The 221,312-nt window shown below is 58.2% G+C and carries 179 protein-coding genes, 3 tRNA genes, 1 rRNA gene and 3 pseudogenes; 98 read left to right on the plus strand and 88 right to left on the minus strand.

All coding sequences use genetic code 11. From position 1 onward, the window contains the following. Positions 1 to 599: 599 nt before the first annotated feature. Positions 600 to 3,050 (minus strand): outer membrane protein assembly factor BamB family protein, encoded by a 2,451-nt coding sequence (locus tag BM155_RS07900; RefSeq protein WP_074902257.1) that lies wholly within the window; start codon positions 3,048 to 3,050, stop codon positions 600 to 602. Between the two features lie 461 nt (positions 3,051 to 3,511). On the opposite strand from BM155_RS07900, the gene ppc reads away from it, so the two are divergent. Then, entirely contained in the window at positions 3,512 to 6,175 is a 2,664-nt protein-coding gene (gene ppc / locus BM155_RS07905; protein ID WP_074902260.1) for a phosphoenolpyruvate carboxylase, read from the plus strand. Between the two features lie 58 nt (positions 6,176 to 6,233). On the opposite strand, the gene BM155_RS07910 is transcribed toward ppc, so the two are convergent. Further along, positions 6,234 to 6,320, minus strand: a tRNA-Leu gene (locus BM155_RS07910). A 128-nt stretch (positions 6,321 to 6,448) separates the two neighbouring features. After that, positions 6,449 to 6,535 (minus strand) — tRNA-Leu (locus BM155_RS07915). 288 nt (positions 6,536 to 6,823) lie between these two features. On the opposite strand from BM155_RS07915, the gene rnr reads away from it, so the two are divergent. From rnr to dnaB, 11 genes are all read left to right on the plus strand, one after another. Then, positions 6,824 to 9,523, plus strand: a complete 2,700-nt coding sequence (gene rnr / locus BM155_RS07925; protein WP_067150489.1) for a ribonuclease R — start codon at positions 6,824 to 6,826, stop codon at positions 9,521 to 9,523. Positions 9,524 to 9,663: 140 nt separating this feature from the next. After that, a complete protein-coding gene (gene rlmB, locus BM155_RS07930) occupies positions 9,664 to 10,419 on the plus strand; it encodes a 23S rRNA (guanosine(2251)-2'-O)-methyltransferase RlmB (RefSeq protein WP_067150492.1) in 756 nt (251 codons plus the stop codon). 340 nt (positions 10,420 to 10,759) lie between these two features. Beyond that, positions 10,760 to 11,335 carry an RNA polymerase sigma factor gene (locus tag BM155_RS07935; RefSeq protein ID WP_139223180.1) on the plus strand — a complete coding sequence of 192 codons (576 nt, stop codon included), beginning with the start codon at positions 10,760 to 10,762 and terminating at the stop codon, positions 11,333 to 11,335. Next, a complete protein-coding gene (locus BM155_RS07940; protein WP_067150497.1) occupies positions 11,332 to 11,907 on the plus strand; it encodes a hypothetical protein in 576 nt (191 codons plus the stop codon). Before BM155_RS07935 ends, BM155_RS07940 begins: the two co-directional genes overlap by 4 nt. A gap of 34 nt (positions 11,908 to 11,941) precedes the next feature. Further along, a complete protein-coding gene (locus BM155_RS07945) occupies positions 11,942 to 12,499 on the plus strand; it encodes a hypothetical protein (protein WP_074902266.1) in 558 nt (185 codons plus the stop codon). 264 nt (positions 12,500 to 12,763) lie between these two features. Further along, positions 12,764 to 14,077: a TonB-dependent receptor gene (locus tag BM155_RS07950; RefSeq protein WP_074902268.1), complete on the plus strand. Its 1,314-nt coding sequence runs from the start codon at positions 12,764 to 12,766 to the stop codon at positions 14,075 to 14,077. A 167-nt stretch (positions 14,078 to 14,244) separates the two neighbouring features. Continuing rightward, positions 14,245 to 14,703: a 30S ribosomal protein S6 gene (gene rpsF / locus BM155_RS07955; protein ID WP_067150506.1), complete on the plus strand. Its 459-nt coding sequence runs from the start codon at positions 14,245 to 14,247 to the stop codon at positions 14,701 to 14,703. Between the two features lie 12 nt (positions 14,704 to 14,715). Beyond that, positions 14,716 to 14,946 (plus strand): 30S ribosomal protein S18, encoded by a 231-nt coding sequence (rpsR, locus tag BM155_RS07960; protein WP_020411626.1) that lies wholly within the window; start codon positions 14,716 to 14,718, stop codon positions 14,944 to 14,946. A gap of 53 nt (positions 14,947 to 14,999) precedes the next feature. Further along, positions 15,000 to 15,836 (plus strand): hypothetical protein, encoded by an 837-nt coding sequence (locus BM155_RS07965; RefSeq protein ID WP_067150509.1) that lies wholly within the window; start codon positions 15,000 to 15,002, stop codon positions 15,834 to 15,836. A 37-nt stretch (positions 15,837 to 15,873) separates the two neighbouring features. Beyond that, positions 15,874 to 16,320, plus strand: a complete 447-nt coding sequence (gene rplI, locus BM155_RS07970) for a 50S ribosomal protein L9 (protein ID WP_067150511.1) — start codon at positions 15,874 to 15,876, stop codon at positions 16,318 to 16,320. Between the two features lie 163 nt (positions 16,321 to 16,483). Further along, positions 16,484 to 17,926, plus strand: a complete 1,443-nt coding sequence (dnaB, locus tag BM155_RS07975; RefSeq protein WP_067150514.1) for a replicative DNA helicase — start codon at positions 16,484 to 16,486, stop codon at positions 17,924 to 17,926. Positions 17,927 to 17,953: 27 nt separating this feature from the next. On the opposite strand, the gene BM155_RS07980 is transcribed toward dnaB, so the two are convergent. From BM155_RS07980 to BM155_RS08005, 6 genes are all read right to left on the minus strand, one after another. Next, positions 17,954 to 18,583: a DUF6515 family protein gene (locus tag BM155_RS07980; protein ID WP_067150517.1), complete on the minus strand. Its 630-nt coding sequence runs from the start codon at positions 18,581 to 18,583 to the stop codon at positions 17,954 to 17,956. A 207-nt stretch (positions 18,584 to 18,790) separates the two neighbouring features. Then, a complete protein-coding gene (gene speB / locus BM155_RS07985; protein WP_067157266.1) occupies positions 18,791 to 19,675 on the minus strand; it encodes an agmatinase in 885 nt (294 codons plus the stop codon). Between the two features lie 23 nt (positions 19,676 to 19,698). Beyond that, positions 19,699 to 20,949 (minus strand): carboxynorspermidine decarboxylase, encoded by a 1,251-nt coding sequence (nspC, locus tag BM155_RS07990; RefSeq protein ID WP_074902560.1) that lies wholly within the window; start codon positions 20,947 to 20,949, stop codon positions 19,699 to 19,701. A gap of 142 nt (positions 20,950 to 21,091) precedes the next feature. Further along, positions 21,092 to 22,285, minus strand: coding sequence for a saccharopine dehydrogenase family protein (locus BM155_RS07995; RefSeq protein ID WP_067150520.1), 1,194 nt, complete (start codon positions 22,283 to 22,285; stop codon positions 21,092 to 21,094). A 194-nt stretch (positions 22,286 to 22,479) separates the two neighbouring features. Next, positions 22,480 to 24,402 (minus strand): biosynthetic arginine decarboxylase, encoded by a 1,923-nt coding sequence (gene speA / locus BM155_RS08000; protein WP_067150523.1) that lies wholly within the window; start codon positions 24,400 to 24,402, stop codon positions 22,480 to 22,482. A 252-nt stretch (positions 24,403 to 24,654) separates the two neighbouring features. Continuing rightward, positions 24,655 to 25,320, minus strand: coding sequence for a DUF6515 family protein (locus BM155_RS08005; RefSeq protein ID WP_074902270.1), 666 nt, complete (start codon positions 25,318 to 25,320; stop codon positions 24,655 to 24,657). A 402-nt stretch (positions 25,321 to 25,722) separates the two neighbouring features. On the opposite strand from BM155_RS08005, the gene panC reads away from it, so the two are divergent. From panC to BM155_RS08055, 10 genes are all read left to right on the plus strand, one after another. Continuing rightward, entirely contained in the window at positions 25,723 to 26,571 is an 849-nt protein-coding gene (gene panC, locus BM155_RS08010; protein WP_067150528.1) for a pantoate--beta-alanine ligase, read from the plus strand. 22 nt (positions 26,572 to 26,593) lie between these two features. Beyond that, on the plus strand, positions 26,594 to 26,980 hold the full coding sequence (gene panD, locus BM155_RS08015; protein WP_067150530.1) for an aspartate 1-decarboxylase: 387 nt from the start codon (positions 26,594 to 26,596) through the stop codon (positions 26,978 to 26,980). Positions 26,981 to 27,305: 325 nt separating this feature from the next. Continuing rightward, on the plus strand, positions 27,306 to 29,243 hold the full coding sequence (gene acs, locus BM155_RS08020; RefSeq protein ID WP_067150533.1) for an acetate--CoA ligase: 1,938 nt from the start codon (positions 27,306 to 27,308) through the stop codon (positions 29,241 to 29,243). 441 nt (positions 29,244 to 29,684) lie between these two features. Continuing rightward, a complete protein-coding gene (locus BM155_RS08025; protein WP_067157270.1) occupies positions 29,685 to 30,098 on the plus strand; it encodes a hypothetical protein in 414 nt (137 codons plus the stop codon). 178 nt (positions 30,099 to 30,276) lie between these two features. After that, on the plus strand, positions 30,277 to 30,654 hold the full coding sequence (locus BM155_RS08030; RefSeq protein ID WP_074902273.1) for a VOC family protein: 378 nt from the start codon (positions 30,277 to 30,279) through the stop codon (positions 30,652 to 30,654). Between the two features lie 81 nt (positions 30,655 to 30,735). Continuing rightward, the gene (locus tag BM155_RS08035) at positions 30,736 to 31,116 is read left to right on the plus strand and encodes a DUF6632 domain-containing protein (RefSeq protein WP_067150540.1); all 381 of its coding nucleotides are present in this window, start codon (positions 30,736 to 30,738) and stop codon (positions 31,114 to 31,116) included. Between the two features lie 142 nt (positions 31,117 to 31,258). Next, positions 31,259 to 33,493 carry a catalase/peroxidase HPI gene (gene katG / locus BM155_RS08040; RefSeq protein ID WP_074902276.1) on the plus strand — a complete coding sequence of 745 codons (2,235 nt, stop codon included), beginning with the start codon at positions 31,259 to 31,261 and terminating at the stop codon, positions 33,491 to 33,493. Positions 33,494 to 33,631: 138 nt separating this feature from the next. Beyond that, positions 33,632 to 34,618, plus strand: coding sequence for a serine/threonine protein kinase (locus tag BM155_RS08045; protein ID WP_074902279.1), 987 nt, complete (start codon positions 33,632 to 33,634; stop codon positions 34,616 to 34,618). A 302-nt stretch (positions 34,619 to 34,920) separates the two neighbouring features. Further along, positions 34,921 to 35,742: a serine O-acetyltransferase gene (cysE, locus tag BM155_RS08050; protein WP_067157273.1), complete on the plus strand. Its 822-nt coding sequence runs from the start codon at positions 34,921 to 34,923 to the stop codon at positions 35,740 to 35,742. Between the two features lie 54 nt (positions 35,743 to 35,796). Then, positions 35,797 to 36,597, plus strand: a complete 801-nt coding sequence (locus BM155_RS08055; protein WP_074902282.1) for a GNAT family N-acetyltransferase — start codon at positions 35,797 to 35,799, stop codon at positions 36,595 to 36,597. Between the two features lie 65 nt (positions 36,598 to 36,662). Here the strand turns inward: BM155_RS08055 and epmA are convergent, their stop codons facing one another. The 5 genes from epmA to BM155_RS08080 form a co-directional block, all read right to left on the minus strand. Continuing rightward, the gene (epmA, locus tag BM155_RS08060) at positions 36,663 to 37,616 is read right to left on the minus strand and encodes an EF-P lysine aminoacylase EpmA (protein WP_074902285.1); all 954 of its coding nucleotides are present in this window, start codon (positions 37,614 to 37,616) and stop codon (positions 36,663 to 36,665) included. A 105-nt stretch (positions 37,617 to 37,721) separates the two neighbouring features. Next, positions 37,722 to 38,294, minus strand: a complete 573-nt coding sequence (gene efp / locus BM155_RS08065) for an elongation factor P (protein ID WP_067150562.1) — start codon at positions 38,292 to 38,294, stop codon at positions 37,722 to 37,724. 78 nt (positions 38,295 to 38,372) lie between these two features. After that, positions 38,373 to 38,984, minus strand: coding sequence for a hypothetical protein (locus BM155_RS08070; protein WP_067150566.1), 612 nt, complete (start codon positions 38,982 to 38,984; stop codon positions 38,373 to 38,375). Between the two features lie 55 nt (positions 38,985 to 39,039). Continuing rightward, a complete protein-coding gene (locus BM155_RS08075; RefSeq protein WP_254773153.1) occupies positions 39,040 to 39,852 on the minus strand; it encodes an aldolase in 813 nt (270 codons plus the stop codon). A 19-nt stretch (positions 39,853 to 39,871) separates the two neighbouring features. After that, positions 39,872 to 40,600 (minus strand): iron-containing redox enzyme family protein, encoded by a 729-nt coding sequence (locus BM155_RS08080; RefSeq protein WP_074902288.1) that lies wholly within the window; start codon positions 40,598 to 40,600, stop codon positions 39,872 to 39,874. 186 nt (positions 40,601 to 40,786) lie between these two features. Between BM155_RS08080 and BM155_RS08085 the strand changes: the two genes are divergently transcribed. After that, positions 40,787 to 41,515, plus strand: coding sequence for an autoinducer binding domain-containing protein (locus BM155_RS08085; protein ID WP_082817348.1), 729 nt, complete (start codon positions 40,787 to 40,789; stop codon positions 41,513 to 41,515). Here the strand turns inward: BM155_RS08085 and BM155_RS08090 are convergent. From BM155_RS08090 to BM155_RS08135, 10 genes are all read right to left on the minus strand, one after another. Further along, positions 41,512 to 43,059, minus strand: coding sequence for a class I adenylate-forming enzyme family protein (locus BM155_RS08090; protein ID WP_197463024.1), 1,548 nt, complete (start codon positions 43,057 to 43,059; stop codon positions 41,512 to 41,514). The genes BM155_RS08085 and BM155_RS08090 overlap by 4 nt on opposite strands. Before the next feature lie 49 nt (positions 43,060 to 43,108). Next, positions 43,109 to 43,930: a class I fructose-bisphosphate aldolase gene (locus BM155_RS08095; RefSeq protein WP_074902291.1), complete on the minus strand. Its 822-nt coding sequence runs from the start codon at positions 43,928 to 43,930 to the stop codon at positions 43,109 to 43,111. 33 nt (positions 43,931 to 43,963) lie between these two features. Next, a complete protein-coding gene (locus BM155_RS08100) occupies positions 43,964 to 45,286 on the minus strand; it encodes an ABC transporter permease (RefSeq protein ID WP_074902294.1) in 1,323 nt (440 codons plus the stop codon). 10 nt (positions 45,287 to 45,296) lie between these two features. Continuing rightward, on the minus strand, positions 45,297 to 47,273 hold the full coding sequence (locus BM155_RS08105) for an outer membrane lipoprotein-sorting protein (protein ID WP_074902297.1): 1,977 nt from the start codon (positions 47,271 to 47,273) through the stop codon (positions 45,297 to 45,299). Further along, entirely contained in the window at positions 47,273 to 48,010 is a 738-nt protein-coding gene (locus BM155_RS08110; RefSeq protein WP_074902300.1) for an ABC transporter ATP-binding protein, read from the minus strand. The genes BM155_RS08105 and BM155_RS08110 overlap by 1 nt, the downstream gene beginning before the upstream one ends. A 36-nt stretch (positions 48,011 to 48,046) precedes the next feature. Continuing rightward, the gene (locus BM155_RS08115) at positions 48,047 to 49,318 is read right to left on the minus strand and encodes a hypothetical protein (protein ID WP_067150583.1); all 1,272 of its coding nucleotides are present in this window, start codon (positions 49,316 to 49,318) and stop codon (positions 48,047 to 48,049) included. Beyond that, complete coding sequence (locus BM155_RS08120; protein WP_074902304.1) at positions 49,288 to 51,066, minus strand: class I adenylate-forming enzyme family protein; 1,779 nt, start codon at positions 51,064 to 51,066, stop codon at positions 49,288 to 49,290. The genes BM155_RS08115 and BM155_RS08120 overlap by 31 nt, the downstream gene beginning before the upstream one ends. A gap of 7 nt (positions 51,067 to 51,073) precedes the next feature. Continuing rightward, positions 51,074 to 52,483: a hypothetical protein gene (locus BM155_RS08125; RefSeq protein WP_074902307.1), complete on the minus strand. Its 1,410-nt coding sequence runs from the start codon at positions 52,481 to 52,483 to the stop codon at positions 51,074 to 51,076. A gap of 10 nt (positions 52,484 to 52,493) precedes the next feature. Beyond that, entirely contained in the window at positions 52,494 to 53,597 is a 1,104-nt protein-coding gene (locus BM155_RS08130; RefSeq protein WP_175487773.1) for an SDR family oxidoreductase, read from the minus strand. Between the two features lie 79 nt (positions 53,598 to 53,676). After that, positions 53,677 to 54,990: a 3-dehydroquinate synthase II domain-containing protein gene (locus BM155_RS08135; protein ID WP_217641467.1), complete on the minus strand. Its 1,314-nt coding sequence runs from the start codon at positions 54,988 to 54,990 to the stop codon at positions 53,677 to 53,679. A gap of 317 nt (positions 54,991 to 55,307) precedes the next feature. On the opposite strand from BM155_RS08135, the gene epmB reads away from it, so the two are divergent. The 4 genes from epmB to BM155_RS17690 all read left to right on the plus strand — a co-directional run bounded on the left by epmB (position 55,308) and on the right by BM155_RS17690 (position 60,823). Next, complete coding sequence (gene epmB, locus BM155_RS08140) at positions 55,308 to 56,324, plus strand: EF-P beta-lysylation protein EpmB (RefSeq protein ID WP_067150595.1); 1,017 nt, start codon at positions 55,308 to 55,310, stop codon at positions 56,322 to 56,324. A 151-nt stretch (positions 56,325 to 56,475) separates the two neighbouring features. Next, positions 56,476 to 58,563, plus strand: a complete 2,088-nt coding sequence (locus BM155_RS08145) for an EAL domain-containing protein (protein ID WP_067150598.1) — start codon at positions 56,476 to 56,478, stop codon at positions 58,561 to 58,563. Positions 58,564 to 58,659: 96 nt separating this feature from the next. Then, positions 58,660 to 60,612, plus strand: a complete 1,953-nt coding sequence (locus BM155_RS08150) for a M1 family metallopeptidase (protein WP_074902313.1) — start codon at positions 58,660 to 58,662, stop codon at positions 60,610 to 60,612. A gap of 85 nt (positions 60,613 to 60,697) precedes the next feature. Then, positions 60,698 to 60,823, plus strand: a complete 126-nt coding sequence (locus BM155_RS17690) for a hypothetical protein (protein WP_265966517.1) — start codon at positions 60,698 to 60,700, stop codon at positions 60,821 to 60,823. Positions 60,824 to 60,853: 30 nt separating this feature from the next. Here BM155_RS17690 and serB read toward each other — a convergent pair whose 3' ends face one another. Next, positions 60,854 to 61,975 (minus strand): phosphoserine phosphatase SerB, encoded by a 1,122-nt coding sequence (serB, locus tag BM155_RS08155; protein WP_067150604.1) that lies wholly within the window; start codon positions 61,973 to 61,975, stop codon positions 60,854 to 60,856. Positions 61,976 to 62,077: 102 nt separating this feature from the next. On the opposite strand from serB, the gene BM155_RS08160 reads away from it, so the two are divergent. The 8 genes from BM155_RS08160 (at position 62,078) to BM155_RS08195 (ending at position 71,802) form a co-directional block, all read left to right on the plus strand. Then, on the plus strand, positions 62,078 to 63,148 hold the full coding sequence (locus BM155_RS08160) for a hypothetical protein (protein ID WP_074902316.1): 1,071 nt from the start codon (positions 62,078 to 62,080) through the stop codon (positions 63,146 to 63,148). 229 nt (positions 63,149 to 63,377) lie between these two features. After that, positions 63,378 to 63,782: a MerR family transcriptional regulator gene (locus tag BM155_RS08165; RefSeq protein ID WP_074902319.1), complete on the plus strand. Its 405-nt coding sequence runs from the start codon at positions 63,378 to 63,380 to the stop codon at positions 63,780 to 63,782. A gap of 24 nt (positions 63,783 to 63,806) precedes the next feature. Continuing rightward, positions 63,807 to 64,976, plus strand: a complete 1,170-nt coding sequence (locus BM155_RS08170) for an isovaleryl-CoA dehydrogenase (protein ID WP_067150613.1) — start codon at positions 63,807 to 63,809, stop codon at positions 64,974 to 64,976. A 35-nt stretch (positions 64,977 to 65,011) separates the two neighbouring features. After that, entirely contained in the window at positions 65,012 to 66,619 is a 1,608-nt protein-coding gene (locus BM155_RS08175) for a carboxyl transferase domain-containing protein (RefSeq protein ID WP_067150616.1), read from the plus strand. A gap of 83 nt (positions 66,620 to 66,702) precedes the next feature. Beyond that, the gene (locus BM155_RS08180) at positions 66,703 to 67,500 is read left to right on the plus strand and encodes an enoyl-CoA hydratase/isomerase family protein (RefSeq protein ID WP_067150618.1); all 798 of its coding nucleotides are present in this window, start codon (positions 66,703 to 66,705) and stop codon (positions 67,498 to 67,500) included. Positions 67,501 to 67,510: 10 nt separating this feature from the next. Further along, positions 67,511 to 69,508 carry an acetyl/propionyl/methylcrotonyl-CoA carboxylase subunit alpha gene (locus tag BM155_RS08185; RefSeq protein WP_074902321.1) on the plus strand — a complete coding sequence of 666 codons (1,998 nt, stop codon included), beginning with the start codon at positions 67,511 to 67,513 and terminating at the stop codon, positions 69,506 to 69,508. 2 nt (positions 69,509 to 69,510) lie between these two features. Further along, positions 69,511 to 70,407: a hydroxymethylglutaryl-CoA lyase gene (locus BM155_RS08190; RefSeq protein ID WP_067150624.1), complete on the plus strand. Its 897-nt coding sequence runs from the start codon at positions 69,511 to 69,513 to the stop codon at positions 70,405 to 70,407. A gap of 159 nt (positions 70,408 to 70,566) precedes the next feature. Then, the gene (locus BM155_RS08195) at positions 70,567 to 71,802 is read left to right on the plus strand and encodes a DUF945 family protein (RefSeq protein ID WP_074902324.1); all 1,236 of its coding nucleotides are present in this window, start codon (positions 70,567 to 70,569) and stop codon (positions 71,800 to 71,802) included. Positions 71,803 to 72,102: 300 nt separating this feature from the next. On the opposite strand, the gene BM155_RS08200 is transcribed toward BM155_RS08195, so the two are convergent. The 3 genes from BM155_RS08200 to alaE form a co-directional block, all read right to left on the minus strand. Beyond that, entirely contained in the window at positions 72,103 to 72,456 is a 354-nt protein-coding gene (locus BM155_RS08200; protein ID WP_074902327.1) for a DUF4870 family protein, read from the minus strand. A 69-nt stretch (positions 72,457 to 72,525) separates the two neighbouring features. After that, positions 72,526 to 73,890, minus strand: coding sequence for a response regulator (locus BM155_RS08205; RefSeq protein WP_067150634.1), 1,365 nt, complete (start codon positions 73,888 to 73,890; stop codon positions 72,526 to 72,528). A gap of 172 nt (positions 73,891 to 74,062) precedes the next feature. Then, complete coding sequence (alaE, locus tag BM155_RS08210) at positions 74,063 to 74,569, minus strand: L-alanine exporter AlaE (protein WP_074902330.1); 507 nt, start codon at positions 74,567 to 74,569, stop codon at positions 74,063 to 74,065. A 249-nt stretch (positions 74,570 to 74,818) separates the two neighbouring features. On the opposite strand from alaE, the gene BM155_RS08215 reads away from it, so the two are divergent. Continuing rightward, positions 74,819 to 75,364, plus strand: a complete 546-nt coding sequence (locus BM155_RS08215; RefSeq protein ID WP_074902333.1) for a PadR family transcriptional regulator — start codon at positions 74,819 to 74,821, stop codon at positions 75,362 to 75,364. A 56-nt stretch (positions 75,365 to 75,420) separates the two neighbouring features. Here BM155_RS08215 and BM155_RS08220 read toward each other — a convergent pair whose 3' ends face one another. Both BM155_RS08220 and BM155_RS08225 read right to left on the minus strand, forming a co-directional pair. Continuing rightward, positions 75,421 to 76,566, minus strand: a complete 1,146-nt coding sequence (locus BM155_RS08220) for a beta-ketoacyl-ACP synthase III (protein ID WP_067150642.1) — start codon at positions 76,564 to 76,566, stop codon at positions 75,421 to 75,423. A gap of 154 nt (positions 76,567 to 76,720) precedes the next feature. After that, the gene (locus BM155_RS08225; protein WP_067150645.1) at positions 76,721 to 77,431 is read right to left on the minus strand and encodes a ComFC family protein; all 711 of its coding nucleotides are present in this window, start codon (positions 77,429 to 77,431) and stop codon (positions 76,721 to 76,723) included. A gap of 105 nt (positions 77,432 to 77,536) precedes the next feature. Between BM155_RS08225 and bioB the strand changes: the two genes are divergently transcribed. Genes bioB through bioC form a run of 3 tightly spaced genes read left to right on the plus strand, consistent with a single transcriptional unit; the run spans position 77,537 to position 81,395 of the window. Then, a complete protein-coding gene (gene bioB / locus BM155_RS08230) occupies positions 77,537 to 78,604 on the plus strand; it encodes a biotin synthase BioB (protein ID WP_067150647.1) in 1,068 nt (355 codons plus the stop codon). Continuing rightward, positions 78,601 to 79,800 (plus strand): 8-amino-7-oxononanoate synthase, encoded by a 1,200-nt coding sequence (gene bioF, locus BM155_RS08235; RefSeq protein WP_074902336.1) that lies wholly within the window; start codon positions 78,601 to 78,603, stop codon positions 79,798 to 79,800. The genes bioB and bioF overlap by 4 nt, the downstream gene beginning before the upstream one ends. Beyond that, entirely contained in the window at positions 79,797 to 81,395 is a 1,599-nt protein-coding gene (bioC, locus tag BM155_RS08240; protein WP_074902339.1) for a malonyl-ACP O-methyltransferase BioC, read from the plus strand. Before bioF ends, bioC begins: the two co-directional genes overlap by 4 nt. Here the strand turns inward: bioC and BM155_RS08245 are convergent. Beyond that, on the minus strand, positions 81,386 to 81,871 hold the full coding sequence (locus tag BM155_RS08245; protein WP_074902342.1) for a L,D-transpeptidase family protein: 486 nt from the start codon (positions 81,869 to 81,871) through the stop codon (positions 81,386 to 81,388). The genes bioC and BM155_RS08245 overlap by 10 nt on opposite strands. 254 nt (positions 81,872 to 82,125) lie before the next feature. On the opposite strand from BM155_RS08245, the gene bioD reads away from it, so the two are divergent. The 3 genes from bioD to BM155_RS08260 all read left to right on the plus strand — a co-directional run bounded on the left by bioD (position 82,126) and on the right by BM155_RS08260 (position 85,314). After that, positions 82,126 to 82,809: a dethiobiotin synthase gene (gene bioD / locus BM155_RS08250; protein ID WP_074902570.1), complete on the plus strand. Its 684-nt coding sequence runs from the start codon at positions 82,126 to 82,128 to the stop codon at positions 82,807 to 82,809. 358 nt (positions 82,810 to 83,167) lie between these two features. Beyond that, on the plus strand, positions 83,168 to 84,949 hold the full coding sequence (locus BM155_RS08255) for an acyl-CoA dehydrogenase C-terminal domain-containing protein (protein WP_074902344.1): 1,782 nt from the start codon (positions 83,168 to 83,170) through the stop codon (positions 84,947 to 84,949). A gap of 173 nt (positions 84,950 to 85,122) precedes the next feature. Further along, positions 85,123 to 85,314 carry a DUF3094 family protein gene (locus tag BM155_RS08260; RefSeq protein WP_067150659.1) on the plus strand — a complete coding sequence of 64 codons (192 nt, stop codon included), beginning with the start codon at positions 85,123 to 85,125 and terminating at the stop codon, positions 85,312 to 85,314. Positions 85,315 to 85,342: 28 nt separating this feature from the next. Here BM155_RS08260 and BM155_RS08265 read toward each other — a convergent pair whose 3' ends face one another. Further along, positions 85,343 to 85,804 carry an EVE domain-containing protein gene (locus BM155_RS08265; protein WP_074902346.1) on the minus strand — a complete coding sequence of 154 codons (462 nt, stop codon included), beginning with the start codon at positions 85,802 to 85,804 and terminating at the stop codon, positions 85,343 to 85,345. A gap of 129 nt (positions 85,805 to 85,933) precedes the next feature. Between BM155_RS08265 and BM155_RS08270 the strand changes: the two genes are divergently transcribed. From BM155_RS08270 to sugE, 8 genes are all read left to right on the plus strand, one after another. After that, on the plus strand, positions 85,934 to 87,031 hold the full coding sequence (locus tag BM155_RS08270; protein ID WP_067150664.1) for a sensor histidine kinase: 1,098 nt from the start codon (positions 85,934 to 85,936) through the stop codon (positions 87,029 to 87,031). Positions 87,032 to 87,035: 4 nt separating this feature from the next. Continuing rightward, positions 87,036 to 87,854, plus strand: a complete 819-nt coding sequence (locus tag BM155_RS08275) for a LytR/AlgR family response regulator transcription factor (RefSeq protein ID WP_074902349.1) — start codon at positions 87,036 to 87,038, stop codon at positions 87,852 to 87,854. Between the two features lie 142 nt (positions 87,855 to 87,996). Beyond that, complete coding sequence (locus tag BM155_RS08280; protein WP_067150670.1) at positions 87,997 to 88,374, plus strand: hypothetical protein; 378 nt, start codon at positions 87,997 to 87,999, stop codon at positions 88,372 to 88,374. A gap of 242 nt (positions 88,375 to 88,616) precedes the next feature. Next, positions 88,617 to 89,249 carry a DUF6515 family protein gene (locus BM155_RS08285; protein ID WP_067150673.1) on the plus strand — a complete coding sequence of 211 codons (633 nt, stop codon included), beginning with the start codon at positions 88,617 to 88,619 and terminating at the stop codon, positions 89,247 to 89,249. 328 nt (positions 89,250 to 89,577) lie between these two features. Beyond that, positions 89,578 to 91,446 (plus strand): hypothetical protein, encoded by a 1,869-nt coding sequence (locus BM155_RS08290; RefSeq protein ID WP_067150676.1) that lies wholly within the window; start codon positions 89,578 to 89,580, stop codon positions 91,444 to 91,446. A 166-nt stretch (positions 91,447 to 91,612) separates the two neighbouring features. After that, complete coding sequence (locus BM155_RS16765) at positions 91,613 to 93,775, plus strand: mechanosensitive ion channel domain-containing protein (RefSeq protein ID WP_083421124.1); 2,163 nt, start codon at positions 91,613 to 91,615, stop codon at positions 93,773 to 93,775. 297 nt (positions 93,776 to 94,072) lie between these two features. After that, positions 94,073 to 95,473 (plus strand): rhomboid family intramembrane serine protease, encoded by a 1,401-nt coding sequence (locus BM155_RS08300; protein ID WP_074902351.1) that lies wholly within the window; start codon positions 94,073 to 94,075, stop codon positions 95,471 to 95,473. Positions 95,474 to 95,683: 210 nt separating this feature from the next. Beyond that, positions 95,684 to 96,001, plus strand: coding sequence for a quaternary ammonium compound efflux SMR transporter SugE (gene sugE, locus BM155_RS08305; RefSeq protein WP_074902354.1), 318 nt, complete (start codon positions 95,684 to 95,686; stop codon positions 95,999 to 96,001). Positions 96,002 to 96,078: 77 nt separating this feature from the next. On the opposite strand, the gene BM155_RS08310 is transcribed toward sugE, so the two are convergent. Further along, positions 96,079 to 97,497: a hypothetical protein gene (locus BM155_RS08310; RefSeq protein WP_074902356.1), complete on the minus strand. Its 1,419-nt coding sequence runs from the start codon at positions 97,495 to 97,497 to the stop codon at positions 96,079 to 96,081. 598 nt (positions 97,498 to 98,095) lie between these two features. Between BM155_RS08310 and BM155_RS08315 the strand changes: the two genes are divergently transcribed. Beyond that, on the plus strand, positions 98,096 to 99,247 hold the full coding sequence (locus tag BM155_RS08315; protein ID WP_074902359.1) for an iron-containing alcohol dehydrogenase: 1,152 nt from the start codon (positions 98,096 to 98,098) through the stop codon (positions 99,245 to 99,247). 270 nt (positions 99,248 to 99,517) lie between these two features. On the opposite strand, the gene BM155_RS08320 is transcribed toward BM155_RS08315, so the two are convergent. Then, positions 99,518 to 99,940, minus strand: coding sequence for an OsmC family protein (locus tag BM155_RS08320; protein WP_074902362.1), 423 nt, complete (start codon positions 99,938 to 99,940; stop codon positions 99,518 to 99,520). A gap of 164 nt (positions 99,941 to 100,104) precedes the next feature. Between BM155_RS08320 and pepB the strand changes: the two genes are divergently transcribed. Then, entirely contained in the window at positions 100,105 to 101,397 is a 1,293-nt protein-coding gene (pepB, locus tag BM155_RS08325) for an aminopeptidase PepB (protein ID WP_074902364.1), read from the plus strand. Between the two features lie 310 nt (positions 101,398 to 101,707). On the opposite strand, the gene BM155_RS08330 is transcribed toward pepB, so the two are convergent. Next, positions 101,708 to 103,231: a UxaA family hydrolase gene (locus BM155_RS08330; protein WP_067150702.1), complete on the minus strand. Its 1,524-nt coding sequence runs from the start codon at positions 103,229 to 103,231 to the stop codon at positions 101,708 to 101,710. 216 nt (positions 103,232 to 103,447) lie between these two features. Between BM155_RS08330 and BM155_RS08335 the strand changes: the two genes are divergently transcribed. The 6 genes from BM155_RS08335 (at position 103,448) to BM155_RS08360 (ending at position 113,085) form a co-directional block, all read left to right on the plus strand. Further along, entirely contained in the window at positions 103,448 to 104,185 is a 738-nt protein-coding gene (locus BM155_RS08335; protein WP_067150705.1) for a FadR/GntR family transcriptional regulator, read from the plus strand. Between the two features lie 310 nt (positions 104,186 to 104,495). Continuing rightward, entirely contained in the window at positions 104,496 to 105,887 is a 1,392-nt protein-coding gene (locus BM155_RS08340) for a glycoside hydrolase family 28 protein (RefSeq protein ID WP_323054278.1), read from the plus strand. Positions 105,888 to 106,097: 210 nt separating this feature from the next. Beyond that, positions 106,098 to 108,749, plus strand: a complete 2,652-nt coding sequence (locus BM155_RS08345; protein WP_083421125.1) for a TonB-dependent receptor — start codon at positions 106,098 to 106,100, stop codon at positions 108,747 to 108,749. 141 nt (positions 108,750 to 108,890) lie between these two features. Next, positions 108,891 to 111,389, plus strand: a complete 2,499-nt coding sequence (locus BM155_RS08350) for a glycoside hydrolase family 88 protein (RefSeq protein WP_254773154.1) — start codon at positions 108,891 to 108,893, stop codon at positions 111,387 to 111,389. Between the two features lie 10 nt (positions 111,390 to 111,399). Further along, positions 111,400 to 112,242: a 5-dehydro-4-deoxy-D-glucuronate isomerase gene (gene kduI / locus BM155_RS08355; RefSeq protein ID WP_074902372.1), complete on the plus strand. Its 843-nt coding sequence runs from the start codon at positions 111,400 to 111,402 to the stop codon at positions 112,240 to 112,242. 54 nt (positions 112,243 to 112,296) lie between these two features. Then, positions 112,297 to 113,085, plus strand: coding sequence for a gluconate 5-dehydrogenase (locus BM155_RS08360; protein ID WP_074902374.1), 789 nt, complete (start codon positions 112,297 to 112,299; stop codon positions 113,083 to 113,085). A gap of 79 nt (positions 113,086 to 113,164) precedes the next feature. Here BM155_RS08360 and BM155_RS08365 read toward each other — a convergent pair whose 3' ends face one another. Both BM155_RS08365 and uxaC read right to left on the minus strand, forming a co-directional pair. After that, the gene (locus BM155_RS08365; protein ID WP_074902377.1) at positions 113,165 to 114,658 is read right to left on the minus strand and encodes a mannitol dehydrogenase family protein; all 1,494 of its coding nucleotides are present in this window, start codon (positions 114,656 to 114,658) and stop codon (positions 113,165 to 113,167) included. A gap of 97 nt (positions 114,659 to 114,755) precedes the next feature. Then, complete coding sequence (gene uxaC / locus BM155_RS08370) at positions 114,756 to 116,171, minus strand: glucuronate isomerase (RefSeq protein ID WP_067150723.1); 1,416 nt, start codon at positions 116,169 to 116,171, stop codon at positions 114,756 to 114,758. A gap of 254 nt (positions 116,172 to 116,425) precedes the next feature. Between uxaC and BM155_RS08375 the strand changes: the two genes are divergently transcribed. The 6 genes from BM155_RS08375 to BM155_RS08400 all read left to right on the plus strand — a co-directional run bounded on the left by BM155_RS08375 (position 116,426) and on the right by BM155_RS08400 (position 122,304). Beyond that, entirely contained in the window at positions 116,426 to 117,382 is a 957-nt protein-coding gene (locus BM155_RS08375) for a sugar kinase (RefSeq protein ID WP_254773155.1), read from the plus strand. Between the two features lie 122 nt (positions 117,383 to 117,504). Continuing rightward, positions 117,505 to 118,485 (plus strand): TRAP transporter substrate-binding protein, encoded by a 981-nt coding sequence (locus tag BM155_RS08380; RefSeq protein WP_437438171.1) that lies wholly within the window; start codon positions 117,505 to 117,507, stop codon positions 118,483 to 118,485. Between the two features lie 90 nt (positions 118,486 to 118,575). After that, the gene (locus tag BM155_RS08385; protein ID WP_074902381.1) at positions 118,576 to 119,091 is read left to right on the plus strand and encodes a TRAP transporter small permease; all 516 of its coding nucleotides are present in this window, start codon (positions 118,576 to 118,578) and stop codon (positions 119,089 to 119,091) included. A 16-nt stretch (positions 119,092 to 119,107) separates the two neighbouring features. Further along, complete coding sequence (locus tag BM155_RS08390) at positions 119,108 to 120,409, plus strand: TRAP transporter large permease (protein WP_067150726.1); 1,302 nt, start codon at positions 119,108 to 119,110, stop codon at positions 120,407 to 120,409. Between the two features lie 386 nt (positions 120,410 to 120,795). Beyond that, positions 120,796 to 121,779, plus strand: coding sequence for a right-handed parallel beta-helix repeat-containing protein (locus BM155_RS08395; protein WP_217641469.1), 984 nt, complete (start codon positions 120,796 to 120,798; stop codon positions 121,777 to 121,779). A 135-nt stretch (positions 121,780 to 121,914) separates the two neighbouring features. Next, positions 121,915 to 122,304 (plus strand): VOC family protein, encoded by a 390-nt coding sequence (locus BM155_RS08400; RefSeq protein WP_074902383.1) that lies wholly within the window; start codon positions 121,915 to 121,917, stop codon positions 122,302 to 122,304. Between the two features lie 81 nt (positions 122,305 to 122,385). Here BM155_RS08400 and BM155_RS08405 read toward each other — a convergent pair whose 3' ends face one another. The 5 genes from BM155_RS08405 to groES all read right to left on the minus strand — a co-directional run bounded on the left by BM155_RS08405 (position 122,386) and on the right by groES (position 129,980). Then, positions 122,386 to 123,477 (minus strand): pectinesterase family protein, encoded by a 1,092-nt coding sequence (locus tag BM155_RS08405; protein WP_074902386.1) that lies wholly within the window; start codon positions 123,475 to 123,477, stop codon positions 122,386 to 122,388. Positions 123,478 to 123,854: 377 nt separating this feature from the next. After that, positions 123,855 to 125,855 carry a pectate lyase family protein gene (locus BM155_RS08410; RefSeq protein WP_074902388.1) on the minus strand — a complete coding sequence of 667 codons (2,001 nt, stop codon included), beginning with the start codon at positions 125,853 to 125,855 and terminating at the stop codon, positions 123,855 to 123,857. Between the two features lie 162 nt (positions 125,856 to 126,017). Further along, the gene (locus BM155_RS08415) at positions 126,018 to 127,598 is read right to left on the minus strand and encodes a pectate lyase family protein (RefSeq protein WP_067150735.1); all 1,581 of its coding nucleotides are present in this window, start codon (positions 127,596 to 127,598) and stop codon (positions 126,018 to 126,020) included. 436 nt (positions 127,599 to 128,034) lie between these two features. Continuing rightward, positions 128,035 to 129,669 carry a chaperonin GroEL gene (gene groL, locus BM155_RS08420; RefSeq protein WP_067150738.1) on the minus strand — a complete coding sequence of 545 codons (1,635 nt, stop codon included), beginning with the start codon at positions 129,667 to 129,669 and terminating at the stop codon, positions 128,035 to 128,037. After that, the gene (gene groES, locus BM155_RS08425) at positions 129,666 to 129,980 is read right to left on the minus strand and encodes a co-chaperone GroES (protein ID WP_067150741.1); all 315 of its coding nucleotides are present in this window, start codon (positions 129,978 to 129,980) and stop codon (positions 129,666 to 129,668) included. Before groES ends, groL begins: the two co-directional genes overlap by 4 nt. A 252-nt stretch (positions 129,981 to 130,232) precedes the next feature. Here groES and BM155_RS08430 point away from each other — a divergent pair, with 252 nt between their 5' ends. After that, entirely contained in the window at positions 130,233 to 130,829 is a 597-nt protein-coding gene (locus BM155_RS08430) for a hypothetical protein (RefSeq protein WP_074902390.1), read from the plus strand. A 216-nt stretch (positions 130,830 to 131,045) separates the two neighbouring features. On the opposite strand, the gene BM155_RS08435 is transcribed toward BM155_RS08430, so the two are convergent. Beyond that, a complete protein-coding gene (locus BM155_RS08435; protein WP_074902393.1) occupies positions 131,046 to 131,744 on the minus strand; it encodes a DUF4919 domain-containing protein in 699 nt (232 codons plus the stop codon). 463 nt (positions 131,745 to 132,207) lie between these two features. Between BM155_RS08435 and BM155_RS08440 the strand changes: the two genes are divergently transcribed. Both BM155_RS08440 and BM155_RS17545 read left to right on the plus strand, forming a co-directional pair. Continuing rightward, positions 132,208 to 133,131 (plus strand): sialate O-acetylesterase, encoded by a 924-nt coding sequence (locus tag BM155_RS08440; RefSeq protein ID WP_083421126.1) that lies wholly within the window; start codon positions 132,208 to 132,210, stop codon positions 133,129 to 133,131. 325 nt (positions 133,132 to 133,456) lie between these two features. Beyond that, positions 133,457 to 134,160, plus strand: a pseudogene (locus tag BM155_RS17545) (IS3 family transposase); the annotation flags it as partial. Positions 134,161 to 135,045: 885 nt separating this feature from the next. Here the strand turns inward: BM155_RS17545 and BM155_RS08455 are convergent. From BM155_RS08455 to rpsU, 12 genes are all read right to left on the minus strand, one after another. Further along, entirely contained in the window at positions 135,046 to 136,533 is a 1,488-nt protein-coding gene (locus BM155_RS08455; RefSeq protein WP_074902399.1) for a class I SAM-dependent DNA methyltransferase, read from the minus strand. Then, complete coding sequence (locus BM155_RS08460) at positions 136,530 to 137,261, minus strand: Fic family protein (RefSeq protein WP_083421128.1); 732 nt, start codon at positions 137,259 to 137,261, stop codon at positions 136,530 to 136,532. The genes BM155_RS08455 and BM155_RS08460 overlap by 4 nt, the downstream gene beginning before the upstream one ends. Before the next feature lie 2 nt (positions 137,262 to 137,263). Continuing rightward, positions 137,264 to 138,904 (minus strand): RNA-binding domain-containing protein, encoded by a 1,641-nt coding sequence (locus tag BM155_RS08465; protein ID WP_074902403.1) that lies wholly within the window; start codon positions 138,902 to 138,904, stop codon positions 137,264 to 137,266. Then, positions 138,901 to 140,484, minus strand: a complete 1,584-nt coding sequence (locus tag BM155_RS08470) for a restriction endonuclease subunit S (RefSeq protein ID WP_074902406.1) — start codon at positions 140,482 to 140,484, stop codon at positions 138,901 to 138,903. Before BM155_RS08470 ends, BM155_RS08465 begins: the two co-directional genes overlap by 4 nt. Next, positions 140,484 to 143,291, minus strand: coding sequence for a type I restriction endonuclease subunit R (locus tag BM155_RS08475; protein WP_175487774.1), 2,808 nt, complete (start codon positions 143,289 to 143,291; stop codon positions 140,484 to 140,486). The genes BM155_RS08470 and BM155_RS08475 overlap by 1 nt, the downstream gene beginning before the upstream one ends. Positions 143,292 to 143,901: 610 nt before the next feature. Then, positions 143,902 to 143,978 (minus strand) — tRNA-Ile (locus BM155_RS08480). A gap of 105 nt (positions 143,979 to 144,083) precedes the next feature. Then, a complete protein-coding gene (locus tag BM155_RS08485) occupies positions 144,084 to 145,097 on the minus strand; it encodes an autotransporter domain-containing protein (protein WP_074902411.1) in 1,014 nt (337 codons plus the stop codon). A 108-nt stretch (positions 145,098 to 145,205) separates the two neighbouring features. Then, the gene (locus tag BM155_RS08490; protein WP_074902414.1) at positions 145,206 to 145,598 is read right to left on the minus strand and encodes a diacylglycerol kinase; all 393 of its coding nucleotides are present in this window, start codon (positions 145,596 to 145,598) and stop codon (positions 145,206 to 145,208) included. A gap of 125 nt (positions 145,599 to 145,723) precedes the next feature. Then, positions 145,724 to 147,577, minus strand: a complete 1,854-nt coding sequence (gene rpoD, locus BM155_RS08495) for an RNA polymerase sigma factor RpoD (protein ID WP_074902416.1) — start codon at positions 147,575 to 147,577, stop codon at positions 145,724 to 145,726. Positions 147,578 to 147,748: 171 nt separating this feature from the next. Next, positions 147,749 to 149,671 (minus strand): DNA primase, encoded by a 1,923-nt coding sequence (gene dnaG, locus BM155_RS08500; RefSeq protein ID WP_074902419.1) that lies wholly within the window; start codon positions 149,669 to 149,671, stop codon positions 147,749 to 147,751. 19 nt (positions 149,672 to 149,690) lie between these two features. After that, positions 149,691 to 150,137 carry a GatB/YqeY domain-containing protein gene (locus tag BM155_RS08505; protein ID WP_067150783.1) on the minus strand — a complete coding sequence of 149 codons (447 nt, stop codon included), beginning with the start codon at positions 150,135 to 150,137 and terminating at the stop codon, positions 149,691 to 149,693. Between the two features lie 292 nt (positions 150,138 to 150,429). Next, complete coding sequence (gene rpsU, locus BM155_RS08510) at positions 150,430 to 150,645, minus strand: 30S ribosomal protein S21 (protein ID WP_020411530.1); 216 nt, start codon at positions 150,643 to 150,645, stop codon at positions 150,430 to 150,432. 228 nt (positions 150,646 to 150,873) lie between these two features. On the opposite strand from rpsU, the gene tsaD reads away from it, so the two are divergent. The 3 genes from tsaD to folK are packed head-to-tail and all read left to right on the plus strand — an operon-like array spanning position 150,874 to position 152,795. Further along, positions 150,874 to 151,908 carry a tRNA (adenosine(37)-N6)-threonylcarbamoyltransferase complex transferase subunit TsaD gene (tsaD, locus tag BM155_RS08515; RefSeq protein WP_074902422.1) on the plus strand — a complete coding sequence of 345 codons (1,035 nt, stop codon included), beginning with the start codon at positions 150,874 to 150,876 and terminating at the stop codon, positions 151,906 to 151,908. Positions 151,909 to 151,911: 3 nt separating this feature from the next. After that, positions 151,912 to 152,292, plus strand: a complete 381-nt coding sequence (gene folB, locus BM155_RS08520; protein WP_067150788.1) for a dihydroneopterin aldolase — start codon at positions 151,912 to 151,914, stop codon at positions 152,290 to 152,292. Positions 152,293 to 152,303: 11 nt separating this feature from the next. Further along, entirely contained in the window at positions 152,304 to 152,795 is a 492-nt protein-coding gene (folK, locus tag BM155_RS08525) for a 2-amino-4-hydroxy-6-hydroxymethyldihydropteridine diphosphokinase (RefSeq protein WP_074902592.1), read from the plus strand. Positions 152,796 to 152,853: 58 nt separating this feature from the next. Here the strand turns inward: folK and BM155_RS08530 are convergent, their stop codons facing one another. Both BM155_RS08530 and BM155_RS08535 read right to left on the minus strand, forming a co-directional pair. Beyond that, entirely contained in the window at positions 152,854 to 153,582 is a 729-nt protein-coding gene (locus BM155_RS08530; RefSeq protein ID WP_074902424.1) for a pteridine reductase, read from the minus strand. Next, positions 153,575 to 154,798, minus strand: a complete 1,224-nt coding sequence (locus tag BM155_RS08535) for a multifunctional CCA addition/repair protein (RefSeq protein WP_067150794.1) — start codon at positions 154,796 to 154,798, stop codon at positions 153,575 to 153,577. The genes BM155_RS08530 and BM155_RS08535 overlap by 8 nt, the downstream gene beginning before the upstream one ends. 537 nt (positions 154,799 to 155,335) lie before the next feature. Between BM155_RS08535 and BM155_RS08540 the strand changes: the two genes are divergently transcribed. Continuing rightward, positions 155,336 to 155,902, plus strand: coding sequence for a helix-turn-helix domain-containing protein (locus tag BM155_RS08540; protein ID WP_067150797.1), 567 nt, complete (start codon positions 155,336 to 155,338; stop codon positions 155,900 to 155,902). A gap of 34 nt (positions 155,903 to 155,936) precedes the next feature. Here BM155_RS08540 and BM155_RS08545 read toward each other — a convergent pair whose 3' ends face one another. The 3 genes from BM155_RS08545 to BM155_RS08555 all read right to left on the minus strand — a co-directional run bounded on the left by BM155_RS08545 (position 155,937) and on the right by BM155_RS08555 (position 160,814). Next, on the minus strand, positions 155,937 to 157,526 hold the full coding sequence (locus tag BM155_RS08545; RefSeq protein ID WP_074902427.1) for a SpoVR family protein: 1,590 nt from the start codon (positions 157,524 to 157,526) through the stop codon (positions 155,937 to 155,939). Then, a complete protein-coding gene (locus tag BM155_RS08550; RefSeq protein ID WP_067150802.1) occupies positions 157,526 to 158,806 on the minus strand; it encodes a YeaH/YhbH family protein in 1,281 nt (426 codons plus the stop codon). Before BM155_RS08550 ends, BM155_RS08545 begins: the two co-directional genes overlap by 1 nt. 85 nt (positions 158,807 to 158,891) lie before the next feature. Then, positions 158,892 to 160,814: a PrkA family serine protein kinase gene (locus BM155_RS08555; RefSeq protein WP_067150805.1), complete on the minus strand. Its 1,923-nt coding sequence runs from the start codon at positions 160,812 to 160,814 to the stop codon at positions 158,892 to 158,894. A 343-nt stretch (positions 160,815 to 161,157) separates the two neighbouring features. Here BM155_RS08555 and galE point away from each other — a divergent pair, with 343 nt between their 5' ends. Then, on the plus strand, positions 161,158 to 162,186 hold the full coding sequence (gene galE, locus BM155_RS08565) for a UDP-glucose 4-epimerase GalE (RefSeq protein WP_074902432.1): 1,029 nt from the start codon (positions 161,158 to 161,160) through the stop codon (positions 162,184 to 162,186). A gap of 289 nt (positions 162,187 to 162,475) precedes the next feature. Then, positions 162,476 to 162,718, plus strand: a complete 243-nt coding sequence (locus BM155_RS17005) for a hypothetical protein (protein ID WP_139223183.1) — start codon at positions 162,476 to 162,478, stop codon at positions 162,716 to 162,718. Positions 162,719 to 163,003: 285 nt separating this feature from the next. Here the strand turns inward: BM155_RS17005 and BM155_RS08570 are convergent. Next, a pseudogene (locus BM155_RS08570) lies at positions 163,004 to 163,462 on the minus strand (transposase); the annotation flags it as partial. Positions 163,463 to 163,619: 157 nt separating this feature from the next. Between BM155_RS08570 and lepB the strand changes: the two are divergent. The 3 genes and pseudogenes from lepB to BM155_RS08585 all read left to right on the plus strand — a co-directional run bounded on the left by lepB (position 163,620) and on the right by BM155_RS08585 (position 165,813). Next, on the plus strand, positions 163,620 to 164,381 hold the full coding sequence (gene lepB / locus BM155_RS08575) for a signal peptidase I (protein WP_082817353.1): 762 nt from the start codon (positions 163,620 to 163,622) through the stop codon (positions 164,379 to 164,381). Positions 164,382 to 164,510: 129 nt separating this feature from the next. Continuing rightward, positions 164,511 to 164,654: pseudogene (locus BM155_RS08580) on the plus strand (transposase domain-containing protein); the annotation flags it as partial. A gap of 556 nt (positions 164,655 to 165,210) precedes the next feature. Further along, positions 165,211 to 165,813 (plus strand): CPBP family intramembrane glutamic endopeptidase, encoded by a 603-nt coding sequence (locus BM155_RS08585; RefSeq protein WP_074902438.1) that lies wholly within the window; start codon positions 165,211 to 165,213, stop codon positions 165,811 to 165,813. A 170-nt stretch (positions 165,814 to 165,983) separates the two neighbouring features. Here the strand turns inward: BM155_RS08585 and BM155_RS08590 are convergent, their stop codons facing one another. The 5 genes from BM155_RS08590 to BM155_RS08610 all read right to left on the minus strand — a co-directional run bounded on the left by BM155_RS08590 (position 165,984) and on the right by BM155_RS08610 (position 172,639). Then, positions 165,984 to 166,796, minus strand: coding sequence for a symmetrical bis(5'-nucleosyl)-tetraphosphatase (locus BM155_RS08590; protein ID WP_067150817.1), 813 nt, complete (start codon positions 166,794 to 166,796; stop codon positions 165,984 to 165,986). Positions 166,797 to 166,819: 23 nt separating this feature from the next. Continuing rightward, on the minus strand, positions 166,820 to 167,620 hold the full coding sequence (gene rsmA / locus BM155_RS08595) for a 16S rRNA (adenine(1518)-N(6)/adenine(1519)-N(6))-dimethyltransferase RsmA (protein WP_074902441.1): 801 nt from the start codon (positions 167,618 to 167,620) through the stop codon (positions 166,820 to 166,822). 49 nt (positions 167,621 to 167,669) lie between these two features. Next, positions 167,670 to 168,656, minus strand: a complete 987-nt coding sequence (gene pdxA, locus BM155_RS08600) for a 4-hydroxythreonine-4-phosphate dehydrogenase PdxA (protein ID WP_074902444.1) — start codon at positions 168,654 to 168,656, stop codon at positions 167,670 to 167,672. Positions 168,657 to 168,719: 63 nt separating this feature from the next. Beyond that, on the minus strand, positions 168,720 to 170,051 hold the full coding sequence (locus tag BM155_RS08605; protein WP_067150827.1) for a peptidylprolyl isomerase: 1,332 nt from the start codon (positions 170,049 to 170,051) through the stop codon (positions 168,720 to 168,722). Beyond that, the gene (locus tag BM155_RS08610; RefSeq protein WP_074902447.1) at positions 170,051 to 172,639 is read right to left on the minus strand and encodes an LPS-assembly protein LptD; all 2,589 of its coding nucleotides are present in this window, start codon (positions 172,637 to 172,639) and stop codon (positions 170,051 to 170,053) included. The genes BM155_RS08605 and BM155_RS08610 overlap by 1 nt, the downstream gene beginning before the upstream one ends. A gap of 213 nt (positions 172,640 to 172,852) precedes the next feature. Here BM155_RS08610 and BM155_RS08615 point away from each other — a divergent pair, with 213 nt between their 5' ends. The 8 genes from BM155_RS08615 to trpC all read left to right on the plus strand — a co-directional run bounded on the left by BM155_RS08615 (position 172,853) and on the right by trpC (position 180,533). Next, positions 172,853 to 173,926, plus strand: a complete 1,074-nt coding sequence (locus BM155_RS08615; RefSeq protein WP_074902449.1) for an aminoglycoside phosphotransferase family protein — start codon at positions 172,853 to 172,855, stop codon at positions 173,924 to 173,926. A 44-nt stretch (positions 173,927 to 173,970) separates the two neighbouring features. Next, positions 173,971 to 174,681, plus strand: coding sequence for an N-acetylmuramate alpha-1-phosphate uridylyltransferase MurU (gene murU / locus BM155_RS08620; protein WP_231902432.1), 711 nt, complete (start codon positions 173,971 to 173,973; stop codon positions 174,679 to 174,681). 16 nt (positions 174,682 to 174,697) lie between these two features. Further along, positions 174,698 to 175,363, plus strand: a complete 666-nt coding sequence (gene rpe, locus BM155_RS08625) for a ribulose-phosphate 3-epimerase (RefSeq protein WP_074902452.1) — start codon at positions 174,698 to 174,700, stop codon at positions 175,361 to 175,363. Between the two features lie 279 nt (positions 175,364 to 175,642). Beyond that, positions 175,643 to 177,118, plus strand: coding sequence for an anthranilate synthase component I (gene trpE, locus BM155_RS08630; protein WP_074902453.1), 1,476 nt, complete (start codon positions 175,643 to 175,645; stop codon positions 177,116 to 177,118). Positions 177,119 to 177,136: 18 nt separating this feature from the next. After that, the gene (locus BM155_RS08635) at positions 177,137 to 177,985 is read left to right on the plus strand and encodes an ion transporter (protein WP_067150841.1); all 849 of its coding nucleotides are present in this window, start codon (positions 177,137 to 177,139) and stop codon (positions 177,983 to 177,985) included. Beyond that, the gene (locus tag BM155_RS08640) at positions 177,982 to 178,560 is read left to right on the plus strand and encodes an anthranilate synthase component II (protein WP_067150844.1); all 579 of its coding nucleotides are present in this window, start codon (positions 177,982 to 177,984) and stop codon (positions 178,558 to 178,560) included. Before BM155_RS08635 ends, BM155_RS08640 begins: the two co-directional genes overlap by 4 nt. A gap of 60 nt (positions 178,561 to 178,620) precedes the next feature. Further along, positions 178,621 to 179,655: an anthranilate phosphoribosyltransferase gene (gene trpD / locus BM155_RS08645; protein ID WP_067150847.1), complete on the plus strand. Its 1,035-nt coding sequence runs from the start codon at positions 178,621 to 178,623 to the stop codon at positions 179,653 to 179,655. A gap of 62 nt (positions 179,656 to 179,717) precedes the next feature. Beyond that, positions 179,718 to 180,533 (plus strand): indole-3-glycerol phosphate synthase TrpC, encoded by an 816-nt coding sequence (gene trpC, locus BM155_RS08650; protein WP_254773156.1) that lies wholly within the window; start codon positions 179,718 to 179,720, stop codon positions 180,531 to 180,533. 86 nt (positions 180,534 to 180,619) lie between these two features. Here trpC and crp read toward each other — a convergent pair whose 3' ends face one another. Next, positions 180,620 to 181,255: a cAMP-activated global transcriptional regulator CRP gene (crp, locus tag BM155_RS08655; protein WP_074902458.1), complete on the minus strand. Its 636-nt coding sequence runs from the start codon at positions 181,253 to 181,255 to the stop codon at positions 180,620 to 180,622. A gap of 326 nt (positions 181,256 to 181,581) precedes the next feature. On the opposite strand from crp, the gene BM155_RS08660 reads away from it, so the two are divergent. Further along, positions 181,582 to 181,989 (plus strand): OsmC family protein, encoded by a 408-nt coding sequence (locus tag BM155_RS08660; RefSeq protein WP_067150856.1) that lies wholly within the window; start codon positions 181,582 to 181,584, stop codon positions 181,987 to 181,989. A 101-nt stretch (positions 181,990 to 182,090) separates the two neighbouring features. Here the strand turns inward: BM155_RS08660 and coq7 are convergent, their stop codons facing one another. The 11 genes from coq7 to BM155_RS08715 form a co-directional block, all read right to left on the minus strand. Then, positions 182,091 to 182,735, minus strand: a complete 645-nt coding sequence (coq7, locus tag BM155_RS08665; RefSeq protein ID WP_217641473.1) for a 2-polyprenyl-3-methyl-6-methoxy-1,4-benzoquinone monooxygenase — start codon at positions 182,733 to 182,735, stop codon at positions 182,091 to 182,093. Between the two features lie 62 nt (positions 182,736 to 182,797). After that, positions 182,798 to 184,090: a phosphoribosylamine--glycine ligase gene (purD, locus tag BM155_RS08670; protein ID WP_067150862.1), complete on the minus strand. Its 1,293-nt coding sequence runs from the start codon at positions 184,088 to 184,090 to the stop codon at positions 182,798 to 182,800. Between the two features lie 130 nt (positions 184,091 to 184,220). Beyond that, complete coding sequence (purH, locus tag BM155_RS08675) at positions 184,221 to 185,792, minus strand: bifunctional phosphoribosylaminoimidazolecarboxamide formyltransferase/IMP cyclohydrolase (RefSeq protein ID WP_067150865.1); 1,572 nt, start codon at positions 185,790 to 185,792, stop codon at positions 184,221 to 184,223. A gap of 210 nt (positions 185,793 to 186,002) precedes the next feature. Then, on the minus strand, positions 186,003 to 186,311 hold the full coding sequence (gene fis, locus BM155_RS08680) for a DNA-binding transcriptional regulator Fis (RefSeq protein WP_067150868.1): 309 nt from the start codon (positions 186,309 to 186,311) through the stop codon (positions 186,003 to 186,005). Further along, complete coding sequence (gene dusB, locus BM155_RS08685) at positions 186,308 to 187,300, minus strand: tRNA dihydrouridine synthase DusB (protein ID WP_074902463.1); 993 nt, start codon at positions 187,298 to 187,300, stop codon at positions 186,308 to 186,310. The genes fis and dusB overlap by 4 nt, the downstream gene beginning before the upstream one ends. 218 nt (positions 187,301 to 187,518) lie before the next feature. Further along, complete coding sequence (locus BM155_RS08690; RefSeq protein WP_067150871.1) at positions 187,519 to 188,679, minus strand: DUF3426 domain-containing protein; 1,161 nt, start codon at positions 188,677 to 188,679, stop codon at positions 187,519 to 187,521. 340 nt (positions 188,680 to 189,019) lie between these two features. Next, positions 189,020 to 189,901, minus strand: coding sequence for a 50S ribosomal protein L11 methyltransferase (gene prmA / locus BM155_RS08695; protein WP_067150874.1), 882 nt, complete (start codon positions 189,899 to 189,901; stop codon positions 189,020 to 189,022). A gap of 78 nt (positions 189,902 to 189,979) precedes the next feature. Then, the gene (gene accC, locus BM155_RS08700) at positions 189,980 to 191,320 is read right to left on the minus strand and encodes an acetyl-CoA carboxylase biotin carboxylase subunit (protein WP_067150877.1); all 1,341 of its coding nucleotides are present in this window, start codon (positions 191,318 to 191,320) and stop codon (positions 189,980 to 189,982) included. Positions 191,321 to 191,335: 15 nt separating this feature from the next. Then, positions 191,336 to 191,794: an acetyl-CoA carboxylase biotin carboxyl carrier protein gene (accB, locus tag BM155_RS08705; protein WP_067150880.1), complete on the minus strand. Its 459-nt coding sequence runs from the start codon at positions 191,792 to 191,794 to the stop codon at positions 191,336 to 191,338. Between the two features lie 25 nt (positions 191,795 to 191,819). Further along, on the minus strand, positions 191,820 to 192,269 hold the full coding sequence (gene aroQ / locus BM155_RS08710) for a type II 3-dehydroquinate dehydratase (protein ID WP_067150883.1): 450 nt from the start codon (positions 192,267 to 192,269) through the stop codon (positions 191,820 to 191,822). A 260-nt stretch (positions 192,270 to 192,529) separates the two neighbouring features. Beyond that, a complete protein-coding gene (locus BM155_RS08715) occupies positions 192,530 to 194,326 on the minus strand; it encodes a protein-disulfide reductase DsbD family protein (protein ID WP_074902467.1) in 1,797 nt (598 codons plus the stop codon). Between the two features lie 225 nt (positions 194,327 to 194,551). Between BM155_RS08715 and BM155_RS08720 the strand changes: the two genes are divergently transcribed. The 4 genes from BM155_RS08720 to BM155_RS08735 all read left to right on the plus strand — a co-directional run bounded on the left by BM155_RS08720 (position 194,552) and on the right by BM155_RS08735 (position 198,249). Next, a complete protein-coding gene (locus BM155_RS08720; RefSeq protein ID WP_231902435.1) occupies positions 194,552 to 195,175 on the plus strand; it encodes an N-acetylglucosaminyltransferase in 624 nt (207 codons plus the stop codon). Positions 195,176 to 195,194: 19 nt separating this feature from the next. Continuing rightward, positions 195,195 to 195,650: a copper chaperone PCu(A)C gene (locus BM155_RS08725; protein WP_067150893.1), complete on the plus strand. Its 456-nt coding sequence runs from the start codon at positions 195,195 to 195,197 to the stop codon at positions 195,648 to 195,650. 65 nt (positions 195,651 to 195,715) lie between these two features. Continuing rightward, positions 195,716 to 196,285 carry a YajG family lipoprotein gene (locus BM155_RS08730; RefSeq protein ID WP_074902474.1) on the plus strand — a complete coding sequence of 190 codons (570 nt, stop codon included), beginning with the start codon at positions 195,716 to 195,718 and terminating at the stop codon, positions 196,283 to 196,285. 170 nt (positions 196,286 to 196,455) lie between these two features. Next, positions 196,456 to 198,249: an EAL domain-containing protein gene (locus BM155_RS08735; RefSeq protein ID WP_074902477.1), complete on the plus strand. Its 1,794-nt coding sequence runs from the start codon at positions 196,456 to 196,458 to the stop codon at positions 198,247 to 198,249. Between the two features lie 241 nt (positions 198,250 to 198,490). Here the strand turns inward: BM155_RS08735 and BM155_RS08740 are convergent, their stop codons facing one another. Then, positions 198,491 to 199,489, minus strand: coding sequence for an adenosine kinase (locus BM155_RS08740; protein WP_067150902.1), 999 nt, complete (start codon positions 199,487 to 199,489; stop codon positions 198,491 to 198,493). 277 nt (positions 199,490 to 199,766) lie between these two features. Here BM155_RS08740 and mrcB point away from each other — a divergent pair, with 277 nt between their 5' ends. The 3 genes from mrcB to BM155_RS08755 all read left to right on the plus strand — a co-directional run bounded on the left by mrcB (position 199,767) and on the right by BM155_RS08755 (position 205,573). Further along, positions 199,767 to 202,289 carry a penicillin-binding protein 1B gene (gene mrcB, locus BM155_RS08745; protein WP_254773157.1) on the plus strand — a complete coding sequence of 841 codons (2,523 nt, stop codon included), beginning with the start codon at positions 199,767 to 199,769 and terminating at the stop codon, positions 202,287 to 202,289. 275 nt (positions 202,290 to 202,564) lie between these two features. After that, complete coding sequence (locus tag BM155_RS08750; RefSeq protein WP_067150907.1) at positions 202,565 to 204,871, plus strand: TonB-dependent receptor; 2,307 nt, start codon at positions 202,565 to 202,567, stop codon at positions 204,869 to 204,871. Between the two features lie 21 nt (positions 204,872 to 204,892). Continuing rightward, positions 204,893 to 205,573 (plus strand): Fe2+-dependent dioxygenase, encoded by a 681-nt coding sequence (locus BM155_RS08755; protein WP_074902485.1) that lies wholly within the window; start codon positions 204,893 to 204,895, stop codon positions 205,571 to 205,573. 1 nt (position 205,574) lies between these two features. On the opposite strand, the gene hemB is transcribed toward BM155_RS08755, so the two are convergent. The 7 genes from hemB to BM155_RS08790 all read right to left on the minus strand — a co-directional run bounded on the left by hemB (position 205,575) and on the right by BM155_RS08790 (position 213,523). Then, positions 205,575 to 206,585: a porphobilinogen synthase gene (gene hemB, locus BM155_RS08760; RefSeq protein WP_074902596.1), complete on the minus strand. Its 1,011-nt coding sequence runs from the start codon at positions 206,583 to 206,585 to the stop codon at positions 205,575 to 205,577. 119 nt (positions 206,586 to 206,704) lie between these two features. Beyond that, positions 206,705 to 207,325, minus strand: a complete 621-nt coding sequence (locus BM155_RS08765; protein ID WP_067150914.1) for a GntR family transcriptional regulator — start codon at positions 207,323 to 207,325, stop codon at positions 206,705 to 206,707. Continuing rightward, positions 207,326 to 208,498, minus strand: coding sequence for a benzoate/H(+) symporter BenE family transporter (locus BM155_RS08770; RefSeq protein WP_074902488.1), 1,173 nt, complete (start codon positions 208,496 to 208,498; stop codon positions 207,326 to 207,328). It abuts the gene before it with no gap. A 480-nt stretch (positions 208,499 to 208,978) separates the two neighbouring features. Next, a complete protein-coding gene (gene hemL, locus BM155_RS08775; protein ID WP_067150920.1) occupies positions 208,979 to 210,262 on the minus strand; it encodes a glutamate-1-semialdehyde 2,1-aminomutase in 1,284 nt (427 codons plus the stop codon). A 117-nt stretch (positions 210,263 to 210,379) separates the two neighbouring features. Further along, positions 210,380 to 211,165 (minus strand): bifunctional hydroxymethylpyrimidine kinase/phosphomethylpyrimidine kinase, encoded by a 786-nt coding sequence (gene thiD, locus BM155_RS08780; protein ID WP_067150923.1) that lies wholly within the window; start codon positions 211,163 to 211,165, stop codon positions 210,380 to 210,382. A gap of 96 nt (positions 211,166 to 211,261) precedes the next feature. Beyond that, complete coding sequence (gene hemJ / locus BM155_RS08785; RefSeq protein ID WP_074902492.1) at positions 211,262 to 211,684, minus strand: protoporphyrinogen oxidase HemJ; 423 nt, start codon at positions 211,682 to 211,684, stop codon at positions 211,262 to 211,264. 30 nt (positions 211,685 to 211,714) lie between these two features. After that, positions 211,715 to 213,523: a chloride channel protein gene (locus BM155_RS08790; RefSeq protein ID WP_254773158.1), complete on the minus strand. Its 1,809-nt coding sequence runs from the start codon at positions 213,521 to 213,523 to the stop codon at positions 211,715 to 211,717. Positions 213,524 to 213,612: 89 nt separating this feature from the next. Between BM155_RS08790 and argC the strand changes: the two genes are divergently transcribed. The 4 genes from argC to erpA all read left to right on the plus strand — a co-directional run bounded on the left by argC (position 213,613) and on the right by erpA (position 216,470). Continuing rightward, a complete protein-coding gene (gene argC, locus BM155_RS08795; RefSeq protein WP_067150929.1) occupies positions 213,613 to 214,659 on the plus strand; it encodes an N-acetyl-gamma-glutamyl-phosphate reductase in 1,047 nt (348 codons plus the stop codon). A gap of 56 nt (positions 214,660 to 214,715) precedes the next feature. Next, positions 214,716 to 215,459 carry a DUF6776 family protein gene (locus BM155_RS08800; protein ID WP_067150932.1) on the plus strand — a complete coding sequence of 248 codons (744 nt, stop codon included), beginning with the start codon at positions 214,716 to 214,718 and terminating at the stop codon, positions 215,457 to 215,459. Between the two features lie 35 nt (positions 215,460 to 215,494). Then, positions 215,495 to 215,935 (plus strand): bactofilin family protein, encoded by a 441-nt coding sequence (locus BM155_RS08805; RefSeq protein ID WP_074902500.1) that lies wholly within the window; start codon positions 215,495 to 215,497, stop codon positions 215,933 to 215,935. 181 nt (positions 215,936 to 216,116) lie between these two features. Further along, a complete protein-coding gene (gene erpA / locus BM155_RS08810) occupies positions 216,117 to 216,470 on the plus strand; it encodes an iron-sulfur cluster insertion protein ErpA (RefSeq protein WP_067150935.1) in 354 nt (117 codons plus the stop codon). A gap of 123 nt (positions 216,471 to 216,593) precedes the next feature. Here the strand turns inward: erpA and BM155_RS08815 are convergent, their stop codons facing one another. Both BM155_RS08815 and BM155_RS08820 read right to left on the minus strand, forming a co-directional pair. Continuing rightward, entirely contained in the window at positions 216,594 to 217,706 is a 1,113-nt protein-coding gene (locus tag BM155_RS08815) for an anhydro-N-acetylmuramic acid kinase (RefSeq protein WP_175487777.1), read from the minus strand. Between the two features lie 21 nt (positions 217,707 to 217,727). Further along, positions 217,728 to 219,086: a peptidoglycan DD-metalloendopeptidase family protein gene (locus tag BM155_RS08820; RefSeq protein WP_074902504.1), complete on the minus strand. Its 1,359-nt coding sequence runs from the start codon at positions 219,084 to 219,086 to the stop codon at positions 217,728 to 217,730. A gap of 276 nt (positions 219,087 to 219,362) precedes the next feature. Here BM155_RS08820 and tyrS point away from each other — a divergent pair, with 276 nt between their 5' ends. Together tyrS and BM155_RS08830 are read left to right on the plus strand one after the other, a co-directional pair. After that, positions 219,363 to 220,667, plus strand: a complete 1,305-nt coding sequence (tyrS, locus tag BM155_RS08825) for a tyrosine--tRNA ligase (RefSeq protein WP_067150941.1) — start codon at positions 219,363 to 219,365, stop codon at positions 220,665 to 220,667. 534 nt (positions 220,668 to 221,201) lie between these two features. After that, positions 221,202 to 221,312, plus strand: a 16S ribosomal RNA gene (locus BM155_RS08830); the annotation flags it as partial.

Genomic DNA, 221,312 nt, shown 5'->3' on the forward strand with positions numbered 1-221,312 from the left:
CTGCTGCTGGAGCTACTACCCGCTCCGCTATCACTTCCGCCACCACCGCCTCCGCCGCCGCCACAGGCGGTCAAAAGAGTGGACAGTAAAATTGCTGGAAGCTTACCGGCCAGACTTCCAAGTCTCTGACGGGCATTTTGGTTGGCTGTCATCATGAGTATTCCTTTTTAACTGACTGTGTAGAGATCCTTCGATAGTGCCGCTGTACCGATACCATTTTGATGGGTTGGTATCTGGTCTTTCGTGGAATTGTTTTAATTATTTGCTCTGGTGATTAATCGTGTTTACAGCTGATCTTTGATTGCAGTTTTACTACAGAGGCGTGGAGTGATCAGTTATATTTCTAGAGTCGATATTGGTGTCAATCGCCTAATTAATCCCCCGTCACACTGGCGACTGTTGAAAGACAATTTTAACTAAATGGAAAATATTTCATCTACTGAGGCAGCATAAATGGTTGAACTGGTTCTCAGTTTACACTGAAAAGGTGTAATCATTTGGATAAAAAAGGCCGGCATTAAGCCGGCCTTTTTGTTGTTGCTTCGTCTGAAATTAATAATTTTCAGCAGTCTTATCAGCTGTCGATTTTTTCTAGGCCTTTAGTCCGCTGCAGATTCGGCAAGAGGCAGGATAGCCAGGTGAGGTGAAGGTTCACCGTTGACTTCGGTGAAGAGTCCCCCTAGATAGAGAGAATTTCCAGACACCATTAAGGATTGAACATTACCAGAAAGGGAATAGCTCCAATCCAGCAAGGTACCGTTGTTGTCAAAGGCGGCTAGATAGCTGCGTGGCTTTCCGTTAACAGTGTCAAAGTCTCCACCTGCATAGAAGATTCCGTTGTTTTCTGTAAGGACAAAGACTGGGCCATTGATATCGGGATTCGAATCAGCCAGGCTGCCATCGGTGTTAATGGCTGCTATATAATTACGAGAGATTTCTCCGATGCTGGAGAAATAACCACCAACATAGATGGTGCTGTCATTAGCAGTGAGTGTTTCGACAATTGAGTCTATATCTAGATACCAATCGAGCAGGCTGCCGTCGGTATGGATGGCAGCAAAATATTTGCGTGGCAGCTCATTAACACTACTAAATCTCCCTCCCAAAATAACGGTATCTCCACTAACGGCAATAGTGGAGACAGGGGAATTCATATTTGGAGTCCAGTTGAGCAGGCTGCCATCGGTAGTACGAATCGCTGCCACGTTATTGCGGGTGTTTTCGTTAAAATTGGAAAAAGAGCCACCTACGTACAATGTATCACCAGCTAATGTGAGAGTATATACGCGGCCACGTGGTTTCTCTGTCCCCCTAGTAATTTGCCAGTCACAGCTAAGTACTGTGTCACTGGTATCTATGGCTGCTAAAGCGAAGCACTCTTGTCCATTGATAGACTCGAAGAGTCCTCCCGCAAAGACGGTATTACCGTCCACTGCGAGTGCCCGGACTTCTGCGTCTGCACTTGGGCTCCAGGGGAGCAGTTGGCCCTCGGTATCAATTGCCGCTAAGTAATTGCGTACCTGCCCCTGAACACTGGTGAGGTCGCCGCCTGCATATACCGTATCGCCACTGATCGCAAGTGCCTTGACGCCGCCGTGGGCCGCCGGGCTCCAGTCGAGCAGGTTGCCGTCGGTATCGAAGGCCGCTAGGTTATTGCGTTCTTGCCCCCCTATGCTGGTGAATTTTCCACCCATATAGACGGTATCGCCGACCACTGTGATTGCGTTAACCGCTTCATTGGGTTCTGGGTTCCAGTCGAGCAGATCGCCGTTGCTATCAAACGCGGCCAAGTAGTTGCGAGTTTCTCCGTTTATAGTGACGGGTGAGTATTCCCAACCTATAAAAATGGTATCGCCGGCTACTGCAATGGTGCATTGCCAGTCACAATAAGATGCGTCAGTATCCGGATTCCAATCGAGCAGGTTACCGTTGGTATCGACGGCGGCGCCGCCATTGCGTGTTTGCTCGTTGATCTTATCGAAATCTCCGACCACGTAAATAGTGTCGCCAGACACAGCGATGTCGTGTACTTCTCTATAGTTAAAACTCAGAGTCCAGTCGTACAGGCTACTGTCGGTATTGATGGCGGCTAGAAAGAAATCACTTCCCACATAGATGGTGCCGTCTGCTACTGCGATGGCGTTAACGTTGGAGCTGGCAGCGGGGCTCCATTCGAGCAGGTTGCCGTCGGCATCAACAGCGGCCAGGTTACTGCGTGGCTGCCCGTTAACTTCGTCAAAATCTCCGCCGATATATACGGTATCGCCCAGTACAGCGAGGGCGTTAATATCACCGTCAATGGTCGGGTTCCAATCACCCAGTGTGCCATCGGCGCGGATATAGGCCAGGTTGTTGCGAGCCTCTCCGCCGACGGTTGTGAACTCGCCGCCGATATAGAAGCCCCCCTTGTTATCGCCTGCAACGGCGGTTACCGGCCCGTTGACCAGTGGAAAGGCTCCTGCGTACCCACTGGTTGTACTAAATGGGACACCGTGGCCACTGAGCACGCCGAAATAGGTGAAGTATCCTCCCAGGTAGACAGTGCCGTCGGCGCCTGTGGCCATGGCCTCCACCCAACTGTTCGGCACTAGTCGATCCGGCCGCGCTCCGGCTTCATTGGAGACGGCGTTGCTCTCATCTAAGATGGATTCCACCTGGAACCAGTAGTTCTGGCCGTTAGTAAGTCCGGTGACGGTATAGGGGGATTCGGCGCCTGCCACCATGGTTCCGCCCGGGCAGCTTGCGTAGTTTTCGATATCGCAGCCAGGTGCGGTGGAATAAAACAGGTTGTAGCTGTCCGCCCCGGTGTCTTCCCAGGTCAGTGTCACCGATTCGGTGTCGGCCTTGGCGTGGAGTATTGTGGCAACCGCGGTCGGGGGTATAGTGGTGCCGCCACTGCTGCTGGAGCTACTACCCGCTCCGCTATCACTTCCGCCACCACCGCCTCCGCCGCCGCCACAGGCGGTCAAAAGAGTGGACAGTAAAATTGCAGGAAGCTTACCGGCCAGACTTTCAAGTCTCTGACGGGCATTTTGGTTGGCTGTCATCATTAGTATTCCTTTTTAACTGACTGTATAGAGATCCTTCGATAGTGCCGCTGTACCGATATGGTATTGATAATCTGGCGCTCGCTATTTTTTCTGAAAATAATGGAAATTTATTAATGGCTGTCCCGTCTAGGGGCGCGCTTTGCACTTGGGCCGCCGCTTGTGGATCGCAGTGTTTAGTGCATTAAGAGGTAGGGGAGCAATAATTTGTTTAGCCTAGACATTTGTACCAATTATCGCATTTCCCTGGCTCTTTCCCTGTCACACCAGTGACTGTCGAGTGACAATTTTAACGAAATGAAAAATATTGCATCTACCGAAGCGGCATAAATGGTTGAACTGGTTCTCAATTTGCAGCGAGAAAGTTGTGATCACAAAAAGTGCGTCTCAATTAGCAATATTCAACCTTTTATGAAGAAATATGCGAAGATGCGCGGTTCGTCCCGCAATTGAGGAAAAAATCTGTGAGTCAGGATCAAAACGCCCCTCTGAGAGAAGACGTCCGCCTGCTCGGTGAAGAGCTCGGCGCGGTATTGCGGGAGCAGGCTGGCGAGGCGTTATTCGATACAGTTGAAACTATCCGTCAGGTCGCGGTAGAGAGCCGTGGTCAGGGTGAGATGCCAGTAAAGCGCTTGCGCCAACTTTTAAGGCCGCTGGACGATGAAACACTGTTGGAGGTGGCGCGGGCCTTCAGCCAGTTTTTAAATTTGGCCAATATTGCCGAGCAGCGCCACCGCGAGCGGTTGCACCGGCACCACCAGCGCTACCCGGGCGACCCGGATACCGATCGCAGTTTGCGCCAGGTACTGGCGGAGTTGAGAAACGCCGGGATCGGTCGGGAAAAAATCCGTTCGGTGCTGGAGAATTTATCCGTGGAACTGGTGCTCACCGCACATCCCACCGAAGTTACCCGCCGCACACTGATCCGCAAATACGACCGGATCGCCGACCTGCTGGCCGATCTGGACCGGCCGGATCGCACAGAAGAGGAAAAGGACAGGCTGCGCCGCCTCCTGCGCGAACAAATTCTTTCCGCCTGGAGTACCGACGAAATCCGCCGCGAGCGCCCCACACCTGTGGACGAGGCGAAATGGGGTTTTGCGACGATTGAGCAATCCCTGTGGCAGGCACTGCCGCGAGTGATGCGCGGAATAGACGCGGAATTAAAACGGGAGGGGCTGGAATCACTGCCGGCGGACTGGGTTCCAATTCGCTTTGCATCCTGGATGGGGGGTGACCGCGACGGCAACCCCAATGTCACCGCCGCCGTTACCCGCAAAGTGTTGCTGCTCGCCCGCTGGATGGCCGCGGACCTCTACCTCCGCGATGTGGAAAACCTGCTCGCGGATTTGTCCATGCACAAGGCCAGTGACGAACTGCTCGCATATACCGGTCCCAGCCACGAGCCCTATCGGCTGGTATTGCGCCGGGTGCGCAACCGCCTGCGCAATACCCGCGCGCGTATGGAGGCTTTGGTGAATGGGGCTCCGGAGCCGCAGGGGGAGGGCTACACCAGTGGGCAGCAGCTATTGGATGAGTTGAACCGGATCGACCGCTCGCTGCGCGAAGTGGGGCTTGCGGCCATTGCCGACGGTCAGCTCAAGGACACACTGCGCCGCCTTAACTGCTTTGGTATTACCCTGTTGCGCCTGGATATCCGCCAGGAGTCCACCCGCCACAGCGAGGCGCTGGATGCTATCACCCGCTATCTGGCGCTGGGCAGCTACACCGAGTGGGACGAAGAGCAAAAGCAGCAGTTTCTCCTCGCGGAGCTGGAGAGCCGCCGCCCACTGGTGGACGAAGGTTTTTACCGCAGCGATTTGTGCAGCGAAGAGGTGCGGGAGGTGCTGGACACCTGTCGGGTGATCGCTGAGCAGGGGCCGGAGGGGCTGGGCGCCTATGTGATTTCCATGGCGAGAAGGCCTTCCGATGTGCTGGCGGTAATGCTGTTGCAGAAGATCGCGGGTGTTACTCAGCCCATGCGTGTGGTGCCACTGTTCGAGACTCTGGACGATCTCAACAATGCCGCCGATACCATGGGCGCACTGTTGGAGATCCCTTTCTACAAAGCGCGCGTGCGCGCTGGACAGGAGGTGATGATCGGCTATTCGGATTCGGCCAAGGACGCGGGTTTTCTCGGTGCGGCTTGGGCTCAGTTCCGCGCCCAGGAAAAGCTCACGGAGATTTTTCGGGTTCAGAAGGTTCCACTGACATTGTTCCACGGCCGCGGAGGCTCCATTTCCCGTGGCGGTTCGCCCACCCGGATGGCTCTGTTGTCGCAGCCGCCCGGTGCTGTGGCCGGGCGCATTCGCGTTACCGAGCAGGGTGAAATGATTCGCTTCAAATACGGTCGCCCCGCAGTGGCGGCCTACAACCTGGAGCAGTATGTGGCCGCTACCCTTGAGGCGACGCTGGTGCCGCCGGCGGCGCCGCGTCCGGAGTGGCGTGCGGAAATGGAGCGCTTGGCGGAAGTGTCTGTCGCCGATTACCGTAAAGTGGTGCGCGATGATCCGGCGCTGGTTGCTTACCTGCGCACAGTGACCCCGGAAACCGAGCTCAGCCGTCTGGCGCTGGGTAGCCGCCCTGCGCGGCGCAAGCCCGGCGGTGGCGTGGAAACGCTGCGCGCGATTCCCTGGGTTTTCGCCTGGACACAGATCCGCCTGATGCTGCCGGCTTGGTTGGGCACCGGGGCAGCCCTCGACCGGGCGCTGTCAGTCCGCGAAGAAACCGAAGTGGTGCGGGAAATGAATGCGCACTGGCCCTTCTTTCAAGGCTTGGTGGACATGTTGGAGATGGTGCTGGCCAAGACGGACATTCGGGTCGCCTCCTGGTACGAGGAGCGGCTGACGGATGACGAGGAACTGCTGCGCCTCGGCACCACCCTGCGCAAGCAGTTGGCGCATACCGTGGATGCACTCCGCTGCCTCACCGGCCGCGACAGCCTGTTGGACAATAACCCGGTGATGCGTTGGTCCATCCGCGTGCGCGATCCTTACACAGATCCGCTGCATCTGCTGCAGGCGGAGTTGATGGCCCGTCTGCGCGAGCGGGAGTCGGCGCCGCTGCTGGAGAGCGCCCTGATGGTAACCATCGCCGGTATCGCCGCCGGGATGCGCAATACCGGGTGACGCCTCTGGTGCAGCCAACAAAAAAGGCCGACTCTCACGAGTCGGCCTTTCTTTTATATGGTGCCCAGGAGAAGACTTGAACTTCCACGACCGTAAGGCCACTAGCACCTGAAGCTAGCGCGTCTACCAATTCCGCCACCTGGGCAATCGGCGTCGTGTGCCGTTGCGGGGGCGCACTATAGCCATTTTCCAGGGCGAGTCAATGCCCTCTGGGCCGCGCCGCTGCAGACAATAAAAAAGGCCGACTCTCGCGAGTCGGCCTCTGTCTGAATATGGTGCCCAGGAGAAGACTTGAACTTCCACGGCCGTAAGGCCACTAGCACCTGAAGCTAGCGCGTCTACCAATTCCGCCACCTGGGCAATTCGACGGCATCCGCCGTTGAGGACGCGCACTATAGTGATCTGCGCAGCCGGTGTCAACGGCCAAGGTGCGCTTTTTTCAACTTTTTACCTGCCGGTCGGGAAATGCGGCGAAATCGCTTATACTGCGTACACGGCGGCTTTGCCTGAACCGGTAATCACCGGTGCCAGTCGCCGGTCCATACTGTCGGAGTGCCTCGGACAGCTGCCGGGGAAGCTTCCGGCCGCAACAGGTACTCCGGAATGCCGCAGAAAAATACGCGGCCACTTCGAATAACGGATGCTGTTTTGACGCAAAAGAAAACTTCAGATCACCACCTCGCCAGTGCTCCCGCCGATCCCTACGCGGAGCGTGAGGCGGAAAAATACGAAAAACCTGTTCCCAGCCGAGAATTTTTGCTGCAACTCCTGGAGCGGCAACCGGAGCCGGTGTCCTGGGAGAAGGTGGCGGATCTACTCGATATCCGCGACGCCGACCGCCGTGAAGGGGTGCGTCGGCGCCTGATCGCCATGTCCCGGGACGGCCAGATTGCCAGTAACCGCTCTGGTGACTTCGGCGTGCTGGACAAAATGAGCCTGATTCGCGGCCGGGTTATCGGCCACCGCGATGGCTTTGGCTTTGTTGCGCCGCGGGATGGTGGCGACGACTTATATCTTTCTCACCGGCAGATGCGCAAGGTCTTCGACGGTGACGAAGTGCTGGTGCGCGAGACCCCCGGCGGCTTCCGCGGCAAGCGCGAGGCGGCGGTGGTGCGGGTCATCAAGCACAATACTCAGCAGTTGGCCGGGCGTCTCTATCGCGAGAATGGTATTTGTTTCGTGCGCCCGGATAACCCGCGCATCAACCTCGATGTCATGGTTGCCGAGGAACACACTGCAGGTGCCGGCCACGGTCAGTATGTGGTGGTAAAGATTGTCACCCAGCCGGGCCGTGACAAGGTGCCGCAAGGCGAGGTCATCGAGGTACTCGGCGACCATTTGGCGCCGGGTATGGAAATAGACGTAGCAATTCGCAACTACGATATCCCTCACGTTTGGCCGGCGGCGGTGCTGAGCGAAGTGGAGGCTATTCCCGATGAGGTGGTCGAGGGCGATAAGAGCGGGCGGGTAGATCTGCGCCAGCTGCCGCTGGTGACGATTGACGGCGAGGACGCGCGGGACTTTGATGACGCTGTCTACTGCGAAGCGTTACCGGATGGTGGCTGGAAACTGCTGGTGGCCATTGCCGACGTGTCTCACTATGTGCGTCCGGGCACACCCCTGGACGAGGAGGCCCACAACCGCGGTAACTCCGTTTATTTCCCGGACTTCGTTGTGCCGATGCTGCCGGAGAAGCTGTCCAACGGCCTCTGCTCCCTCAATCCCGAGGTGGATCGCCTGTGTATGGTGTGTGAAATGCACATTGACCGCGATGGTGAGATCCGCGACTACCGCTTCTTCGAAGGTGTGATGCGCAGTCATGCACGGCTTACTTATACCCAGGTGGGGCAGATAATTGCGGAGCGCGGCCTCCGCGGTTCCGGTCTGCGCAAACAGTTCGCGGCGTTAACTCCGCACCTGGACAATCTGCACGACCTCTACAAGGCCCTGCGCTCCGCCCGCGACCGCCGCGGTGCCATCGACTTCGAGACCACTGAGACGCGCATTATTTTTGATGCCAACCGCAAAATAGAGCGCATAGTGCCGGTTGTGCGCAATGACGCGCACAAGCTCATCGAAGAGTGCATGCTCGCCGCCAATGTGTGCGCGGCCAGGCTGATGGAGCTGGCGGAAGTGCCAGCCCTCTACCGGGTACACGACGCGCCCAAGGAGGAGAAGCTCAGCAATCTGCGTGAATATTTGGGTGAGCTGGGCCTGCGCTTACCCGGCGGGGCCGAGCCTCAGCCGATGGACTTTCAGCTGCTGCTGGAGCAAGTGGCGGGGCGCGCCGATGCACATATTATCCAGATGATGCTACTGCGCTCTATGAATCAAGCCGTTTACCAGCCGGAGAATCGCGGCCACTTCGGGCTCGACTATCCCGCTTACGCCCATTTCACCTCGCCGATCCGCCGCTATCCGGACTTGCTGTTGCACCGCGCGCTGCGCTGGTTGATTCGCAATGGCGACGCCAATGAGCGCGCGGTGGCTAAAAAAGTGTATTCGGTGCCCGGCGCCAAGGTTATTCCTCGGGAAAAAATCCTGCCCTACGATATGCCGGCCATGGTATTGCTGGGCGAGCACTGCTCCATGACCGAGCGCCGTGCCGACGATGCCACCCGCGATGTGGTCAGCTGGCTCAAGTGTGAGTATTTGCAGGACCGCGTTGGCGAGGTCTACACCGGGGTGATTAGTGCCGTCACGGGTTTCGGTCTCTTTGTCGAACTGGCCGACCTCTACGTGGAGGGCCTGGTGCATGTGACAGCCCTGCCGAAAGACTATTACCGCTTTGAGCAGGCCCATCAGCGTCTGGTTGGCGAGCGTAGTGGCAGGCGTTATCACCTGGGGGATTCCGTGCGGGTTCAGGTGGCGCGGGTGGATTTGGATGAGCGCAAGGTGGATTTCACCCTTGAAGAGCTGATGCCACGGGAGCAGGTCAAGGTCAGCGCCCGCGCAATGGAAATGGCGCTGGAGCACCAGCGGGAAAGAGATAGGCGAGGCAAGTCCTCGGCGGCTAAGAAAAGTGGCCCCGGTGGCAGGGGCACAGCCAGCCCCTGGGCCGGGCGCGCCGAGCTTCCGCCCGCTGCTGCCCCCATCCGCAAGCGCAAGGTCGGCACCACCGAGGCGGTACCGGTGGAAACCCGGTTGACGGAAAATGCAGCTGGAAGTGAAGAGGAAATACCGGCGAAAAAGCGCCGACGCCCCAAACGCACGCCACCGCGCAAAGGGGGTAAGCGCCCGGCGGTCGCAGCGCGCAAGGCGGCGCAACGGGCGGCCAAAGCCAATGGGAAAACCATCAAGGCTAAAAAAAAGAAAAAGTCCTCTATCAAGCGCAAAAAGAAAAAGTAGACTCACTGTCAGCCGGGCCGGCGGGCTTATCTCACTCCGAGCACAGAATGGCCGGGAACACCGCGAGTTCCCGATATTCTCACAGCGGGTGAGAGCACAGGCGAGCGCGGTCCGAATATTCAAATCAGCAAGCAATACCCATGTCCACAGAAATCGTTTATGGCCTGCACGCCGTTCAGGCCCTATTGAAAAGTGCTCCCCAACAGGTCCACGAGCTGCTGCTTCTTCGCGGTCGCAAGGATCAGCGTCTGAAAAAAATTCTCGGACAAGCGGAGAAAAACCATATCGCCGTGCGCTTTGCCGACCGCCGCACTTTGGACGAAAAAGTCGGTGGCGATGGCAATCACCAGGGGGTTGTTGCTGTTTGTGAGGCGCAGACCAAAGTTTTCGACGAACGCTTTTTGGAGGAATTGCTGCAACAGCTGGAGGTGAAGGGAGAAGCGCCCTTCCTGTTAGTCCTCGACGGCGTCACCGATCCTCACAATATCGGCGCCTGCCTTCGCTCCGCCGAGGCCGCCGGTGTCCACGCGGTAATTGCGCCCAAGGACAAATCCGCCGGCTTGACACCCACGGCGCGAAAGGTCGCCTGCGGCGCCGCCGAAGTGCTGCCATTTGTCAGCGTCACCAATCTCGCGCGCACCCTGCAGATGTTGCAGCGGGCCGGGGTGTGGATATTTGGCGCCGCCGGTGAGGCCGAGCAGGATATCTATCAAAGTCAACTCACCGGTCCGCTGGCGCTGGTGATGGGGGCCGAGGGCACCGGCCTGCGCCGCCTGACCCGGGAACACTGCGATCATCTCATTAAAATTCCCATGGCGGGCGAGGTGAGCAGTTTGAATGTTTCCGTCGCCACGGGCGTCTGTCTCTTCGAAGCGGTCCGGCAGCGCGCCGGCTGATACACTGATTTCTTCCCAGTTTGGAAATGCTTTCGCGCATTTCCGCCGGCGCAGCGGCGCAATGGAGTGTCGTCCGGGCGCCGTGTTTATCTCTTCAGACAGCAAAATAATTAAAACTTCCCGGGTATCTTTTCTCTGCGTGCCGCTCGTGCGCAAAAACTTTGCTGCGCAGCGCGTATTCCCTCCTCTGAGACACCTGCACTGCTAAATTTCTTGCGCGATTGTAGTGCGCGGGAACTTCTCGAATTTTTCAACCGTGTAAAAGTGGTGATCGAGTGCGCAGTGCACGTCAGATATTTATCTGGCGCCCTGTGCCTTTTACGCCGATGGGAGCAGTGCATTGAGTATTTGGCTGGCGCGTATTTTCGAACGGTGTCGGTCGCCAGAGGAGCGATTTGTCGCGCTGGTGTCCCCCCATATACGCCGAATGTACCGCATGGCATTCCGCTGGACGATGAACGCGGCGGAAGCGGAAGACTTGGTGCAGGACGTATTAATCAGTCTGTTGCCGAAAGTTGCGCAGATCGAAAAAGTCGAGCGTCTGGGGCCCTGGCTGATCAAAGTACTGTACCGGCGTTTCGTGGATCTGTACCGCAGCCGCCAGGCGTCGCCAATCGATGAAACCGTTTGCGTGGAAGGCGATGAATTTTTTGCGCCGACAGATTGCGACAATTACCGGCGGCTGGAACTGCGCCGTGCGCTGAACCGCGCTTTGCGATCCCTGGATGGCCCTTGGCGCGACATCGTGTTGTTGCACGATGTAGAAGGTTATTCCGCCATAGAAGTTGCGGACATTCTGGAGATCAATATCGGTACGGTGAAGTCCCGTTTGCACCGCGCGCGTAAAAAATTAAAAAAAATACTCGCGGAGGAAACATTTTCGGTTTCCCATGCGTGTCAGGAGGCAGAGAGGTGAGCGAAATGGAAAACAGGGTCGCCTCGGAGACAGAGCAGGACCGCGAATTATTGCGGTTGTTGCGGACTATCGAGGTGCCGGAACCCGGCGATGATTTCGAAGCCCGCATGCTGCAAAAGGTGATTTTTCGGGCGCGCGCGGATAGGGCACGGAAAATACCGATCCGCCCGTCTTTCCCGCACTTGGGGTGGCTGCCGCTCAGTGCTGCGCTCTTGTGTGCTGTATTCATTAGCTCTGCGCTCTATTGGGCCGGAAGAGGCCTGGAGCCGGCGACCCAGTTGCAGGAAGCCGTTGCTCTGCGGCCCGTGCACATACTGTTGCAGAGCCCGAGGGATATGCCCGGAGCAACGATTCGGGTGACGCTTCCAGACAACGTTGGCTTGGATGGCTATGAGCGCGTGAGGACTTTGCAGTGGCGGGCGGATATTTCCGCTGGTGAAAACCGGCTTTCTTTGCCAGTGAGAATCGGCGCTAGCGGCGAAGTGGGCGAAATCCGGGTGGAGGTCGAATACCGGGGCGCGCGCAAGTCGTTGCATTTGCCGGTCGCAACAGGCGCTGTCACCAGAACCTGATCACAAGATCTGTCAGTCCAGAGAGGTAGGGAAGATGTTGAGGAAAAAATTGCTGATTGCAGGTGTGTTTTTCGGTACCTGCTGTTCTCTTCCGGCAATGTCCCAGGAGGTGCCGGAGGCGGGTGGAGAACTGGATGTCACGCTGACGGTGATCGAGGACAGCGAGGATGTTCAGGACCTGATCAACAATATCGAGTTGCCACCGCAGGCGGAAGCCATCGCCGAGGAGACCATGGCGGCGGTGATGGAAACGCTCAAAGCGGCGGAGACGGTCGGTGAAAAAAGCGATGCCGAGCGGGAGGCAATGATCCGCGAGGCGCTGGCCCGCAGCCAGGAACTGATTGCCAATGCTTCTGCGTCGGCGGATATCGCCAACGAGGAGGCTCTGAGGGCGGCGGAAGCGACCCGTGAAATTATCGAAGAAGCGGTAAAAAGTGCGCTTTCCGGTGCTGAGCTGGATGGCCTGATCGATCAGATGATGCAGGATATTATCGACAGCCTGCCAGACGATATCAAAAGTGAACTACCTGAAGATTTGGATGAAATGCTCGACGAAGTCCGGAACCGCTTGAGGGAACAATCAGAGGAGTAGCGGCGATGGATGCAGGGGCCGGGTGTGCGCGGCCCCTGTTTTTTCGTGTAGGAAATCTCTGACTAATTCGCTTCCTGGCAAAAAATACTACGCGCCAGACGGAAAACACAGTTGGTGGGATGGGTATTGTGAACCCATCGAATACAAGGAGGTATTTGTGGGTTTTCAACCTGTCTACCCTTCCGCCCGAGCGTCTTGAATCAGCTACCGCGTACACGCGAATGCATCGGAGTTTTTATAGGGAAATACAAAGAGGGAATTGGCGTGCGCAAACGGCTTATCGGAATCGTGCTGGCAGGTGCGGCTCTGGCCGCGGCCCCGGGGTTATGGGCACAGGAAAAGTGGAGGCAGGGTGTCTCCGCCTTCAAGGGTGGGGATTACCGTCGCGCCCTGGGGCTGTTCGAGCGGGAGCTGCAATCGGGCAATGAAAGCGCCAAGCTCAAATACAATATTGGCGTCACGCTAATGAAATTGGGGCGTTATCGCGAAGCCGGTATTTATTTTCAGATGCTGCTGAGCGACCCCGAGTGGCGCGATATCGCCCGTTTCAATCTCGCCCTGGCAGCAGAGCGGCAAAACCTGAAGATGATCGCTGCCAAACACTACCGGAAAGTGAGTGGATCGGCCGGCTCGCAGAAATTGCGCAGACTCGCCGCAGACCGCCTCAATGCGCTGGCCGCCGACGGCAGGGAAGTGGCCGCGTCGCGGCGTTGGTTGGGGACCGCGAGTCTTTCCGCCGGCTATGACGATAATGCCTACGCCTTGCAAAACGCGTTATTGGGGGATTCATCCGCGAGTGCAGACAGTTTCACCGAGCTGTTTGCCTGGGGGCAATACCAGTTGAGTGGCGCCGGGGCGGATGGCTGGCGCTTGCACGGTTACGGTTTTGGTCGGCGCTATAGCGACTTCGACAGCCTCAACCTGGCGAGCGCCAGCGTGGCGCTGTCCCGCGATCGCCGGTGGCTGGGCTGGCAGGTCGAGGCGGGCGCGGCGGCGGAGGTGGTTTACCTGGGTGGCGAACAGGTGACAAGGCAGGCACAGTTTACAGCCCGGCTGCAGCGGGAGTTTGGCCAGACCAGCCTCTCCTTCTCCTATATCCCCAGCTACTACACGGGCGGAGACGGCTACAGTTACCTGGATGGCTGGCGACAGCGCTTCGAAGCCGCATGGCAGTATCCGTTGTTCTCCATGGCGGCGCGCACCTACTACCGCTACGATGCGAATGACCGTGAAGACCTGCTGCGGGACCAGGGGGACTTCTATAGTTACTCCCCGGTGCGGCATTCGTTTGGGGGTGTCCTGGAGTGGAGGCCGGTACCCGCCTGGAGCCTGTCGGCTGGGGTGGAGTACCGGCGCAGTACCTACGACGGCAGCAACCGAGTAACCGACCCCGATGGGAACCTGTTGAGTTACCGGCGGGAGTCTGAGCGGATCAAATCCTGGTTCGCCACCAGGTTCAGATTCACTCCCTCTTTCAGCCTGAGCGGCAAGCTGGTAGTGATCGACAACGAAGAAAACCGGGAGCTCTATACCTACGACAAGAGCGAGGCCACCCTGGGAATCAGCTACATCTTCTGATGCTGGGAGCAAGAGGCGCCCGGCCTCTGCCTCCCCGGCTCGATTGATCAACTTGCAACCAATCCGCCAAGCCCATAGAATACGCCGCCCGCAACAGGCCTTGCGCCCGTTGTACTCCTTGCCTCACCGGGTTGTCCGGGAGGCTGTCTAAACCGTAAGGAGCGAAAATGCGTCATTACGAAATTGTATTCCTGGTCCACCCGGATCAGAGCGAGCAGGTGCCCGGCATGGTGGAGCGTTACACCGCTGCCATCAAAGACAGCGGTGGCCAGGTTCACCGTCTGGAAGACTGGGGGCGTCGCCGCCTGGCTTACCCGATCAACAAGATCCACAAAGCGCACTACGTTCTGATGAACGTCGAGTGTTCGGAAGAAGCGCTGGAAGAACTGACCACCAACTTCCGTTACAACGACGCGGTTATCCGCAACCTGGTGATTCGCGAAGACGAAGCCATCACCGAAGAAAGCCCGATCATGAAGGCGGAGAAAGAGAGCCGCGAGCGCAAAGCTGCCCGCGCGGAGCGCTCTGAGCGTCGCGAGCGCAGCGAAAGCGGACAGAGCGAGAACGCCGCTGCCTCCGAGGAAGCGGAAGGCGAAGCTTCCGATACCGCCAGCAACGAAGAGTAAGGGGATTATCAGATGGCACGTTTTTTCCGTCGTCGCAAGTTCTGCCGTTTCACCGCTGAAGGCGTCAAGCGGATCGACTACAAGGATCTCGATACCCTGAAGGCTTACATCTCCGAAACCGGCAAGATCGTTCCGAGCCGTATCACCGGCACCAAAGCCAAGTATCAGCGCCAGCTGGCCACCGCGGTCAAGCGCGCCCGCTACCTGGCCCTGCTGCCGTACACGGACAGTCACGAAGCCTGAGCACTGAGCTCCGGCTTTTAGTGCTTGGACGTTTGATAAGAGAAGCTATCTAAGTGCGCGCCCTGGCTGAATTCATTATGCGCGGGCGCGTGCGCGCGGTGCTCATCACCATGGTGGGCATCCCGCTGATCAGCCCGGCGGCGCTGGCCTTGGTGAGCCTGCGCCGCGGCGGCAGCGATGGCCTGATGGTGTTGGCCTGGGCGCTGCTGCCAGTGATCACCGCCAGTATGAGCGGTCATATGTCGCCGCTGATGACTGGTCTGGCCATCAGCCACTTGGGGGCCGTTTTCTGCGGCGCGCTGGTGTTGCGCAGCAGCCGTTCCTGGAGCGCAGCCCTTGTGGTGCTGACGGCGGCGGCCGCGGCGGGCATACTGGGCACCGCCCACTTCAGTGGCGGCATGTTGCAAAGCCTGCTGCAGGCGGCGGAGGAGTCCGGCGGCGGCCAGGTGGCGCAGTTGCAGCAGATTTTCGGCAGCGAGCCACTGGCTACCGGTTACCTGTGTTGGGTATCCGCCATCACTGCAACACTGGCCCTGGTGCTGGGGCGCTACTGGCAGGCGATGCTGTATAACCCCGGAGGCTTCCGCCGGGAGTTTCACCTGCTGCGAATGCCGCTGCCCCTGGCGGCAGCCGGAATGCTGGTGTGGGTATACTGCCTGTTGACCCAAGACTATGTGTTTTGGGGGGCCGTGGTGGCCTTTCCAATCATGGTGGCGGGAATTGCACTGATGCACTGGTTGGTGGCCGACAAGGGATGGGGCCGGGGCCCTTTGGTGGCGCTGTATGTGATGCTGGTGATCGCGGCGCTGCCGCTGGCCGGCTTCCTGTGCGGTTTGGCGCTGATAGATAGCTGGATAGATATTCGCGGTCGCTTCTCAAAAAACCGATAGGCGCGATCCGCACGAAACTGAAATTGAGGAAACCGAGATGGAAGTTATTCTGCTCGACAAAGTAGGCAAACTGGGCAACGTGGGTGACCGCGTTGAAGTCAAAGCCGGTTTCGGCCGCAACTTCCTGTTGCCCACCGGTAAGGCCATCCCGGCCACCGAAGCCAATATCGCCGAGTTCGAGGCCAAGCGCGCTGAGTTGGAAGCCGCCGCCGCCGCCAAGGTGAGCGAAGCTGAAGCCCGCGCCGCCAAACTGGCCGACCTGACTGTCACTATCAGCGCCAACGCTGGTGACGAAGGCAAGCTGTTCGGCTCTGTCGGCACCCGCGATATCGCCGAGGCGATCACCGCCGCTGGTGTGGAAGTGGCCAAGGCCGAAGTGAAACTGCCCGAGGGCGCGCTGCGCGAAGTAGGTGAGTACGAAGTTGACGTGCAGTTGCACTCCGATGTGGTCGCCGCTGTGAAGGTAGTGATCGAGGCGGAATAAGCGCACTGTCGATTCCGTGGGCCGGCGCTTGTCTGCCCCGCTGCGGGCGCTGTGCCGATGGACGGAGAATTCCGTCCAGGTCCATGCAAAGTCGCGCTACAATCGGGCGCTGAATCCCTGTTGGATTCAGCGCCCGATTTGTTTCTGTATCCAGTAAATCCCTATGATCGACGAATACGCTGTCCCTGAAGAAGACGTGCCCACGGAAGACGCTTCGCCGCTGCCGCATTCGGTGGAGGCCGAGCAGTCGGTGCTGGGGGGGCTGATGCTGGACCCGAGCCGCATCGACAGTGTCTGCGAGCAGCTGGGAGAAGCGGACTTTTTCGTTGCCAGTCACCGCAAGATATTTGCGGTGATGCGCGAGCTGACTGACACCGAGCAGCCCCTGGATATCGTCACCCTGGCCGAAGCGCTGGCCAGCCGGGAACTGCTGGCAGACGTGGGCGGCCCGGCTTACTTGGCTGAGTTGGCCGAGAACACGCCGTCTGCGGCCAATATTGTCGCTTACGCCAAAATCGTGCGCGAGCGCTCCGTCCTGCGCCAGCTGATCGCCGCTGCCGGAGAGATCAGTCGCACCAGCTTTAATCCCGGCGGTCTGGCCTCCGCGGACCTATTGCAAATGGCGGAACGCCGGGTGGCGGAAATCGCCGAAGGGGGCGTCAAGGAGGGCGGCTTTGTCGGTGTCGATGCTCTGCTCAAGAAAACCGTCGAGCGCATCGATGAGTTGTTCAAAACGGAAGGGGACATCACTGGCTTAAGCACCGGCCTGACTGAACTGGATCAGCGCACATCCGGCTGGCAGCCGGGCGAACTGATTATCCTGGCTGCGCGCCCTTCCATGGGTAAGACCGCTTTGGCGCTGAACTTTGTCGAGAGCGCCATGTTGAGTCAGGAGAAGCCCACCCTGGTATTCAGTATGGAAATGCCCGCCGACAGCCTGGTGATGCGGATGCTGTCTTCCATCGGCCGCATCGACCAGGGCCGCATTCGGAACGGCAAGTTGCAGGAAGAGGATTGGCCCAAGCTTTCCAGCGCAGTACAGAAAATGAAGGGGCGGGCCCTGTACATTGACGACACGCCTGCACTAACACCCAGTGAAGTGCGCGCGCGCACTAAACGCACCGTGCGCGATCACACCAACAAGCTGATGCGGGAAAACCCCAAAATGACCAGGGAAGAGGCTGAGGCAAAGAGTATGCCCGCCTTGATTATGGTGGACTACCTGCAGTTGATGCAGGTTGGGGGGCACACCGAGGGGCGCACACAGGAGATTTCCGAGATCTCCCGTTCTCTAAAGGCGTTGGCGAAGGAGTACGACTGCCCGGTTATCGCGCTGTCACAGCTGAACCGCGGGGTAGAGCAGCGTCCCAACAAGCGGCCGATGAACTCGGATTTGCGTGAATCCGGTGCCATTGAGCAGGATGCGGATGTGATTCTGTTTATTTACCGCGATGAGTACTACAACGAAGACAGTCCGGACAAGGGTATAGCCGAGCTGATTATCGGTAAGCAGCGCAATGGTGAAATCGGTACCTGCCGGGCCGCATTTGTCGGCAAGTACACCCGCTTCGACAATCTCGCACCGGAGTACTATCAGGAGGGCTGAGCGCCCTCCGCACCGCTTTGCGCACTGTTACAGGCGAACTACCACGTAGACCTCACGCCCGTCGCGTTGGGTTGGCATAAAGTAATCGTCGCCATAGCGGTAGTACTGAATGCCGTTGATGACTTCGGCGGTATAACCTGTCGGCAGGGTTTCCAGCACCTGTCCCGGTGTGTAGGCGGAAGTGGTTGCCGTTGGGGGGAGTGGCGCAGCTGGTGCGGCCACCGGTGCCGGTACCACCACATAGGCGCGTCTCGCGGGGTGCCACTGGTAGTAGGTGTTGGCATGTCGATAGTAAATAGCACCGCCTATCTCCACGCGCACCGCACTGGCGGGGAGGGCGGTCACCGCGGCGCCCAGGGGGGCGGATACAACCACATAGCCCGTGGGTGCCGGGCGGTAGAAGTAACCGCCGTGGTAGTAGTAAGGAAGGCCGCCGACGTTCAGGGTGACGAAGCCTGTGGGGAGTATTGGCGCGACAAAGCCGATGGAGATGCGCGGTCCCCAGTGGCGATGTTTGTGCCAGTGTCTGGCGGGCCAGTGAGCGTCATGGCCACCGGCCTGGTAACCGCGCGGGGAGGCGTCCGCTGGAGGGCTGAAGGCGAATGCTGCCAGTGCCAGTAGCGATGCCGCGCCGATCAGGGTTTTTAATGTCTTCACGGTCTCTCTACCTAAGTGGCTACTCACATAGTTTAAATAGTAACCCTTGCGGTTGTATTTTCGCCACGCTGTCGCGTAAAGAATTGTCAAAAAGTGTCGTTTCCCCGGGCCTTTAAACTACGTCTTTCAAGGTGTGGGCAATCTCAAAGCCCGCCACAGCTCCCCCTGTATTCATCAAGATTTCTCAGCGTTGCGCGTGCGCAGATCTCAGGTGTCGCTCCGCCGGTTGCGCTGCACTATGCCCATCAGTTTGTACAGCAACTGCGCGGCGGCGAAATCGTAGGCATGGAATCCCTCGATAGGCGCAAACTCCAGCAGGTCGAAGCCGATGATTTCCCGCTGTCGGGCCACGGATTCAAACAGGTTCAGCGTCTGATACCAGCCGAGCCCTCCGGGCACTGGGGTACCGGTGGAGGGAAAGACCGACGGGTCTATGCCATCTACGTCGAGCGTGAAAAAAACCTTGCTGGGAAAATCTTCCGGCAGTTCGAATTCCTGTACGTTAGTGGGGACCAGCTGGTGGGCATCCAGATAGCGCACACCGAATTGTTCGCGGGCTTGTACTTCCTCTTCACAGTAGGCGCGGATACCCAGTTGGAAGAGGGGGATGCCGGCTTCAACCACCAGCCGCATCACACTGGCGTGGCTGTGCTTCTGACCCTCGTAGCTATCCCGCAGGTCTGCGTGGGCGTCTATCTGCACCACGCCGAAATCTTCGATGCCGGCATCCAACAAGCCTTTGATCACACCCCAGGTCACTGAGTGCTCGCCGCCAATGCCCACTGGCATTTTCCCGAGCTCCAGGACTTCGCGGGTGGCGGTGGCGATATTGTCCATCACCTGTTCCGGTGTGCCGGAAACATTCACCGGGCTGCGGGTGTGAATGCCGAGTTCACAGGGGTAGGAGAAGTTGTCGAAGGTCTCCAGCTGCCAGGAGGCTTCCAGAATTGCCGCCGGCCCCTTGCCGGTGCCGCCGCCGTAGGAGACGGTTTCCTCGTAGGGAATGGGGATTATATGGAAGAGGGCATCTTCCGGTTTGGCTTGCTCGATTTCGGAGCCCAGAAAAATTGGGTAGTCGTTTTCTGATAACATTTTTTGCACCTGATTTGTGGGCGTTAAGCGCAGCCGCCATTTTCTTGCGCGGAGCTGTGTTCGAGTATTTTCCAGTCCCTTCCAGAAAGGCGCCCTTTGAAGTCCTCGTAACCGAATTCCCGGATTATTTTCAGTTCATCAGTCCTGGAGTTCCACAGTGCGATCGCCGGCAGTGGTATACCGTTGAAGGTATTGGTTTTGACCATGGTGTAATAGGCCATTTCCTCAAACACTAGCCGGTCGCCCACTTTGAGCGGTTCGTTAAAGCTGTATTCGCCGATACTGTCCCCGGCAAGGCAGCTCTGGCCGCCGAGGCGGTAGTCGTGAGGCAGTTCTCCGGGATGAGCGGCTCCGGTGATTTCGGGACGATAGGGCATCTCCAGTACGTCCGGCATATGACAGGTGGCGGAGGCGTCGAGGATCGCCTGATTTTGGCCGTTCCAGGTGATATCCACCACCTCGGCGACCAATATCCCGGAAAAAAGGGAAATGGCTTCTCCGGGCTCCAGATAAACCTGCACCTGGTGTTTGTCGGAAAAGGCGCGCACCGCTTCGACCAGTTCGTCTACTTGGTAGTCGCAGCGGGTGATATGGTGGCCGCCGCCGAAATTGATCCATTCCATCTGACCCAGCAGATGGCCGAATTTCTCTTCCACCGCGGCGATGGTGCGCTCCAGTGGCTTGAAGTCCTGCTCGCACAGGGTGTGGAAATGCAGGCCGCTGATGCCGTCCAGGTTTTCGCCTTCGAACAGGGAGCGCACTATGCCCAGGCGCGAGCAGGGGGCACAGGGATCGTACAACTCGGTGTGGCCCTCAGAGTGCTCTGGATTGATGCGCAGTCCGAAACGCAATTCCGGTCTTTCCCGTTGAGCCTGCAGACACAGCGCCTTGTAGCGTTTCCACTGGGAGAAAGAATTGAAGATCACGTGGTGGGCAAACTGCAGTATCTCTTTCAGTTCTTCCTCTTTGTAGCCGGCACTGAATACGTGCACCTCTTTGCCGAGGTCCTTGCCGCCGTATTCCTCGTAACCCAGCCTGGCTTCGTATAGCCCGCTGGCACAGGTACCGGATAAGTACTCGGCTACGATGGGGCCGGTGCTCCACATGGAGAATGCTTTGAGCGCGGCTAGTATTTTGGCGCCACTGCGTTTCTGCACATCGGCAAGCACTTCAAGGTTGTCGCGCAGTGCCTGCTCGTCGACGACAAAGCAGGGAGAAGGGACGCGTTTGGGATCGAAGTTGCCGAAGTAATCGATACGCGGAGTCAGGTCCATAAATATGCCATCGAATGTGTGTTGAGCAATGGTGTGCACGTGAGTGTAAAGAGGGGGCCCCGGGCACTGGGTTAACCCTTCCCAGTGCCTCAGGGGAAACCTCTGATTGGGCGCGAAGCCGCATTGAGCAGAGGTTATCTGGTTATTGGAAAGGCTTGTCCAACCAGGTTTCCTGCCACGGCAGGCCGTACTGATTCAGGTCGTGCATAAACGGATCGGGGTCCATCTGCTCCATATTCCAAACACCCGGCTTCATCCACTTGCCTTCGAGCATCATTTTGGCACCGATCATCGCCGGTACGCCGGTAGTGTAGGAGATGGCTTGGGATTGGACTTCCTTGTAGCACTCCTGGTGATCGCAAATATTGTAGATGTAGTAGATCTTCTCTTCGCCGTCCTTGGTGCCGCGGATAATATTGCCGATGCAGGTTTTGCCTTTGGTCAGCGGACCCAGACTGGCGGGATCGGGCAGCAGCGCTTTCAGGAACTGGATCGGGACTATCTGCTGGCCTTGGAATTCAACCGGCTCGATACTGGTCAGCCCCACATTCTGCAGTACTTCCAGGTGTTTCAGATAGCTGGCACCAAAGGTCATCCAGAAGCGCGCGCGCTCAATTTCCGGGAAGTGTTTGGACAGGGACTCCAGCTCTTCATGGTAGAGCAGGTAGATATCCTTTTCCCCAATGCCCTCGGGAAACTCGAATACGCGCTTTTCTTCCATCGGCTTAGTGGTGACCCACTGGCCGTTTTCCCAGTAGCGGCCGTTGGCGGTGATCTCCCGAATATTAATTTCCGGGTTAAAGTTGGTGGCGAAAGGCAGACCGTGGTCACCGGCGTTGCAGTCGATAATATCGAGCGTTTGGATACGGTCGAAATGATGTTTCTTCGCATAGGCGGTGAAGACACTGGTCACACCCGGGTCGAAGCCGCTGCCGAGCAGTGCCATCAGCCCGGCCTTTTCAAATTTTTCCTGGTAGGCCCACTGCCATTTGTATTCGAATTTGGCTTCTTCCGGCGGTTCGTAGTTGGCGGTGTCCAGGTAGTGCACGCCGGTTTCCAGGCAGGCGTCCATGATATGCAGGTCCTGGTAGGGCAGGGCGACGTTGATCACCATGTCCGGTTTGACCTTCTCGATCAGTTTTACCAGTTCCGGCACATTGTCCGCATCCACTTGGGCGGTATCGATTTTGCGCGGCAGCATGTCCGCGATCTTGTCACACTTGCTCTTGGTGCGACTGGCGAGGGTGATGTTTTCAAATACTTCCTCGACCTGGGCGCACTTGTGCGCAACTACCTGGCCGACACCACCGGCGCCGATAATCAGTACATTGGCCATATAAATCTCCTTGTATGAGTGGCTGCCGCTCTTATACCAGAAAGAAAGGCGGTAGCGTCTCTGCCGGACAAAAATGCTGTGTATGCCCGTGGCGCCTAATGGCCACAGGCTGTGTCGCAAACAATCCCCGACGTCTTGGTTTCATAATGAATGAAAGGGAATTTTGAATTCATTATTTCTCAAAAGCGTCGCGGCTATTTTTCAAAGTAGGTATAACCGCTCATGCTTGCCGTATAGGTATGCAATATTTGTTTGCGCTGCTGCGGTGTGATTTTTCCGCTCTTGACCGCCTTTTCCGCCAGTTTGCGGAAGCTCTCGAACAGGGCTTGCGGCTGGTATTCCACGTAGCTCAGCACGTCGGCAATACTGTCGCCGTGAATCTCGCGACTGTAATCAAAACTGCCGTCATCGTGTATGCGCACGCTGACCACATTGGTGTCGCCAAACAGATTGTGCAGGTCGCCGAGAGTTTCCTGGTAGGCACCGATGAGAAAGGTCCCGAGTATATAGTCTTCACTCTCTTTCAGCGCGTGCACAGGCAGAGTCTTGTGCTCTTTCTGGCGGCCTATGAACCGGTCTATCTTGCCGTCGCAGTCGCAGGTGATGTCGGCGATGATCGCCGAGCGGGTTGGGGCCTCGTTGAGCCTGTGTATGGGCACCAGAGGAAAAACCTGGTCGATGGCCCACATATCCGGCAGCGATTGGAAGACACTCATATTTGCGTAGTAGATATCCGAGAGCACTTCCGGCAGCGCCTGCAGGTCTACCGGTACTTCATCCACTTCGTCCAATAGCGCGCGTATTTTTTGTGCGCCTTGCAGAAAGAGGTTTTCCGCACTGGCGCGCTCACGCAGGCTGACCTGGCCGTGCAGGTAGAGGGCGCGCACCTCGTCGCGGTAGTAGAGGGCGTCGTTGTAACTTTCCTGCAGGTTTTTGGGAGTGATGTTGTTCACGGCGTCCAGCAGGTTCATCAACATCGGGTGGTCGCCGTCGCTGAGCGCTGTTTGCTCCAGCTCCACGGGCTCGAAGCGGGTGGTGTCGAGAATGTCGAACAGCAGCACCGAAGAATAGGCCACAGTGGCGCGTCCGGACTCGGTGATAATCACCGGGTGGGCGACGCCTTCGCTGTCCAGGGTGCCCATGATGGCCTCGACTACATCCACGCAGTATTCATCCAAGGAGTAGTTTTTGGAGTGGGTGTAGTTGGTTTTGGAACCGTCGTAGTCCACCGCGAGGCCACCGCCCAGATCCAGATAACCCATGGCTGCGCCTTCTTCCACCAGATCGGCGTAGTAGCGGCAGGCCTCCAGCACACCGGTGCGGATGTCGCGGATGTTGGGTACCTGGGAACCCAGGTGGTAGTGCAGCAGTTTCAGGCAGTCGAGCATGTCGTGGTGGCGCAGCTGGTCCACCATGGCGATCAGGTCGTTACTGCCGAGGCCGAAGATGCTGCGATCGCCGCTGGTGGCGTTCCAGTAGCCGCCCACCTTGGAGGCGAGCTTGACCCGCACGCCGATATTGGGGCGCACTTGCTCCCGCTCGGCGCAGCGGATAATGGTGTCCACTTCCGAGGGGGTCTCGACCACAAAAAAGATCTGTACGCCCAGGCGCTGCGCCTGCAGGCCCAAGTTAATGAACTCTTCGTCTTTATACCCGTTGCAGATAATCAGAGATTCCGTGTTGTCGAGGATCGACAGTGCCGCGATCAGCTCAGCTTTACTGCCCGCCTCCAGGCCGTGGTTAAAGCGGCGGCCGGCCTTGGCGATCTCTTCGATCACCTGGCATTGCTGATTCACCTTGATTGGGAAGACGCCGCGGAAGACATTGCCGTAGCCGCAGGATTCGATGGCACGGGCGAAGGATTGGTTGATCCGGGCGATCTGTGCGTCGAGCAGGTTTTCGATGCGCAATAGCAGCGGCAGACCGAGGCCGCGTTCGGTGGCGCCGCGGGCGATATCCATCAGCGACACGCTGCGAATCTCACCGGAGGCCGTTTCCACACGCACGGTGATTTCACCGGCTTCGTTCAAATCAAAATAACCGGCGCCCCAATTACGGATTCCGTAAAGTTCTGCGGCGTCTTCGCCGGACCAGTCTTGTACTTGTCGCTGTTTCATAGGCCTGTTCGGCGGTCTTTTGTCGAGTGTCAGTGCGGGCGCGAATCTTGGGGCCTGAGCCGCTGGAAAGCAATAACTATAGATAACAAAAGCACTATTTTTATCGGGATAAAATTAAATTTTTATTCGGTTTGTGCAATAGGTGCCGCGAATTTTTTGAGCTTTTATTCGGCTTTATTCATATGTCGCCACAAGGGCAACAAAAAGGCGGCCCGGGGGCCGCGTAAGTCGGGGTGGGTCTGGGAGGAGGTATCAGAAGAAACCGGGGTTGGCGACGACGCGGTATCCCCGCGCGGCGCTGTCCCACAAGTAGTAGGTATCGTAGGCCGCGTAGTAATTGCGGCCGCTGACCACCACGCTCACCGCGGTGCCCGGCAGGCTGTGCACCACCGCGCCGATAGGCGGACGCGCCACAACATAGCCTTGGTTGTGGGGGCGGAAGAATATGCCGTCGCTGTAGAAGTAAAATCCCGCGGCGCCGAAGCTGATACGTACGAAGCTGCGCGGCAACTGCCGCCAGCGATAGCCGTAACCATAGTGTGCCGGCCGCCAGCGCGGTTTGTGATGGATGTAGCCGGGGCGGTAGTGTGGCCTGTGGACGGGTTTATGGTGGTGGGTGTAATTCCGCCGGCGGCTGTCGCGGTAGCCGTGCTCGTAGCCTTTTTTGTAGGCGCGCTTGTATTTCTTTGTGTCCCCGTGGTGCTTGTCACCCTTGTGGTCTTTGCTCTTCTTGTGGCGGCTTTTGTCGGGGCGTTCGTCGTGTGCTTTGCGCCGTTCCCGTTGGTAAGCTTCACGCAGGGCGGAGCCACTGGCCTCCCGGTGGCCGCGCCATTTGTGCTGGTCGTCGGCCAGGCTCGGCGCGGCGGCCAGTAGTAGTCCGGTGGCGATAACAGCTGTGAGGGTCGGTATCGTTTTCATTTCGGGTTCTCCCGAGCGTTGAGGCTCTTTGATCCGGCGCCGGGGCACGATGCTTAGGCGCTGAAGGCTCTTTGGTCAGATGCGAAGGGCTCCCTCCCGAACGCTGGAGATTTTCCGCAGTCGCCGCGGCGACTTCTGGAACTGTGGATGCCAGTGTGCCCCTGGCGTACTGAACATTGCCTGAACCGCCGTCGGCCGGATTTTTTCGGGGGAGTGGAGAGCTGCCGCGCGAGCTGAAAAAACCGAACGATAATTCTAATTTCTGCGCAATGGGCGCAGATCGGTGCCTGTTTGCAGCCGGATTGGCGACGTTTGCCGGTTTGCCGTTTGCGCCCGTATTGTCGCCCGATGGTCAGGGGAGTATGATGCCGCGCTGATTCAGTCACAGCGGTAGCGAATCCGATGCAAGTCTTCCACCATGTGGCCAGTCTGCGCGATGCGCTGGCAAAGGCCCGCAGCGACGGCAAGACCGTCGCATTCGTGCCCACTATGGGCAATCTGCACGACGCCCATATCGAGTTGGTCAAAACCGCTCAGCAGCATTGCGACTTGGTGGTGGTGTCCATCTTTGTCAACCGCCTGCAATTCGGCCTGAATGAGGACTGGGATAAGTACCCGCGCACCATGGAGCAGGATATGGCACGCCTGCGCGCCGTGCAGTGTGACTTCCTTTTCCACCCCGAAGAAAGTGAGATTTATCCCAACGGCATGGACGAGCAGACCCGCGTGATCTGCCCGGCAATGACCGACATCCTCTGTGGCGCCAGCCGCCCGGGGCACTTCGAGGGGGTGACCACTGTGGTGGCCAAACTGTTCAACATCGTACAGCCGGACAAGGCCGTCTTCGGCATCAAAGACTTTCAGCAGCTGGCGGTGATCCGGCGTATGGTTGAGGACCTGTGTATCCCGGTGGAAGTTATCGCCGCGCCGGTACACCGCGAGCCGGACGGGCTGGCGATGAGCTCCCGCAACAGCTACATCACAGCGCAGGAGAGGCCAAAAGTACCGGTGCTCTACCAGACACTGCTGTGGGCCAAAGGTGAGATAGAAGGTGGTCGCCGGGATTTTGCCGTACTGGAAGACGAGGCGAAGCAGCGTATTGAGAAGGCTGGTTTCCGCGTCGATTACTTCTCCATCCGCAACAGCAAAGACCTGCAACCGGCCGCTGATGACGATAGCGAAATCACCATTCTCGGCGCCATCTACACCAGTGCCGCGCGCCTGATCGACAACCTATCCCTGGAACTCTGAGCGGCGGGAGGAGAGGAAAGTTATGCAAATTGAAATGCTGAAGTGCAAACTGCATATGGCTGCGGTAACTCAGGCCGAACTTTGGTACGACGGCTCCTGCGCAATAGACGAAGAATTGGTGGAGCTGGCCGGGCTGCGCGAATTCGAGAAAATCGATATTTACAACGTGACCAATGGCGAGCGCTTTCATACTTATGTCATTCTGGCCGAGCGTGGTTCCGGCATTATCTCCATGAACGGCGCCGCCGCGCGCCAGGTCCAGGTGGGGGATCGCGTGATTATTGCCGCCTATACGAGCATGACCGAGCAGGAGGCCGAGGCTTTCAAGCCGAAGCTGGTTTACCTGGACGAAAAGAACCGTGTAGAGCGCAGCGCCAATACCATCCCCGTACAGCGCGCTGAAGCGTAAGGCGCGCTGCTGGCCATACACTGGGGCAGAATCCGCCTCCTTGTGCTGTATGGATAATCGCCCTCCGCAAATGCCGGTCGCGGGCCGGATTGGCTGCGAAACCTCTGCCGCCGCCCGCCCGTAAACCGGTATTGTCACTTATTTCTCTCTTTGCCATGGAAGCCGGTGTCTGCCGGTCTATGCTGACAGGCCTACAATCGTCATTGCACACTGGGTAAAAGTGAGCGTTTGACAGCGTTGTCACCACCTGAGTGGCAATGTTATAAACGGGCGCAAGCCGCCGCTAAACTGGCCGGTGCCGATAATTCTAATAAGGGAGAAAACCATGTCAGAAGTACACACCCGTCCCGTCCCCGCAGACTTCGCCGCCAAGGCGCACATCAATGCGGATGATTACCGGAAAATGTACCGCAAATCGGTGGAGGATCCGGATGCCTTTTGGGCCCAACAGGCCAAGGATTTCCTGAAATGGGAAAAGCCTTTTACCCGGGTGGTGGAAGAGGATCTCGCACGCGGTTTTGCCGCCTGGTTTGCCGATGGCGAATTGAATGTGACGGTGAACTGTATAGACAGACACTTGCCCGCCCGCGCAGAGCAGACGGCGATCATTTGGGAGGGAGACGATCCGGCGGAGAGCGATGAGATCACCTATCGCCAGCTGCATGAAAACGTCTGTCGGCTGGCCAACCTTTTGAAGGCGCGCGGTGTTGAGAAAGGCGACCGCGTCTGTATATACATGCCCATGATCCCCGAGGCCGCTTACGCGATGCTCGCCTGTGCGCGCATCGGCGCCATTCACTCGGTGGTCTTTGGCGGTTTTTCGCCTGAGTCGCTGAAGGACCGCATTCTCGACTCTGACTGCCGTCTGGTGATCACTGCTGACGAAGGGGTACGCGGCGGCAAAAAGGTGCCGCTGAAAGCCAATGTCGATAAGGCTCTGGCCAGCTGTCCCGACGTACACACAGTTATCGTTGTCAAGCGCACGGGTGCCAATATCGACTGGAGCAGCAAGCGGGATATCTGGTACACGGAATCCGTCGCCGAGATGGACACGGTCTGTGCGCCGGAGCCGATGAACGCAGAGGACCCGCTGTTTATCCTCTATACCTCCGGCTCCACCGGAAAACCCAAGGGTGTTATGCACACCTCGGCCGGCTATCTGTTGATGGCGACAATGACCTTTAAGTACACCTTCGACTACAAGGAGGGCGAGGTCTTCTGGTGTACCGCCGACGTGGGCTGGATTACCGGACACAGCTATATCGTCTACGGCCCGCTTTGTGCCGGTGCCGTTACCCTGATGTTCGAGGGGGTGCCCACCTACCCGGATGCTTCCCGTTGCTGGCAGGTAGTCGATAAGCACAAGGTCAATATTTTCTATACAGCGCCGACCGCGATTCGCGCACTGATGGGCGCCGGAGACACCTATGTCACCAAAACCGACCGCGGTTCTCTGAGGCTGTTGGGCACAGTTGGCGAGCCGATCAATCCGGAAGCTTGGGAGTGGTACTACAAGGTGGTTGGTGAAGAGCGCTGCCCGATCGTCGATACTTGGTGGCAGACAGAAACCGGTGCCCATCTGATCACGCCTCTGCCCGGCGCCATGGCGCTGAAACCGGGTTCCGCGGCACAGCCGTTTTTCGGTGTGCAGCCAGCGCTGCTGGATGACAAGGGCAGGGAAATCGAAGGGGAGGGGGAAGGCACACTGGTGATGAAAACCAGTTGGCCGTCCATGATCCGCAGCGTATACGGCGATCACCAGCGCATGATCGACACCTACTTCTCCGCTTACCCTGGATACTACCTCACCGGAGACGGTGCCCGCCGCGATGCCGACGGTTACTACTGGATCACTGGCCGTATCGACGACGTGTTGAATGTCTCCGGCCACCGCCTCGGCACCGCTGAAATCGAAAGTGCCATCGTACTGCACGACGACACTGCCGAGGCAGCAGTGGTGGGTTATCCGCACGATATCAAAGGGCAGGGCGTTTACGCCTATGTGACTTTAAAGGCCGGCTGCGAACCGAGCGAAGCCCTGCGTCGGGAGCTGGTGGATCTCTGTGCGCGGGAGATTGGGCCCATCGCCAAACCGGATATTATCCAGTGGGCACCCGCCCTGCCGAAGACCCGCTCCGGAAAAATCATGCGCCGAATTTTGCGCAAGATCGCCTGCGATGAGCTGGACAATCTCGGCGATACTTCCACCCTGGCGGACCCCTCGGTAGTGGAACAGTTGATCGCGCACAGGGTAAATCGCTGATTACAGCAGAAAAGTCCTTCTGACACATTCGCGCGAGCTTTGCGCGCGGATGGGGGAGGGGAATCAGGGATTCCCTAAGGAACCTCTGATTTATTCGCGAGAACACTATGATAGCTTCTGGGGCGCTCAGGCAATAGGGCCGACATTTCGAAAACGCACGAGTACTTCCCTGTAGCTCCGACGGATACATCCCTGTATCCGACGGTTTCGAAATGTCGGCCCTATCACCTGAGCTTCACATCCACCCGCGAAGAGCCTCTGCCACCAGAAAGTGATTTAATCAGAGGTTCCCTAAGAAATTTTTACTCTGTATCTGACCGTGGTACTCGCAGTCCTTTGAGCTTAAATACAGTGCCCCAGAACGCGGTACTGCATTTAAGCCTGAGTGGACCCAGGTAGAGAATTACCTATCGAAAATCACTACACAATAGGGAGGTGTTTTTGGACGAGCAGCAGTATCTTTGTGAGCACTACCGCTTCAACGCAGAGCAGAGACTGAAGGGCTTTAACTTTTTCGTCATTCTTTCGATGTTTGCCGAAGGTGGCATTTTTACCGCGGTGGAAAAAAGCTTCCACCCGCTGAGTCTGGCGCTTTTGGGGGGCTTTGTCGTGATTTTGTCCGTAGTCTTCTGGTTGGTGGACGCGCGCAGCCGCGAGCTGCTCAACCTCGCTGTGCCGGCTCTGAAACGGCTGGAGCAGGAGCTGCCGGAGACGAGCCGGATTTTTTCCCGTGACAGTGTCAAAAAGGGCGTTTTTATTCGTTACACCTTTGCGATTCGAGCGCTGTTGATTGGTCAGTTCCTATTTGGCGCCGGCGTGGCCTGTTACGGGCTCTATCACTGGAAGTTTGGCTAAAGCGCGTTGGGCCCAGAAGCTGATTACAGTGTCCACTAGAATGAATCAGTGGTGCCCTGGCAATGCGGTAAAAATTGCAAGAAAGACGGTATCGACAGCCCCTAACAGGGAGGGAACAGGGATTTCTCAGACTCTGGTTAGGGGCCTTCAGGAGATGTGTGATAAGGAGGTTAACGCCATGTTGGACCACATTGGTATCTATGTACACAGTTACGAGCGCAGCAAAGCGTTTTACCGCCTTGCACTGGCGCCACTCGGCTACGAACTGATACTCGAATATGCCGGCTGGGGCGGTTTCGGTTGGGCCGATAAGCCCGTTTTCTGGATTAAAGGCGGTAAGAGCACTGCGCCAGGCTTACAGATCGCCTTCCGCGCGGAAGACAGGGAGACGGTGCGTGAATTTCATCGGGTCGCGTTGGAGGCCGGTGGCAAAGATAAGGGTGCGCCGGGACTACGCGAAGAGTATCACCCCGATTATTACGCCGCCTATGTACTGGATCCGGACGGACATAATGTTGAGGTGGTCTGCCATACTCCCGGGGACTTGGAAGTATAGCCGCAGCGGAGCCGCGCGAGGCTACGGGTAAATTGCCTCCGGTGCCCATTTGTCGTTGCCCCTCAAAAGAAAGGAATCATCATGGATGCGTTTAGCAGGGAGCGCTATCTGAAAATCGCTCTGGTTGTTATTGGAATCTTATTCATATTTGCCATCTATCCGATGATGATGTGGATTTGGCCCTCCGGCTGGGGGTGGACACCGCGGCAGCCGGAATACGAGCAGATGATCGCCGGCATCTATGCGACCTTGGGTGTTTTCCTGATTCGCGCGGCAAAAGACCCCGGCGCTAATGCCAGCCTGATCTGGTTTACCATATGGTCCAGCCTGATTCACGGCGGGATTATGCTGATGCAGGCTCTGGCGGACAAATCGGAACGGGCCAATTTGCTAGGCGATGTGCCCGCGCTGTTTCTGATTGCCGGACTACTCTGGTATCTGATGCCGAAGCGGCGCGGTTGATGATAGTCTCCTTGCAGAAATCTATTAACCCGATTTCTTTTTTTTATTGCCGGGCGGAGTATTGGGCTCCGCTATTAACGCGATAATTACGTCTAATTTCCCTGCCATTACGCGCCCTTATAGGATTTTTCGCTCAGCGGAAATGAATAAGGAGCGCAACACAATGCTAAAAAAATGTTTTCCATTAGCGGTCTTTTTGACCGCGGTCACATCGGCAGGTGTCAACGCCCAGGATGCGCCCATGTCCAATAAGGACTGGTGGCCAAGCAGCATTGACCTTCAGCCCTTGCGTTTACATGCCGAGAAGTCCAATCCGATGGATGAAGGCTTCGACTACGCTAAGGCATTCGAAAGCCTCGATTTGGATGCAGTAAAAAAAGATATTCAAGAAGTACTGACGACTTCACAGGATTGGTGGCCTGCTGATTACGGTAACTATGGCCCCTTCTTTATTCGTATGGCCTGGCACAGTGCCGGTACCTACCGTGTCTACGACGGACGCGGTGGTGCCGATGGCGGGCAGCAGCGCTTCGAACCGCTGAACAGCTGGCCCGACAATGTGAGCCTGGATAAAGCGCGCCGTCTGCTGTGGCCGGTGAAGCAGAAATACGGCAACAGCATTTCCTGGGGGGATTTGATGGTCCTGGCGGGCAACGTTGCCTTGGAATCCATGGGCTTTGAAACCTTCGGTTACGCCGGTGGCCGCGAAGACCAATGGGAAGCCGATGTTGTTTACTGGGGTTCCGAACGCGAGTGGCTCGCCAATGACAAGCGTTACGAGGGCGAAAAACTCGAGAAGCCGCTGGCGGCCTCCCACATGGGGTTGATCTACGTCAATCCTGAAGGGCCCAACGGCGTCCCCGACCCGCTCGCCTCTGCAGAGCGGATTCGCGACACATTTGGCCGTATGGCCATGAACGACGAGGAGACCGTGGCCTTGATTGCCGGTGGGCATACCTTCGGTAAGGCACATGGTGCGCACAAAATGGACGAGTGTGTGGGTGACGCCCCGGCGGGTGCTGCGCTGGAAGAACAAGGCTTGGGATGGCGCAACAAATGTGGCAAAGGTCACTCGGAAGACACCATCACCAGTGGTCTTGAAGGCGCCTGGACTGCCACGCCCACTCGGTGGAGTAGTCAGTATTTATCCAATCTTTTTGCCTTCGAATGGGTGCAGACCAGGAGCCCGGGTGGCGCCATCCAGTGGGTGCCGAAAAACGCCGATAAACTCAAATTTGTGCCCGATGCGCATATCGAAGGTAAGACCCATGCCCCGATAATGTTTACAACCGACTTGGCGCTGAAGTTCGATCCGAAATACCGCGAAATCGCCAAGCGATTTGTGGAAAACCCCAAGGAGTTCCAGCTCGCCTTCGCCAAGGCTTGGTTTAAGTTGACCCACCGGGATCTGGGGCCCCGTGCGCGTTACCTGGGTAGCGAAGTGCCCGACGAAGAGTTGATCTGGCAAGATCCGATTCCGCCGGTGGATTACACCTTGATCAATGCCAAGGATATTAAAAAGCTGAAAGCGGAGATTCTTGATAGTGGTTTAACGGTACCTCAGCTGGTTAGAACCGCATGGGCTTCTGCAGCAAGCTTTCGTGGAACGGACCATCGCGGAGGCGCCAATGGTGCGCGCATCCGACTGGCGCCGCAGAAAGATTGGGCGGTGAATAACCCCAAAGAACTGAAAAAAGTTCTGGCACGCCTGGAGCGCATTCAAAAGGACTTCAACCGCAAGGCTTCAGGCAACAAAAAAGTGTCTCTGGCGGATCTGATTGTGCTCGGTGGTGCGGCGGCGATCGAACAAGCTGCGCATAAAGCGGGTTACGATATTGAGGTTCCGTTCACGCCAGGCCGCAACGACGCCACTCAGGAACAAACTGATGTGCAGTCCTTCTCCTTCATGGAGCGCAAGGCTGATGGCTTCCGCAATTACTACAGTGAGGAAGCAATCTGGTCACCGGTACGGATGTTGATCGACAGTGCGGACCTGCTGACGCTGAGTGTGCCGGAAATGACTGTTCTGGTCGGCGGCATGCGGACTCTGGGCGCTAACTACGGTGACTCCAAAAACGGTGTTTTTACCGACCGCCCGGGCACTCTGACCAACGACTTTTTCGTCAACCTGCTGGATATGTCCACCAAGTGGTCCAAATCCTCCGAGGAAAAAGGGTTGTACGAAGGACGCGATCGCAAGACTGGCAAGCTGAAGTGGACCGCTACTCCGGTGGATCTGATCTTCGGTTCCAACTCTGAGCTGCGCGCCGTGGCAGAGATTTACGCGATGAATGGAAACGAAGAGAAGTTCGTCAACGACTTTGTCAAAGCCTGGACTAAGGTGATGACACTGGATCGTTACGATTTGAAAAAGTAATTCTATCCCTCACAGGATGGGGCCCCCTCCTCTGGAGGGGGTATTCTCTTATATTTTCTGTCACTGGCGGGACAGATTTGTCCCCGGCCCCCACGCCGCGTTAGCATAGCTATCCGCTGTAATGCCACGGGATAGGTTATGCCTTTGAGCCACCACCCCTTTGATGCCCTGACGCCGGATGCGGTAATCGACTGCGTCGAGAGCTGTGGACTTGTCTCCGATGCGCGCATTTTTCCCCTCAACAGCTATGAAAACCGTGTCTATCAAGTGGGGATTGAGGGCGCTGAGCCGCTGATTGCCAAGTTCTATCGCCCCGGGCGATGGAGTGATGAGCAGATACTGGAAGAGCACCGTTTCGCGCAGGAGTTGGCCGAGGCGGAGATCCCTGTGGTGGCCCCCTTGGCATTTGACGGTCACACGCTGATGGAAGCGCAGGGTTTCCGTTTTGCGCTTTTCCCTCGCCGTGGCGGGCGCCAGCTGGAGCTGGACAACTTTGAACACCTGGAACAAGTGGGCACTATGCTCGGCCGCATCCATGCGATTGGCCGCTCCAAGCCCTTCCAGTTCAGGCCAGCGCTGACGCTGCAGCATTTCGCAATTGACAGCCGCGAGTTTATCCTCAGCGGCGATTTCCTGCCGCGGGAAAATCGCGATGCCTATGCATCGATCACCGCCCATCTTATCGATCAGGTAGCGCCGCTATTCGAGCGTGACTGGCAGGTACTGCGTCTGCACGGCGACTGCCACAGCGGCAATTTTCTCTGGCGAGACGATACCCCCTGGTTTGTAGACCTGGATGACTGCCTTAGCGGTCCCGCGATCCAAGATATTTGGATGCTGATTTCCGGCAATCGCGCCGAGCAGACAGCCTATCTGGACGCGGTGATCGAGGGATATGAAACCTTCTCCCCCTTTGACCCGCAGGAGCTGCAATTGATAGAGCCACTGCGCTGCCTGCGGCAGATGCACCACGCCGCCTGGCTGGCGCGCCGCTGGCAAGACCCGGCTTTCCCTCAGTCCTTCCCCTGGTTCAATACACCGCGCTATTGGGCCGAGCATATATTGGCACTGCGCGAACAGCAGTCGGCGTTACAGGAACCGCCTCTGACACTGGGTACCGTATAAACGCCGCAGCGCCGCTTTGGGGAACTCTGAAATAACGCATCGGAAGTGCTCACTGCGTCAGTGTTACGGAACGGATAAAACTGACAGCTTCTTTTCTTGTGATCGGCGTCGGTTGGATCGCCGTTGCAGTGCCTCGCTGTTACAATTCGGGCTTTCCGCGTAGGGATGTCGAGGCAAAAGTGCGCCGCATAAGGCCGCCGCTGCCAGTGGAATAGTGCCAGGCAACGGAGTGCGAGGGGGTGGTTTGAGTCGGCGGTGGTGCCGGCGGGCCCGGTTCGTGACTTGATATGGAGTCTGTACAGATGGAAGCGATTCAATCGACGAACAAGGCGGATGCGCTCTGGCAGCAAATCCGCGCCGATGTGGGCCGGCAGGTGGAGCAGGAGCCGATGCTGGCGAGTTTTCTGCACGCCACCATCCTTAACCACAGTACTTTGGAATCCGCGCTCAGCTTCCATCTGGCAAACAAACTCGACAACGCGGTGGCGCCGGCGCTGTTGATTCGCGAAGTGATCGACGAGGCTCTGGCCGCGGATGCCTCCATCGGGCGCGCCGCCCGGGAGGATCTTGTCGCTGTCCACCAGCGCGATTCCGCCTGTAACTCACTCTACGAACCCTTTCTTTACTTCAAAGGCTTTCACGCTCTTCAGGCCTACCGCGTGGCCCACTGGCTCTGGCAGCAGCAGCGTCGCTCTCTGGCGCTGTTCCTGCAGCATCGCATTTCTGTAGTCTTCGGCGTTGATATTCACCCTGCGGCCAAGCTCGGTGAAGGTATCCTGCTGGACCACGCCACCGGCATTGTGATCGGTGAGACGGCGGTGGTGGAGGACAAGGTATCGATCATGCAGTCGGTGACCCTCGGTGGCACGGGCAAGGAAAGCGGCGACCGTCACCCGAAAGTGCGGCGTGGTGTGCTGATTGGCGCCGGCAGCAAAGTGCTCGGCAATATCGAAATCGGCGAGTGTGCACAGATCGCCTCCGGCAGTGTGGTGCTCAAACCGGTGCCGGCGCACAAGTTGGTGGCCGGCGTGCCGGCGCGGGTGATCTGCAGGGCCAGCTGCGATCAGCCGGCGCTGTCGATGGATCAGTGTGCCCTGAGTCTGGTCGACAAGCAGTTGCCCTGAACCCGGCATTTTTCCGCCACTCCGGTTACTCTGCCAGCCGCTATTCTTACAGGCATGAAATACAGTCTCAGCGCCAAGAATCTCGTCTGCCGCAATCTGGAGGCCCGCGCCAGTTATTGTGCTGGTCTGCTGAACCCGGACCACAGTAAAGAAATCACCGGTGTGCTGCGAGCGGACAGCGGTCTGCTGTCACACACATTCAACCAGGCGGTAACGAACGCGGTGATGCCGACGCGCATACTGCAGCGCTTTGTCGTCGACTATTTCTCAGAGCGGCACAGTCCCTTCACACTGTGGCACTGTGCGAGCAAGCCTCTCGACGACACGGAATTGTCTGCGCTGGGACTGAAGCGCCAGGAGTCGCGGGTGGCAATGGCGGTTGAGGTGAAAAGGCTGGCGCTGGACAGGGAAACGCCGCCGGAGCTGCGTGGCAAGCTGGAAATTGCCCCGGTTGCCGCCGAGGAGCTGGATCGTTACGGGGATATTCAGGCCGCCTTTTACAGTGGTGTCCGCGAAGGGCTGCAAATCAAGAAGTTCTACCAAGAGTTAAAGGAAACGGCAGAGCAGAAGCGCAGCCGGCTGAAGTTTTTCTTCGCCAAACTCGAAGGTGAGGAGGTCGCCGCGGGCTGTTTGTTCGCTTCTACCGACGCTCTGGGTTTCTACGATCTGACCACCCGGGAAGAATACCGCGGGCGCGGCATCGGCAGGGCCCTGTTTCATCACTTGGTGGGACAGGTTCTGAGTAGTCACCACAAATTTGCCGTGGCACTGGTGCCGGTGGAGCGACAGGAGCTGCTGCTGGAAACCGGTTTTTTCGCCGTCGGAGAAGTCGCCCAGTACCGCTACGAAGCCTAGGGCGCCCCGGAACCAACGACCGCGCTCAGGCGAATGAATCAGCGGCTCCCCGGACCCACTTGCGCTCAAGCCCGCTCGATGGGGAAGGCGATAACCTGATCGATCGATGAGTAACCTCCGGCCAGCATCAGCAGCCGGTCTACCCCGAGTGCCACCCCGGCACACTCCGGCATACCCGACTGCAGTGCTTCCACCAGCCGCTCTTCGAACGGATAGACGTGCAGCTTGTGTGCGCCGCGGTAGCGGTGGTCCGCCTGAAAGCGGCGCAGCTGCTCCGCGGGGTCTGTCAGTTCCCAATAGCCGTTGGCCAGCTCCAGGCCGTTCACATAGGCTTCAAAGCGCCGTGCCACCGGTGTGCCGGTCGCGTCCTCGGCCACCTTGGCCAGTGCCGCCTGGCTCGCGGGAAAGTCGTACAGCAGCGTAATGCCACCGCCCATGGCCGGTTCCAGGCGGTGGCTCATCAAGAGGTCCAGGCATTCGTCGCGGTCCGAGGGAGCAAACGACAGCTCGATTTCCCGCGCCACGCATGCGCACAGGTCCGCTTCACTGGCGGTGTGGGGGTCCAGCTGTAATTCGCGCAGGAACAGTTCCCGGTAGCTCAGCGACTGCACCACTTGGATGTCCAGTACCAGGCTGAGCAACTCGCCTACCTCGCCCATGAGCTTCCGGTCGTCCCAGCCGCAGCGGTACCACTCTAGCATGGTGAACTCCGGATTGTGCCTGCCCCCGGCCTCACCCTCGCGGAACGCCTTGCCCAGGTAATAGCAGTCGCCCAGCCCGGCGGCCAGCAGGCGCTTGAGGCCAAATTCCGGACTGGTGGCGAGATAGGCGGGATCGCCGTTACAAAGGGCGGTGATGGAATCGATATGGGGGTCGCTGGTGGCGCGGCGGGAAAGGATCGGCACCTCTACTTCCAGCACCTGGCGCCGGGCAAAGAATTGGCGGATATCCGCCAGCAGAGCGGCGCGCTGGCGCAGGGCCGCAAGGGAAGCGGTGGGCTGCCAGGTGTTATCCGTCATTGATCGGAACCCCATACGGGAACGGCCCGCGCCGCGATCGGTTTCCCCGAGCTCCGGGAAGCGCGATCGCGGCGCGGGCCGCCCCTGTCGTCAGATAAGAGAAAATCAGTCTTCCTTCGCCCGGCCCAGATATTCGCCGGTACGGGTATCCACCTTGATGGCGTCACCGATTTCCAGGAACAGCGGTACCTTCACCACGGCGCCGGTGGAGAGGGTGGCCGGCTTGGTGCCGCCCTGGGCGGTGTCGCCGCGCAGTCCGGGGTCTGTGTCGGTGATTTCGAGCACCACGTGATTGGGGGGCGTCACCGCCAGGGGGGCGCCGTTGTAGAGCGTCACGGTGCAGACATCCTGTTCTTTCAGCCATTTAGCGGCGTCGCCCACCGCGTCGGTGGAAGCCTGGTGCTGTTCGAAGGTATCCGGCTCCATGAAGTGGTAGAACTCACCGTCGTTGTACAGGTACTCCATCTCCCGGTCCATCACGTCAGCGGCCTCCAGGCTCTCGCCGGAGCGGAAGGTGCGCTCCCAGACACGGCCGGTTTTCAGGTTGCGCAGCTTGACGCGGTTAAATGCCTGGCCCTTGCCGGGTTTGACGAATTCGTTTTCCAGAATGGAGCAGGGGTCCCCGTCGAGCATCACCTTGAGGCCGCCCTTGAACTCGTTGGTGGAGTAACTAGCCATAAAAATGAAAATCCCAGTGAACGTCGTTGATAGCGGCGGATTATACAGGAGCTGCGCGGCCTAAACGAACCGCGTGCCTCAGCAGTCGCCGAGGCAGTATTCCGCCGGTATCTCTACCGGGTAGAAGGCGCCACTGAAAGTGGCGACGACAGTGACCGCCAGCAGCAGGCCCAACACCATGGCACCCGCGGCGGCTCTGTCGAGGACCCGCGGGGTAAAACGGCGCCGCAACAGCCAGCGCAGCGCGCAGGCCAGGTGGGTGAAATAGGCCACCACCGCAAGGGTATAGTAGGGCATGAAAAAGGCGGGATAAGCGCCGGGCTGCAGGCCTGCCGCGGCGAAAAAGAAGTTGGTGTCCACGCCTTGAACCGTACGCCCGTAGAGTATCGCACCGATGTGGAAGAGGAAAAAGAAGGCCAGGTAGGCGCCGGAGACGGCCTGGGCGCGGTCGAAGAAACCGCGTCGTTGGCCGATGCGGCGGATGATAAATGTCATTCCGGAGCCAACCTGGAAGAGCACGCAAGCCAGCAACAACGGCTCTACCAGAGCGTTCCGGTAGATGTTGCGGTAGCTGTCCATAAAGGCGATATGTTCCTCCACGCCACCTAGTGCGAGCAAGTGATTGGCCAGATGAACGAGGATGTAAAGGCTGATCAACAGTGCCGAAGCACGGTGTAACTTGTGCAGCATTGATCCGACTCCAAATTTCCAGAATCCGCGCCGCCGCGGCGTTTTTACACAATGGTCAGGTCAGGGGGTGAATCTCGTCCGGCCCGATGGCCCGCAGGGCGCGCCGGGCGTAATAGGCAAAGGTCGCCCCGGTACGCTTTTCGTGCAGCACCCAGTCATGGGCCTCGCGGGCAAGCTGTGGGTCTATATCCCGCACCCGGCCCGCCGACTCGGCTAGCAACTGAAGGCGCGCCGCTCGCTCGCACTGGATTGCCAGCACACAGGCCTCTTCCACCGAGCGGCAGGCCAGTACCAGGCCGTGGTGCGCCAGCAGCGCCGCGCGTTTGTCGCCGAGTGCCGAGGCGATGATCTCGCCCTCGCTATTGCCCACCGGAACGCCGGGCCACTCAGCCAGGAATGCCACCTCACCGTAGAGTGGGCAGGTGTCCATATGGGCAATTTCCAAGGGCCTGCCCAGCATCGACAGCGCAGAAATGTGCAGTGGGTGGGTGTGCACTATGCACTGCACATCCGGCCGTGCGCGGTAGATCCAAGAGTGGAAGCGGTTGGCGGGATTGGCCATTCCCTCTCCGGAGAGCACTTCCAAGTCTTCGTCAACTATTAGCAGGTTGGAGGCGGTGATCTCGTCAAAGCCCAGGCCAAGGCGCTGTGTGTAATAGGCTTCCGGTACCTCGGCGCGGGCGGTGATTTGACCGGCGAGGCCGGAGTCGTGCCCCTGGGAAAACAGAATGCGGCAGGTAAGCGCGACTTTTTCCCGCAGGGACCAGTCGGGGATATCGAGGTGTCTGTGCATCGCATCCTGGGCGCGCCGTACCAGCTCGCATTTGTTCAAGGACAGGGTTTCGCCTGTGATCTTTTCTGCGCTCACTGTGAACTCCTCTGATATATCAGGCCGGAATGGCTTCGGGCGCCGTGTCAGCGTGCGTGGCCTGGGGCTGCGACCCGCGGCAGGCGGCCTCTATGGAGTCGAAGAAGCGCAGGCGGGCCTCCACCAGGTCGCTGCCGGCAGCGAGCATGATGCCGAGTTGGCCGGGATCGGCGGCCGCGATATCCACCATTATGTCGCGGATGGTTTCCGCGTGGCCGTCGTCGCACTCTATGTGCAACAGGAAAAACTCGATGTCCCCGTCTGCGGCACCGCGGGCGCGGAAGCCGGCGACTATGTCGCCGTAGATTGCCGGAACCAGCGCCTCTGCTCCTAGACAAAGGGCACCCAGGCCGGCACTGGGCCTCGTGTCACGGCAGTGGCGGAACATGGTGTCGATCAGCTGGCTGGTACCGGGCAGTAGTTCGGCACTCTCCAGACTCACTTCAAAGCGGTCGAGCATAGAGCGGTAAACCTCATGGTGAGGTTGGGGACTGTCCGGCTCCAGGCCAAGTTCTTCAAACAGGTTCTCTGCCAGGGCCAGCACTTCCCTGTTACTGGGCAGGTTGGCCATCATGGCGCAGAGGTAACGGGTGAAGTAGGCGCTGTAGAGGCCCTGCTGGGCAAGGAATACTTTCAATTCATCCAACTGGATTGCGCCTTCCCGGCAACGCTGCAGAAATGGGTGTGAGCGCAGGCGTCCGATTAAGGCGCCCTTGCCGGCTTCGAGCAGTTTAAGTTGCATATCCATTGGGTGTTCTCTCCTTGTCACTTACGGTTCGTATATGTCGGGTTTGCCAAAGACAGCACAGGGACCGGACGGGGTTAATGGAAACTTTTTCTCTTCTTTGTCATTAAACTGCGTTACTATTGGGTGGTTTTCTGCAGGAACGCAGAATAATCCTTTGATTTTCCTCGTTTTATTGGGAGAAAAGATTTGTGCCCGCAAAAGGAAGTGATTCGGGCCCTGCCCGACCTCTTGGCTGCGCAGACCGTCGAACAAGTCAAAGACCGCATCCGCGGCTCCGTCCGTGCCATCGGTTTCGACTTTTTTTTGATTGGCATCGAAAAGCCCACAGCCTCCGGTGGCGCGCCATACAGCGTGCAGACCAATTACCCGCGAGAGTGCGTCGAGCGCTACAGCCGGCTGCGCTGGGTTGGACGTGATCCCGTGGTTCGCCACTGCCGGCAGTCGCCGGTACCGATGATTTGGCATAGGGAGCACTTTCCCGGCGAGGCCCGCGAGCTGTACGAGGAGTCCGCGGCTCACGGAATCGCCACTGGCGTGGCCACAGCGTTGCGCAGCGCCGGGCACAGCCGGGCGATGATGATTTCTGTGGCCAATGGAGCCCCGTTCAGCAAGCGGATCGAGTCCTGGCTCACCGAGACAATGCCCACTATTCAGCTGCTGGCTTCCTACGCGTACGAGGCGATACTGCGTATTGAGGAAGCCGAAGCGGCGGCGGACGTGGGTTTGACGCCGCGAGAAGGGGAATGCCTGCACTGGGCGGCGGTGGGCAAGACCTCCTGGGAGATCTCGCGCATTCTCGGCTGCTCCGAGGCGACGGTGAATTTTCATTTTCGCAATATCATCCATAAGCTGGGGGTTTCCAATCGACCCCAGGCCGTGGCACGGGCCCTGTCCCTGGGGCTGATCCAACCCTAGCGGGCAAGCAGGGCCCCGGCCCTGGCCACTGGCCGTCCCACTAGGCTGCGCAGCTCCTGTCGCTTGATTTTGCCGCTCGGGGTGGTGGCGATATCCTCGACCAGCTCTATGCGGTCCGGGCGCAGCGCGCGCGGGTGCAGTTGCTCGCGGATGCGTTTCATCAGACTGTCGATCAGCGCCTCGGCGGAATAGCCATCGGTATCGGCGACGACAAAGGCGCGCAGCCGCGTCAGGCCCTCGGCGGTTTCCAGCGGTAGTGCCGCGGCTTTGAGCACCCGGGTATCCGCGAGCAGGAACTCTTCCAGCTCCTGCGGGCTGACCCAGTGCCCGGCTACTTTGATGCGCTCGCTGTCGCGGGACACAAAACGCACCCCGGCCCCGGTGCGGGTAAAGAGATCGCGGGTAGCGAAGGGCGTTGGCACCTCCTGCAACAGACCACTGCCCGGACTCAGGTAGCCCAGCATCAGGCATCCTTCGGAGAGCGATAACGAAAAGTCGCCGTCGCTGCCGTGTGGTGTCTCTGTGTAGTGGAAACCGCCGACCCGCTGCAGCCCATGGGGATTGTCCGGTGCGACACTGGCTGCGCTCTCGGACAGATAGGGGGCAAAGGTTTCGGTGGTGCCGATGGAATCCAACATTTGAGAATTGCTCCAGGCCTGCCAGCGTTCGCGGATTATTGGGGGCAGTCGCTCGCCAGCGGACAGAGACAGCCGCAAGGCATCCAGCCGATAGGGGCGGCAGGCGCGGGACATCAGTAAGTGGTAGAGGGTGGGGACTGCCAGAAAGACGCTGACCGATTCGCTCTCCATTACCTCGAGAAAGTCCGTGTGCTGCTGCCATTCCGGCAGTGTCACGGCGGTGGCGCCGCAGGCCAGAGGGGCGTGTAGTCCCTGCAGGCCGAAGGAGAAGAAAGGGCCGGTGCTGGCCAGCACACGGTCGTCCTCCCGAATATCCCACATGGCGCGGCTGACATTGCGCGCGAAGGCCCAGAAAGCACGGTGGCTGTGCACGCACAGCTTTGGTCGGCCAGTGGAACCGGAGGTGGCCAGAACCAATGCCGGGCGTCGGTCCAGGTCGGCGGCCAAATCACTGACTTCCCGTAGCTGGCCCTCGGCGGCACCGGCGACCACAAGTTCTTCCACTGCGGTCATGGGCTCCGCTTCCGCGGCCGGCGCTGCCGTCCGGTCCGCCAGAACCAGAGTGGGATCGAAGTCCTCCCATAGGCTGGCGTAGTGCTCCGGGGGCAGGGCCGGGTGCACGTTAAATGGCAGGTGGCCGGCGCGCATGGCGCCGAGCCAGTAGACGATATTTTCGAGCGTCGCTGCGCCGACCAGTGCAATGCGCTGCTGGCTGCGGCTGCCGGCCAGACGCACCTGCAGCTCCTGCGCCGCGGCCAGAGTGCGTTGCTGCAGTTCGCGGTATGTCAGGCTGCGTCGGCCGCAGGCGTCGCGCTCCACGAGTGCGGGATGGTCGCCGCGGCCGGCGCGCACGTGGCGGTCGACCAGAAGGTCGACGCAGCCGGGACTGGGGTCGATCAAATTCACGGTGGTGTCCTTCTTTTCTGTTGTTCCTTCGCGTTTTTGAGGGGGCTGCTCACACGGCCAATTCGGTCTCCCGCTCCCGCTGTGTCGGCGGACAAGTGAAACGGATATCGGTAATCGCACCGGTGCGGAATACCTGCAGCAGGCGCTGCAGCGTGAGCGCCGGCGCGGCACGCTGGAACACGTTGCGGCCTACGCAGATGCCTTCTGCGCCGTGTCGCACTACGGCGGCTGCCAGCGCCAATAGTGCGTTTTCCTCGGCCAGGGCGCCGCCGGCAAACAGCACCGGGGTGTGGTTCTGCACCCCGTCGAGCACTTCGGGGATGCGTTCCAGTTGCGCAGGTGGCGCTACTTTGAGTGCGTCGACACCGAGCTCGACAGCTGCGCGCATAAAGTGGCGCAGGTGTTCGAGGGCGCGGTCGTCGCGCCGGGTTTTGTCGTACACCATGCTAAGTACTGGCAGCCCCCAGCTGTGAGCCTCGTCCACCACCCGACCTATCAGGCGCAGGTTGTGGGAGGCCGTTGCGGGGGAGAAATTTGTCTGCACTGAAACGGCATCCGCCCCTAGTCGGACGGCCGCTTCGACCGAGGTCACCAGCTGTTTGAGGTCCGGCTGTTCATCTATGTTGAGCGAGCCGTTCAGGTGGATCACCATGCCGCAGCCCAGGCCCCCGCCAATGCGTTCGGCGTAGCCCTTGTGCAGCACTACGCCGGTGGCGATTTCGGCACTGAGCCAGCGCTCAATTTCCTCCGGGCTGTGGATACCGGGGATGGGTCCCATGGTCAGTCCGTGGTCCAGGGGGACCACTAGGGCCTTGCCGGATTCCTGGTCTATAAAGCGTTTCCAGCGCCGTTTGCGTGCCATTTCAGTCATTGAAATTTCTCCTTTGGTGCGAAAGTGGCGGCGTTACGCGTCGGAGAGCACTGCGCGGATCGGCCGTCTCATTATCTTGTGGGTTGGAATTGCGCTGGCGATCACCGCGAGCAGTACTACTCCCATCAGCGCGGCCACATACGTGGGAAGAACCCAGGCCAGATCGATCGGTACCGCGTTGCTGGAGCCGGGCGGTGTCCACATGATCTGCGCCTCGCGTACCGTCCAGACAATAGCGGCGGTGGCGCCTATGCCCGCCAGCGCCGCGCCCAGGGCCAACCAGCTGTTTTCCAGCGCGGTTAGCGCCAACACAAAGCGGCGGGTGAAACCGAGGCTGCGCAGCGTCGCGAACTCGCGTGATCGCTGGATAAAATTCATGTGGCTGGCGTTTAGGAGGCTGGTGAAACCGATGGCGCAGGCAATGAGGGCGATAAAATTGAGGAAGCCGCCGAGCACTGCTTTGACTTGCTGGTAGAAGGCAGCGCGGTCGGACCAGAGAAAGACTGCCACATCTTCCAGGCCCGCTTCGGCCAGGGCGGTGGCGATACGTGCCCGTGCGGCGGCCTCGTCGCTGCCGTCTTTGAGCAGCAGGTGGTACTCGCTGACATCAGTGGTGTTGAGCAGCGCCTGGGCATCGCCCATGGGCATCACAACCAGGCGGTCGTTAATTTCCTTGATACCCCAGTCCATGATCCCGGTGGGCTGTGCGCGTACTGCGTTGACACGCGCCGTGCCGCGGGTGGTCGCGGTCAGCTCCAGGGCTCCGGGGGGACATTCGAGTGGCCGCGATTGGGGAGTGTCGCCGGGCTGCAATGGTGCGAACCCCACATCCGGCACATCGCAGCCGAGAATGGCTGCGAGGCCTTGGCCGAGCACCAGCGGTTGCGGGCGGGTTTCCATCCACAGTGGGGTGCCGGCGACCACATCGTATTCGTAGGCCGGCCCCTTGATCGCGCGAATTGCCTCCACGTCCTGGCCAATGCCGGCGAAGATGGTGCTCACCTTGGTGTTTGACACCATTCCGGAAATGCGCAGAACGCGCGCGTGGGTTTGCAGTTGCGGCTCTTCGTCCAGTACCGCTTCAATGCGGCGCTGAATTTCCGCGGTCAGCGGAAGCTGTCCCGCACCCTCGACCCTGCGGGCGAGTTCGGAAGCGGGGCGCTCAATCACCAAGTGACCGCGGGCGCCCCAGCGCATGAAAGCGTCGCGGATCAGTTCTACGTTGGATTGCGTATAGCCGGACAGCAGGCACAAGGCGAGCACGGAAACCGTCATCACGATAAAGGTGCCGAGGGATTTGCGCCCGTGTCGCCACAGGTTGCGCAGGGACATGGTCAGCAACAGTTTGACAGGCATATCTGTGCTCCTAAAGGGTCATCAGTGTGTCGACGGAAAACAGGCTTTCCGGAGGATCAGCGGGTATCACCTGGTCGTACTGGAGAAGGCTGTAGCGCTCGGGGAAGTTGGCGTTGACGATTTTCATGCGCGATACAAAGAGCCGCGCTTCGCCGTTGATCTGTACCCGGTTGCCGTACTCAAAATGCGCCACTTTGAGGGGCATGCCGCTGGCGGTCAGAAATTCGGCCCTGACGCCGAGGCGGCTGCGCCGATCTAGGTAGTAGATAATGGCTTCATAGGTGGCGCTGTCCGTGGCGGCGGTAAGTTTCAGCTTGTGGCAGGGGATGCCGTCCAACTCCACTGGCCCCAAATACTCTGGGGTGTAGTCCCGGGCGTATTGAGTCGCGGCAATGTCACCATTGGCTGCTTCGCCCACCAGGCGCTGCTGGGGACTGATGCTGATCGGTTTGCGCAGGCCCGGCTTCGCGTACCACATGGCCCGGGAGGCGATGAGTATCTTTTCCCCGCGGTAGCGCCGCGGCGCGGTGGTCATCGCCAGGGCGCGGCCGTTCCGCACGGCGATATCGTAGTCGGTGTCCGTAGCGCCAGCCGGGTCTTCGGTGTGTATGCTCAGCTTCCACATATAACTGCCCCAGCCACCGCGAGCCAGGTCAGCCTGTTTGAGCCAGTTGCGCATGGTTTCCTCATCCGGCACCTCCTCGGCGGGCGCCGTTAACGGCAGGGCCAGCAGCAGGCAGGCGGCGGATGCCAACATGCGGGTCAGGGGCACGCCGCGGCGCCCGGGGCGCACTTCGCCTCCGACTCGTTTGCGCGCGGTGAGTAAGGCGCCAAGAGTGATTCCCGCACAGGCGCAGGCGATGGCGCCGATAGCCCAGGTGGGCGGCAGCTGTAGGGTCAGCGCGGTGGGTTCAGCGATGCGCGGCAGCTGGGTTTGCACACCGATCAGTGCCAGTGCGGCGATGACCGTGTAGGCGAGAGCGGTGGCGACCAGCGCTGCCGCCAGGGTTGTTAATAGACTCTCGCGCACGAACAGCCCGGCGATGCGTCCGCGGCTGAACCCGAGGGAGCGCAGAATGCCAATCTCGCGGGTTCGGTCGGCCACGTTCATCGCCACCGTGTGCTGGATGGTAGTGAGCGCAATGGTGAACACGACGATACCGGTGAAGGCGAACACCATGGTGAAGAATCCCATAAAGCTGGTGTAAAGCTGGCCTATTTGCGGGTGGTCCCAGGTGGTGACTTCGAAGCGGCCGGGTTGCTGCCGCTCCAGCGCCGCCGCCAATTGGTTGCGGAAGGCGCCGCTGTGAACGCGGTCGTCTAGTTGGATAACCACCCGCGAGACGGCATCGGTGTCGTACAGGGACTGCAGCAAATCCAGAGGTGCTTTGAGCCCTTTGTCTTCGATGGCTTCAATGCCGGTGGAAAAGTCGCCAGTCAGTGGCGCCTCTATGGCGTTCATGCGGTTGGCGTAGGAGGCGCCGAACAACTGCAGATAACTGCCTTTATCCGGGCGGCCGAGCAGGTCCTGCAACTGAGTGGTAAGCAGCAGACCATTTCGGGGCGGGGGTGATGCGGCCAGCGGACTGTGTTGCTGTAGCGCGGTTTCGAACTCAGGATCTACGCCGCGGGCGAGGAAAACGGCGCTTTCGCTGTCCGCTTGTGCCATGCCGACACCCATCAACTGATTGGAAGCGCGCACAAAATGCGTCAATTCGGCGGCGGTGCGGTGAATCAACGCCTGCTCCGCGCTGTCGAGCGAGTACTGTGCCGGACTCGCCGCCAATTGTTCCGGGCCGTCTTTGCGGTAGACCTGCACATGCGCATTGGCATCGCGGTAGATGACCACTGAGGCCAGGGAGCTCTCCACGAAGCGGATATAGCCGAGAAACATCAGCACTGCGAACAGACCCGCGCTCACAGCGATGATGGTGGCCAGGGTGCGCCTGCGATCGCGGTAGAGGTTGCGGAAAGCCATGGACCACATTACGCCACCTCGCTGTCTTTGCTTGGTAATACAGAGGTGTCGGCTTTGTCGCCGGCGGTGGGGCGGTCAGCAGATAATTTGCCGTCGCGGAGCTCAACAACTCGACTGACGTGTTGCAGCAGTCTTTGGTCGTGGGTGGAAAAGACGAAGGTCACCCGCCGCTCGGTGTTCAGCTCTTTCATCAATTCCACCAATGAGAGGGCACTGGGGGTGTCGAGGCTGGCGGTGGGCTCGTCGGCCAGAATCAGTTTGGGTTCTGTGACCAGGGCGCGGGCGACCGCGACCCGCTGGCGCTGGCCACCGGACAACTGGTCGGGACGGAAGTCCGCGAAGCGGGTCAGACCGACGGCAGCCAGGGCCGCGCAGGCGCGCATCCGCCGCTCTTCTTGGGAAATCTTGTGTAAATGGAGCGGCAGCATGACGTTTTCCAGAGCGGTCAGTACCGGCACCAGATTGAAATTCTGAAAGATGATGCCGTAGGTGCGGCTGCGCAGTTGATCCAGAGCATGGTCATCGAGACTGCTGACGGGGCGGCCGGATACGCGGATTTCCCCTGACGAGGGACTGTCCAGGCAGCCGATAAGGTTCAACATTGTGGTCTTTCCGCTGCCGCTGGGCCCGGTGATGGCGACAAAGTCACCACGGCGTACGGCAAAGTTGACAGCGTCCAAAGCGGTGACCTCCACTTCGCCGAGTCGGTAGCGCTTGGTGACCGATTCGAATTCCACCAAATTCATTTCCTCTCTCCTTAAATTTCGCTGTTGTGTTTCCCATCAGAAGAAGGCGTCCAGAGCCAAATAAGCGCTGCGGGTAACCGGCTGACTCATTTCCAGCGCTTTGCCAGCACGACTGCGCGAGAGTCCCAAATAAACGGTGGCGTCGTCGCTGGGGCTGTAAGAAAGCTCCGCGAAGCTACTGCTGCTGGCGGAATCCAAACCCTGTAGCAGTCGTGCGGTCAGGCCCCAGCGGCGGTCGCCGAACAACTTTGGCCAGGTGGTTTGCAGCAGCGCGTAGTGGCGCTGTGCGAAGGGGTGCAGAGGCCTATTTCTGGAGGGGCCCCGCCCGGCTGAAGGTAGGGCGGCGAGTGTGGGATTTAGTAGTTCCTTATCGCTCTGGGCATAGCCGTTGTAGATGAGTTCGAGGCCTGTCTCTGCGCCGGATGTGGCGCCGTAGCGCAGATTGAAAACGCCGTCCCAACGCCAGCGTGAGCGGTTCTGTGCCAGTGGCTCGGCGCCGCTGGCGGTCTCGGCATAGCCGCGCGATGCGGATGCTTCAATGCCAATGGTCCAGGCTTCACCGAGACCGTGTTGGAAATAGCCGCCGATATAGGGTCGGAAACCGCCGCCGCCGCCAGCTACAGCACCCAGGGTGGCGATGCGGCTCTCCACCCAGTTCCACTCGGCGCGAGCCAGGGTGAAGGTGCCGCCGCTCTCAATGCCGTCCACCGGGTCAAGTCGTGGGTCCGCCAATAGTAGGTTGGCGCGGCCGCGGGATGTAATAGTGGTGCTTGCGAAGAGCATGGGTTTACCGGGGATATCGCGGCGGGGGGTTACGGCGCCGTTGTCGGGAAACAGGCGGTTGGTGGGGCTGTAAAGTAGCGATGGCCCCCAGCCAATCAGGCGCTTGCCGGCGCCGATGCGGCTGCCGCCGTCCAGTTCGCGCAGCAGATAGCCTTCGGCGAGCCAATCGGGATGCGGGTCCGGCATGGCCTGAGGCCGCTCGTCGTCTTCCAGGGCCAGGCGCGGTTTTAGAACCACGCGCGTGCCGTCGCAGGGCTTCCTATTGCAGCGCAGCTGCAGGTCTAGGCGCAGCTCGGCGGCGCTGCGCTCGGTGTTGTCACCGCCGCTCCAGGATGTGGAAAGAGGGGCGAAGAGTTGTTCGCGCTCCCGGATCAACTGCAGTGTGAGCTCGTAGTCGGAGCTCCAGGTTTTTTGCCCGCCGCTGCTGTCAAAGGCCCAGTCGTTATCGGCGGCTGACGGCGCGGCGCAGATCGCGGCGGTCAGTAGTGCTGGAATCAGGCGGACTGCAGTGCACTGGCTTCGCATGGAGCCGCCTCCGCTATGGGTTTCTGTTGTGCCTGCAGCAGGGTGTTGTAGCGTTCGCGCAGGTGTCGCTTGAGGGTTTTGCCGGTGGCACCTATTGGGAACTCTTCCCAGCTAATCACCCACAGGTGGATCAGCTGTTGTTCCTCGGGCAGGAGGGCGTTTAGTGTGCGCCGCAGGGTTTCCGCGTCGGGGATACGCACATTGGCCTGTGGGGCAACCACTGCTGCGGGTACTTCCGGTCCATTTGCGCGCGGGCGGACGCCGAAGACGCAGGTGTCTAAAACGCCCTCCTGCTTCAGCACTATCTCTTCGAGTGGCAGGGTATATACGGGACCGCGGGCGGTGTGCATCACGTCTACCTCGCGATCCAGGTGCACCAGTTCACCGTCTTCGCCTTCGCACACCATGTCGCCAGTGAACCACCAGCCATCGCGGGTAGCGGAATAGAAAATGTCGTGGGCATTCCAATAGCCGCCGAACATGCTCTTGCCCCGAATCATCAGACGACCGACCTCGCCTCTGGGGACCGGGACACCATCGGCGTCAGCGATTTTTATCTCGGGGCCGAGTGGCGTTCGGCGCCCCACTCGGCGGGAGAATTTCTTGGTCCAGGGGGTGGCGATACGCAGCAGGGCGGCGATGCCCACCTCGCTGGAGCCTAGGCCGTCGACAAACAGTGAGCCTTTCAGCGGGATACCGAGGCGGGTAAAAAAGGAACCGTGGGGAATTAGGGCGCGCTGCTGTACCTCGTGGCTGGCGTCCGCGGTTGTGCCCCAGATGCGCACACTGTCCAGCGGCTGATCCGTGACCCCAGCTTCCAGCAGGCGTGTGTAGGTGATTGGGAATCCGAAAAACACAGTGGGTTTTCGCTCGTGCAGCTGGCGTACCAGCTCGGGGGCCGCCATTTGAGGGTTGACTATGCAACGCACGCCCATTAACAGCACCCCGTGCAGATAGAGGTGTGAAACCTGGTGATTCAACGGCAGCGCGAAGCAGGCCAGATCGCGGGTGGAAACGGGGTTGAACAGAATGATGGAGCGCAGCGACTGGGCTAAGCCCTCCTGCTTGAGGATCACGCCCTTGGGGACGCCGGTGGTGCCGGAAGTGTGCACTATGTAGAGGGGATCTTCGGGGCCTCGGGGGCGCTCGGGGGGCGTGGGCAGTGCTTCATCCAGCAGCCGCGTCAAGCTGTGTACGCGATGACAGCCAGCATGACGGGGCGTGTCCGTTAGCACTATCTGTCGGATATCCTGTGATAGAAGTTCTTCTCCCTGCCCTGTCAGTTTCCACCAGGCATCACTGTCGGTGATCAGTAGCCGCACACCCAGCCGCTCCATATAGCCAGCGGCTGTGTCCGCGGCCAAATTGGCGTTGATCGGTACTGCGATGGCGCCGATGCGCAGTGCGGCTACAGAAAATAGAAAGTAGTCGAACTGGTTGGCCTTGTAGATGGCCACTCGGTCCCCTTGTTCGACCCCCAAATGGTGCCAGCAGGCGGACAGTTTTTTCACTGTGGTCAGAATCCGAGGGGTGCTCCAGTGCAGTTCGTCTGTCCAGCTCAGGGGGCTGGTCAGCTCCACCAGCTTCCGGTCGCCGTGGCGGCGCATAGCGAATTCCAGCGCGCGGTCTACGCGATCGTCCCAGCGGGCCAGCAGAGACAGGCGGCCGAAGTAGCCCAGCTGTGCGGCGGCGAAGAGTAGGTAGGCGAAAAGCAGGGTGGCGATAGCGGCGATTGCGTAGCTCATCATCTTGGCTTTATCTCCTGGGTGGGGATTGCAGCTCTTCCAACAGGTGCCGCAGGGCGTCTAGATAGGGTGCGGCGAATTCCCTGTGGATATCTCTGAAGGCCGCGCGGCGGTAAACCAGGTCCAATTGCATGCGGCCGTTGACGGTGGGCGTGTACAGAATGAAATCGTACGGGGGTACCAGGCAGCCGAAGCCCAGGTAACTTTGGGTGCGGTGTTCGCTGGAACCGAAGGAGGAAAAGTCCTCCTCGATGCGCCCCGGATTCGAGTAGCAGGCGTTGGTGCCCTGGCACAGATTCAGCAGGTGTCGCGCGGGGCCGCGCAGGGAGCGCAGCCGCAGCAGTGGCAGCAGGATTTCCAGCCGTCCGAGTTCAGTGCCTATTTGCCGGTCGCTGCGCGCCCGGCAAATAGCTGTATGCAGGTTGTGCAGCAGGGCTGGAGTTTGTTGGCCAGTGCGCAGGCGGATGCCGCTGGGCACCAGGTAGTTGCGGAAACTGCGGTCGTGGTGATGCTCGATCAGGCGCCGCAGGCTGATGGCACAAGTGATGCGCAGTGTGCCGCGATGGTGGCTGCCAGTGGACTCCATTAACCGCGCCAGCGCCGCGCATAGAAGGGTGTTAATGGTGACCCCTGCGCTTTTGGCCGCTGGTCCCAGACGCGCCTCCAGTTCCCGTGGCAGCAGACTGTGAAAAAAGTCCAGCTGTCCTATATCTGGATCGGCTGCCATCCCCTCCCAGCGCTGTCCCTGAAGTTGTACGGTGAAGCCGATATCGCGGTGCAGTAAATCCGCAACGACACTGCCCAGGGCCCGCAGCCAGCGGTGTCCACGCACTCGCGGGCGGAACCAGCCGGGGCGTATTTCCGCCAGGGGCGCGAAAGGCAGTTCGCCTCCGGGGGCTGTGGCACCGGGTACCCCGGTAATATGGGCGTAGTGCCCGATGATGGCGCGCAATAGCAGGCAGTCGCTGCGGGCATCGGCGACGCCGTGATGACTGCTCAGATAAACGCAGGAATTGTGGCCGCCGTTGCCGGTAACCAGCAGCAACTGCAGTGGCGGCCGCTCGCGCCAGCGCAGGCGATGCTCTGAACTGAAATTCATTAACAAGTGGCGGAAGGCTGCGTCGTTGAAATCACAGGGGGCGGCGTATTCAAGGTGCTTCACCCAGCGGGTGGTGGAAGTATCGAAGGGGCGCAGCTGACCGACGTCCGGGCGGTAGCGCAATAATGGGATCTGCGCCACTGCGCGCTGCACACTCTGTTCCAGTGCCAGGGGATCCAGCCGGCCACTGACAATCAGTAACTGATTGGTGTTGACGTTGGCCATATCGCCGAGGTGTATGAATACTTCGGCCAGCGCGTCCAGGGCGCGTTTGCCGGCAAGGCTGTCGTCGGTGGTTGCAGAGGTGGTCAGGCTGGTCACTTTGGGTCCCTTAGATGGCTTCGGCCACTCTTGCTGCGTTGCCTTCGTTCGCGGTGGAAGACTCGTTTGCATACCAGCGGCAAAGGGCGTGGAGTTCGTCGCGCGAAAGTGGTTGCACCGGCTGTTCGAGGTCGATGGCGGCATCCAGGCGGGAGCGCTGGAATTGCCACTCGGTGCGCGCGAAGGGGCGGTTGGGGGCCACGGCGCGGTCGAATTTTTGTTCCATTGCGGTAGTGGGGGTGCCAAGGCGGGCGTCGATACCGGCCACCTGTCCCCAGATGCGCACGATTTCCTCCATGCGCACTTGAATACCGCCGCTGGAGTGGAATACCTCGAAGGTGTCACCGGTATCTCTGCGCAGTGTCAGGGCGCAGGCGTCGGTGCAGAGTTGGTCGATCGGAACCAAATCTGGCCGCGCCTCCGGCAGCAGATCTACGGTGATTTCTCTGTGACCGGCAGCGGCGATGGCGATCATCGCGTCCTGGAACATGTAAAAACCGAAGCCGTTGCGGTGCGCCCAACCGGTGTGGCGGTGTCCGACCACCACCGTTGGGCGGAAGACTGTGATTGGCAGGCCGCAGCGCAGATACAGCAGATGCAGCGATTGTTCCGTGCTCCACTTGGTGACTTGGTAGGTGTTGACCATGCGGCCCCTGGCGTGCAATTCCTCGCGCACCGGGCCGCCGGCCATACCGGCGACATAGGCGGTGGATACATAGTAGAAACGGCGGCAGCGGGGGGCGCAGCGCACGGCGGTTTCGTACAGGCGCGCGCTGTTGCCGACGTTGGTATCGAAGGAGGTCCCCAATTTGTGGGCGGAGTAGCTCATCTCCGCGGCCACGTGCCAAATTTCGGTGATTTCCTCCAGTCCGGCGTTGGCTAGCTCACCCTCCAGGTCGGCGAAGTTGATATTGAGTACCCGCAGGTGATGTTTTACTGCGCCGCTCACGTCAAGCCCGCATCCGCGGGCCGCGGTCAGTATTGCCTCTGTGGTCCGCACGCCGTCGGGGTCATTGCGGGATACGGCGGTCACTTTGGCACCTCGGGCCAGAAGATTCGCGGCCAGGGCGCTGCCGACAAAGCCGGTGGCGCCGGTAATCAGTACCTGATGCACTTCCACTCTCCTTTTCTATCCGGTTGATGGGGAAGCGGTGGGCGTCGCCGGGGATAGCCCTGCCCACCGGGTGGAGGAATCAAAGTTCGATGATGTGTTCATCGACTTTTACGCCCACGTGGCGCCCCGGTTCGGTACCAAAACCGAGTACGCGGTCGCCGGGCTTGAGTTCGGTGACGTTGAGGGGTTTGGCCTCGTCGGAAAAAATCCGCACGTGCCAGTCATCCTGCATGATGATGTTGACTTTGCGGTTCTCCGGGAAGGTCGCCTCGATTAGCAGCAGTGGCCGTATCTCGGTTTTTGTGCGCCCTACGTAAATCTGCCGGGTCTCGCCGCGGGCGTTTACCGTAGTCAGCTGACTGCCGGCGCGCAGTTCGCTGATGTAGCTGGTGCGGTCGTTGCTCTGAAAGACATAGCTGTGCACCGAGGCAGCGTTGATGCGGAAGGGACGCAGCTCCATGTAAGGAAGATGGAACACTTCCGGGCAGCAGAGGATGCCGCCGGTGGAGGTGGAACCCACCAGTATGCCTTCATCCGGGTTGAACATGTGGGAGGTGTCTATGCAGGCGCGGTAGCCCAGTCCCAGGTGGGTAATGCGGTCGATCACACCCACCTGGATTTCGATCCTGGGCGACGCTTGGGCGTCCATTTTGCTGGCGAAGCGGTCGAACTGTTCCATTGTTGTAAAGGAGGTCAGTACGCCGTCGCTGCCTAGTTCGAGCACGCCGAGGGCAATGACCGCATCGTCCACATCCTGGTGCACCTCCTTCAGCAGAACCGTATTGGTTTTGTGCAGTTCTGCGATGACCAATTCCAGGGGGATATTGGTGGGATCTTTAAAAGAGACCATTAGGTGGTCGAAGTGCATTCCCAGGTGAAAGGAGGCGTGCAGGCTGGTGGCATTGTCCACATGCATGCGGAGGCTGGTGCGGAATCCAGCTGCCCGGGCCGCGTTCAGTACTTGAGGCTCATAGCTGGAAATAACCGCCACGCGCTTGCCGTCACTTTCAGCCCCGGCCTTTTCGGTGAAGTGATTCCAGTCCTCAAGGGTTTCCAAATGCAGTATCCGCTGCAGGCGCGGTGAAACCGCTTTGTCCATTTCTGCGATATTGTCGGCGTAAAGCACTATGCCGTTGTAGCGGCCTTGCCCCAGGCGTTGGACGATCGCTTTGCTTGAGTCCTCGTCCATGGTCGCCAGCACGCGGGAGTCGTACCAGAGTAAATGTTCACGGCTTTGTGGAACTTCGGTTGTAACCGGGAAGAGCGCAGTGTTGGCTGGCGCCGCCGGTTCGAGTGGCGTGGTGGGGCCGCGTTTGGACGGTGTTGCCTTGGCTGCGCCATTCTTGCGAGAGGTTTTTTCCGCGGCTGGGCGTTTGCTCTGCACTTGTTCCATATCGGTTTCCTGACTTGCTGGTGGTTGGATTAACCGTCGACCGGGATCGGCACTTCCTTGGCGGCTTGCGCGGGGACAGAGAGAGCACAACAACTGCGGAAGGCTTCCCTGCCTACAACCGGCGGCCGTTTGAATTGACTGCAGACTATTTAAGGGAGGGAGGGGCGTCACCTAGCAGAATTGAGGGGTGTCGGAGACCGCTAGCAGTGTTAATCAGCGCCGTTCAATCTGCGCGAATTCTGTAGTTGGTTTCGGGTCGGTTTCGCCGTTTGGGTTGTGCCACTGTTACAATGCGCTTTTTTCCACCCGGGGGAGGTATGGCGCGAAACGCAGCAGTGGGCGAAATAACCGTTCTGGAACAGCGACGCTGGCAGGAGGAGCTGGCGGACCTCGTGACCGACCCCGCGGAATTGATCGAGTTGCTGGGCCTGGACCCGGCCCAGCTGCCCCAAGCCCTGCGCGCCAGCGGCGACTTCCCTCTGCGGGTGCCTAGGCCGTTCTTGAAACGCATGCGCCGCCGGGACCCGAGCGACCCGCTGTTGCTGCAGGTGTTGCCGGGTGCGCCGGAGCTGCAGGTCAATACGGGCTTTAGCGCCGACCCCCTTGACGAAGCGCGTGCCAATCCGGTGCCAGGTGTGGTGCACAAGTACCGCGGCCGCTTGCTGCTGATCGCCGCGGGCCAGTGCGCGGTCAATTGCCGCTACTGCTTCCGCCGCCAGTTCCCCTATGGCGACAACCACCTGAGCGGGGGGCGCTGGCAGGAGGCGCTGGACTATATCCGCGAACGAGACGAGCTGCGCGAAGTGATTCTCAGTGGTGGCGATCCGCTGGTACTGGGAGACCGCCAGTTAGCCCGGCTGACGCAGGAGCTGGCAGAGATCGAGCACCTGGACAAGCTGCGGGTGCACAGTCGCCTGCCGATTGTCGTTCCCAGCCGGATAACCGATGAGCTGGTCCACTGGTTTACCAGCACGCGCCTGAAGCCGGTGTTGGTGCTGCACTGCAACCACGCCAATGAAATCGATGGCGAAGTGCAGGCCGCGCTGGCAAAGCTCCGCGCCGGTGGCGTGACCCTGCTCAATCAGGCCGTGCTGCTCCGTGGCGTCAACGACAGTGTCGGCGCGCTGGCAGACCTGAGCGAAGCACTTTTCGATGCCGGCGTCCTGCCTTACTACTTGCACCAACTGGATCGGGTGCAGGGGGCTGCCCACTTTGAGGTGGAGACGGGCCGCGCCCAGTGGCTGGTAGAGCAGTTGCGCAACCGGATGCCCGGTTACCTGGTGCCGAGGCTGGTGCGGGAGATTCCGGGACAGAGGTCCAAGTCGCCGCTCTAGCCGCCTTTTCGAATTTGTGTGACCTGGATCGCTTTTCGCTCTTCCTTCCGCCCTTGTACCCCACTGCCGCGGCCCCCTAAACTACCCGGCTCGCGGCTTTGTGTGAAATCCCGCACTTGTAGTGCCGCAGTCAGGCATCAAAGAGCGTAGAATGAGCAGCAACGACACCATCCGACTTCTCCTGATCCACGACACGCCTTCCGAGGCCCAGCGCCTGGTAAGCATGTTGCACAATGCCGGCCGTTCCAACCGGGCCCAGCATGTCGCCAGTGAGGCGGCGCTGACCAAGTTACTGCAGGACAAAACCTGGGACCTGCTGATTGCCGAAGAGAGTAGCAAACAGTTGCCCGCGGCGGTGGCGTTGCGCACCATCAGCAAATTGCAAAAAGACGTGCCGGTGATCCTGCTCACCGAACGCGAAGGCGCGCAACCGGTGGTGGAGGGGTTGAAGCTGGGGGCGCGAGATGTCGTCACCGTAGACGAAGACCAGCACCTGCTGCTGGTGATACAGCGCGAGATGACCGCCCTGGATAACCGCCGGCAGGCGCGTCTGCACGACCGTCGCTACCACGCCACCTTGCAGCGCGCCAAGGAACTGCTGGATAGCTCCAAAGATGCCATCGCCTATATCTCGGACGGATTGATCGTCTATGCCAACGAGTCCTTCGCCGAGCGCTTCGGCTACAAGAGCAACGAGGACGTCGAGTACCAGCCGTTGATTGATATGCTGGCTGAAGCCGAGCAGGAAGAGGCGCGCGAATTTCTCAAACAGTGCACCATCGACAATAACGAAGTGGAGGCGAAGGAGTGGAAATTTACCGCTAAAACCGCCTCCGGCCAGCAGTTGCCTACCCGCGCCGAGGTGCTCTCCACCATCTATGACGAAGAGCGCTGCCTGCAGGTGCGTATCGCCGCCCGCGGCGGTGACGCCGAGCAGCTGGAGGCGCAACTCAGCGATATCAAAAACCGGGACCCGCTCACCGGCCTCTACAACCGACAGCATTTCCTGCAGCTATTCGACTCGGCGATCAAGTCCGCCGCCGGTTCCCAGCGCACTGGCGGTCTGATGTATATCGAGGTAGACCGCTTCGAAGAAGCCGTGCAGAAGGCGGTCGGCGTAGCCGGCGCGGATGCCATGCTGAAAGGCCTGGCGCAACTGTTGCAGTCCAGCCTGCGCCGCGGCGATATCGTGGCCCGTTACGGGGAGGAGAGCTTCTGCCTGCTGATCCCGGACACGACCCCGGACAGCGCCGAACACCGCGCCGAGGAAATCGTGAAGAAAATCGCGGACACTATTTTCGATGCCGCGGGCAAGACAGTGCAGATTACCGCATCGGTGGGGATTTCTCTGTTCAGCGAAGCCTCCGCCGGTGCCCAGAAAGTGTTGGATCAGGCCCTGGAGGCGCATGACCAGGCACTGGCGAAGAGTGAGCAGGGCGGCGCAGTTGCACTCTATGAACCGGATACCAGCCAGGAGGGTGACGTTGATACCTACCGCCGCGCCCGCGTGGTGCAGGCTCTGGAAGCCGGCAATCTGAAATTGCTCTATCAGCCCATCCTCAGCCTGCAGGGAACTGGCGAGCAATTGTATGAAGTGCTGGTGCGCTTGGTGGACGGCAAGGATGAACTGGCGCCTGTGGCCTTCCTCGAGGCGTTGGGAGACGCTGGCCTCTCCAGCAAAATGGACCGCTGGGTGATACTCACGGCCATCAAGTCGGCCGCCGCGCAGCGCGCCGCCGGCAAGGATATTTCACTGCTGCTGCATATCACCGCCGCCTCCCTGGTCGACAGCGGCTTGCCCGCCTGGCTGGGGGTGGCCTTTAAGGCCGCCAAGGTGCCGCCGAAATCGGTGGTTTTCCAATTGCGGCAGGAGGATATCAACAGCAATCTGCACGCGGCCCGGGATTTCAGCAATCAGGTGCGGGAGCTCGGCTGTCGCGTCGCTATCTGTCACTTTGGCACTGGGCTCAACCCCTTTAAGGCGCTGGAACATGTGAATGTGGATGTCGCCAAGGTGGACCCCTCATTCGTGCGCGAAGTGCAGGATGAGGGCGAGAGTAGCGATACCCTCGCCAATCTGATCCAGCAGCTGGGGGAGAGCGACATCAAGGTGATCGTGCCTCATGTCGAACAGGCCAGTATGCTGCCCACCCTGTGGCAGACGGGCACCGACTACATCCAGGGCTACTATGTACAGCCGCCCGCGGATGAGATGAACTTCGACTTCAGTCTCGACTGATTGCGCCGTCTTCTCTGAGGGCGCGTTCATCATTTGCTGTGCTTCGGGTATCCTGTGCCGCGATTTAAATAAGCAGAATACTTTTGGAGCCATCCCATGATGTCCCGCTTACTCTTTACCAGCCTGTTTGTCGGCGCCCTTGCGCTGGCAGGCGGCTGTGCGAAATCGGAGCCACCGAAAACGTCCGACGGGGCGGACAGCCCCGCCTCCACAGCGGCAGATGCCGACTCGCAACACGCTTCGGCGGCGATGCCGGAATCCGGTGTCGACTACCACTCCCTTGCCAATACCGGCGACTACCGGGTACAGCACCTCGATCTGGATTTGACTGTGGATTTCGAGCGCAAAGTGCTCGAGGGCGAGGCAGTGTTGCAAGTCGAGCGGCTGACCGACGAGAACCCGCCGCTGGTACTGGATACCCGCGACCTGGAAATCGAACAGGTGAAAGCGGGGCAGGGCGGAGATATGGCACCGGTGAAGTTCCGCCTCGGGGAAAAGGACAGCCATTTGGGAGCGCCGCTGGAAATACAGCTGCCTCCGGAGGCCACCAGCGTCTCTATTGCGTATCGCACTTCTCCGGGTGCTTCCGGTGTGCAGTGGCTGGAGCCGCGGCAGACCGCCGGCAAAAAACATCCCTTCCTGTTCACTCAGGCTCAGCCTACACACGCGCGCAGTTTTGTCCCGCTGCAGGACTCCCCCCAGGTGCGTATTACCTACAAGGCCACCATCCGCACGCCGAAAGCGCTGCGCGCGGTGATGAGTGCAAACAACGATCCCAAGGCGGAAAAGGACGGTGTTTACGAATTTGAAATGCCGCAACCGATCCCCTCTTACCTGATCGCACTCGCGGTGGGCGACCTCGAGTTTAAACCCATGGGCGAGCGCACCGGTGTCTACGCGGAAAAGGTGTTGCTGGATGCGGCGGCGAAGGAATTCGAAGATACCGAATCCATGCTGGAGGCCACCGAAAAGGTTTACGGCCCCTACCGCTGGGATCGCTACGACCTTCTGATACTGCCGCCCAGCTTCCCGTTTGGCGGCATGGAGAACCCGCGCCTGAGCTTTATCACGCCGACCGTTATTGCCGGGGACAAGAGCCTGGTGGCGCTTATCGCCCACGAGCTGGCGCATTCCTGGTCCGGCAACCTGGTGACCAACGCCTCCTGGCGCGACTTGTGGTTGAACGAAGGCTTCACCACTTATCTGACCAATCGCATCATGCAGCTTATCTACGGCGATGAGCGCTACCGGATGGAAATGGCGCTAGGCTACGATGACCTGCAGGCGGATCTCGCCGATCGCCCCGACAAAGATGAGATTATGGCCATCGACCTGCGCGGTCGCGATCCTGACGAGGCCTTTTCCAATATTCCCTATGAGAAGGGCTCTCTCTTCTTGTATGAATTGGAGCAGAAAGTCGGACGCGAGAACTTCGACCGCTTCCTGCTCGATTACTTCAACCATTTCTCCTTCCAGAGCATTACCACGGAAGATTTCCTGGCCTACCTGGAAAAAACGCTGTTGAAGCAGTATCCGGACAAGCTCGATGCCGCGCGGGTCCGCCAGTGGATCTATGAACCGGGTATTCCCGAGGGCGCCCCGCACCCAATGTCGGACGCCTTCAGCAAGCTGGACCCGGTGCGCCAGCAGTGGCTGGACGGAAAAATCCGCGCTGGAGATATCGATACCCAGGGCTGGACTTTCCACCAGTGGAAATACTTCCTCGACGGCATGCCGGAAAAACTGAGCGCAGAGCAGCTGAAAGAATTGGACGCTGCCTTTGGTCTCACCGAGTCCAAAAACAACGAGGTCGCCTTCAGCTGGCTGATGATCGCCGTGCGCAACGACTACCAGCCCGCCTACGCCCGTCTGGAGAGCTTCCTCACCGGTATCGGCCGCAATAAATTTGTGCGCCCGCTGTACCGCGCCATGGTGGAGACGGGTAAGAAGGACGAAGCCGCGCGTATCTTCGAGAACGCCAAGGCCGGCTACCACCCGCTGACGGTCAAGGTAAACAGCCGTGTTATCTACGGAGACGAGCAGGGCTGATTTCCTAGCGGGAAATTCCGCGCTGAGCTATTCAGCGCGGAACACTTTGTGAAATCCGCGATTCGGCGAGTGAATGGAGGTTATCGTGAGCAAAAGACTGGTTTCTCTGCTGCTGTTGGCTCTGTTGGCCGGCGGCTGTAGCGGTGACAACAATGTCTGCGCGGAGCGAGACAAACCCCGCAGCCTGCCGTTTCCCCACGCGGATCTCTGAACCCCAGCTTTCTCTGTTTTGCCGGAGCGGCTACAGGCCGCTCTGCGTCAGTTTTCCTATCTGGGCATCATTCAGGCCGAACAGGTACAGAGCGGCATCCAATCCGAAGCCACTAATGGCCTGGGGCGCTTCCAAACGCACCTTGGGTTTGGGGTGAATGGCGATGCCCAGAGCGCCCAGGTTCAGCATCGGAATATCGTTGGCGCCGTCACCTACCGCAATCACTCTGTCCAGGCCCAGCCCCAAATCTTCCGCCATTTGCTGTAGCAGTGCCCGTTTGCGCGCACCGTCGACTATCGGCTCTATCACGTCGCCGGTCAGTGCGCCCTGCGCGAATTCCAGCTGGTTGGCGTGCACAAAATCCACCGGCAGCCGCTCCCTCTGCAGATAGTGGGCGAAATAGGTGAAGCCGCCGGAGAGGATCGCCGTCTTGCAGCCCAGGGCGCGTAGGGCACCGAGCAGCTTTGCGGCACCGTCTTTCAGCGGCAGTTCGGCGGCGATTTCCGCCAGGCGGGTTTCCGGGAAGCCCTTGAGCAGCGCCATGCGCTTTTTGAAGCTCTGGCGGAAATCCAGCTGACCGCGCATGGCGGCCTCGGTGATGGCGGCAACCTGCTCGCCGATACCGGTGATTTTTGCCAGCTCGTCGATCACTTCGGCATCGATCAGTGTGGAATCCATGTCAAAACCCGCCAGGGCGGGCACCCGCTGGCTGTCTCCCGGTTGCAGCACCAGGTCGGCCTTGAGCTTCTCCGCCTGTTGCAGGCAGGCGTGTTTGGCCGTAGAAAAGTCCAGTACCGCATCGATCTGAAAGCGCAGCACTGTGCGCGTATCGCTTTGCGCCAGGGTATCCACTCCGGTCACCGGCCAACCGTGCTCCGCGAAGAAAGTCAGCAGCTGTCGCAGCTGTGACAGGGTGACGGCGGGGGACAGCAGGGTGACGCACCAGGGTGCCGATACCGGTGCTGGTTCGGCGGGCGGTGGCGCGGGCTCGCTGGCGGCGGCATCCGCGAAGGGCGGTTCGCCATTCACTGCCAGGCCGAGGCGCGCCATGTCTCCGCGGTATTCCAGATAGCGCAGGGCGCCGTCAGCGGAGGCGCCGGCAATCTGCTCCAGGGGCAGGTGGAATTCTCGTGCGGTGGTTTGTTCGCCCATGGCAATGGTCCCTGCGGCCGTGACTGATGGAACCGCGCATTATAGCCCCGGGGTGGTAATTCGCTAAAATCCGCGCAAGGAACACAACAACGCGCCAAACCTATGATCGCTTCACTGTCCCTGAAACAATTGCCGGAACGCATAACAGCCCTGCCACAGAAGGCGCAGCAGCAGTTGCTGGCAGCACTTATCTGGCTGGTGCTGGCGCTCTTCTGCGGCGCAGCGCTCGGGCACTATCACGGCCAGCAGGTAGCGGCCGCCACTGCCAGGGACCGCGCCGAGGCGGAGGCGGCGGCAAAGTTTCTCGCCGCACAGAGCCTAGAGCCAATCGTCGCCGGCGACCGCATCAGCATACAGCTGCTCGGCCAACAGGTATTGGCGCTGCCGGCTATCACAGGGGTCTCCATTCGCGATGTGGAGTCCAATGCGCTGGCGCAGGTGGGGGACATTCACAGCGGCGAGTCGGTGACTGCGCCGGTGGTACTGCACGACAGTATCGCCGGCAGCGTCACCGTCAATCTCCTACCCGGTGGGGACATCCCTTTCCCCTGGGCTAGTTTGTTGCTGTGCTTGGTGTTCGCACTGCCGATATCCGCCGCTGCTGCGCTGGCGGCTGCGAGTCTGATTCGGCGCCGCAAGCTGCCGCTGGTGCAGGCGGTGCCGACGCCTCGAGCGGTCCCTGAGGTCGCCGTCGGCCTCTACCTGCGCCCGTTAAACTGGGCCCAGCTCGGCAACCAGTTGAACCGCAGCGCTCTGGAGAAGCTTGAGCGGGCACTGGAAGGGCAGCTGCAATTGCTCGGGCGCATATACGATGCCCAGCCCCTGAAACATGCGGGCCCGCAGCAGGGGCTCGGATTCTGCGGCGAGGATGCGGCTTTCCGGGCTGTCTGCTGCGGGCTGCTATTACGCGAACTGCAAGGCGCCACCCGCGCCGCCGGCCTGCAGTTGGGGCTGGCGGTGGTGCCGGCACAGCTTTCGGTATTCGGTTTTGCCAGCGAACTGCTGCTCGCCCAGACTCGCGGCCTGTCCCTGCACCCGGAGCTGCTGGGAAACCCCTCTCTTGACGGGCGCATAGTGCGGCACGATGCCAGCTGGGGCGCCGAGATCACCGGCCTGACGCCGAACTATCAGAAACTGCTGGATAACCAGTTGCGCCAACTAGGGAACCTCTGATCCCTGAGACTCGAGGGCTCGCCACGGAGTATCAGGCCACTGCTGCCCCGTCGACATAGCTTCCCCCCGCCTGAGCGCCCCGCTCCCCTCAAAGCGCTCACTCGTGCTTGTTAATGCTTCCCGTCGTATGAGTGACCGACAGCCTTGGACTAGTCCGTTTTGAACAGGTGGTTTACGTTTACGTTAACGTAAACTCTTGCTAGTCTCTGACTTGTTCAGAGGAGATTCCATGAAAGCCAAAGTCGCCAAAGAGCCCGCCAGCTACAGTATTTCCGAGCTGGCGCGGGAGTTCGACATCACTACCCGCACTATCCGCTTCTACGAAGACAAGGGGCTGATCAGCCCCGCCCGCCGGGGGCAGACCCGTATATACAGTCCCGAGGACCGGGTGCGGCTGAAGTTGATACTGCGCGGCAAGCGGCTGGGATTTTCCCTGGAGGAGAGCCGGGAAATCATCGATATGTACGATCCGGCCCGGGGCAATGTGGAGCAGCTGCAGCGGCTGCTGGCCGCCATTGAACAAAAACGTGCGCAACTGCATCAGCAGCTGCGCGATATCCAGAGTCTGATGGGCGAATTGGACGAGGCCGAGGCCCGGGCTCGCGCCGCCCTGGAACAGAACACCGATCACTGACGAGAGAATTTTTACGGAGTCGCTATGAATACCCCTTACCGCACCCTGAATTTCGGTCTCGGTGAAGAAATCGATATGTTGCGCGACATGGTGTACAAGTTCTGCCAGGCGGAACTGGCTCCGCGCGCCGCGCAGATCGACGAGGAAAACCAGTTTCCCGCGGATATGTGGAAAAAGTTTGGAGAGCTGGGCCTGTTGGGGATGACGGTCGAGGAGGAGTACGGCGGCTCCAACATGGGCTACCTGGCTCACGCAGTGGCGATGGAGGAAATTTCCCGCGCCTCCGCATCCGTGGGCCTCTCGTACGGCGCCCACTCCAATCTTTGCGTCAACCAGATTCGCAAAAACGGCACGCCGGAGCAGAAGGCCAAATACCTGCCCAAGCTCTGCTCCGGAGAACATGTCGGCGCGCTGGCAATGAGCGAACCCAACTCCGGTTCCGACGTGGTCAGCCTGCAGTTGCGTGCGGAGAAGAAGGGCGACCGCTTTATTCTCAACGGCAACAAAATGTGGATTACCAATGGGCCGGATGCCAACACCTATGTGATTTACGCGCGCACCGAGCCGGGTATTAGCTCCGGCGGCATCACAGCATTTATTGTCGAACGGGATTTCCCTGGGTTTTCCCGCGCGCAGAAACTGGACAAGCTGGGTATGCGCGGCTCCAACACCTGCGAGCTGGTGTTCGAGGACTGCGAGGTGCCGGAAGAAAATATTCTCGGCGAACTCAATGGCGGGGTGCGTGTACTGATGAGTGGTCTCGACTACGAGCGCACCATTCTCGCCGCCGGTCCGGTGGGCATTATGCAGGCTTGTCTGGATGTGGTGGTGCCCTATGTACACGAGCGCAAACAATTTGGCCGCGCTATCGGTGAGTTCCAGTTGATGCAGGGCAAGATTGCGGACATGTACGCGGACATGAATGCGAGCCGGGCGTATCTTTACGCAGTGGCGAGAGCCTGCGATCGCGGCGAGGATTCACGCAAGGACGCCGCTGCGGTGATTCTGTTTACCGCCGAGCGCGCTACACAGATGGCCCTGCAGGCGATACAGACACTGGGCGGCAACGGCTATATCAACGAATACCCTACCGGCCGTTTGCTGCGTGATGCCAAACTGTACGAAATCGGCGCCGGCACTTCGGAGATCCGCCGTATGCTAATTGGCCGCGAACTCTTTAACGAGACCCGCTGAGGAGGCGGCAGCCGGAAAACTGTGAACACACTTTTATGAATCAGTTGCAAAGTAAAATTAACCCCCGCGACGCCGCCTTCGCTGAAAACAGCGCGCACATGCGCAAGCTGGTGGCGGATCTGCGGGAGAAAGTTGAAAAAATTGCCCAGGGTGGCGGCGAGCGCGCGCGGGAAAAACATCTGGCGCGCGGCAAGCTGCTGCCGCGGGAGCGCATCGATGCGCTGCTGGACCCCGGCAGCCCGTTTTTGGAGTTCTCTCAACTGGCCGCCTACCAGGTCTATGAAGAAGAAGTGCCGGCCGCCGGAATTATCACCGGTATCGGCACTGTGTCCGGCCAGCCTTGTGTCATCGTTGCCAACGACGCTACGGTGAAGGGTGGGACCTACTATCCACTTACGGTAAAAAAACACCTGCGAGCCCAGGCGATCGCGGAGCAGAACAATCTGCCGTGCATTTATCTGGTGGATTCCGGTGGCGCCAATCTGCCGCGCCAGGATGACGTCTTCCCTGACCGGGAGCATTTCGGCCGCATCTTTTTCAATCAGGCGAATCTATCGGCGAAAAATATTCCGCAGATCGCCGTAGTGATGGGCAGCTGCACGGCCGGCGGCGCCTATGTGCCAGCCATGGCTGACGAATCCATTATGGTCGCAAACCAGGCGACTATCTTTTTGGCCGGTCCCCCGCTGGTGAAGGCCGCCACCGGCGAGGAGGTATCCGCAGAAGAACTGGGCGGCGCCGATGTGCACTGCCGCACCTCGGGTGTGGCGGACCACTACGCCAACAACGACGTGCACGCCCTGCAGCTGGCGCGGCGTTCGGTGGCGCGCCTGAACCGGGTGAAAAATCCCGGCCTGGATATCCGGGAACCGGTGGACCCCCTCTATCCGGTCGAGGATATCTACGGCGTGGTGCCCAAGGACCCGCGCCAGCCCTACGATGTGCGCGAAGTTATCGCCCGCATTGTGGATGCCTCGGAGTTCGATGAGTTCAAAGCCCTCTACGGCACTACTTTGGTCACCGGTTTCGCGCGCATTCACGGCTATCCGGTGGGTATTGTCGCCAACAATGGCATTCTCTTCTCGGAGAGCGCGCAAAAGGGCGCGCACTTTATCGAGCTGTGCGCACAGCGCCAAATTCCTTTGCTGTTTCTGCAGAACATCACCGGTTTTATGGTGGGCAAACAGTACGAGGCCGGGGGTATCGCCAAGCACGGCGCCAAAATGGTGACCGCCGTGGCCACAGCCAGAGTGCCGAAAATCACCGTGTTGATCGGCGGCTCCTTCGGCGCTGGCAATTACGGCATGTGCGGCCGCGCCTACGATCCGAACTTCCTGTTTATGTGGCCCAACGCGCGCATCTCGGTGATGGGAGGAGAGCAGGCTGCCGGTGTATTGGCGCAGGTCAAACGCGACCAGATGGCCGCCCGCGGCGAGCAGTGGAGCGAGGAAGAAGAGCGGGCTTTCAAGGCGCCGATTATCGAAACCTACGAGCACCAGGGACATCCCTACTACGCCTCCGCGCGCCTGTGGGATGACGGTGTCATTGATCCCGCCGACACCCGCCGCATACTGGGATTGTGTTTGGCCGCTGCCAGTTACAAGGCCCCGCAAGAGACCAAGTTCGGCGTATTCCGCATGTAATTGCGCACCGGTATTCGAAGATCAATGCCCTTTCCCACTTTTGGGGCAGGGACCGGGGTGGCCCGGAAAACAAGGAATCCCTTATGAGTATCAAATTGCTGACTGAAATCGACAGTGAGGGCGTGGCCACTGTCACTCTGAACAGGCCGGAAATACACAACGCCTTCGACGACGCACTGATCCGCGAACTGGGCGAGACCTTCGACCGCTTGTCGCGCAACCCGGCGATCCGCGTACTGGTGTTGGCCGCCAACGGCAAAAGTTTTTCCGCCGGCGGCGACCTGAACTGGATGCAGCGGATGGTGAATTACTCCGAAGAGGAAAACCGCCGCGACGCCGCCACCCTGGCCGCCATGCTGCACAAGTTGGATACCTTTCCGGTGCCCACCATCGCGCGGGTGCAGGGCGCCGCCTTCGGCGGCGGTGTCGGTCTGGTGAGCTGCTGCGACATCGCGGTGGCGAGTGAACGCGCCAGCTTCTGCCTGTCGGAAGTGAAAATCGGCCTGTTGCCGGCCACCATCAGCCCCTATGTGATCAACGCCATAGGTGCGCGCCAGGCGCGGCGCTATTTCGTCACCGCCGAGCGCTTCTCCGCCGAGCGCGCGCGGGAAATCGGCTTGGTTTCCGAAGTTTGCGCGGAGGGTGAACTGGATCTGACTGTGCAAAAACTGGTAAACGCTATCACCGATAACGGCCCCCGCGCCGTGGCCATGTCCAAACAGCTGGCGATGTCCATGTCCAACCGAGTGATCACCCAGGAGCTGCAGGCGCAGACCAGTAACCTGATCGCGGCGGTGCGCGTGTCCCCAGAAGGGCAGGAAGGGCTCAATGCTTTTCTCGAAAAGCGCGCGCCCAAGTGGATGAATAGCAGCGAAGAATGATGGGCTGAAAATGATCCGCAAATTATTGATTGCCAATCGCGGCGAGATCGCCTGCCGCATCATCAAAACCGCCCGCCGCCTCGGAGTGGCCACTGTGGCCGTATACTCGGACGCGGACGCGGACGCGCTGCATGTGCAGATGGCCGACGAAGCGGTGCGCCTGGGACCGCCGCCGGCCAAGGCGTCCTACCTGGATATGGAAAAGGTGATAGATGCCGCCCGTCAGACCGGTGCCGACGCGATACATCCGGGTTACGGCTTTCTGTCGGAAAATGCCGAGTTCTGTCGCGCCTGCGACCGCGCCGGCATTGTCTTTGTCGGCCCGCCCGCAGGAGCCATCGAGGCCATGGGCTCCAAGTCCGCCGCCAAGCGCATTATGGAAGAGGCCGGTGTGCCCTTGGTGCCCGGCTACCACGGCACCAACCAGGACGTGCATATCCTCGAGGGACACGCCAACCGCATCGGCTATCCGGTACTGCTGAAGGCCGCCGCCGGCGGTGGCGGCAAGGGGATGCGCCGGGTCGACAGTGCGGAAGAATTTCAAGACGCTCTGGCTGCCGCCAAGCGCGAGGCGATGAACGCCTTCGGCGACGACCAGATGTTGCTGGAGCGCTATGTCGTCAGTCCTCGCCACGTGGAAATACAGGTGTTCTGCGATCAGCAGGGCAAGGGCGTCTACCTCTTTGAGCGCGACTGCTCGGTGCAACGCCGCCACCAAAAAGTGGTGGAGGAGGCGCCGGCGCCGGGGCTGTCGGAAGAACTGCGCGCGCGCATGGGAGAGGCAGCATTGCGCGCGGCCCACGCCATCGGCTACACGGGGGCGGGGACGGTGGAGTTCCTGCTGGATGCCAGCGGCGCCTTCTATTTCATGGAAATGAATACCCGCCTCCAGGTGGAGCACCCGGTCACCGAAATGATCACCGGCCAGGACTTGGTCGCCTGGCAGTTGTCCGTGGCCGCCGGTGAGCCGCTGCCCCTGGGCCAGGACGACCTGCATATCCTCGGCCACGCCTTTGAGGTACGCATCTACGCGGAAGATCCCGACAACGATTTTTTGCCGGCCACGGGTACATTGGTGCGCCACCGCCCGCCGAAGGAGAGCGAAAGTGTGCGCGTGGATACGGGCGTGCAGAGCGGCGACGAGATCAGCGTGCACTACGATCCCATGATCGCCAAGCTGATCTGCCACGGCCGCAGCCGCAAGGAAGCGCTGGCGAAACTGGACCGGGCGCTGCAGGAGTACCAGATAGCAGGCGTCCGCCACAATATCGAGTTCCTGCGCCGGGTGATCAATCACCGGGCCTTTGCCAGCGGCCGGGTATCCACGCATTTTATTGGGGATTACGAAGCGGACATCCTGCAACAGGAACAACAGCTGACACCGCTGAAGTGCGCCGCCATCGCCGGCTATCTGCATATGCGCGAGACGAGGGATCTGCGCGCGTCCGCCCCCGCCGCAGATCCGCACTCCCCCTGGCACAGCGGCGATGACTGGCGCCCCGGCATAGATGCCAGGCGCGTGCACAGCATCGACTACCGCGGCCACCGTGCCGAGATTGCTTCTGTCGCCGGTGCCGGTGGTGTCCACTGGCAGTGCGATGCGCTGCAAAGCGACTGCAAAAGCGGTGAGATCCGCATATTGCCCGAGCGCGAACTCGCACTGGTGGACGGACGGCGGGTGAGTTTTTCCTGGGTGGATACCGCCTGCGGCGGCGCCATCTTTATCGACGGTATCCAGGTCGAATTTGAGCTGCTACCGCCGGATATCGGCGAAAGCGGCGATCAGGCTCACGGCCTGGAGGCGCCGATGAACGGCACCATCATTGCACTGCTGGTGGCGCCGGGTGCGCAGGTGGAGAAGGATCAGCCACTACTGGTGATGGAGGCGATGAAAATGGAGCACACCCTGCGCGCGCCCACTGCCGGTAAAGTGCAGCAGTTCCTCTGTGCCGAGGGCGAACTGGTGGACGGCGGCAGCTTGCTGATCGATTTCGCCGAGGAGGAATAGCGATGCGTTTGCCCGACAAGGTCAAAATGGTTGAGGTCGGCCCCCGCGACGGCCTGCAAAACGAAAAACAGTCCATCTCCGTCGACACCCGCATCGCGCTGATCGACCGCCTCAGCGCCAGTGGCCTGTCTGTGATTGAGGCGGGCAGTTTTGTCAGTCCCAAATGGGTGCCGCAGATGGCGGCCAGCGAGGAGGTGCTGGCGGGCATACACCGCAGCCCCGGCACCGTCTACAGCGCGCTGACGCCGAACCTAAAAGGCTACGAGCGCGCTCTGGCGGCCAAGGCGGACGAGGTGGCGGTGTTCGGTGCCGCCTCCGAGGCGTTTACGCAAAAAAACATCAACTGCAGTATCAGCGAGAGCCTGGAGCGCTTCCGCCCTCTGTTGGAGCGGGCGCGCCAGGACGGCATTCGGGTGCGGGGCTATGTTTCCTGCGTGCTCGGCTGTCCCTATGAGGGCGATATCGATCCGCGCAAGGTGGCGGAGGTAAGCGGCGCGCTGCTGGAGATGGGCTGCTACGAAATCTCCCTCGGCGACACCATCGGCGTGGGCACGCCGGAGGCGGCCAAGCGCATGATCGAGCAGGTGGGGGCGAGGGTGCCGGTGGAAAAGCTGGCGGTACATTTCCACGATACCTACGGCCAGGCACTGGCGAATATCTACGCGGCGTTGCAAATGGGCGTGGCGGTGGTGGATTCGGCGGTGGCCGGTCTCGGCGGTTGCCCTTACGCCAAAGGCGCATCGGGCAATGTGGCCAGCGAGGACGTGCTCTATCTGCTGAACGGTCTCGGTATTGAAACGGGGGTGGATCTCAACTTGCTGGCGGATGCCGGAAATTTCATTTCCTCCGCACTGGGCCGCGAGAGCAACTCGCGTGTGGCCAAGGCACTGGCGGGCTGATTTTTCAGGCGCCCCGGCGCAGTGCGCACGAGTGCTTTCGGGGCGCTCAGTCGATTTCCCACCGGGAGGCGTGTCCATCCGCGCCTCCCAAACTGCTTCAGGTTTCTGTTACACGGAATCTGCTAATATCGGCGAAATTTTTTGGAATCTGTTTTCGCCATGAAGCTACTGCGCCTTTCTGTCTTCTCCCTGCTCGGCCTCGCCGTGGCCACGGCCCTGGCCGCCCCCGGTCTTATCGGCCCCAAGGTTGAGGAAATCTGGAAACAGCAGCTGGCGCGCCTGCAGGGCGGCGAGGTGGCGCAATACCAGCGCGGCTGGTTCGGCGCCGAGGCCAGCACTCGCGTGGAAAGCGGTGATGGTGGCACTGAACTGCGCAGTGAAATACAGCACGGGCCGCTACTCTTTACCGCCCACGGGCCACGCTTGGGCGTTGTCTACACAGAAACCCGCCTGTCCCCGGATCACTTGGCACCGCAACTGCGCGCGCAGCTGGAACAGTGGTACGGCCGCCTGGACCAGAGTCCGCTGGTGCTGGAGTCCCTGGTCGGCGCCGACAACCGCATCGTCAATTACTTGCGCCTGGCGTCGTTCACCCGCGCCGATAGCAGTGGCGAGCTGATGTTTGATGGTGGCCAGTTGCTGATAGAGACGGATTACAGCGGAGCACTGCTGACCGGCAGCCTGGAACTGGGTTCTATCCGCCATACCCGGGCCGGACATGAAGCGCTATTTACGGAACCGGCTGAGGGAACTTTTAAATACACACCCGGGGCGGGCGGCGAGGCCGAGCTGCTGTTGCCATTGCTGCGCGCCGAGTCTGAATCCGGCCCCCTGGAACTGCGCGATATCCGTTTGCAGCTGTCTGTGGAGGAAGTGGGGCGAGGTCTGTTGAAGTTGATCTCCGATCTTAAGCTGCCTCAGGTGCAGTCCGCCACGCCGGTAACCGCTCTGCAGCAGCAGATGACCCTGCCGCAGGTGGCGGCAACGGACTTACTGCATTACTTGAGCGTACTGGTGCCGGATGCCGGCCGCGACTGGCCCCGGGCGATGCGGCGCCCCTTGCGGCTGCAGCAGCAGTTGGCGGTGCAGTCCCGCAATGGGCCGGTGCTTGTGGACGCGGATATCGACTGGCACGGCACGGCGCGCGGCGCAGGTAATGGCGCAGACTGGTGGCTGGCGCCGCTGGCGGGCACAGTGACATTCAGTGCCGCCGAGCAGGCGTTGATGCAGTCGCCGCTGGTGGCCAAGGCGATGATGCTGCGCCAATACGGGTTACTGATGGAAAATAACGGCGAGTTGCAGATGCACTTGCAGGCGGACCGGGGCCGGCTGCTGGTCAATGGGCAGCAGCTGCCACCGGACCTGTTGCTACTGGCGCTGACCGGTGACTTCTAAGGAACCTCTGATTAATTCGCTTCCTGACGGTAAAAATTCTTTGGCGCTAGATGAGAAGCTCAGGTGATAGGATGGCCACTTCGAAACCATCGGATACAGGGAAGTAGTCGTGCGTTTTCGAAATGGCCATCCTATTGCCTGAGCGCCACGGAACTAACCAAAGCGTTCACGCGAATTAATCAGAGGTTCCCTAATAAGGGTGTATGACCGCTGTAAGCGGTTTTGGGGCGCTCAGGCAATAGAACGGGCATTTTTCGAGGCCCGAGTTTTACGCTTGCGCGCCTTCCGGCGCGATCCTGCTCAGTAGGCCGGGCGGTGGTCTGCCAGTGCCAGCCAGCCGCGGACTACCCGGTAGACTGCCCACACCCAGGCGATACCCATAATCAAAAAGCCCAGCCCCAGCAGCCACCAGGTCAGGGAACCGATCACTGTCCACAGCAGCCAGAACCAAAAGGTGCGAATCTGCCAGCGGAAGTGGGATTCCGCCAGGGTGCCGCGCACATCGCCGCGCTTGAAATAGTTGACCAGCACGGCGACAAAAAACGGCACAGCGGTGAAGAGGGCGATCGCCTGAATCAGGTATACCAGGGTCGCCAGGTCGCGGCCGCTCTGCTCGCGGGCCTCTGGGTTTTTCGTGGGAAACTGCTCGGACATAGTTTCTTCTCGCGGGAATATCAGCCCTCTATTGTGCGCGCGCCGTGGCGGTTTTCAACAATGGTCGTCTCACACCGACAGCCATTCAGCGCGCATATTCTGCTCCCGCCAGGATTTCAACGCTTGCACGGAAGCGCGCATCAGATTCAGCAGTTCAGTACGTTGCTGGCGACACGCCTCCCGCTCTTTGTCGATCCCGAGCTGCGCGGCCAGTTCCCGCAAGCGCGCCGCCACTGCCTCCAGGCCCACTTCTTCCGCTTGTACTGCCAGCGTTTGTGCCTGCTTTTTCGCCTCCAGCCAGTGGCGCCCAGTGAGGGCGCTGGTGAGTGCCGCGGTCTGTTTCGGCAGCGCGGCGGCGCGCGCGCTCAGCAGTTCCGCAAACCGCCGCTGTCCCAGCGCATTCTGTTGCCGTTTCAGCGTGCCGGTTTCCAGCATAGGGGAGAGAAGGGGTGGGGGTGTCTGACGGCTGTCACCGCGTGCGTGGCGGGATGCCCATTTGAGTAGTTGTTCCAACTCCTGGTCGGATACGGGGCGGGCGAGTACGCCGGTCAGGCCGCGGGCCTGATAGCGGGCTTTGTCGCCGGGCCGGGGATCGTTGAGCAGGGCGAATACCGGCAGCTGGGTGACACGACCGCGGCGTATCTTCTGGGTGGCTTCCACTCCGTCCATCAGTGGCAAATGGCTGTCCATCAATACCAGGTCGAACGGCTTTTCGAGCGCTGCACTGGCGCCGTCCACACCGTTGTTTTGTCGTTCCACCCGGTGGCCGAGCGCCTGTAATTTGTCGCAAAGCGTAGGGTTGCGATCGTTTTCCACCAGCAGAATGGATAGGCCGCGTTTTTCAGCGGCCCGGCGATCGGGAGGGAGTTGCAGCTCAACGGCTTCCACCTGCCCCCAATTGCGGATTTCCTCCAGGGCCCTGTTTGCGGTTTGCAGCTGCCGCTGCGCTCTTTTTACCAGCCAACTGGATTCGGCATCCTCGATTCGCGCCAGTTGCCCGAGGGTGTGCTGCAGTGCGTCCAGTGGTTGACGCAGGTGGTGTCTGATGATGGCCAGCAGATCGGCGGTCTCCTGGCGCTGCCGCTCGAGCGTCTGGACGGCTTTTGTCAGCTGGCGTTTGTGATCGGAAAGCGCGTTTTTGCAGGATTGCAGCTGGCGGTGAATACCGGTGTTTTCTTCCCTGAGCGCGACAGCGCGTCGCTCAGCCGCTGCGGTGTCTCTGCGCTGGCGCAACCAAAGGCCGAGGGCAAGAGCGGATATAAGCAGTAGTGCCGTACCGAATGACGCCGGCCACAGGAGGGCTATCCGGGTATCGGTCAATGATATCGGTGCCGCGCTGGCAGCCGTCGGAAAAAGGGTAATGCCGGCGAGCAGGTGTGCGGGGAGGTTGGTGCGGAGAGCCGAGCTCCCCCAGTGGAAAATGGTCTTGTTCATCCTTGTTGCCACTTGCGTTGATCGGGGCCAAGTCCTGCGGCCCGCGAAGGTGTTTACTGGGAGATACCTCAATGCGAGTTGATACTGCAATACGGCAGTACGTACAAGGGAAAATTCGCGGTTACGCGGCTTTAAAGGCGCATCAGTGCACCCACGGTACAACGCACAAAGATCAGGCGAGTGTGTGGGGTTCTGCAAAGGGGCGCTTTTTGACCCACATTCTGCGCAGCCAGTCAAGGTAAATGCCGTAGGGGCGCCCAAGGATTCCGGCGATCAATATAAACGTGGCACTGGCTGTAAGAATTTCCCTCAGCCCTGCACCGCTGAGATAGATGCTGCCCGAATATAGTGGCAGCTGAAAACTCAGGAATACGAATGTGTCCACCAGATAGGCGTTGAGTCTACCGCGGCCGCCGAAGCGATGGGCCACCCAGCTGCGGTAGAGGCCGAAGGGGCGTGCGATCAAAGTGTTGCATACCAGCGCCATCAACCGCACCTTCAGGTGCTCCTGCCAGCTCATGCCCGCCAGTACCAACTCAATGGGGATGGCGATGAGCCAGGAAAAGCTGTTCATCGCAAAGATATCCAGGAAAAAATCCAGGCGGCGTGAGGGCCGGTTTGCTCCGTTTGCGTCGTCAGATTCCGGAATATTACGGGTAGTGGAGACAGAAGAAGGCATGGGTACGACTCTCGGGAAACGACACGCCGTGGCCTGCGGGTAGGGCGCGGCTATTGGCCGAGCGATTATATCCGTATTTTCCGTATAATCTAGCTATACGTATCAATATATCCTATATATCGATATTTACATCCTATTGTCACATTGGTTTGTAAGCTAATTCTTTCGGTTTGTGTTGTCGGTGTCTATGGCGGCTGAGGTCTAGCGCGATTAATATGCAATTTTTTGCATAATCGAGTGGAAGCCCCTATGTCTCTGCGTTACGCCGTTCTCACTCTGCTGGATATCGAGCCCGGTAGCGGCTACGACCTCAAGCGTCGCTTTGAACGCAGTGTTTCCCACTTCTGGAGTGCCAGCCACCAGCAGATGTACCGCGAACTGCACAGGCTGCACGACGAGGGGTTGTTGGACTGCACGGAGCAACCCCAGGCGGGCAAGCCGGACAAGAAGATATACAGTCTGACCGACCGGGGGCGGCAGGTGCTTAAGGAATGGGTGCAGCGACCGGCGCCGGCACAAAAAATCCGCGAGCCCTTTCTTGTACAGTTGTTCGCCGGTCACCACCTGAGCCGCGAGCAGGCTCGAGAGGCGGTACAGCGGCAGATGGAGCAGCACCGCGCGCTCCTGGCCGCCTATCTGGAACAAAATGAAAAAGTGCTGAAACGGGACCCGCAGCTGCAACGCCGCTATTGGCTTGCGCACCAGACACTATTGCTGGGGATCGAAGCGGAAAAGACTTGGCTCGCCTGGGGGGAAAGAGTATTGCGGGAATTGGATGCGCAGGTAGAGGAATAGCGGCGATACGTTGGCTACAGGGCCGGGAGCTTTGCCGGCCCTGCGTTTTCGTCCATTCAAAGAGAGATCTTTTCCAGAACCAAACTACCGATCGAATAGCCTGCGCCAAAGGAGCAGATCACGCCCCGGTCGCCGGGCTGCAGGTCATCGCTGTGCAGGTTAAAGGCGATGACCGAGCCGGCGCAGCCGGTGTTGGCATAGCGGTCCAGAACAATGGGGGCGCGCTCTGCGTTTGCGCCGTCGCCCATCAGTTTCTTCGCGATCAGGTTATTCATATTGATATTGGCCTGGTGCAGCCAGTAGCGGCGTACTTCGGCCGGTTCACTGCCGGTCTCGCGCACATGGGCTTCGATATGCGCGGCGGCCATGGGACAGACCTCCTTGAACACCCTGCGGCCATTCTGGCGGAAAAGCTTGCCGGGGCCGAAGGGATCCACGTCGGCGGCGCGGGCAGTGTAGCCGAAGTTGGAGCGAATATTGTTGGAGAAGACTGTCTGCGCCTTGGTGCCGAGCACTTCCCAGGCGGTATCCGCGGTACAGCTTTCGCGCCGTTCCACAACACTGGCTACGGCCACGTCGCCGAAAATAAAGTGGCTGTCGCGGTCGGTAAAGTCGATTTGCGGCGAGGCCAGTTCCGGGTTGACCACCAGCACTGCGCGGGCGCTGCCTGAAGCGACGGCGTCCACCGCGCGCTGCAGGGAGAAGGTCGCCGAGGAGCAGGCCACTTCCATATCGAACGCGAAGCCTTCGACACCCAGCGCCGCCTGGATTTCAATAGCGATGGCCGGATAGGCGCGTTGCAGATAAGAGGCGCCGACGATGACCATGTCGATATCCTCGGGCGTCTTGCCGGCTTTTTCCAGGGCCAGTTTCGCCGCCGCAAGGCCCATTTCCGCTTGCAGGCACAGTTCGTTGTCGGCGCGCTCTGGCAGATAGGGGCGCATGCGCTCCGGGTCCAGAATGCCTTCGCGGGCAACCACGTAGCGGCTCTTGATGCCGGACGCTTTCTCGATAAATTCCGCTGAAGACTCGAGTTTGGGCGCCATTTCGCCCGCTTCGATTTCCGCGGCATATTTGCGGTTGTAGAGCGCCGCATGGGCGTTGTAAGCCGCCACCAACTCCTGGTTGCTGATGGATTCCGGTGGCGTCCACAGGCCCGTGCCACTGATCACAATGCCGCGCGGCAGCTTGTATTCACTCATCGCTGAATTCCCCGGCCCGCGGCATGCAGCGCGAGCGATTGGTCATTTTCAATGTAGCAGTGTCGGCTTTGGCTGAGACGCCAGTACCATCCTGCTGGGAGTGTAATTGTGACGGGAATGTCAAATCCGGTCTATGTGCGGAGGGGACGAAGAATCAGGGTGTTCTGGCCAATGCATAAGCGCTGACCCAGGCCGCGCCGGCGGCGATCAGGGCGCGGGCGGCCGCCTCCAGGGTGGCGCCGGTGGTGATTACATCGTCCACCAATCCGATATGTCGGCCTTCCACGGGGCTGCACACGGCGAAAGAGTGTTCCGGATTGCGCAGTCGCTGCGACCGTTTCAGCCGCAGCTGTGCCTCTCTGGCAACCACCCTGCGCAGCAGGCGGGCATGGACAGGAAGGTGCCACTGGCGGCCCAGCTCGGCCGCGATCAATTGCGACTGGTTAAAACCGCGCTGCCAATAGCGGCGCCAGTGCAGGGGAATCGGTGCCAGCAGGTCCGGCGCCTTATCGGTAGGGCGTAGAGGCCCGGCCGCCAGTTGCGCCAGGCTGTGGCCTGCGGCCAGGTCGCCGCGGTACTTGAAGCGCTGCACCAACTGACCGATCGGAAAAGCGTAGAGCCAGGCGGCGCGAGCGGTGTTGAAAGAAGGTGCTTGTTGTAGGCAGCGGGCGCAGATCCCGGACACTTCCGCCGGTGCAGACAGCGGCAGGGCGCAGTGGCGACAGGCGCGCTGGAGCCAGGGCAGTTCCGCGGCACAAGGAGGACAGATGCCGTTGCCGTCGCTGTGATTGCCACACAGCAGGCACAGCGTAAGGCGCGCTGCCGGGAATCCGGAGAGAAAGTGTGAAATCTTCTTGTAAACCATCCCTGGGTTATCTGGTTGACAGCGGTTCGCCCCCCGCTACACTGGCCAGTCTATTCCTCCGGCACCTTAAGGCGCCGCTACAAAGCAACAAGAGAGATTAAGCCTGTGACCGCCGCCCAGCAAATCCCCGCCGCCACCATCCGCCACGACTGGACCCGCCAAGAAGTGTTGGACCTGTTCGCGCTGCCTTTTAGCGACCTGTTGTTTATCGCTCAGCAGGTGCACCGCGCGCACTTCGACCCCAACCGGGTACAGGTCAGCACCCTCTGCTCCATCAAGACCGGCGCCTGTCCTGAAGACTGCGCCTACTGCCCTCAGAGCGCCCGCTACGACACCGGGTTGGAGCGGGAAAAACTGATGCGGGTGGAAAAAGTGGTGGAGGAGGCCCGCGCGGCCAAGGCCAGCGGCGCCACCCGCTTCTGTATGGGTGCCGCCTGGCGCTCGCCGAAGAAAAAGGACATGCCCTATGTGACGCAAATGGTGCGGGAAGTGAAGGCTCTGGGCCTGGAGACCTGCATGACTCTGGGCATGCTCAGTGACGAACAGGCGCAGGAATTGGCGGACGCCGGCCTCGATTACTACAACCACAACCTGGATACCTCTCCCGAATACTACGGCGAGATCATCACTACGCGCACCTACCAGGACCGCTTGGAGACCCTGGAGCGGGTACGCGCCGCAGGTATGAAAGTCTGTGCCGGTGGAATTATCGGCATGGGCGAAGGCGAGCGGGACCGGGCGGGCCTGTTGATGCAGTTGGCGAACCTGCCGGAGCACCCGGAATCTGTGCCTATCAATATGCTGGTCCGGGTGGCCGGAACGCCGCTGGAAAAGGAGCGTGATCTGGATCCCTTCGAGTTTATCCGCTGTATTGCCGTGGCCCGCATCATGATGCCCAAATCCCATGTGCGCCTGTCCGCCGGGCGGGAGCAGATGAGCGATGAAATGCAGGCCCTGGCTTTCCTCGCCGGCGCCAACTCCATTTTCTACGGCGAGAAGCTGCTGACCACCGCCAACCCCGAGGCCAACAAGGACATGCAGCTATTCAAGCGCCTGGGTATTCAGCCGGAAGAGTACCAGCAGCACGCGGATGAGGCCGAAGTGGAGGCGGAGCTGGAGGCGCAGATCGCCGAGCGGCGCAACGATTCCTTTTTCTATAACGCCGCCAAATGACCCTCGCGGAAACCCTGCGCGCCCGCCTGCAGGAGAGGCGCGAGCGCAATTTGTACCGCCATCTCAAGACCCTGGCCGCCGCGCCGAGCCCGCGGGCTGTGGTGGATGGACGCGAGCTACTTACTTTCAGCAGTAACGATTACCTGGGGTTGGCGACCCACCCAGAGGTGATTGCCGCTCAGCGGGAAGGGGCCAGTCTCGGTGCTGGCGCCACCGCATCGCACCTGGTCAATGGCCACCTGGAAATCCACGCGCGCCTGCAGGAGAAGATTGCGGAAGTCACCGGACGCGAAGCGGCGCTGGTCTTTTCCAGCGGCTATATGGCCAATATCGGAACCATCTGCGCCCTGGTGGGCCGGGGTGACAACATCATTTCCGACCGCCTCAATCACGCTTCCCTGATCGACGGCGCACGCCTGTGCGGTGCCGCCAGCCTGCGTTTCGCCCACAGTGATCTCGGCGGGATGGAGCGGCAATTGCAGCGAGCGGCACAAAACGGCGGCAATACGCTGGTGGCGGTGGACGGTGTCTACAGCATGGACGGCGACCTCGCACCACTGGCGGAAATGGCCGGCCTCTGCCGGCGCTATAACGCCTGGTTGATGGTGGACGAAGCCCACGGTTTCGGCGCCATGGGCAGCCCGGATTTGCCCCTGGCCGGCAGTGTCGCTGCCGCCGGGCTAGACCAGGATGCGGTGCCGGTGATGATGGGGACTCTGGGTAAGGCCGCCGGCAATGCGGGCGCTTTTGTCGCCGGCTCGCGGGAACTGATCGATTACCTGGTGCAGTTCGCGCGGCCCTATGTTTACACCACTGGCATGCCGCCGGCGGTGGCCGCCGGCTGTCTGGCAGCGATCGACGTGATGCTGCGGGAGCCGGAGCGGCGCGAGTTGCTCAAGTGCAATATCGCGTTTTTCCGCACGCGCGCCGGTGCGCTGAAGCTGCCGCTGATGGAATCTGCCAGCGCGATACAGCCCCTGTTGCTCGGCTGCGAAAAAAAAGTCATGGCCGTCGCCGCCGAGCTGCAGCGGCTCGGTTTTCTGGTGGGGGCTATCAGGCCGCCGACGGTGCCCGCGGGTACCGCGCGCCTGCGCATCACGCTCACCGCCAATCACACCCAGGCGCAGATTGAAGCATTGCTCGCTGCATTGGACGCTTCTCTGCGCGCTTTCGGCGCAAGTGCGGTGCCGGTGTGAAGCTGGTCCTTTTGCACGGCTGGGGTTGCGATGGGCGCATCTGGCAGCCGCTGATCGAAGCGCTGCGAGCCGGAGACGCAACCGATGTCGCGGTAACTTTACTCGAACTGCCCGGCTTCGGTGGCAACAGCGGTTGTCCCTGGCCCGATGACGAAACTCTGTTGCAGCAGCTCTATGCGCAACTCCCAGCGGATTGTCTGCTGGTGGGGCACTCCCTGGGCGGTATGCTCGCCGCGCGGATGGCGGCCCAGCGAGGACAGACGAAGATCGCCGGGCTGATCACGATTGCCGCCAATGCCACCTTTTTGCAGCGCGCGGACTGGCCGGGAATGGACCCGGAGACCTTTGCCCGTTTTCGCCACTCACTGGCGGATACGCCCAAATCCACCTGGGAAAAATTCTGCGGCCTGCAGGCGCGCGGCGACGCCGCTATGCGCCGCGTTCTCAAACAGTTGAAAGACTGGCCGCCGCCGTCCGTCGACGGCGCCTGGCTGAGTGCACTCGAGTGCCTGGGGCGGTTGGATAACCGCGGAATTTTGCGGGAAATCCCACTGCCGGCGCTCCACCTGTTCGGCGGCAAGGATGCGCTGGTGCCCGCTGCGGCGGCGGACAAAATCCGCCAATTGGGCGCTACTGCCGAAGTGTTGGTGGATTGCGGGCACGCGCCGCAGATTTCCCGCCCGGAGTTGGTGGCGGAAAAGATCCGCGCTTTCCTGCCCCAGCGCGGGGACGGCCCAATTTCCTGCGGCGAACCTCCTCTGGACAAAAGTGCCGTGGCCAGATCATTCGGCCGCGCCGCTGCCACTTACGATGCGGCGGCCCACCTCCAGCGCGCTGTCTGCCGGCAGCTGCTCGCCGACACAGACAGCGGCTGGGCGCCAGAAGTGATTCTCGATCTGGGCAGCGGCACCGGCTATGGCAGCGAAATGCTGCGCCAGCGTTTTCCCCGTGCGCGGATTGTCGCACTGGATCTGGCCGAGGCGATGCTGCGCTACGCGCGCGAGCGGCGCCCTGCGGCGGACAACCATATTGTGGCCGACGCCGAACAGCTGCCCCTGGCGGATGGCAGCGTGGATTTGATTTTCTCCAGTATGGCGCTGCAGTGGTGCTACCGGTTGCCGGGGCTGTTCGCGGAGTTGCGGCGGGTGTTGGCGGAGGGTGGTCACTGTCTGGTGGCGACCTTGGGCCCGGCGACATTGCACGAGCTGAAAAGCAGCTGGGCGGCAGTGGATAGTGGTGTCCACGTCAACCGTTTTTTGCCCAGGGATGCCTGGCTGGCCGCGGCCGCGGAGAGCGGCTTCAGCGGTGCGCTGCGCGCAGAGAGCCGGGTGCTGCACTACCGCACGGTGCAAAAGCTGATGCGGGATTTAAAAAATATCGGCGCGCGCAATATCAACCGCGATGCCGACCGCGGGCTGACGGGCCGGGAAAAACTGCGCCGCCTGACGGCGGCCTACGAGCCGCTGCGCACTGAGGCCGGCCTGCCCGCCAGCTACGAAGTACTGTATCTGGAGCTCGCCGCGGGCCGCTGCGGGCGCGGCCATGTCCGACTTGTGGACGGTGGCACCTTCGCGGAAAAGCGCGATCAGGGATAGATGTGGATGGGCGTCGGGGTTTTCACCAGCGCCCATATTTCATCCATTTCCCGGTTGGTCACTGCGATACAGCCGTCGGTCCAGTTCATGCGCTGCAACTGTTTCTCCATATGTTGCCACTGCGGCTTTATACCGTGGATCATGATGGCACCGCCCGGATTTACCCCCAGGCGGCGCGCGCGGGCGCGGTCGGTGGCGTTAGGGTAGGAGATGTGGATGGAGCGGTAGAAGCGGCTGTTGGGATTCTTCCAGTCCAGGGTATAGCGGCCCTCGGGGGTTCGCTCATCCCCCTGCTGGACCTTGTGTCCCTTGGGGTTATCGCCGAACACCACTCTGTAACTCTTGACCACCCGCTCGTCGCGTACGAGCTGCATTAAATGTTTGGATTTGTAGACCACCACCAGGTCGACGGGTTTGACGGTGGCGGAGGCGAACAGAGGCGCCAGCATCAGCAGGGCAAAGGTCAGGTATCGCATGGTCTTGGCAAGCCGTAGTGTCGTTGTCGGTTATCTGTGATTTGGGGCGAACTCCCTGCCTTTATTGCTCACAGTGCATCTCTGGCAGCTTTATTTCCCGCCGCCAGCCCGGCAGAAGCCGGGACGTTTTTAGCCGGTTATCCTCCCCCCTTGTCGAAAAGATCTTCAGGGTGGTGAATTTTTATGCTAAGCGGGTAATTTATCATCAGGTAGACGACGTTTAAATAGGCGTCAAGAAAAAATTGGAGGTTTTTGTGGCCCAGTGCTATTTCGTCGCTGGCACCGATACCGAGGTCGGTAAGACCTATACCACTGCCGCACTGCTCGCCAGCGCCGCGGCGCGGGGATTGCGCACTGCGGCGGTAAAACCGGTCGCATCCGGCTGCGAGGAAACCGCGGATGGGCTGCGCAACAGCGATGCGCTTTTGCTGCAAGAGGCCATGACCTTGGATCTTCCCTACCAGCAGGTAAACCCCTTCGCGCTGGCGCCCGCCATAGCGCCTCATATCGCGGCGCGGGAGGCGGGCCGGCGGCTGGATTTGGGACGCATGGCCGGTGTTTGCCGGGGTGTTATGAGCGCCGGGGCCGATCTGGTATTGATCGAGGGCGCCGGCGGTTGGCGCACGCCCCTGGGGCCGGGTGCTTTCCTTTCACAATTGCCGCGGGAATTGAACATCCCGGTGATTTTGGTTGTGGGCATGCGGCTCGGCTGTATCAACCACGCGCTGTTGAGCGCGGAGGCGATCCGCCGCGATGGCCTGGCGCTGGCCGGCTGGGTGGCTAACTTTGTCGGTCGGGATATGGCCCGTGCGGAGGAAAACCTGGCTACCTTGCGCAGTCTGATGTCGGCGCCACTGCTCGGCACTCTGCCTTTCGATACCGCCGCTGACTACCGGCGTGCGGCGGAGCACCTGAACCTGTCGCCGCTGTTGGGGTGAAGTCCGTCTAAGGAACCTCTAATTAATTCGCGTGAACACAATAAGTAGGTTCCGGGACGCTCAGGAAATAGGACGGATATTTCGAAAACGCACGAGTACTTCCCTGTAGCTCCGACGCATACATCCCTGTATCCGACGGTTTCGAAATATCCGTCCTATCACCTGAGCTTCACATCCGCCCCCGAAGAACCTCTGCCACCAGGAAATGAATTAATCAGAGGCTCCCTAACTCATTCGCGCGCGCGCACTTGGCTCCGGGGCGCATTCCAGCGCTGAATAGCCGCGGGCAGTTGACAAGGCCCCCCTGTGCGCCTAGATTCAAACGATTGTTTGAAACAACTGAATGAGGACCGGGAGCATGGCCGAATACAAGGCGCCACTGCGGGAGATGCACTTCCTGCTGCACGAAGTCTTTGCCGCGGACCAACTCTGGGCGCGCCTGCCGGGGTTGGCGGGCGCGGTGGAACGCGAGACCGCGGACGCGATTCTCGAGGAAATGGCCAAGCTGGCCGCCAATACCCTGGATCCGCTCAACCGCTCCGGCGACGAAGAGGGCTGTCACTGGGTGGAGGGTGAGGTCACCACGCCAGCGGGCATGAAAGAGGCCTATGCCACCTACTGCGAGGGCGGCTGGGGCGCACTGCTCGGTAACCCGGAGTACGGCGGCATGGGCATGCCGAAGATGCTCGGTGCCCAGGTGGAGGAAATGATCAACTCTGCCAGCATCTCCTTTGCCCTGTATCCAATGCTGACCGCCGGCGCCTGTCTGGCCATCGATACCCATGCGAGCGAAGCGCTGAAACAGAAATATCTGCCCAAGATGTATGAGGGCATCTGGGCCGGGGTGATGGATCTGACCGAACCCCACGCCGGAACAGATTTAGGCATGATCCGCACCAAGGCGGAACCCCAGGAGGACGGCAGTTACAGAATTACCGGCAGCAAGATCTTTATCACCGGCGGCGATCAGGATCTTTCAGAAAATATCGTGCACCTGGTTCTGGCCAAGCTGCCAGATGCGCCTGCGGGGTCGCGGGGTATTTCTCTATTCCTGGTGCCGAAATATCTGGTCAATGAAGACGGTAGTCTCGGCGAGCGCAATGGGGTCCACTGTGGTTCCATCGAGCACAAGATGGGAATCAAGGCCTCAGCTACCTGCGCGATGAATTTCGACGGCGCCAAGGGATGGCTGGTGGGCGAGGTGAATAAGGGGCTAGCGGCCATGTTCACCATGATGAACTACGAGCGCCTCGGGGTCGGCATTCAGGGCCTGGGCGCGTCTGAACGCAGCTATCAAAACGCGCGCGAATATGCCCTCGAGCGCATTCAGAGCCGCGCACCGAGCGGTCCCCAGCAGCCGGACAAGGCCGCGGACCCGATCATTGTCCACCCGGACGTGCGCCGCATGCTGTTGACCCAGAAGGCATTGATCGGCGCCGGCCGCGCGCTTTCCACCTATGTGGCCCAGTGGTTGGATATCGCCAAATTCGGAGAGGGCGAGGAAAAGCAGCATGCGGAAGGCATGGTCGCGCTACTGACCCCGGTGGCCAAAGCCTTTATCACCGATGCCGGACTCGAGTGCACCGTGCTCGGTCAACAGGTATTCGGCGGGCACGGCTATATCCGCGAGTGGGGCCAGGAACAGCTGGTGCGCGATGTGCGTATTACCCAGATCTATGAAGGCACCAACGGTATTCAGGCGCTGGACTTGGTGGGCCGCAAAACGGTGGCCAACGGCGGGGCTTATTTCGAGTTATTTGCCACTGACGTACAGGCGTTTATCGACCGCGAGGGCGGCCGCGAGGAAATGGCCGAGTTTGTCCTGCCGCTATCGGCTGGGCTGCAGTGCCTGAAAGAGGTCACCGCCAGTCTGATCGCCCGCGCCAAGGAAGACCCCAACGCCCCGGGGGCCGCTTCGGTGGAATATCTGCACCTATTCGGCTATGTGGCTTATGCCTATATGTGGGCCAGAATGGCCGCGAAAGCACTGCCGAAGGCGGGGGAGGACGATTTCTACAAGGGACAGGTGAAGACGGCGCGCTTCTATTTCGCCCGCCTGCTGCCCCGCACCCAGTCCCTGGCCGCCAGCGTCAAGGCCGGCAGCGGCACTTTGATGGATATCGAGGCGGAGCTCTTCTGACCTTTCCCCATAGTGACGGGGCGCCTGTGTACAGGCGCCCCCGAACTTCTAGTTTTTCTCGAAGCAGGGCGCAAATTCACTGTGCTTTCTTAACAGACTCAGGCAATTCTTCTAAACTCGGACCGGCGGTGCCGCGCACCCGCGGCGAATAAGAACAATGAGCGCGATTGCCCATGTCCGAAAAGCCCGAGAAGAAACTCTCCGACGCAGACCAGGCACGGGTCGACAAGTATTTGCACAGTGGCTTTAACCAGGTGGAGCGCAAGCCCTTCCGCCCCCTGTTACTGCTGTTGGTGATTGTCGTTGTGTTGAGCTTGCTGTCCCTGCTCAGCGTGTTTATCGCCAGCACTAAAGGCGTCGTGTAAACCTCTCTCCCACTGGGAACGCTTTGCGTTACATGCTCCCTAATGCCACTATGGTTTTCCATTCCTCCGGGCGCACCGGCTGAATCGAAAGCCGCCCCTGCTTTACCAGTACCATTTCTGCGAGATCTGGATTTTGCTTGATCTCTGTTAGCGGCACCGGCCGCGCGAACTCGCTCTGCCAGCGGATATCCACACAGTACCAGCGCGGCTTGTCCCCGCTCGCCTTGGGGTCGAAGTATTTGCTCCCGGAGTCGAACTGGGCCGGGTCCGGGTAGGCGGCGCGCACCACTTTGGCGGTGCCCACTACTGCGGGTACCTTGCAGGCACTGTGATAAAAGAGCACACAATCGCCTTTTTGCACATGGTCGCGCAGAAAATTGCGCGCCTGGTAGTTGCGAATGCCGTCCCAGCGGCCCGTTTGGCCCGGCTCGGCGGCCAGGTCGCGGATGCTGTATTCGTCGGGTTCGGACTTGAATAGCCAGTAGTTCATATCGATGCCCTTGCGGCAGCCTGTCCTTATGTTGCGCCGGTTGGTATTTCTCCAGCGGCGGACGCCATTTAGTATGACAGCCAGTGAAAGTGTCAACCCGGCGCCGGCGGCGCCACGATACGGGAATTTATGGGCAACAATGCAATTCAATGGCTGTCCGAGCGGCTCTCCGCCCAGCACTGGCAGTACTGGGCGCTACAGTTGTGCGGCTGGGGCGGTTACACCCTGCTGACCTTTGTCGGCAGTTTTTTCTGGGTTAAGGACCACTGGATTCATTCCGGTTATATCGCCGTGGCCACCACTTCCGGTGTCCTGCTGTCGGAGGGCATGCGCCGGGGGTTTCAAAAGCTGTGGGATAAGCCGCCCGCGGCGCGCCTTCTCGGTTCTCTGGTGGTGGTGGCGCTGGCCGCGCTTGTGTGGGCGGCGATCAAATTCGGCGGCTCCTTGTGGCTGTATGGATCGGAGGACGAACACCCCGCGGTACTGGCGATCTATTGGTTTTCCTACTCGTTTTTGATTCTGATGACTTGGGCCGCACTTTATTACGGTATCAAGTACTACAAGGCCTCACTGACCCAGCAGGAGAAGGCCCTGCGCGCCGAGTCCATGGCGCACCAGGCGCAGTTGAAAATGCTGCGCTACCAGCTCAATCCTCACTTTCTGTTTAACACGCTGAACGCCATATCCACCCTGATTCTCGACAGCCAGGGCCGGACTGCCAACGATATGGTGTCGCGCCTGTCCCAGTTTCTGCGCCACTCCCTCGATAACGATCCAATGCAGAAGGTGACTTTGGCTAAAGAGGTGGAAGCGCTGATGCTCTACCTGGACATTGAAAAAGTGCGCTTTGCCGATCGCCTGGGGGTGAATCTGGATCTGGAGGGAGAGTCGCCGCGGGCGCTGGTTCCAAGCCTGTTGCTGCAGCCGCTGGTGGAAAACGCGATTAAATACGGGATTTCTCAGCGTGAATGGGGTGGGGAAGTGTCAATCAAGGCGCGTACTTTCGCCGGTGAGCTGCTGTTGGAAGTCAGTGATAACGGCCCGGGTATGTCGGAGAGAGAACTGGCGACGCTGGCGTCTAGATCGGGTAGCGGTTACGGTGTCGGTATCCGTAATACCTGTGAACGGCTGCGGGCGCTCTACGGCGACGAGCAGAAGGTACGTTTCTGCAACCGGGCCGAGGGTGGGCTGGCAGTCCATATTCGTATTCCCTACGAACAGGAATAAGGTGATGAACGGCAAGACTGACACTCTAAGGGCGATAGTAATCGATGACGAGCCCCTGGCGCGGCGCGGACTGTGCCTGCGCCTGGATGAGATCGGGGGGATTGAAGTCATCGCTGAGTGCGGCAACGGGCGGCAGGGACTCGAGCAAATTCTCGAGCTGCGGCCCGATGTCGCTTTTGTGGATATCCAGATGCCCGGGATCAGCGGCCTGGAATTGGTGCAGCGGATTCCGGTGGAACAGCTCCCGCAAGTGGTGTTTGTCACTGCCTACGATCAGTACGCGGTGGAGGCCTTCGAGGTCAACGCGGTGGACTATGTGCTCAAACCCATTGAGGAAGAGCGCCTGGCCCTAGCGCTGGAAAGAGTGCGGGAAAAGATAGCCAATGCCGATATCGCCAGCCAGCGGGAACAATTATTGGAAGCGGTGGCAGGTCTAACCAAAGAAGCGCCCGAGGTGCTGGAGCAAAAACTGGTGGCGGGAGAACTGGGGGGAAGTGCCTACCCGGAGAAAATTGCCATCAAGGACTCCGGCAAAATTACTTTGGTACCGACGCGGGAAATTGATTGGATAGATGCGGCCGGTGATTACATGTGCGTGCACGCCAAGGGCGAAACCCATGTGATGCGTATTACGATGAAGGAGTTGGAACAGCAACTCGACCCGAGAGTGTTTCAACGGATTCATCGCTCCACCATCGTCAATCTCAATCGCGTGTGTGAGATCTGCGCCCACATCAACGGCGAATATCACCTGGTACTCAATAACGGTGAGCGCCTGAAAATGAGCCGCAGTTACAAGAACAAGGTTCAGCATTTTCTGTGATGGATTGTCGTCCCCGAGACTGCGTCGCCAATGCGCTGCAATTGGTTCTCAAGAGCGCCTTTCGAGCGCACATCAATCAAAGTGGGGATTGGCATTTGCTCTGAATAGACTTCTTCACACGGTAGTAAGAGGAGGAAGTCCCATGCGTTATTTGATTCCCTTAATCCTGATGTGTTCCCTCGCTGGCTACAGCCAGGCGCAGGAACGGATGCGCTCTTTGCCCTCGGATTCTTCTCAAATCCAGTATATGGGCCAGACGTATTTTGCGCACAACGGTAAATATTATCGTTATATTCCGGACGGTGGTTATTACTATAGAGTGCAGCCGCCCAAAGGAATGGTCCGTGACGTGCAGCCGCACTTCTATCGTCTCACCCCGCGGGAATACCGCGCGACGATAACTACTATGGAGGATTGCCGTAACTGGGCCGCAGCGCGTGCCAGTCGCAACCCGGCCATTGGCGGTAAGATTTACATGACCGAGCTCAATCGCTGTAAGAGCATGCTGGGTCTGCAATAACCGCCCATAAATGAAACCGTTTTGCGCCGGCCGAAGAGCCGGCGCCTTCCCTTTTTTCTTTTCCTGTATTACCTGCGCTTAACCCACGGCCGGAGTCCCGGACTCAACAGCCGAGAAAATGCTGTTGCATCCGCCGTTTCTCAATATACCCGCGCTCCGGAGAAATAATTTTCCGTGATGAGTGGGGGTGGACACCCCCGCTGAATAAACTTCCGGTAATTATGTGAAGAGGAGTAGCCGCCATGCGCTGCGCCACAGTACTTCTGCTCAGTCTCACTGTCACTTTTGCCTGGGCGAATGACAGAGGGGGACGTCAGCTTACCGGTACCTCGCAACTTCTCGTGCGCGGTGAAAGTTATTATTACGCTGGCGGATTGTTTTACCGCCCGACCAAAGGCGGTTACATGCGTGTCGATGCACCTGTCGGCGCGCGGGTTCCCTTTGTGCCTAAAATAAAAGGCACTTTTACTATGGGCGGTGAACGCTATTTCGTCGCGCACGACGGCACCTTCTTTTGGTACGACCCCAGGGGCGGAGATTACACCGTAGTGAATGAGCCTTACGGCTGGCGCGACTATTTCCGTGTGTCGCCGGAATACCGTGCAGTTCCAGTGCCCCGGCCGGTACAGTATGAGGAAATACCGCGCGCATACCCGCGCCCCTATGCCAGATACCGCGGTAATTACGGCGGCTACTGGGGCTACGGCTACTACGGCCGCTATGGTTTCCGTGACGACATCTACGATGAAAGTTATCGCGAGCGTAAATCCACCTGCCGGCGCATAGCGCGGGACCAGTCGCGTCGGGATAAGGTAGGACCCTACCGCCGCCAGCCGGGCAACTACTGGGATGAATATGAGCGCTGCATGCGTTAGGGAACCTCTGATTAATTCGCGTGAACCCTATGGTAGGTTCCGGGGCACTCAGGCAATAGGATGGCCATTTCGAAAACGCACGAGTACTTCCCTACAGCTCCGCCGGATACATCCTTGTATCCGACGGTTTCGAAATGGCCGGCCTATCACCTGAGCTTCTCATCTGGCTCCAAAGCGTTTTTACGCCAGGAAGTGAATCAATCAGGGGTTCCTTAGATTCACGGTATGTCGCTACTTAGCGATCGCAATTTTTCTTTCCGCCGCACGCCCGGCTAGTCTTTAGAGGTTCCTTAGGGAATTTCCGCTGTCATTGTGCCGAGGGAAGGCCATGTTGAGGGAAAAGGATTTTTCCGCACGCTGCCGTGTGTGTGCACTAATCGCCACCATATTGCTTTCCGCCTGCGGAGGAGGAGGCGGCGGGGGCAGTCACTCCGGCGGTGACAAAGTGGTGTGTGAAACCAGCGACGCCATTGTCCCCCCAGACGGTTGCGGTCGTCTGCTGGTCGGTTTTACCGATCTGGACGGGGATTTCGTCCGTTATCAGGTTGCCATCACTTCACTGCGGGTTTTGCGTGCCAACGGTACAGGCATTGAGTTGTTGGAAAAAGACAACACCGTCGACCTAGTGCAATACAAAGGACTGGCGGAATTGGTAACCGCGGCGACACTTCCGGTGGATGTCTATGTGGGTGTGGAGATTACCCTCGATTACACGGACGCAGATATCCGCGTAGATGTGGACGGTGCAGCGGAGAAAGTGGAAGTGCGCTATCCGGATGGGCGCCGCGTCCGCGAGCTGAAATTGACACTGGATCTGGACCCCGATAACCGGCCGCTGGCAAGGCCAGTGCCGCCGCCGCTGCTGCTGTTGGATTTCAGCCTCACCGCTTCCCATATCGTCGACACTCGAGAAACACCGCCTTTGGTGGAAATCTATCCGGTGATCACCGCGGAAGCGAATCCCCCGCCGCCACAAAAATTTCGCCTGCGTGGCCCTCTGCTGGATGTGGACCAGCGCCAGCTCTCGTACCGCATCGCCCTGCGCCCTTTCTATCTGAGCAGGGGCCGTCAGGGTGGCGTTGAGATCTTTGTCGACGGCAATACTGAATGGGAGATTGATGGCGAGGTTTTTTTCAGCACCAATGGCTTGGCGGCCCTTGAGGAACAGCCCGCCGATACGGCCACACTCGCCTTCGGCCATTTCGATTCAGACAGGCACCGCTTTACGGCCAGCGTGGTCTACGTCGGCAGTAGTGTGCCGGGGGAAATTCAGGAGGCGTTGCACGGCCACGTACTGGCGCGCGAAGGCAATTTGCTGACGCTGATCGATACACGCTTGATCCGCACTGACGGCAGTGTCCTTTACGAAGATGAGCGGCAACTGCTGCTCCCCGTGGATACACGGGTGATAAGACCGGGTTTTTTTACCGCGCAGAGGACTTCTGCCGCCGTTTCCGTTGGGCAGCGCATTACCGCTCTCGGCCTTTGGAAAGATGCACAGTGGCTCAATGCCGCCGAAGTGCGTCTGTTGCCGACCGCATTGGATGCAACGGTAAACCGAGCCAGTGAAAAAACGCTCGACGTTACTACCCTGGCATTCGGCAACCGCGATTCCCTGTTGTTCGACTACGCCGGTACGGGGCGCGAAGAAGCCGACGATGCAGACCCATTCAACTATCTGGTCGACATACAATCACTGGAACCGCGCAAGTGGGCAAAGTATGCGCCGCTGCGTATTTTCGGTTATGTCGCAGCATACGGCAGCGCGCCACCGGATTTCGACGCCGTGGCTGTTGAGGACTTCACCGAGCGGGGCGCGCAACTGATGGTCACCTGGGCCGGAGACGGCAGCACGCAAGCGTTATTGAGTCTGGATGCGAATGGCCTGCGGCCGAACCTGGCAGCGGGTATTTTGGGCAGCGATTTTTATATCCGTCGCGGCGCTGTCTTTACCAATCTGTTGGATCTGAACCGCGCGATACTGCTACAACCGGTGCTGGAGCACGGACTTTACGCCATTGTCGCGGGGGACCTCATCAGGCTCTATTCGGACTTCGGAGCGTTCGCTGTCGATTTGGACCGCTATATCGTCGGTGGCGCCGCGGTAAAAATACTGCATGCCGAGGGCGGTTATCGCAGCGGCGCCGTTGTCATGAGCGTAAACCAATTGGAAGTGGTGCTGGGGAATATTGATTAATTTGCCTCGATGTGAAAAGGAAACTCCAACCCCGATGAGTAGCGCAAGTAACGCGATAGACCGTGCAAATCTGTCGGGTACAGGAAGGTGTCCAACGGAACGAGCGGGAAACGCGGGAAACCTTCGTGTTCTGCCCGGGATTTTTCCTTCGGAGCAGCTGCGCTCTATGACAGGCGAATACCGTGTTGTCTCTTTTCTCATTACCCGCGCTGTTGAGGTCGGTATCCGCATCCTGGTGTTTTTTATTCTGTGCCTGTTGTTGGGCGGAATCTCCCCGTTTGCCAATGCCCAGCTGCCCGGACAGAAAAAAGAGCAATTCGAGCCTGTGATTCCCAATTTCAGTGCTCCCTCCGCCGATTGGTGGAGCGGCTGGCCCGACGCCTCGCGAGAGGAGCGCCGGGAGTGGTTGCAGGCCCTGACTCTCGCCTGGAAAGAATGGCGGAATCAATTGCCGGAAGAAGAGGGACTGCAAAAGCAGGCGGCAGCCATCGATAAAGCTTTGAAAGGGGTGGAAATCACCTGGCGCAAACACGCGGAATACCAGCGGATACCGCTGTTGCAAGACGTAAAATTCCCACCCGATCCGAATATCCTGACCTGGGCCGAGTCCGATGCCGCCGTGAACCGCGGGCGCCTGCGTCTATTCGGACTGCAGCTGGAGGCGCGCCAGCTGGACGATACTCTGAGCCAGTCGCTGGTCCAACTGCGCAAGCAGATAGTGCGTATGCGCGAGGCAAAAGGTCAGGCGAAAAAGGAATCCGCCGCACTGGCTCTGCTGCTGGCGCAGATTAACCAGCTAAATATCATTGAGCAGAGCGAATCCCTGCAGGACCAGTTGAAAGCCTGGCAGGAGCAGCTGGACCTGGCGGAGGGCCAATTGAACCGCATGCTCGCGGAACTGCAGTTTAGCAGCGAAGCCGGAGAGGCACTGGTAAAAGACATAGAAAAACAGACAGCGGAAATTGACCAACTGGCGGCGGAGCGCACGGCGCTACAGAGCGCCACAGTGGAATCGACTGAACCGGAGGCCAACCTGAAAAAAGACCTCGCCCTGATGCAGTTGGAGGTCGATTTGCTCGAAGGCTACCTGGAAAAGCGCAAGGATGAGTTACTGCTTTCCACCAACAGTGTACTGGGTGAGGTGGAAGAAAAACTCCCCCTGGTGGTGAGTCGTGATCTGGTGGATTCCGCGCGTACCCTGATCGATGGTATATCGCGACAACTGAATATCCGCCAGCGCCAAGTGGTCGCCTGGCGGAGCGAGGAAGGGCAGGAATTGGACCGCTGGTGGCGCGCCTTTGAGCGCATCGACAGCGGTTTGGCCCGGGCCCGCGACCTGATCGATGATGTACAGCGCTACGAGTTGGCGCAACTGCAGGTTTACAAGGAGCGCCAGGGGTGGTGGGCGACGGTAGGAGAGCGCACTGGCTATTTTTCCGATCTCTTCTACCGCCGCTGGCGCGAATTGGCAGACTACCAGCTATTCACCATCGCCCAAAATCCCATTACCCTGCGCCAGATTGCCAAAATCATCTTTGTACTGGTGAGTGCCTGGCTGATTTCAGGGCTTACCCGTCGTTTCCTGAACCGTTTGGTTCGCAAGAAGCGCGCCAGTGAACAGTCGATGTATAACCTCGGCCGGGTGCTGCACTACAGCATTATTGCCGTGGGGCTTGTGGTCGCGCTCGCCATGCTGGGACTGGATACCTCTAAGCTGGCGTTGGTGGCCGGCGCCCTTTCCGTGGGTATCGGTTTCGGTTTGCAGGCAATTTTTTCCAATTTTATTTCCGGATTAATTTTGTTGTTCGAGCAGCCGCTGCGCGTGGGCGATCTGGTGGAACTGGAGTCCGGTGTCTTTGGCCGCATTCGCGATATCAACGTGCGTTCGACACGCATCACTACTCGCGACAATGTGGATATTCTGGTGCCGAATTCAGAGTTTGTTGCTGGTCGAGTGATCAACCACACATTGGAAGATCCAGTGCGCCGCATTCACGTTCCCTTTGGCGTGGCTTACGGATCGGACCCGGATCTGGTGCGCGAGGCGGCCATGGAAGCCGCGCGGCGGGTCAACATCACCCACACCGATTGGAAGCGCAAGACCGAGGTGTGGCTGATGGAGTTCGGCGAGAGCGCACTTCGCTTCAAGCTGGTGGTCTGGGTAAACAGCAATATGGTGTCTTCCCTGGGAGACCTCTATGCACTTTACAACCTGGAGCTGCTGCGTGAATTCCGAGAGAAGGGTATAGAGTTCCCCTTTCCCCAGCGGGATCTGCATTTGCGCAGTTGCGAGGCGCCGTTGCCGATAACGCGAAAAAACGGCAACTAGCCCTAGGGAACCTCTGATTAATTCGCGTGAACACTATGGTAGGTTCCGGGGCACTCAGGCAATAGGATGGCCATTTCAAAACGCACGAGTACTTCCCTATAGCTCCGACGGATACCGCCTTGTATCCGACGGTTTCGAAATGGCCAGCCTATCACCTGAGCTTCTCATCTGGCTCCAAAGCGTTTTTATGTCAGGAAGTGAATTAATCAGAGGTTCCCTAGAGTTTTACGGTTTGTGATTGGGAAGTCTCAGCGGTATTCTGGGGCGCTAACCCACTAGTCACAGTAGATCGCTCCTGTGTTGATTATTCCCCTACAAAACAAGCCCGACTGGCGCCGGCCGCCACTGATGTGCTTTGCCTTGATTGCCATCAACCTGCTGGTGTTCGTGTTTTATCAGGGCGGCGATGAAGCGCGCTGGCAAAAAGCGGAAAACTACTATTTTTCCAGCGACTTGCCGGAGTTGGAGGAACAGCGTTTCCTGATCTATGTCAACGAAGTCCGCCCCGAGTGGCGCACTCAGGTGGATGCCCAGGGAGAGGACTTTGTCTACCGCGAACTGCTGTGGAACCCGGAATTTCACCACTGGCTTGTGCGGCACCTGAAGGAGGAAGGTGAAGCCGAATGGCTGGCACAGCGGCAACACTTCGCTAAATTGCGCGATCGTCTCAGCAGTATCGCCTATGGGCTGGTGCCCGCCGAACCGAGACCGTCGGGACTCATCGGCCATATGTTTTTGCACGGTAGTTGGGATCACCTGATCGGCAACATGGTGTTCCTGCTGCTGTTTGGACTGTCGGTGGAACTGGCACTGGGCGGATTGTGGTTCGCCGGCCTTTACCTGGCGGGCGGTCTCGCCGCCGCGGGCCTGCATATGGCCGTGGAGGCGGGCAGCCCGGTGCCCATGGTCGGCGCCTCCGGCGCCGTGTCCGCCGTCATGGGCATGTTTGTCGCCGTCTACGGCGTACGCCGCATGCGATTTTTCTATACCATCGGCTTTATTTTCGGCGAATTTAGCGCGCCGGCCCTGATGGTGTTGCCCCTGTGGCTGGCCAAGGAAATCTTAGGGTACTTTTACGGCGATGCGGGTATCGCCTACTGGGCCCATACCGGCGGCCTGCTGGCCGGATTCGTCTTCACCCTTATACTGCTCAGCTACCGTCCCGCAGTGAAGCAAATGCCGATGGAGGATGAACCGCCGTCGCCGCAGCAGGGCGCAATAGCGCGCATCGACCGGTTTCAGGAGGAAGGCAAACTGCTCGAAGCCGCACAGGCCGCCACCATGGCAATTCGCCAGTACCCCCAGTCGCTGCCACTGATTGAGCGCGCCATCGCGTTAACCGCCCCCGCACCGGAAAGCGAAGCCTACCACCGCGCGAATCTCGCGCTCTTCGCGCTGGCGGATAATACCGAAATCGACGCCCGTGCCCTGTCTAACGGCTATCACCGCTACCTGCAAACCAGCACAAACCCACGCGCCCTGACACCCAAAGCCTGCCTCCTGCTGGCCCGCCGTGCAGCGCGGGAACACGACTGGGCGTGGCTGGAAGCGCTACTGCGCCGCTTGTTGCGCCAGCGGGTGGATCACCCATTGCTGCCCAAGCTGGGAATGACCCTGGTGAACCACTACCGACGTGTAGGAGAGGAAGCACAAGCGCGAGAGATTTTGGATCTGCTGCAATTGAAAACGAGCGTATAGAATTTGCAGCGGAGAGAACTGCGCGCTCAGCGGAAAAATATGTCCGTACGCAATTATGTATTGGCTGATACTGCGTTTGCGGCTGTGTGCAATTTCATTAAAATGCACTCCACATCTACAGCGGCTAAAAAGCAAGTACTTGAAGTGAGGACGACCTCACCTCTCAAATTTCATCAGGGGACGGCCCCGTAAGTAAGTTGAGAGGAGTTTATGAACTGGTTCCTTTTATTTATTGCGGGCCTCTTGGAGGTTGTCTGGGCAATTGGGCTAAAGTATTCGGAAGGGTTTACGAAGTTCTGGCCTAGTATTTGGACAATATTTTCGCTCGTCGCGAGCTTTCTTTTATTAGGTATATCGCTGAAAAGCTTACCTGTAGGTACAGCCTATGCAATATGGGTAGGTATTGGCGCTGTTGGTACCGCGCTTTTCGGCATGATTCTCTTCGATGAACCAGCCAGTGCCTCCAAAATAGTGAGTTTGGGGCTGATCTGTATTGGTATCGCCGGGCTCAGGTTGGCACAAACCTAAAATAATTACACAGATAACTCCCGCCATTGACGGGAGCCTGCTGTTTTTAGATGCGTAAAACAGGCCCCCATTCCCCCTTAGCCGGCCGCTTCTGCTTTGGTCAGTATTTGCGCCAGCGTATCCACTTGCTTGCGCAGACTGGTATCGGGAAAGTGCTTCTTGATAAAAGTCAATAATTGCTTAGCCGTGTCTTCCCGGTTAAATCCATCGATATAAATCTGTGCCAGTAGCAGGTAGGCAGCATCCAGGTTCCGGTAGTCTTTGTTGTGTTTATGGAGATTGGTAAGGAGTAAGGCCGCCGGGCGGAATTTCTGTTGGCGGTAGAGTGTTTCCGCCAGTTGGTGACGGACATGGGGCTTATCGATGGTGGGGGGCGGATTGGTGGCCAGATAGAGTTCCGTCGCGGTGTGGGCGCGGTTCATGAGGATAAATTTTTCCAGCAGGTGGGGCGCAAGCTCGCGCAGGGCTTTTTTGTCCTGGGTGGCCAGCAGCAAACGGTAGTAGCGTTCGTTCAGGGCCGGTTCGTCCGGGTAACGGCGCAGGCATTCCACCAGGGTTTGGCGGGCCACTTTGAAGTCGCCTTCACGCATCAGTATGTTGGCTTCTGCCTGGGCCCGGGCGCAGTCAAAGTCGCGCTCTTCCAGGTAGCTGTCATCGTCATCACGGATGGCGGAAATACCCAGCTGCTGCTGCCGCGAAAGGCAGATATATCCCATCATGGCACTGGTGACGATGGCGAAGTAGGTGGTGGTTGCGGCGATCACTGGAATCAGGGCCCAAGGGGGAAGTTTGTCTGCCACCAGCATAAGCAGGTAACCGGGGGCAGCGGAGATGGCGCCGGTGCTGAGCCATAACAATAAATAGGGCCAGCCGATAATCAGGGTGAACTGCAGCAGTTTTAGCGGGTTGATGGCCGCCCGCAAGCTGCCTTCCAGAGCCAGAACGATCATCGCCGCTGGTGTGAGTAATGAAAGAGCAATAGAGTAAAGCTGAAGTGCGCCGGGGGCGATGGAAAGCAGTTTGTAGCCGACGAAACCGGCGATCAGGGACATGCCGATCACTTTCAGAAACAGCGGTGCGCTGTTGCCGTCCATGGCGTCGCCGAAGCCAGGTGCCTGCAATTGGCCGCCGGCCAGTGTTTGGATGACTAACAGGTTGTAGCGGGTAACCAGGGCAAAGGCGCCGAGCAACATGAGCAGCGAAACGATTCCCGGCCCCGATATCAGCAAGCCTACTGCCGCCGCCAGTGCTATCACGGTCAACGGCCCCGGTTGCAGCGCGTATTTGAAATAAAAGATGCCCATCTGCCAGAAGGGTTTGGCGCTGTTGCTCGCGCCGATATAGCTGAGCGGCTTGTGGCACAACGGGCAGTCGGGTTGGCCATTGCGGTAGTTGGCGCTGGAGCCAGGGATACAAGTATCGCAGTAATAGCGGCCGCAGGGCTGGCAGTGCCAAGAGGCTTCTGTTGTGGAATGGTAGGTACAATTGTTAGTCATACTACTCCCAGTATTGTTGTTATTTCCCTGTGCGTAGTTTATCGGTATTTATGCGAGTGGCGCAAATTTCATTTTGAGCTTGAGATTGTTCGAGTCAGTGCGGTGTCTCTATTTTGCGCGGAGGTGCATATTCGGCCGTTTCATTTCTATTGCTGATTCTGCCGTTGGGGTGCGGGATGCAGATGTTTATCGTGACTGGATTGATAAAATTATCTGAGCCTTTCTTGTGCCACTTTCGGATTTTGGGTGGAAGTGACCGAATTGGGGGAAAAATATAAAAATAATTTCGCAAGAAAAAATGCTAATTTTTTGCTTGTTGATGCATTTTTATTATGAAAATAATTTCTAAAACAGAACAATGGTTTTTTAAGGCGGTGTCTGAATAATTTCTGCACTTTAGTGGCGCATCTTGAACCAGTTGATACTATTCCGGAGTTTGGCAATACCGATAATTGCAGTATCCTAGCTCCTGAGAGGGATAAATTGCTCCTGTTCTCACAGTACGTCTGTTGCTGGTTGTTTAGAACGCAAGGCGTCCACTTGTGCTCTTTTACTGTCAATAGATCTTCCCCGCTGTTACCCATAAAGAGGACCCGCCATGACGATTGATGCATTTTTCGTACCCAATGTTTCCCTGATGGGAGAAGGGTGCCTCGCTTCTTTGCCTGAGCGTGTGAAAATGCTCAAGGGAAAAAAACCGCTGTTGGTTTCCGACAGAGGTATGACAGACCTCGGTTATACCGCTCGAGTTACGGAATTACTGAAATCTGAAGGTATCGATTGCGCTGTATACGACGGCACTGTACCTAACCCCACTGACCATAACGTTGAAGAAGGCGCGGAGATTTACAGTAAGGAAAACTGTGATCTGCTGATTTCCTTGGGGGGCGGGAGTTCGCACGATTGCTGTAAGGGGATTGGTATTCTGGTGACCAATGGTGGGAAGATCCAAGATTATGAGGGGTTGGACCAATTAAAGGCCGCTCTGCCTCCTTTTATCGCCATCAATACCACCGCTGGTACCGCCAGTGAGATGACCCGTTTTACCATTATTACCAATAGCTCCAATCATGTGAAAATGGCTATTGTCGATTGGAGGGTTACGCCGGATGTAGCGATTAACGACCCGGAATTGATGGTCGATATGCCTCCTTCCTTGACAGCTGCCACCGGTATGGATGCTCTGACCCACGCTGTGGAAGCTTATGTGTCCACCGACGCAACACCTATCACCGATGCTTGTGCACTCCAGGCGATTCGCTTAATCGGTCAGTATCTGCGCAAAGCGGTGGCCCGTGGCGATGATATGGAAGCCCGGGACAAGATGGCCTATGCAGAATATCTGGCCGGTATGGCATTCAACAATGCTGGTCTGGGTTATGTACACGCAATGTCGCATCAGCTGGGCGGTTTCTATAACTTGCCTCACGGCGTATGTAACGCTCTGCTGCTGCCGCACGTGTGCCGTGTCAACCTGATGGCTCGCACCGAGCGCTTTGCCGATATCGCCGATGCTTTGGGGCAAGTAACTGACGGGCTGTCTGAGCGGGATGCCGCTTATTTGGCCATTGAGGCTATCGAAGCCTTGTCGAAGGATGTGGGAATCCCGCAGACGTTGAGCGAGCTCGGTGTGAAGGAAGAAGATATTCCAACTATGGTGGGCAATGCGCAGAAGGATGTCTGCTGCTTGACTAATCCCCGTAAGTTGAAAGACGACGAAGTGGCCGCTATCTATAAAGCTGCGCTATAAGCGATTACCAGAGACGTCGAAGTAAATCTCTGAGTAATTTGCTCTTTGACGACAAAATACTCTGAAGTCGGATGAAAAGCTCAGGTGGTGGGGTGCGCATTTCGAAACGCCGGATGCCGGGAGGCATCCGACGGAGGTACAGGAATGTAGCTGTGCGTTTTCGAAATGTTCCCCCCATTGCCTGAGCACCCCATAACCAACTACAGCGCTCAGGCGAATTAATCAGAGGTTCCCCAGCGCTTCCTCGAAAGGCTTATCCCAGCCTTTTCATTAGTGTTTGCGCTTGATTGTCCCTTGCAGGGTTGTGCCGGGGGCTACGGTATTAAATACAGTGCCGTATTTACGCACGTTATTGTGCAAAAGCTCCAACTTTCGATCAGGCTCGTCGGTATCGACAATAATTTCGTAATTGATGGACTCCATTTTTGGCGGCACATCCTGACGGATGCCGTGTAAATGAATTTCTACACTGCGTAGCTCAAAATTCAGCATGGGCGTAACGCGTTCAATGCCCTTGAGCATGCAGGCGGATACAGCCGCTAACAATAGTTCGGCGGGATTAAACGCATCTTTTCTCCCCGCCAGATCGGTATCCAACTCCAGTTTGGCTTCCTTGCAGTGGGCCAGGCTACCGTGTGCATCGACACGCTGTGCCTGCACATGGAAATGCATTTTTTGCGCTGTATCGCTCATGACGTATTCCTCTTCGAAACGGGAGAACAGGCAGATTGAATTTGATACCTTGCATGCATCATTGAATAAGGCTACCTCACTTCAAAATAGGGTGGGAGAGGTGAGCTGGGTAGGCTGGTAGAATACCGCTGAATCCACCCGACGATTTGAGTAAAGGATGCAGTATGACGAAGGCAATGCAGGTTCAGTTGGTTGAGACGCCCGCAGAAGACATTTGGGGCGGGGAAAAGGGGTTGTTGAGTTTTACCGAAACTGGCGCCACTGTGCACGCCACCAAGGCGGTTGGAGGGCCGCTGGTTGCGGCACAGCGCGCAGCGCGCCGTCTGGATGGTATGGGTATCGGAGCAGTAGCTCTGGCCGGTGATGGCTGGGATATGGAGCGGCGCTGGGCCTTCTGGGCCGGTTTCTTTAACCCGCGCAAAGACAACGCCCTGGACTGGGGTACCGGCGATGCCGCAGAGTTGAAAGAGCTGGCCGCGCGGGAAAAGGCCGCGCGCTGGGTAAGGGAAATCACCAACGGCACGCCGGAAGAAGTCTCTCCCCGCGTTCTGGCGGAGCGCGCAGCGGCGCTGCTCTCGGAGCTGGCGCCGGAGGCGGTGAGCCACAAGATCATCGCCGGCGATGCACTGTTGCAGGAGGGGTTTGTCGGCATCCACACCGTGGGCCGCGGCAGTGTGCGCGAGCCGGTGATGCTGCAGCTGGATTACAACCCCGGTGGCGATGAACAGGCTCCGGTGGATATCTGTTTGGTCGGCAAGGGGATTACGTTTGATTCCGGCGGCTACAGCATCAAGCCCTCCAGCGGTATGGCGACGATGAAGTCCGATATGGGCGGCGCGGCCATGCTCACCGGCGGTCTGGCCCTGGCGATCGCACGCGGATTGCAAAAGCGTATCAAATTGTACCTTTGCTGCGCGGAAAACCTGATCTCGGGCCGGGCGTTCAAGCTGGGCGATATTATTCAGTATAAAAATGGTGTTTCCGTCGAAGTGTTAAATACCGATGCCGAGGGGCGCCTGGTGCTGGCGGATGGACTGATTGCCGCTTCCGAACAGGAACCGCGCTGGATTCTCGATGCCGCCACGCTCACTGGCGCCGCCAAGATGGCGGTGGGGCGCGATTACAATTCCGTACTGAGCCTTGAGGACGAGGCGGCGCAAAAGGTGTTGGACGCGGCCGCGGCGGAAAATGAAAAAGCCTGGCGCTTGCCACTGGAGCCCCTTCATCTGGAACAGATCCCGTCCAGCTTTGCCGATATTGCCAACGTGGGTGCGGACGGCAGCCCCGGTGCCTCCACGGCCGCTGCCTTCCTGGCCCGCTTTGTGCGTGACGATGGGCGCAAGTGGGTGCATATGGATCTGTCCGGCTCATACCATCCTAGTGGCAATGATCTCTGGGCCCCGGGGGGCAAGGGACATGGTGTGCGCACCATCGCGCGTTTCTTGCAGGATAGCTGAAGCGGCGGTAAAACCTGAATGGGCGCCGGATGGTGCCCGTTTACTGAAATGCTAGGGAGCCGCTGATTAATTGGCTCCTGGGCGACAAAGCGACATATCACCCAAATGAGAAGCTCAGGTGATGGGATGTGCATATCGAAACCGTCGGATACAAGGAGGTATCCGGTGGAGCTGCAGGGAAGCACTCGTGTGTTTTCGAAATACCCATCCCATTGCCTGAGCGCCCCGGAACCAACGGCCGCGCTCAGGCGAATTAATCAGAGGCTCCATAGGAAAAAGTAGGCCTGCCTTGAACAAAAAGGAGCAGCTGCTATATCACCGCGCCGATATGCCAGGGCGCGAACTCGTTGTCGCCATAATCGAGCTGTTCGCTGGCACTTTTCTCTCCGGATGCAATGGCGAGCACTCGCTGGAAAATCATCTCTCCACACTCGGCCACCGTGTAGTGGCCTTCGATTATGCCTCCGCAGTCGATATCCATATCTTCGCGCATGCGCTGAAACAGCTGTGAGTTGCTGGCCAGTTTAACACTGGGCACGGGCTTGGCGCCGAAGGCGGAACCCCGTCCGGTGGTGAAGCAGACAATATTGGCACCGGCCGCTATTTGCCCGGTGACAGAGACGGGGTCGAATCCTGGACTGTCCATAAATACCAGTCCTTTCTTGCGCACGCGCTCCGCGTATAGATAGACATCCTGCAGCGCGCTGGTGCCGCCCTTGGCCTGGGCGCCCAGGGATTTTTCCGCGATGGTGGTTAGTCCCCCGGCCTTGTTGCCCGGTGAAGGGTTATTGTTCAGGGCCGCACCGTTTATTTCCGTGTAGTGCTCCCACCAGCGGATTCTATTCAGGAGTTTCTGTGCTACTTCCGGTGATACCGCACGGCGGGTAAGCAGGTGTTCGGCGCCATAAATTTCTGGTGTTTCTGAATAGATCACTGTGCCGCCGTGGCGTACCAGTAAATCCGCCGCAGCCCCCAGAGCCGAATTGGCGGTGATACCGGAAAAGGCGTCGCTGCCGCCGCACTGCACTGCGAGTGTCAGCTCCGAAGCTGATACCCGCTCTCGTTCGCAGGCGTTGGCCAGTGGCAGCATTTCACTGAGTTTGGCCACGCCCGCCTCAATGGCGGCGCGGGTACCGCCCGAGCCCTGAATCGTCATCGTCTGGAACAGAGGGCCTGTCTCCAGGCCGCATTCGCGCAGCAGGTGATTCACCTGCATTGCCTCGCAGCCGAGACCGATTAAGAGCACGCCGGCAAAATTGGGGTGGGAGATATAGCCTTGCAAGGTGCGCATCAGTGTGCGGTAACCCTCACCGCTGGTGGACATGCCGCAACCGCTGTCGTGGCCGAGAGCCACCACACCATCAATATTGGGGAAATCGCGCAGCTGACCACTGTTGGTGACGCGGGCAGCGATGGCCCGGGATACGGTGACGGAGCAGTTCACCGTGGAAACGACGGCGAGAAAATTACGCGTGCCAACCCGGCCATTGGCGCGGCGGAAGCCGCGAAAAGAGGCTCTGGCATTTTCCTCGATATAGTCGGTAACCGGTACTTGGCTGCAAAACGCATAGTCGGGCTTGTGCGCCCCGGCATGCATATTGTGCTCGTGCACATGTTCGCCGGTGGCGATATCGGTACAGGCGAACCCGATGACCTGGCCGTACTTGAGCACGGCGTCTCCCCGGCTGATGGGGCGAACCGCCACTTTGTGCATGGCCGGTACGTCGGTGGCCAACTGCAGCATATCGCCGCGCCAGTTCACCAGACTGCCCGCTGGCATCTGGGCGCGGCACAGGGCCACGTTGTCGGCTTCGTGAATATGAATAAGGTCCATCCGTACACTGACTCCGCAGCCCGTAGGCGGTTACAAATCTTTTTATATCGCGCTTGGGTTCTGTGAATGGTTGCAATCTAGCACTATATTGGTAAGGCCGCAATGTTGAATTTTGGTAAGACTATCAACGTGGCCGATCGGTTGTTGTGGTTTAGCCCCATCTGCTAAACTGCGCCACACCTTCTTTATTGCCAATTGCTTACGGAGAGACAGTCCATGCAGGGTTCGCGACTCTACCAACAGGTGGCCGAAAAGCTCGCCGCGGCCATCGCCGCCGGCGACTATCCTCCCGGAACCCGCCTGCCGGCGGAGCGCAAGTTGGCGGAACGTTTCGAGGTGAGCCGCCCCACGGTGCGCGAGGCCATCATTGCCTTGGAGCTGGCGGGTTGCGTGGAAGTGAAGGGCGGCTCCGGCGTCTATGTGGTGGATGCCGAGGCGGGCAGCTTCAAGCCCACCGACACGGACATCGGCCCTTTTGAAATCCTGCAGGCGCGCATTATGTTCGAGGGGGAGGCCGCTGGTCTGGCCGCCCGCGAGATGAGTGATAAAGAGGTTGCGGAACTGGAGCAACTGCTGCAGGAGATGATCGCGGAGAACGCTACCGACGCCAAGGCGGAGGTGGCGGATGAAAAGTTTCACTTGCATATCGCTCGCGGTACCCACAACGATGCCGTGGTATCCGTGTGCGAGCATCTGTGGCAGTTGCGCAATAGTTCCACCGTGTCCGCGCGCATTCTCGAGAAGGTGCGCCAGGCTGGGTCCAAGCCGCGCATCGAAGAGCACCGCCGTATTCTGGAGGCTATCAAGCGCCGCGATGTGGAGGGCGCGCGCAATGCCATGCGCGATCATTTGCAGCGGGTGGTGCAGCAGTTGCTGGACGCCACTGAGGCGGAGGCCCTGGAAGCCGCCCGCCGCGAAGTCGATGCCGCCCGCCAGCGCTTTGCTTTGCCCTGACGCGACGGGGGAGGGTTGTTCTCTCCTGTCGATAGGGCGCTCCCCGGTTCATTTTTCGAATCCGCCATCCCAGTGCTCGATCGCGCCGGGTCAGCTGTGGCGCTCGGGCGAATGCGCCGCCGTTTCCCTTTACCACCCGCTATTCTCCCGCTAGGTAGTTCCCCGACTCCCAGTTGCCACAGCAAAATTGGTATGACAGACTAGGCTAAGTACGCAGCTCTGGTCTTTCCAGTTTGCCCTGGCCTGATCCATTACACATAAAACAATAATTTCTGGGAGAGCAATTGTGAGTTTCAGCAGGCGCGGCTTTTTGCGCTCAATCCTTCTCTCTGCCATGGCACCATCCCTTTCCCACGCCATGAGCCGGCCCACACCGCAGGATTACACTGGTCCCTGGGCCGCCGTGCCGAAGATTCTCGACACCATCCAGCTGCCGCGTATTCCGGCGCGGGAATTCGATATCCGCGACTTTGGCGCCACTGGTGGCGAAGACGACAGCGGGGCTTTCACCGCGGCGCTGCGGGCCTGTCGCGCCGCGGGCGGCGGGCGCGTGGTGGTGCCGCCGGGCCAATACCGCAGCGGTCCTATCCACTTGGGGTCCAATACCGAGCTGCATCTGCGGGAAGGTGCTGTGCTGTCTTTTATTCCCGATCCCGACCGCTATCTGCCGCCGGTGAAGACGCGCTGGGAAGGCATGGAGCTGATGGGCTATTCGCCGCTGATATACGCCCACGGCTGCGAGAATGTCGCCCTGACCGGCAGGGGGCGCATTGACGGTGGCGCGGACTGCGATACCTGGTGGCCCTGGAAGGGCCTGAACACCAAGTGCGCCCAAAGCTCCGACGCGGGGCCCACCCAGCACGCCGCGCGCAAGGCGCTGTTTGAAGATGCCGAACGCGGCGTACCCGTGGCCGAGCGGGTCTACGCCGACGGCAGCTACCTGCGCCCGCCGCTGGTGCAGTTTTATGCCTGCCGCAATGTACTGATCGAGGATGTAACCCTGGAAAACGCCCCTTTCTGGGTGCTGCATCCGGTGCTCTGCGAAAGTGTCACTGTGCGCGGTATCACCGCCCGCAGCCACGGTCCCAACTCGGATGGCTGCGACCCGGAGTCCTGCCGCAACGTGCTGATTGAAAACTGCCTGTTCGACAATGGCGACGACTGTATCGCCATCAAGTCCGGCCGCAACGCCGACGGCCGTCGCCTCGCCGTGCCCAGTGAAAACATAGTGATCCGCGACTGCCGCATGCGCGATGGCCACGGTGGCCTGGTGCTGGGCAGCGAGATCTCCGGCGGTGTGCGCAATGTGTTCCTAGAAAACTGCACTATGAGCAGTCCCAACCTGGAGCGTGGTTTGCGGATCAAGACCAACGCCATGCGCGGTGGCGAAATTCAGCATGTCTATGTGCGCAATGTCAGCATTGGCCAAGTGAAAGACGTGATTGTGATCAATTTCTTCTACGAGGAGGGGGACCGGGGACCCTACGATCCGGATGTCCACGATATTTTCGTGGAAAACCTGCATTGTGAACGAGCTCAGCGTGCCTTCCATATCCGCGGCTTTGAGCGCGCGCCCATTCGGGGATTGCACGTCGCGCGCAGTGACATTCTGCGGGCAGAGTCCGTCGGGGTGATTGAGCAGGTCAGTGGTCTGACCGTCAGTGCGGTGACGATAAATGGTGAGCTGTTTAAGCCGAAATAGATTTTAGGCGGTGCAGAGGCGCCTCTGCCGCTTGCTTATGGCTGGCCCCGGAAGCCAACCAGACTATAAAAATTGGTCAGCCATAATGTTGTAAGTTGGTCTTCCATATGCGATTATCGGCTCGCTTTGATAAAAAGTGGTATTACCAGTCGGATTACCAAAATAAACCGGCTTGCCAAAAAAATAACGAGAGAAGCGGAGATGAAAGTCATGACGACGTTCCAACTCAAACCCCTCGCCCTGGCGATGACCGTGATTGCCGTGCCGGTTGTGGCGCAAGCACAGAGCGCTGAGTTGCTGGAAGAGATTGAGGTTACGGCCAGTTACCGGGACAGCCTCTCTAAAGCGCTCAATCAAAAGCGTTACGCTGTGGGTAGTAAAGACACCATTCTGGCGGAGGATATTGCGGATTTTCCCGACTTGAACCTCGCCGAGTCCTTGCAGCGGATTCCGGGTGTAGCCATCACCCGCGATGCCGGTGAGGGCCGCAATATTTCCGTGCGCGGCCTGGGCCCCCAATTTACCCGCGTGCGCATCAACGGCCTGGAGGCCATTTCCACCACCGGCGGTACTGATTCCTCCGGTGGCGCAAACCGCAGCCGCTCCTTTGACTTCAATACCTTTGCTTCGGAGTTGTTTTCCAACCTGACCGTGCACAAGACGTCTTCGGCGGATTTGGACGAGGGCTCTCTCGGTGCCACTGTGGACCTGAACACCGGCAAGCCCCTGGATTACGATGATACCTTTACTTTCGCCGCCAATGGACAAATGGGGTATAACGATCAGTCTGAGGAAGTCGATCCCCGCGCTTCTTTCCTGATTGCGGGCAAGAACGAAGCCGAGACGTTTGGCTGGATGGCTTCCTACTCCTACTCTGACCGCAATATTCTCGAGCAGGGCTTTTCCACTGTTCGTTGGAGTAACAGCGAAAACTTTGTCAATTGCTCCGCTTGTGCCGATGAAGCTGAGCTGGCTGCGCTGAATGAAGGGTTTTTCCCGCGTATCCCGCGCTATGGAAACCTTACCCACGAGCAGCAGCGCCAGGGTTTTACCGGTACTCTGCAGTTCCGTCCCACTGACAGCACTGAAATTCTGGTGGATTACTTGACCTCCAACTTCGAGGCAACTCGTCAGGAGGAATTTGTTTCTGTCGGTATCAAGGAGAAATTCAACTATGAGGTTGTAGATGTCGTCGACTACACCATGGACAGTAACGGCACTATTACTTCCATGACGCTCGATGACTATGCGGTTCGCATCGAAAACCGTTTCGATGAGCTGGAAACAAAATTCGATCAATTCTCGATTCGCGCTTCCCACGACTTCAGCGAGTCGTTGCGCGTGGACGGTATTATCGGTGCCTCTGAGTCCAACTTCTCCAACCCGGTACAAACTACCGCCATTATCGACGCCTATGGTATCGATGGTTCATTCACTTATACCGATAACGGAAATTTGGATTTCCATGGCTTTGATACCACCAATCCGGATAACTTCCAGTTATTCCAGCTTCGTCACCGCCCCAACAGTGTAGATAACACCTTCCAAACCATCGCTTTCAATGTCGAATATGACATCAACGATACTTGGAGAGCGAAAGCTGGTGTTTCCAGTAAGAGCTATGAGTTCGAAGTACAGGAATACCGTGCCGAGCCAAAATTCGCGGGGATATCTGCGGCAAACTTCGGCGGCAATATTGTATCCATGGAGGGGGTAAGCTGGTTCTCCCCGGACGTGGGTGATGTCTATGCGTTTGCTGCTGCGGACGTAGATGCAATCATGGGAGATAGGCCCTACGAAACCCGCCCACAGGACAACCGCTCGGTTACAGAGGATGATACAGGTTTTTACCTGCAATTGAGCTGGGACAGTGAACTCGCAGGTCTTCCCTTCCGCGGAAACTTCGGTGTGCGCCATGTGACCACAGAGGTGGAGTCTTCCGGTTGGACCAAGCGCAAAACCGCTGATGGTGATGAAATTATCCCAGTCTCCGCGGAAAACGAGTACGACGATGTGCTGCCGTCTCTGAACTTGGCGCTGGATGTGCGCGAGGATATGGTGGTGCGTTTTTCTGTCGCCGACGTGATGGCCCGTCCGTCACTGGGTGACTTGAGCCCTTACGGCAGTATTGATACCTACAATGGGGAAGTCAGTTTTGGCAATCCCAAGCTGGACCCCTTCCGCGCTCGTGCCTACGACCTCTCCTATGAGTGGTATTTTACCGATGATGCGGTGTTGGCCCTGGCATACTTCTATAAAGACGTTAACTCCTTCATAACCTCAGCGTCTGAAGACGGGCGCCCCTGGTCCGAAACCGGCCTGGATGCGTCTGCGCTCGAAGGGGCCGGCGGTACCTTCGATGAAAACAGCCTGTGGAATATCAACAAAAAAGTGAATGGTGAAGGCGGCGAACTGGAAGGCTTTGAAATCCAGTATCAACAGCCGGTGCTAGATAACTTTGGTGTCATTTTGAATTACACCTATGTGGATTCTGAAATGAACTACGGCACCAAGGAGGACCCGCTGTACGACGCCTTGACCGGCATGTCGAAGAATACCTACAACGCCACTGCATACTATGAGAATGATGTCTTCAGTGCGCGCGTGTCTTTCTCCAAGCGCAGTGATTATATGACGCGCTCGCCGGCATCCACGCGCAACGGCCTGACCTATGAAGGTACGCTCGGCACCACTAACGTTGACTTCGTTGCAACTTACAACCTGAATGACAATACGACGCTGAGTTTTGAGGGCATTAACCTGACCGACGAACCCAACGTCCAGGTTGTGGACTTCGACCGTATCGTTGTTGATCACACCACGGGTCGTCAATTCTATCTGGGTGCTAAGTACAAGTTCTGAGTGATAGCGTTTCACTCGGTAACGTAACGCGGTTGCGGTCGGGTACGGAATTCTGTCGGTGCTTTTTCCGGGTCAGAATTCGCAGCAGTACCCGACCGCTTTTTCCATAACGAGATAAAAAGCGGATTCCTGGAGATTGATGTGAAACGGTTTGGCATATCGGTATGCAAGGCGCTCCCTATCACATTGGCTGCGTTAATGCTTGGAGCCTGCGGTGAAGAAAAGGCGGGAGCACAGAAAGAAGAAGCTCTCCAGGCACTTGAGCAGCCGCTGGCCGACAAGATCATTGCCCGGTTACAACTTTCCAACCCGTCGGATTTCCCGCGTCTGGACGAAGCCGTCTACCTGAGCTTCCGTGAACTGGGGTTGGCGGACAACTACGCTCACCCACTGGCGGTAAAAGGGAAAACGCTGTTGCCGGTGCAGCGGGTAGACCGGGATGCGGACGGCAGTATAGATGGGGTTATCTTCCTGGTGGATATACAGGTGGACGAAACCCTCGACCTGCAAATCCTGCCCGCAATTGAAACCGTACAGCCAGAACCCAAGCGCACGCAGGCGGAAATCTCCCATAAGAGCGGCGGCCGTTGGGTGGGCAATAAATACGAAGGCGGCAGTTTCCAAAATGTCAGCACTCTCGATGTGCCTCCAGAGCACACGGATCACTCATACTTTATCCGCTACGAAGGGCCGGGTATCGAATCCGATCTGGTTGGCTATCGGGTCTACCTCGATTGGCGCAATGGCTTCGATATTTTCGGAAAGAAGGTGCGTGAGCCCGTACTGCAGGATGTGGGGCAGGATGGTTTTGATTCCTATCACCAGATGGCCGACTGGGGTATGGATATATTGAAAGTTGGCGACGCCCTGGGCATTGGTGGCTACGGCTACTGGGATGGTGAGAAAGTTGTAAGGGTCAGCGATGTCCAGAACTGGAGTGCGAAGATCCTCGATAACGGCAACCTCTACTCCGCTTTCAGCATTAAATACCAGGGGTGGAAACCGGATGAGGACCTGCAGGCAGACCTGACAGCGGTTATGTCGATCGCTGCCGGCAGCCGCCTGGTGGAAGTGCGGGGGCACACAGACAGGGCCATTGGTGCTCCGGTCGCGGGTATAGTCAAACATCCCGGCACGCAATTGATCGTGGGCGACTTGGATATTCCCGGCAGTGCCTGGACTTATATCGGCACTTGGGGGCGGCAGAGCCTGGATGGCAGCGATCTTGGCATGGGGCTGTTGGTCCAGAAAAAATTTGTTCGCGAAATAACGGAAGACGAGCACAACCGGGTGGTGGTGTTCAAGGAGCCGGCCACCCATGAATTTAACTACTACTTCACCGCCGCCTGGGCTGGTGAAGGGGAAAGCCGTCACGGCCCCATTACCAGTGCCGAAGACTTTGAGCGTTATCTGGCCCGGGAAGCGGAAAAGCGCACCATTCCACTGCGCAAACGCCTGACGACTGCTGTTAGTGAAGCGCAGACACAGCAGCCCCTGAGCGCGGAGGTCGCGCTGGCGTGGAGCAAGCGCATGGCGGATTCAGAGCTGGAACGCAGCGCCCTGCAACTGGGTTTTGGCGGTGTGGATCCGCACCGCAAGCGCCCGGCCTATTTCGAGTACACCACCGGACTGCTGATGCAGGCCTATGACGACCTTAACCAGGTGAGTCCGGATGCGCGTTACGCGGCAGCGGTGGAAAAAGTGATGGGCTCCTTTGTCAATGAGGATGGCAGCATCAATGGCTACGTGCAGTCGAAATTCAATATCGACAGTATCAATGCGGGTAAGGTGCTGCTGCGGATGTATGAACGCAATGGCAAAGAGCAATATCAGACGGCGGTAGACACGCTGCGCGAACAACTGAAGCAGCATCCACGCACCGATGCCGGTGCTTTTTGGCACAAAAAAATCTACCCACACCAGGTGTGGCTGGATGGTGTTTATATGGGAATTCCTTTTCTGGCGCACTACGAAAAACTGCGTGGCCAAGGGGATTTTGAAGAAGTACTAGCGGAATTCAGGGTGGTGCGGGAAAAGCTGCGCGACCCGCGAACCGGCCTGTACTTCCACGGCTGGGACGAGGTCCGTAATCAGGTCTGGGCGGATGACAAGAGCGGCCTCTCGCCGAATTTCTGGTCCCGTGGAATGGGGTGGATGGCCATGGCGCTGGTGGACGTGCTCGATTATCTCCCCGAGGAAAACAAAGACGACCGCCAGTATCTGATTGACATGATCAATGACCTGGCGCCGACGTTGAAAAAATACCAGGACCCTGAAAGCGGCACTTGGTATCAGGTCACCGACAAGGCGGGCGCTCGCGGCAATTACCTGGAGGCAAGTGGCAGCAGCATGTTCACCTACTTTTTTGCCAAGGCGATCCTCAAGGGATATTTGCCGGAATCCTGGCTGCCGGTGGCGAAGAAATCCTATCAGGGCCTGTTGAATGAATTTGTTCGGGTGCATAACGACGGCAGCATTAGTCTGACCAGTAACTGCGAAGTGGCGGGGCTTGGCTTCGGCCGCGACGGCAGCTACCGCTACTACATGAGCGAGCCGGTGGTCGATGATGATCTCAAGGGCGTAGGCCCCTTTATCATGGCCGGAGTGGAAATGCACAAATTGTTGAACCGATACAACTGAGAGGTTGACGATGACCACCTTATACGAAGAACGCTTTGTGCCGCATCCGCGCGACTATGTCCGCTACGACACCGAGCGCCTGCGGGAGGAGTTCCTGGTGCCGGTGCTATTTGATGCGGACAAAACACGTCTGACCTACTCCCATGTAGACAGAATGATTGTCGGTGGTGTTATGCCGGTGACAAAAACAATTGAGTTGGAATCCATTGAACCGCTGAAGGCGGAATTTTTTTTGCAGCGCCGCGAACTGGGTGCGATCAATATCGGTGGGCCCGGTATTGTGGAAGTGGACGGGACCCAATACGAAATAGATTGTAAAGAGGCCATGTATATCGGCCGTGGCGCCAGGATGGTGAAATTCTCCAGCCGGGATTCGGCGGCGCCAGCGAAATTCTACTTGAACTCCACGCCCGCGCATCGCGAGTGCCCGACACGCAAAGTGGGGCAGGAGGACGCCAAGGTGCTGGAAATGGGCGCTGGAGAAACCTGTAATCAGCGTGTGATCCGCCAGTTGCTGGTGAAAGAAGTGGTGGACACCTGTCAGTTGCAGATGGGGATGACCGAGCTCGCCCCCGGCAGCGTCTGGAACACCATGCCGGCCCATACACACAGTCGCAGGATGGAAGCCTATATGTACTTCAACCTGCCGGAAGACCAGGCGGTTTGCCACTTTATGGGACCACCACAGCAGACCCGCCTTATCTGGATGGCCAATGAGCAGGCCGTGATTTCACCCGCCTGGTCTTTGCACTCCGGCGTGGGGACAAGCAATTACACCTTTATCTGGGGCATGGCCGGAGAAAATCTGGATTACACCGATATGGATTTTGTGCAACCGAACGAGCTGCGTTGATTTTTTTCATTCACCTTTCCGTGGGAAAGCAGCAACGAATACAGGTGGAAAACAATGTCTTCACTGTTTGATTTAACCGGTAAGCTCGCCTTGCTGACCGGCGCCACTCATGGTCTCGGTATGGCTATGGCGGAAGGCTTGGGGAATGCGGGTGCCAAACTGGTGATTACGGGGCATTCCTCTCAGGAAAAGCTGGACAAAGCCGTTGCCAGTTTGCGGGAAAAGGGCTACGACGCCCATGGGTATCTGTTCAATGTCACCGACGAGGCGCAAGTCGCTGATGCGGTGGGGCAGATTGAGGGCGAGTGCGCGCCCATCGATATTCTGGTCAACAATGCCGGCATTATTAAACGGACACCCCTGCTGGAAATGTCGCTCGAGGACTGGCGGCAGGTGATAGAAACCGACCTCACCGGAGTCTTTACCATGACCCGGCCGGTGGCGAAACGCATGATTGAGCGCGGCGCCGGGAAGATCATCAATATCTGCTCGATGATGAGCGAGTTGGGAAGGGACAATGTGGCTGCCTATGCGGCGGCAAAGGGTGGTTTGAAAATGCTGACTCGCAATATGGCCACAGAGTGGGCCAGATACAATGTGCAGGTCAACGGTATCGGTCCGGGATATTTCGCCACCAGTCAGACAGCGCCGATTCGCGTCGATGGCCACCCGTTCAATGAATTTATAATCAATCGCACACCCGCGGGGCGCTGGGGCAATCCGGAAGATCTTCAGGGTACCGCGGTATTTCTTGCCAGTCGCGCGAGTGATTTTGTCACCGGGCAGATTGTGTACGTGGATGGCGGTATTCTGGCGACTATCGGCAAGCCTTACAGTGACTAGCGCAAGAAAAGCAGGGCGTGTAGTGGGATAGAGATGGCGAAACCGCCGCATACAGGGATGTATGCGGCGGTTTTCAATTTTAGGCAGGACTTTTCTCAAACTGCGTCCGCACGCAGGTCAGTACGCCGTGCTGCTTCAGGCGGGTCAGCCAGCCGCTGAGTGCGCTGTGCAGTCTTTCGCTTTGTCGCAGATCTGCCCCAAACACCGCGGAAAATTGTAAAAAAGCAGCGGTCAATTCGCTGGTGTCGTCAGCGTGTCGGTCGCAGAGTGCTTTCAGATCCGCAGCCAGGGGATCTGAAACTTCAATTGTATTTCCTGCATCGTCTACCGCAGAGACGTAGCGTATCCAGCAGGCCAGCGCGAAAGATAGGAGATCGATAGGACCACCGTTCGCCAATTGGTGTCGCAGCGTGCCCAACCAGCGCTGAGGAATTTTTTGCGATCCGTCCATGGCAATCTGCCAAGTGCGGTGGCGCAGGGCGCGGTTGGAAAAGCGCTCCAGCAATTGCTGGCGGTATTTTTCCAGATCGAAGCCTCGTGGTGCTTCGACAGCAGTGCCGGCTTCGGTGGCGAGGAAATGCTGTGCCAGGGCAGCGAATGCCGGTTCCGCCATCACGTCGGCAATGGTTTCAAAACCGGCCAGGTAACCGCTGTAGGCAAGCAGCGAGTGGCAGCCATTCAACAGCCGTAGCTTGATCAGTTCGTAGGGCTCGACATCTTCCACAAAAGTCGCGCCCGCGCGATCCCAGTCCGGGCGCCCGCGGAGGAAGTTGTCCTCGATCACCCATTGGCTGAAGGGTTCCGCTACTACCGCGGCGTTGTCGCGTAGACCGAGCATATTTTCCAGTGCCTCTCGGTCGGTGTCTGTGGTGGCCGGCACTATGCGATCGATCATGGTGCTGGGGCAGCGGGTGTTTACTTTTATCCAGCTAGCCAGGTCGGGGTCGACTTGTTCCGCGAATTCGAACAAGACCCGTTGCAATAGCTTGCCATTGGCGGGGAGATTATCGCACGAGAGCAGAGTAAACCCAGGCAGGCCCTTATCCATGCGCGCCTGCAATGCGTAGACGATAAAGCCGAGGGCACTTTTGGGGGATTGGGGATTGGCCAGATCGTGCTGGATATCGGGGTGTTGCAGGTTCAGGGTGCCGCTGGCGGGGTCATGGCAATAGCCCTTCTCGGTGATGGTGAGAGAGACAATCCGAATTTCCCCATCGGTCATGGCTTCCAGAAGCGCGCCCGGGTTTTCGGGCGCGACATAGACATGCTGTACACAACCTATAACGCGAACCTTTTCCCCGGCATTACTTTTTTCCACCACAGAGTAAAGGTAGTCCTGGGGTGCCAGCTGGTCGCGTACCGCCGGCGAGCGCAAGCTGGCGGCGATAATCCCCCATTCGCTTGCCCCCTCCACCAGCAGCTGTTCCGTATACCAAGCCTGATGGGCGCGGTGGAAGGCGCCTATTCCCAAATGCACGATACCGGCTCTGATCGTATTGCGGTCGTAGTCCGGTATGGTGACGGAATCCGGCAACAGGTTCAGTGTGTGCCTGTTCAGAAGTTTTTTACTCATTGATATTTTCCGGGACTCGGTGGATGTCCGCGATCATTTGGCTGGTGTTTTACCGGTTCGATCGCGGACACTGCTATATGCACGGGCGTTTGCCCAATCACAATTTATAGGCCCGTTTGGCCAGTGCGTAACTCAGGTCGTGTGCCAGCTCGAAGGCTTCATCTTCAGCCAAGCGGTGCTCGGCCACCAGTTGTGCCAGCCAAGTGCAGTCCATGCGCCGCGCGACATCGTGACGCGCGGGAATAGAAAGGAAGGCTCGGGTATCGTCATTGAATCCGACGGTATTGTAGAAACCCGCGGTCTCCGTCACCTGTTCGCGGAAGCGGCGCATCCCCTCGGGACTGTCGTGGAACCACCAGGCGGGCCCGAGTTTCAGCGCTGGATAGTGTCCCGCCAGGGGCGCCAGTTCGCGGCTATAGCTGGTTTCGTCCAGCGTAAAGAGGATTACCGTCAGGTCCGGTTCGTTGCCGACGGCTTCCAGAAGTGGGCGCAGGGCGTGGACATAGTCGGTGCGCGACGGAATATCTGCGCCTTTATCGCGGCCGTAGCGCTCAAATATCAGTGGATTGTGGTTGCGCACGGAGCCCGGATGGATCTGCATGACCAAACCGTCTTCAAGACTCATGCGCGCCATTTCCGTGAGCATCTGGCCGCGGAACAACTCCGCGTCTTCGGCGCTGGCGTTGCCTTTGCGTACCCGGTTGAACAGGGCTTCTGCCTCGCTGCGATCCAGGTTGGCCGTGGTTGCAGTGGGGTGACCGTGGTCAGTGGAAGTCGCACCCATCCCTTTAAAGAATTCCCGCCGGTTGCGCAACGCCGCCAGATAGCCCGTGTAATTGCCGGTGTCCTCGCCGGTGATTTCCGCCAGCCGGTCCAGATTATCGGTAAAGGACTCATAGTCCGGGTCGAGCACCGGGTCGGGGCGGAAGGCGGTGATCACGCGTCCACTCCAACCACTCTCCTTGATTTTTTGATGGTGGCGGAGATCGTCGAGCGGTGATTCGGTGGTGGCGATTACCTCGATCCTGAAACGTTCGAACAGTGCCCTTGGCAGGAATTCCTCCTTTTTCAGGCAGCTGTCGATAGCTTCGTAATAGTAGCCTGCGGTTGTGCTATCCAGCGCCACGTCCAGTTCGAAAACATCGTGGAACACACTGTCCAGCCAGATCCTCGAAGGGGTGCCGCGGAAGAGGTGGTAGTTATCCGCGAAGAGCTGCCAGATAGCGCGCGGGTCATCTTCCACCGGCGTGCCGTCGCGGCTGGGAATACCGAGGCGCTCCAGGGGAATGCCCTGACTGTACAGCATGCGGAACACGTAGTGGTCCGGTTTGATCAGTAGTTGGGCGGGGTTGCCGAAGGGTTGGTTGTCTGCAAACCAGGCCGGGTCTGTGTGGCCGTGGGGACTGATAATCGGCAGGTCTTTGACACTCTCGTAGAGCCTGCGGGCGATATCTCGAGTGAGCTTATCCGCCGGAAACAGGCGGTCGGGATGCAGGTGCAGAGGGCGCGTCATAGGCATTGCTCTTGTTATGAATCCGGTTTCCTAAGATTAACCCGGCCTGGCGGCCGCGAAAAAAACCCGCCCCGTGGAGGGGCGGGGGGCATCTGCGGCATAGCCGATAGGGCATGCCGCCAAGGGCGTGGAGAAACCCAGCCGCATCAGACTGGAGTTGTCATACTGCCAAAAATTGGTTATACCAGTCAACCTTAATGGTAAGGCCTTGGTGCCAGGCAGTGTTTGCCGGAGAGAACAGTAAGGAGAAAGTCGTGAAAATAGCCGCTCTGGGAGAAGTGATGGTGGAGCTGGCGCCCCAGGAAACAGCGCCGGGCGGTGCGCCGCTCTACGCGCAGGGCTTTGCCGGAGATACCTACAACACCGCTGTCTATATGGCCCGCAGCGGCCTGCCGGTGAGCTACGTGACGTTGCTTGGCGACGACCTTTTCAGCGAGCAGATGCTGGTGGCGATGAAGGGCGAAGGTATTGATACCAGTGTTATCGAGCGATTGCCGGGGCGTTGTCCGGGGCTTTACACGATACAGAACAGTGCCGATGGCGAACGCTACTTCACCTACTGGCGCGGCGAATCAGCGGCGCGGGAACTCTTCTCCGGCGCCCGTTCCCGCGAGCGCCTGCAAATCTATTTACAGGGGATGGATTATCTCTATCTCACGGGAATAACATTGGCAATAATGGGGTTGGAGGCGCGTAAGCACTTGCTTACATTTCTCGCTGACTTCCGCAGTGCTGGCGGTCGCGTGGCGTTTGACAGCAACTTCCGGCCGCGCCTTTGGCGCTCCAAAGACGAAGCCCGCGAGACCCTGTCCGCCTGTCTGCGGCAGGCCGATATCGCTCTGCTGACGCTGGAAGACGAGCAGGCCCTGTGGGGCGACCGCAATGCCGGCCGCTGTATCGAGCGCAACAGTCGTCACGGGGTGGAGGAGCTGGTGCTGAAGCGGGGGGCGGAGCCCGTCTTACTGCAATACGATGGTGAGCTAAACGCCATCCCCGTACCGCCCGTGCAGGATATCGTTGATACCACGGGCGCCGGCGACGCCTTTAACGCGGGGTACCTGGCGGCGCGTCTGCAGGGGTGGGAGCCGGCGCGTGCCGTCATTGCCGGCAACCGCTGTGCGGCGGCGGTCATTCGCCACCGCGGCGCCATTATCCCGGCGGCGGACTGCTTTCCGGAGGACAGACCGCCTGCGGAGGCGGCACACGCTTAGCAGTAAAACGGCATTGCAGCCGGCTGCCGACGCGGCTAGAATGGTAAGGCCAATTTGGCCTGCCATTGCGTGCGATGCTGGCCATACCTGTAGCGATAATAATAGAGAACAGGTGCTCAGACATGATGATGAGAAAACTGCCGCTGAGGCTGGCGGTGTTGGTTCTGCTGCTGTCGATCGGCAGCTGCGGTCTCGAACAGCCGCAGACGGTACTGAAGCTGGCCCACACCCTGGACCAGCAGCACTCTGTCCACCGTGCTATGGAGTTTATGGACGAGCGCCTGCAAATGTTGTCCGGCGGCAGCATGCGCATTGATATTTATCCCGGTGGACAATTGGGCAGTGAGCGGGAGCTGATCGAGCTGCTGCAGATCGGCAGTCTGGCAATGACCAAAGTTTCGGCCAGCCCCATGGAGGGGTTTGTGCCGGAGCTGAAAATATTTAACCTCCCCTACGTTTTCCGCGACGCCGATCATTTCTGGGCTGTGCTGCAGAGCGATATCGGCCGCAAACTGCTGCTGGCCGGAGAGCGTGCGCGCCTGCGGGGTCTCGGCTACTTCGATGCCGGCAGCCGTAGCTTTTATGTCAATGACAAGCCCATTTACACTCCGGAAGATCTGAAAGGTCTGAAGATCCGTGTACAAAACAGTCAGACCGCCATCAAGATGGTCAACACCCTCGGTGGCGCAGCTACTCCCGTAAGCTGGGGCGAGCTCTATACGGCGCTGCAGCAGGGTGTGGTGCAGGGCGCGGAAAACAATCCCCCAAGCTTTTATCTCTCCAAGCACTATGAAGTCTCCCGCTATTACACCCTGGATGAGCACACCTATGTCCCGGACATGCTGCTAATTTCCACTGAGGTGTGGAAAAAACTCAATGCCCGGCAACGGGCCTGGCTGCAGCAGGCGGTGGATGAGGCGGTGGATTACCAGCGCACCTTGTGGCAGGAGTCCACGCGCGAATCACTCGCCGCGGTTGAGGCGGCCGGGGTGAAGGTGATTTACCCGGACAAGCAGCCGTTTATCGACGCTGTGAAGCCGCTGCACGCGAGCTTCGCGGGTACGGAAGTCGGTGATCTGCTAGCGCAGATAGCGCGCCTGTAATAAATATTTTGCAGGGTGTATTGCGCCTGCGCACGCGCTCGAGGAAGCAACCGCACAACACAATAAATAAAAGGTAACGCAGCGATGATAATGCAAAGAATTGACCGACTGCTGGAGCTGCTGCTCGGCGGCCTGCTGGCCTTGATGGTGTTGGATGTCAGCTGGCAAATACTCACCCGCTTCCTGCCGATGAGCCCCAGTTCCTATACAGAGGAGCTGGCCCGGTACCTATTGATCTGGATCGGTATACTGGGCGCTGCCTATGCCTACCGGAAAAAATCGCACTTGGGAATCGATCTGCTTACCAAGGCGCTGCCGCGCAGGCTGCGCAAAAAGGTGGAGTTTCTGACGCTTGCCCTGTGCTTCACTTTTGCCGCTGCCGTCATGGTGTTCGGCGGTGTTCAATTAATGATGCTCACCTTCGAGTTGGATCAACTGTCCGCCGCGCTGAATATTCCGATGGGATATGTATACGCGGTAATCCCGCTATCGGGGGGATTAATTTGTCTTTACTCCTTGCATCAGTTGCTGCAACTACTGGGCGTAACTGGTGCTGCTGAGGATCACGCAGGGCGTCCGGAAGAAACCGCTTCGGTTCAAGGGTAGGAGTCAGGAGAAGATTATGGAAATTTCTGTTGCCGTACTGTTGATCAGTTTCCTGGTCCTGCTCGCGCTCAACGTCCCCATTTCCGTCAGTATTGGCATTGCCACACTGCTGACCATGTTGGTTACCATCGACCCGCTCCCGGCACTGATTACCATGGCCCAACGGATGGCGTCCGGTATTGATAGCTTTGCGCTGTTGGCAATACCGTTCTTTATTCTGTCCGGCTTGTTGATGGGAAGTGGTGGTATTGCCCGTCGTATCATTGCCTTTGCGCGGGTATTGGTCGGTATGCTGCCCGGTGGCCTGGCATTTGTGAACATTATCAGTTGCACACTGTTCGGTTCCATTTCCGGTTCCGCGGTGGCTGCCACTTCGGCGATCGGCGGTTTTATGATTCCTTCGATGAACAAAGAGGGATACGATAAAAATTTCAATACTGCGGTAACCGTCGCCTCGTCCACCACCGGATTGCTGATTCCGCCGAGCAATATTTTGATTGTTTTCTCTCTTGCCAGCGGTGGCGTCTCCATTGCCGCACTCTTTATCGCCGGTTATTTGCCGGGGCTAATACTGGCGCTGGGTCTGATGATTGTATGTGGTATTTGGGCCAAGGCCAAAGGCTATCCGGTGGGCGAAATAACACCTTGGCGCGAAGCTCTGGCCAAAACGCTCGACGCTGTCCCAAGCCTCTTCCTGGTAGTTCTGGTGATCGGCGGTATTATCAGCGGGATCTTCACTGCCACCGAGGCTAGCGCAATCGCTGTGCTCTACTCTCTATTGCTATCTGTGGTGGTTTACCGGGAAGTCAAGGTAAACCAGCTGCCGGGAATACTGGTGAAGGCAGTCGAAACCACGGCGATCGTGATGTTTTTGATTGCCGCTTCCTCTGCGATGTCTTGGATACTGTCTTATGAAAATATCCCCCAGACCATCAGTCGGGCACTGATCACCATCAGTGAAAACCCGCTGCTGATACTGCTGACGATCAATCTAATATTGCTGGCGGTGGGTGCCTTTATGGACATGACTCCGGCGGTATTGATATTTACACCGATTTTTCTGCCAGTTGTCACTGAACTGGGAATGTCGCCTTTGCAGTTCGGTATAGTGATGATTCTGAACCTGTGCATCGGTCTGTGTACTCCCCCCGTGGGCAGTGTACTGTTTGTCGGTGCCAGCATATCCAAAACTTCGATCACCAGCTTGATAAGGCCTTTGTTACCCATGTACGCCATGATGTTCCTGGTACTTGTGCTGGTGACTTATGTACCCGCCATTAGCGAGTATTTGCCGAGAGCATTGGGACTGATTGATTAGTTTGGGTGTTTCCGGGTGTCGCTGATAGTTCCGTGATGTCCAGGGGAGAAGAAGTCATCAGAGCCCTAGGAAATATATAAACAATAACTAGAACCCAATCTGGGGGTAATTCCATGGCAAACGTTTTTCGCTGCTGGCCTCTACTGTTACTGTTTTTCGGAGCACAGCTTCATGCCAGTGCAATGGGTCTAGAAGGGCTTTCCGGGTTTGGGCTTGATACCCCTGGAGGGCTGGGTGGAGCAGTGATCCGGGTAACCAATCTAAACGCCGATGGTCCCGGCTCCCTGCGCGCGGCCCTTGAAGAAAAAAGACCTAGGATAATTGTTTTTGAAGTAGGTGGAGTGATAGATCTTCGCCGGAAAAATCTCAGTATTAAGGCGCCGTTTGTGACTATTGCCGGGCAGACGGCACCGTCCCCTGGAATTACATTGATTCGCGGCGGGATCAGTATCCGCACACACGACGTGCGCATTCAGCATATTCGGGTGCGTCCCGGTGATGCCGGTCAACCTCCGCGCAGTGGTTGGGAGCCGGACGGCATCAGTGTATCGGGTGCCGGTGCATACAATGTGCATATCGATCACTGTTCGGTGAGTTGGGCAGTGGATGAAAATATTTCCGTATCTGGTCCTCGCACGCTCGGGCCGGAGCACACCGCGCGCAAGGTGACAATCAGCAACTCCATTATCGCTGAAGCACTGGACTATGCGAGCCACCGAAAAGGGCGCCATTCAAAAGGGTTGCTGGTGCATGACTTCGCCCGCGAAGTAGCAGTTATCGGCAACCTTTTCGCGCACAATGCGCGGCGAAACCCCTACTTCAAAGCCAATACCATTGGGGTTGTGGCCAACAATTTGATCTATAACCCGGACTCTGCGGCAATCCAGCTTGGCTATATCGAGGACGAGTGGCGGGAAGCCGAGTTCTCTCCGGAAACCCCCCGGGTATCCGTTGTGGGGAATTTACTCTACTACGGCCGCGATACCTACAGTGATTTGGCACTGGTGGCCTATCAGGGCGATGCTTTTCTCGAAAACAACCGCGTATACAATCTCGACGATGGGCTGATGAATATTGTCCAGGGAAATATCCGTAAACTGGATCGCAAGCCTTCCTGGCTCGAGGGTTTTACACCGAGAGATCCGGAAGCGCTGGTCGAGTATTTGGTCAATCATGCGGGCGCGAGACCCAAAGATCGGGACCCGGTGGATCGGAGAATCATCGAGTCGTTTATTGCCCGTCAAGGGCGGATTATCGACAGCCAGCAGCAGGTAGGGGGTTACCCCAAAAGTGAACCCAGTTACAGGCCACTTACGGTGCCCGAAGACGTCGGCGCCTGGCTGGAAAAATTGGCGCGGGACATCGAATAGGGCGTTTCTAATTATGTCGCATCCAGCCGATATTGAGACTTCGAAAGCAAGTGAGAAGCTCCGGTGATGGGATGGACGCATCCAGACGAACGACATACACATGTAAATGAATCTGAGGTCCCATAGGAGTTTTCAGTGAAAATCGAGCATTTCGCCTTTAATGTGGCCGATCCGGTGGCGGTAGCGAATTGGTATAGCGAACATCTCGGAATGCGCGTGGTTCGCGCCCTTAATGAGGTGCCCCACACGCATTTTCTCGCCGATAGCAGTGGCTCCGTTATGATAGAGATCTACAATAATCCCGCCGACCAAGTACCAGCTTACGGAGAAATGGACCCCTTAATTTTGCACTTGGCATTTGTCAGCGAACAACCGGAGGTCGACCGCTTACGGCTGGAGGAAGGAGGGGCCAGTTTTGTGGATGAGGTGCGTTTGAAAGACGGTTCACATTTGGTAATGATGCGGGACCCCTGGGGACTGGCGATACAGCTATGCAAGCGGGGAACCCCGATGCTGCCTGCCTGATCCCCCATCCTATTTCGGTTATTTCTGATTTCTTCCGGGTGCGTAGCGGCCCGAGCCGCGAACGCACCCAACCAAATGCCCCTAAAACGTATGGAATATTGGCGTCCAGCCATTGAGAATCTTTTTCCGCACAAATTTTTCCGCTTGTCTTTCGCTTAACTGGCGCCGGGTGGATGTAATTTTGGCACCGGGGCCGTAGTTTTGGTACTCAAAAAAACGGGCGTCCTCAGGCGTGAATAGCGCGCTTTTGGTTCCGTCCCTGGCGGTACCGCGCATAGAGGCCCAGCCTGATGCGGCGATATGGCTGTCCATATACGTTTGGATAAATACGCTGGAACCAATCGCTTCCGGATCGGCGTAGCGGCCGTCGGGAAAGGTTGTTGTGGGATGCCATGGGCGCCCCAGAGGAACGGAGTCATCCGGTACCCCCTGTTCTTTGAGCAAGCGGCAACGGATAAATATCAACCCAAAAGCATTGTGGATATTGGTACTGGGTGCAGTGATATACCCGCTGGTTGTCATTTTTCGGCCCCGTACACGGCTAATGATGTCACTGTTTTCAAATAGCGCTGTACCAGCGCCGAAGATAAAATCCACATTGCCTTCTATTCTGCTTTCCGTGAAATAGCTTCGCCCGGAATTGGCATACAGCGTGTCTTGAAAGCCGGAGATCTGGACTCTGCGAAAGGCCGCGCGGTCGGAATTTTTGTCTATGGCGAGAGCCACCGCCTGGGTGCCGTGAATTTTATTGGTCGCATCGGCATCCAGCGCATCGTTGGCGAGAAAGTCAAAGCTGTTTTCGATGGTCAGATTTTCGGCGCGGAAGTCCGGGGCCGTCACCGTCAGAGTGGCGGAGCGGAAGGTGCCCCAGGTTTCCTCGGAGCCGGGTATTTTTTGTGCCGCGTAAGCGTCGTGTGTGATGATGGTCCCTTCCCGGGACTCACCGATCAGGGTGATATTGGGCTTGTCGACCGTTAGTTTTTCTTTGTAATTACCATTGCGGATAAAGATTAAATAGGGCTTTTTGGAGGCAGAAGGTGCGGCCTCAAGTGCCGCGCCCACACTGGTGTAACTTCCGTGCACGCCAGCCGCATCGACCACGGCGTGATAATTCTGGGCTGCTGCGCTGGAGTGGAAAAAAATAAACAAAGCGGCGGCGAATAAATAACGCATTTTGTGCTCCGGGTAATTGATAAAAGATCAGCCTGTCGGGAGCTGCTATTCTTGGGCGATTTGTGGGATTTCCCTGCGGGAAATATTTCATCATTCCTGTATGTGCACTGTTTTTGCGCTTGCTAAAAGCGTCTTCCTAGGGGGAAAGTCGTTCCAGATATAGCGAAAAAAAGCACCGAATATATAGTCTATTGATATTTTTCAGATCACTTCAAGCGGTTCGATAAGTGTGACAATGCCTCCTGCATTTTCCCGACTCGATAGTGACGGTGACTGACCGAGTCGGTTAGTGGCCAGATAAGACACAGCGCTGATTTCTGCACACAAAAAAAAGGCGCCCAGGGGGCGCCAAGAGCTTGCCGAATATGGAGACTCGGCTACTGACAGGGGATCTCACCCAGGCCGACCACATAGTTGATGTCGTGAGCCAGGGGGGAATTGAAGGGGGCGCGGCGGCCTTTGCCAGCAGTGGCACTGATGTAGTCCACCAGATCTTGCCCTGCGGGTAACCAGTGGGCTTGAATGGCGTCGCGGGACCTTTGCGTGTAGTTTTGGCTGAGATTGCCCACGGATCCGGACGCGTCAGTGATCTCACGCACGTAGGCGCTGTCCAGGTTACATTGGGCGTCGGAGAACCAGACGCGGGAACCTTCGCTACGGAAGTTACCTCCACCCACATCTCGTGCCAACTGTGCGGCGCGCTCGTCCAGTGCGGCGTGCGGATCACTTTTTTCCTGGTGGTCGCGGTTGATCAAAAACGCGTTGTCCTCCCACAGCACACTGGCGCCCACGCGTACACTGAGTACATCTTTGCGGTAGTTCATGAACAAATTGTTGAACATATGCGAGGTTCCGCGCCGAATCAGCGGTACGCGCCGCAGTGTGTTGCCCAGTGTGGAATAGTGGTCGTCGGTGGTGACGAAGGCGTTGTGATGCATGGTGGTGGTGATTTGCTCGTTAATCGTACGGCTATCACTGGAGCCATGCAGGGTTGCCCGCTTTACATTTACCAGGCGGTTGAAGGACATGGTGATGTCGTAGGCACCCACTTTCACGTCAAACGCCGAATCGCCGGTGGTATCAAAGGTATTTTTGTGAATCCAAATATCGTGGGAGGCTCCGGTGGAGCGGATCATATCGGGGTCCAGACCGTGGTCTTCGGTGTGCCCTGCGCCGCGGAAATCCAGATGCGTGAGGATGACGTTTTCCGCAGTCTGGGTGGGCTGTCCGGAACTGTCCTTGCCGATGGCAAAGCCACTGAAGCGGAAATAGGCTTTGCTGAGCCGACCGTCGATAGTTTTGTTGGAACCGATCACCGGGTTGCGGATCGGCAGGTTTTTATCGTTCAGCCGCTCGTTAAAGAATTCATCCAGGCAGGACTGGCCGGAACCATAGCCCTTGGCGGCGCACCATTGCCGGTAGTCGATGCACTGAGCCTGGGTGCCGTCGATGGCCGCCTGTACGGAAGCGTCACCGCAGTGAGTGCGATACATGGCGATCTCGGTTTCCTGGGCAAAATCAAATTTGTCGAACACAATCCAGTTGTGCGTGTCGCCGCTGATGGCGTCGAGAATCTGCTGTTCTACGGAGCGGCCCTGGGGATCATTTTTTGTAATGACAGTTAGTTTGCTGCTACCGCCCGGGTCGTAACCTCCGAGAGCGTTTTCACCGTAGCCGAGTGCGCGACCAAGGGTGTCGGACAGGCACTTGACGATTTTCTGATCCGTATCCAGTTCGGAGGAATCGCGCCAATTGACGTTTGGATCGGTGGCGAGGGTGTAGCAGGCATTGCTGATTCCACCACTGCTACTGCTGGATGAGCCGCCGCTGGAACTGGAGGAGCTGGAGCTGCTGGAGGAACCTCCACTAGAGCTACTGGAGGATGAGCCGCCGGAGCTGGAACTTCCCGACGAGGAGCTACTGCCCCCGCTCGCATTGTAGATCTCGAATTCGGCAATCCGCGGTGCACTGGTGGCGCTGTCGATCATCAGGTCGATTTTGTTCATGGATACATTGCCGAGATAAACCTGCATGGCCGATCCTATGCCGTTGCCGGATGCCAGCTCTGCGCCGGTGTCGTGGTTGAGCAGGCGCCACCCCTGTACTGCGTTGCCTATCTCGCGAATGATCACCGTATTAAAGCTTCCGCCAAACTTTTTTGCAGAAATGCGTTCGCCGCTGGAAGAGCGGGGTTGCCAGTAGGTTTGCAGGTTGCCATCGACCGCATTGCCATAACTGGTTCCGCTGGCTTTGCTGCTGCCATCGGCACCACCGGACAGTGCTAGGTTTGGGCCCAGATCTTGAGCCGAGGTCCAGACCGACATTAACCCGCCGAACAATGCGCCGAGCACTGCCGGAATTTTTGTATAAGTTTTCATAGGATTATCGGAATTGGTGTTTATCGGTAAGGCAGGCGCCCGAGACGGGCGCCTTGATCCTGTGAGAATGAAAGGTATTAGTTATTGTTGTCTTCGGCATTTTCCCGCAGTTACGGTGTGGATGCGCCGCCACTACGGGAACTGTCCAAAGAGGGGCCAGAGTTACTGGGACGCATTGTAGACCTCGAATTCTGCGATCCGCGGCGCGCTGCTGGCACTGTCGATCATCAGATCGACTTTTTTCATGGAGACATTGCCGACATAGATTTTTTTGGACGACCCTATACCGTTTCCGGACGCTAGTTGTGCTCCGGTATCGTGGTTAACCAGGCGCCAATTCTGTACAGCGTTACCGATTTCGCGAATGATCACGGTATTGAAATTATCGCCGAATTTTTTCGCGGAAATACGCTCGCCACTGGAAGAATTGGGCTGCCAGTAGGTTTGCAGGTCGCCGTCCACCGCATTGCCATAGCTGGTACCGCTGGCCTTGCTGCTACCATCGGCATCGCCGGAGAGCGCTAAGTTCGGACCCAAGTCGGAGGAACCGCCGCTGGAGCCACCGGATGAAGAGCCTCCGGATGAAGAGCCTCCAGATGAAGAGCTACCGCTAGATGAGGAGCTGGAACTGCTGGAGGAACCGCCGCCGGAAGAAGAACCGCCCTGACTTTGGCAGTTGCCGTCGGAACGCAGCATACCTTTGTTGGCACCGGCGGTGGCCAGCACAATTTGTGGTACACAACCGGCGTCGTCTAGCTTGTAAGAATAGGGAATGCTGATTGAGGTTGTTGACTTCGGATTCGGACCCGCCGGATGGTTTTTGTCCTTATCGTTAGTCCAGGTGATATTGGAGTAGATGTTGCCGCGCACATCCCAATATCCCATATCGTTGGTGTAGAAGGTTCCCAATACATCTTTGGAGTCTTCAAAATAATTATTTTCCGCCTTGATACGTCCGCCAATCCGCGGATTCATGCCCGACTTCTTAATACCCCGGAAGTGGTTATTAAAGGAGTGGGCAGTGCCGTGGCGCAACAGCGGCGTCCGCGAATCCAGGTTTTCGTACAAGTTGTGGTGGAAGGTGATCGGCCCATTATCGCTGTCGCTATCGCTGGAACCGACCAGACCACCGCGGCCGGAGTTGCGCAAAATGCTGTAGGAGAGGGTGACGTATTTGGTGGAGGCTTTTATATCGAAAAGTGCATCGTAGCCTTCACTCTCACCGCCCGAGGCCTCCAGGGTCAGGTGGTCTGCCCACACATTGCGGACATTGCTCTCCATACCGATAGCGTCGCCGCCGTTAGATGTCGGCGAGCCGGATTTCTTCACATTGCGCACATGCAGATTCTGCAAAATGATGTTTGAAGAATTGCGCAGGTGGATACCTATTTGATCGAAAAGGGCACCCCTGCCGACACCAATAATCGAAATATTGCTGACATCTTTTATCTCGATTTTATCGTCGGCGGTGTTACAGCTGCTGCCGGAGACCTTGCTGGTGTTGCCGTGATTAATTGTCCCTTCGACGTGAATAATAATTGGAGTGCTTTTGGATGCACGGTTGCACAGCGCCTTGTGAATCTCGGTGCCGGTGGTGGCGTAGACGACTTGGCCTCCTGCACCGCCGGTAGTACCACCGTTCAAGGTTGCATAACCCACTGGTTGTGCCGACGCCCATGTCGGCGCTAGCAGACTGCCCAGCAGCGCACCGAGCGCCACCGGAATTTTAGTTTTCGCTTTCATCTGACCTTCCGTGTTTATTGGTTATTTATCGGAAAGATGATCACTACTGCGGCCGGTCTGGGTGCTGCTGGGACCTTACCAGCCAATCATCATCGCTGAACTACTTCCCCATGTGGGGTGGATACTTTTGGCCTGCCGACGTGAAATTTTTGGCAAGACCAAAAGTGAAAAAGAGGTTAGTCAGGTGTAATTTTTTTGTAAAGCCTATTTGTGGGTTTTGGCTTGAAGTACTACTTTGGGTGACGGAATTGTGCGATTCCGCACGTCTTCTGGTTGATAGGGGCGCCAAAAGGGCAGCTCATCGGAGTCGGGGTTGTAGGGGCGAAGGTTTGGCAATGTGATGGGATGAGGCGGGAGGTGTGCTGCTCTGGTATCGAGTGTAGTGCATTGAGAGGTAGGCAAAAAAAGGGGCCCTGAGGCCCCCTGAGATAAAGCTTTATGCAAAATCCGGTGCGGGAGGTGTTGTACCCTGGTCTTTGTTCTCGCTGGGTCTGTCCGCCACCATCACTTCGGTAGTCAGCATCAGGCCTGCGATAGATGCGGCGTTCTGCAGCGCAGAGCGGGTGACTTTGGCTGGGTCGATAATCCCGAGTCCGATCATGTCGCCATACTCGCCGGTCTGGGCGTTGTAGCCAAAAGCCTGGTTGTTGTCGGAACGCACCTTCTCCAGTACCACGCTGCCGTCTACGCCAGCGTTGGCGACAATCTGGCGGAAGGGTTCTTCCATGGCGCGCAAGGCGATCCTGATGCCTACCTGTTGGTCGTCATTGGCGCCCTTGAGGTCGGACTTGCGCAATTCGTCGGCAATGCGTACCAGGCTGACACCACCGCCGGGCACTATGCCTTCTTCCACAGCAGCGCGGGTTGCGTGCAGGGCATCGTCTACCAGATCCTTCCGCTCTTTCATTTCCACTTCCGTGGCGGCACCGACCTTGATCACGGCCACACCGCCGGCCAGCTTGGCCACGCGTTCCTGCAGTTTTTCGCGGTCGTAATCGGAAGTGGATTTCTCGATTTCGGCGCGGATCTGGGCGACGCGCGCATCGATATCGGCTTTTTGGCCGGCACCATCGACAATAGTGGTGTTTTCCTTGCCAATCACCACTCGCTTGGCGCTGCCCAACTGCTCCAATTCCACCTTCTCCAGCGACAGCCCTACTTCCTCGGAGATCACGGTGCCGCCAGTGAGGGTGGCGATGTCCTGCAGCATGGCCTTGCGGCGGTCGCCGAAGCCGGGCGCTTTTACCGCGGCCACCTTGAGAATGCCGCGCAAGTTGTTGACCACCAGGGTGGCCAGGGCCTCGCCTTCGATATCCTCGGCGATCACCAGCAGTGGGCGGCTGGCTTTGGCCACGGATTCGAGCAGCGGCAGCAGGTCGCGGATATTGCTGATCTTTTTGTCGAACAGCAGGATGTAGGGGTTTTCCAGCTCGGCCTGCATTTTGTCCTGGTTGGTGACAAAATAGGGCGACAGATAGCCGCGGTCGAACTGCATTCCTTCAACCACTTCCAGTTCGTTCTGCAGCGACTTGCCCTCTTCGACGGTGATCACCCCGTCGCGACCCACCTTCTCCATGGCCTCCGCCAGAATTTCGCCGATATCTGTGTTCCAGTTGGCGGATACAGTGGCCACTTGGCCGATGGATTTACTGTCGTCACAGGGCTTGGACAGTTTTGATAGCTGTTCGGTGGCGGCCTTCACGGCGGCGTCGATACCGCGCTTCAGATCCATGGGGTTCAACCCGGCGGCGATCGCCTTGTGGCCCTCGCGCAGCATTGCCTGTGCCAGCACAGTGGCGGTGGTGGTGCCGTCACCGGCCACATCGGCGGTTTTGGAAGCCACCTCCTTGACCATCTGCGCGCCCATATTTTCGAACTTGTCCTTTAGCTCGATCTCTTTGGCCACGGATACGCCATCTTTGGTCACCCGCGGCGCGCCGAAACTTTTGTCCAGCACCACGTTGCGGCCCTTGGGGCCGAGGGTGGCTTTTACCGCGTTGGCTAGGATATTGACCCCGGCCAGCATACGTTCACGGGCATCGTCAGAAAACTTTACAACCTTCGCACTCATGCGGCTTTCTCCTCAACCTCTGCGTTGTCCAGTACGGCCAGAATGTCGGATTCCTTGACGATCAGGTAATCCTCACCGTCGATTTTCACTTCGGTGCCCGCGTACTGCCCAAACAGGACCCGGTCACCGACCTTCACGGTTAGCGGGCGCAGCTCGCCGCTGTCCAGCGGTACCCCGTCGCCCACGGCGCAGACTTCGCCCTGGGTCGACTTTTCGGCGGCCTTGTCCGGAATCACAATGCCGCCTTTGGTGGTGGTTTCTGCAGGAAGACGTTTGACAACCACCCGGTCTTGGAGCGGTTTGATTTTCATTGGGGTTCCTCCCATAAACAATTGCGAATATTGCCGAAGCAGAAATCACAATAAGTGCGGAAGACGCGGCCGCGGGCAGACCGCCCCGGCCCCTTCCGAGCGGCAAAATAAGAGCGCGCAAAGTCATTTCAAGGGGTGGGTCAGCAAAATTTTTATGATTTTTTCGTATAAAAAACGCGGCTTTGAAAATGGAATGTTTCTAGGTCCGGTCCGCGCTTTTCGATAGTCTGGGGAAGTGTAGGAGGTGTGTATATGTCCCTGGTGCAACAGCCTGTTTTTGAAATGACCCTGGCCGAATACTTTCGCGAGCGGCTGGAGGAACTCGGCCGCCGGATGGCGCCGCCACCCCACGAAGATACCCTCTGGTACACTGCCAATATGTTGGCCCGTTTCGGTGACAGCGATCAACTGTTCAGCTACGACCACGGTGAAGTGGACATCCGCCCGCTGGCTCTGCTGTATAAAGACGCCCACGAGGCCGAGGATATGCGTCAGCGCTGCCTGATACTGCGTCAATTGGGTGACTCAGCCCTGTTCCTCGGCGCCCTTTTTCCGGAAAATTTCGAGCGCCGGGGAATACTCAGGGACTACTTCGTGGGTATGGGCGGCGGTGCCTACGATTACCTTTCAGAGAACGCCCGGCACAACCGGCATATCTTTTCCGAACTGGCCGCCATGTTCGCGCGCATGCTCGATCTGGTTGCCCGCGCCTGTGCCCGGCAGAAACTCTTCGACGCCGCCGACGTCCTGAACCTCTACCAACGCTGGCGCCAAACCCGAGACCCGCACTTGGCACGGCAGCTGAGAGACCTGGGCATTAATTTGCCGGAGTCGGATGTGTTGCATTGATGGCAGGTGGCTAGACAGCGTAAAACTCTGCTCTGCCTGAAGTATTCGGGTAGGAAGAAGCAGTACAGAGTTATGTTTGAAAAGCTTTCTTGTGTGCTACTCCTGACGAAGGAATAACCCACAAGAGATCGCCAACTGACTCTCCAAAAGGCTATAGCGAATTCAGGAGCGCTCCGGCGAGCGCATCAAAACGCTCCTTAAAAGGCGGAGGAAGCATTACTGAAAAGAGGATGCCCCCTTGACCCACTGATGGGTAATATTGAAATAGAGCTTGAATTCATCTCCGGTTTGCGGATCTCGAACGCCCATCAGATCGAAAACACCCTCTTCACCGTTCAACAGTGCCTGATCGATAATCTCCAACCCCTGTAGTTGCAGAAAAGCGCGGAGTTCCGGCGTGCTATAGGTGTGGAAAGCGCTTTCCATTTTCTTGCCGTCACCAGTGGACCAGATGGCTTCGATAAATCCATTCAACGCAAGTTTATGTACTTCTCCTCTTTCTGTATTGCCGCTTTCCATATTGCAGGCCATGCCGAGAAAATGGCCGGGCAGACTGGTGTAATTGGCCTTCACTATCTCGTTTGCGGCATTGATACATGCGGCCCAGTCACTCTTGTTCAAAGATTCAAACCCCGTTTCCACAAGGCTGGAAGTTGGATCAAAATACGGGAAGTATTTTGAAGAGTTGGCATAGGCTTCTCGTACGCGCTGGAAGTCTTTTGGCTCGGCCTTACTGCCTTTGTTTTTCAGAATTTCCAGAGCCTGTTGGTAATTGCTGTCCCCAATATCTTCGGCATGTGTAGGGGCGGCGTCGTCTGTGGTGTTATCTGCCTGAGAGGGCTCGATAGCCCCCTGGGGATTGGTAACTGCACATCCGCAAATCAATAAAAAAACAATGAAAATATAATGCTTCATAATGGTGTTCCACAATTTATTCTTCTTTCTCGAGCCACATTGGATAAAGATTATCTATTGCAGCTTGTGCAAATTGGTACTACGTCGGTCCAGGATGAATCACCATGGGTTGATCATTCGTTCTGTTTGCGAATAGGCGCCATTGCTCCACTGGATGATTAACAAACAGGAGGGTGGGGCGTTTGCCAGCCTAAATGCCCCGGCTGGTATACGCAAGCGGTTTTCTTGCTGCTGCAGCGCGAACATCGGCATAGGGTGGGAGAGTGACGCTTGGAAAGGATTCAGTTGATAGGGGGATGTAAGCCGAGCCATTGACTGCATCCATCAGTCATCGCGCACCGCAATGAAATTAGTTGGCCCAAACCACTGAATTTTGCTATTAATAGCCACCTTTGTGCGCTTATTTGACGGCAATAATGCCAAAACCGGCAGATCCGTAGCAACACTACCATAGGAGTAAATAATGAGGTATGTCAAAAAACTTGTCGCTGCGCTGGGCTTATGCATCGGCAGCACAGGATTTGCCGCTACCGAAGGCAATACTTACAGACTCTACTTTTTAGGTGGCCAGTCGAACATGGAGGGGTATGGGTATACCAATGAACTGCCAAAAGGCGCATTTAAAGCCAATGACAGGGTGAAGATTTTTGCCGGTCAGCCAGCCCTGGATAACCAAACCCATGGCGGCGTCGGCCTGTGGCAAACACTGGAACCGGGCTTTGGCACAGGTTTTAAAACGGACGGCAAGAAAAACATGCACTCCGGACGCTTTGGCCCCGAACTCTTTTTTGGCCAGGTAATGGCCAACACTTACCCGCAAGAGCGCATCGCCATTATTAAATACGCCGTCGGTGGCACAGGCCTGGCTCAAGGGGTTGGCTACGGAAACTGGCATCCGGACTTCAATGAAGGCGCCGGGCTGAACCAATACGACCACGCCTTAAAAACCCTGCGAAACGCCTTTGCAGATCGAGATATTGACGGCGATGGTGCCCCCGATACCCTGGTCCCTGCAGGGATCGTATGGATGCAAGGCGAGGCCGATGCCTTTGATAGCCAGGCAGCCGCCGACGACTACCGCGCAAACCTGCAACGCTTAATGGATTTACTGCGGGCCGCACTGCGCGTGGATGACCTGCCCGTGGTTATTGGCAAAATCACCGACTCCGGAATGAGCGAAGACGGCACAGTGATGGACTACATCAAAACCGTACAAGACGCTCAGCGAGACTACGTAAAAAGTGACACCTGCGCCGCCTACATGACCGCCACCGAAGACTTCGGTTACCTAGACGACGGCTGGCACTACAATACCGAAGGCTTTATCCGCATGGGCACCGAATTTGCCAAGGCGATGAGTAAACTGGAGGAGAAATGCGGTAAATAATGCGCTGATATGTGGCTTAGCTGACGATGTATGCAGGGCAGAGTGTAAACATGGATGCCCTGCATGAAAATTTGCAAATTTTGTTTGAAGTCAAGATTAATACGGAATTAGCCAGCCTCAAAAGTTACAAATTCTTCGCTTTCTATGACGTTAGCTGTCATCGCCTCTCCATAATTTGCAGTAAAAGTGCATGAACTGTTTCCGTATATGGCACCTAAATTGATTGGGGTCAGTTGCGGAGCCTATTGCCGTCCTAATGACCTGCTCCCCACTTTCTAGTCCACTTCAATCCTAGTAATGTTCATCACCAATGAGGACGATGAACATGAAGAAACGTTTTACTGAAGAACAAATTATCCCAATCTTGAAGGAAGCTGAGGCCGGTATCCCGGTGAAAGAGCTTTGCCGCAAGTACAGTATTTCGGATGCCACTTTTTACACCTGGCGTAAGAAGTATGGAGGTCTGGAGGTATCTGAGGCCCGGCGGCTCAAGGCCTTGGAACAGGAGAATGCCCGCCTTAAGAAGCTGCTGGCGGAGTCTCTATTGGATCAGGAAGCATTGAAGGCTGCCCTTAAGGGAAAGTACTAACCGTCGGCAACAAGCGCGAGGCCGTACAAATCATGCGGTCGGAAACGACTATCTCAGAACGTAGGGCCTGTTCGCTCGTCGGGTTATCTCGCGCGTCCATGCGATACCAGTCCAAAAAGGCTACAGAGTCTGAACTGGCTGAACGTATCAAGGAAATAGCACTCGAGCGACGGCGATTCGGCTACCGGCGAGTGCACCAGATGCTGCGTCGGGAAGGGCTGAAAGTGAACCATAAGAAGGTCTATCGGTTATATCACGAGGCGGGACTAGCCGTCCGCAAACGTAGGCGTCGCAAGGGCGTTATGGTTGAGCGACAGCCTCTATCGCTACCGGAAACCCCGAACCATACGTGGTCGATGGACTTCGTGATGGATGCTCCGGCCAGTGGACGTCGCATTAAATGTCTGACCATTGTCGATGACTTCAGAAAGGAAAGTCTCGCTACTAATAACGGACTCTAGAGCGAAAGTTTTCACTAACTGGGGCTGGTTGTTCATAGCTTATCCACAGAAAACTGCATAGTTATTCTACTTGAATTAGCCAATTCACCACATTATCTTGATGCCTGTTAGAAGGGTTGCCACAAGATATTGGGTTTTCAAGCCCGGTAGCTTGGACGGTGCGTAGTACTTCTGGCCTGCTGAAAAGAAAAAAGCCCAAATGAAGCGCCAACTTCAAGAGGGCTTTCGGATGTTCCAGCAGTCGCTGGTAGCTGGCCTGATCGGTAGCTACTTACGATTGTGGAAGCGAGTTAAGCGTGGATAGTCTAGTCATCTTTTGATGATGACGTCAAATATCGGTAGGTGGTACGTTTGCCCTCCCAATATAGACTGTTCAATTCGCCGCCCTCTCGTATTTGGTTTCTTTCAGGCGCAGCTATCTATGTTTAATGTTTAGAATGGGTTTCAGCCATGAAAAAGCCATTTATTTGCTCCGAATGTGGAGAAATCTGCAATGTTAGATTCGTCGCGTTTATTACTACGAAAAGTGGAGAAAGACTCTATGCGAGACAGAGAGGGAAGAAAGCTTGGCCTTTGCCAGACTGTGTTTGTGGTAAGAAGCTTTAACTATAAATGTTATGGTATTCAAGGAGTCTGAATTAGTGGGCGGGTATTCCCCGCCCTTTTGGTGGGTACATAATATTTAACACTATCTGATCTGCCCAAAGAGTGCCTCGAATTACCCCGCTGTGCTTGTTTTTCAGAGTGGGGTTTGTGTCTGCACGATTAATACGATTGATATGGCTTAATCGATTGGAGCTATAAAATTAAATTGAGCTGATAAATTTTGGGGTACTTTAGTGCCCAGCAATAACATCGTGGATTTTACTTTGCGGATAGGTCATTTAGAACTTCTCTAAAACTGTTCAATCCAGCTTCCAAATTCTCAATAATCTCCTCAGCCAGCTCATCCGGCTCCGGCAGGTTATCCAGATCGGTCAGGCTCTTATCCTTGAGCCAGAAGATATCCAGGCTGGTCTTGTCGTGGGCAATCAGCTCGTCATAGCTGTATTTGCGCCAGCGACCTTCCGGATTGTTTTCCGGATGCCAGGTTTCCTGCCGCTCGGCCGGGTTTTGCGGGTTATAGCAGCGGATGAAGTCCTGCAGATCTTCAAACCGCATGGGCTTTTTCTTCAGGGTGTGGTGAATGTTGGTACGGTAATCATAGAACCAGACTTCTTTGGTCCAGGGTTCCGGGCTGGCCGGGCGGTTGTCAAAAAAGATCACATTTGCCTTGACGCCCTGGGCGTAGAAGATGCCGGTCGGCAACCGCAGGATGGTGTGCAGATTGGTGGTTTCCAGCAGCTTGCGGCGGATGGTTTCTCCGGCACCGCCTTCAAACAGCACATTATCCGGCACCACCACGGCGGCCTTGCCGGTGGTTTTCAGCATGCTGCGGATATGCTGCACAAAGTTGAGCTGCTTGTTGGAGGTTGTGGCCCAGAAGTCCTGCCGGTTATAGGTCAGCTCGTCGGTTTCCTGCTCACCCTCCTCGTTGGTAAAGCTCATGGAGCTTTTCTTACCAAAGGGTGGATTGGCCAGCACATAGTCCACGCTGACCGGACTGGGCGCCACAAGGGCGTCGTTGGGAGAAACCAGACTGTCGCCGTCGATCTCGCCGATATTGTGCAGGAACATGTTCATCAGGCAGAGCCGGCGGGTATTGGCGACAATCTCGTTTCCGTAAAAGGTACTGTGCTTGAGGAACTGTTTCTGTTCCCTGTCCAGATTGTAGTTATCCGGATTGGTCAGGAAGTCATAGGCGGCGAGGAAGAAACCGCCAGTGCCACAGGCCGGGTCGGCGATGGTTTTCCCCGGTTCCGGGCGCACACACTCCACCATGGTCCGGATCAGGGCCCGGGGCGTAAAGTACTGCCCCGCACCGGACTTGGTGTCTTCCGCGTTCTTCTCCAGCAATCCTTCATAGATATCACCCTTGATATCAGCGCCCATCACCAGCCAGTTGGTGCTGTCGATCATGTCGATCAGGCGATAGAGCTTGGCCGGGTCCTGAATCTTGTTCTGGGCCTTGGTAAAGATCTGCCCCAGCATACCCTTACGGCTGCCCAGCTGCCGCAGCAGCTCCACGTAAAGCACTTCCAGCTCCGCGCCTTTTTTGCCCTTAAGCGCCGGCCAGCTGTACTTTTTCGGAATGCCTACATCCCGGTTGTAGGGCGGTTTTGAATACTCATCCGCCATTTTCAGGAAGATCAGGTAGGTGAGCTGTTCCAGATAGTCGCCGTAACCTACGCCATCGTCGCGCAGGGTGGTACAGAAACTCCAGACTCGGGAAATAATGGAAGCAGTGTTCATGAATGTTTGTTCCTGGCAGCAAGCAATTGTTTGCCTGTATGGGTTAATCGGTATTTTTGCAACCGGCTACGGGGCTTGTCGGGTATGGTACGTTCAATAACCTTTTGCTCCAGTGCCGGCGTCAGATAAGCTTTTCGGAAATGCTCGGCATTTTTCAGACCCAATGCCGTCATCAAGTCAGCCCGGCTCATCTCACCCTCAAGTGTGACAAGCAGGCGCTCAACTTCCGTGGTGACTTCCGTGGTGACTTCCGTGGTGACTTGCTCCGCCGCGGCAAACCCCTCATGTACCGGCAGGCGCACCAGAAAATAACTGCGCTCCTCATCGGTTTCAAATACGGGCTCCGGTGAGCCGTTGGCACGCATCACACGAAGGATTTTGGGTATTCCGGTAGAGCGGCCTTCGGTCAGGTCCAGTTCCTTCAGGAATTCGCCAATCCGGCGGTTACGGTAGCGACGGCTCACCGCCCGTCCGGCCTGCAGGTCTGCCAGTCGAATGGAGCGGTCAGGCCCGGGAAAACTGAGCACTACCAGTTCACGGTTATCAATGCACCCTCTATCCACCGTGCGGCGGTGGAGCTGGTCGTGGATGTTGATGGGGGGGTATCTGTCACAGTGTGCCTGTTCAAACGTGATACTTTTCTTGGCAACGAAATGCGCGGGTGTGCATTCAATACAGCTCTTTAAAGGCTGCATTCGTCTAGTTTTGTCTAAATCTGTGGTAACCATTTTTACTTAGACAAGCGCCACGTTCGCCCAGAAACATTTACAACTCCTTGATTTTTAAGGGATTGAAGAAGGTTTTTCACCTTGTGATACTTCTGATGTTCGTCTAGGATATCGGGCAGTTTGTCTAACAGAAGACGATCGATATCGGCACGCCTGGCGCTCCCGAACTGCTCCAGATATTCGACTATCAGCTGTTTGTAGTGTTGATCGTCAAAGGCCCGGTTGCGGATGTACTCGGCTTTTTCGCCACTGCGCTGAGCGACCTGCGCCGAAATGTAGTAGTTGGGGCGGCGCCCCTCTATCAGCCCCTTGCTTTTGAGGTGCCGGGCCTGATCAGTCGTCAGCGGCTTTTTCTTCTGCACCCGATCCAGCAAGATAATGTCATCCAGCGACAAATCAGAACACTCCGCGAGCTTTCGGGCGTAAGCCAGATCCAGCACCCGGCCGGTGATCACAACTTCAACACGCCCATTGGCGAGATTGTATTCCGGTAGCGGGAAGAAACGCTGCTTCTGGATCAGGAACATCTTGCGGATACCGCTGCCAATGGTGTCGATCATATTCAGATTCACCATGGCATCTGCCAGAAAACGATTACGGTAGCGGCTTTCGGGGGCATCGGCGCGCACAACGGACTCCACTGATCCCGGAATAAATTCCCCCTGATTGCTGAAGCAGAGGCGACCATCCTCGAACTCTACCAGGGTAACTTTGCCTCCCAACTCATAGTCCTGATGTGCAATCGCATTGTTCAGGGCTTCGCGGATGATATAGGGGTCGTACTGATCAACTTCTTCCGGAAACAGCGTACCTTCAATCATATAGCGGTACTTCAGGTTACGAACTTTACGGAATACCTCGTCGACAGTCAGCAGCAGTGGACAGCTGAAATGTTCATAGTCCCGCTCCAGTCCATCCCTGTCCTTCAGAATCCAGGTAATGGTGGCCGATGCGGGATTGAGCCAATGAGCCGCTTCCGGCTTGCCCAACAGCAGTATCGCGGTCCGGGTAATCTGACTGTTAATCGTAAGCTTGGCCTTGTTCAGGAACGTAGGCGTGTCCCACTGCTGCATCACTTCCGCCAGTTTGGGGTTCTTTTTCGCGAAGCTCGTCCTGGCCTGCATAATCGCGCCCGGGTCCAGATCCTCCAGAGAAGCACCGGGCAGTATTCCCGCGCTCCAGTCGCTCGCGCGGTTCTGCGCCCGGATTCGTTCTATCTCTTCCAGATTCAATGGCCCCAATGATTCACCATCACGGCCATAGTAATGCCCTTCCCAGGCAATCGGCGTTCCCTGAGGAGCCGCTGGAATTTCAAATAACAGCACCCGCCCCTGGGGATGTTGCACTTCATGAATGTCGACAAAGGTCAGACGATGAGTAGTTTTATCCGCCACCTCTTTTTTCAGGGATTGCAGATCGCTGGCACTGGGCCGGAAGCGGGTGCCCACCACCGTGCGATTGTTCTTTACACCGAACACCAGCCAGGCCGTTTTACGCCGGCACAGGTTGGCTTCATTACTCAACGCCGAGAAGTATTTGCCCAACTTGCTAAAATCGAACTGGTTTTTGGCTTCCTTGAACTCTACCACCTCGGTTTCACTGGGCAATTCCAGCAGGCTGGCCAGACGTTGCTCCGGATTCACTGTGCCACCTCCCTGGGCTTTCGACCCCGTTTGGCTGCCGTTTTTTTGCCCTTTGCAGCCGCCTGTTGAGCTGCTTTCTCCGCCTGAATCCGGGCCAGCAGCTCGCTGGCGGGTTCGTCGTTGGGGTCCTGTGGCACCAGCTGACCGGAAAAGGCTTTTTTTAGTATGGATTGACGGAGAGTCTCGCTCTTAGCTAGTTGAACCTCGATACCCTGCAAAATAGAGTCAACATTAGATAGTTGTGCGTCGAGCTTTCTTACGATTTCAGCTTGCTCTTCGAATGATGGAACTGGAATAGGTAATTTTCTACATATTTCAAGAGTCAAGTTGAATTGTCCCGCCGTCGCTTTTGACTGTGCCATCATGTAATTTACAGTTTTCTCGAATAATAAAAATTTACTCAAGAATTTTGGCAGTAGCACTGCGCTTCGGTATATCGCAATAGCTTGATTAATATTCCATTCGCTGTGCGATTCAGGAACTATTGACACTTTTCCTAGAGGTGGCCCCACGATATTCATGAGGACATCGTTTGGATAAACCTTAGAGCGCGCCAAAAACTCATTATGGGTTTTCGCACTTACAAACGTCGGCTCTATCGAAAAATCCAGCGTTCCATTCTTGGTTAGATTGTAAACCTTAATAAACGGAATATCACCGGAATTTACAAATAGCTCACTTTTTGCCGGAGTCGTTCCCTTCGTAATATAATCGCAAAGATGTTCAGCTTTTAAGCACACCCAATCAGCGGGCATTCTTGCCAAATAGTAGTCACTTGGAAAGTGGTAGAGCTCAACTTTGTCTTGTTCCTTGGGCTTGCTCGGCTTTTTCCCTTTTTTACCATTCGCTTCCCATTTTTCTACGGCAGCCTTCCACTCCTCCAGCTGCTGCTGGTACCGGGCTTCGCGTTCTTTCTGGATGCGGGCGAGGAGTTGTTCCGGGGTTTCCAGTTTGTCCTTGTTTTCCTCCCGCCACTGGGCGGTCAGCTTGCCTTCAAAGGCGTGTTTGAGCACGGCCTGGCGGTAGAGCTTGAGCTTCTCCCGGGCGGTTTTCAGGGCGGCGATGCCGTTGTCCAGCTCGGAGAATAGTTCTTCGATTTTGGCAACAATGCGTTTTTGTTCGTTAAAAGGAGCGAGATTTATTTTAATTTTCTCAAAGTTTCGCTTATTGACTATGGATATAGTTGTCGCCGTAGACATTTCCTCAAGCTGTTTTCTAAACTCGCTTGACTGCACTTGGTAAAATAGGAATTTTGGAAAAATTTCATTACTTGGAACTATTGCATTTATTTGTTGGTTGAACGCTACTGGGACAGTATTAAGCGCTGCTCTTCCTAAATTTCCAATACATGAAACAAGAATTGAATTTTCAGGTAGTATTCGTGCTAATTGAGCCCCTTTATCTGAAAGAGTTTCATCTCCAACTGACACTATCTGATTATTGAGTTGCGGTGGTTTTATGTAGGGAAGATTCCCACCATAATTACTAGGATCTTTGGTTGATGGTGTGTTGCCTGTTATGCAAACCCCTGCCTCACCTATACGAATTTGAATCCATGAACATGGGATTACTTTTCCCATCACGCCACCAACTCCCGATTCAGTTCATCCATCACCCAGTTCATCCTGTCACCAAACAGCTGATACATGCGCCCCAGCCCACCCTGGGCATCGAAGGGGGCCATATCCAGGTCGTCCGCTTCCAGATGGAAGGAGCTGGCGATATGGTCGCGGATCAGATGCAGCCATTGCATCTGCTGTTCGTTGAATTTTTCACTGCCACCGGCGTGGTATTTCATAATCCAGTCCTGAAAGTTTTTTCTTACGGTACTGCTGAAGGGGGTCAGGGTGGTGTCGATGCCGCAAACACGGCGGATCAGTGCCACCAGAGCCGTCAGTTCGGTCAGGGGGTTGTCGCCCCGGTAGTTGTCCAGATGGGCATAGGCCTGCCAGATGCGCAGGGGCGCCAGCTTGGGACGGTCCTGCTTCAGGGTTTCCAGCAGGGATTTGATCTGGGAATAGGTCACCTCTGAACGCCGGGCGGGCGTTTTGAAGTAGATGGTCAGGGCGTCGATCTGATCCGCCTGCTCGCGCAGGTAGTCGGCAAATTCCTGTACCAGCGCCCGGGCGTTTTCTTCGGTCTCCCCGGCCCACTCGGCCCGGATCACTTCATCCAGATCATCGTGAACGATGGTCTGTTCCTTGTCGCGGCGGATGCTGTCGATCAGTTCGATCAACTCGCCGTTGAACACATTGGCGGCCTGACTGACCAGTGCTTTCTGGGCCCGGTTGCGGGCGTCATCGCCGGGGTCACTGCCTGGGGGCAGGCCGGCGATTTCCAGTGCCTTTTCTTCTACCCGGTCACCATCGATGGCGTTGAACAGTTCTCCAACAATGACCAGCAGTGGCGTGCCGCCGGCTTTTTCCGCAATACGGGCGCGCTCCTTGTCGTCCAGTTGCTTGTCCAGTCGCGCCAGCCGCCCGGCCAGGGAGGAGACGGTATCCGTATCGCTGGCGCCCATCATCACGCCCATGGCCAGGTCTTTGAGCGGCACACTGGGTTTGGTGATCAGCGGCTGGCTGGCGGTTTTCACCGATTTCGTGACCCCGATGGCGTCCACAATCACATAGTGGGTTTTGGCGGTTTTCGCCGATGGCGTCACCTTTTGCAGGCTGTCCTTGTCCAGGGTGCGGGTGCCGCGTCCTTTCATCTGTTCAAAGTAGTTCTTGCTCTTCACATCCCGCATAAAGAGCAGGCATTCCAGCGGCTTGACGTCGGTGCCGGTGGCGATCATGTCCACAGTGACGGCAATCCGCGGGTAGTAGTCATTGCGGAACTGGGAGAGTACCGATTTCGGGTCTTCGCCCTTTTCAATGACTTTTCCGTCAGCATCGGTTTTGTCTTTAGCCACGCGGTAGGTGACCTTTTTGCAGAACTGGTTGCCCTCGCCAAACTCCTCGCGCACGGTCTGGATGATGTCATCGGCGTGGCTGTCGGTCTTGGCAAAGATCAGGGTTTTGGGCACCTCCTTTCGGCCGGGGAACAGGGTTGGCAGAGAATCCTTGAAGGCGCGGATTACGGTGCGGATCTGGTCCGGGTTAACGATGTCCCGGTCCAGCTGTTTGGCGGAATAAACTTCATCTTCGTCCTGAGTTTCCCAGCGCTTGCGGCGGGTGGTGCGCTCGCGCTTCTCCACCTGCTGTTCGGCAGTGATCTTGCCGCCCTGTTTGGTTTTTTCCGTTTCAATGACGAAGATTTCGTTACCTACATTGACCCCATCGGCCACGGCCTTTTCGTGGTCATATTCACTGACCACATTCTTGTGGAAAAAGCCGTAGGTACGGTTATCCGGCGTGGCGGTGAGTCCCACTAGATAGGCGTCGAAGTATTCCAGCACCTGCCGCCACAGGTTGTAGATGGAGCGGTGGCATTCGTCGATGATGATCACGTCGAAAAATTCCGGCGGGATCTTCTCGTTATACACCACCGGGAGGGGTTCTTTGGGTCTGGTCAGCTGCTCGGCCGGGTTCTGCTCTTCCAGTGACTCGTCCAGGGGTTCGTCCTTGAGAATGGAGTACATGCGCTGGATGGTGCTGATGCAGACCTGGGCATCACTGGCAATATACTGGCTTTTCAGGCGCTGGACATTGTAAAGCTCGGTGAACTTGCGGTTGTCATCATTGGGGACATAGTTCATGAACTCCTGCTCCGCCTGTTCTCCCAGGTTTTTGGTGTCCACCAGAAACAGGATGCGGTTGGCGCTGACAGGTTCCCGCAACAGGCGGTAGCAGGCGGTAATCGCCGTAAAGGTTTTGCCGGAGCCGGTGGCCATCTGGATCAGGGCGCGGGGTTTGTCTTGTTTAAAGGACGCTTCCAGGTTGGTAATGGCGGTGATCTGGCACTCGCGCAAACCCTCGGTGTTCAGGGGCGGAAAGTCCTGCAGGCGGCCGCGCAGGCTTTTCGGCTCCCTGAGCCATTTTGCCAGGGTTTCCGGGCGGTGGAAGTTGAACACCTCGCGGGAGCGCGGGTGCGGGTCCAGCCCGTCGGTAAAGCGGGTGATCACACCGGTGCTTTCATAGACAAAACGCAGGGGCTGGCTGTTGTTGACCCACTTCAGCGTGGCACTGGCATACCCTTGAGACTGATCTTCAACCGTGGTGATTTTCTCCCCCCAGGATTCGGATTTGGCTTCAATTACGCCCACGGCCTGTTTATCCACGAACAGGACGTAATCCGCCGGGCCTACATCGGTCTGGTATTCGCGCACGGCCACACCCGGGGCGGCGGAAAAGTCGATTTTCTTTTTGTCCTGCACCGCCCAGCCCGCTTGCCGGAGCTGGGCGTCTATGTGATCACGAGCGATTTGTTCGGGGTTTTGGTTGATCATGCTCACTTCTTTTTAGACTGATTGCTGTTGATGCTTGCCTGCTCAGTACGTTTAAGCAGTTCATCAATTCCGTAATTGAATAATGCACATCGTTTGTAGAGGCTTTTCAGAAGCACTATTTATACGGTTACTTTATTGAGCAAGATGTCATAGCCTGACTGTCCCTGGTTTTTTGGCGAGGCCAGTAGTAGGCATTTAGTGTTCGCCTGATATACGGCGAGATAGTAGTAGCTTATAACTGTGCCTCTCGCCGTTTTTTGCGAATAACGGGGAAGAATACCACGGCTTTTAGATCTAGCGACAATTTACGATTTGAAGCTGTACTATGTGCGCCTGTATGCAAATAAATGATGGAGGAATATAAAAGTTGTGCGGCATTTTGGGAGCCAGTAATAGGGCGCTGAATCGGTGATTTCTGTTTGGAAATAAAAGCTCGATACCAAATGGCACTATGCCCTGGGCCGAAGAAAGGGCGAAGCTGGATAGAAGTGTGAAAAGGAAAATAGAGTAACGAACGATTGCTTACTTCTCGCTTATTCTCTTGCCGATAGATACACAACCATGCTGGCTACGTTACGACTTCGGAACTGGCGGGGTTTAATGAGAAAGATGGTGGGCCCTCCGGGACTCGAACCCAGGACCTGCCGATTATGAGTCGGATGCTCTAACCAACTGAGCTAAGGGCCCCCAATGCGGTCTCGCGGTCGCGAGAGGGGTGGGAAATTACCTGATTTTTCTTTGCGGATCAATGGGTTCCTTTCGTTTGCTGCGTTTTCGGTGAGGTGGTCTGGATTACCAGGCCCAGCTCAGCCCTAGGTTGGCGCTTATGTCGCTCCAGTCGTAGTCATCCGCGGCGCTGCGGTAGCGGATATCGAGGGATAGGTCGGCAAAGGGCAGTTGCAGCAGGCGGGTGCCCAGGCCCAGTTCCAGCCAGCGGGCGCCGCGGGGGCTTTTCAGTTCCAGCTGGCCGCTGCCGTAGAGTTCGTCGTCGCCGTCCAGGGTGTACCAGAAGTTGGCGAAGGCGAAGTGGGGCTTGCCGGTGGCGTAGGCGCGCAGGCCGAGGCGTAGATTGAGTTCCGGGGTCACTCCGGTATCCATGCGGTAGCCGTTGGCGGAGAAGGCGTTCAGGCTGGTGTAGTTGGCGAGCAGCTGTGCCTGGGGCTCCAGGTTGTAGTGTTCGCCGAGCGCTATGTCGAGCCCGCTCTCCGCGGACAGGGCGATTTGTACACCGTGGCGGGTGGCACTTCTGCCGCTATGGGCGCGGCTGTCCGTACGCAGATAGGCCAGTTTGGCCTGGAGGTCGAAATAGTGGCCGGTGTTGCGGTAATCGCTGAAGTAGGCGCCGATAAAGTGGCTTTGCAGTTGATTTTGTCCCACCGGGAGGTTTGCGCCGCGTTCGCTCAGCAGGGCGCTGCTGTCGCCGTTGACGAAGCTGCTGCCTGCGCTGATGCCGCCCTGCTGGCTGCCGCGGCAGGAGGGGCTGCTGTAGAGGTCGCGGCTGATTTTCAGGCTGCTTAAGGTGCCGTCGATGCGGCTGGGTGTGTCGCCCTGCCAGTCGAGTTTCAGGTCGCCGTGGTGGAGTTGCAAGCGGATGTTGTTGTAGCCCGCAGGGTCGCTTCGCCATTCCTGGCGGCGTTGCTGAAAGCCGTCCAGTTGGTCCAAGGAAACCAGCAGGGCGAGTTTCTTGATTTGGGTGTGGACTACCAGTTCGCTTGTGGCCGGGGTCCCCTGGGAGAGTCCCTCAGCGGGCAGCGTGATGCAGAGTATCGCCGCCAGGCTGGCGGGTGACAGGGGCTTGAGCTGCATAAACCTTCCTTGGCTCAATTACTATCTCTGTACAGAAATTGTAGCTGGCACTGCGGCCTTGGCCGCTCTGGAAGGAGGCTGGCGGAAAAGTGTTGCTCTGCTGGCCGGTCAGCCGCCGATCCAGCGCGGCAGGAGTATGCAGCCCCAGGTAAACAGCCACAGCAGCAGGGAGAGGGACACAGCGGCGGAGCCGGTGTCTTTGGCGAATTTGGACAGGGGGTGTTTTTCGGGGCCAATGCGGTCGATGGCCGCTTCCACCGCACTGTTAAGCAGTTCGACGATCATTACCAGCAGGGTGGCGCCGATCATCATCGCGCGTTCAACGCCGCTACCGCCGAGCCACAGGGCGAGGGGGATCAGGAATACGGCCAGGGTGACTTCCTGGCGGAAGGCGGCTTCGTTGCGCCAGGCGGCGAGGAGGCCTTGCCAGGAGTAGCAGGTGGCGTCGATCAGTCTGGTGATGCCGGTTTTGCCGGGTTTGTTGGTGAATTCTTCTTGCATACGAGGTTTCGTGCGGCGCAATTTCTTTCACCCTTTACCTCGGCCTTAGGCGAGGGTGGGGGCTTGCGCGATCTTTCGTTTCATAAAAAAGCCCGGCGGTGCCGGGCTTTCCAGTGTAGCAGTTCTCAGCCTTCGTCGAGGAAGCTGCGCAGGTGCTCGGAGCGAGACGGGTGGCGCAGCTTGCGCAGGGCCTTGGCCTCGATCTGGCGGATGCGCTCGCGGGTCACGTCGAACTGTTTACCCACTTCTTCAAGCGTGTGGTCGGTGTTCATGTCGATACCGAAGCGCATGCGCAGTACCTTGGCTTCGCGCGCGGTCAGGCCTGCGAGCACGGCGCGGGTGGCGTCGTGCAGGCCGGTCTGGGTGGCGGTGTCGACCGGGGAGGCCTGGTTGGCGTCCTCGATGAAGTCGCCCAGGTGGGAGTCTTCGTCGTCGCCGATCGGAGTTTCCATGGAGATGGGCTCCTTGGCGATCTTCAACACCTTGCGCACTTTGTCTTCCGGCATGTCCATGCGCTCGCCCAGTTCCTCCGGAGTGGGTTCGCGGCCCATTTCCTGCAGCATCTGGCGGCTGATGCGGTTGAGCTTGTTGATGGTCTCAATCATGTGCACCGGAATACGGATGGTGCGCGCCTGGTCCGCGATGGAGCGAGTGATCGCCTGGCGGATCCACCAGGTGGCGTAGGTGGAGAACTTGTAGCCACGGCGGTATTCGAATTTGTCCACCGCTTTCATCAGGCCGATATTGCCCTCCTGGATCAGGTCGAGGAATTGCAGGCCGCGGTTGGTGTACTTCTTGGCGATGGAGATCACCAGGCGCAGGTTGGCCTCAACCATTTCCTTCTTGGCGCGGCGCGAGCGGGCCTCGCCGATCGACATGCGGCGGTTGATTTCCTTGATCTGGCTGATTTCCAGGCCGGCACGCTCCTGGCATTGGGCCAGTTTGCGCTGTGCGCGGATAATGTCGTCCGCCACATGGCGCAGGGCGTCGGAGTAGTCGCGCTTTTTCTTGATGACGGCCGGGATCCAGTCTTCGTTGATCTCGTTGCCGGGGAATTCCTTGATAAAGGTTTTGCGCGGCATCTTCGCCTTTTTGATGCACAGGTTCATGATGGTGCGCTCCTGTTCGCGCACCTCGTCGAGAATGCTGCGCACCTCGTTGTACAGCGGGTCAAATTGGCGTGGGGCCAGTTTGAAGTAGCGGAAGATTTCGCCCACGGCCTCCATGGCGGCACCGGCCTCTTTGGAGTCGCGGCCGAATTTCTTGATCGCGGCATCGGCTTTTTTCTGCGCGGCGATCAGGAGCTTCATGCGCTCTGCGAGCTCTTCCGGGTCGATGCCGCTGGCATCTTCCTCTTGGGTGCTGGAGTCGTCGTCATCGTCGGCGTCGACGTCAGCGGTGTCGGCGTCGGCTTCCTCCGCGGCTTGGCCGGCTTGGGCGCCGGGGGGGACGTCTTCGGCCGGGTCCAGCCAGCCGGCGACAATGTCGGCGATGCGGCGCTCTTCCTGGTCGATTAGCTGGTATTCATCGATTATCTGCTGCACGGCGCCGGGCCAGTAGGCGAGGGCGGCCATAAGTTCGCGCAGGCCCTCTTCGATCCGTTTGGCAATGGCGATTTCGCCCTCGCGCGTGAGCAGTTCTACGGTGCCCATCTCGCGCATGTACATGCGTACCGGATCGGTGGTGCGGCCTACGTCGGATTCCACTGCAGCCAGGGCGGCGGCGGCTTCGGCGGCGGCGATTTCGTCGGCGGAGCTGTCGCCCTCGGCCATCAACAACTCTTCGGCATCCGGTGCGCTCTCGAACACCTTGATGCCCATGTCGTTGATCATGCCGATGATGTCTTCCACCTGATCGGGATCGGAGATGTCCTCCGGCAGGTGGTCGTTCACTTCGGCGTAGGTCAGATAGCCCTGCTCTTTACCGCGGGCGATCAGTTCCTTGATGCGGGAAGTCTGCTGTTGGGTGTTGTCGGTCATGCACAACCCTGAAACGTAAGGAGAAATACGGGACAAAGACGCGGGATTATAGCGTATTTGCGGTAGCAATAACCACTTGTGACTGTCAAGTGGTGGTTTGTGTGGTTTCTGGTTTCCTACCTCCGGGGTGACTGATAATGGTGGCGGGCGTCCGGGATTCAAGGGGGCGGGCTATTCGCGCTTGCGCCAGTTGGCGAGCAGGGCGAGTTGCTCCGCGCTCAGTTGCCCCCCGGAGGCCTTGAGTTGGGCCAGTAGGTCGCGGTTGCGCTGTTTCCGTGCGGCCAGTTCTAGTCTCTGCAGGCAGTCATTGAATTCGGCTGCCGGGTCGTATTCCAGCTTTTCGTCGCCCTGGGCCAGGTGTCGTACGCCGCTGACCAGCTGTGAGGCGGCGAGTCGGGCGAGGATTTCGCAGGAATCGGCGCCGTGGTGGGCGCGCCAGTAGCCCAGCAGCTGGTTCAGATTGTAGTCGGGGCGGCTCTTGAGCAGGTCCACCAGGTCCGCGAACAGGGCCAGGTCCGGGTGTCCGCGCTGGCGGAAGTAGTCGCTGTCGTCGATCTGCTGTGCCAGGTGCGGGTGGTGCAGCAATAGGGCGATGAGCATGCGTTCGGTCGGCAGGCGATGCTGTCCGCGGCGGTGCGGCTGTGGCGGCGCGGGCACGTGGTGTTCCGGCGGTGGCGCTTCGGCTTCGGCGGACGTTTGGCCGGGATCGCGTGCTGGCGGTGGTTCCGGAGGCTGTGGTTGTGTCTGCGCGGTTCGGGCTTTTTCCGCGATGATAACTTCCTGCAGGGTGTCTCTGTCCAGGCCGGTGCGGGCGGCCAGCTGCTGGAACATCAGCTGGCGGTAGACGCCTTCCGGCAGCAGGTCCAGCAGGGGCGCGGCCAGTTTTGACAGGCGCGCGCGGCCGTCCATGGTCTGTAGGTTGATGCCTTCCCCCAGCAGGTCGAAGAGGAAGTCTTCCAGGGGCCGCGCCTGCTCATCGAGCAGCTGGTTGAAACGCGCTCCGCCCAGTTGGCGCACCAGGGTGTCAGGGTCTTCCCCTTCCGGCAGCAGCAGGAAGCGCAGGCTGCGGCCGTCCTGCATGTGGGGGAGCGCGGCCTCAAGGGCGCGCCTGGCGGCGGCGCGGCCCGCGCGGTCGCCGTCGAAGCAGAACACCAGTTCCTGCGTGTGGCGGAAGGCCAGCTGTATATGGTCTTCGCCGCAGGCGGTGCCCAGGGTGGCTACGGCGCAGCGGATGCCGAATTGTGCCAGGGCCACCACGTCCATATAGCCTTCCACCACAATGAGCCGCGCCAGGTCGCGGTTGGCCTGTCGCGCTTCCCAGAGACCGTAGAGTTCGCGCCCCTTGTGGAAGATCGGGGTTTCCGGCGAGTTGAGGTATTTCGGCTTTTCGTCCCCCAGTACCCGGCCGCCAAAGGCGATGGTGCGGCCGCGCTGGTCGCGGATGGGGAAGATAATGCGGTTGCGGAAGCGGTCGTAGTGGTGGCGTCGCCCCGGCTCCGTGCGCCCGTCGCTGTCTTGGCGGCGGATGGCGAGTCCCGCCTGTTCTAGCAGATCCGCTTTCTGCGGTGTGGTGCCGAGGGCGTTGAGCAGGTTGTCCCATCCCGGCGGCGCCAGGCCTATGCCGAAGTCCCGCGCTATTTCGCCGGATACGCCGCGGTTGCGCAGATAGGCCACGGCGGGTCCCGCGGCAGGGTGGTTGCGCAGTTGGTCGCGGTAGAAATCGGCGGCCTGTTCGGTGAGCTGATAGAGAGACAGGGCCTCCCTCTGGCGTTTTTCCTGGCCCGGGCTGGGCTGTTCCCTCGGTACCTCCAGCCCCTGGCTGGCGGCCAGCTTTTCCACCGCCTCGGGGAAGCCGAGGCGGTCGTAGTCCATCAGGAAGCCGATGGCGTTGCCGTTGGCGCCGCAGCCAAAGCAGTAGTAGAACTGCTTGTCTGGGCTGACGGTAAACGAGGGAGTTTTTTCGTCGTGAAACGGGCAGCAGGCGGAATAGTTTTTTCCGGTCTTGCGCAGTTTGACCCGGCTGTCCACCAGATCGACGATGTCTACCCGCGCGAGCAGGTCGTCGATAAAGTGCTGGGGTATTTTGCCGGCCATGCGCTCGGGTTCCGCGCTGTCAGCCCAGCTGGGCCTTGACCAGCTTGCTGACCGCGCCCATATCCGCACGGCCCTGCACCTGGGGTTTAACCTGTGCGATCACCTTGCCCATGTCGGCCATGCCGGCGGCGCCGGTCTCTTTGATGGCGGCGGCGACGATTTCGTTGATTTCCGCTTCGGACAGCTGTTCGGGCAGGAATTCCTGGATGACATCAATCTCGGCCTGTTCCACTGCCGCCAGTTCGGCGCGGCCGGCTTTTTCGTATTGTGCGATGGAATCTCGGCGCTGTTTAATCATTTTGTCCAGCAGGGCCAGGATGCGGGCGTCATCCGGCTCAATGCGCTCGTCCACTTCCACGCGCTTAATTTCGGAGTTGATCAGGCGCAGGGTTGCCAGGCGCTCTTTGTCGCGGGCTTTCATTGCGTCTTTGGTGGCCTGGGCCAGGGTTTCCTTGAGAGTGCTCATGGTAGTTGTTCCGTTTTCGTGTGGGGTTTACTGCCGTGTAGGAAGGGAGTGTAGGCGAGCGGCCTCGGCGTAAGCTGGCGGCGCGATCGCGGCTGCTCCCTCCCGCAAGGGGTTGAAGCGGTGTGCGGCCAAGAATAGCGCTTTCGCGGCAAACAAAAAACGGCGGGCGCCGGCTGAGAATATTGGGATATCGAATAAAAAACGGCGCACGAGACGGGCTCGCACGCCGTTTTTGTTTTCCGCTCTGGGCTGATTGCCCGCCCGGCGCCTGTTTGCTGCGCCGGTGGCCCGATTAATACAGGCGTTGGAATTTGCGGTTTTCGCGCTGCAGCTTCTTGGCGTGACGCTTTACGGCAGCAGCTGCCTTGCGCTTGCGCACGGCAGTCGGCTTTTCGTAAAACTCGCGGCGGCGCACTTCAGACAGTACACCAGCTTTCTCACAGGAGCGCTTAAAGCGGCGCAGGGCGATATCAAAAGGTTCGTTGTCTTTGATTCGTACAGAGGGCATTCGATTACCTGTAAAATTCGTTTCTCTCGGCCATTCCGGCTACTGCTTGCTCTCGCCTCGCAGTTGCAACCCGGAGGCCGGTCCACAGCGAGGGCGCAAATTCTAAACACTCCAAAGCGGGATCGCAAGACTTTTTGTCAAGCGCTCGCGGGAGCGGATTTCTGCAGCCCTGCGGGCTTTCCAGTATGATAGCGGCCTTTTCAACCAGTCACGAGAGATCAGGGCCAAGTGCGAGTTCTGGGTATAGAGACCTCCTGCGATGAAACGGGGGTAGCGATTTACGACACCGGGAAGGGGCTGCTTGGTCACGCGCTCTTCAGTCAGGTGGATCTGCACGCGGAATATGGCGGTGTGGTGCCGGAGCTGGCCAGCCGCGATCATGTGCGCAAATTGCTGCCGCTGGTTCGCGAGGTAATGCGCAGGACGGATACCCATCCGCGCGACCTGGACGGTATCGCCTATACGGCGGGACCGGGCTTGGTGGGGGCGCTGATGGTGGGCGCCTGTGCCGGGCGCGCTCTGGCATATGGCTGGGGGCTTCCCGCGGTGGCGGTGCACCATATGGAGGGGCATCTGCTGGCCCCGATGCTGGAAGAGCGTCCACCGAGTTTCCCCTTTGTTGCCCTGTTGGTGTCCGGCGGCCACACGCAGCTGGTGGATGTGCGCGGCCTGGGGGATTACCGCCTGATGGGGGAATCTCTGGATGACGCCGCCGGAGAGGCGTTCGACAAGGCGGCGAAAATGTTGGATCTGGATTACCCCGGTGGCCCGCGGCTGGCGGCGCTGGCAGAGAAGGGTGATCCGGAGCGCTTTACTTTTCCGCGCCCCATGACCGACCGGCCGGGCTTGGATTTCAGTTTTTCCGGTCTCAAGACCTACACCCTGACCACTGTGCGCCAATACGCCCAGGCGGATGGATTGCCGGATGAGCAGACCTGCGCGGATATCGCCGCGGCTTTTCAGGAGGCGGTGGTGGATACCCTGGTGATCAAATGCCGCCGCGCTATTCGGGTTTCCGGTCACAAGACTCTGGTGGTCGCTGGCGGGGTGTCCGCCAACAAGCTGCTGCGCACACGCCTGGAGTCCAGGCTGCGGGAAGAGAGGGCGGGCGTTTATTACCCGCGCCATGAGTTCTGCACCGATAACGGCGCCATGATTGCCTACGCCGGTTGCTTGCGCCTGCAGGCGGGAGAGCGGTCCGGCCTGGCGGTGGAAGTGCGGCCGCGCTGGCCGATGATGGAATTGGATGGGAGCCTCAGCTGAGCGATGGATATCGTTTATATACGGGATTTAAAGGTAGACACTATCATCGGTATCTACGATTGGGAGCGCGAGGTGCGCCAGACGGTGAGTCTGGACTTGGAGATGGCCTTTGATATCAGCGAGGCTGCGCGGACCGATGATATTCGTCATACCTTGAACTACAAAGCCGTTGCCAAGCGCTTGATTGCCTTTATTGAGGAGAGCGAGTTTCTTCTGGTGGAGACCATGGCGGAAAAAGTGGCGGCCATAGTGCGTGAGGAATTCGCGGTTCCCTGGCTGCGCCTGCGGCTGTCCAAGCCCGGTGCCGTGCGCGGATCGCGGGATGTAGGTGTGATTATCGAGCGCGGAGAAAGACCGGCGACCGGTGCGGCGTCGGCGATTTGAAGGTGACGGGTGTGGTGGAAGTTTTATTGGGCCTCGGCAGCAATATCGATCGCGAGCGGAACATTCGCGCGGGGCTTAAGGCCCTGGCCGGAGAGTTTGGGCGGCTGCGAGTTTCGCGGGTTTTCGAAAGTGTGGCCGTGGGTTTCGATGGCGACAACTTCTACAACCTGGTGGTGGCGATTCACACGGCGCTGCCTGTCGGTCAACTGGCTTTGCGTTTGCGTGGGATCGAGGATGCCAACGGGCGCCTGCGTGCCGGACCCAAATTCAGTGCCCGCACGCTGGATATCGATATTCTGATCTATGGTGATCTGACCGGTACCGTCGATGGAGTCAAGCTGCCGCGGGCGGAAATCGAGAAAAATGCCTTTGTGCTGCAACCGTTGGCGGAGCTGGCTCCGGATTGGGTGCACCCGCTCACGGGCAAGAGTTTCGCGCAGATGTGGGCGGAGTACGACAAAACCAAGCAGAAGCTGTGGCCCGTGGCGTTTGATTGGCCGTAGACTGAATCCCCCCTCCCTGTGCTGCAGGCGGGATCTTTCCTGATTTCTTCCGTGGTGCTCAGATATTGAGGCTGCGCCCGCCGTCTACTGCAATTACCTGACCGCTGATATAAGGTGCCTCACTGACGAGGAAGCGCACGGTGCGCGCTACGTCTTTCTCGCAGCCGGTGCGGGCCAGCGGGATACGCTCGAGTATCCGGGTCTTCGCCGCTTGGTTCGCGTTTTCCTGCTCGGGCCACAGAATGGCGCCGGGGGCCAGGGCGTTGACCCGCACGCGGGGCGCCAGCTCCAGAGCCAGGCTCTTGGTCAACATCACTAATCCGGCTTTGGCGATGCAATAGATCGGGTGCCCGGGCATGGGGCGCTCGGCGTGAATATCCGCCATATTGACGATACAGCCTTTACCTTGGGCGAGGGTGTCCGCCAGTGCTTGGCTGAGAAAGAAAGGGGCCTTCAGGTTGCTGCCGATCAGCTGTTCCCAGGCGGATTCGTCGGCGGTGTCCAGCGGGGTGGGGAAAAAGGCGGATGCGTTATTGACGAGTACTTCGATGCTGCCCCATTGGGCCGCGGCGCGCACGGCCAGCTGTTCGCAGTCGGCGGCGGTGGCCAGTTCGCTTTGCAGGGCAATGGCGGAGTCGGGGCGCAGGCGGTTTAGCTCCTCTACCAGAGTGTGCGCAGCGTCGGCAGAGCGGCGGTAGTGCACTGCCACCCGGTGGTCCCGGTGCAATTCGCGGGCGATGGCGCGCCCCAGGCGGGCGGCGGCTCCGGTAATCAGGGCGTTACGCATTGGGGTAGCTTTCCTTTACCTTGGCGATGGCGCGGACCCGCGCCCGGTCCAGGGCTTTGCCCAGGGCGGCCCCTTCGTAGCCCTGTTCCATCAACTCTTTTGGGGAGACCCCGCACGCGGCTTCGCGCACGGCGCGCAGGTAGTCCACTTGGGGGTATGGCCTGTCTTGCAGTCCTTTGCGACCGCGGGCGTCCGACTCGCAGGCGAGCAGGAACTGCTCAAACCGCTCGGGTCGGCGCAGGGCGTCTAGGGCGCGCAGTAATTTCATCAGTGTCTGCGGGCGCAATTCAAAGGCTTTGTGGCAGTGGAGGTGATACTCACACACGCCGGTGGCCAGGGCGGTCAATTCTTTGGGGGCGCGCCAGCGGCGGCAGACTTCGCGGACCAGCGGCAGGCCCGCGCGCTCGTGGCCGCGGTGGCTGGGGAGGATTTCCTCCGGGGTTACCCCTTTGCCCAGATCGTGCAGCAGTACAGCGAAGCGCACTGGCAGCTGTGGTGGCGCCGCGCGCAGTGCCAGCATGACGTGTTCGCCGGTATCGATTTCCGGGTGGTGTATGGCCGGCTGGGGTACGCCGAACAGGCGCTCCAATTCCGGCAACAGTATCTTCAGGGCGCCGCAGTCGCGCAGTACGCGGAAAAAGACATCGGGGTCCGGCTCGGTCAGGGCGCGGCTGACTTCCTTCCATACCCGCTCCGCCACCAAATGTTGGACTTCCCCTTGGTTCACCATCTGCCGCATCAGCGCCATGGTTTCGTCGGCGATGGTGAAGCCGAGGTGGTGGTAGCGGGCCTTAAAGCGGGCAACCCGCAGTATGCGCAGCGGGTCTTCCGCAAAGGCGGGGGAAACGTGGCGCAGCAGGCGCGCTTCCAGGTCGGCCCGTCCGCCGTAAGGGTCGACGAGCTCACCTTGGTCGCTCTCCGCCATGGCGTTAATGGTGAGGTCGCGGCGCAGCAGGTCCTGCTCCAGGGTGACATCGGAGCTGGCGTGAACGGTAAAGCCGCCGTAACCGTGGCCGCTTTTGCGCTCGGTGCGCGCCAGTGCGTATTCGTCGCCGGTATCGGGGTGCAGGAACACGGGAAAGTCCTTACCCACCGGGGTGAATCCGAGTTCGCGCATGTGGGGTTCGTCGGCGCCGACCACAACCCAGTCGCGCTCGTGTACGGGTCTTCCGAGCAGTTTGTCGCGCACAGCGCCGCCGACCAGGTAAATTTTCACGGAGAGCACTCCAGGGAGGGAAGGAGCAAGATATGCCGGGTTACGCGGTGCGCTGCCATAAATCCAATACTTTTGGCGCCGCCCGGGGCGGGATCTAGGGAAAAGTCCGAAGCTTTTGCAAGATAAAAAAAAGGCCCCAAAAAAACAAGGGGCCCAGGGTCTTAGGGTATTCGGTAGGGAATATCCATTTGCCATTCAAAGAGACTGATGCCCCGATGCCTGGTGAGGGGCTACCGCTTTGTGGCGGCTCGGCAGCCAACCGCTCTGCCGAATGATTGTCATTCTATTCCACCTGTCATAACTGTCAACTCTATCTTTCAGTATTTTTTGAGGGGGTTTCCGCGCCGTTCGTCAATAAAAATATAGGTGCCGAGTTTCGGGCTGGTTTTTTAGTTCTGAACAGCATAATTTATAAGATTGGCATGAAAAAACAGGATAATTTGATGTTGCGGGCTGCGATTATCCGCCGCCCGTCGCTCAGATGGACGTGGAAGGCATTTGCCCGTTACCGCGGGATGTTTGGGGGAAGACATAAAGATGAATGAACTGCATGTACTCACTACCGGAGAGGCGGCCAAGTACTGTGGTGTGAACTTCCGCACGGTGATTCGCTGGATAGAGCGGGGACAGCTAAAGGCGTACAAGTTGCCCGGTCGTGGTGACCACCGCATTTGCGTGGAAGACTTTGTCGGTTTTCTGCGCGATAACGCCATGCCGATACCCAGTGAGCTGGCCGCCGCCAGTCGCAAGGTGCTGCTGCTGACCGACAATCCCGAACTGACCGCCGCCGGTCGCCAGGCACTGCAGGAAGCCGGCTGCGATGTGGAGGTGGCTGGCGACAGCTTTGTCGCCGGGGCCCTGATGGCCGGTAGCAAACCTGCGCTGATGGTAATCGATGCGTGCTTCGTGGGTGCCAAGGGGTTTCAGATTCTGGACCACCTGCGCTCCCGCAGTGAATACGCCAATGTGCGTGTATTGGTCATTGCGTCTGCTGAGGACCGGGACCAACAGCGCTGGCTCGACGCCGGTGCCGATGCCCTGGCCGATTATCCAGTGGCGCGCAGCGAACTGGCAGCTAAGGTGAAGTTGTTGCTCGACGTTTGATTATCCAAGTCTGCCGATTTACGCATCATAGCTTTTAGATCGGTTTTGGAACGAGCATGGACTCCTCTTCGCTATCGGAACGGTCGCGGCCGATCTCCGGGCAGTGGTAGCTGGCGGTAATCTCATCGCCGTTGAGGCTGTGCAGGTGTACGTCGAACCCCCACAGGCGATGCAGGTGTTTGAGCACTTCGCCAGTGTCCTTGCCCAGAGGCCTGCGCCAGTGCTGGGTGTGGTGCAGGGTCAGTGAGCGGTCGCCGCGGGTATCCACCGAATAGACCTGGATATTTGGCTCGCGATTTCCCAGGTTGTACTGACCTGCCAGGGTGGCGCGCAGTTCGCGGTAGCCATCTTCGTCGTGTATGGCGCTGACCAGGATTTCGCTTTCCCGGTCGTCGTCGGTGATACTAAAGAGCTTCAGATCACGCATAACCTTTGGCGACAGGAACTGCAGAATAAAGCTTTCGTCCTTGAAGTCGCGCATGGCGAACTGAAGCGTCTCCTTCCAATTGCTCCCGGCGATATCCGGAAACCACTGGCGGTCCTCTTCGGTCGGGTTTTCACAGATGCGTCGCAGATCGCTGAATATGGCAAAGCCGAGGGTGTAGGGGTTGATGCCGTTGTAATAGGGGCTGTCGAAAGGCGGCTGATAGATCACATTGGTATGGCTTTGCAGAAACTCCATCATGAAGCCGTCTGTTACCCGTCCCCGGCGGTACAGCTCTGACAGCAGGGTGTAGTGCCAGAAGGTGGCCCAGCCTTCGTTCATTACCTGGGTTTGACGCTGTGGGTAAAAATATTGCGCCAGCTTGCGCACGATGCGCACCAGTTCGCGTTGCCAGTTTTCTAAAAGCGGTGCATTTTTTTCAATAAAATACAGGATATTTTCCTGTGGCTCTTCGGGAAAGCGCTGTTCCTCGCTTTCCTCTTCACCGGTGCCAGATTTTGGAATCGTCCGCCACAAATCGTTCAGTTGGCGTTGGCGGTATTCCTCCCGCTCTTTTTGTCTCCGTTCTTCCTCCACCGCTGAAATGGGATAGGGCCGCTTGTAGCGGTCCACTCCGTAATTCATTAAGGCGTGGCAGGAATCGAGAACGGCCTCGACTTCATCCAGACCATAGCGCTCCTCGCAGCTGGCGATGTAATTCTTGGCGAAAATCAAGTAATCGATGATGCTGCTGGCATCCGTCCAGCTGCGGAAAAGGTAGTTGTTTTTAAAGAAAGAATTGTGTCCGTAGCAGGCGTGAGCGATCACCAACGCTTGCATGGTCATGGTGTTTTCTTCCATGAGATAGGCGATACAGGGATTGGAGTTGATCACTATCTCATAGGCCAGCCCCATCAGGCCGCGCTGGTAGTTGTTTTCGATGTTGATGAACTGTTTGCCGAAAGACCAGTGGTGATAGCCCACGGGCATGCCCACCGATGAGTAGGCGTCCATCATCTGTTCGGAGCTGATGACTTCGATTTGATTGGGGTAGGTGTCCAAGCCGAATTCATCGGCCAGCTCAGCGATGGCCCGGTCGTACTTTTGAATCAGTTCGAAGGTCCACTCGGATGTAGTGGATATGGGGCCGCTGGAGTCTGACTCGGACGCATCCGCGCCGGTGGTGTAGGTATCGAGCATCAGGCGGGCACCTTCTGGCTGAACAACTGGCGGAAGACTGGATAGATGTCTGAGACGTCGACAATCTGTTCCATGGCGAAGTGGTTCGGGAAAAGCTCGCGTACGCGCTCGTATTCTTCCCAAAGTGCCTGGTGATCCCGGGGCGTGATCTCCACATAAGAGTAGTACTGCACGTAGGGCATAATGTCGTCGATCAGAATTTTGTGGCAGGTGCTGGAATCATCGTTCCAATTGTCTCCATCGGACGCCTGGGCGCCGTAAATATTCCACTCGCTGGCGGGGTAGCGCTCCCGCATGATGCGGCGCATTAGTTTCAGAGCGCTGGAAACAATGGTGCCGCCGGTTTCGCGGGAATAGAAAAACTCTTCTTCGTCTACTTCCTTGGCACTGGTGTGGTGGCGGATAAATACCACCTCGGTGTACTCGTAGCTGCGCCGCAGGAACAGGTACAAGAGCAGGAAAAAGCGCTTCGCCATATCTTTGGTGGCCTGATTCATGGACCCGGAGACATCCATCAGGCAAAACATCACGGCGCGGGACCGAGGGCGGGGCTGTCGCACCAGGAGGTTGTATTTGAGGTCGAAATCATCGAGATAGGGTACGCGGTCGATGCGGCGGCGCAGCTCTTCAATCTTTCCGCGCAGCTGTTCGAGTTTGCGCTGATCGCGCAGGGCCGGGTCTTTGGCTTCCTCTTGCGCCAGCTCGATTTCCAGCTCGCGGAGATTGCGCCGTTTACTACTGGTCAGTGCGATGCGTCGTGCATTAGCGGCGCGCAGGGAGCGGACCACATTGAGGCGGCCGGGCGTGCCCTCGTTACTGATGCCTGCGCGCACAACCTGAAAAGCGTCATTACCTGTCAGGCGGCGCTTAATCATATTCGGCAGTTGCAATCCCTCGAACATAAAGTCCAGAAATTCTTCCTGGGAAATCTGGAAAACGAAATCATCCATGCCCTCGCCGCTGTCGCTGGCGTTGCCGCCGCCACCGCCGCCACCTTCCTGCTGCCCCTGCCGGGGGACGCGATCGCCGGCGACAAACTCTTTATTGCCGGGCAACACCCGCTCTACACGTCCGCCGGGACCGTGGGAGAAGACGGGTTCTCTGATATCCCGGGTGGGGATGCTGATGCGCTCGCCCTTTTCCATATCGGTAATGGAGCGGCTGTTCATCGCCTCTCCGACAGCCTTTTTGATATGGGCTTTATAGCGGCGCAAAAAGCGCTGGCGGTTGACCGTGCTTTTCTTTTTGCCGTTCAGCCGGCGGTCGATGATATAGCTCATATTACTGCCTCTGCGTCGAACCATACCCAACTGCGGATCTTGCACTCAGCAACCGGATACCATTCGCCCTTGACCGCTCCAATTGCTACTGCGATTTGCGCACACGCAGATACCATTCCGAAAGCAGTCTGACCTGCTTCTCTGTGTAGCCCCGCTCCACCATGCGCGCGACAAAGTCCGCGTGTTTTTTCTTGTCATCCGCCGATGCCTTGGTGTTGAAGGAAATTACCGGCAGCAGATCCTCGGTGTTGGAGAACATCTTTTTCTCGATTACTGCGCGCAGTTTTTCGTAGGAACGCCAGTCGGGATTTTTTCCCTGGTTGTTGGCGCGAGCGCGCAGCACGAAATTGACGATTTCGTTGCGGAAGTCCTTCGGGTTGGAGATGCCGGCGGGTTTTTCAGTTTTTTCCAGTTCCTCATTCAAGGCGCCGCGGTCGAGGATTTCCCCTGTCTCCGGGTCCCGATATTCCTGGTCTTGTATCCAGAAATCTGCGTAGGTGACATAGCGGTCAAACAGGTTCTGACCGTACTCGGCGTAAGATTCAAGGTATGCGGTTTGTATCTCCTTGCCGATAAACTCCACATAGCGTGGCGCCAGATATTCCTTGATAAAGCCGAGATAGGTTTCCTGTACTTCCGGAGGAAACTGCTCCTGTTCAATCTGCTGTTCCAGCACATAAAGGAGGTGTACCGGGTTGGCGGCAACTTCGGTGGGATCGAAGTTAAACACCTTGGAGAGTATCTTGAACGCAAAGCGGGTGGAAAGGCCGGTCATGCCCTCGTCGACACCGGCATTGTCCCGATATTCCTGGATGGTTTTTGCCTTCGGATCTGTATCTTTGAGATTTTCACCATCATAGACCCGCATCTTTGAATAAATGCTGGAATTTTCGGGGTTCTTGATGCGGGACAGCACGGAGAACTGCGCCAGCATGCGCAGGGTGTCCGGTGCGCAAGGTGCATTGGCCAGAGAACTGTTTTCCAGCAGTTTGCCGTAAATCTTGATCTCCTCCTGTACGCGCACGCAGTAGGGGACTTTGACGATATAGATACGGTCCAGGAAGGCTTCGTTGTTGCGGTTGTTGCGGAAGGACTGCCATTCGGATTCGTTGGAGTGCGCCAGTATGGTGCCGTTGAAGGGGATGGAGCCCAGCCCTTCCGTGCTGTTGTAGTTGCCTTCCTGAGTGGCAGTGAGCAACGGATGCAGTACCTTGATGGGCGCCTTGAACATCTCCACGAACTCCATCAATCCCTGATTGGCGCGGCACAGGCTGCCGGAAAAGCTGTAGGCATCCGGATCATTTTGGGGGAAATCTTCCAGTTTTCGAATATCTACCTTGCCCACCAGTGAGGAAATATCCTGGTTGTTTTCGTCCCCCGGTTCCGTTTTGGCGATAGCGATCTGGTCGAGAATGGAAGGGTAGATCTTCACGACGCGGAACTTGCTGATGTCGCCCTTGAATTCATGCAGGCGTTTCATCGCCCAGGGCGACATAATGGTATTTACGTAACGGCGGGGAATCCCGTAATCCTCTTCCAGGATCTGTCCGTCTTCGCTGGGGGAGAAGAGGCTCAGTGGCGACTCAAACACCGGTGAGCCTTTGATGGCGTAGATGGGAACTTTCTCCATCAGTGCCTTCAACCGTTCCGCCAGAGAAGACTTGCCACCGCCCACCGGGCCCAGCAAGTAGAGGATTTGTTTCTTTTCTTCCAGTCCCTGAGCGGCGTGGCGGAAGAAGGAAACGATCTGTTCTATGGCTTCTTCCATGCCGTAGAACTCATCGAAGGCTTTGTAGCGCTTGATTACTTTGTTGGAGAAAATCCGTGACAGGCGGGGGTCGCGGGAGGTGTCCACCAGCTCCGCCTCGCCGATAGCCATCAGCATGCGTTCGGCGGGGGACGCATAGGCGCTGCGGTCATTTTTGCACAGTTCCAGGTATTCCTGAATGCTGAGTTCTTCATCCTGGATGGACTCGTATCTCTCCAGGTAGTGATTGAATATCGTCATGATGTACAACTCCCTGTAGCGTGTCGGACAGCATTCGGCGTATTGCCAGCCGCAGTGGACAAGCACATTGCATACTGCGTCAATGGATTGTCGGGCTGGCGAGCTGGGGCGGGCGCCCGCTCCTCAGGCTGCGCGAATGCTGGAAGGCGCTTGGCGCGAAACACTATCTTTATGGTGGCAGTCATATCGCTCTGCCGTGCGAGAGCAATGACAAATTGGTGCTCCCGCTTTTCCAGCATAGTTCGCGGCGGCGAAGCGGCGCCAAAATGGGTTGAATTGAGCGGCAGTTTTAGGCTCTACTAGGCGGCCTCTTGAGAATTCAAAGTGATTAAAGGAAGTTGCTATGGCGATCCTGGTTACTGGTGGGGCCGGTTACATTGGCAGTCACACATGTATCGAATTGCTTACTGCTGGCTGGGAACCAGTGGTGGTGGACAACCTGGTAAACAGCAGTAGCGAATCTCTGCACCGGGTAGAGATGATTACCGGACGCCAAGTGCCCTTTCATCAGCTGGATATTGCCGATGCCGATGGACTGCGGTCAGTATTTTCCCGCTACGACATTGATGCTGTCGTGCATTTCGCCGGCCTTAAGGCCGTGGGCGAATCCGTGGCGCAGCCACTGCGTTATTACCAAAACAATGTCAGCGGTACTTTGACGCTGTGCCAAGTGATGGAGGAGTTTGGTGTCCGGCAGCTGATATTCAGTTCCTCCGCTACCGTTTACGGCGATCCCGCCAGCGTCCCTATCCGAGAAGACTTCCCCACTGGCGCTACCAATCCCTACGGGGCGAGCAAACTGATGGTGGAAGACGTACTGCGCGATCTCTGTGCCGCACCGGATAGTGGCTGGAAAGTCAGCTTGCTGCGTTACTTCAACCCCATTGGCGCCCACGAAAGCGGCACCATTGGTGAAGACCCGCGCGGCATTCCCAACAACCTGTTGCCCTATGTGGCCCAAGTGGCGGTGGGGCGGCTGCCGCAGCTGCAGGTGTTTGGCGATGACTACGATACCCCGGATGGCACCGGCGTGCGCGACTATATCCACGTGGTGGACCTGGCCCGCGGGCACCTGGCAGCGTTGGAAAAACTGCGCCTGAGTGAAACGCCAGCGGGCTGCTACACCTATAACCTGGGCACCGGTCGTGGCAGCTCCGTATTGGAAATCGTGCGCGCCTTCGAGCAGGCTTGTGGTCGAGAAATCCCCTACAAAATAGCCCCGCGCCGCCCTGGAGATATCGCAGAATGCTATGCCGACCCGTCTCTGGCGGAAAAGGAATTGGGCTGGAAAGCGGAGTATGACCTGCAGCGAATGGTGGAGGATACCTGGCGCTGGCAGTCTAAAAACCCGAATGGTTATTCCGCGGAATAAAAGCAGATATCCCTCGCCTCTGATTAATATGTGTTCCACGCAGCGTTCAGGAACAGGAAAGAATATTTCCAGAAACTGATATATCAGTCGTATTAATCAGAGATCTCTCTCCTGAAAAGTTCCCCAGTTTTTCTAATCAATATACTTTCCTCAGCCGTTATCAGCGTCCGCCTCAGGAATGCTCGTCCGCATTTTTAAAGTGAAAAATGGTGGTTTGATCAGAGCATTTGTTTGTCTTTTATAAATTCGAATTACTGTTCGGTTTGTGTAATGGCGTGTAATAGATTGCATGTTGAATGAAGTGACTAGACGTTGTAAAAAATGTCTAAATGAAGACCGCATTCTTGCCGATGGTAGGCACCTTGAAAGCCTGTTGTTGAGAGAATATGAAAGTCAGCGACAATTGCTTACAGCGCAATTAGAGCGAAGTGAAAATATTTATCGACAGCAACAGCAGAATATCGAGCAGTGTATAGCCTCCACAGAAAAAGATTTGGCGCTGCTCGAGCAACAAATAAACACCCAAATTTAAATTTTACATGGTAAATAGTGGGCAAATATGAGTGAAATCTCTTACCATAAATTTTTTTTGCTTCTTGTCGTTGTTCTTTCAGTTTTAATGCAATTTATTGAAAATATTTTTATAAAAATTATTATTTTATCTGCTATTGTTCTTTTCGGTGTTTTCGGCATTGTTATTTATAGGAATCGATGATTATTTATCAAATTTGCGTATAGAGGGACCATTGAAATTAAGCCTTTTTTAAGAGTCTAGAGTTTAGGAAGGGGTTCAAAATTTTATGTCAGACAAGTAGTCTCATAGAATGATGTATTTCTCGAGGCGTTCCGCAAAGTGGATCGCCAGCTGTGACAGTGTCAGATTCCAATTCTGGATTGGGTGCGTCCAGCGCTCGGAGGCTTTCAGTATACCGACGTAGAGCAGCCTGAATAAGCTGTTCCCATTGGCGAAGCCACCCTTGGTTTTGGTCAGTTTTCGAAACTGCCTATGTGCGGCTTCGACGGCGTTGGTGGTGTAAATCGGTTTGCGTATGTATTCCGGATATTTGAAGTAGGCCGATAGTGTGGGCCACTTGCTGCGCCAGGATTTGATCACCATCGGCTATTTGTCGCCCCACTTAGCTTCCAGCTCGTCCAGTGCGCTCTCAGCAGCATTGAGTGTTGCCGCCTTGTAGACACATTTGAGATCCGCCATAAAAGTCTTCTGGTTCTTCGAAGACACGTACTTTATCGAATTGCGGATCTGGTGGATCACGCAGTGCCTTGATGGCGGCTTCCATATCGAAGGTAGGTTTGCTCATGGGGCATCTCTTTTTTGCTAATGGTAAAGAAATGACACGGAATTCTGAGCACTACATAGCTTAACGGGGTTGCCGTTTTTGCTTGATCATGCTAAGAGAGAGGTTTAATAGTAAGTGAGAATTATTTTGTACAGATTTGTAGGGCTAATAATAAACACTATTTTCCCTGGGATATCTGGAATTATTGTGGGTAGTCCGTTAGTGGCTTTATTGACACCCATATGCATTATTTGTGCAATATTTTTTGGGGCTTTCTTATGGGCTAAGTCTCCTTTTTATTTTTATGCTTCTTTTTTTATTGTGTTGATGTCGTACGCCATTTCGTCGTTAATTCTGTTTAAGATTAAGGAGGAGGTTAATCTAAAAAAAATATTATATTTATCTTTATATGCTTTCTTCTATTGTTTGCTTTTTTCCGTGAATCCTCCTCCATTCTATATAAGTGTGTTAAATGGAAGTTCATCGTATCCAAATTTGATCGATGGAGAAATTACGCTTGATGTTGGTGAAGGGTATGAAATTATTAGAGGGGATTTTGTGACTTTCAAATTTCCTGGAGGTGCATCTGCTTACTCAAAGCGAGTTATAGGATTGCCAGGAGAAAAAATATTTATTGAAAATGGAGTTGTTTATATAAATGATGTTCCTCTTGAAGAGAAATATAAAAATTATGATGGTACATGTTCTAAAAGCCAGCAATTAGGTCCAATTACGGTTCCGGATGATAGCTATTTTGTTCTGGGGGATAATAGATGTGGTTCTATAGATTCTCGTCATTATCATTATCCTTTTATTCAAAAAAATCAAATTTTGGGGAAGAAATTATATTTTATATGGTCTAAAGATATTTTTAAGCTAGGTAAGTATGTGCAGTGAATGCGATTCTTTTTATTATTTTTTAATACATTTTTTAGTGATATTCATCACCAATATGTAGAGTAAAAAAGTGTTCTTCGTAGAAGAGTGTACATCTATAGCATAAACAGACAGGCTGGGGACAGAACTTCAGCGACACTCTACAGCTTGATTGAAACCGCCAAACTATACGGGCACGAGCCGTACCGATATCTCAGGCAGGTGTTTACAGAACTGCCCAAGGCGCAGAGCGTGGAAGAGATAGAGCAGCTGCTGCCGTGGAATCTTGTCTGAACATAAGATGAGTAATGGCAATGGGGTGGTAGATTTACCGCTTACCTTGATCCAGTTGCTCTCAGTAGCAGGCAGAGATGTGACCAAGGAATTGAGCCAGATAAGTTCTTGGTGAAGTCAACAATCGATCACTTCCGGAAGAATCCGACAAGAGCTGGCCCGACAATTACGGAATTTTAATGTTCGCGGCTGGCGGAATGTTACCTGCAGGAAATTCGAGACGCCACATGGTGAGTTTTTGTCCGATTCCAGGTGGGGACTGTAAAAATAGAGATTTTTCAGCAGACAATTGGAGTTGTGTTGGATTTTCATTGGCTAATACAGGGCCGCTGGAGATCTAGCTCGCTCTAAACTCTAGTTATATATGAAAAGACAAAATATGCCTTGTTTTCAAGTAATAACTAACTATGGTGTGATATGAATTAAGCCGCAGTATTTTTAAGTAAAGAAGAAGGAAACGGAAATATCATGGAATCAACGTTTGAAAATAGCACCCCTGATGCTGGTTTAACTGCTGATCTCTCTTCGCAGCCAAAGCCTTGGCGCGCAGGGGGGAATGCCTGATCCGGCGGAAATTCAAGCTGCGGTGGCTGCACATTTGCAAACGCCGGCGGCTATAGTTGGCTCTTATCTGGTGCAGTTTTTTCTGATTATTCCGGTATTGCTGGCAGTGGCAAATTTCAAAACGCAGTCTCTCTGGTCGACATTGGCGGTGCGGCCTTTTGCGATTAAGTTGGTGTGGCTCTGGATTGGTTTGTTGCTGGTATTTCTGGCTGCGCAGTCTTTCCTGGTACGCCTGCTGGACGTAGCGCCGGGAGAATTTATGCAGATGCTGGCCGGAAGCCGTCATCTGCCATTGGTTCTGGTGATTGTTTTGGTGGCGCCTGTATTGGAAGAGTTGATTTTTCGCGGCTATTTGTTCACCGCTTGGCGGCAATCCCGGCTCGGCCTCACTGGCACTTTGCTGCTGACTTCCGCTCTATTTGCCCTTATGCACTGGGGGCAGTATCACTGGGTCCAGGCGGTTTTTATTTTTATTCTGGCTCTGATGCTGGGAATTGCACGGGAGAAAAGTGGCTCGGTGCTGTTGCCAATGTTGTTGCACGGCCTGAATAATTTGGCCAGTGCGATTGTGGTGATTTATTTGGGCATTCTTTAATGATTAATCCTCCTTCTTTTCCGTAGAGGGAGGAATAACCTCAAGAAAGCTTCAATTCAGATTTCTCTTGGGCCGGAAAGCAAGAATCCGCCAGGAGATTGGTTCAAGTGAAGGGGCAGCCCCGGCCTGCTACGGCGCGTATATGAGTTGATCAAGGACGCGGGGTACCCCTATAGGCTGCAATCCGCGCAGAAAAATTCTTCGTCGTTAAGCCGCATCGCGGTCAGGTATCCACCCCAGACGCAGCCGGTATCCAGGGCATAGACGTTGGGTGTGTCGGCTCTGCCTTCCAGTGCCGCCCAATGGCCAAAAATAATTTTGTCATTTTGGGTTTTGCGTTCGGGAAAGCTGAACCAGGGTTTGAAGTCGCCGTGGGCGGCAGCGGGGCCGCGCTTGGTGATCAGGTCCAGGGTGCCGTCGGCGGTACAGAAGCGCATGCGGGTGAAATAGTTGGTGATGCAGCGCAGCCGCTCGATACCAAGCAGGTGATCACTCCAGCGGTGTGGTTCATTGCCGTACATGCCGTAGAAATAGGCTTTTGCCATGGCGCTGTCGGCCAGCGCCCGGTGGACTTCGCTGGCGAGTGTCAGCGCCTTAGTGACACTCCACATGGGGGGAATACCGGCGTGCACCATGGTGAATCCCTTTTTGTGCACCACCAGTGGCAGGCTCTGGAGCCATGTAAGTAGCTTGTCGGCATCGCGGGCCGCGAGTACTTCGGCGAGATCCTTTTCTTTGTCCGTCAGGCGTTTGGCGCCGTGGGCCAGAGCCAGGAGATGCAGATCGTGGTTGCCGAGTACAGCGGTGATCTGGTCGCGGTGCTGGTAGAGGAAGCGCAGCGTGCCCAGGCTGTCAGGTCCTCTGTGCACCAGGTCGCCGGCCAGCCACAGTTTGTCCCGGTCGGGGCGGAAGTGAATTTTTTTCAGTAGTCGTTGCAGCGGCTCAAGGCAGCCCTGAATATCGCCGATGGCATATGTGGCCAAAACGCAACCTCAATGCTTTTCTGTTATTTGCTGTCGAGTTCTGCGCAGTAGTTTGCCAGTTGTACAAATTCCTGCACGCTGAGCGTTTCCGGGCGGCGCCCGGCATCTATGGGTAGTTGATTTGCATCCAGGTCAGGATACAGGGGTTTTAGGCCGTTGCGGAGGGTTTTCCGGCGCTGTTGAAAGGCGATGTTGACGATGCGTTCCAGTAATTTCTCGTCCCGTGCGGTGTGGGGCTGAGTGGTGTGGGGTGTCAGGCGCACGATTGCGGAGTCGACTTTGGGGGCGGGGCGGAAGGATTGCGGCGGCACGGGAAAGAGTCCTTGCACGCGGCAGAAGTATTGCACCATAACGCTGAGGCGACCATAGGCTTTGCTGCCGGGAGTGGCGCCGAGACGGTCCACCACTTCTTTTTGCAGCATAAAGTGCATATCTTGTATCGCGCCGCGGAAGCCGAGTAGGTGGAACAGCAGAGGTGTAGAAATGTTGTAGGGCAGGTTGCCCACGATGCGCAGCTTGTTGTCGCCGGCAAATTCTCCGAAATCGAATTTGAGCGCGTCTTGTTCGATGATTTGAAACTGTTCGTAGTTGCGGAATTTGAATTTCAGCGGCGGTATCAAATCCCGGTCCAGCTCTATCGCGGTGAGCGATGGGCAGCGGGCCAGTAGCAGCTGGGTGATCGCACCCTGACCGGGGCCGATTTCGACCAGCCGATCACTTTCTCTGGGCGCTACCGCGCGCACTATTTTTTCGATGATATTTTCATCGACGAGAAAATTCTGGCCGAAGCGCTTGCGCGCCCTGTGTTGGAAAAAGTTGTCCATCAAATCATGCTCGCCTGCGCACAGGTATTTACAGAGGAAATCAGTGAGGTTATAGATTGCGCAGCCTGACCAATTGAATGGCCTGGGACAGCGCCGCTTGCAGACTGCCACTATCGGCAATGCCCTGGCCGGCGATATTGAGGGCGGTACCGTGGTCCACGGAAGTGCGGATAAACGGCAGCCCGAGGGTAATGTTTACCGCGTGGCCGAAGCCCTTGAATTTTAACACCGGCAGGCCCTGATCGTGGTACATGGCCAGCACCGCATCGCAGCGCGCCAACTGCGGCGGAGTGAATAGGGTATCCGCGGGCAGCGGGCCGGTAAGCTGAATCCCCAGGGCGCGGAGCTTGTCCAGTGTTGGGCCTATGATTTCAATTTCCTCGCGCCCCAGATGCCCGCCTTCGCCAGCGTGGGGGTTGAGGCCGCAGACGGCGATGCGCGGTACGTCGATGCGGAACTGATCGCGCAGGCTGCGGTGCAGTATGGTGATTGTCTGCTCCAGGTGCGGGCCTGTTATTGCGGCACTCACATCCTTGAGTGGCAGGTGGGTGGTGACCAGGGCCACGCGTAAATCTTCAGCCGCCAGCATCATGACCACCCGCTCCACGCCGGCCAGGTCGGCGAAGAATTCTGTGTGGCCGCTAAAGGGGATTCCCGCATCGTTGATGACCCCTTTGTGGACCGGGCCGGTCACCAGGGCGTCAAAGCGCCGCGACAGGCAGCCTTGGGCAGCACTGCTCAGAGTCTCCAAGACATAGGTTGCATTGGACTTGTTTAATTGGCCTGCCACAGCGGGCTCGGCCATGGGGACCGGCTGGATATAGAGGCTGCCGGCGGGTGTGACAGCGGGAGGCTCGGAGGGATCGAAGGGCAAAAGCCGGAGCGTCTGGCGCAGCTGTGCCGCGGTTTTTTCCAGCAGTTGCGGATCGCAGACCGCGATCACTTGTGCGGGGCTGCCGATGGAAGCGAGCTTTATCGCCAGTTCCGGGCCTATACCGGCGGGTTCGCCGGGGGTGAATGCTATTCGGGGGATCATGCTTGCCAATGCCGCCAGAATGGAATGCGAAGGCGCCGGAGCCTCCGGCGCCTGTCGGAACTCTTAGTCCTGGGATTTCTCCTGCATGTCCGGCAGATTGATTTCCACATAGGCTTGGTCGCGGATTTCGCGGCGCCAGTTCTGCAGCTCCTCCTCGTAGCGGCGGTTGCGCAGCAGGTTGGCGGCCTGGTTGCGGATGTACTGGTCTGTCATGTCCTGTTTGCGGCGGCCTTCTACCTTCAGAATGTGCCAACCGAACTGAGAGCGAAAAGGCATGCTGATTTGGCCTACCGGAGTGTTGTTCATAGCCTGGGTAAATTCGGGTACGAACTGGCCGGGCATGGACCAGCCCAGATCGCCGCCCTGTAGCATGGTGCCGATATCTTCGGAGTTTTCCCGTGCCAGCTTGGCGAAGTCGGCGCCTTTTTCTATTTGCTCACGAAGTTCGACAAGCTTGTTGTAGGCATCATCGTCGCTGAGGATGGCGGAGGGTTTGATCAGAATATGCCGCACCTTAGTCTGTTCCACCACCTGCTCGGTTGCACCGCGCTGAGCGTGGATCTTGAGCAGGTGGAAGCCCGCATCGCTGCGGAATGGGTCTGTGACATCGCCCACCTTGAGCCCTTCTAGGGCGTCGGCGAACAGGGTCGGCAGTTCCACTGTCTTGCGCCAGCCTAGGTCACCGCCGGAGAGGGCGTTTTGGCCGGCGGAGTTGGCGATGGCCAGACGGCGGAAGTCGGCGCCTTCACGGGCCTGCCGGGCCAGTTGCTCGGCTTTTTCCCGCGCCTTTTTGACTTCGTCGGCGGGGGCACTGGAGTTGACGGGGATCAGGATGTGGCCCAGTTCGTACTGGGGGGACTTCCAAAATTCGCCTTCCTTGGAGCGCAGAAAGTTGTCGATATCCTGGTCGGTGATCTGGATGCGGCGGTTAACACTGCCCTGCTCGACGCGGCGGATCAGCATTTCCTGGCGGATTTGGTGGCGGAAGTTTTTCATGGAGATGCCGTCGGCAGCCAGCTGCTGACGGAAGGCTTCCGGACTCATACCGGCGTTTTGCTGTACCCGAGCGATGGCTTGATCGAGCTCCGCTTCGGAAATGGTGACGCCGGCGCGTGCGGCCATTTGCAGCTGCAGTCGCTCGATGATCAACTGCTCCAGCACTTGGCGGCGCAGTATGTCGATGGGGGGCGCCTGTACCTGCTGGGCCTGGATCTGGCTCATGATGGTGTTGAGACGCTGTTGCAGTTCGCTGGCCATCACCACGTCGTCGTCGACCACGGCGACGACGCGGTCGAGCGTCTGTACTTGGGCGGAAGCGGCGGTCGCCACCAGGGCACAGAGCGCAACCAGCGCCATCAGGCCGCTCTTAAGCGCGGATTTCTGCATTATTGTCATCACTGTTTCAGTACTTCTCTTTGATCAAAATTGGCGATGCCCTGGCTCAGCATATTGGAGACGGTGCTGCCCAGTCCGGCTAGCCCTTTCAATTGGAGTTCCAGATAGACGCCTTCGTCGAATTCCAGATCTTCAGGATCCACCACGTCCGCCAGATCGTTGTCGAGAGATCGGCGCCACACCAAGCGCGCGCGGTAACAGCAGCTGTCATATTCGACGCCGGCAAGGTATTCCAGTTCCCGGTCGTAGGTGAAGTCGTAGTTGGCTCCGGCCAGTATAGAGGTGTGGGCGTTCACGGGTAAGACGGCGGAGACGTTGCCCTGGCGGATGGATTCATCTGTCACTTTGCCATTTGTCAATATGATTTCGTCGTCATCGCGCTGGTAGACGTAGCCCAGGTTGAAGATGCGGAGCTTGTCGTCCAAATAACGCAGGCTGAAGTTGCCGCGGTTGATGTTGTGTTCGCTGTCATCGTAGACGATCTCGCTGGCGATGCGCAGCGGCTGGATTGGCCGGCTCTCCAGGCGGGCGGCCAGTTCCGAGCGGGGTGATGCTTCGATAAAGTCGCTGGTACCGATTCGCGCGTCGTCGGAATAATAGATCTGGCCGATACTGGCGGACAGTAGGTCGCGCCCGCTGCGCGGGTCGATAAAGCGCGTGGTCAGGCCCAGGGCCACGCGGTCGGCGTCGTCGATGCGGTCGTTGCCGGTGAAGCGGCTGTCGCGGAACAGCTGGTCGTAGCTGAAGGTGAACAGGGAGGTGTCGAACAGCAGGTCGTTGCCGCCGTCGAGAGCATCCTCGCTGATATCGATAAAGTCGTCCTGGTCGGCATCGCTGCTGACCAGGGCGAAGAGCCGCGGCTCCAGGGTCTGCACGTAGTCGTGGCCGAAGGCGTATCCGTCGCGCTCGAAGAAAAGTCCCGTATCCAGCGTGAACTGTGCTGCGGAAGCCTCGGGGGTGTCACTGGTCCCGGTTTTCAGGAATTGGTCGTCCAGGTTGTAGCCCAGGTAGCGGGCTGCAACGCCGGGCTTGATATAGCCCCACAACCACTGCTTGTCCCAGTAGAGTTCATAGTCCAGTCGCACCCGCTCGCCGGTGACGAAGTCGCGCGTGCTCTCGGTGACGCTGTCCGGGTCGTCGGTGTCGGCGATATAGCGGATGGTTTGGGTTTCGTCGTGGTCCCAGGAAGTGATCTCATTCTCCAGCGACAGCTGCCAGTTTCCCCAGCGGTAGTTGCCGTCTACATCCAGGCGCGGTAGCTGGGCGTAGGTATCGAATTGGTCCTTTTGCAGCAGCTGGTAGTCCTGTGTGCGCAGCGTCGCCCGCCAGTGGTCGTTGCTGACGCTGGCCTGGATGGTCTGGTTGACTTTGGTCTCGGCGGAGACGCTCAGGTTGGCGGTGTCCAGATCCCGGAAGTAATCCGGGTCGCTGACTTTGGTGTAGTCGATCTCGGTGCGCCAGAAGCTGCCGACGCCCCCCTGTTGCTCGATATTCAGCAGCCAGCGGTCGGTGCCTTTGGCTGGCAGTACCAGGTCCTCAGGGAAACCCGCATCAATCAGGTCGCGGGCATCTTCATCGTCGCCGCCCTTGTCATCCGGCAGGCCGGCGAGGCGGATTTCCGTGTTGAACATGCGACTCAGGTGGCGCACCTCTACCTCGGCGCCCGTGCCCCGGTACTGGATATAGCGGGGCACAATGGTGGCGTCCATTTGCGGAGCGATGTTCCAGTAGTATGGAATGGCGATATCCCAGCCATTTTCGCTGTTGTTGCTGATGCTGGGAAAAAGCAGGCCGGACAGGCGCGCGTCCCCCACCGGAAAACGGAGGTAGGGAAAGTAGAAAATCGGTACATCGGCGATTTCCAGGCGGACGTCGCGGGCTACCCCCTGGCGCTCGACGCTGTCGATCGTGATCTCACCGCCGCTGACGCGCCAGATCTCCTTGCCCGGCTCACAGCGGGTATAGTTGCCCTGAGTGAGGGTCAGTTCTCCACTGGCCTCTCGCGCGGCTTGGTTCGCGTGTCCGTGCACAAAGGCATCGTGCACGACATAGGTCGCGTCCTCAATGGCTGCAGCCTTGCTGTCCGTGTGTACCTCCGCGGCGCTGCCTCGCACCAGCAGGTTGGGTTCGCGCATTTCGATGCTGCCGCGTAATTGGGCGGTGTTTTCACTGCGGTTAACGTCCACCTGATCGGCGAATAATTGCCGGTACCCCTGGGTGACGTGCACATTGCCGCGCAGTTGGGCGGTGCCGTCTTCCAGCCAGATGGATTCGTCGGCGGTGGCGCGCAGCGGTGCCTCGTCGGGGGTCAGGTGCGCGTCGGGGTAGTTTCGCTGCGGTTCCACAAAGGCGCCGGAACAGACGGCTGGCATGGTGGCGCGCTGCGCCGGTGTTAGTTGCCACTTGGGCAGCCAGTCCAAATAGAGATAGGGATTGTATTCCGCGTCAGTCGGCGCGGAGCCATCCTGTACTTCGGTAGCGTTGGCCCACAGCGGTTGCGCGGCGATCAGGCCGATAGCGAGCGAGCGCGGGCGATAAATTCGTCCAATTGCCAGCGCCAGGCGGCGCCACCGGGAAACTTCCAGCATCAGGTGATATGTTCCGGCTATCTCTAGTGTTTTTTTGAAGAGGGGCGTGCGCCGGGGCGCGTGAAAACAGCGGACGATTCTACTTGAATGTGCGCCGTGTTGACACCAACTGGTGGGAGCACAGTGTAAATCTGCGGGAATTCGCCGCTGTCGCTGGACGCAACTCGCGGCCCGGTTACAATGCGGCCAAATTAATTGGAGTAGTAGCGGCGCATGAGAGAGCCTTTCACAGGCGAGGAGTCTGTCACGAAAGACAATACAGATAAAAGGCTCGAGGCTCTGAGCCAGTGGGCCGGCCGCGCGCTGCGCACAGGTAGCGTGTTGCGGCTGCGGAAACTGGCCGGTGACGCAGGCTTCCGCCGTTATTTCCGCGCCGGAACCGAGCCGCCACTGGTCGCAGTGGATTCTCCCCCGGAGCGCACCAATCCGGCGCGGTTTGTGGCGATAGCGGACTATCTGCGCCGCTACGGTATCCACACGCCGATGGTCGTCGCAGCGGATGTCGAGCGCGGGTTTATGTTGCTCGAGGACCTGGGGGACAAGCAGCTGCTCGGCCAATTGAATGACGACAGTGTGGAGACACTGTACGCGGAAATGCTGAGCGAGCTGCTGTGCCTGCAGCAGATACCGCCGGCCGAGAATCTCTTGCCGTGCTACAGCCGTGAACTGCTGTTGATGGAGATGCGGATACTGCCCGAGTGGTTGGCCAACCGGTTACTCGGTTACTCGCTGGATACAGCTGAGGAGCAGTTGGTGGAGCAAACCTTCGCTCTGTTGTTGGACTCCGCCTGCGAGCAGCCCAAGGTACTGGTGCACCGGGATTACCACAGCCGCAATCTGATGGTCCGCGATGGCGAACGGCCCGGCGTGCTGGATTTTCAGGATGCTGTCTGGGGGCCGGTCACCTATGATCTGGCCTCGCTGCTGCGGGACTGCTATATACGCTGGCCGCGGGAGCGGGTGGAGCACTGGGCTTTGACCTATGCTGCCACCGCGGAGGCGGCTGGTGTGCTGGAGCCGGTACAGCCCGGTACCTTTTTGCGCTGGTTTGACTGGATGGGGTTGCAGCGGCATATCAAGGTGTTGGGTCTTTTCCCGCGCCTCTATCTGCGCGATGGCAAACCGGGGTATCTGCCGGATCTGCCGTTGGTCATTCGCTACACCTTGGAGGTGTCTGACCGCTACCCGGAATTGCGTCCCTTCGCCGATTGGTTTCGCGAACGACTGCTGCCACTGGTTGAGCGCCAGGAGTGGTATCGGGATTACCGCAGTGCCGGTAACCGCTGAGCGTCCGCGGCAGGAAAGAGTAACTGTACAGATTTTACACATACATGATCGATTCCCTTTCACCTGATCCGGCGCCCACTGCCATGGTGCTGGCCGCCGGATTCGGCAAACGCATGCGTCCCCTGACTGACCGTACGCCCAAGCCGCTGCTGCCGGTAAACGGCAAACCGTTGATTGAATATGCGCTGGAGCGGCTGGCCGCGGTGGGGGTGAAGCAGGTGGTGATCAACCTCGGATATCTGGGCCATCGGATTCGCGAGCACCTGGGGGACGGCTGCCGCTGGGGGGTGCGGATTTGCTACTCGGTGGAGCGGGAAGAGGAGCCGCTGGAGACCGCGGGCGGAATAATCAAGGCGCTGCCCTTGTTGGGCGATGGTCCCTTTTTCGTCGTCAACGGCGACGTCTGGTGTGACTTTGACCTGTCGCACTGGTTGGCGAGGCCCCTGCCTGCCGGTTGTCCCGGCCGCCTGCTGATGGTTCCCAATCCGCCCCATAACCCAGAAGGGGATTTCGGTATCGAAAACGGCTTGCTGTCCGGCACCGCCAAGCCCCGCTACACCTTTTCCGGTATCAGCTGGTTGCGTCCGCAGGTGCTGACGGAATACCCCCGTGCACGCGAGTGTTTTGGACTGGGGGAAGTACTTACTTACAACGAAGAGCGCCTGCAGGCGGAGGTTTACGAGGGCGACTGGTGTGACGTGGGCACTCCGGAGCGCCTCGAGCGTTTGGATCAGCGCCTCAAAGGCAACCTATAAACTGAAGGATATTGCTATGTCGGATTACAAGATTGCCCCTTCCATTCTCTCCGCCGATTTCGCCCGCCTCGGTGAAGAAGTGGATGCAGTGCTGGCCGCCGGTGCCGACTGGGTGCATTTTGATGTGATGGACAATCACTACGTGCCCAACCTCACTATCGGTCCCATGGTGTGCCAAGCCCTGCGCAAGCACGGGGTGGAAGCGCCCATCGATGTGCATCTGATGGTGGAGCCGGTGGACGATATGATCCGTATGTTTGCCGATGCCGGCGCCACCTATATCACGTTCCACCCGGAGGCTTCGCGGCATGTGGATCGCTCGTTGCAGCTGATACGCAGCCTCGGCTGCAAAGCGGGGCTGGTGTTCAATCCGGCCACGGGTCTGGACGCGGCCAAATACGTAATGGACAAACTGGATATGATCCTGCTGATGTCGGTCAATCCGGGCTTTGGTGGCCAGAAATTTATTCCCACGGCCTTGGATAAGTTGCGTGAAGCGCGCGCATTGATCGACGCTTCCGGCCTGGATATCCGCCTGGAAATCGACGGCGGTGTCACCCGGGACAATATCGCCGAGATCGCCGCCGCCGGTGCCGACACCTTTGTCGCCGGTTCCGCCATCTTTAATGCGGATGACTACGGTGAAGTGATTGACGCCATGCGGAGGAATTTGGCGCAGTAACGCATGAGGGCGGAGAAGCGTGTGTTTCTCCGCCCGCTGAACCCCCTTGCCCACCCCGATCGGGATTTGTACACTTGAGCGCCTGCAACGAGGGAATGTCCGTGAACACTAACGCCTGCACCCATTGGGCCCCCCAAAACACCAGCTGGCGATGGCGCCGCTGATCCGCTGAGGTCATCCGGTACGGGTACCGGTCGGCCGTCTTTCCCGCGGGCACCTTAGGAATCCCGCCCGCCAACCGAATTCCGAAAAGCAATTTTGAACTCTGGAGTCGTCGCCATGACCCCAAGCGAATACGCCCAACTTGTGTCTGCGGGCTACAACCGCATACCGCTGGTGCGCCGTGTGCTGGCGGATGTCGAAACCCCCTTATCCACCTACATCAAACTGGCCGCGGGCCCTTACAGCTATCTGCTGGAATCGGTGCAGGGCGGTGAAAAATGGGGGCGCTATTCCATTATCGGCCTGCCGGCACGCACCCTGCTGCGGGTGTGTGGACACGAGATCACCGTCGAGCGCGACGGTGAGGTGATAGAACGGTGTGAGTCCGCCGACCCACTGGCGTTTGTTGAAGAGTTTCAGCGCCGTTACCGAGTGCCGGAGCTGCCGGATCTGCCGCGTTTCAACGGCGGTCTGGTGGGCTATTTTGGCTACGACTGTGTGCGTTATATCGAGCCGCGCCTGGCAGATAGCGCGCCGCCGGACACCCTTGGAAACCCGGATATACTGCTGATGGTCAGCGATGAACTGGTGGTGTTCGACAACCTGGCTGGCGCGGTGATCTTTATTGTGCACGCCGACCCGGAGCAGGAAGACGCCTATGATCGCGCTCAATCCCGGCTGGACCAGCTGGTCGGCAAATTGGCGCAACCGCTGCCGGCTATGGTGCCGCTGGATCTCAACGGTGCCGGCATCGATGAGTCGGCGTTCAAGTCTCATTTTGGCGAGGAGAACTTCAAGCGCGCCGTCGATCGGGTCAAGGAGTACATACTCGCCGGTGACGTGATGCAGGTGGTGCCCTCCCAGCGGTTGTCGGCGCCCTATGAAGCCCCGCCGCTGAACCTCTACCGCGCCTTGCGCAGCCTGAATCCCTCCCCGTACATGTATTTCCTCGACCTGGACGATCACCAGGTAGTGGGTTCCAGCCCGGAAATCCTGGTGCACCTGGAGGCGGGGGAAATGACCGTGCGGCCCCTGGCCGGTACCCGCCGCCGCGGTGTCACTGAAGAAGAGGATCGCGCTCTGGAAGAGGAGCTGTTGGCGGACCCGAAAGAGATTGCAGAGCACCTGATGCTGATCGACCTGGGCCGCAACGATGTGGGTCGGGTGGCGCAGACCGGCAGCGTGCGGGTGACCGAGCAGATGGTGGTGGAGCGCTACTCCCATGTTATGCACATCGTCTCCAATGTGACCGGTCAACTGAAATCTGAGTTGGGAGGCATCGATGCACTGCGCGCGGCTCTGCCGGCGGGTACGCTGTCCGGCGCCCCGAAGATCCGCGCCATGGAGATTATCGATGAGCTGGAGCCGGAGAAGCGCGGTATATACGGCGGTGCCGTGGGCTATTTGGCGTGGAACGGCAATATGGATACCGCTATCGCGATACGCACTGCGGTAATAAAGAATGGGCAGTTATATATCCAGGCCGGCGCCGGCTTGGTAGCTGACTCACAACCCCAGTCCGAGTGGGACGAAACCATGAACAAGGCGCGCGCGCTTTTCCGTGCCGCAGCCATTGCGCTTTCCGGAGTGTAATCGACAAGATCACCAGCGATGAACGAAGTTAGTATTTCGCAGAAACCGACCTTTGCCGAGCAGTGCAAGCGCCTCGCTGAAGCACCGTTGTTCCACCGAGTTATCATTGGCCTGATCCTGCTCAACGCCGTCGCCGTGGGCCTGGAAACCTCTACCTGGGTCACCGAGCGTTTCGGCGGCCTGCTGGGGGCGATCAATCAGTTGATATTGATGGCCTTTGTCGCCGAGGCCGCGGTCAAAATGGCCGCTCATGGCAGCCGCCCCTGGCGCTACTTTGCCAATGGCTGGAACTGCTTCGACTTCGCAATTATCGCGCTGAGTCTGATACCGGCCGCCGGCCCTCTGGCGACCCTGGCGCGCCTGGTGCGGGTGCTGCGGGTACTGCGCCTGGTCTCGGCTTTTCCCGAATTGCGCCTGCTGGTGGACACCCTGTTGCACAGCCTGCCGGGCATGTTCCACATAGCGCTGTTGATGACGATTATTTTCTACATCTATGGCGTGGCGGGTTATTTCCTTTTCCACGACGTGGATCCGCTCCACTGGCGCAGCCTGCCAATCGCGCTGCTGACTTTGTTCCGCATCGTCACGCTTGAGGACTGGACTGACGTTATGTACACAGCTATGGAGTCCCTGCCATGGGCCTGGCTCTATTTCGTCAGCTTTGTGGTCATGGGCGCATTCGTAATGATCAACCTGTTTATTGGCGTAGTGTTGAATAATCTGGAGGAAGCCAAGCTGCGTCGCCTGGACGAGCTGCGGTTGCCGCCAAGCCATACCGAAATACTGCGCGAGCTGCGCGCCACCCAGGACGCGCTTGCACGCCTGCAACGCCGTATAGAGCAATCCGGAGAAGGGGCCGAGCAATGATATTGATGATCGATAACTACGATTCCTTCACCTGGAATCTGGTGCAGTACCTGCAGGAATTGGGTGCGCATGTGAAGGTGGTGCGCAACGATGAAATTGCGGTCGAGGATATCGACGCGCTGGCCCCGGAAAAGATTATGATTTCTCCCGGCCCCTGCACGCCCAATGAAGCCGGTATTTCTATGGACGCTATCCGCCGTTATGCAGGGCGGATTCCGATACTCGGAATTTGTCTCGGCCATCAGAGTATCGGCCAGGTGTTTGGCGGTAAGGTTGTTCGGGCGCGCCAGGTAATGCACGGCAAAATTTCTCCGATAGTGCACAACAATCTGGGGGTGTTCCACGGCCTGTCCAATCCCTTTGAGGCCACCCGCTACCATTCTCTGGTTGTGGACAAAGACAGCCTGCCGGAGAGCCTGGAGATTACTGCTTGGACAGAAACGGAAAACGGCGAAATAGACGAAATCATGGGGTTGCGCCACCGCGAACTGGCGATTGAGGGGGTGCAGTTTCACCCCGAATCCATTTTGACTCAGCACGGCCACGATATGCTGAGAAACTTTTTGCAATCCTAGGGGGGGCGCCGCGAGGCACCTCGTACCCGCACTCTTTTTGAGCCTTGGGGGGAAGAAAGAATGAATATCCAAGAGGCCATCGCCAAGCTGGTTGGCGGCGAACACTTGAGCCGTGCGGAGATGCGCGAAATCGTGGGCCAGATTATGCGCGGCGAGGCCGCAGAAGCGCAAATTGGTGGCCTGTTGGTTGCCTTGCGCATTCGCGGTGAGACAGTCGATGAAATCGCCGGTGCGGTTGAAGTTATGCGCGAACTGGCGAAGCCGGTGGCACTGGATCTGACCAATGCGGTGGATATCGTCGGTACCGGTGGTGACGGTGCCAATCTGTTCAATATCTCCAGCGCCGCCAGTTTCGCCGCCGCCGCCGCGGGTGCCCGGGTGGCCAAGCACGGCAACCGCTCTGTGTCATCTTCCAGCGGTGCTGCCGATCTGCTCGAGCAAGCGGGTATTTATCTGGAGCTGACACCGGAGCAGGTAGCCCGTTGCGTGGATGCCATCGGTGTCGGCTTTATGTTTGCGCCCAGTTATCACAGTGCTGTGCGCCATGTGGGGCCGGCCCGCAAGGCGCTGGGCATGCGTACCATTTTCAACCTGCTGGGCCCCTTGACCAACCCCGCCGGTATCAAGCGCCAGGTAATCGGTGTCTACGACAAGCGCTATTGCCGCCCGATCGCGGAAGTCTTGCAGCGCCTGGGTTCCGAGCACGTGCTGGTATTGCACAGCGACGATGGCCTGGACGAGGCCAGCCTCGCCGCGGACACCCTTGTGGTGGAACTGAAGGGTGGCGAGCTGTACGAGTGGACGCTCCGTCCGGAGGACTTCGGTATCAAACGGCAGAGTCTCGATGGTCTCAGTGTATCCGGAGCCGCCGAATCTCTGGCTCTGATTGGCGATGCGCTGGGCAAGCGCGCCACTGAAGCCGGGGGCAAAGCCGCCGACATTATCGCCCTGAACGCCGGTTTAGCCGTTTACGTCAGTGGCGTCGCTGACTCCGCGGGGCAGGGTGTCGACATGGCCCAGGATGCCATAGCCAGCGGTATCGCCGGTGAGAAAATCAAAGACCTGGCCGCTTTCACCAGCGCCTTCCGCTCTTAATCGCGTTGAGGGACAACAGCCATAAGCCAGGGGGAACGACCATGAGCGCACAGGAGACAGCCGTGAGCGCAGACAATACAGCCGTAAACACACCGACCATCCTAAAGACGATTGTCGAACGCAAGTGGCAGGAAGTGGCGGAGCGCAAAGCGCGTTGTTCCCTGCAGGAAATGCGCGCGCGGGCGGAAGACCAGCCGCCGGCAAGAGGATTTGTCAGCGCCATAGAAAATAAGTTGGCCTCCGGTGAGGCGGCGGTCATTGCGGAGATTAAAAAAGCCTCGCCCAGCAAAGGGGTGATACGGCCGGACTTTATTCCCGCGGAAATAGCCACAAGCTATGAAAAGGGTGGCGCCGCCTGCCTGTCGGTGCTGACAGATGTGGATTTTTTCCAGGGCAGCGATGTGTATCTACAGCAAGCCAGGAGCGCGGTACGCCTGCCGGTGTTGCGCAAGGACTTCACGGTGGACCCCTATCAAGTGCTCGAGGCCAGGGCCATTGGTGCCGACTGCATACTGCTGATTGCCGCCTGTCTCGAGGATGCGCAGATGCAGGAATTGAATGACTTGGCGCGGGAGCTGGGGCTCGATGTACTGGTGGAGGTGCACAATCGCACTGAGCTGGAGCGCGCCCTGGCACTGCCGAATCGCCTGATCGGTATCAACAACCGCAACCTGCACACATTTGATGTACAACTGGAGACCACTTTCAAACTGCTGGATTTGATCCCTGAAGACCGCATCGTGGTCACCGAAAGTGGCATTCACACCACCGACGATGTGGCGGCTATGCGCGGTCACAATGTGAATTCATTTTTGGTTGGTGAAGCGTTTATGCGGGAGGCGGAACCGGGGCGCAAGCTGATGGAGATGTTTAACTAGGGCGCAAGGATAACAACTTAGCCCTCAGGCTGCCGGGCTCTATAGGGCGATCGCAGGGATCGCCCTTGCTGTGGTGGCGGTAACCTTTAGCGGGTTCCGTAGACCACCATCGTCTTGCCCTTCACCGACACCAGCCCTTGCTCCTCCAGTGTTTTGAGCACCCGGCCGACCATCTCCCGCGAGCAGCCGACGATACGGCCTATTTCCTGGCGGGTGATTTTAATCTGCATGCCTTCGGGATGGGTCATGGCATCCGGCTCGTTGCACAGGTCCAGGAGCGTGCGCGCCACGCGACCGGTGACGTCGAGGAAGGCCAGGTCTCCCACCTTGCGCGTGGTGTTGCGCAGGCGACCGGCCATCTGGGTCGCTAAGGCGAACAGGAATTCCGGGTGCTGACGGGTCAATTCCTGGAATTTGTTGTAGGAGATCTCGGCCACCTCACACTCGGTTTTTGTGCGTACCCAGGCACTGCGGGTGTCCTGATCGAACAGGCCCATTTCGCCGAAAAAGTCGCCGTCATTCAGGTAGGCCACGATCATTTCGCGGCCCTCGTCGTCTTCGATCAGTACGGTCACTGAACCGCGCATTATGAAGTAAAGGGATTCGCAGCGGTCGCCGGCGTAGATGATAGTGCTCTTGGCTGGATAGCGTCGCCGGTGGCAGTGAGCGAGGAAGTCTTCAATATTGCCGATAGTCATAGGGTCTTCGGTAGCAACCGTCACGGATCTACTCCTTATTTATTAATGTGGTGCCGGATCCCAACCGGAAAGCGCAGCAACATGGCGAATTATGGCGCTAAAACTCTGCCCCCAACAGTAGCCGGGTCCGGGAAACTCTCGCAGTGTGACCTGCGACACCTTTGTGGTGCCGGGAATGAAACTTATAGCGGCTGCGGCGCTCAGAGGCAACCGGCGTCTAACACTGTTTTGCTTTCTGTGACGCGGGTCCGCTGTAGTCACTAGGGGAAAAACCTGGGGGGAGCCAGGGGTGGAACGCGGATGTGATAAGCTTCGCGGCTTTATCGTGATGGAATAAAAGGAGTCAGGTGATGCGGGGGACTGTGACCTGGGTAGACGAATTGACCTTTGTTGGCGAGGCCGGCAGTGGCAATTCTGTGGTAATGGAAGGTGGGCGCAAGAACAACGGCATCCGCCCTATGGAGATGATCCTGCTGGGTGTGGGCGGTTGTGCTTCCTATGATGTGGTCACAATTTTGCAGAAAGCACGGCAAAAAGTTGTTTCCTGCCATTGTGAACTCAACGGTGAACGACCGGATACGACACCGGCGCCATTTACCCGTATCGAGATGGAGTTTGTCGTGCGCGGTAGCGGCTTAAAAGAAACGCAGGTGGCGCGGGCAGTGGAGCTGTCGGCGGACAAGTATTGCTCAGCGTCCATTATGCTCCGCAACGCCGGAGTGGAAATTGTGCACAGTTACCGGGTGGAGGAAGTCTGACATCCGCGTGACCTCCCACAGCTGGGGCGGTGGTGCGCCGCCCCGCCAGCTGTGGTAACAACCGCCGCAGTCATCCCGGAAGGTGGCTGCGGCGGTTTCGTTTAGATTCGGTAGCTGGTTGATGTCATCGCCTTGGAGACAAGGGTCATCAGCTTTTTCACCGGTGCCGGGAAACGGGCGCCGCCGGCCTCCAGCGCGGTGTGACCGTGTTTTTCCTCGTCTATCAGCATTTGCTCGACCACAGCACGACTTTTCTTGTCCTGGGCCGGCAGCCGCTCGAGGTGGCTCTGCAGGTGCTTGCAAACCTGCTCCTCGGTGGCAGCTACGAAACCGAGACTGATGCGATCACTGACCTTGCCGGCGGTGGCGCCCAGGGCAAAGGAGAGCCCGTACCAGAGAGGGTTGAGTAGGCTGGGGCGGCTGTCTAGCTCGCGCAGGCGCTGCTCGCACCAGGCCAGGTGGTCTATTTCCTCGTCGGCAGCGCGTTCCATTTCAGATCGCACTTCCGGCAGTTTGGCGGTCAGCGCCTGGCCCTGGTAGAGGGCCTGAGCACACACTTCGCCACTGTGGTTAACCCGCATCAACCCGGCCGCGTGCTTGCGTTCCGCCTCGGACATTTCCGTCTCTTCCTCGGCCGCGGCCGGAGTTTGCCGCCCGCAAATGGGCGCGCCGGGACTCAAGGTTCGCAGGGCGCGGTCCGCTTGTAGCAGTAGATGATCCAGGGCGGTCAGTTTGCGCTCACTCATAATTTGCAGCTCCGTATCTGTACTTAGAGGGATAGCGGTCAGTGGCCTCGCCTGGACAGTGATTACTGGTTTTCCTCCCGCTCCACCGCGCGGAAGCCGATATCCTTGCGGTAGAAGGCGCCGTCCCAGTAAATATTACGCGCGCAGGCGTAGGCGTTGGCCTGCGCGGCGGCGACGGTATCTCCCAGGGCGGTGGCACAGAGTACGCGGCCGCCATTGGTGACTACCCGTTCGCCATCCAGCGCCGTACCGGCGTGGAACACCTTGGTGTCACAGTCGTCGTCCGCGCGATCCAGACCACTGATAGCGTCGCCTTTGCGGTAGCTGCCAGGGTAGCCGTGCGCCGCGAGCACCACTCCCAATGCCGGGCGCGGATCCCACTCGGCCTCTACTTGATCCAGACGCTTGTCCAGGGCAGCTTGACACAATTCCACCAGGTCGGACTTGAGGCGGATCATGATCGGCTGGGTTTCCGGATCGCCGAAGCGGCAGTTGTATTCGATCACCTTGGGTGCGCCCTCCGGGTCTATCATCAGACCGGCATAGAGGAAACCGGTGTAGGGCATGCCCTCGGCGGCGAGCCCTTTAACGGTGGGCTCTATCACTTCGCGCATGATACGTTGATAGACACTGTCGGTAACGACGGGCGCGGGAGAATAGGCGCCCATACCGCCGGTGTTGGGGCCTGTGTCGCCGTCGCCGACGCGCTTGTGGTCCTGGCTGGTGGCCATCGGCAGTATATGTTCGCCGTCCACCATGACGATGAAGCTGGCCTCTTCGCCTTGCAGGAACTCTTCGATCACCACGCGGCAGCCGGCTTCGCCGAAGGCGTTGCCGGACAGCATGTCGCGCACGGCCAGCTCCGCTTGCTCCACCGATTCGGCGACGATGACGCCCTTGCCCGCAGCCAGGCCGTCCGCCTTCACCACAATAGGTGCACCGCGTTCGCGGATGTATTCGATCGCGGGCTCAATCTCAGTAAAGTTGCGGTAGGCGGCGGTGGGAATATTGTGACGCTCGAGAAAGTCCTTGGTGAAGGCTTTTGAGCCCTCCAGTTGTGCCGCAGCCTTGCTGGGGCCAAAGATGGACAGGCCGCGCCCGTTGAAGAAGTCGACGATACCGTCTACCAGCGGCGCCTCGGGGCCTACGATGGTCAGCTCTACGTCGTTTTCCTCGGCGAAATCCGCCAGGGCGGAAAAGTTGTCCACACCGATGGCCACGTTTTGCAGTTTGGGTTCGCGGTCGGTGCCCGCGTTGCCCGGGGCGACGAAAACAGTGTCGACGGCGGGATTCTGCGCCGCCTTCCATGCCAGGGCGTGCTCGCGGCCGCCGGCGCCAATCACCAATATGTTCATGTTCAAATCCCCCTCAGTCGGCCGGTGTAATCCAATAAGTGCGCTATTTTAGCCCGGAATAGGGTGGGCAAGAAAAAGCCGGCCCATTTTGTGCCGGCTTTAATGACCGGTTTGCAGTCGCAACCGGTTGTCAATGGCGGAAATGGCGCATGCCGGTAAAGACCATGGCCATATCGTGCTCGTCCGCGGCAGCGATAACCTCTTCGTCGCGCACCGAGCCGCCCGGTTGAATGACTGCGCGGATACCGGCGGCAGCGGCGTTGTCGATGCCGTCGCGGAAGGGGAAGAAGGCGTCGGAGGCCATAACGGAGCCCGCCACCTCAAGTCCCGCGTGGTCCGCTTTGATCGCCGCGATGCGGGCGGAGTTAACGCGGCTCATCTGGCCCGCGCCGACACCAATGGTGCGGCCGTCGCGACCGTAGACAATTGCGTTGGACTTCACGAACTTGGCGACCTTCCAGGTAAACAACAAGTCGCGGATTTCTTCCTCTGTGGGCTGGCGCTTAGTGACCACTTTGAGATCTGCTTCAGTGACTGCGCCGTCGTCGCGGTCTTGAATCAGCAAACCACCGTTGACGCGCTTGTAGTCCAGCGCCGGCTGGCGGGTTTCACTCCACTGGCCACAGGCAAGCAGGCGTACGTTCTTTTTCTCAGCCACAGCGGCTTTGGCTTCTTCGGAAATGGACGGGGCGATAATCACTTCAACAAACTGACGTTCGACTATGGCTTTTGCAGTGGCGCCATCCAGTTCCCGGTTGAAGGCGATGATACCGCCGAAGGCGGATTCGCTGTCGGTTTCAAAGGCCAGGTTGTAGGCCGCGCCGATGCTGTCGGCGATGGCCACACCGCAGGGGTTGGCGTGCTTGACGATCACGCAGGCCGGTTCGCTGAAGGATTTGACACACTCCAGGGCCGCATCGGTGTCGGCGATATTGTTATAGGAAAGCGCTTTGCCCTGCAATTGAACCGCGGTGGCGATACCGGCTTCCGCCGGCGCAGCTTCCACATAGAAAGCGCTTTTCTGATGGGGGTTTTCACCGTAGCGAAGATCCAGCTTTTTGATGAACTGGCTGTTGAAGGTGCGCGGGAAGGGTTGCTGCTGGCCGTCTTTGAGGGCGCCCAGATAGTTGGCGATGGCGCCGTCGTAGCTGGCCGTGTGTTCGAAGGCTTTGACCGCCAGATCAAAGCGGGTGGCCTGGCTCAGGGCGCCGCTGTTGGCTTTCATTTCCGCAATGATGGTGTCGTAATCCCCGGCATTGACGACGATGGCGACATCCTTGTGGTTCTTGGCCGCCGCGCGGACCATGGTCGGGCCCCCGATATCGATATTTTCGATGGCGTCCGCCAGTGTGCAGTCCGGCTTGGCGACTGTCTGGGCGAAGGGGTAGAGGTTGACCACAACCATATCGATTGGGCTGATACCCTGTTTAGCCATCACGTCGTCGTCGGTGCCGCGGCGACCGAGGATGCCGCCGTGCACCTTCGGGTGCAGGGTCTTTACCCGCCCGTCCATCATCTCGGGAAAACCGGTGTAATCGGAGACTTCCACTACCGGGATACCGGCCTCCTTCAGCTGGCGGTGCGTGCCGCCAGTGGAGAGTATTTCAACGCCCATTTCACTGAGTTGCCGGGCGAAGTCCACGATTCCGCTTTTGTCCGATACGCTGATCAGCGCGCGGCGAATCGCAACCTTGTCAGTCATAGCAGTTAATCCATCCAGGTTACAGAAAAGGGTTCTACCCCCAGTGGGGCGGGGAAATTCTGCTGCTGGCGTCCGCAACTTCGGTGCCTGCGCATCGATGAAGACATCCGGCGGTTGCGGTCTAGGGGAAATCCCGCGTCAGCAAACGGCGAGGGGGGATGAGTGACCTCATCCCCCCTCGCGTTGTTCGGCTACAGTGCCGCGACTAGCTTACAGCAGCCCGTAGCGTTTCAGCTTTTTGCGCAGGGTGCCGCGGTTCAGGCCCAGCAGCTGCGCGGCCCGGGTCTGGTTGTGGCGCGTGTGTTTCATAACCACTTCCAGCATAGGCGCTTCTATTTCGGACAGCACCATATCGTAAACGTCGGTGACCATTTGCCCATCCAGGTGGCGGAAATAGTTTTCCATCGCCTGCTCGACGGCGTCGCGCAGGGATTGCTGCTGCGGCTGCGCCAGTTGAGTCTGTCCCCCGACGGATACCTCTTCGTTGCTAGCATCCGGAATTAGTGCTTCGTTATTCATGCCGCTTGTGCCCCTCTCGTTATTCGGCGTTCAAACCACTGCTGAACGCTGGCATGTTGTGCTTCTGCGCTATCTAATTTGAAAAAGGTCTTGCGAAAGGACTCGCTCCCCGCGAGTGTCTTCAGGTACCAACCCACGTGCTTGCGGGCGATACGGACCCCCATTTCTTCACCGTAGAAACGGTGCAATTCGCCCAAATGGGCGAGCAAAATGTCCCTGATTTCTGCCAGTGAGGGTTCGGGCAGCCGCTCACCGGTGGCGAGATAGTGGTTTATCTCGCGGAAAATCCAAGGCCGTCCCTGTGCTGCACGGCCAATCATCACTGCAGCTGCGCCGGTGTAGTCGAGCACATCCCGGGCCCGTTCCGCACTGGCGATGTCACCATTGGCGAAAACTGGAATTTTCACCGTGGATACAATCTCGGCAATGGTATCGAATTCGGCTTGGCCGTGGTAGCCACAGGCGCGGGTGCGACCGTGTACCGCCAGTGCGGAGACGCCGATGTCTTCGGCCATTTTAGCCACCCGGACCCCGTTGCGAGATGCAGGACACCAGCCCGTGCGGATCTTTAGGGTTACGGGGACAGAGACAGACTGCACTACAGCTTGCAGTATGTCCGCGACCAGTTTCTCGTCCCGCAGTAGGGCGGAGCCCGCCGCCTTTTTGCAAACCTTCTTCGCCGGGCAGCCCATGTTGATATCGATGATCTGAGCGCCGCGCCTGACGTTTTCCCGTGCCGCTTCAGCCATCATATGTGGGTCGCCACCGGCGATCTGCACCGATATTGGCGCCACCTCGCCGGTGTGCTCCAGGCGGAACCGCGACTTGCGGCTGTTCCACAGGCGGGTATCCGCTGTCACCATCTCCGACACCACCAAGCCCGCACCAAGTTTTCGGCACAGCTGGCGGAAAGGGCGGTCGGTAACCCCAGCCATAGGAGCCAAAATTACCGGGTTGTCGATAATGTAAGGACCTATGGCGATGGACACTGTTGCTCCGCTCGGGCGTCAGGGGGCTTTCACAAAATCGGGACCAAATCGCTCCCGGCCGGGTAAAAACAGCGGCCTATGATAGCCGCTGCCCTGGCGTTGGCAAAGCGAAAAAACGCGCAAATTGATTGTGTTGTGCTCGTTTAGCCTGCGGTTTGGTCAATTTTTGCGGGTTCACGCGCCATTTTGTGCTGGTGTTACAGGGCGAGATGCGGCGCTCAAGGGGCAATTTGCAGCTCGTAGTTCACCGCCTCTTTGCCCGGGTCCACGATCTCTATTCCGATGTGGACCGGGCTTCCGCTGGGCATTTGTCGGCGCCCGGCCAGTTCGCCCTGCAAATAGTCTTCGGGTTCGAAAAGTCGGCTCGCGACTGGTTTGTTCTTCAGGTCCCTGAAGCTCAGTAACAGCCGCGGAAAGGGCTGATCGAAGGGCGCCGTGTTGAGCAGAATCGCGTCCACCACCAGGGCGCCCTGAATTTGTGCGTGGCTGCGCACCACCAGATTGGAGGTGTGTATGGCCTGCAGATCCACTTGCGGCGGCAGCTCACAGTCCAGCATTGGACAGACCGCAGCGTAAATGTTTCTCCACGGCTGTCGCTTGCTCAGGCTGTCGAAGCGGAAATAGGCGACCTGCGCCAGGATGCCGGCGGCGAGCAGCAGTGCCAACAGTGTCCAGAGCCAGCCCGGGACACGTCTTTCGCGGTGTGGAGACCAGGCGACTTCCAGAGGTGCGGGTTCTATGGCGGAGATCAGCCGCTCGCGCTCGGAGCCTGCGGCAAAATCGTGAGAGGCCGCACTGGCAGAGGTCTCTTTTGATGTGTTGGGCAGAGGGGTATGCCGCGTTTGTCCACTCAGTGCACTCCGGGGGGGCTTCCGCTCTTCCCGGTTTGTTGGCGGTGGGGTGGAGTCAGGCTTTTGCGGCGCTTGGGGGATTTCATTTGCCCATGGGGTGTCATCCCAATCGTCGTCCAGCAGAACTTCGTTGTCGTCGTCTTCTTCGTCGCCGTCTTCCTGTATCGCACTCGGCGCGGCGGCGATTTCCTGCCATTGGCTATCGCCAAAGGCGTCGTCGATCAGTGGTTGTTCGTCCTCTTCGCGCACCGCGCTCGGGGGCGGCGGGGTTTTGTCGGTGGGCGCTGTCGTCTCTTCTTCATCCTCCAGATCCATATCGTCGTGAATCAGGATGTCGTCGTCCTCAAGCAGCGCCTCCAGGCGTTTGTGTTCAGAGGGAGCGCCTTCGTCGAAGACAATGTTCTCGTCGGCGCGGAATACCTGCAGGCAAGAGCCGCAACGCACTGCGCCGCGGGCTGCGCGCAGTTGCTGCTCATTGACGTGAAACGGTGTGCTGCAATGGGGGCAGCGGGTAACCAGTTGCGACATGCGAGTTGCGTAATTTTTATCGGGGCGCCAAGTGTAGCAGCAGGTTGCGTGACGGCGAACCTTGTTCACCTTGTGTTAGGGAGACTCTGATTCATTGGCTCCTGGACGACAAAGAGACCTATCACCCAAATGAGAAGCTCAGGTGGTGGGATGGATATTTCGAAACCGTCGGATACAAGGACGTATCCGGCGGAGCTACAGGGAAGTACTCGTGCGTTTTCGAAATATCCATCCCATTACCTGAGCGCCCCGGAACCAACGACTGTGCTCAGGTGAATTCATCAGAGGCTCCTTAGGCGCCCGCGAGCCCGTAGCAGCGCTTGTACCGATTTATCGGTGCCTAGCGTACGCGGGTGCCGCTGAGGCGCACCCAGTCTTCATGTAGCCCGTCCGCGTCGAAGTCGATCCACTCCCGGTAGGCCGCTTTAACCTGGTCCGCCTGAGAAGAAAGTATGCCGGACAGGCAGATGCGTCCCCCTATGCGGGTCAATTCGCTCAGTTGCGGCGCCAGTTCCACCAGCGGACCGGCGAGAATGTTGGCTAGTACTATGTCGGCCTTTTCCCGCGGCAGTTGCTCCGGCAGATAGACCGGAAAGCGGGCGGGGTCTATGCCGTTGCGCTCGGCGTTGTCGCGGCTGGCGATTAGGGCTTGCGGGTCTATGTCGGTGCCCGAGGCGCGCGCTGCACCGAGCAGTATGGCGCCTATACCCAGGATGCCGGAGCCGCAGCCGAAGTCGATGACGTTTTTGCCGGTCAGGTTTTCCTGTCCCAGCCACTGCAGGCACAGAAAGGTGGTGGGGTGGGTGCCGGTACCGAAAGCGAGCCCCGGGTCGAGCAACAGGTTGACGGCTTCGGGCTCCGGCGGTTCACACCAGCTGGGACAGATCCACAGTTTGTCCCCGCAGCGGATCGGCTTGTAATGGGACATCCACTCCCGTTCCCAGTCTTTGTCCTCCAGCTGTTCCCAGCGGGCGTTGGGCAGCAGCTCACACAAGTAGGCGGCGGCCTTGGCTTCGGTCACGGCGGTATCTACTTCCGCGTCGAAGAGGCCGGTGACCCGGGTGTGGTCCCACAGCGGCACTTCGCCGAGGCCGGGCTCCAGGATCGGTTGGTCGGCGTTGTCCTGCAGCGTGACGGACACCGCGCCGGCGAAAAGCAGCGCTTCCTCGATTTTTTCAGCGTGTTCGCGATCGGTATCTACACGGAGTTGGAGCCAGGGCATGGTAATTCAGTGGTGAAGGTTGGTTGTGGGTGTCATCGGAACAGGGGCCGGATATTCCTTTCCGGCCCCGCGGCGGAGCTATAGCTCCAGTTTTTTCTCGAGATAGTGGATGTTGACTCCACCCTGGGCGAAGGCCTCGTCGCGCACCAGTTCTTCCTGTAGCGGAATATTGGTTTTGATGCCGTCGACAATCAGTTCCGACAGGGCCACACGCATACGCGCTAGGGCCTCTTGGCGGTCCTCGCCGTGGGTGATGATCTTGGCGATCATGGAATCGTAATTGGCCGGTACTGTGTAACCGGAGTAAAGGTGTGAGTCGACCCGTACACCCAGTCCACCGGGGGTATGGAAGTTGTTGACCTTGCCGGGGCAGGGGAAGAAGGTCTTCGGGTCTTCGGCGTTGATCCTGCACTCAAAAGCGTGGCCCCGGATCGAGATATCCTCTTGCCGGATAGAGAGCTTTTCGCCCGCGCAGACGCGGATTTGTTCTTTAATCAGGTCGACACCGGTGACCATCTCCGTGACCGGGTGCTCCACCTGGATGCGGGTGTTCATTTCAATGAAGTAGAAACGCCCGTCCTCGTAAAGGAATTCGAAGGTGCCCGCGCCGCGATAGCCGATGTCGATGCAGGCCTGTACGCATGATTCCTGTACCTGGCTGCGCACCTCGTCGGGGATGCCAGGGGCTGGCGCCTCCTCCAGAACCTTCTGGTGGCGCCGCTGCAGGGAGCAGTCGCGGTCACCCAGATGGATGGCGTTGCCTTGGCCGTCGGACAACACTTGGATCTCCACGTGGCGTGGGTTCTGCAGGAATTTCTCCATGTACACTGTGCCGTCGCCGAAGGCGGCCTCGGCCTCGGAGCGGGTGACGGAAATGGCGTTCAGAAGGGCTGCCTCTGTGTGTACCACGCGCATGCCGCGCCCGCCACCACCGGCGGCGGCCTTGATGATGACCGGGTAGCCGATCTCGCGGGCGATTGCCAGGCAGCGTTCGCCGTTATCCGGCAGCGGTCCGTTGGAGCCGGGCACCGTGGGAACTCCGGCCTTTTTCATGGCTGCGATGGCGGAAACCTTGTCTCCCATGAGCCGGATCACATCGGGGTCGGGGCCGATAAACGTAAAGCCGCTCTTTTGCACCTGTTCGGCGAAATCGGCGTTTTCCGCCAGAAAGCCGTAGCCGGGGTGCACCGCCTGGGCATCTGTGATTTCCATTGCGGCGATGATTGAGGGGATGTTCAGGTAGCTCTGGGGCGAAGGATTGGGGCCCACGCACACAGACTCGTCGGCGAGGCGCACGTGTTTCAGGTCGCGGTCTACCTGGGAGTGAACGGCCACGGTGGCGATGCCCATCTCCTTGCAGGCGCGCAGTATGCGCAGCGCGATTTCGCCCCGGTTGGCGATCAGTACTTTTTCAAACATGCCGATTCACCCCGCTCAGACGATGGTCACGAGCGGCTGGTCGAACTCTACCGGCTGACCGTTTTCCACCAGAATGGCTTCGATGGTTCCGGCCTTGTCGGCTTCGATCTGGTTCATCATCTTCATCGCTTCGACGATGCAGATCACGTCTCCCACTTTCACCTGCTGGCCGACCTTCACGAAAGGCTCGGCGCCGGGGCTGGGGGCGGCGTAGAAAGTGCCGACCATCGGCGATTTGACCACGTGGCCAGTGATTGCCGGTGCTTCTTCTTGGGTTTCAGCGGCTGCCGGCGCTGGAGTCGGTGCGGGCGCGGCGGCAGGGGCCGCGGGCGCCGCGTAAACGGGAGCCGCCTGGGGGGCACCGCTGACACCGCGGCTGATGCGCACGGACTCTTCTCCTTCCTTGATTTCCAGCTCGCCGATATCCGATTCCTCGAGCAGTTCAATCAGTTTTTTAATCTTGCGGATATCCATAATGTTCACTCACAGTGTTGGTTCGCTATTTGGTCGTTGTGTCCAGTTGAAAAATGGCTGCCTGCAGGGCCAGGGTGTAACTGTGCGCGCCGAAGCCGCACACGACCCCGCGGGCCAGATCGGAAAAATAGGAGTGGCGGCGGAATTCCTCTCTCGCATGGGGGTTGGACAGGTGCAGCTCGATAAACGGTATGGCCACAGCCGCCAGTGCGTCGCGCAGCGCTACGCTGGTATGGGTAAACGCTGCCGGGTTGATCACGATAAAATCCACGCCCTCGTCCCGGGCTGTATGTATGCGCTCGATCAGCGCCGCTTCGCTATTGCTTTGCAGCGTCTGCAGCTGGTGGCCGGCAGCTTCGCACTGGAGGCGCGCCGCCTCGTTGATCTGCGCCAGGGTGGTGGCACCGTAGATTTCCGGCTCACGCGTACCGAGCAAGTTGAGATTGGGGCCGTGCAGCAGGAGAAGTTTTGCCATGGAATGCTCTCAAAAAGGCGCAAAACAGTTAGAAAAAACCGGTGAAAATCTACAATCTTGCGGAAAAACTAAAGATTGCGGATTGTGTGCCCGACAGCCGGGGTGAGTGTGCCGCAAAAGTGACTCTATGTCCATGCCTGCGGCACAGCTTGCTGAAGTTAGCCGCATTTCGGCGGCTTTTCACTGATATTCAGCGCAGAAATATTGCGTTTGTCCTTTTTGCCGGTGGGTCTGGCTACAGTGGCGCACTTCTGCCCTGCTCAACGCATGGAAGTGCCGAGCCCACCTTCGGCGGCCGACTGCAGTTCCGCCAGCAGGCCCTCGCGGGTCAGGATCTGCGGCAGGACTTTTGCCTCGCCTCCACCGGCGGGGAAGAGCAGGTAGAGGGGGACACTGGTGCGGCCGTATTTGGCCAGCAATTCGCTGATTTGTGGATCTTGGTTGGTCCAGTCGCCTTTCAGTGCCACTACCCCCAGTTGCTCCACCGCCGTGACGATTTCGTCGCTGGATAACACCACCTTTTCGTTGGCCAGGCAGGTGATGCACCAGGCGGCGGTCATATTGGCCAGCACCGGGCGTCCTTGGCTGCGCGCTTCTTCCAGTCGTTCGGGCGAATAGGGCTGCCAGTAGCCGCTGGCGGTTTCCGAAGAGGCTTCCACTGTATTCAGTTGCGGCAGAAGACCGACAGCAAAAGCCAGTGCCAGCAGAGCTACCGCGCTTTTACCCCAGCGCCATTTGCTGCCGGCTTCAAGCGCGTGGGGCCATATCCACAGGGCAAAGGCGATGGCCACTGCGCCGGCCAGGACCAGCGCCACGCCGTCGCTGCCGCTCTGGCGACCCAACACCCACAATAGCCACACGGCGGTCAGGTACATCGGGAAGGCGAGGAGTTGTTTTAACTTGTCCATCCAGGGGCCCGGGCGCGGCAGGCGATCCGCCAGGGCCGGAATATAGGTCAGCAACAGAAAGGGTGCCGCCATGCCGGCGCCCAGCGCGGCGAAGACCGCCAGCGCCACCGCCGCCGGTTGAGTGACCGCGAAGCCCAGTGCGGATCCCATCAGCGGTGCCGTGCAGGGACTCGCCACCAGGGTTGCCAGAGCGCCTGTGGCGAAGGAGCCACGCAGCCCGGGGTGTGCGCTGACGCCGCTGCCGAGTCCCATCAGGCGGGTGCCGAACGCGGTCAGGCCGGAGAGGCTGAGCCCCATGGTGAAAAACAGGTAGGCCAGGGCTGCCACCAGCCAGGGGGACTGCAGCTGGAAGCCCCAGCCGACAGCTTCGCCGCCCGCGCGCAGGGTCAGCATCAGTGCCGCGATCAACACAAAGCTCACTACCACGCCAATACTGTAGGCCCAGCCGTGCAGGCGCCGCTGGCCCGCCTGTTGCGAGGTCTGGCTGATTGCCAGCAGCTTGATCGAAAGTACCGGAAAGACGCAGGGCATCAGATTCAGCAGTAGTCCCCCGGCAAAGGCCAGCACCACCGCCAGGGCCAGGGTCATGTCGGTATTGGTGTCCGTACCGCTTGAGGGGGGAATGCTGCTTCGTGCGGTGGGGGCTGTGACCGGTGTGGCGCTCGCTTTTGTAGGATCTAGCTCAAAGTGGCGCACCTGGGGTGGATAGCAGAGACCGGCGTCGGCACAGCCTTGGTAGTGGATTTCCAATTGCAGTGGGCCAGCGCTCTGCACCGCCAGGGGAATTTCCAGCTGCAGCCGGTAGACCTCTGTTTCCTTCTCGAAGTAGTCGTCCCAGATGACTTCGCCCTCGGGCAGGGTCAGGGGCAGTTCTTTCTTGGTGCCGCCGTCAATGTGATACAAGGCCAGCTTGTCCCGGTAGAGGTAGTAGCCTGGCGCTATTTGGAAGATGGTGCTGATGTTGTCGCCGGAGAAGAGGAAGTCCTGCTGGTAGGCTTGGTCAACCGGGAGGAACTCTGCGTCACTCGCGGCCAGGGAGGCAAAAGGGGAATCCGACGCCAATGTGCTGCTCCCTGTGCCGAAAGCCAGCGTTAGGACTGTCAGCAAGGGGAGGAAAATTTTGGAGAAGCGCTTGGTTATCACAGTCATCGGAGTAAAAATTCATTATAGTCTGACGAGAGCCTTTGACTGACGCCGTCGGCAGGGGTTCGGTCGAGCCGGCAGTATAGCGACGGCGGTGTCGCAAAAAAACAACAGTTGGGGGTTGGCTTGTCGTCAATTGACCGTCTTCGCACTTTTAGTTTGTTGTTGGTCCTGTATTTGGGGGGCTGTGTAACCACCAGGCCGCCGATACCATCACCGCGCGCGATACCTTTGCCGGAACCAGAGCCGACAGCACCCTCGCCGGAGGAAATACGCAGGCGCAATGTTGAGTTCTTTCTCGATCGCGCCGAAGAGGCCCTGCACCAGGGGCTTTTGATTTATCCCGCAGGCGCCAGCGCATATGACTATTATCTGCGCGCAAGGCAATTGGATCCGGATAACCGCCGTGCCGCCGGGGGTATACAAGCCATAGTGATCGAATTCGTCGAGCGGGCCCGCAATGCGCTGCGCAAGAGGTCTTTCGGGGAAGTGAACACCTATTTAAGCCGCGCCGAAGAACTGGCACCGGGCAATCCACTGGTGATGGAGGTGCGTGCACAGTTGGCGCGAGAGCTCAGTCGCGCGCGCCAGGATCTGCCCCAGGGCGAGAGCTTGGAACTACCGGTCGGGCAACTGGATGCAAAGTCGGACGCAGTGGTGGCTTTGTTGCACCGCGCCGCGGAGCGCATCCGCAATGATGGATTGCGGGTGATTATCGTGGCACGCACCGATGCAGAGGGGCGCTGGATCTATCAACAATTGCGCGAGGCAGTGCCCGGCTACCGTGTGCGGGGGGATATCAAGCTGGGCAGCCCGCCGCGGTTGCTACTGCAACTTGGTGGAAATACGGAATGAAATCTGGCAGGAGGCGATGATGCGAGGAGTGCACATTTTTCTGTATACCGTGTTTTTTTTGGGCATTGGCGCGTCGGTCTGGGCGCAAACTGTGCGGGTGCAAGGCTACGCCCGTGAAACTTTGCCGGGCGCGGCGATGACCGCGGCCTACCTCTCTTTCCACAACGAGGGCACTGGCGACATGCAATTGCAGTCCGTTGAACTGCCGGATATTGATGGTGCCATGGTGGAGCTGCATACAACTGTGGACGACGACGGTGTCAGCCGCATGCGTCCTCTGGCTTCACTAGTGATTCCCGCCGGTGGCGAAGTGCGTATGGCCCCCGGTGGTACGCACCTGATGTTGCACGGTGTCAAGTTGCGGGCCGGTGAACAATTGCAATTGCGCTTGCACTTTGCCAGCGGCGCGGTACTGGAGGTAGAAGTGCCGGTGCGCGCTCTGCCAGTGGCTGCGCAGCACCATCACCACCACTGAACTTTTACCGCTGACCGGGTACGAATTGAAGCGAAAAAACGCGTGAAAAAACGCAGGAGGATTTGATGAAAAAGCTGTTGTTGCTCCTCGGCGCTTGTGTACTGGCGGCCTGTGCCCACAGTCCACTGCAGATTCAGGTGCACCCACAGGTACAGGTAGTGCCGGAGACCATCGGCGCCGGGTACACTTTGAGTGTGCGCGGTGTCAATCAGCTGCCGGGCGGTGGACTGGGATCCTTAGGCGGCGTCTATGCAGAGACCGCCCGCGTGAGCCTAGCTAACGATGTAGAGGGGGCAATTGCTTCGACCCTGCGCGGTGGTTTCGATAAATGGGCTTTCCGCACGGTCGACGAGGGCGGGGACGTGCAGGTGCTGGCAAAACTGACCGGTCTCAAGTACGACAGCCCCAACAAGTTGTATACCAGCAAGGTGGATACCTCTGCTGAAGTGGAACTGGAAGTGAAGATCGGGGGCGCTACCTATTTCGGCAGCTACCGCTCCAGTGGCGTGGACCGAACGCTGATCAAGCCCAGCCGAGAGGAAGTCGAAGCGCGCATTAACGGCCTCTTGGGGGCGACGTTGCAGCGCGCGTTTGAGGATGAAAAACTGAAAAACTTCTTGCGCACCCATCTGTGAGTGTGTGATTTGCATCGAAACAGCGGGTGGGCAGGGAAGGCACCGTGCACGGAGTATTGTCGCGGACTCGAATAGTGGAGTCGGTGGAATCGCAATATTGCCGCTGCCGTGAGCAAGCGGCTGTTCCCGGTCGGCGCGGTAGGACTACTTAAAGGCGCGAGCTTGCAGCTTTGACTGAGTTTGACCCAAAATCCGTCGAATATCTCGGCCTGCTAACTCAGGTCGATGGTGACCTGATGCCCGGCGCACAAATTAGCCTGCAGGCCGCTGAGGTGGCGCTGGGGGAGATTGCCGACGGAGTGATTGTCACTGACGCCCGCGGCCGAATCACCTATAGCAATCCACTGGTCAGTGAGATGACCGGTGATTTGGTGGGGCTGCTGCCGGGGCAGATGCTCAATGACAGCCTGCAGTTATACGATGCTCAGGGCGTGCCTTTACCGCCAATATTACCGCCGTCCGGAGGGGACGAGGACGCGCCCAGCGTCCGGGAGTTCAGCGCCTGTATACGGCACTCCGGTGAATCGCATAGCCCCTTGGAGGTTAATGTACAAGTGTTGGCTGTGCGCGATGGCGCAGCCCTTAGCAACTTTGTTCTGGTCCTGCGGGACACTTCTGCCGCGCGCCGTATTTCCTCCCGTCTCAGCTGGCAGAACAGCCACGATGCCCTGACCCGGTTGCCCAACCGGCAGTTCTTTGAAATCGAATTGCAGCAGACTTTGTCCCTGTGTGTCGACCGGCGTCAACACCATGTGCTGTTGTACCTGGATGTCTATCAGTTCAAGGTGATCAATGACACTTTGGGCTACAGCGCCGGTGACCAACTGCTCACACAATTGGCGCAGTTGCTGCGCCGTTGCCTGTCGAGTGCCGATCTGCTTGCACGTGTGGGCAGTGACGAGTTCGCGGTATTGCTGCGCGACTGCACCTTGGAAGAGGCGCGCAGGGTGGTGGCGCGGCTGTTGGAGGCGGTAAAGGGTTTTGCCTTTCGCTGGGAGGGTAGTGATAGCCGCGTGGCGTTGTCTGTCGGTGCGGTCACCGTGGACCGCCATGCGCCCAGTGCCACCCAGTTGCTGGCGTCGGTAAACGACGCATGCCGCGTGGCGCGCGACCAAGGCCGCAACCGGGTGAAGTTTTTCGGCGACCCGCGCAAGGTACTGGAAAAGCGTCGCGAAACCACCTGGGTGGCGGAGATTCATGCGGCTTTGCGCGAGGAGCGTTTTTTACTCTACCGCCAGCCGGTGGTGTCGCTTCAGGGCGAGCCGCGGGTGCATCATTACGAGATATTGGTGCGTATGCGCGGTCGGGATGGAGGCTTGATCTCCCCCGGGCTGTTCCTGCCTGCGGCGGAGCGATACGGATTGATCGAGGATGTGGACCGGTGGGTGATTCGCGAAATCTTCTCCTACATGGCGCTGGAGCAGCGCATGGGCATGAGTGGTTTCAACTATGCGATCAATATATCCGGTATCAGTCTGGGGGATGAAACCTTCGCCGACTATGTATTGCGGGAGATGACCGAGAAGGGGGTGGCGCCGTCGCGGGTGCAGTTTGAAATTACGGAAACCAGTGCGATCAACAACCTCGAGCGGGCGCTTATTTTTATCCACAAGTTGCGGGCTGCCGGCTGCAGCTTCGCCTTGGACGATTTTGGGCGCGGTGTTTCCTCTCTGGCCTATCTGCGCCAGCTGCCGGTGGATTACCTGAAGATCGATGGCAGCTTTGTGCGCAATATGATCGAAGACGAGATCGACAGTGCAATGGTCAGCACTATCGATCACTTGGCCAAGCGAATGGGCATAAAAACCATCGCTGAATACGTCGAGACCCCTGAACTGATGGAGCGGTTGCGCCTAATGGGAGTGGACTACGCCCAGGGCTTTGGTATCGCTGCCGCCGCCTGTCTGCCGGAAATCTGTGGAGCGGCCCGGAATCCAGGGGTCGAGGCCCAGGGCGGTTCCTGAGACTCCCGACTAGGGAAACTCTGATTAATTCACGTTCTGGGGGCAGAGATTCTTCGTGGGCGGATGAGAAGCTCAGGTGATAGGGTGGATATTTCGAAACCGTCGGATCAGGGATGTATCCGTCGGAGCTACAGGGAAGTACTTGTGCGCTTTCGAAATATCCATCCTATTGCCTGAGCGCCCCGGAACCCACCGTAGTATCCCCTCGAATTAATCAGAGGTTCCCTAGGCGCCCTCCTCCTTAAACAACCGCCGCCAAAAGTTCGGCGTGTTGCTCCGCCCGCAACCGTGGTCCGTACTGACTCACTACCTGAGCCGCCGCCCGGCAGGCGAGTTCTCCCGCTTCGGCGAAGGGCATATCGCGGTTGATACCATAGAGGAAGGCGCCGGCAAACATATCCCCGGCGCCGTTGGTATCTATTGCGTGTACCTTGGGGCTGGAAACCCGGTGCTGCCGCTCGCCATCCCAAAGCAGGGCGCCTTCGGCGCCTAGGGTAATGGCAAAGCTGCGGCAGTGGCGCTGCAGCGCCGCGGCCGCGTCGTCGAGGGAATTGGTTTCGGTAAAGCCCAGTGCTTCGTCGCGGTTACAAAAGAGCATATCCACGCCGTCGCCAATCATTTCCCCCAGCCCGTCCCGGAACAGCTGTACCATGGCCGGATCGGAGAGGCTGAGCGCCGTTTTTACCCCGGCTTTCTCCGCCTGCTCGCGCAGGGCGATAGCGGCGGCTCGACCGGTTTCCGATGACACCAGATAGCCTTCGATATAGGCCCAGCGGGAGGCGGCCAGAGCATGGATGTCCAGCTCTGTTGTCGACAGTTGTTCGCTGATGCCCAGGTAAGTATTCATGCTGCGCTCGGCGTCTGGAGTGACCAGAACAAGACATTTTCCGGTAGTGCCCGGGACCGCTTCATCCAGTGCGTCCGGGTAGTCGACGCCGGCACTGGCGAGGTTGGCGAGATAAAAGTCTCCGTTGTCGTCCGCTGCCACTTTGCAGGAATAGAAAGTGCGCAGACCGAAATAGCTGGCGGCGATTACCGTATTGGCGCCGGAACCGCCACAGGCTCGGGTGGCGGTTACCAGGTGATCCTCCAGATCCGCTACCAGCTGCCGCTGGCGCGCATCGTCCACCAGGGTCATGACCCCCTTCTCAACGCCGAGCTTCTGCAGATCCTTGTCTGTGACTTCGATTTCCGTGTCGAGCAAGGCTGCGCCTATGCCGTAGAGGTCGTACTGGTGCATATTCGTCCTTTTCGGAGCTGATTGAGTAAATAACCGGCGCATTATCGCCGCCCTCAGGGCAAGTGCAAGGTGGCGAGTTTGACTTGTGTTGCGCAAGCCTTATAAAGGGCCGGCCCAGAAGTGCTGCTCTTTGTGGTGAACTTTTGTACAGCTGCCGCGGTCAATCCACAGATTGCACTCTATCTATAGTTGATTAAATAGTCTGAAACTTCGTTATATGGCATCGAACAAGCGCCGGCGCCAAAATGCGTCTAGACCGGGGAGATTACACCGTTGGATGGTGCGCCTTAGCCTGATGGCACTGGTGGGGGTACTGGCGCTGGCGGGCTACATGGTCTACCTGGACGTACAGCTGCGCGAGCGGCTCGACAGTCGCCTGTACCAATTGCCGGCGCGGGTATTCGCGCGCCCGCTGATTCTGCGCGAGCGCATGGTGATGCGCCCTGACGAACTGGAAGCGGAGTTTGAAGCGTTAAATTACCGCAAGCGGGATACATTGACGGAACCGGGTCAGTGGACCCGGAACGGAATGGATTACCGGGTGTGGCGCCGGGACTTTCAACACGCGGATGGCCGCGAGCCGGCGGCAGTGGTCAGCTTCCGCCTGCGCAACGACGAAATTAGCAACCTGCGCGACGAAAACGGTGAGCGCCTGGAAAGCTTCCGGCTCGACGCCGCGAACATCGGCACCCTTCTCGGTGGCGGCGACGATCGCAACCCAGTGCGTTTTGCCGATATTCCCCCGCTGCTGGCCAACACACTGATCGCAGTGGAGGATCAGGACTTTCTCAATCACTTCGGTGTGTCCCCGCGCGGCATTGCCCGTGCCATGTTGGCCAATCTCAAGGCCGGTGAGGTGGTGCAGGGTGGCTCCACCATCACTCAGCAGCTGGTGAAAAATATCTTTTTTGACCACAAGCCAAGTCTGTGGCGCAAATTCAATGAAGCCCTGATGGCAATCCTGATGGAATTGCACTACGAGAAGGGCTATATCCTGCAGGAGTACATCAATGAGGTGTGGCTGGGCCAGCAGGGAAGTCGCGCCATATACGGCTTTGGCCTGGCCTCCGAGTTCTATTTCCAGCGGCCCCTGGACAGGCTGGAGCCGCACCAGATCGCACTGCTGGTAGGGTTGGCAAAGGGAGCCTCCTACTACAACCCCTGGCGCCATCCGGAGCGGGCATTGGAACGGCGCAATACCGTGCTCGATATTATGCTCAAGCAGGGCTTGATCGATGCGGACACCCACCGGGCCAACAAGGCGAAACCGCTCGGCGTGAGCAGCGCCGGCGGCAACGCGCAAAACCCCTATCCGGCATTTACAGAGAGGTTGCTGGAAGAGCTGCGTCCGTATTATTCCTACGAGGAACTGCGGACGGCAGGTCTGCGCATCTACACCACGCTGGCGCCCTCGGTGCAGAAAGTGGTGGAAGACGCGGTCAGCGCCGGTGCGGCCAAATTAGAGCAGACGCGCGGTATTCAGAAAGACTCGCTGCAGGCGGCGACGGTATTGCTGGAAAATCAGAGTGGCAAGGTGCTGGCGATGGTTGGTGACCGCCGCCCGCACTATCCGGGCTTTAACCGCGCGCTGGAGGCGCGCCGCCAAGTGGGCTCTCTGATCAAGCCCGCGGTCTACCTGACCGCGCTGGAGCGGCCGCATAAATACAATCTGGCCACACCGATTGAGGATGCTCCGCTCCGTGTCGAGTCGGATGATGGTCAGGTGTGGATGCCCTCCAATTTCGACAAGCGCAGTCACGGCCCCACGCCCCTGTACCTGGCTCTGGCCAAGTCTTATAACCAGGCCACGGCGCGCCTGGGAATGGATTTGGGGCTTGAGAATGTACGGCAGACCATCCGCCGCCTGGGGGTGCAGGCGGATTTGCCGCGGGTGCCCGCCATGCTTTTGGGCGCGGTGGAGTTAACCCCCTTCGAAGTGGCCAATATGTTCCAGACCATCGCCAACGGCGGTGAACATGTGGAGCCTCGCACCCTGCTCGCGGTTTCCGATGCGGACGGCGGCCATGCGCAGTACTTCCGCCGTCGCGCTGACCGCGGTGTGGACCCTGTGCCCGCCTATTTGCTGCGCTACGCATTGGAACAGGCGATGCGCGAGGGTACCGGCAGAAGTGCCTTCCGACGGCTTCCGGGCAGTGTGGCTTTCGCCGGGAAAACGGGAACCACCAACGACTATCGCGACAGTTGGTTTGCGGGCTTCTCCCCGGGCGTTACTGCAGTGGTGTGGCTGGGCCGCGACGATAATGCGCGCACGAGCCTGACCGGGGCCACTGGCGCGCTGTCTATCTGGACCGAGGTAATGCGCAGCCTGCCGCACCGTCACGGTCGCGTGGAGCCGCCCCGCGGCGTGGAGTTCAAGCCGGTCAACGAGCGCGGCCAATATATGGACCCTGACTATTGCCGCGGTGGCACAGAGTTGCCCTTCTCCTATGAGACGCGTTTGCAACCGGCGCCGGAATGTGAGGGGCGCGACCGCTGGCGTTGGTTCCGCAACTGGTTTGATCGCGGGGATCAGCAGGAGGCCGCACCGAGGGAAGAGATGACACCGGGCTGGGGAATTGACCCAAGCGAAGAAGAGCGCCGCCGCGAGCGAGAGCGACAATTGCAGGAGCAGCTGCGCCGCGACGATGAAAGCCAACAGGACCCCCAGCCGGATGAGGAGCCGCTACAGTTGCCGCGGCGCGAAGAAGATCTCCGCAACCGCGCCGCGCCGGTGGTGGAGGCACAGCCCTGGCAGCGGGAAGCGCCGCAGCCCTGGGAGCTGGAGGACCAGTGGCCTTGAACCTCGATTGAAGCGCTGGCGAAGCGCCCCCCTCCTGGGCAACGCACTGCGTCCCGTCCGCAAGGGTTATTTCACAAGACTTGGCCCCCTCTTTTTTTGACCGCTCGAAGACTTCCTCTCGCGGTCTTTATTTTTGAGTGGATTTAGCGGTCGCGCCCCCCCCTTTGCCCTTTGTATATAAATGATAATAGTTGCCATTTATATTTATTTCAGCGCAAACATCACCTATACTCCGCGCCGGCGTTGGCGCTGGGTCATTTTGGGAGGTCAGAATAATGTCAGGACAGTACACAAAGAAAACACCGCTCACTCTGGGGGCGCAGACTATTGCTGCGGCGTTGGCATTCGGCACGCACGCCGCGGCCGTCTATGCAGAGGAGCCGGAGTGCGAGGATAAAAAAGATGTGGAATGCGTGGCCGATAAGGAGGCCATAGAGCACATCGAAATTCACGGCGTGCGGCACTCGGTTTACCGCTACGATCGTTCGGGGGACCCCCGCCGGGTCGCCGACCTGGTGGATACGCCGCAAACGATCAGTGTGTTGACTCTGGACCAGATTCAGGAATCCGGCAGGACCGACCTGAAAGATATCCTCAATGCCCAGGCAGGAGTCACTCTGGGCACCGGTGAGAACGGCAACGCCTTTGGCGACCGCTATATTATCCGTGGGCACGAGGCGCGCAGTGATGTGTTTGTCGACGGTTTGCGCGATCCGGGGATGACCACTCGCGAAAGCTTTGCCACCGAGCGCGTCGAAATCACCAAGGGGCCGAGTTCCACCTTTGCCGGGCGCGGCTCGTCCGGTGGTGCGGTCAACAGCATTACGAAAAAGGCTTCCACTGCTTACAACTTTGGACGTGTAGATCTGGCCGCGGGCAGCGATGACCACAGCCGTTTTACAGTCGATTACAACCTGTCACTGTCGGATGAGGTGGCAGTTCGCATCAATGGCTTGTCCGCAAGCGAAGACAAGCCGGGGCGCGAAGGCATCGAGCGCGAGCGCGACGGTGCACAATTGTCTGGTATATACAACCCTTCCGAAAAACTGTCTTTCATTGCCGACGTCTACTATCTGGATGCGCATGACAAGCCGGATCTGGGCAGCTATTTCGACAAAACTGTCCGCGAGCCGGTAGAGGATATCCCGGTGTATGCCCAGGACAACGACTTCCTGGATTCCGAGGTGACCACCTTTACCCTGCGCACCGAATACAAGATCAACGACAAGCTGCGTTTTTATAACGCGACGCGCACAGGGCAAACGGAAAACGGTTACATCACAACCGGTCTTCACGGTACCAACCGGGCCGATACCGATCCCGAAGCACCCGGTGCTGCCACCATGACCCTGAGTACCCATCAAGGTTGGCAGGAGGTGGACTATGTCACCACCCAATTCAACCTTTTTTGGGATGCCGAATGGTTCGGTCGGGAGCACAAACTGGTGTTCGGCCTCGAGTACACCGACGAGTCAGTGGATAACGGCGTTTATGACATCGAGTATGGCAACGAAACCAACTGCCTGACTTCGGGGCGTAGAGGTGTTTCCGGCGCATACTGTATTTTGGATGCGGAGGGCAATCTGGCGAGCGACCTCGGCCGGGTAATGGGTCGAACGTTCACTCGTGGTGAAGCCGATTCACTCTATGACATTGAAACCGTGTCGGCCTATGTAATGGACACCTTTGCCGTCACAGACAAGATGGATATCTTTTTCGGCCTGCGCCAGGACCGCTTTGACTACAGCAATGTCACCAGCGATCAGCTGTACGCCTATTCCGATACCATGTACAACGGCCACCTGGGCCTGGTGTATGACTTAGCCGAAAACGGCAATGTCTACGCGACATACAGCACCGCGACCAATATCAATGGCGGCGAGTCGGATCTGGGCACCAACTGTGGTTATGGCGGGCTGTGCGGTACGCCGGAGCAGGCTGCGCAAGCGGATCCGGAAGTGGTGGAAAATCTGGAGCTGGGCACCAAGTGGATGCTTTTCGATGAAAAGCTGATGTTTACAGCTGCGGCTTTCCGCATGACCAAAAGTGACGTGATGGAGAGTGTGGGTGACAGCTACTCCACCCTGGGCACCCTGAATACCGGTGAAAACCGGGTCGAGGGGGTGGAGTTTGGCCTAAGCGGTGATATCACCGATAAACTCAGTATTCAGGCCTCTGCCACACTGATGGATTCCGAAGTATTGGATTCTTACAACGAAGAGAACATAGGGCTGGCGCTGAGTAACTTCTCCGAGAAGAGTTACTATTTCCAGATCCGCTATCAGCCGACAGAGCGCCTCGCTTTTGGTGGCGATTACACTTACCAGGGTGAAATGTACGGCGGCCAGCCGGATACTGCGGCGGGTTACGACCACGAAAGCGGTCAATACAGCATTGTGGTCCCCAGTTACCAAGTGGTGGGGCTCTTCGCTAACTATCATGCGACGGAAAGACTTACCGTGCGGGCCAATATTGGCAACCTGCTCGATGAAGAGTATTGGACCGCGGCATACCGCTCCGGGGCGTTTATGTACCTGGGTGACGGCCGCAGTTTCCGCACAACGTTAACCTACGAGTTCTGACAAGGGGAGTGCGTACGGCCGATGGTTGTGATTGAAAACCTGCTGACACCAGAGGAAGTCAGCCGCTTCCGCGAGGTGTTATCGTCCTTGCCCTGGAGTGACGGCAAGGCCACCGCCATGGGGATGGCGGCGGCGGTCAAGAACAATCATCAGGCCGATGCCTCGAACCCGGGCGTGCAGCGGTTGGCCAACCAACTGCTGGCGCGCCTGGGGGAGACGCCCGCATTTATTTCCGCCGCACTGCCGCACCGCATATTTCCGCCGGTATTCAACCGCTACAGCGAAACGGAAGAGTATGGATTCCATGTCGATGCGGCGATCATGCGTATCCCCGGCACCACAGACGTATTGCGCAGCGATGTGTCGATGACGCTGTTTTTGAACGAGCCGGAAGAATACGATGGCGGCGAGCTAATCGTTGCCACTGAGTTCGGAGAGCAGTCGGTCAAGCTGCCCTCCGGCTCGGCTGTAGTCTACCCCTCCAGCAGTTTGCACAAGGTCACTGCGGTGACCAGAGGTCAGCGTCTCGCTGCCATTACCTGGATTCAGAGCATGGTATCCGATACGTCGGCACGGCGAAGCCTCTATGAACTGGATCAGAGTATCCAGCGGTTGTTGCACCAGGGGCAGGTGGACAGGGCCGAGCTGGATCGGTTGCACTGTGTTTACCACAACCTGGTGCGTCAGTTTGCGGTGATTTGATTCAGTCCTGCAGCAGCTGCGCTGCCTCTTCGGCGAAATAAGTCAGTATCCCGTCCGCGCCGGCGCGTTTAAAGGCCGTCAGGGATTCCAGTATCACCAACTCGCGATTCAGCCAGCCGTTGTCAAACGCGGCACAGTGCATCGCATACTCACCGCTCACCTGGTAAGCAAAGGTGGGGACTTTGAGTTCGTCTTTCACTCGCCGCACCACATCCAGGTAGGGCATACCCGGTTTGACCATAATCATGTCCGCACCTTCCTGCAGGTCCAGGGCGCACTCGTGCAGCGCTTCATCACTGTTGGCCGGGTCCATCTGATAGCTCGCCTTGCTGCCGCCCTTCAAATTGCCCGCGGAGCCGACAGCATCGCGGAACGGGCCATAGTAGGCAGAAGCGTATTTGGCGGCGTAAGACATGATCAGGGTGTTCACATGGCCCTCCCGCTCGAGAGCCTCGCGGATGGCGCCGATGCGGCCGTCCATCATGTCCGAGGGCGCCACTACATCGGCGCCGGCGGCGGCGTGCGATAGAGCCTGCTGTACCAGGACTTCGACAGTATCGTCGTTGACGATGTAGCCGTTGTCATCCATCAGGCCATCCTGGCCGTGGCTGGTAAAGGGATCCAGTGCCACATCTGTGATTACGCCCAGTTCCGGTACTGCATTTTTCAGCTCGCGCACTGCGCGCTGGGCCAGGCCATCGGGATCATAAGCAGCGCGGGCATCATCGGATTTGTGTGCCGGATCGACCACCGGGAAAAGCGCCACCGCGGGAATACCCAGCTGCAGCAGCGTTTTGGCTTTTTTCGCCAGCAAATCCACGCTCAGGCGCTCGACACCGGGCATAGACGTAACTTTCTGAGTCTCGCCACGCCCCTCGATCACGAACAGCGGCAGTATCAGATCGTCGCAGCTGAGGCTGTGCTCACGCACCAAGCGGCGGGAAAAGTCCCGAGCGCGCAGGCGGCGCAGGCGGGTATGTGGATAGGCGCCGCGGTGAAGGTTATTGCTCATGGGGAAGTGACTCCGGTTGGAAGAACGTAAAGCGGCGGCAATCATAACAAACCGGTTGCGGTTGAGCTGTTCCTCTTCCATAGCCTGTCGAAGCTCTCTGCAACACCCATGGGAATATGTCAGGGATTTCGCAGGTGCTGCACCAGAGCTTGCCCTGCGGCGCTGATATGGTTTCCGAGAATGCATGTCGCCTGCTGGATTTCTCCTTGGCGCAGAGCTGACAGAATTTCATAGTGTTCGCTCTGACTTTGGGCCTGATAATCGAGCCCTCGGGACTGGTAGCCGATATAGCGTTCACATTGTTGGTGCAGTTGTTCCACCGTCGCGAAGAGTGTCCGCCTGCCGGCGGGGCGGTAGAGACAGGCGTGAAATTCCCGGTTGAGCGCACCAATTTCTGCAGCCTCGAGTTGGTTGCCGATTTCCATGCGGTCGAGAATATCCTCCGCGCGACCGAGGATTTCTCCGCTGAGATGCGGCGCGGCAAGTTCGAGCAGCAGGGGTTCCAGCCGCGTGCGCATTAAATAAAGGTCTTCTACTTCCAGCGGGTCGAACAGGGGCACCGCCACCCCGCGTTTGCCATGCCCGCTGAGCCAGCCCTCGCTTTTCAGCCGCTGTAGGGCATCCCGCACTGGTATGCGGCTGACGCCGTACATTTCCGCCAATTCGCTCTGCTTTAAGATTCGGCCCGGCGCAAAGCGCCCCTGTTGTAAGTCTGACTTCAGGCGTTGGTACAGGCCCATTTAATCTCTCCGCTTGAAAATCCAGTGGCTGGCGAGTCCTCCGACAAGCCCCCAAAAGGCGGAGCCGACTCCCAGAAAGCTGGCCCCGGAGGCGGTGACCAGAAAGGTGATCAGTGCGGCCTCGCGGCTGTCGCTTTCGCGGGTGGCGCCCTCGAGACTGGCGCCAATAGTGCCGATCAGCGCCAGACCCGCCAGGCTCGCGATTAGCGCTGGCGGGAAGGCGCTGAACAGAGAAACCACAGTGACGCCTCCAAGACCGACCAGCAGATAGAAAATGCCCGCGGCGATACCTGCCGTGTAGCGCCTGGCCGGGTCCGGGTGTGCCTCCGGTCCGGTGCAGATGGCGGCGGTGATCGCGGCGAGATTAAAAGCAAACCCGCCAAAGGGTGTCAGTAAGAGTGATGCCAGTCCGGTGCCGCTGATGACCGGTGAAACAGGTACCCGCTCATAGCCGCTAGCGCGCAGCGTCGCGACACCGGGAATGTTTTGTGACGTCATAGTGACGATAAACAGCGGCAGACCGACCCCGAACAGAGTGGAAAGTTTGAACTCCGGCGCTACCAATATTGGCTGGCTCAGCGCCCAGTGTATCTGTTCGAAATGGGTCAGGCCCAGCAACCAGCTGGCGACAAAGCCGGTGATTAAAACCAGGATGATCGCGTAGCGAGGCAGCCAGCGGCGGCCGAGGAGGTAGGCCGCCAACATTGCGCCCACCAGTGCCGGGCTGGCCTGCAGCGAAGTAAATACGGACAGGCCGAACTGAACCAGAATGCCGGCCAGCATGGCGCTGGCCACAGGCGCGGGAATCTTTCGCGTCACCTTGTTAAAGGTGCCGGACAAGCCCAGCAAAAGTGTCAGCACAGCACTGAACAGGAAAGCGCCAACCGCCTCGGGCATGGACACGCCCTGCAAACTGGTGGCCAGTAACGCGGCGCCGGGGGTCGACCAGGCGGTGATAACCGGCGCGCGGTAGTACCAGGAAAAAAGGATACAGGTGAGTCCCATGCCGAGTCCGAGCGCACCGATCCAGGACACCATCATCGCTTCGCTGGCGCCAGCGGCGCGGGCGGCCTCGAAGACAATGGCAATGGAACTGGCGACCCCGACCAGCACTGCCACAAAGCCGGCACTCACTGCGGACAGGCTCGTATCTGTAAAAATGGAGCGAGACAAAATGTATACCTTTTATAAAATGTATACATTTTTATATGTCGCTTTTATTGTGAGCGCAACCATTTTGTGTGACAGCAGTTGCTGAACTTGTGGAACCTCTGATTAATTCGCTTCCTGACGGTAAAAATTCTTTGGCGCTAGATGAGAAGCTCAGGTGATAGCATGGTCATTTCGAAACTGTCGGATACAGGGATGTATCCGTCGGAGCTACAGGGAAGTACTCGTGCGTTTTCGAAATAGCCATCCTATTTCCTGAGCGCCACGGAACTAACCAAAGCGTTCACGCGAATTAATCAGAGGTTCCTTGTATTTACGCTGTCGTTGATTGCGGAGCACCCAGGTAATGGGATGCGCATTCGAATCTGAAGAAGCGTTGCCGCCAGGAAGTGAATAAATCTGAGGTGCCTTAGGGAGCCTATTGGACTGGGGAGGAGAAGGAGACAGAGTTGACCCGCACCGGGGTGCGGGTCAGGGAGGGGGTCAGCCCAGTTGGCCGAGCACCTTGCGTGCGGCGGCAATGGTTTCTTCAATATCTGCATCGCTGTGCGCCGTCGACATAAAAGCGGCCTCGTAAGAGGCGGGTGCCAGATAAACCCCTTGCTCCAGCATGCCGTGGAAAAAGCGGTTAAAGCGCTCACTGTTGCAGGCCATTACCTGTTGGTAATTGGTGACCTTCGCGTCGTCGGTGAAGAAGAATCCGAACATACTGCCGGCCTTGTTGGCGGTCATTGGAATGCCCGCATCTGCGGCGGCGGCCAGTATACCTTCGACGAGACGGTCGGTTTTCTCTGTCAGCTTCTCGTAGAGCCCCGCTTCCTGTATCAGGCGCAGTGTCTCCAGACCGGCGACCATGGCCACCGGGTTGCCGGACAGAGTACCGGCTTGGTACACGGGGCCGAGAGGGGCGATTTTTTCCATAATCTCGCGCTTGCCGCCAAAAGCGCCCACGGGCATACCGCCGCCGATCACCTTGCCCAGGGTGGTGATATCGGCTTCTATGCCGTAATGACCCTGGGCTCCAGTCAGGCTGACGCGGAAACCGGTCATCACTTCATCCACAATCAACAGAGCGCCGTGCTGGTCGCAGACTTCGCGCAGAGTTTCCAAGAAGCCGGGCACGGGCGGAACACAGTTCATATTGCCGGCCACCGGTTCGACGATGATGCAGGCAATCTGGTCGCCGATTTGTTCAAAACACGCCCGTACACCTTCGGCATCGTTGTAGGAAAGGGTAATGGTATGGTCGGCGAGGGAGGCCGGTACACCGGGGGAAGACGGCACGCCCATGGTCAGCGCGCCGGAGCCAGCCTTGACCAGTAGGGAGTCGGAGTGGCCGTGATAGCAACCTTCAAATTTGACGATCTTGTCGCGCCCGGTATAGCCCCGTGCCAGACGGATGGCGCTCATGGTGGCTTCGGTGCCGGAGTTGACGAAGCGCACTAGGTCCATATTCGGCCACAGGCGGCACAGCTCTTCCGCCAGCTCGGTTTCCAGTTCGGTGGGCGCACCGAAGCTGAGGCCGGACTGCGCCGTCTCGATCACTGCTTCGATAACTTCCGGGTGCGCGTGGCCGAGCACCATCGGGCCCCAGGATTGCACATAGTCGATATAGCGCTTGTCATCGGCATCGTAGAGGTAGGCGCCCTCTGCGCGGCGGATAAACAGCGGCGTGCCCCCCACGGCTCGGAATGCGCGCACCGGAGAGTTGACGCCGCCGGGAATGTATTGCCGGGCTTCGGCAAAGAGTTGCTCGGATTTGCTCATAGGAATTGGAAGTGCTTTGGAATAGAGGCGGGCTATTATCGCGTTCGGGACACGGTGCTACAACCGAGGGTATACGGGCGGGAGAGGGGCAGGGCTACGGCGGAAGCCGGGCAGCCCCTATCGCTTGGCCCAAAACAGGCGGTTGGGAATCGGTCGCCCCATCCCCAATCTGCGGCTGTCGGCGATGGCACTCCAGGTGAACTGCTGACTGCGGCTGACCGCCTCGATGACCGTCAGGCCGTGGGCGATATGGCAGGCAATGGCGGTGGCGAGGGTGCCACAGGTGCCGTAGGCCGCGGAGGGCAGCCGCTCCCATTGAAATTGGCGGATCAGGCCGCGTTCGTCGTAAAGGCGGTTTTCAAGGTGCTGATTGCTGGGTACCCCGGTGAGCAATAGATAGCGGCAGCCGCTTTCGAGTAGCTCCTGTGCCATGGCGTCGAGTACGTCCGCTTCCAGTGCCATGGCACAGGCCTCACGCCGGTTGGGGCAGGCCATGGTGGCGTAGGGAAGCAGTAGTGATGTCAAAGCCTCCCAAAGCGGTGGTGCCAGCAGGCTCTCTTTATCGGCGAGAGTGGCGTCCGGATCTATGATCACGGGGATGTCCGGGTAGTCGTGCAAAACACTGTGCAGGGCGCGCACATTTTCCACGGAGCCCAGGTAGCCCACTTTAATGGCCGCTACCGGCATATCTTCCAGCACCGCGCGTGTTTGCTCCACCAACAGGCTGTCCTCTACGGGGGCCACGCCCATCAGCTCGCTGGTATCGCCGACACTGATTGCGGAAACCACTGAGGTACAGTGACAGCCGAGGCTGGCGGCTGTCTCGGTATCGGCGGTGATGCCCGCGCTGCCGCTCGGGTCGTGGTGCGTGATCGTTAGTATTACGGGTTGGCGCGTATCCATTGGTTGTGTGCACGGCTGGCGGTTGCTGTGGATAAGTCCTCTTAGTTTAGTTGCTGCGCCTGCTGCTATCGGAGTGATTCTGCAGCGGAACGCCGATTAAAAGGGCTTCACCACTGCCAGGATCACGATCGCGATCAGCGCTATCACCGGCAGTTCATTGAAGACGCGGAAGTAGCGCCCGCTTTTGCTGACGGTGTTCGCGGCGAGTTGGCGCACATAGGCTCCGCATAGGTGGTGATAGCCAATCAGCAGCAGGACGAAAAACAGCTTGGCGTGCAGCCAGCCGGCTTTCAGGTAGTAGTTCCCGTTGTAGCTGATCAGCCAGATTCCGAGCGCTATAGTGGCGATCATCGAGGGTGTGGCAATGCCGCGGTAGAGGCGGCGCTCCATGATACAAAAGCGGTCCCGGCTTACGGCATCGGTGGCGTCCACGTGATACACAAACAGCCGCGGCAGATAGAAAAGCGCGGCAAACCAGCAGACCACGGCGATAAGGTGGAAGGCTTTGACCCACAGCATGGCATGTTCCCCCGGAAAAGTGGTTGGCAATTACTTGCGATAAAAGTTGTCAATATGCTGCGGCAGGATAATGCCAGCGGCATTCTTGTCCAGTGCTCCGCCGCTGCCTCTGCTGACGTAGAGGGCATCGATACCACTGGATTCCAACAGTTGGTGAGCTTCTAGCAGGGTGGCGCGCCAGTTCAATTTGGCCAGTTGTTCGCGTTCGCCGGGCAGTTTGAGCAAGTCGATCTTGTCCCCGCCGCCCTCCTGCCGGTTCTCGTGCCCCTCTTCCCGTGCCTTTTTCACCCGCTGGAGAAAGGTGGCCAGGTCGGCAGCACGCAGCAATTGCGGAACGGGTTCTTCAGGCAGATCAATGAGTATCCACTGAGGGTGCTGGCCGATGATCTGTTCGGCTTGCTCCTCGCTGATTAAGCGCTCTGCGACAACAAATCTCCGCTCCATCACACTGGCCACACCCACACGGCTCAACATCTGCTGGCGCCAGCTGGGGGTGCCGCTTTTGTCCAGGGCGCGCAGTGTCTCCTGGAAGATGCCTTCAGTGGAGAAAAAATGTCGGCTGACCAGGCAGGCCACCACAATCATCATCATGCCCGGGAAGAGCACGTTGGGGTTGTAGGTTAACTCGAGAATTGCCAGCAACGCGGCCAGCGGTGCGTTCAGTAGCGCTGCCATCATCGCCGCCATGCCCACCATGGCGTAGAAGCCTGGGCTGGCTGTGTATTCTCCTAGCCACAGGTTGGTCAGACCGCCGGCGATGCCGCCGAGGCAGGCGCCGAGAAACAGGCTGGGACCAATAACACCCCCGGGAATGCCGAGGCCGGTGCCGAGGGCCGTGGCGGCGAGCTTTGCCGCCACGATCAGCAGTAAGGTGGTGAGCCCCAACTCTCCGAGCATGGCCATTTCCAGGGTGTCGTAGCCGGTACCGAGGATTTCCGGCACCCAGATCGCCAGAGTGCCGGTGGTAAGTCCAATCAGCAAAAAGCGCGCCATTGGGGAGCGGCGCTGATAGGGCGCCAGGCGCCGGTGGGCGAGGATAAACAGCGCCGCCAGGGAGCCGATCGCCAGGGCGCACAGGAAAAGTACCGGCAGTTCCGCCAGAGAACTGAGCTGTATCGCGGGCACGTTAAACACGGGCTGGCGGCCAAAGGTGATTTGCGCTGTCGCGCTGCCAGCCACTGCCGCCAGTATGACGGGCAGGAAACCCGCCACGGAGTATTCCAGCATGACCACTTCCATGGCGAAGACCACGCCGGCCAGCGGTGTGTTGAAGGAAGCCGCTATTGCGGCGGCAACCCCACAGGCCAGCAGACTGCGCGCTGAATTGTTGGGCAAGCGGAGTTTGTGCGCGATCCAACTGCCGCTGGCCGCGCCCAAATGTACGGCGGGCCCCTCTCGCCCCACCGAGTGCCCGCTGACTAAAGCTGCGGCACCAGCGAAGAACTGTAGTACGGCATTTTGTATTGGCATTTGGCCCTGGTGATTGTGCAGACGGTCCAGTACATGCACTACACCCACGTTGCGGCGGCTCGGCTTCAGCAGCTGATAGACAGCGCCGAGCACCAGAGCGCCGATTAATGGCAAGGCGAACCGCCAGTGCGCGGGGAGTGACTCGTAGTGATCGGGGACCGGGAGGAAGAATTGCGTCGGCCATTCACTTAGCAAGCGGAAGGCGACGGTGACCAGGCCGGCGCAGGTGCCCGTGAGCAGCGCCATTACCAGCAGAGGCGCAAGGGCGTCCTGCGCAGCGAGCATCAGGCGCAGCCTCTCCAGGCCTCTTTCCCGCTGCGGCCAACTTGTATGGGGCTTTGCAATGGATTCTTTGGACTTCCGTGGCACCGCAAATCCTTAAACTGTTGTGGTAGAGTGCTCCGCTGATTAGAAGTCTCCGCCGCGGTGGCGGGCGCGTACAGGGAGAATCGGACGAAGTGATTAAAGTAGCAATTGTGGGCGGTACCGGCTACACGGGAGTGGAATTGTTGCGTTTGCTAACGGTGCACCCTGAGGTTGAGCTAACCGCAATCACTTCCAGAGCACTGGCGGGCACGCCGGTAGCGGAATTGTTCCCGAACCTGCGCGGTCACTGCGATTTGCACTTCTGCGAGCCGGATGTGGAGCAGCTGGCTGCGGGCGATTTGGTATTTTTCGCCACACCCCACGGCGTCGCCCAGGCCCAGGTACCGGAGCTGGTGCGGCGTGGCGTGCGCGTGATTGATCTGTCGGCGGATTTCCGCCTTAAAAATATTCCGCTCTGGGAGCAATGGTACGGCCAGCGGCACGCGGCGCCGGAGTTGGCGGAGAAAGCTGTGTACGGCCTGCCGGAGGTAAACCGCGCGTCGATAGCCAACGCGCAATTGGTGGCCTGTCCCGGCTGCTATCCCACCTCGATACAGCTGGGCTGGATACCGCTGCTGGAGGCGGGGCTGGTAAAACCGGAAACACTGATTGCCAGTGCCGCCAGTGGTGCCAGCGGCGCTGGCCGCCAGGGCAAGACGGAGTTGTTGCTGGCGGAGAACAGCGATAATTTCCGCGCTTACGCCGCCGCAGGTCACCGCCATCTGCCGGAAATCGAGCAGGGGCTGCGCCGGGTGCAACCGGCGGGCGCAGACGCCCCCAAGGTAACTTTTGTTCCCCATTTGTTGCCGATGGTGCGCGGCATCCATGCGACCCTGTTCGCAAAACTGCAATCCGACTGCCCGGCAGAGGAACTCCAGCTGCTGTTCGAGGCCCGCTATAAAGAAGAGCCGTTTGTGGATGTCATGCCCGCCGGCAGCCATCCGCAAACCCGCAGTGTACGCGGTACCAATATGTGCCGGGTCAGCGTGATGCGGCCACAGGACCGGGATACCGTGGTGGTGATGTCGGTGATCGACAACCTGGCCAAGGGGGCCTCAGCGCAGGCAGTGCAAAATATGAATATTATGTTCGGCCTCAATGAAACTCAGGGACTGGAGAGCCCGGCGTTGCTGCCTTAGAATCAACGGAAATTTCTTCAACGACCACTTATAACCAGAAAAAAACAGCGGATTTTATGGCGCGCAAAGTAAAAGGCAGCAAGCAGTACCGCATGAAGGTGGTTCCAGACCGCCCCATGTCCCGCGCTTTTTCCACGGTCGGGGTGGCCTTGCTGGTACTGGCCACTTCGACGTCTGCGTACTTTGCCGGTCAGCATCATCTGCGCAGTAGTCTCGATCAGAAGACTGTGGCCCACGAGCAGGCACTGCACCAGCTGGAGGCACTGAAAAGCGAAAATGAAGCATTGCGGCTGCGTGCTGTCACTGCGGAGCGCTCCCTGGCGATTGGAGAAAAAGCCAGTGAAAAGGTGCGGGCAGAGCTGGTGCAAAAAGAGAGCCGTATCGCGGAACTCAAGCAGGAAATCTCTTTTTATCGTGGCCTGATGGCCCCTGCCGATGGCAGTGAGGGAGTTTCGATTGGCCGCTTCAGTATTTCGCAGACCGCCGATGAAAGGCGTTACCAGTACAAGTTGCTGGTACAGCAGTCGGCGACGCGACACCAGTTAGTGACCGGTCGCGCGATATTCACTGTTGTAGGCCGCCAGGATGGACAGCCTAAACGCTATTCCCTGAGCGAACTCTCGCCGCAGGTGGATAGCGAATCGATACCTTTGCGCTTCAAGTATTTCCAGAACATCGAGGGTGAGCTGCGGTTGCCGCAGGGATTCCAGCCTGAAGAAGTCGAGCTGTCGCTCAAGTCGAGCGGGCGCAAGGGTTTCAACATAGAGCAGCGCTACGGCTGGTTGGTACAGAAGAACTAGCCGCCGCGCTGAAGTACGAGGTTTGACGGAATATTATGTTTGGTAAGAAAGAGAAGACAGTAACTATGGCCAGTTCCGGTAGCAACCATACGACGCTGATCGCGCGTCAGACCGAGGTATCCGGCGATCTGCATTTTCGCGGCAACCTGGTTATTGAAGGTACCGTCAAGGGCAATGTGAATGCGCACAGCGACAGCGATGCCCGGCTGCAGATTGTCGATGGTGGCGTGATCGAAGGTGAGATTCGCGTGCCTCACGTAGTTATCAACGGCAATGTAAAGGGCGATGTCTACGCTGCGCGCCACTTGGAGCTGGCATCCAAGGCCATGGTGGAGGGCAATGTCCACTACAAGTTGATCGAGATGGTCAAGGGCGCCCAGGTGAATGGCTCTCTGGTTTCCAATATCGATGTGGATACCGCCGGGGAGCCGCGTATGATTGAGTATGCGGAAGAAACTGTTATCGACGCAGACTGACCTGCTCCAACCACTGGTCAATTGGCTTGCCCCGGTACTTCTGCGAGGAAAGCAGAGGCCGGGGTTTGTTGTTTATAATACTTGACTGGTTTTCTGGGTTTTTGCAAGATGGCGGGCAGCGAAGCTGTACCTTGTATGATTTTTATACGGTACAAATGCTCCCCGGTCCAGAGAGAGGCATATGTCTGAAGCTGTATCTTTTTCTCCCGAACCACTTGTGGTGACTGACAAGGCTGTGGCCAAGGTCAAGAGCCTGTTGGAGGATGAGGGCAACCCGGAATTGAAACTGCGGGTTTTCGTGACCGGCGGCGGCTGTTCCGGCTTCCAGTACGGTTTTACCTTTGATGAACTGGTGGCTGAAGATGACGCCGTAATCGAGAAAGATGGCATCCAGGTGTTGGTGGACGCCATGAGCTATCCCTATCTGGTGGGGGCTAGTGTCGATTATGAAGAGGGGCTGTCCGGGTCCCGCTTTGTGGTGCAAAACCCCAACGCTTCCTCCACCTGTGGCTGTGGTTCCTCTTTTTCTATCTAGAATCTGTCTACTTTCCATTTGAGATCGCCGCGGCGGAAGCCGTTCTTGCACATACACAAGGCGCGGCGTCTAGCGGTGTGCGCCCTTTCAGATTGACGTGTGCCCTGTGTCCGAGCGCGAGGTTCAGGCTGGGTAAATAGCGCCCAGCACACTTTCCTTTTGAGCGCCTGTCACGGACGGGCAGTTCCCCGGCAGTCCCAGCAACGTCTGTCGGGCCAGCCAGGCAAATCCGACCGCTTCCACCCAATCCGCGTCTATGCCGTGATTGTCTGTGGGGGAGACAGACCAGTCCGGCAGCCGGCGGCGCAGCCGTGACAGCAGGTCCTTATTCTTTGCTCCGCCGCCACATACCAGCACGTCACCACTGTCCGCAAACTGGCGCACGGCATCGGCGATACTCGCTGCAGTAACTTCGGCAAGGGTTGCCTGTACATCGACCGGAGACACTTCCAGACCACTGCAGGCTTGTTCCAGCCAGCTCGCATTAAAGGCCTCGCGGCCGGTGCTCTTCGGCGGTTTGGCTGCGAAGTAAGGATCGGCCATCAGGCGTTTGAACAATTCACTGTGTACCTGCCCACTGGCAGCCCAGGCACCATCGCGGTCGTAAGGTGCACCCTGGTGCAGCCCGATCCAGTAGTCCAGCAGGACGTTGCCGGGCCCTGTATCGTAACCGTTGACACTGCCATCCGCGGCCAATTCGGTGATATTGCCCATGCCCCCAATATTGATGACCGCCCGGTTGTGGTCAGTGGCAAATACGGCGTGGTGGAAGGCCGGTATCAGTGGCGCACCGTGTCCGCCGAGAGCGATGTCCCGCCGGCGGAAATCCGCAACCGTGGTGATTCCCGTGAGCGCGGCGATGCTATTCGGGTCGCCCAGCTGCAAACTGAATGGAGAAGTCACTGTGCCGGGCGGGCGGTGGCGTACCGTTTGTCCATGGCTGCCAATGGCGGTTACGTCGCTGCTTTTGACTCCTGCATGTGAGAGCAGAGTGTTGGCCGCATCAGCGAAAACCTGACCGAGTTGGCGATCCAGCTGGCCGGCGCGGTCCAATTCCGCTGGGCCGGGAGTGCAAAGTGCGAGAATATCCTCGCGTAGCGGCGGGGCAATCGGGTGACTGAGGGTGGTCAGGATGTGAGGAGAGGATGATTTTCCTTCTTCATTGAATTCGACCAGCACCGCGTCGATGCTGTCGACGCTGGTGCCGGACATAAGGCCGATATACAGATTGGGCATCTGGCGCGGGTCCGATTGATATTAATTGACGCTGGTATTGTCATTGTTTTCATCCCGCTGTGCCAGGGCGGGTTGCCGGTAGTTTTCCAGCTGTGCCAGCAATGGCTGTGTTTGGGTTTTGAAGCGGGCCATTTCCGATTTGGGAATGGACTTGGCCTTGGGAAGTTTGCGCACAATGGTCGCGGGGTTGCGGTGTCGGCCGTCCACCAAAAACTCGTAGTGAAGGTGCGGCCCTGTGGCGTAACCGGTGGAGCCCACAGTGCCGATGACCTGCCGCTGTTTGACTCGCTGCCCGGTGCGCACCTTGCGTTTATCCAGGTGCAGATAGCGGGTCATGTAGCGCTCCCCGTGCTGGATAAATACGTAGTTGCCGTTGGCTTTGCTGTAACCGGCTTTAACGACGCGGCCGTCTCCGGCTGCATACACTGGTGTGCCTCGTGGCGCTGCGTAGTCAGTGCCGTTGTGCGGGCGCCGGGTTTTGAAAATGGGATGCAGGCGGCGCGGATTGAAGTGGGAGCTGATGCGGCCGATATCCACTGGCGTGCGGATAAATGCCTTGCGCATGCTCTTGCCATCCGGCGTGTAGTAATTGGCATCGCCGTTACTATCCACATAGCGCACCGCACTGTAGGTCTTGCCCTGATTGGTAAAAGTCACTGCCTGAATAGGGCCGTTGCCAATCTTTTCTCCCTCGAGGAACTCCTCCTCGAACATTACGCTGAAGCTGTCTCCCTTGCGGATGTCCAGGGCGAAATCGATATCGGAGCTGAAGACATCCGCCATCTCCATGATTAATTCGTGGCTGAGGCCGGCCTCGCTACCTGCGACAAACAGCGAACTGTCGATTTCTCCCTGGCGGTAGGCGGTGTAGCTATCTGCTTGGCGCTGGTGCAGTACATACTGGAATTCGTCCGCTGCGCGTTTGAATTCCACAAGGTTGAGGCGGTCGCGGTGCAGTTCCAGGCTCTGTAGAGCGCCGTCGCCGTCGATATGGAAGGTCAGCTTTTCACCCGGGATTAGGCGTGCCAGTTGCTTTGCTTCGCTGCCGCTGGCCAGCAGTCGATACATCTCCGCGGCGCTGACACCGGCGCGCTGAAAGAGGTCGGACAAGGTGTCGCCGGGTTTGACCTCGATCTTTAGTGCGCGCAACCGTTGTGTCTCGGCTCCAGCCGTAGCAGGGGAGGTGGTCGCGGCCCCCTCTTCAATGGGGGGCAGATTAACTGGCAGGGAGAGCCGTTTGGCTTCCACGTCCGGAGTGGAAATAAACATGGTCAGCGCCAGGGCGAAGCTGGCCGCGCCAGCGGCCAGTGCGTGAGTGCGCGGGAAATGCCGGCGCACGGCGCTGAGCAGGCGCGAAGTCGGATTGCGTTGGTCTTGCATGGTCTTAACAGGTGGCGCTGATCGTCTTTGTTATCGGTGCCCGCAGCGTGCGCTGCCTAAAAAACGAGCACTGAGAAGGCTTTATAACAAAAATCTGAAAGTGGTTCACGGGGTAATTGACTTGGCAATCCATGGCTGAGTTCCTCTGCACTTCTTCCCTGGCAGTGTGAGATGGGTGCAGTAACTTGTATTTACCGTACAGTCGGGTAAGGTTGCAGCCCATTTTGCCGCCGTTTGGCGGCTTTCATTCGCTAGTGATCTTCAAAAGGGGGAACCATGGCCGGGGTCGATGCGACACTGCTTAAAGACTTGGACCGCCGCGGGCTGATTAATCAGGCGACCGGTGACGGCGAGTTGGCGCAGCATTTGGCGGAGAGCCGGACCCTCTATTGCGGTTTCGATCCCACCGCAGATTCCCTGCATATTGGGAGTCTAGTACCTCTTCTCACGTTGAAGAGGTTTCAGGCGGCAGGGCATAAACCCATCGCGCTGGTTGGCGGCGCAACCGGCTTGATTGGAGATCCTTCGTTCAAGGCCCAGGAGCGCAGCCTGAATGCCCCGGAAGTGGTTGCCGGTTGGGTGGAGAAAATCAAGGCGCAGGTTTCGCAGTTTGTCGACTTCGACTGCGGTGAAAACAGCGCAATGGTTGTCAATAACCTGGATTGGACCCGCGAGCTGAGCGTACTCGATTTTCTGCGTGATGTCGGAAAATATTTCTCCGTCAACAACATGGTAAACAAAGAGTCGGTCAAGCAGCGTATCCAACGGGAGGGGGAAGGAATCTCTTTCACTGAGTTCTCGTACATGCTGCTGCAGTCGATGGACTTTTCTGAACTCTACAAGCGTTACGGTTGCACCCTGCAAATCGGTGGTTCCGATCAGTGGGGCAATATCACCGGAGGCGTGGATTTGACCCGGCGCCAACACCGAGGCCGGGTCTTCGGCCTCACGCTTCCTTTGGTTACCAAGGCGGACGGTACCAAGTTCGGTAAAACGGAAAGTGGAACTATCTGGCTGGATGCGAAGCGCACTTCGCCCTATGCCTTCTACCAGTTCTGGCTGAATACCGCTGATGCCGACGTCTATAAGTTTCTGCGCTACTTCACATTCATCGATGTGGATGAAATCGATGAAATCGAAGCCGCAGACCGGGAGCACAGCGGTAAGCCGGAGGCGCAAGGTATTCTGGCGCGGGAAGTGACACGCCTGGTGCACGGCGAGGACGGATTGGCTGCTGCCGAGCGCATATCTCGTGCGCTTTTCTCCGGTGACATCTCGGAGTTGTCTGCAGGTGATTTGGAGCAGTTGCGTCTAGACGGCCTGCCCAGCTCTAGACTGCCACAGCAATTCGCCGACAACAGTCTGATCCACCTGTTGGTGGAGGCGGGTATGGCGCCATCCGGCAAGCAGGTGAAGGATGCCCTGGGGCGCAATGCGGTTCTGGTGAACGGCGAGGCGGTGGGTATGGACCGCAATGGCGATCCCCAGTCCGTATTCTCCGCGGACAAGGCATTGGCCGGTCGCTTCTTTATTGTTCGCCTGGGCAAAAAGAAGTATCACCTGTTCGAGCTGGCGGACTGACTGGCGGCCCTTTTTCCGGGCGAAAAAATTTTTTTCATCAAAATGTAAAAAAGGGCTTGCGGAGCCCTCTCTGAATCCGTATAGTTCGCGCCCTCGCTGCTGAGGAATCGGCGGCAGGGCAGCTCCAAGTGATTGATTTTCTTAAGAAAATTTTTCAAAAAAGGGGTTGCCAAGGTCGGAGAGGTCGCTATAATGCGCGCCACTTCGAACGGAGCCGGAAGGGGCTTTGGGAGGTTTTAAGAGCGGCGTTGGCCGCGAATTGAAACCTCAAAAAAGTCTGCAAAAAAGCACTTGCTTAAGCAGATCGGATGTGTAGAATACGCGTCCCACGGTTAAGGCCAAGCGCCTAACCGAGTTGTTTAAAAAGTCGATCAAGCAATATGTGTGGGTGCTTGTGGGGCGATGGATCGATCATCTGGTTTCGGCCAGAGACAGATTTATCGGAAGCAAGCAACTCATGTCAATGAATTGCGCGTAATTCCGAGCAAGACTTAAGTCTGGAGTGAGAGATTATCTCACGAAGGGCGACTCTTTAAACTGAAGAGTTTGATCATGGCTCAGATTGAACGCTGGCGGCAGGCCTAACACATGCAAGTCGAGCGCGAAAGTTCCTTCGGGAATAAGTAGAGCGGCGGACGGGTGAGT

Origin of the sequence: Microbulbifer thermotolerans (assembly GCF_900112305.1) — a bacterium.
Taxonomy (GTDB): Bacteria; Pseudomonadota; Gammaproteobacteria; order Pseudomonadales; family Cellvibrionaceae; genus Microbulbifer; species Microbulbifer thermotolerans.

Coding starts and splice junctions, on each gene's coding strand:
- BM155_RS07900 (WP_074902257.1), bottom strand. CDS start 3,050: ATGATGACAGCCAACCAAAATGCCCGTCAGAGACTTGAAAGTCTGGCC.
- rlmB (WP_067150492.1), top strand. CDS start 9,664: ATGTCCACAGAAATCGTTTATGGCCTGCACGCCGTTCAGGCCCTATTG.
- BM155_RS07945 (WP_074902266.1), top strand. CDS start 11,942: ATGTTGAGGAAAAAATTGCTGATTGCAGGTGTGTTTTTCGGTACCTGC.
- rpsF (WP_067150506.1), top strand. CDS start 14,245: ATGCGTCATTACGAAATTGTATTCCTGGTCCACCCGGATCAGAGCGAG.
- rpsR (WP_020411626.1), top strand. CDS start 14,716: ATGGCACGTTTTTTCCGTCGTCGCAAGTTCTGCCGTTTCACCGCTGAA.
- rplI (WP_067150511.1), top strand. CDS start 15,874: ATGGAAGTTATTCTGCTCGACAAAGTAGGCAAACTGGGCAACGTGGGT.
- dnaB (WP_067150514.1), top strand. CDS start 16,484: ATGATCGACGAATACGCTGTCCCTGAAGAAGACGTGCCCACGGAAGAC.
- speB (WP_067157266.1), bottom strand. CDS start 19,675: ATGTTATCAGAAAACGACTACCCAATTTTTCTGGGCTCCGAAATCGAG.
- nspC (WP_074902560.1), bottom strand. CDS start 20,949: ATGGACCTGACTCCGCGTATCGATTACTTCGGCAACTTCGATCCCAAA.
- BM155_RS07995 (WP_067150520.1), bottom strand. CDS start 22,285: ATGGCCAATGTACTGATTATCGGCGCCGGTGGTGTCGGCCAGGTAGTT.
- speA (WP_067150523.1), bottom strand. CDS start 24,402: ATGAAACAGCGACAAGTACAAGACTGGTCCGGCGAAGACGCCGCAGAA.
- BM155_RS08005 (WP_074902270.1), bottom strand. CDS start 25,320: ATGAAAACGATACCGACCCTCACAGCTGTTATCGCCACCGGACTACTA.
- panC (WP_067150528.1), top strand. CDS start 25,723: ATGCAAGTCTTCCACCATGTGGCCAGTCTGCGCGATGCGCTGGCAAAG.
- panD (WP_067150530.1), top strand. CDS start 26,594: ATGCAAATTGAAATGCTGAAGTGCAAACTGCATATGGCTGCGGTAACT.
- acs (WP_067150533.1), top strand. CDS start 27,306: ATGTCAGAAGTACACACCCGTCCCGTCCCCGCAGACTTCGCCGCCAAG.
- BM155_RS08030 (WP_074902273.1), top strand. CDS start 30,277: ATGTTGGACCACATTGGTATCTATGTACACAGTTACGAGCGCAGCAAA.
- BM155_RS08035 (WP_067150540.1), top strand. CDS start 30,736: ATGGATGCGTTTAGCAGGGAGCGCTATCTGAAAATCGCTCTGGTTGTT.
- katG (WP_074902276.1), top strand. CDS start 31,259: ATGAATAAGGAGCGCAACACAATGCTAAAAAAATGTTTTCCATTAGCG.
- BM155_RS08045 (WP_074902279.1), top strand. CDS start 33,632: ATGCCTTTGAGCCACCACCCCTTTGATGCCCTGACGCCGGATGCGGTA.
- cysE (WP_067157273.1), top strand. CDS start 34,921: ATGGAAGCGATTCAATCGACGAACAAGGCGGATGCGCTCTGGCAGCAA.
- BM155_RS08055 (WP_074902282.1), top strand. CDS start 35,797: ATGAAATACAGTCTCAGCGCCAAGAATCTCGTCTGCCGCAATCTGGAG.
- epmA (WP_074902285.1), bottom strand. CDS start 37,616: ATGACGGATAACACCTGGCAGCCCACCGCTTCCCTTGCGGCCCTGCGC.
- efp (WP_067150562.1), bottom strand. CDS start 38,294: ATGGCTAGTTACTCCACCAACGAGTTCAAGGGCGGCCTCAAGGTGATG.
- BM155_RS08070 (WP_067150566.1), bottom strand. CDS start 38,984: ATGCTGCACAAGTTACACCGTGCTTCGGCACTGTTGATCAGCCTTTAC.
- BM155_RS08080 (WP_074902288.1), bottom strand. CDS start 40,600: ATGGATATGCAACTTAAACTGCTCGAAGCCGGCAAGGGCGCCTTAATC.
- BM155_RS08095 (WP_074902291.1), bottom strand. CDS start 43,930: ATGACTGAAATGGCACGCAAACGGCGCTGGAAACGCTTTATAGACCAG.
- BM155_RS08100 (WP_074902294.1), bottom strand. CDS start 45,286: ATGCCTGTCAAACTGTTGCTGACCATGTCCCTGCGCAACCTGTGGCGA.
- BM155_RS08105 (WP_074902297.1), bottom strand. CDS start 47,273: ATGTGGTCCATGGCTTTCCGCAACCTCTACCGCGATCGCAGGCGCACC.
- BM155_RS08110 (WP_074902300.1), bottom strand. CDS start 48,010: ATGAATTTGGTGGAATTCGAATCGGTCACCAAGCGCTACCGACTCGGC.
- BM155_RS08115 (WP_067150583.1), bottom strand. CDS start 49,318: ATGCGAAGCCAGTGCACTGCAGTCCGCCTGATTCCAGCACTACTGACC.
- BM155_RS08120 (WP_074902304.1), bottom strand. CDS start 51,066: ATGATGAGCTACGCAATCGCCGCTATCGCCACCCTGCTTTTCGCCTAC.
- BM155_RS08135 (WP_217641467.1), bottom strand. CDS start 54,990: ATGGAACAAGTGCAGAGCAAACGCCCAGCCGCGGAAAAAACCTCTCGC.
- epmB (WP_067150595.1), top strand. CDS start 55,308: ATGGCGCGAAACGCAGCAGTGGGCGAAATAACCGTTCTGGAACAGCGA.
- BM155_RS08145 (WP_067150598.1), top strand. CDS start 56,476: ATGAGCAGCAACGACACCATCCGACTTCTCCTGATCCACGACACGCCT.
- BM155_RS08150 (WP_074902313.1), top strand. CDS start 58,660: ATGATGTCCCGCTTACTCTTTACCAGCCTGTTTGTCGGCGCCCTTGCG.
- serB (WP_067150604.1), bottom strand. CDS start 61,975: ATGGGCGAACAAACCACCGCACGAGAATTCCACCTGCCCCTGGAGCAG.
- BM155_RS08160 (WP_074902316.1), top strand. CDS start 62,078: ATGATCGCTTCACTGTCCCTGAAACAATTGCCGGAACGCATAACAGCC.
- BM155_RS08165 (WP_074902319.1), top strand. CDS start 63,378: ATGAAAGCCAAAGTCGCCAAAGAGCCCGCCAGCTACAGTATTTCCGAG.
- BM155_RS08170 (WP_067150613.1), top strand. CDS start 63,807: ATGAATACCCCTTACCGCACCCTGAATTTCGGTCTCGGTGAAGAAATC.
- BM155_RS08175 (WP_067150616.1), top strand. CDS start 65,012: ATGAATCAGTTGCAAAGTAAAATTAACCCCCGCGACGCCGCCTTCGCT.
- BM155_RS08180 (WP_067150618.1), top strand. CDS start 66,703: ATGAGTATCAAATTGCTGACTGAAATCGACAGTGAGGGCGTGGCCACT.
- BM155_RS08185 (WP_074902321.1), top strand. CDS start 67,511: ATGATCCGCAAATTATTGATTGCCAATCGCGGCGAGATCGCCTGCCGC.
- BM155_RS08190 (WP_067150624.1), top strand. CDS start 69,511: ATGCGTTTGCCCGACAAGGTCAAAATGGTTGAGGTCGGCCCCCGCGAC.
- BM155_RS08195 (WP_074902324.1), top strand. CDS start 70,567: ATGAAGCTACTGCGCCTTTCTGTCTTCTCCCTGCTCGGCCTCGCCGTG.
- BM155_RS08200 (WP_074902327.1), bottom strand. CDS start 72,456: ATGTCCGAGCAGTTTCCCACGAAAAACCCAGAGGCCCGCGAGCAGAGC.
- BM155_RS08205 (WP_067150634.1), bottom strand. CDS start 73,890: ATGAACAAGACCATTTTCCACTGGGGGAGCTCGGCTCTCCGCACCAAC.
- alaE (WP_074902330.1), bottom strand. CDS start 74,569: ATGCCTTCTTCTGTCTCCACTACCCGTAATATTCCGGAATCTGACGAC.
- BM155_RS08215 (WP_074902333.1), top strand. CDS start 74,819: ATGTCTCTGCGTTACGCCGTTCTCACTCTGCTGGATATCGAGCCCGGT.
- BM155_RS08220 (WP_067150642.1), bottom strand. CDS start 76,566: ATGAGTGAATACAAGCTGCCGCGCGGCATTGTGATCAGTGGCACGGGC.
- BM155_RS08225 (WP_067150645.1), bottom strand. CDS start 77,431: ATGGTTTACAAGAAGATTTCACACTTTCTCTCCGGATTCCCGGCAGCG.
- bioF (WP_074902336.1), top strand. CDS start 78,601: ATGACCCTCGCGGAAACCCTGCGCGCCCGCCTGCAGGAGAGGCGCGAG.
- BM155_RS08245 (WP_074902342.1), bottom strand. CDS start 81,871: ATGCGATACCTGACCTTTGCCCTGCTGATGCTGGCGCCTCTGTTCGCC.
- BM155_RS08255 (WP_074902344.1), top strand. CDS start 83,168: ATGGCCGAATACAAGGCGCCACTGCGGGAGATGCACTTCCTGCTGCAC.
- BM155_RS08260 (WP_067150659.1), top strand. CDS start 85,123: ATGTCCGAAAAGCCCGAGAAGAAACTCTCCGACGCAGACCAGGCACGG.
- BM155_RS08265 (WP_074902346.1), bottom strand. CDS start 85,804: ATGAACTACTGGCTATTCAAGTCCGAACCCGACGAATACAGCATCCGC.
- BM155_RS08270 (WP_067150664.1), top strand. CDS start 85,934: ATGGGCAACAATGCAATTCAATGGCTGTCCGAGCGGCTCTCCGCCCAG.
- BM155_RS08275 (WP_074902349.1), top strand. CDS start 87,036: ATGAACGGCAAGACTGACACTCTAAGGGCGATAGTAATCGATGACGAG.
- BM155_RS08280 (WP_067150670.1), top strand. CDS start 87,997: ATGCGTTATTTGATTCCCTTAATCCTGATGTGTTCCCTCGCTGGCTAC.
- BM155_RS08285 (WP_067150673.1), top strand. CDS start 88,617: ATGCGCTGCGCCACAGTACTTCTGCTCAGTCTCACTGTCACTTTTGCC.
- BM155_RS08290 (WP_067150676.1), top strand. CDS start 89,578: ATGTTGAGGGAAAAGGATTTTTCCGCACGCTGCCGTGTGTGTGCACTA.
- BM155_RS16765 (WP_083421124.1), top strand. CDS start 91,613: ATGACAGGCGAATACCGTGTTGTCTCTTTTCTCATTACCCGCGCTGTT.
- sugE (WP_074902354.1), top strand. CDS start 95,684: ATGAACTGGTTCCTTTTATTTATTGCGGGCCTCTTGGAGGTTGTCTGG.
- BM155_RS08310 (WP_074902356.1), bottom strand. CDS start 97,497: ATGACTAACAATTGTACCTACCATTCCACAACAGAAGCCTCTTGGCAC.
- BM155_RS08315 (WP_074902359.1), top strand. CDS start 98,096: ATGACGATTGATGCATTTTTCGTACCCAATGTTTCCCTGATGGGAGAA.
- BM155_RS08320 (WP_074902362.1), bottom strand. CDS start 99,940: ATGAGCGATACAGCGCAAAAAATGCATTTCCATGTGCAGGCACAGCGT.
- pepB (WP_074902364.1), top strand. CDS start 100,105: ATGACGAAGGCAATGCAGGTTCAGTTGGTTGAGACGCCCGCAGAAGAC.
- BM155_RS08330 (WP_067150702.1), bottom strand. CDS start 103,231: ATGGACCTTATTCATATTCACGAAGCCGACAACGTGGCCCTGTGCCGC.
- BM155_RS08335 (WP_067150705.1), top strand. CDS start 103,448: ATGCAGGGTTCGCGACTCTACCAACAGGTGGCCGAAAAGCTCGCCGCG.
- BM155_RS08345 (WP_083421125.1), top strand. CDS start 106,098: ATGACGACGTTCCAACTCAAACCCCTCGCCCTGGCGATGACCGTGATT.
- kduI (WP_074902372.1), top strand. CDS start 111,400: ATGACCACCTTATACGAAGAACGCTTTGTGCCGCATCCGCGCGACTAT.
- BM155_RS08360 (WP_074902374.1), top strand. CDS start 112,297: ATGTCTTCACTGTTTGATTTAACCGGTAAGCTCGCCTTGCTGACCGGC.
- BM155_RS08365 (WP_074902377.1), bottom strand. CDS start 114,658: ATGAGTAAAAAACTTCTGAACAGGCACACACTGAACCTGTTGCCGGAT.
- uxaC (WP_067150723.1), bottom strand. CDS start 116,171: ATGACGCGCCCTCTGCACCTGCATCCCGACCGCCTGTTTCCGGCGGAT.
- BM155_RS08380 (WP_437438171.1), top strand. CDS start 117,505: ATGATGATGAGAAAACTGCCGCTGAGGCTGGCGGTGTTGGTTCTGCTG.
- BM155_RS08385 (WP_074902381.1), top strand. CDS start 118,576: ATGCAAAGAATTGACCGACTGCTGGAGCTGCTGCTCGGCGGCCTGCTG.
- BM155_RS08390 (WP_067150726.1), top strand. CDS start 119,108: ATGGAAATTTCTGTTGCCGTACTGTTGATCAGTTTCCTGGTCCTGCTC.
- BM155_RS08405 (WP_074902386.1), bottom strand. CDS start 123,477: ATGCGTTATTTATTCGCCGCCGCTTTGTTTATTTTTTTCCACTCCAGC.
- BM155_RS08410 (WP_074902388.1), bottom strand. CDS start 125,855: ATGAAAACTTATACAAAAATTCCGGCAGTGCTCGGCGCATTGTTCGGC.
- BM155_RS08415 (WP_067150735.1), bottom strand. CDS start 127,598: ATGAAAGCGAAAACTAAAATTCCGGTGGCGCTCGGTGCGCTGCTGGGC.
- groL (WP_067150738.1), bottom strand. CDS start 129,669: ATGAGTGCGAAGGTTGTAAAGTTTTCTGACGATGCCCGTGAACGTATG.
- groES (WP_067150741.1), bottom strand. CDS start 129,980: ATGAAAATCAAACCGCTCCAAGACCGGGTGGTTGTCAAACGTCTTCCT.
- BM155_RS08430 (WP_074902390.1), top strand. CDS start 130,233: ATGTCCCTGGTGCAACAGCCTGTTTTTGAAATGACCCTGGCCGAATAC.
- BM155_RS08435 (WP_074902393.1), bottom strand. CDS start 131,744: ATGAAGCATTATATTTTCATTGTTTTTTTATTGATTTGCGGATGTGCA.
- BM155_RS08440 (WP_083421126.1), top strand. CDS start 132,208: ATGAGGTATGTCAAAAAACTTGTCGCTGCGCTGGGCTTATGCATCGGC.
- BM155_RS08455 (WP_074902399.1), bottom strand. CDS start 136,533: ATGAACACTGCTTCCATTATTTCCCGAGTCTGGAGTTTCTGTACCACC.
- BM155_RS08460 (WP_083421128.1), bottom strand. CDS start 137,261: ATGGTTACCACAGATTTAGACAAAACTAGACGAATGCAGCCTTTAAAG.
- BM155_RS08470 (WP_074902406.1), bottom strand. CDS start 140,484: ATGGGAAAAGTAATCCCATGTTCATGGATTCAAATTCGTATAGGTGAG.
- BM155_RS08475 (WP_175487774.1), bottom strand. CDS start 143,291: ATGATCAACCAAAACCCCGAACAAATCGCTCGTGATCACATAGACGCC.
- BM155_RS08485 (WP_074902411.1), bottom strand. CDS start 145,097: ATGCAGCTCAAGCCCCTGTCACCCGCCAGCCTGGCGGCGATACTCTGC.
- BM155_RS08490 (WP_074902414.1), bottom strand. CDS start 145,598: ATGCAAGAAGAATTCACCAACAAACCCGGCAAAACCGGCATCACCAGA.
- rpoD (WP_074902416.1), bottom strand. CDS start 147,577: ATGACCGACAACACCCAACAGCAGACTTCCCGCATCAAGGAACTGATC.
- dnaG (WP_074902419.1), bottom strand. CDS start 149,671: ATGGCCGGCAAAATACCCCAGCACTTTATCGACGACCTGCTCGCGCGG.
- BM155_RS08505 (WP_067150783.1), bottom strand. CDS start 150,137: ATGAGCACTCTCAAGGAAACCCTGGCCCAGGCCACCAAAGACGCAATG.
- rpsU (WP_020411530.1), bottom strand. CDS start 150,645: ATGCCCTCTGTACGAATCAAAGACAACGAACCTTTTGATATCGCCCTG.
- folB (WP_067150788.1), top strand. CDS start 151,912: ATGGATATCGTTTATATACGGGATTTAAAGGTAGACACTATCATCGGT.
- BM155_RS08530 (WP_074902424.1), bottom strand. CDS start 153,582: ATGCGTAACGCCCTGATTACCGGAGCCGCCGCCCGCCTGGGGCGCGCC.
- BM155_RS08540 (WP_067150797.1), top strand. CDS start 155,336: ATGAATGAACTGCATGTACTCACTACCGGAGAGGCGGCCAAGTACTGT.
- BM155_RS08545 (WP_074902427.1), bottom strand. CDS start 157,526: ATGCTCGATACCTACACCACCGGCGCGGATGCGTCCGAGTCAGACTCC.
- BM155_RS08550 (WP_067150802.1), bottom strand. CDS start 158,806: ATGAGCTATATCATCGACCGCCGGCTGAACGGCAAAAAGAAAAGCACG.
- BM155_RS08555 (WP_067150805.1), bottom strand. CDS start 160,814: ATGACGATATTCAATCACTACCTGGAGAGATACGAGTCCATCCAGGAT.
- galE (WP_074902432.1), top strand. CDS start 161,158: ATGGCGATCCTGGTTACTGGTGGGGCCGGTTACATTGGCAGTCACACA.
- BM155_RS17005 (WP_139223183.1), top strand. CDS start 162,476: ATGTTGAATGAAGTGACTAGACGTTGTAAAAAATGTCTAAATGAAGAC.
- BM155_RS08585 (WP_074902438.1), top strand. CDS start 165,211: ATGCCTGATCCGGCGGAAATTCAAGCTGCGGTGGCTGCACATTTGCAA.
- rsmA (WP_074902441.1), bottom strand. CDS start 167,620: ATGGACAACTTTTTCCAACACAGGGCGCGCAAGCGCTTCGGCCAGAAT.
- pdxA (WP_074902444.1), bottom strand. CDS start 168,656: ATGATCCCCCGAATAGCATTCACCCCCGGCGAACCCGCCGGTATAGGC.
- BM155_RS08605 (WP_067150827.1), bottom strand. CDS start 170,051: ATGACAATAATGCAGAAATCCGCGCTTAAGAGCGGCCTGATGGCGCTG.
- BM155_RS08610 (WP_074902447.1), bottom strand. CDS start 172,639: ATGCTGGAAGTTTCCCGGTGGCGCCGCCTGGCGCTGGCAATTGGACGA.
- BM155_RS08615 (WP_074902449.1), top strand. CDS start 172,853: ATGAGAGAGCCTTTCACAGGCGAGGAGTCTGTCACGAAAGACAATACA.
- murU (WP_231902432.1), top strand. CDS start 173,971: ATGATCGATTCCCTTTCACCTGATCCGGCGCCCACTGCCATGGTGCTG.
- rpe (WP_074902452.1), top strand. CDS start 174,698: ATGTCGGATTACAAGATTGCCCCTTCCATTCTCTCCGCCGATTTCGCC.
- trpE (WP_074902453.1), top strand. CDS start 175,643: ATGACCCCAAGCGAATACGCCCAACTTGTGTCTGCGGGCTACAACCGC.
- BM155_RS08635 (WP_067150841.1), top strand. CDS start 177,137: ATGAACGAAGTTAGTATTTCGCAGAAACCGACCTTTGCCGAGCAGTGC.
- BM155_RS08640 (WP_067150844.1), top strand. CDS start 177,982: ATGATATTGATGATCGATAACTACGATTCCTTCACCTGGAATCTGGTG.
- trpD (WP_067150847.1), top strand. CDS start 178,621: ATGAATATCCAAGAGGCCATCGCCAAGCTGGTTGGCGGCGAACACTTG.
- BM155_RS08660 (WP_067150856.1), top strand. CDS start 181,582: ATGCGGGGGACTGTGACCTGGGTAGACGAATTGACCTTTGTTGGCGAG.
- coq7 (WP_217641473.1), bottom strand. CDS start 182,735: ATGAGTGAGCGCAAACTGACCGCCCTGGATCATCTACTGCTACAAGCG.
- purD (WP_067150862.1), bottom strand. CDS start 184,090: ATGAACATATTGGTGATTGGCGCCGGCGGCCGCGAGCACGCCCTGGCA.
- purH (WP_067150865.1), bottom strand. CDS start 185,792: ATGACTGACAAGGTTGCGATTCGCCGCGCGCTGATCAGCGTATCGGAC.
- fis (WP_067150868.1), bottom strand. CDS start 186,311: ATGAATAACGAAGCACTAATTCCGGATGCTAGCAACGAAGAGGTATCC.
- BM155_RS08690 (WP_067150871.1), bottom strand. CDS start 188,679: ATGTCGCAACTGGTTACCCGCTGCCCCCATTGCAGCACACCGTTTCAC.
- prmA (WP_067150874.1), bottom strand. CDS start 189,901: ATGCCCTGGCTCCAACTCCGTGTAGATACCGATCGCGAACACGCTGAA.
- accC (WP_067150877.1), bottom strand. CDS start 191,320: ATGTTTGAAAAAGTACTGATCGCCAACCGGGGCGAAATCGCGCTGCGC.
- accB (WP_067150880.1), bottom strand. CDS start 191,794: ATGGATATCCGCAAGATTAAAAAACTGATTGAACTGCTCGAGGAATCG.
- aroQ (WP_067150883.1), bottom strand. CDS start 192,269: ATGGCAAAACTTCTCCTGCTGCACGGCCCCAATCTCAACTTGCTCGGT.
- BM155_RS08715 (WP_074902467.1), bottom strand. CDS start 194,326: ATGACTGTGATAACCAAGCGCTTCTCCAAAATTTTCCTCCCCTTGCTG.
- BM155_RS08725 (WP_067150893.1), top strand. CDS start 195,195: ATGCGAGGAGTGCACATTTTTCTGTATACCGTGTTTTTTTTGGGCATT.
- BM155_RS08730 (WP_074902474.1), top strand. CDS start 195,716: ATGAAAAAGCTGTTGTTGCTCCTCGGCGCTTGTGTACTGGCGGCCTGT.
- BM155_RS08740 (WP_067150902.1), bottom strand. CDS start 199,489: ATGCACCAGTACGACCTCTACGGCATAGGCGCAGCCTTGCTCGACACG.
- mrcB (WP_254773157.1), top strand. CDS start 199,767: ATGGTGCGCCTTAGCCTGATGGCACTGGTGGGGGTACTGGCGCTGGCG.
- BM155_RS08750 (WP_067150907.1), top strand. CDS start 202,565: ATGTCAGGACAGTACACAAAGAAAACACCGCTCACTCTGGGGGCGCAG.
- BM155_RS08755 (WP_074902485.1), top strand. CDS start 204,893: ATGGTTGTGATTGAAAACCTGCTGACACCAGAGGAAGTCAGCCGCTTC.
- hemB (WP_074902596.1), bottom strand. CDS start 206,585: ATGAGCAATAACCTTCACCGCGGCGCCTATCCACATACCCGCCTGCGC.
- BM155_RS08765 (WP_067150914.1), bottom strand. CDS start 207,325: ATGGGCCTGTACCAACGCCTGAAGTCAGACTTACAACAGGGGCGCTTT.
- hemL (WP_067150920.1), bottom strand. CDS start 210,262: ATGAGCAAATCCGAGCAACTCTTTGCCGAAGCCCGGCAATACATTCCC.
- thiD (WP_067150923.1), bottom strand. CDS start 211,165: ATGGATACGCGCCAACCCGTAATACTAACGATCACGCACCACGACCCG.
- hemJ (WP_074902492.1), bottom strand. CDS start 211,684: ATGCTGTGGGTCAAAGCCTTCCACCTTATCGCCGTGGTCTGCTGGTTT.
- BM155_RS08800 (WP_067150932.1), top strand. CDS start 214,716: ATGGCGCGCAAAGTAAAAGGCAGCAAGCAGTACCGCATGAAGGTGGTT.
- BM155_RS08805 (WP_074902500.1), top strand. CDS start 215,495: ATGTTTGGTAAGAAAGAGAAGACAGTAACTATGGCCAGTTCCGGTAGC.
- erpA (WP_067150935.1), top strand. CDS start 216,117: ATGTCTGAAGCTGTATCTTTTTCTCCCGAACCACTTGTGGTGACTGAC.
- BM155_RS08815 (WP_175487777.1), bottom strand. CDS start 217,706: ATGCCCAATCTGTATATCGGCCTTATGTCCGGCACCAGCGTCGACAGC.
- BM155_RS08820 (WP_074902504.1), bottom strand. CDS start 219,086: ATGCAAGACCAACGCAATCCGACTTCGCGCCTGCTCAGCGCCGTGCGC.
- tyrS (WP_067150941.1), top strand. CDS start 219,363: ATGGCCGGGGTCGATGCGACACTGCTTAAAGACTTGGACCGCCGCGGG.